153 protein-coding genes, 3 pseudogenes and 2 riboswitches are annotated in these 183,090 nt (G+C 72.8%); of the genes and pseudogenes, 92 read left to right on the top strand and 64 right to left on the bottom strand.

What is annotated here, in order from left to right; genetic code table 11:
- The 5 genes and pseudogenes from ACZ63F_RS04410 to ACZ63F_RS04390 form a co-directional block, all read right to left on the bottom strand.
- Positions 1–199, bottom strand: a pseudogene (locus ACZ63F_RS04410) (M1 family aminopeptidase); the annotation flags it as partial.
- Positions 200–356: 157 nt separating this feature from the next.
- Positions 357–962: a hypothetical protein gene (locus ACZ63F_RS04405; protein WP_469708552.1), complete on the bottom strand. Its 606-nt coding sequence runs from the start codon at positions 960–962 to the stop codon at positions 357–359.
- Positions 959–2,665: a PHP domain-containing protein gene (locus ACZ63F_RS04400; RefSeq protein WP_469708550.1), complete on the bottom strand. Its 1,707-nt coding sequence runs from the start codon at positions 2,663–2,665 to the stop codon at positions 959–961. The genes ACZ63F_RS04405 and ACZ63F_RS04400 overlap by 4 nt, the downstream gene beginning before the upstream one ends.
- Before the next feature lie 276 nt (positions 2,666–2,941).
- Positions 2,942–5,128 (bottom strand): catalase/peroxidase HPI, encoded by a 2,187-nt coding sequence (gene katG / locus ACZ63F_RS04395; protein WP_469708548.1) that lies wholly within the window; start codon positions 5,126–5,128, stop codon positions 2,942–2,944.
- Positions 5,129–5,203: 75 nt separating this feature from the next.
- A complete protein-coding gene (locus ACZ63F_RS04390; RefSeq protein ID WP_469708546.1) occupies positions 5,204–5,641 on the bottom strand; it encodes a Fur family transcriptional regulator in 438 nt (145 codons plus the stop codon).
- A 221-nt stretch (positions 5,642–5,862) separates the two neighbouring features.
- Between ACZ63F_RS04390 and ACZ63F_RS04385 the strand changes: the two genes are divergently transcribed.
- The 5 genes from ACZ63F_RS04385 to ACZ63F_RS04365 all read left to right on the top strand — a co-directional run bounded on the left by ACZ63F_RS04385 (position 5,863) and on the right by ACZ63F_RS04365 (position 9,497).
- Positions 5,863–6,237 carry a sortase-dependent protein gene (locus ACZ63F_RS04385; RefSeq protein ID WP_469708544.1) on the top strand — a complete coding sequence of 125 codons (375 nt, stop codon included), beginning with the start codon at positions 5,863–5,865 and terminating at the stop codon, positions 6,235–6,237.
- Positions 6,234–6,860 (top strand): class F sortase, encoded by a 627-nt coding sequence (locus ACZ63F_RS04380; RefSeq protein ID WP_469708542.1) that lies wholly within the window; start codon positions 6,234–6,236, stop codon positions 6,858–6,860. Before ACZ63F_RS04385 ends, ACZ63F_RS04380 begins: the two co-directional genes overlap by 4 nt.
- 94 nt (positions 6,861–6,954) lie before the next feature.
- Positions 6,955–7,446 (top strand): RNA polymerase sigma factor, encoded by a 492-nt coding sequence (locus ACZ63F_RS04375; protein WP_093506937.1) that lies wholly within the window; start codon positions 6,955–6,957, stop codon positions 7,444–7,446.
- On the top strand, positions 7,430–7,900 hold the full coding sequence (locus ACZ63F_RS04370; protein ID WP_469708540.1) for a hypothetical protein: 471 nt from the start codon (positions 7,430–7,432) through the stop codon (positions 7,898–7,900). Before ACZ63F_RS04375 ends, ACZ63F_RS04370 begins: the two co-directional genes overlap by 17 nt.
- Before the next feature lie 478 nt (positions 7,901–8,378).
- Complete coding sequence (locus ACZ63F_RS04365) at positions 8,379–9,497, top strand: acyltransferase family protein (protein WP_469708538.1); 1,119 nt, start codon at positions 8,379–8,381, stop codon at positions 9,495–9,497.
- Here the strand turns inward: ACZ63F_RS04365 and ACZ63F_RS04360 are convergent, their stop codons facing one another.
- Together ACZ63F_RS04360 and ACZ63F_RS04355 are read right to left on the bottom strand one after the other, a co-directional pair.
- On the bottom strand, positions 9,498–11,630 hold the full coding sequence (locus ACZ63F_RS04360; protein WP_469708536.1) for a discoidin domain-containing protein: 2,133 nt from the start codon (positions 11,628–11,630) through the stop codon (positions 9,498–9,500). It abuts the gene before it with no gap.
- A gap of 156 nt (positions 11,631–11,786) precedes the next feature.
- The gene (locus tag ACZ63F_RS04355) at positions 11,787–12,488 is read right to left on the bottom strand and encodes an SDR family oxidoreductase (RefSeq protein ID WP_469708534.1); all 702 of its coding nucleotides are present in this window, start codon (positions 12,486–12,488) and stop codon (positions 11,787–11,789) included.
- A gap of 284 nt (positions 12,489–12,772) precedes the next feature.
- On the opposite strand from ACZ63F_RS04355, the gene ACZ63F_RS04350 reads away from it, so the two are divergent.
- The gene (locus tag ACZ63F_RS04350; RefSeq protein WP_469708532.1) at positions 12,773–13,693 is read left to right on the top strand and encodes an SGNH/GDSL hydrolase family protein; all 921 of its coding nucleotides are present in this window, start codon (positions 12,773–12,775) and stop codon (positions 13,691–13,693) included.
- Between the two features lie 132 nt (positions 13,694–13,825).
- Here ACZ63F_RS04350 and ACZ63F_RS04345 read toward each other — a convergent pair whose 3' ends face one another.
- Positions 13,826–14,275: an Lrp/AsnC family transcriptional regulator gene (locus ACZ63F_RS04345; protein ID WP_469708529.1), complete on the bottom strand. Its 450-nt coding sequence runs from the start codon at positions 14,273–14,275 to the stop codon at positions 13,826–13,828.
- A 123-nt stretch (positions 14,276–14,398) separates the two neighbouring features.
- Here ACZ63F_RS04345 and ACZ63F_RS04340 point away from each other — a divergent pair, with 123 nt between their 5' ends.
- Both ACZ63F_RS04340 and ACZ63F_RS04335 read left to right on the top strand, forming a co-directional pair.
- Positions 14,399–14,944, top strand: coding sequence for an RBBP9/YdeN family alpha/beta hydrolase (locus tag ACZ63F_RS04340; RefSeq protein WP_469708527.1), 546 nt, complete (start codon positions 14,399–14,401; stop codon positions 14,942–14,944).
- Positions 14,945–15,023: 79 nt separating this feature from the next.
- Positions 15,024–15,515 carry a peptidylprolyl isomerase gene (locus ACZ63F_RS04335; protein ID WP_469708526.1) on the top strand — a complete coding sequence of 164 codons (492 nt, stop codon included), beginning with the start codon at positions 15,024–15,026 and terminating at the stop codon, positions 15,513–15,515.
- 61 nt (positions 15,516–15,576) lie between these two features.
- Here the strand turns inward: ACZ63F_RS04335 and ACZ63F_RS04330 are convergent, their stop codons facing one another.
- The 3 genes from ACZ63F_RS04330 to ACZ63F_RS04320 form a co-directional block, all read right to left on the bottom strand.
- On the bottom strand, positions 15,577–16,587 hold the full coding sequence (locus ACZ63F_RS04330) for an MASE1 domain-containing protein (protein WP_469708525.1): 1,011 nt from the start codon (positions 16,585–16,587) through the stop codon (positions 15,577–15,579).
- A gap of 78 nt (positions 16,588–16,665) precedes the next feature.
- A complete protein-coding gene (locus tag ACZ63F_RS04325; RefSeq protein WP_469708523.1) occupies positions 16,666–17,493 on the bottom strand; it encodes a PP2C family protein-serine/threonine phosphatase in 828 nt (275 codons plus the stop codon).
- Positions 17,494–17,640: 147 nt separating this feature from the next.
- Positions 17,641–18,744, bottom strand: a complete 1,104-nt coding sequence (locus tag ACZ63F_RS04320; protein ID WP_469708522.1) for a GNAT family N-acetyltransferase — start codon at positions 18,742–18,744, stop codon at positions 17,641–17,643.
- A 488-nt stretch (positions 18,745–19,232) separates the two neighbouring features.
- On the opposite strand from ACZ63F_RS04320, the gene ACZ63F_RS04315 reads away from it, so the two are divergent.
- The 6 genes from ACZ63F_RS04315 (at position 19,233) to ACZ63F_RS04290 (ending at position 25,419) form a co-directional block, all read left to right on the top strand.
- The gene (locus ACZ63F_RS04315) at positions 19,233–20,324 is read left to right on the top strand and encodes a sugar ABC transporter substrate-binding protein (RefSeq protein WP_469708520.1); all 1,092 of its coding nucleotides are present in this window, start codon (positions 19,233–19,235) and stop codon (positions 20,322–20,324) included.
- Positions 20,325–20,398: 74 nt separating this feature from the next.
- Positions 20,399–21,487 (top strand): mandelate racemase/muconate lactonizing enzyme family protein, encoded by a 1,089-nt coding sequence (locus tag ACZ63F_RS04310; protein WP_469708518.1) that lies wholly within the window; start codon positions 20,399–20,401, stop codon positions 21,485–21,487.
- Positions 21,484–22,548 (top strand): ABC transporter permease, encoded by a 1,065-nt coding sequence (locus tag ACZ63F_RS04305; protein WP_469708517.1) that lies wholly within the window; start codon positions 21,484–21,486, stop codon positions 22,546–22,548. The genes ACZ63F_RS04310 and ACZ63F_RS04305 overlap by 4 nt, the downstream gene beginning before the upstream one ends.
- 5 nt (positions 22,549–22,553) lie before the next feature.
- Positions 22,554–23,579, top strand: coding sequence for an ABC transporter permease (locus tag ACZ63F_RS04300; protein WP_469709325.1), 1,026 nt, complete (start codon positions 22,554–22,556; stop codon positions 23,577–23,579).
- Positions 23,576–25,099 (top strand): sugar ABC transporter ATP-binding protein, encoded by a 1,524-nt coding sequence (locus ACZ63F_RS04295; RefSeq protein ID WP_469708515.1) that lies wholly within the window; start codon positions 23,576–23,578, stop codon positions 25,097–25,099. Before ACZ63F_RS04300 ends, ACZ63F_RS04295 begins: the two co-directional genes overlap by 4 nt.
- Positions 25,096–25,419, top strand: a complete 324-nt coding sequence (locus tag ACZ63F_RS04290) for an L-rhamnose mutarotase (RefSeq protein ID WP_469708513.1) — start codon at positions 25,096–25,098, stop codon at positions 25,417–25,419. The genes ACZ63F_RS04295 and ACZ63F_RS04290 overlap by 4 nt, the downstream gene beginning before the upstream one ends.
- On the opposite strand, the gene ACZ63F_RS04285 is transcribed toward ACZ63F_RS04290, so the two are convergent.
- Positions 25,409–26,191, bottom strand: coding sequence for a GntR family transcriptional regulator (locus ACZ63F_RS04285; protein ID WP_469708511.1), 783 nt, complete (start codon positions 26,189–26,191; stop codon positions 25,409–25,411). The two genes, ACZ63F_RS04290 and ACZ63F_RS04285, sit on opposite strands and share 11 nt — an antisense overlap.
- A gap of 179 nt (positions 26,192–26,370) precedes the next feature.
- Here ACZ63F_RS04285 and ACZ63F_RS04280 point away from each other — a divergent pair, with 179 nt between their 5' ends.
- The 7 genes from ACZ63F_RS04280 (at position 26,371) to ACZ63F_RS04250 (ending at position 32,522) form a co-directional block, all read left to right on the top strand.
- On the top strand, positions 26,371–27,114 hold the full coding sequence (locus ACZ63F_RS04280; RefSeq protein WP_469708509.1) for a YqjF family protein: 744 nt from the start codon (positions 26,371–26,373) through the stop codon (positions 27,112–27,114).
- 118 nt (positions 27,115–27,232) lie between these two features.
- Complete coding sequence (locus tag ACZ63F_RS04275; protein ID WP_469708508.1) at positions 27,233–28,447, top strand: carbohydrate-binding protein; 1,215 nt, start codon at positions 27,233–27,235, stop codon at positions 28,445–28,447.
- Between the two features lie 127 nt (positions 28,448–28,574).
- Positions 28,575–29,351, top strand: coding sequence for a polysaccharide lyase family 7 protein (locus ACZ63F_RS04270; RefSeq protein ID WP_469708506.1), 777 nt, complete (start codon positions 28,575–28,577; stop codon positions 29,349–29,351).
- 102 nt (positions 29,352–29,453) lie between these two features.
- Positions 29,454–29,966, top strand: coding sequence for a winged helix-turn-helix transcriptional regulator (locus ACZ63F_RS04265; RefSeq protein ID WP_469708504.1), 513 nt, complete (start codon positions 29,454–29,456; stop codon positions 29,964–29,966).
- Positions 29,967–29,976: 10 nt separating this feature from the next.
- Positions 29,977–30,822: an MBL fold metallo-hydrolase gene (locus ACZ63F_RS04260; RefSeq protein WP_469708501.1), complete on the top strand. Its 846-nt coding sequence runs from the start codon at positions 29,977–29,979 to the stop codon at positions 30,820–30,822.
- 115 nt (positions 30,823–30,937) lie between these two features.
- Entirely contained in the window at positions 30,938–31,393 is a 456-nt protein-coding gene (locus ACZ63F_RS04255; protein WP_469708500.1) for a hypothetical protein, read from the top strand.
- Positions 31,394–31,547: 154 nt separating this feature from the next.
- Positions 31,548–32,522 carry an SMP-30/gluconolactonase/LRE family protein gene (locus ACZ63F_RS04250; protein WP_469708498.1) on the top strand — a complete coding sequence of 325 codons (975 nt, stop codon included), beginning with the start codon at positions 31,548–31,550 and terminating at the stop codon, positions 32,520–32,522.
- A 52-nt stretch (positions 32,523–32,574) separates the two neighbouring features.
- Here ACZ63F_RS04250 and ACZ63F_RS04245 read toward each other — a convergent pair whose 3' ends face one another.
- Together ACZ63F_RS04245 and ACZ63F_RS04240 are read right to left on the bottom strand one after the other, a co-directional pair.
- A complete protein-coding gene (locus tag ACZ63F_RS04245) occupies positions 32,575–35,949 on the bottom strand; it encodes a pyruvate carboxylase (protein ID WP_469708497.1) in 3,375 nt (1,124 codons plus the stop codon).
- Between the two features lie 140 nt (positions 35,950–36,089).
- Positions 36,090–36,950 (bottom strand): hypothetical protein, encoded by an 861-nt coding sequence (locus ACZ63F_RS04240; RefSeq protein ID WP_469708495.1) that lies wholly within the window; start codon positions 36,948–36,950, stop codon positions 36,090–36,092.
- Between the two features lie 221 nt (positions 36,951–37,171).
- On the opposite strand from ACZ63F_RS04240, the gene bla reads away from it, so the two are divergent.
- The 7 genes from bla (at position 37,172) to ACZ63F_RS04205 (ending at position 43,659) form a co-directional block, all read left to right on the top strand.
- On the top strand, positions 37,172–38,089 hold the full coding sequence (gene bla / locus ACZ63F_RS04235; RefSeq protein WP_469708493.1) for a class A beta-lactamase: 918 nt from the start codon (positions 37,172–37,174) through the stop codon (positions 38,087–38,089).
- Positions 38,090–38,227: 138 nt separating this feature from the next.
- Positions 38,228–39,802 (top strand): sensor histidine kinase, encoded by a 1,575-nt coding sequence (locus tag ACZ63F_RS04230; RefSeq protein ID WP_469708491.1) that lies wholly within the window; start codon positions 38,228–38,230, stop codon positions 39,800–39,802.
- Positions 39,799–40,206 (top strand): roadblock/LC7 domain-containing protein, encoded by a 408-nt coding sequence (locus ACZ63F_RS04225; RefSeq protein ID WP_352363207.1) that lies wholly within the window; start codon positions 39,799–39,801, stop codon positions 40,204–40,206. The genes ACZ63F_RS04230 and ACZ63F_RS04225 overlap by 4 nt, the downstream gene beginning before the upstream one ends.
- On the top strand, positions 40,203–40,550 hold the full coding sequence (locus ACZ63F_RS04220) for a DUF742 domain-containing protein (RefSeq protein WP_469708489.1): 348 nt from the start codon (positions 40,203–40,205) through the stop codon (positions 40,548–40,550). The genes ACZ63F_RS04225 and ACZ63F_RS04220 overlap by 4 nt, the downstream gene beginning before the upstream one ends.
- Positions 40,531–41,157 carry a GTP-binding protein gene (locus tag ACZ63F_RS04215; RefSeq protein WP_469708488.1) on the top strand — a complete coding sequence of 209 codons (627 nt, stop codon included), beginning with the start codon at positions 40,531–40,533 and terminating at the stop codon, positions 41,155–41,157. The genes ACZ63F_RS04220 and ACZ63F_RS04215 overlap by 20 nt, the downstream gene beginning before the upstream one ends.
- Complete coding sequence (locus tag ACZ63F_RS04210) at positions 41,154–42,362, top strand: cytochrome P450 (RefSeq protein ID WP_469708486.1); 1,209 nt, start codon at positions 41,154–41,156, stop codon at positions 42,360–42,362. The genes ACZ63F_RS04215 and ACZ63F_RS04210 overlap by 4 nt, the downstream gene beginning before the upstream one ends.
- A 70-nt stretch (positions 42,363–42,432) precedes the next feature.
- Positions 42,433–43,659, top strand: coding sequence for a cytochrome P450 family protein (locus ACZ63F_RS04205; RefSeq protein WP_469708484.1), 1,227 nt, complete (start codon positions 42,433–42,435; stop codon positions 43,657–43,659).
- Here the strand turns inward: ACZ63F_RS04205 and ACZ63F_RS04200 are convergent.
- On the bottom strand, positions 43,656–44,819 hold the full coding sequence (locus ACZ63F_RS04200) for an NAD-dependent formate dehydrogenase (protein WP_469708482.1): 1,164 nt from the start codon (positions 44,817–44,819) through the stop codon (positions 43,656–43,658). The genes ACZ63F_RS04205 and ACZ63F_RS04200 overlap by 4 nt on opposite strands.
- A 104-nt stretch (positions 44,820–44,923) precedes the next feature.
- A complete protein-coding gene (locus ACZ63F_RS04195) occupies positions 44,924–45,859 on the bottom strand; it encodes a LysR family transcriptional regulator (protein WP_469708480.1) in 936 nt (311 codons plus the stop codon).
- Positions 45,860–46,010: 151 nt separating this feature from the next.
- Between ACZ63F_RS04195 and ACZ63F_RS04190 the strand changes: the two genes are divergently transcribed.
- Both ACZ63F_RS04190 and ACZ63F_RS04185 read left to right on the top strand, forming a co-directional pair.
- Entirely contained in the window at positions 46,011–47,000 is a 990-nt protein-coding gene (locus ACZ63F_RS04190; protein WP_469708479.1) for an aldo/keto reductase, read from the top strand.
- Positions 47,001–47,197: 197 nt separating this feature from the next.
- Positions 47,198–48,358, top strand: coding sequence for a PP2C family protein-serine/threonine phosphatase (locus ACZ63F_RS04185; RefSeq protein WP_469708476.1), 1,161 nt, complete (start codon positions 47,198–47,200; stop codon positions 48,356–48,358).
- A gap of 6 nt (positions 48,359–48,364) precedes the next feature.
- Here ACZ63F_RS04185 and ACZ63F_RS04180 read toward each other — a convergent pair whose 3' ends face one another.
- A complete protein-coding gene (locus ACZ63F_RS04180; RefSeq protein WP_469708474.1) occupies positions 48,365–50,017 on the bottom strand; it encodes a carboxylesterase/lipase family protein in 1,653 nt (550 codons plus the stop codon).
- Positions 50,018–50,262: 245 nt separating this feature from the next.
- Here ACZ63F_RS04180 and ACZ63F_RS04175 point away from each other — a divergent pair, with 245 nt between their 5' ends.
- Positions 50,263–51,048: an NPP1 family protein gene (locus ACZ63F_RS04175; RefSeq protein ID WP_469708472.1), complete on the top strand. Its 786-nt coding sequence runs from the start codon at positions 50,263–50,265 to the stop codon at positions 51,046–51,048.
- A gap of 75 nt (positions 51,049–51,123) precedes the next feature.
- Here ACZ63F_RS04175 and ACZ63F_RS04170 read toward each other — a convergent pair whose 3' ends face one another.
- The 3 genes from ACZ63F_RS04170 to ACZ63F_RS04160 form a co-directional block, all read right to left on the bottom strand.
- Complete coding sequence (locus tag ACZ63F_RS04170; RefSeq protein WP_469708470.1) at positions 51,124–51,939, bottom strand: SAM-dependent methyltransferase; 816 nt, start codon at positions 51,937–51,939, stop codon at positions 51,124–51,126.
- A gap of 118 nt (positions 51,940–52,057) precedes the next feature.
- Positions 52,058–52,294 carry a DUF397 domain-containing protein gene (locus ACZ63F_RS04165; protein WP_469708468.1) on the bottom strand — a complete coding sequence of 79 codons (237 nt, stop codon included), beginning with the start codon at positions 52,292–52,294 and terminating at the stop codon, positions 52,058–52,060.
- 1 nt (position 52,295) lies between these two features.
- Complete coding sequence (locus ACZ63F_RS04160) at positions 52,296–53,171, bottom strand: helix-turn-helix domain-containing protein (protein WP_469708466.1); 876 nt, start codon at positions 53,169–53,171, stop codon at positions 52,296–52,298.
- 327 nt (positions 53,172–53,498) lie between these two features.
- Here ACZ63F_RS04160 and ACZ63F_RS04155 point away from each other — a divergent pair, with 327 nt between their 5' ends.
- Positions 53,499–54,176 carry an ATP-binding protein gene (locus ACZ63F_RS04155; RefSeq protein WP_469708464.1) on the top strand — a complete coding sequence of 226 codons (678 nt, stop codon included), beginning with the start codon at positions 53,499–53,501 and terminating at the stop codon, positions 54,174–54,176.
- Positions 54,177–54,326: 150 nt separating this feature from the next.
- On the opposite strand, the gene ACZ63F_RS04150 is transcribed toward ACZ63F_RS04155, so the two are convergent.
- The 4 genes from ACZ63F_RS04150 to ACZ63F_RS04135 all read right to left on the bottom strand — a co-directional run bounded on the left by ACZ63F_RS04150 (position 54,327) and on the right by ACZ63F_RS04135 (position 59,391).
- On the bottom strand, positions 54,327–54,578 hold the full coding sequence (locus tag ACZ63F_RS04150) for a hypothetical protein (RefSeq protein WP_469708463.1): 252 nt from the start codon (positions 54,576–54,578) through the stop codon (positions 54,327–54,329).
- A 27-nt stretch (positions 54,579–54,605) separates the two neighbouring features.
- Positions 54,606–56,741 carry a hypothetical protein gene (locus ACZ63F_RS04145; protein ID WP_469708462.1) on the bottom strand — a complete coding sequence of 712 codons (2,136 nt, stop codon included), beginning with the start codon at positions 56,739–56,741 and terminating at the stop codon, positions 54,606–54,608.
- Positions 56,742–56,843: 102 nt separating this feature from the next.
- Positions 56,844–57,302, bottom strand: coding sequence for a flavodoxin family protein (locus ACZ63F_RS04140; RefSeq protein WP_469708460.1), 459 nt, complete (start codon positions 57,300–57,302; stop codon positions 56,844–56,846).
- 103 nt (positions 57,303–57,405) lie between these two features.
- Positions 57,406–59,391 carry a DUF1996 domain-containing protein gene (locus ACZ63F_RS04135; protein ID WP_469709324.1) on the bottom strand — a complete coding sequence of 662 codons (1,986 nt, stop codon included), beginning with the start codon at positions 59,389–59,391 and terminating at the stop codon, positions 57,406–57,408.
- Positions 59,392–59,797: 406 nt separating this feature from the next.
- Positions 59,798–59,973, top strand: a riboswitch (cyclic di-AMP (ydaO/yuaA leader).
- A gap of 10 nt (positions 59,974–59,983) precedes the next feature.
- Between ACZ63F_RS04135 and ACZ63F_RS04130 the strand changes: the two genes are divergently transcribed.
- Entirely contained in the window at positions 59,984–62,431 is a 2,448-nt protein-coding gene (locus ACZ63F_RS04130; RefSeq protein WP_469708457.1) for a C40 family peptidase, read from the top strand.
- Between the two features lie 18 nt (positions 62,432–62,449).
- Here ACZ63F_RS04130 and ACZ63F_RS04125 read toward each other — a convergent pair whose 3' ends face one another.
- The gene (locus ACZ63F_RS04125; RefSeq protein ID WP_469708456.1) at positions 62,450–63,508 is read right to left on the bottom strand and encodes an NAD-dependent epimerase/dehydratase family protein; all 1,059 of its coding nucleotides are present in this window, start codon (positions 63,506–63,508) and stop codon (positions 62,450–62,452) included.
- Positions 63,509–63,755: 247 nt separating this feature from the next.
- Between ACZ63F_RS04125 and ACZ63F_RS04120 the strand changes: the two genes are divergently transcribed.
- From ACZ63F_RS04120 to ACZ63F_RS04095, 6 genes are all read left to right on the top strand, one after another.
- A complete protein-coding gene (locus ACZ63F_RS04120; protein ID WP_352363172.1) occupies positions 63,756–65,120 on the top strand; it encodes an FAD-dependent oxidoreductase in 1,365 nt (454 codons plus the stop codon).
- 366 nt (positions 65,121–65,486) lie between these two features.
- A complete protein-coding gene (locus ACZ63F_RS04115) occupies positions 65,487–66,638 on the top strand; it encodes a hypothetical protein (protein WP_469708454.1) in 1,152 nt (383 codons plus the stop codon).
- Positions 66,639–66,678: 40 nt separating this feature from the next.
- Positions 66,679–66,963: a YkvA family protein gene (locus ACZ63F_RS04110; RefSeq protein WP_469708452.1), complete on the top strand. Its 285-nt coding sequence runs from the start codon at positions 66,679–66,681 to the stop codon at positions 66,961–66,963.
- Positions 66,964–66,984: 21 nt separating this feature from the next.
- Positions 66,985–67,671, top strand: a complete 687-nt coding sequence (locus ACZ63F_RS04105; RefSeq protein ID WP_469708450.1) for a 2-phosphosulfolactate phosphatase — start codon at positions 66,985–66,987, stop codon at positions 67,669–67,671.
- Positions 67,672–67,779: 108 nt separating this feature from the next.
- Positions 67,780–70,275 carry a SpoIIE family protein phosphatase gene (locus ACZ63F_RS04100; protein WP_469708448.1) on the top strand — a complete coding sequence of 832 codons (2,496 nt, stop codon included), beginning with the start codon at positions 67,780–67,782 and terminating at the stop codon, positions 70,273–70,275.
- An 81-nt stretch (positions 70,276–70,356) separates the two neighbouring features.
- A complete protein-coding gene (locus ACZ63F_RS04095) occupies positions 70,357–73,098 on the top strand; it encodes a SpoIIE family protein phosphatase (RefSeq protein WP_469708446.1) in 2,742 nt (913 codons plus the stop codon).
- Positions 73,099–73,101: 3 nt separating this feature from the next.
- Here ACZ63F_RS04095 and ACZ63F_RS04090 read toward each other — a convergent pair whose 3' ends face one another.
- Positions 73,102–74,937: a glycoside hydrolase family 15 protein gene (locus ACZ63F_RS04090; protein WP_469708444.1), complete on the bottom strand. Its 1,836-nt coding sequence runs from the start codon at positions 74,935–74,937 to the stop codon at positions 73,102–73,104.
- A gap of 132 nt (positions 74,938–75,069) precedes the next feature.
- Between ACZ63F_RS04090 and ACZ63F_RS04085 the strand changes: the two genes are divergently transcribed.
- From ACZ63F_RS04085 to ACZ63F_RS04070, 4 genes are all read left to right on the top strand, one after another.
- Complete coding sequence (locus tag ACZ63F_RS04085) at positions 75,070–75,276, top strand: hypothetical protein (RefSeq protein ID WP_469708443.1); 207 nt, start codon at positions 75,070–75,072, stop codon at positions 75,274–75,276.
- A gap of 118 nt (positions 75,277–75,394) precedes the next feature.
- Positions 75,395–76,798, top strand: a complete 1,404-nt coding sequence (gene sthA, locus ACZ63F_RS04080; RefSeq protein WP_469708441.1) for a Si-specific NAD(P)(+) transhydrogenase — start codon at positions 75,395–75,397, stop codon at positions 76,796–76,798.
- A gap of 293 nt (positions 76,799–77,091) precedes the next feature.
- Positions 77,092–78,564 carry an APC family permease gene (locus ACZ63F_RS04075; RefSeq protein ID WP_469708439.1) on the top strand — a complete coding sequence of 491 codons (1,473 nt, stop codon included), beginning with the start codon at positions 77,092–77,094 and terminating at the stop codon, positions 78,562–78,564.
- Between the two features lie 12 nt (positions 78,565–78,576).
- Positions 78,577–79,536 (top strand): hypothetical protein, encoded by a 960-nt coding sequence (locus tag ACZ63F_RS04070; protein ID WP_469708437.1) that lies wholly within the window; start codon positions 78,577–78,579, stop codon positions 79,534–79,536.
- Positions 79,537–79,658: 122 nt separating this feature from the next.
- Here ACZ63F_RS04070 and nicT read toward each other — a convergent pair whose 3' ends face one another.
- The 3 genes from nicT to efeU form a co-directional block, all read right to left on the bottom strand.
- A complete protein-coding gene (gene nicT / locus ACZ63F_RS04065) occupies positions 79,659–80,822 on the bottom strand; it encodes a Nickel transporter NicT (RefSeq protein ID WP_469708435.1) in 1,164 nt (387 codons plus the stop codon).
- Positions 80,823–80,962: 140 nt separating this feature from the next.
- Positions 80,963–82,234 carry an iron uptake transporter deferrochelatase/peroxidase subunit gene (gene efeB / locus ACZ63F_RS04060; RefSeq protein WP_469708434.1) on the bottom strand — a complete coding sequence of 424 codons (1,272 nt, stop codon included), beginning with the start codon at positions 82,232–82,234 and terminating at the stop codon, positions 80,963–80,965.
- 47 nt (positions 82,235–82,281) lie between these two features.
- Positions 82,282–84,549 (bottom strand): iron uptake transporter permease EfeU, encoded by a 2,268-nt coding sequence (efeU, locus tag ACZ63F_RS04055; RefSeq protein ID WP_469708432.1) that lies wholly within the window; start codon positions 84,547–84,549, stop codon positions 82,282–82,284.
- A gap of 273 nt (positions 84,550–84,822) precedes the next feature.
- Here efeU and ACZ63F_RS04050 point away from each other — a divergent pair, with 273 nt between their 5' ends.
- Positions 84,823–85,506, top strand: coding sequence for a phosphatase PAP2 family protein (locus tag ACZ63F_RS04050; RefSeq protein ID WP_469708430.1), 684 nt, complete (start codon positions 84,823–84,825; stop codon positions 85,504–85,506).
- A 33-nt stretch (positions 85,507–85,539) separates the two neighbouring features.
- Here ACZ63F_RS04050 and ACZ63F_RS04045 read toward each other — a convergent pair whose 3' ends face one another.
- Entirely contained in the window at positions 85,540–86,457 is a 918-nt protein-coding gene (locus tag ACZ63F_RS04045; protein ID WP_469709321.1) for a lysylphosphatidylglycerol synthase domain-containing protein, read from the bottom strand.
- A gap of 176 nt (positions 86,458–86,633) precedes the next feature.
- On the opposite strand from ACZ63F_RS04045, the gene ACZ63F_RS04040 reads away from it, so the two are divergent.
- Complete coding sequence (locus tag ACZ63F_RS04040; RefSeq protein WP_294007099.1) at positions 86,634–87,017, top strand: BlaI/MecI/CopY family transcriptional regulator; 384 nt, start codon at positions 86,634–86,636, stop codon at positions 87,015–87,017.
- A complete protein-coding gene (locus ACZ63F_RS04035; RefSeq protein WP_469708428.1) occupies positions 87,014–87,910 on the top strand; it encodes a M56 family metallopeptidase in 897 nt (298 codons plus the stop codon). The genes ACZ63F_RS04040 and ACZ63F_RS04035 overlap by 4 nt, the downstream gene beginning before the upstream one ends.
- Before the next feature lie 182 nt (positions 87,911–88,092).
- Here the strand turns inward: ACZ63F_RS04035 and ACZ63F_RS04030 are convergent, their stop codons facing one another.
- Together ACZ63F_RS04030 and ACZ63F_RS04025 are read right to left on the bottom strand one after the other, a co-directional pair.
- On the bottom strand, positions 88,093–90,438 hold the full coding sequence (locus ACZ63F_RS04030; RefSeq protein WP_469708426.1) for a glycoside hydrolase family 65 protein: 2,346 nt from the start codon (positions 90,436–90,438) through the stop codon (positions 88,093–88,095).
- The gene (locus ACZ63F_RS04025; protein ID WP_469708424.1) at positions 90,435–91,169 is read right to left on the bottom strand and encodes a beta-phosphoglucomutase family hydrolase; all 735 of its coding nucleotides are present in this window, start codon (positions 91,167–91,169) and stop codon (positions 90,435–90,437) included. Before ACZ63F_RS04025 ends, ACZ63F_RS04030 begins: the two co-directional genes overlap by 4 nt.
- 77 nt (positions 91,170–91,246) lie before the next feature.
- Here ACZ63F_RS04025 and ACZ63F_RS04020 point away from each other — a divergent pair, with 77 nt between their 5' ends.
- The gene (locus ACZ63F_RS04020) at positions 91,247–91,915 is read left to right on the top strand and encodes a nucleoside/nucleotide kinase family protein (protein WP_469708422.1); all 669 of its coding nucleotides are present in this window, start codon (positions 91,247–91,249) and stop codon (positions 91,913–91,915) included.
- 97 nt (positions 91,916–92,012) lie between these two features.
- Here ACZ63F_RS04020 and ACZ63F_RS04015 read toward each other — a convergent pair whose 3' ends face one another.
- The 6 genes from ACZ63F_RS04015 to ACZ63F_RS03990 all read right to left on the bottom strand — a co-directional run bounded on the left by ACZ63F_RS04015 (position 92,013) and on the right by ACZ63F_RS03990 (position 100,243).
- A complete protein-coding gene (locus ACZ63F_RS04015) occupies positions 92,013–93,830 on the bottom strand; it encodes a hypothetical protein (RefSeq protein WP_469708420.1) in 1,818 nt (605 codons plus the stop codon).
- A gap of 5 nt (positions 93,831–93,835) precedes the next feature.
- Positions 93,836–95,551, bottom strand: a complete 1,716-nt coding sequence (locus tag ACZ63F_RS04010; RefSeq protein ID WP_469708418.1) for a hypothetical protein — start codon at positions 95,549–95,551, stop codon at positions 93,836–93,838.
- A gap of 2 nt (positions 95,552–95,553) precedes the next feature.
- The gene (locus ACZ63F_RS04005) at positions 95,554–96,456 is read right to left on the bottom strand and encodes a carbohydrate ABC transporter permease (protein ID WP_469708416.1); all 903 of its coding nucleotides are present in this window, start codon (positions 96,454–96,456) and stop codon (positions 95,554–95,556) included.
- Positions 96,453–97,364, bottom strand: a complete 912-nt coding sequence (locus tag ACZ63F_RS04000; protein ID WP_469708414.1) for a carbohydrate ABC transporter permease — start codon at positions 97,362–97,364, stop codon at positions 96,453–96,455. Before ACZ63F_RS04000 ends, ACZ63F_RS04005 begins: the two co-directional genes overlap by 4 nt.
- A gap of 146 nt (positions 97,365–97,510) precedes the next feature.
- On the bottom strand, positions 97,511–98,833 hold the full coding sequence (locus tag ACZ63F_RS03995; RefSeq protein ID WP_469708412.1) for an ABC transporter substrate-binding protein: 1,323 nt from the start codon (positions 98,831–98,833) through the stop codon (positions 97,511–97,513).
- A gap of 276 nt (positions 98,834–99,109) precedes the next feature.
- Positions 99,110–100,243, bottom strand: coding sequence for an ROK family transcriptional regulator (locus tag ACZ63F_RS03990; RefSeq protein ID WP_469708410.1), 1,134 nt, complete (start codon positions 100,241–100,243; stop codon positions 99,110–99,112).
- Positions 100,244–100,567: 324 nt separating this feature from the next.
- Between ACZ63F_RS03990 and ACZ63F_RS03985 the strand changes: the two genes are divergently transcribed.
- From ACZ63F_RS03985 to ACZ63F_RS03960, 6 genes are all read left to right on the top strand, one after another.
- Positions 100,568–101,473, top strand: coding sequence for a BadF/BadG/BcrA/BcrD ATPase family protein (locus ACZ63F_RS03985; RefSeq protein WP_469708408.1), 906 nt, complete (start codon positions 100,568–100,570; stop codon positions 101,471–101,473).
- Between the two features lie 278 nt (positions 101,474–101,751).
- A complete protein-coding gene (locus ACZ63F_RS03980) occupies positions 101,752–103,683 on the top strand; it encodes a phosphatase PAP2 family protein (protein ID WP_469708406.1) in 1,932 nt (643 codons plus the stop codon).
- A 37-nt stretch (positions 103,684–103,720) separates the two neighbouring features.
- Positions 103,721–105,472, top strand: coding sequence for an ArnT family glycosyltransferase (locus ACZ63F_RS03975; RefSeq protein ID WP_469708404.1), 1,752 nt, complete (start codon positions 103,721–103,723; stop codon positions 105,470–105,472).
- Positions 105,473–105,658: 186 nt separating this feature from the next.
- A complete protein-coding gene (locus ACZ63F_RS03970; RefSeq protein ID WP_352363123.1) occupies positions 105,659–106,582 on the top strand; it encodes a MurR/RpiR family transcriptional regulator in 924 nt (307 codons plus the stop codon).
- A gap of 409 nt (positions 106,583–106,991) precedes the next feature.
- The gene (locus ACZ63F_RS03965; RefSeq protein ID WP_093506788.1) at positions 106,992–107,375 is read left to right on the top strand and encodes a hypothetical protein; all 384 of its coding nucleotides are present in this window, start codon (positions 106,992–106,994) and stop codon (positions 107,373–107,375) included.
- Positions 107,376–107,459: 84 nt separating this feature from the next.
- Positions 107,460–109,856: a SpoIIE family protein phosphatase gene (locus tag ACZ63F_RS03960; protein ID WP_469708402.1), complete on the top strand. Its 2,397-nt coding sequence runs from the start codon at positions 107,460–107,462 to the stop codon at positions 109,854–109,856.
- Here ACZ63F_RS03960 and ACZ63F_RS03955 read toward each other — a convergent pair.
- A complete protein-coding gene (locus tag ACZ63F_RS03955; RefSeq protein WP_469708400.1) occupies positions 109,843–110,688 on the bottom strand; it encodes a peptidoglycan-binding protein in 846 nt (281 codons plus the stop codon). The two genes, ACZ63F_RS03960 and ACZ63F_RS03955, sit on opposite strands and share 14 nt — an antisense overlap.
- Before the next feature lie 185 nt (positions 110,689–110,873).
- Here ACZ63F_RS03955 and ACZ63F_RS03950 point away from each other — a divergent pair, with 185 nt between their 5' ends.
- The 4 genes from ACZ63F_RS03950 to ACZ63F_RS03935 all read left to right on the top strand — a co-directional run bounded on the left by ACZ63F_RS03950 (position 110,874) and on the right by ACZ63F_RS03935 (position 115,558).
- Positions 110,874–111,617, top strand: coding sequence for a TetR family transcriptional regulator (locus ACZ63F_RS03950; RefSeq protein WP_457695009.1), 744 nt, complete (start codon positions 110,874–110,876; stop codon positions 111,615–111,617).
- A 159-nt stretch (positions 111,618–111,776) separates the two neighbouring features.
- A complete protein-coding gene (locus tag ACZ63F_RS03945; protein WP_352363114.1) occupies positions 111,777–112,196 on the top strand; it encodes a Zn-ribbon domain-containing OB-fold protein in 420 nt (139 codons plus the stop codon).
- A gap of 52 nt (positions 112,197–112,248) precedes the next feature.
- Positions 112,249–112,653: a nuclear transport factor 2 family protein gene (locus ACZ63F_RS03940; protein WP_469708397.1), complete on the top strand. Its 405-nt coding sequence runs from the start codon at positions 112,249–112,251 to the stop codon at positions 112,651–112,653.
- Between the two features lie 136 nt (positions 112,654–112,789).
- A complete protein-coding gene (locus ACZ63F_RS03935) occupies positions 112,790–115,558 on the top strand; it encodes an alpha/beta hydrolase (protein ID WP_469708395.1) in 2,769 nt (922 codons plus the stop codon).
- Between the two features lie 33 nt (positions 115,559–115,591).
- Here ACZ63F_RS03935 and ACZ63F_RS03930 read toward each other — a convergent pair whose 3' ends face one another.
- The 3 genes from ACZ63F_RS03930 to ACZ63F_RS03920 all read right to left on the bottom strand — a co-directional run bounded on the left by ACZ63F_RS03930 (position 115,592) and on the right by ACZ63F_RS03920 (position 118,074).
- A complete protein-coding gene (locus ACZ63F_RS03930; protein WP_469708394.1) occupies positions 115,592–115,987 on the bottom strand; it encodes a PPOX class F420-dependent oxidoreductase in 396 nt (131 codons plus the stop codon).
- A 127-nt stretch (positions 115,988–116,114) separates the two neighbouring features.
- Complete coding sequence (locus tag ACZ63F_RS03925; RefSeq protein ID WP_469708392.1) at positions 116,115–116,870, bottom strand: type 1 glutamine amidotransferase domain-containing protein; 756 nt, start codon at positions 116,868–116,870, stop codon at positions 116,115–116,117.
- Positions 116,871–116,901: 31 nt separating this feature from the next.
- Positions 116,902–118,074, bottom strand: a complete 1,173-nt coding sequence (locus ACZ63F_RS03920; protein ID WP_469708391.1) for a MalY/PatB family protein — start codon at positions 118,072–118,074, stop codon at positions 116,902–116,904.
- A gap of 190 nt (positions 118,075–118,264) precedes the next feature.
- Between ACZ63F_RS03920 and ACZ63F_RS03915 the strand changes: the two genes are divergently transcribed.
- Positions 118,265–119,638 (top strand): S1 family peptidase, encoded by a 1,374-nt coding sequence (locus ACZ63F_RS03915; RefSeq protein ID WP_469708389.1) that lies wholly within the window; start codon positions 118,265–118,267, stop codon positions 119,636–119,638.
- Positions 119,639–119,738: 100 nt separating this feature from the next.
- Here the strand turns inward: ACZ63F_RS03915 and ACZ63F_RS03910 are convergent, their stop codons facing one another.
- Together ACZ63F_RS03910 and ACZ63F_RS03905 are read right to left on the bottom strand one after the other, a co-directional pair.
- Positions 119,739–119,894: a hypothetical protein gene (locus ACZ63F_RS03910; RefSeq protein ID WP_351500593.1), complete on the bottom strand. Its 156-nt coding sequence runs from the start codon at positions 119,892–119,894 to the stop codon at positions 119,739–119,741.
- A gap of 153 nt (positions 119,895–120,047) precedes the next feature.
- Positions 120,048–121,193 carry an ROK family protein gene (locus tag ACZ63F_RS03905; protein WP_469708387.1) on the bottom strand — a complete coding sequence of 382 codons (1,146 nt, stop codon included), beginning with the start codon at positions 121,191–121,193 and terminating at the stop codon, positions 120,048–120,050.
- 141 nt (positions 121,194–121,334) lie between these two features.
- On the opposite strand from ACZ63F_RS03905, the gene ACZ63F_RS03900 reads away from it, so the two are divergent.
- Positions 121,335–122,534, top strand: coding sequence for a Gfo/Idh/MocA family protein (locus ACZ63F_RS03900; RefSeq protein WP_469708385.1), 1,200 nt, complete (start codon positions 121,335–121,337; stop codon positions 122,532–122,534).
- 41 nt (positions 122,535–122,575) lie between these two features.
- Here the strand turns inward: ACZ63F_RS03900 and ACZ63F_RS03895 are convergent, their stop codons facing one another.
- Both ACZ63F_RS03895 and ACZ63F_RS03890 read right to left on the bottom strand, forming a co-directional pair.
- Entirely contained in the window at positions 122,576–123,271 is a 696-nt protein-coding gene (locus ACZ63F_RS03895) for a L,D-transpeptidase family protein (protein WP_469708383.1), read from the bottom strand.
- A gap of 246 nt (positions 123,272–123,517) precedes the next feature.
- The gene (locus ACZ63F_RS03890; RefSeq protein ID WP_469708382.1) at positions 123,518–124,336 is read right to left on the bottom strand and encodes an SDR family NAD(P)-dependent oxidoreductase; all 819 of its coding nucleotides are present in this window, start codon (positions 124,334–124,336) and stop codon (positions 123,518–123,520) included.
- A gap of 50 nt (positions 124,337–124,386) precedes the next feature.
- Between ACZ63F_RS03890 and ACZ63F_RS03885 the strand changes: the two genes are divergently transcribed.
- Positions 124,387–124,923, top strand: a complete 537-nt coding sequence (locus ACZ63F_RS03885; RefSeq protein ID WP_469708380.1) for a hypothetical protein — start codon at positions 124,387–124,389, stop codon at positions 124,921–124,923.
- 105 nt (positions 124,924–125,028) lie between these two features.
- Here the strand turns inward: ACZ63F_RS03885 and ACZ63F_RS03880 are convergent, their stop codons facing one another.
- Positions 125,029–125,658, bottom strand: coding sequence for an MBL fold metallo-hydrolase (locus ACZ63F_RS03880; protein WP_352366814.1), 630 nt, complete (start codon positions 125,656–125,658; stop codon positions 125,029–125,031).
- Positions 125,658–126,746: an S-(hydroxymethyl)mycothiol dehydrogenase gene (locus ACZ63F_RS03875; RefSeq protein ID WP_469708377.1), complete on the bottom strand. Its 1,089-nt coding sequence runs from the start codon at positions 126,744–126,746 to the stop codon at positions 125,658–125,660. Before ACZ63F_RS03875 ends, ACZ63F_RS03880 begins: the two co-directional genes overlap by 1 nt.
- Before the next feature lie 217 nt (positions 126,747–126,963).
- On the opposite strand from ACZ63F_RS03875, the pseudogene ACZ63F_RS03870 reads away from it, so the two are divergent.
- From ACZ63F_RS03870 to ACZ63F_RS03860, 3 genes and pseudogenes are all read left to right on the top strand, one after another.
- A pseudogene (locus ACZ63F_RS03870) lies at positions 126,964–128,310 on the top strand (MBL fold metallo-hydrolase); the annotation flags it as partial.
- Positions 128,308–128,631, top strand: coding sequence for a rhodanese-like domain-containing protein (locus ACZ63F_RS03865; protein ID WP_469709320.1), 324 nt, complete (start codon positions 128,308–128,310; stop codon positions 128,629–128,631). The pseudogene ACZ63F_RS03870 and the gene ACZ63F_RS03865, both read left to right, overlap by 3 nt.
- Entirely contained in the window at positions 128,628–129,389 is a 762-nt protein-coding gene (locus tag ACZ63F_RS03860) for a sulfite exporter TauE/SafE family protein (RefSeq protein WP_469708376.1), read from the top strand. Before ACZ63F_RS03865 ends, ACZ63F_RS03860 begins: the two co-directional genes overlap by 4 nt.
- 131 nt (positions 129,390–129,520) lie before the next feature.
- Here the strand turns inward: ACZ63F_RS03860 and ACZ63F_RS03855 are convergent, their stop codons facing one another.
- Positions 129,521–129,808 carry a metal-sensitive transcriptional regulator gene (locus tag ACZ63F_RS03855; protein ID WP_382721378.1) on the bottom strand — a complete coding sequence of 96 codons (288 nt, stop codon included), beginning with the start codon at positions 129,806–129,808 and terminating at the stop codon, positions 129,521–129,523.
- A 91-nt stretch (positions 129,809–129,899) separates the two neighbouring features.
- On the opposite strand from ACZ63F_RS03855, the gene ACZ63F_RS03850 reads away from it, so the two are divergent.
- Positions 129,900–130,481 carry a rhodanese-like domain-containing protein gene (locus tag ACZ63F_RS03850; RefSeq protein WP_469708373.1) on the top strand — a complete coding sequence of 194 codons (582 nt, stop codon included), beginning with the start codon at positions 129,900–129,902 and terminating at the stop codon, positions 130,479–130,481.
- 79 nt (positions 130,482–130,560) lie between these two features.
- The gene (locus ACZ63F_RS03845; protein ID WP_469708371.1) at positions 130,561–132,327 is read left to right on the top strand and encodes an ABC transporter ATP-binding protein; all 1,767 of its coding nucleotides are present in this window, start codon (positions 130,561–130,563) and stop codon (positions 132,325–132,327) included.
- A gap of 56 nt (positions 132,328–132,383) precedes the next feature.
- Here ACZ63F_RS03845 and ACZ63F_RS03840 read toward each other — a convergent pair whose 3' ends face one another.
- Positions 132,384–132,680: a hypothetical protein gene (locus tag ACZ63F_RS03840; RefSeq protein ID WP_388712885.1), complete on the bottom strand. Its 297-nt coding sequence runs from the start codon at positions 132,678–132,680 to the stop codon at positions 132,384–132,386.
- A 173-nt stretch (positions 132,681–132,853) separates the two neighbouring features.
- On the opposite strand from ACZ63F_RS03840, the gene ACZ63F_RS03835 reads away from it, so the two are divergent.
- On the top strand, positions 132,854–133,219 hold the full coding sequence (locus ACZ63F_RS03835) for a nuclear transport factor 2 family protein (RefSeq protein WP_469708369.1): 366 nt from the start codon (positions 132,854–132,856) through the stop codon (positions 133,217–133,219).
- A 179-nt stretch (positions 133,220–133,398) separates the two neighbouring features.
- A riboswitch (ZMP/ZTP riboswitch) is annotated at positions 133,399–133,481 on the top strand.
- A gap of 24 nt (positions 133,482–133,505) precedes the next feature.
- A complete protein-coding gene (locus tag ACZ63F_RS03830; protein WP_469708368.1) occupies positions 133,506–134,354 on the top strand; it encodes a bifunctional 5,10-methylenetetrahydrofolate dehydrogenase/5,10-methenyltetrahydrofolate cyclohydrolase in 849 nt (282 codons plus the stop codon).
- Between the two features lie 3 nt (positions 134,355–134,357).
- Here the strand turns inward: ACZ63F_RS03830 and ACZ63F_RS03825 are convergent, their stop codons facing one another.
- Both ACZ63F_RS03825 and ACZ63F_RS03820 read right to left on the bottom strand, forming a co-directional pair.
- Entirely contained in the window at positions 134,358–135,326 is a 969-nt protein-coding gene (locus ACZ63F_RS03825; RefSeq protein ID WP_469708366.1) for a CU044_5270 family protein, read from the bottom strand.
- Positions 135,319–135,861: an RNA polymerase sigma factor gene (locus tag ACZ63F_RS03820; protein ID WP_469708364.1), complete on the bottom strand. Its 543-nt coding sequence runs from the start codon at positions 135,859–135,861 to the stop codon at positions 135,319–135,321. Before ACZ63F_RS03820 ends, ACZ63F_RS03825 begins: the two co-directional genes overlap by 8 nt.
- A 105-nt stretch (positions 135,862–135,966) precedes the next feature.
- Between ACZ63F_RS03820 and ctaD the strand changes: the two genes are divergently transcribed.
- Together ctaD and ACZ63F_RS03810 are read left to right on the top strand one after the other, a co-directional pair.
- On the top strand, positions 135,967–137,565 hold the full coding sequence (gene ctaD / locus ACZ63F_RS03815; RefSeq protein WP_469708362.1) for an aa3-type cytochrome oxidase subunit I: 1,599 nt from the start codon (positions 135,967–135,969) through the stop codon (positions 137,563–137,565).
- Positions 137,562–137,897: a hypothetical protein gene (locus tag ACZ63F_RS03810; RefSeq protein WP_469708360.1), complete on the top strand. Its 336-nt coding sequence runs from the start codon at positions 137,562–137,564 to the stop codon at positions 137,895–137,897. Before ctaD ends, ACZ63F_RS03810 begins: the two co-directional genes overlap by 4 nt.
- A gap of 76 nt (positions 137,898–137,973) precedes the next feature.
- Here ACZ63F_RS03810 and ACZ63F_RS03805 read toward each other — a convergent pair whose 3' ends face one another.
- A complete protein-coding gene (locus ACZ63F_RS03805) occupies positions 137,974–139,953 on the bottom strand; it encodes a ricin-type beta-trefoil lectin domain protein (protein WP_469708358.1) in 1,980 nt (659 codons plus the stop codon).
- Positions 139,954–140,170: 217 nt separating this feature from the next.
- Here ACZ63F_RS03805 and ACZ63F_RS03800 point away from each other — a divergent pair, with 217 nt between their 5' ends.
- Positions 140,171–141,394: a glycosyltransferase gene (locus ACZ63F_RS03800; RefSeq protein ID WP_469709319.1), complete on the top strand. Its 1,224-nt coding sequence runs from the start codon at positions 140,171–140,173 to the stop codon at positions 141,392–141,394.
- Positions 141,395–141,471: 77 nt separating this feature from the next.
- On the opposite strand, the gene ACZ63F_RS03795 is transcribed toward ACZ63F_RS03800, so the two are convergent.
- A complete protein-coding gene (locus tag ACZ63F_RS03795) occupies positions 141,472–142,137 on the bottom strand; it encodes a TetR/AcrR family transcriptional regulator (protein WP_469708356.1) in 666 nt (221 codons plus the stop codon).
- A 175-nt stretch (positions 142,138–142,312) separates the two neighbouring features.
- On the opposite strand from ACZ63F_RS03795, the gene ACZ63F_RS03790 reads away from it, so the two are divergent.
- The gene (locus tag ACZ63F_RS03790) at positions 142,313–143,560 is read left to right on the top strand and encodes a YncE family protein (RefSeq protein WP_469708354.1); all 1,248 of its coding nucleotides are present in this window, start codon (positions 142,313–142,315) and stop codon (positions 143,558–143,560) included.
- A gap of 59 nt (positions 143,561–143,619) precedes the next feature.
- Here the strand turns inward: ACZ63F_RS03790 and ACZ63F_RS03785 are convergent, their stop codons facing one another.
- Together ACZ63F_RS03785 and ACZ63F_RS03780 are read right to left on the bottom strand one after the other, a co-directional pair.
- The gene (locus ACZ63F_RS03785) at positions 143,620–145,476 is read right to left on the bottom strand and encodes a cellulase family glycosylhydrolase (protein ID WP_469708352.1); all 1,857 of its coding nucleotides are present in this window, start codon (positions 145,474–145,476) and stop codon (positions 143,620–143,622) included.
- Between the two features lie 67 nt (positions 145,477–145,543).
- Positions 145,544–147,529 (bottom strand): GTP-binding protein, encoded by a 1,986-nt coding sequence (locus ACZ63F_RS03780; protein ID WP_469708350.1) that lies wholly within the window; start codon positions 147,527–147,529, stop codon positions 145,544–145,546.
- 253 nt (positions 147,530–147,782) lie between these two features.
- Between ACZ63F_RS03780 and ACZ63F_RS03775 the strand changes: the two genes are divergently transcribed.
- From ACZ63F_RS03775 to ACZ63F_RS03740, 8 genes are all read left to right on the top strand, one after another.
- Positions 147,783–148,265: a (2Fe-2S)-binding protein gene (locus tag ACZ63F_RS03775; protein WP_469708348.1), complete on the top strand. Its 483-nt coding sequence runs from the start codon at positions 147,783–147,785 to the stop codon at positions 148,263–148,265.
- A complete protein-coding gene (locus ACZ63F_RS03770; protein WP_469708346.1) occupies positions 148,262–150,748 on the top strand; it encodes a xanthine dehydrogenase family protein molybdopterin-binding subunit in 2,487 nt (828 codons plus the stop codon). The genes ACZ63F_RS03775 and ACZ63F_RS03770 overlap by 4 nt, the downstream gene beginning before the upstream one ends.
- Positions 150,745–151,599, top strand: coding sequence for an FAD binding domain-containing protein (locus tag ACZ63F_RS03765; protein ID WP_469708344.1), 855 nt, complete (start codon positions 150,745–150,747; stop codon positions 151,597–151,599). Before ACZ63F_RS03770 ends, ACZ63F_RS03765 begins: the two co-directional genes overlap by 4 nt.
- Positions 151,600–151,614: 15 nt before the next feature.
- Positions 151,615–152,490, top strand: coding sequence for an AAA family ATPase (locus ACZ63F_RS03760; protein ID WP_469708343.1), 876 nt, complete (start codon positions 151,615–151,617; stop codon positions 152,488–152,490).
- Positions 152,491–152,496: 6 nt separating this feature from the next.
- The gene (locus ACZ63F_RS03755; protein WP_469708341.1) at positions 152,497–153,729 is read left to right on the top strand and encodes a vWA domain-containing protein; all 1,233 of its coding nucleotides are present in this window, start codon (positions 152,497–152,499) and stop codon (positions 153,727–153,729) included.
- Entirely contained in the window at positions 153,722–154,828 is a 1,107-nt protein-coding gene (locus ACZ63F_RS03750; RefSeq protein WP_469708339.1) for an XdhC family protein, read from the top strand. The genes ACZ63F_RS03755 and ACZ63F_RS03750 overlap by 8 nt, the downstream gene beginning before the upstream one ends.
- A 53-nt stretch (positions 154,829–154,881) precedes the next feature.
- Positions 154,882–155,538 carry an SRPBCC family protein gene (locus ACZ63F_RS03745; RefSeq protein ID WP_469708337.1) on the top strand — a complete coding sequence of 219 codons (657 nt, stop codon included), beginning with the start codon at positions 154,882–154,884 and terminating at the stop codon, positions 155,536–155,538.
- A 122-nt stretch (positions 155,539–155,660) separates the two neighbouring features.
- The gene (locus ACZ63F_RS03740; protein ID WP_469708335.1) at positions 155,661–157,115 is read left to right on the top strand and encodes a hypothetical protein; all 1,455 of its coding nucleotides are present in this window, start codon (positions 155,661–155,663) and stop codon (positions 157,113–157,115) included.
- A 39-nt stretch (positions 157,116–157,154) separates the two neighbouring features.
- On the opposite strand, the gene ACZ63F_RS03735 is transcribed toward ACZ63F_RS03740, so the two are convergent.
- Positions 157,155–157,655: a metallophosphoesterase family protein gene (locus tag ACZ63F_RS03735; RefSeq protein WP_469708334.1), complete on the bottom strand. Its 501-nt coding sequence runs from the start codon at positions 157,653–157,655 to the stop codon at positions 157,155–157,157.
- Between the two features lie 151 nt (positions 157,656–157,806).
- Here ACZ63F_RS03735 and ACZ63F_RS03730 point away from each other — a divergent pair, with 151 nt between their 5' ends.
- From ACZ63F_RS03730 to ACZ63F_RS03720, 3 genes are read left to right on the top strand one after another with little or no spacing between them, the layout of a single operon-like run.
- Complete coding sequence (locus tag ACZ63F_RS03730; RefSeq protein ID WP_469708332.1) at positions 157,807–158,244, top strand: MarR family winged helix-turn-helix transcriptional regulator; 438 nt, start codon at positions 157,807–157,809, stop codon at positions 158,242–158,244.
- Positions 158,241–159,653: an MFS transporter gene (locus ACZ63F_RS03725; RefSeq protein ID WP_469708330.1), complete on the top strand. Its 1,413-nt coding sequence runs from the start codon at positions 158,241–158,243 to the stop codon at positions 159,651–159,653. The genes ACZ63F_RS03730 and ACZ63F_RS03725 overlap by 4 nt, the downstream gene beginning before the upstream one ends.
- 8 nt (positions 159,654–159,661) lie before the next feature.
- A complete protein-coding gene (locus ACZ63F_RS03720; RefSeq protein WP_352362839.1) occupies positions 159,662–160,246 on the top strand; it encodes a hydrolase in 585 nt (194 codons plus the stop codon).
- Positions 160,247–160,373: 127 nt separating this feature from the next.
- On the opposite strand, the gene rfbD is transcribed toward ACZ63F_RS03720, so the two are convergent.
- From rfbD to ACZ63F_RS03695, 5 genes are all read right to left on the bottom strand, one after another.
- Positions 160,374–161,255, bottom strand: a complete 882-nt coding sequence (gene rfbD / locus ACZ63F_RS03715; protein ID WP_469708329.1) for a dTDP-4-dehydrorhamnose reductase — start codon at positions 161,253–161,255, stop codon at positions 160,374–160,376.
- A complete protein-coding gene (rfbB, locus tag ACZ63F_RS03710) occupies positions 161,255–162,253 on the bottom strand; it encodes a dTDP-glucose 4,6-dehydratase (protein ID WP_352094015.1) in 999 nt (332 codons plus the stop codon). The genes rfbD and rfbB overlap by 1 nt, the downstream gene beginning before the upstream one ends.
- On the bottom strand, positions 162,250–163,317 hold the full coding sequence (locus ACZ63F_RS03705; RefSeq protein ID WP_469708327.1) for a glucose-1-phosphate thymidylyltransferase: 1,068 nt from the start codon (positions 163,315–163,317) through the stop codon (positions 162,250–162,252). Before ACZ63F_RS03705 ends, rfbB begins: the two co-directional genes overlap by 4 nt.
- A 138-nt stretch (positions 163,318–163,455) precedes the next feature.
- Complete coding sequence (locus ACZ63F_RS03700) at positions 163,456–163,731, bottom strand: hypothetical protein (protein ID WP_469708325.1); 276 nt, start codon at positions 163,729–163,731, stop codon at positions 163,456–163,458.
- Positions 163,732–163,783: 52 nt separating this feature from the next.
- A complete protein-coding gene (locus ACZ63F_RS03695; RefSeq protein WP_469708323.1) occupies positions 163,784–166,231 on the bottom strand; it encodes a SpoIIE family protein phosphatase in 2,448 nt (815 codons plus the stop codon).
- 196 nt (positions 166,232–166,427) lie between these two features.
- Here ACZ63F_RS03695 and lanKC point away from each other — a divergent pair, with 196 nt between their 5' ends.
- The 4 genes from lanKC (at position 166,428) to ACZ63F_RS03675 (ending at position 172,719) form a co-directional block, all read left to right on the top strand.
- Positions 166,428–169,019, top strand: a complete 2,592-nt coding sequence (lanKC, locus tag ACZ63F_RS03690; RefSeq protein WP_469708322.1) for a class III lanthionine synthetase LanKC — start codon at positions 166,428–166,430, stop codon at positions 169,017–169,019.
- A 58-nt stretch (positions 169,020–169,077) separates the two neighbouring features.
- Positions 169,078–169,194 (top strand): SapB/AmfS family lanthipeptide, encoded by a 117-nt coding sequence (locus tag ACZ63F_RS03685; RefSeq protein ID WP_093506696.1) that lies wholly within the window; start codon positions 169,078–169,080, stop codon positions 169,192–169,194.
- Positions 169,195–169,279: 85 nt separating this feature from the next.
- Positions 169,280–170,986, top strand: a complete 1,707-nt coding sequence (locus ACZ63F_RS03680) for an ABC transporter ATP-binding protein (protein ID WP_469708319.1) — start codon at positions 169,280–169,282, stop codon at positions 170,984–170,986.
- A complete protein-coding gene (locus ACZ63F_RS03675; protein WP_469708317.1) occupies positions 170,983–172,719 on the top strand; it encodes an ATP-binding cassette domain-containing protein in 1,737 nt (578 codons plus the stop codon). Before ACZ63F_RS03680 ends, ACZ63F_RS03675 begins: the two co-directional genes overlap by 4 nt.
- Here ACZ63F_RS03675 and ACZ63F_RS03670 read toward each other — a convergent pair.
- Entirely contained in the window at positions 172,696–173,304 is a 609-nt protein-coding gene (locus ACZ63F_RS03670; protein WP_469708315.1) for a response regulator transcription factor, read from the bottom strand. The two genes, ACZ63F_RS03675 and ACZ63F_RS03670, sit on opposite strands and share 24 nt — an antisense overlap.
- Before the next feature lie 318 nt (positions 173,305–173,622).
- On the opposite strand from ACZ63F_RS03670, the gene ACZ63F_RS03665 reads away from it, so the two are divergent.
- The gene (locus tag ACZ63F_RS03665; RefSeq protein ID WP_469709317.1) at positions 173,623–175,779 is read left to right on the top strand and encodes a SpoIIE family protein phosphatase; all 2,157 of its coding nucleotides are present in this window, start codon (positions 173,623–173,625) and stop codon (positions 175,777–175,779) included.
- A 96-nt stretch (positions 175,780–175,875) separates the two neighbouring features.
- On the opposite strand, the gene ACZ63F_RS03660 is transcribed toward ACZ63F_RS03665, so the two are convergent.
- Positions 175,876–177,294, bottom strand: a complete 1,419-nt coding sequence (locus ACZ63F_RS03660) for a S1 family peptidase (RefSeq protein ID WP_469708313.1) — start codon at positions 177,292–177,294, stop codon at positions 175,876–175,878.
- Between the two features lie 207 nt (positions 177,295–177,501).
- Here ACZ63F_RS03660 and ACZ63F_RS03655 point away from each other — a divergent pair, with 207 nt between their 5' ends.
- From ACZ63F_RS03655 to ACZ63F_RS03635, 5 genes and pseudogenes are all read left to right on the top strand, one after another.
- Positions 177,502–177,915, top strand: a complete 414-nt coding sequence (locus ACZ63F_RS03655; protein ID WP_469708312.1) for a PaaI family thioesterase — start codon at positions 177,502–177,504, stop codon at positions 177,913–177,915.
- Positions 177,916–178,424: 509 nt separating this feature from the next.
- On the top strand, positions 178,425–178,640 hold the full coding sequence (locus ACZ63F_RS03650; protein WP_093506685.1) for a type A2 lantipeptide: 216 nt from the start codon (positions 178,425–178,427) through the stop codon (positions 178,638–178,640).
- Between the two features lie 100 nt (positions 178,641–178,740).
- Positions 178,741–179,547, top strand: coding sequence for a hypothetical protein (locus ACZ63F_RS03645; RefSeq protein WP_469708310.1), 807 nt, complete (start codon positions 178,741–178,743; stop codon positions 179,545–179,547).
- Entirely contained in the window at positions 179,544–181,766 is a 2,223-nt protein-coding gene (locus ACZ63F_RS03640; protein ID WP_469708308.1) for an NHLP family bacteriocin export ABC transporter peptidase/permease/ATPase subunit, read from the top strand. The genes ACZ63F_RS03645 and ACZ63F_RS03640 overlap by 4 nt, the downstream gene beginning before the upstream one ends.
- A gap of 1 nt (position 181,767) precedes the next feature.
- Positions 181,768–183,090, top strand: a pseudogene (locus ACZ63F_RS03635) (NHLP bacteriocin export ABC transporter permease/ATPase subunit); the annotation flags it as partial.

Below are 183,090 nucleotides of genomic sequence, written 5' to 3'. Positions count from 1 at the left end.
TGGTGCCCACACTGGTCGAGGGCTGGGTCAGGGGGGACGTACCGCTCTCGAATCCTCCTTTGGTGACCAGTTGTTCCGGCGCACGGGCCGAGCCGGCCGTTTCGCCCCCCGACGCCGAGGTGCCGGGCAGCAGGGCGGCGGCGAGTGCCGCGACGGCCAGCGCGCTGGTGGCGAAGGCCTTGTGGGGGGTCGATCTCACACGAAACTCCTTTGCGGAGGCCGGGGTCCCGGCCTGTCGGTGGCCGCCGGTCCGGCTGGGGTGCGCCGGTGGCGGCCTCACGCATGACGAAGAAGTGGTGCGAGTCGGAAGCCTGGCAGATTTGACCAGGCCATGTCACTAGGGGGTTACCCTCGCGTCAGGAGTGGTCCGCACAGCAGGGGGTGGGGTTGGGGACCTCGAAGGGGGCCAGCAGGCCGCCCGCCGCCGGGACCAGGGCCAGGGTGAGGACGCCGTCGCGCCACTCCGGGCGCACGTGGTCCTGCGTCATGACCTCTGCGGTGGGCGGGAGTTCGGCACCCGGTGCGCCGAGCACGACCAGGCGCTCGACGGCGGTGCGGTCGAGCAGGTCCGCGACGGTGACGGTGCCGGTCAGGTGCGCCACGCCCGGGTAGGCCACGGCCCGGCCGGAGGCGGGGGGTGCGGCGGCGGCCCGCCGGGCGGCCTCCACCGCGCCGCCGGGGCCGTGGGTGCGGTCGGCCAGGGCGAGGCCGGTGCCCGCCGGGAGTGACGCGAGGAGTGCCCGCCACACGTCGTCCACGGCCGCGTGCGGGACGGTCAGCGAGACCGCCGTCCCCCGGCGTTCGTCGGTGCGGAACAGATGGGTGCAGGCGAACACCCCGTCCGTGAGCGCCAGTTGGTCCAGCAGCCGGTGGATCAGGTGGTCGGCCTCGCGCAGGGTCGCCGTGCCGGCGTCCACCCCGATGACGGAGCGAACGCCGGACGCGTGGTGCGGGGAGGTCATGCGGGCAGGACCCACATCGGGTTGGAGTAGAACCACAGGTCCTTCCACGGGTCGGCGTCGCCGAGGACGTCGATGGCCGGGCCGGCCGGGTCCACGGCGGCACCGTTGAAGCCGACCGCGGAGCGGTTGCCGTCGGTGCCGCGCAGCCGTACGTAGACCGGCTTGTCGAGGCGGCCGAGGGAGTACGTCAGCTTGACCGTGCCGGTCGCCTTGTTGACCTCGAAGGACTTCACGACCTTGGTGGACGGCGTGGCGAAGGTGTCCTTGTCGCTCACCTTGCCGGTGACATCGCCCTGGATGACGTCGACGCGGGCCAGCGACGGCACGAACTGCGCCCAGTTGGGGCCGTTCGCGAGGCTGATCTCGATGACCAGGTCGACCTTGCTGCCCCTGCGGACGTGCAGCACGCCGCCGAGGGTCACCGCCTGCGAGCCGGAGCGCAGCTGGGCGTCGAGGCCGCTGATCAGACCGCCGTGGTCCACCCAGACCCGGCCGGCGCGGATGCCGTCCATGACCGACTTGTAGGAGAAGGACGAGGCGCCGACGTGGGTGCGGGAGTACTGGCCGGGCCAGAAGTCGGTGTCGGTGAGGCTGATGCCGGTGCCGTAGACCGGGTCGTCGTACCGGCCGTTGGCGTTGAAGTCGCTGTTCGGGCCGCGCACCGCGGTGTCGGCGTAGACGTTGTGGGAGTCGGAGTTGGCGGTGATCCACCAGGGCTTGCCCTCGGCGAGCAGGCTGTCCCACAGACCTCCGACGGTGGCGGTCATCCAGTCGAAACCGCCCCAGGTGCGGTAGCTCTCCAGCGGGTAGCCGGCGAACGAGTCGGCGCTCGGGCTGTTGTCGTAGATGCCGCGGGCCGAGCCGGGACCGTTGGGCTTGGGCAGGCCGCCCGCCTGGTGACCGGGGGCGCCCTCGAAGCCGACCGCGATCGACGGCTGGGCGTCGCGCCAGGCGCGGATCTCGTGCGGGGAGTCGATGCCCTTGCGCGCCGGGTGGTTGGCGAGGAACAGCGCGTCCCTGACGGTGCGGCGCTGCACCTGTTCGGCGAGGAAGTTGAGCCCGGAGATGGCCAGCGCCTCGTTGGCGGGAGAGCTGCCCGAGGCACCCTTGACCGAGCCGTCGAAGGAGTTCTCGAACTCCTTGAGGACGGCGACCTCGTTCTTGCCGGGGTGGACGAAGACCGTGCCGTGCTCGGCGGCCGGGATGTTCCACTCCAGGCCCTGGAAGACCAGCGTGTCCTCGATCTGGTCGCGGGCGGCGACGATGTCCGGGTTGACCTTCTCGACACCGATCTTGGCGTGCGTCTCGCTGCCGTGGTCGGTGATGACCATCCAGTCCAGACCGTGCGCGTTGGCCTGGCGGACGTGGTCGATGACCCGGTACTTGGCGTCGGAGCTGTACTGGGTGTGGATGTGGTGGTCACCGGCCAGCCACAGGTAGCCGCCGGAGCGGCCGCTTGCGGAGTGGGCGGAGGAGACCGACGCGGCGGCCTGGCCCGCGCCGGCGAGGACGCTGCCCGCAGCGAGACCGGCGCCGAGCAGGCCGGTGCGGCGCAGCATCGAGCGGCGGGAGAGCTGGCCGGGCGTCAGCTCCGCGTCGGGGACCGACAGATCGAGGGCGGGCGGCAGCGACGAGGCGGCGTCGCCGTCGTGGTGGTGGTGAGGGTGGTGGTGACCGTGGTCGTGGCTGTGACCGTGGCTCATGTTCGGAACTCCCGCGGGCGACCGGTACGGGGGGATGGCTCAGGACGTGCAGAGTCTGCGAAGGTCGCGTGAACAACGAGAGTCGAGGTCATGGTGGGGTAAAGAACGACTCATGTGCAGCGCGCTACGCGCTTGTTCCGGCGCGCAGTTGACCAAGGAGCCGTAAAGACGGCGACGCCCGGGCCGGCTCACGGGGAGCCGGCCCGGGCGTCGGGCCCCGGCCGGGGTCAGAGCACGGTCGTGTTCAGACCACGGTCGGGGTCAGACCACGGTCGGTCAGACCAGGTCGAAGCGGTCGGCGTTCGCGACCTTCGTCCAGGCGGCGACGAAGTCCTTCACGAACTTCTCCTTGGCGTCGTCGCTCGCGTAGACCTCGGCGACGGCGCGCAGCTCGGAGTTGGAGCCGAAGACCAGGTCGGCACGGGTACCGGTCCACTTGACCGCGCCGCTCGCGTCGCGGCCCTCGAAGGTGGACTGGTCCTCGGAGGTGGACTTCCAGGTCGTGCCCATGTCGAGCAGGTTGACGAAGAAGTCGTTGGTCAGCACGCCCGGCGTCTCGGTGAGGACGCCGTGCTTCGAGCCGCCCTGGTTGGCGCCGAGGACGCGCAGGCCACCGACGAGGACGGTCAGCTCGGGGGCGCTGAGGCCGAGCAGGTTGGCACGGTCGAGGAGCAGGTACTCGGCGGGCAGGCGGTTGCCCTTGCCGAGGTAGTTGCGGAAGCCGTCCGAGGTCGGCTCCAGCGCCGCGAAGGACTCGGCGTCCGTGTGCTCGTCGGTCGCGTCGACCCGGCCCGGGGTGAAGGGCACCTCGATGTCGACGCCGCCGTCCTTGGCGGCCTTCTCCACCGCGGCGGCACCGCCGAGGACGATCAGGTCGGCCAGGGAGACCTTCTTGGCGCCGGTGTTGAAGTCCCGCTGGACGCCCTCCAGGACCCGCAGCACCTGGGCGAGCTCGTCCGGGTCGTTGACCTCCCAGCCGCGCTGCGGCTCCAGGCGGATGCGGGCGCCGTTGGCGCCGCCGCGCTTGTCGCTGCCCCGGAACGTCGAGGCCGACGCCCAGGCGGCCTTGACCAGCTGCGAGACCGTCAGGCCCGAGTCGAGGAGCTTGGCCTTCAGGGCCGTGACGTCGGCGGCGTCGATGGCCTCGCCCTCGGCCTCGGGCAGCGGGTCCTGCCAGATCAGCGTCTCCGCCGGGACCTCGGGGCCGAGGTACAGGGACTTCGGGCCCATGTCGCGGTGGGTCAGCTTGAACCAGGCGCGGGCGAAGGCGTCCGCGAACTGGTCGGGGTTCTCGTGGAAGCGGCGCGCGATCGGCTCGTAGATCGGGTCGAAGCGCAGCGACAGGTCGGTGGTGAGCATCGTGGGCAGACGCTTCTTCGACGGGTCGTGCGCGTCCGGGATGATCGCCTCGGCGTCCTTGGCCACCCACTGGTGGGCGCCGGCGGGGCTCTGGGTCAGCTCCCACTCGTAGCCGAAGAGGATGCCGAAGAAGTCGTTGCTCCACTGGGTCGGCTTGGTGGTCCAGGTGACCTCCAGACCGCTGGTGATGGCGTCGCCGCCCTTGCCGGTGCCGTAGGTGCTCTTCCAGCCGAGGCCCTGCTGCTCGATCGGCGCGCCCTCGGGCTCGGCGCCCACGTGCTCGGCGGGGCCCGCGCCGTGGGTCTTGCCGAAGGTGTGGCCGCCGGCGATGAGGGCGACGGTCTCCTCGTCGTTCATCGCCATCCGGCGGAAGGTCTCGCGGATGTCGCGGGCCGCGGCGATCGGGTCCGGGTTGCCGTTGGGGCCCTCCGGGTTGACGTAGATGAGGCCCATCTGGACGGCGCCGAGCGGGCTCTCCAGGTCGCGGTCACCGGTGTAGCGCTGGTCGTCGAGCCAGACCTTCTCGGGACCCCAGTAGACGTCGTCCTCCGGCTCCCAGACGTCCTCGCGGCCGCCGCCGAAGCCGAAGGTCTTGAAGCCCATCGACTCCAGGGCCACGTTGCCGGTGAGGATCATGAGGTCGGCCCAGGAGATGGCCTGGCCGTACTTCTTCTTGACGGGCCACAGCAGACGGCGCGCCTTGTCCAGGTTGCCGTTGTCCGGCCAGCTGTTGAGCGGGGCGAAGCGCTGCTGGCCGGCGCCGGCGCCGCCGCGGCCGTCGGAGATGCGGTAGGTGCCCGCGCTGTGCCAGGCCATGCGGATCATCAGCGGGCCGTAGTTGCCGAAGTCGGCCGGCCACCAGTCCTGGGATGTGGTGAGCACCTCCGCGATGTCACGTTTCACGGCCGCGAGGTCGAGGTTCTGGAACGCCTCGGCGTAGTCGAAACCCTCGTCGAGGGGGTTCGAGACGGTGGGGTTCTTGGCAAGGATCTTCAGGTTGAGCCCCTCGGGCCACCACTGGCGGTTGCCGCCGCCCTGGGTGGGGTGCGGCGCGCGGTCGTGCGCGACCGGGCACTTGCCCGCGTTCTCCTGGGCCTCAGACATGGGGGAAATCCTTCCGGAAGGGGCGGATCGACTTACTCAGGAACTACTGACTTACTCAGGAACTGCTGGACGTACTCAGGAACTGCTGGCGGTGGAACAGGCGGGGCACAGGCCCCAGTAGATGACCTCGGCCTCGTCGATCGCGAAGCCGTGGTCGTCCGAAGCGGTCAGGCACGGGGCGTCGCCGACCGCACAGTCGACGTCGGCGACGGCACCGCACGACCGGCACAGGACGTGGTGGTGGTTGTCGCCGACCCGCCCCTCGAAGCGGGCCGGGCTGCCGGCCGGTTCGATGCGGCGTATGAGTTTCGCCGTGGTGAGCGCGTGCAGCGCGTCGTACACGGCTTGAAGCGATATGTGACCCACCCGTGCGCGGACGCCCGAGGCGATCGCCTCGACGTCCAGGTGGTCGCCGTGGCGGACGGTCTCCAGCAGCGCGACGCGGGCGGCCGTCACCCGCAGGCCGGCACCGCGCAGCTCATCGGCGGTCGTCGGGGGCTGGGAGGCGGTCATGACGCCAACCTATCGCCATAAACACGAGTGATTCAAGAAAACAAACCACTCAAGTCTGGTGGCGAACCGGCCAACGCCCGTGCCACCCGTCATCCGCCGCGCCACCCGCCGTCCGACTTTGCCATTTCTTTACAACCCGCCCCGGCGCCGCTTCGTCTCTCCGCTCGATCCGTATCTCAGCCCGCCCCGACCACGGCGGGCCGACGAAAGAGAGCGTCCTCATGCGCCGAACTGTCCTGAGCGCCACGGCACTCGCCTGCACCGCCGTCCTGGCGGGCACGGTGCCCGCGTTCGCCGACGGCACCGCCCCGAGCCCGGTCGCCACCGTGGCGCCGTCCGCCGCGGCCTCCGCCGAGCCGTCCGCCGTTCCGTCCGAGGCACCGTCCGCCGTGCCGTCCCGGGCCTCGACCCCCGCGCCGACGCGGGACTCCCGTCAGGTCGCGGCGGTGCCGCAGGGCGCCCCCGACACCGGGGTGACGGAGCCGTCCTCGGGCTCCGGCTCCGAGAACGCGCTGATCGGCGGTGGCGCGGCGGCCGTGCTCGCCGCGGGCGCGACGGTCTTCGCCGTCCGTCGCCGCCGGGCGACCGGGGCATGACCCCGCTCTCCAGGCGCACCGTGGTCACCGCCGCGGCGGCCTCGCTGCTCGCGGGCTGCGCGGGCCGGGCACCGGACCGAACGGCCCCGGCCGCCCACCGGCGTCCGGCGTCCTCGCCGCCCCCGGCCACGACCACGGCCGCCTCCGGCACGCCCGCCGCATTGGGCCGGTCCACGCCCGTCCGGCTGCGCATCCCGGCGATCGGGGTCGACACCCCGCTGCTGCGGCTCGGCCTCGCCGCCGACGGCACGGTGCAGGTGCCGCCGGTCACCGCGCACGACCGGGCGGGCTGGTACCGCTACTCCCCCACCCCGGGGCAGACCGGCCCGTCCGTGATCCTCGGCCATGTCACGGTCGGCGCCTACGGGGACGGGGTGTTCCGCCGGCTCGCGGAGCTGCGCCGGGGCGAGCAGGCCGTGGCGCGCCTGGAGAACGGCAGGTCGGCGGTGTTCACCGTCGACAAGGTGCGTACGGTCGCCAAGGCCGCGTTCCCGACCGAGGACGTGTACGGCGACGTGGACCGTCCGGAGCTGCGGCTGATCACCTGCGGCGGTCCGCGCGGCGGCGACGGCTACCTCGACAACGTGATCGTCTTCGCCACCCTGACCGGCACCGCACGCTGACCCGCCGGAACGGATGCGGGACCGGTGGAACCCACGCCACCGGTCCCGCATCCTCCCGGACGAGCCGGACGACCCCCCACGACCCTGGAGAACGTTGAAACGGTCCCGTGACACGGCGGCCTCCGAGCTGTTCGCCGCCCTCTATCCGCGCCTGGCCGGCTGGTGCCGCCGTCTGGTCGACGACGACGAGACGGCGCACGAGATCGCGTCGGAGGCCTTCACCCGCCTGTGGGCCCGGTGGACGAAGGTGGAGGAGCCGCGCGGCTTCCTCTACGTCACCGCGGCCAACCTGGTCCGGGACCACTGGCGCAAGCTGGAACGCGAGCGCCGTGCGGTGCGCCGGGCCGGTACGGAGGCCGCGATCCGCCCGCACGCCGAACCGGCGGATCCCTCGGTACGCCTGCTGGTGCAGTCGCTGCCCGAGCGGCTGCGGGTGCCGATCCTGCTGCACTACTACGCTGACATGCCGATCCGGGAGGTGTCCGAGCTGACCGGGCGCAAGGAAGGAACCGTCAAGGCCGATCTGCACGCGGCCCGAGAACTGCTGCGCGGTCATCTGAGGAGAAGCCTTGACCACACGCTTTGACGACGAGCCCGAGTTCGACGGCCCCGACGACCCCTTGGCGGTCATCCTGCGGCCCCCGGCCGCCCACCTCGGTCCGCCGCCGGGCCGCTACGAGGAGATCCGACGCGCCGCGGGGCGCCGCCGCCTGGTGCGCGCGGCGGCCGGAGCCGGGGTGACCTGTGCCGTCGCCGTCTGCGTCGCCCTCTCGCTGCACCTGACGGCCCCCGCGGCGCCCGTCTCCCCGCAGGTGCCTCTGGCACCGCCGGCCGCCACCCCCACCGCACCGCACCGCTCGTCGGGATCACCGATGCCGGTCACACCCAGTCCGCGGCCCAGTGTCGCGCCGACACAACGGAACACCACACGGGCTCCCGGCCGGGGAGCGTCGGCCACTCCGTCCACCGCCCCGTCCGCGGTCCGGGACGTCCCGTCCGTGTACCGGCCGAGCGCCCTCGCCGCGACGGCGACTCGCTGAGCGCCGCGCGGGAAATGCCGCCTCACGTTGGCGGTCGGCTGCGGCACCGTCGTGGCCGGTCGCGCAGTTCCCCGCGCCCCCTACGGGGCACTGCCGAGCCACGCCGTGTACCGGCCGAGCGCCCTCGCCACGGCCGCCATGCGCTGAGCGCCACGCTGTCGGTCGACTGCGGCGCCGTCGTGGCCGGTCGCGCAGTTCCCCGCGCCCCTTGCGGGGCACTGCCGAGCCGCGGCGTCAATGCGGCGGCGGTCGGTGTCATCCGTCCGTGAGCGCGGCTTCCGGCGTGGCGTCGCTTCCCAAAGGCGCGGGTCAAGGCGCCACTCCGGCGGGTGCGGGGGTCGGTGGGAGCGACGGCCCGGATGGCCGAGGATGCGCCTCGGCGTTGGTGTGATGTTTCGTACGAGGCCGGAATGAATGGCGTGGAACGGGCAACGCTCCGTTTCATGCTCCACGCGCGAACCCTCCGGCAGGTGACTCGATGACGACGGCGACCCAGGCCCCTCCGACCGCTCCCGCCGCCGCGCCCTCCGCCCGCACCCTGCCGTCCGCTCCCGCCCCCTCGCTGCCCTCCCTGACCGGGCTGAGATGGGTGGCCGCGCTGCTGGTCTTCGGGCTGCACGTGCACAACTTCCGCTATTTCGGCGGCACGGGCGGTCGCCTCGTGTCCTGGGGGTTCGAGGCCGGGGCCTCGGGGGTGTCGTTCTTCTTCATCCTGTCCGGGTTCGTCCTGATGTGGTCCGCGCGGCCCGGTGACCGGGCGACGCGCTTCTGGTGGCGGCGGGTCGCCCGGATCTACCCGGTGCACCTGGTCACCGTCGCCCTCGCGCTGGTCATGGTGTGCACGCTGCCCCGCCAGCCGAGGCCGACCCTGCTGCAGGGCCTGGCGGACGTGTTCCTGGTGCACTCCTGGTGGCGGCCGTGGTGGCAGACGCTGGACCCGGTCAGCTGGTCGCTGGCCTGCGAGGCCTTCTTCTACGCCGCGTTCCCGCTGCTGGCAGTGCTGCTGCGCCGCCTGGGCGGGCGGGGCGCCACGGCGCTGGCCGCGCTGGCCGTGCTGAGCGTGCTGGCGCTCGCCTGGACGGAGGCGCACCACTGGTGGGCGCAGCCGATCAGTTCCTTCCCGGCCGCCCGGCTGCCCGAGTTCGTGCTGGGCGCGGCCACCGCGCGGCTCGTGCTGCTCGGCCGGTGGCGCGGCCCAGGCCTGGAGGCCTCGCTGGCGCTGGCGATCATCGGCTACTTTCTGGTCCCGCAGGTCACCGACGAGTACGCGGCCACCGCGTGCACCCTCACGGGCTTCGCGCTGCTCATCCCGGCCGCGGCCGTCGCGGACCTGCACGGGCTGCCCTCGCTGTGGCGGCGCCGGTGGCTGGTCCGCCTCGGCGAACTGTCGTTCGCGTTCTACATGGTCCATCTCCTCGTGCTGCGGGCGGGCACCCACCTGCTCGGTACCCGCCCGCGTTTCCACCTGTTCACCGGCAGCGCCGTCGCCGTCGCCGCGTTCACCGTCGCGCTGGGCCTGTCCTGGCTCCTCTACGAGGGCGTGGAGCGGCCCGCACGACGGCTGCTGCTGCGGACGGCGCGGCGGCGGACGGCCTAGCTAGGGGAACTGGACCACCTTGGACGGGGTCGTGCTGGTCCCCGAGGTCGGCGATCCGGTGGTGTTCACGACGTGGGCGTACTGCCCCATGCCGCCGAGGGAGATCACCAGCAGGTCGTGCATCTTGATCCCCGAACCGGTCGGCACCTGGAAGCCGTTGGACTGGACGATCGACGGATCGGCCGTGTAGTTGCAGTAGCTGCCCAGGCCCCACGCCTCGTGGGTGGTCACGGTGTCGGCGACCTTGTAGGCCGCGTAGCCGACGACACCGTCGTGGGTGATGGCGGCGGCGTTCGGGGCGTCGTACGCCTTCTCGTTCTGGAAGAAGATCGTGCGGCCGCGTTCGCCGTTCCAGTAGACGTCGTACTTGTTGAAGTGCTCGACGAACAGGCCGGTGGCCAGGACGTCGTTGCCGTTGACTCTGAGGCCGTAGTCGGCGCGGTTGGTGTCCCAGCCGACGCCGCTGCCGTGGTCGGCGCGCCAGAGCCAGGTGTGGTCGATGATCACGTTGTTGCTGTTGACGACCACGGAGTTGGTGGCGAGGCCGGGTCCGGCGCCGCCGATGCGGACGAACACGTCCTGCATGGAGGTGGGGTTGGCGGAGTGGTCGGCGGTGGAGCCGGGGTCGCCGATCCGCAGCAGGGTGTCGGAGTTGACGGTGCCCGCGTCGATGAGGAACCCGGCGAGCTTGACGCCGTCGACGTCGGCGACGTGCATGGCGTCGACGCCGTTGTCCGGGACGAGGGTGGCGAGGCCGAGGCCGAGGACCACCGTGTTGGCGCGGGTGACGTTGATGGTCTGGTTCAGGTGGTAGATGCCCGGGGTGAAGAGGAGGTTGAGGCCCTGGGCGAGGGCCTGGTTGATGGTGGCGGCGGTGGCGCCGGGCTTGACGACGTAGAACTGGTCCAGCGGGATGGAGGTGCCCGCGTCGGCCGGCCAGGAGACGCCCCGCGCGTTGGTGCGCTTGGCCGGGACGAAGACCTTGTAGGCGCTGCCGTCCAGGTACAGGAACGGCTTCTCGCGCGAGACGGGGGTGTTGTCCAGCGTGGTGTAGGAGCCGGTGGCGAAGTCGGTCGCGGGTGCGCCCTGGACGCCCGAGAAGGTCATGTTCCAGACGCCGTTGGTCCAGCCGCCGACCGAGCTGTCGCGGGTGTACCACTGCTGCTGGGAGTACGGGCCGACCGTCCCGTCGATCTTCGAGTCGGCGATGTAGCCGCCGGAGGCCCAGCCGTAGCCGTTCGGGGCGAGGTTGAGACCGCCCTTGACGTGGATGCGGCGGAAGGGGGCCGCCTGAGCCACGGCCCACCGGTCGGTGCCGTTCGACGGCGTGATGGCGAAGTTCTCCGCGGAACGCCAGAAGTTCTGGGTGGCGTTGCCGTTGAACCAGCCGGCGTCGACCGTGACGTCACCGTTGATCTGGGTGTCGTCGGGGTTGAGGCCCAGCCCGGAGATCCCTGTGTAGAAGCCGATCTGGGCGTTGATGCCGTTGTAGGTGCCCGGCTTGAGCAGGAACTGGTAACGGCCGGTGCCGAACTGGGCCGACTCCTGCTGGGCGAAGACGGAGTCGAACTTGGCCTGGAGGTTCGGCGTGGACGGGTCGACGACGATCACGTTGGGGCCGAGGTCGCCGCCGCCCTGGACCGGGGGCGTGCCGGTGGTGGTGCCGAAGACCTGGAACTCCCAGAGCGAGTAGCCCCACTGGGTGGCGCGGTGCACGCCCAGCATCCGGACGTAGCGGCCCTGCCCGGAGACGGTGAGGGTGTCGGCGCCGCCGTCGCTGCCGGTCACGGACTGCAGGTCGGTCCAGCTGCTGCCGTCCGCGGAGATCTGGACCTTGTAGTCCTTGCCATAGGCGGTCTCCCAGTTGAGGACCACCTGGTTCACCTGGGCGGTGGCACCGAGGTCGACCTGCAGCCACTGGTCGTCCGTGAAGCCGGACGACCAGCGGGTGCCGGTGTTGCCGTCCACCGCGTTCCCGGCGGCGGTCCCGGCGTTCTCCTCCGAGGAGGCGGTAGCCGCCTTGCCCTGCGACAACAGGGTGTCGGCGGCCTGGGCCGCCGGGGCATGAACGGCGGGAAGGGCGAGCAGTGCTGCCAGGGCGGCGAGCACTGCACCCAAGGATCTCAGTCTCATCAGCGGCTCCCTGAGGTGGGCACGGGGTGCACGCAACCGGCGCACCCCGCTGCTTAGTTCAGGATTTGATTTAAGTGGTGAGGCAACCGGCCGACAACCCTTGCGACGGCGGAATTTTCAACGACCGGTCCCCAACCCTCCACCGCTGGGCCCTCTTTACCGGCCGAGCTGCCGGTACAGGTCGGCAGGGTCGCCCGACAGGCCGGCCTTGACCGACCGGGTGAGTTCGTCGCCGAGTACCTCCCAGGCGTCCGACTCGATCCCGTCGAGGGCGGCCGCGGCGATGTCCTCGGGCCTCGCCTTGGCCCCCTCGACGTGGGCCGCCATGTCGGTGTCCACGTAGCCCATGTGCAGGCCGGTCACGCCGATGCCGCGCGGCTGGAGCGCCAGGCGCAGGCTGTTGGTCTGCGACCACAGGGCCGCCTTGGAGGCGCCGTAGGCGCCGCCCTCGGCGATCCACGACAGGACCGAGTGCACGTTCAGGATGTGGCCGCCGCCGTTGCGCTCGATGACCGGGACGAACGCGCGGGCGAGCAGCAGCGGGCCGTAGAAGTTGGTCTCGAACTCCCGGCGGATGTCGTCCAGCGGGGAGGTCAGGAACCGGGTCCCGGTGGCGACCCCGGCGTTGTTGATCAGAACGGTGACGTCCTGCGCCCGCTCGGCGGCCGCCGCCACGGAGGCGGGGTCGGTCACCTCCAGGGCCAGCGCCACGGCATCGGGGTGCGTGACGGTGCGCGGGTCGCGGGCGGTCGCGTAGACCTTGCCGGCCCCGCGCGCGTACAGCTCTTCCACCAGCGCCTTTCCGACGCCCCGGCTGCCGCCGGTGACGAGGACGACGGAGTCCTTGATAGCGGTCATGACACTCACGCTCCAGACTGTGCACAGATGGGAAACCGATCGGTTTCCCACGGTTCCCGGCCATCGTAAACCGATCGGTTTCCATCTTCAATCGCAGGAGGCGCCACCGGGCCGCCGCCTGGACCGGACGCCCTTACGGGCAGGGCGGGTTACTCGATCCAGTTCCTTGCGTCCGACCTCTGGCTCCGGACTCCTACCGGGCGGTATACAGACCCCCGACACACGCGTGCGGGCCGCCCGTCGGGACCGGTTCCGTGCGCGTCCTGGTTCCAGGGGGGATCTCCATGGCGTACGGCATCCCGTCCGACGGTCCGGCAAGACGGCACCGGCGGAGGGCCACCGTGGCGGCGGCGCTGGGCGGCTGCGCCCTGGTGGCCGCGTCCACGACTCCGGCCGCGGCGCACGGCGGCGACCACGGTCCCGGCCACGACCGCGGCACCGGCTACGTGGCGCTCGGCGACTCCTACACCTCGGGACCGGTCATCCCGACGCAGGTCGACGCGAACTGCGCCCGCTCCGACCACAACTACCCCTCGCTGGTGGCGGCGGCCCGGCACGTGAGCGCCTTCAAGGACGTGAGCTGTGCCGGCGCGACCACCGCCGAGATGTGGAAGGCGCAGGGCACCAACGGCCCCCAGCTCGACGCCGTACAGCGCAGCACCGACCTGGTGACCGTCCAGATCGGCGGCAACGACATCGGGTTCAGCTCGATCATCGGCACCTGCGCGGCCCTCAGCTCCAAGGACCTGACGGGCAACCCCTGCCAGCAGTACTACAACTCCTCCGGATACGACCAGCTGGTGCTCGCCATCGCGCAGACCGCGCCCAAGGTCGACAAGGTGCTGCGGGCGATCCGCGCACGGGCCCCGCACGCCCGCATCCTGGTCGTCGGCTACCCCGACCTGCTGCCCGACGACGGCAGCGGCTGCTACCCGACGGTGCCCTTCGCGGCCGGGGACTTCCCCTACCTCCGCGACACCGGCAAGCGGCTGAACCTCATGCTCCGGATGGTGGCCGCCTGGAACGGTGCCCGGTACGCGGACACGTACGGCCCCACCGTCGGCCACGACATGTGCAAGGCGCCCGCCGACCGCTGGATCGAGCCCCTCCAGCCGGCCTCGCCGGCGGCCCCGGCCCACCCCAATGCGAAGGGGGAGGCGGCGATGGCCCAGGCGGTGCTCAACCGGCTGGAGCGGCGTTACTGAGCGCTTCGGCGGGAGTGCCGGTGTGCGCCTTCGGCGGGAGTGCCGGTGTGCGCCGTCCGGCGACTGCGGCGCTGTCGTGGCTGGTCGCGCAGTTCCTCCCCCGGCCTTCGGCCGGGGGTATCCCCAGCGCCCCTACGGGGCGCTGTTCGTCGGCAGTGGCTTGGGCGGGTAGGTGCGCAGGACCAGGGACGTGGTGACGGGGCCGTGGCGGGCCAGGGAGTCCACGACCTCCTCCAGGCGTTCGGCGTGGGTGCAGTGCACGTCGAAGAGCAGGCAGTCCTCGCCGGTCACCCGGAGCGTCGAGACGACCTCCGGGATCCGGGCGGCGAGGGCGAGCGCCTGCGGCAACCGTGCGTGCGTGGTGCGCAGCCGGACCACGGCGTGGATGTTGAGCCCGAGCGCGGCGGGGGCGACGACGGCCAGGTAGCCCGTGATGACACCGCTCTTCTCCAGCCGCTGGATCCGGGCTCCCGCCGCCGGCTGGGAGAGCCCGACCCGCCGGCCGACCTCGGCTCCGGTGAGCCGGCCCTCGGTCTGGAGCAGCTCCAGGATGGCCCGGTCGATGTCGTCGAGTGATTCCATCGTCGTCGTCCCCGCTTTCCTCTGGATCACTTGGAGGGCCGCCCCGTTGCCGTTGGTCCGTCCAGAATCTCCCCTGGAACGGACCCGGGAAGCACCGGGTCACGACGGAAAGGACGGTCGGCCGTGGTCGCGTACGTCATCATCCCCGGGATCGACGGGTCGGACGACGGACACTGGCAGAGCCGGTGGGAGCGGGCGTGGGGCGACGCCGCGGTGCGGACGGCCCCGCGCTCGTGGACGCGGCCCGAGCTGCGGGACTGGGTCGGCGCCGTGCAGGCCGCCTACGACGCCGCCGCGGCACGGGGCGGCCGCGTGGTGCTGGTGGCGCACAGCCTCGGCTGCTGGGCGGCCGCCGAGTGGCTGGTGCGGGCGCGGCCCGGGCGGGTCCCGGCGTTCCTGGCCGCGCCGCCCGATCCCCGGGGACCGGCGTTCCCGGCCGCGGCCGCGCCGACCTTCCTGGGACTGACCGCCCGTCCGCTGAGCGGCCCGGCCCTGGTGGTGGCGAGCGACGACGACCCGTACGGCGATGCCACGGCCTCCGCCGCGCTGGCCGCGGGCTGGGGTGCGCGCAGGCACTCCGCGGGGGCGCACGGGCACCTCAACTCCGCGAGCGGGCTCGGTGACTGGCCGGCCGGCCGGGAGCTCCTGGATTCTCTGGTGGGCCCCTGAGCGGCCCGGCACCTCGACACCCCGGGCCGTACGGCCCCACAGGAGGGACCGGGGAGCGGTTCGCGATAGGTTGACCTGCATGAGCGACAACGTTTATTTCGACATCTCGATCAACAACGAGCCGGCCGGCCGGATCGTGTTCAGCCTGTTCGACAAGGTGGTGCCCGAGACGGCCCGCAACTTCCGCGAGCTCGCCACCGGGCAGCACGGCTTCGGGTACGCCGGTTCCGGCTTCCACCGGATCATCCCCCAGTTCATGCTCCAGGGCGGTGACTTCACCCGCGGTGACGGCACCGGCGGCAAGAGCATCTTCGGCGAGAAGTTCAAGGACGAGAACTTCGAGCTCAAGCACGACCGTCCGTACCTGCTGAGCATGGCCAACGCGGGCCCGAACACCAACGGCTCCCAGTTCTTCGTCACCACCGTCGTGACGTCCTGGCTGGACGGCAAGCACGTGGTCTTCGGCGAGGTCGTCGAGGGCCAGGACATCGTCGACAAGATCGAGAGCTACGGCTCCCAGAGCGGCACCCCCAAGGCCAAGGTCGAGATCACGGCGAGCGGCACCGTCTGATCCCGGACCGGCGTCCTTCCACGGGGGACCGGGCGACCCGCCCGGTCCCCCGTGCCGTCGGTCACCGCGCGCCGCGCTCGCGCCGCGGTTCCGCCTGCGCCGGGGCCCGCCCCGCCGGGGAGCCGTGCGCGGTGAGGTGTTCCAGAACCTCGGCCAACTCCTTGCAGGCCTCCTCGACGGAGCGCCGGGTGTGGTGCTGCTCGGTGATGACGGCCGACAGCAGCAGTGCGGTCAGGGCCAGCGAGCCGTTGAACAGCTGCAGCTTCAGCATCACCTGCACCGGGGAGAGCCGGGCGAAAGCGCCGACGCCGTCCTTCGCGGCGATCGCCGCCATGACCGACGCGAACAGCGCGCCCAGCATGGCCCCCGCCAGCCGGAACCGCAGCGCGGCCCAGATCACCACGGGGTAGACGAGGAACAGCGCGCCCATGGTGCTGTGCGTGGCCACCGTGACCAGCACGACCGTGACGACCGCGAGGGCCAGTGCCTCCTTCCAGCGGGCCGCGGACGGTGGCCGTCGGGCTTCCCACAGCACCAGCAGGACCGGGGTGACGAGCAGTACGCCCATCGCGTCGCCCACCCACCACGCCAGCCAGGTCGACCAGAAGTGGGTCGCGGCGAGCTTGCCGGCCAGGAGCAGCGAGACCACGCCGACGGTCGAGCTGATCAGCATGGCGGCGAGTGCCCCGAGGAACACCAGGGCGACGCCGTCCCGCAGCCGGCCCAGGTCGGTACGGAATCCGACCCGGCGCAGCATCACGCAGGCGCAGACCGGCCCCGCCGTGTTGCCGGCCATGATGCCCATGACGTCGGGCCCGGGCGGGCCGAGCGACAGCACGAGGAAGAAGGCGCCGAGCGAGATGCCCGGCCAGCAGCCCAGGCCGAGGACCAGCAGACAGGCCAGGGCCACGCCGGTCGCCGGATAGACGGGGGTGAGAACGGCACCCTGGACGGTGAGCCGGCACAGCAGGCCGAGCCGTCCCGCCGCGACGTAGCAGGCGGCGACGGCCAGCGTCCGGAGGGCGAAGGCGGCCGGCCGGCGCAGCTCCTGGTAACCCACCACACCAGCCATCACACACCGAGGCGGCCGTCTCGGCGAGGCGGGAGCCGTCCGCGGCCGGCCCGGCGCGGGCGCGCCGGTGGCCAAAGGCTACGGCGTGCCGTCGTCCGGGTCGTCGTGGCCCATGACCAGCACGGCCGCGTCGTCCTCGTGGCCCACCCGCTCCGCGCCCTTGATCACGGCGGCGGCCAGGGACTGCGCCTGGAGGCCGGCGACGGCGGCGATGCCCGCGAGCCGCACCACCTGGTCGAGCCCCTCCTCGACGGGCATCGAAGGCCCCTCCACCACCCCGTCCGTGAGCAGCACGACCATGCCTCCGGTGGTGAGCCGGTGGCGGGACACGGGGTACTCGGTGCCCGGTTCGATGCCGAGCGGCGGGCCGCCCTCGTCCTCCCCGAGGCCGGACTTTCCGTCGGCGGTCGCCCACACGAACGGGACGTGGCCGGCCCGGGCGCTCTCCAGCACCCCGGTCTCCGGGTCGAGCCGCATGAAGGTGCAGGTCGCGAAGAGGTCGCTGCCCAGGGACACCAGGAGGTCGTTGGTGCGGGCGAGCAGCTCGCCGGGCCCGCCGGTCACCGTGGCGAGCGCCCGCAGGGCCGCCCGGACCTGGCCCATGAACGCGGCCGCCTCGATGTTGTGCCCCTGGACGTCGCCGATGGACAGGCCGATGTGGCCGTCGGGCAGGGTGAAGGCGTCGTACCAGTCGCCGCCCACGTTGAGCCCGAAGCAGGCGGGCGCGTACCGGACGGCCAGGTGGAAGCGGGGGGTGTCGGGCAGGTCCCGGGGCAGCATGCCGCGCTGGAGGGCGACGGCCAGCTCGACCTGAGAGCGCTGGTACTCGGCCCGCTCGCGTGTCTGGGCGGTGAGCGACCTCAGTCTGGCCAGCAGCTCGTCGTCCGTTGCGCGCTTGCGGGGCATGGATCTCTCCGGCCGGGGATTCATCCCTACCAGGGCAAACCCGGAGGTTTTTGCCTTTACAGGATCATAGTGCGAACGGCGGGCGAGCGGACGCCGCCGGCGGCGACGGCCTGGCACGGCCGCCTCGCCGCCGCCGGACGGATCGGTTCACCCCTCGCGCATGCCGTCCGGGCGGCGGGACGCGCGCAGCGTGCCGACCCTCTTGAGCAGCCGGTCCGCCGGGTCGCGCAGCCGGGGGTGGGCGAGGACGGTGTTGCGGAGCCCGCGGACCGGCCGGCGCCACAGGCGGTGCGCAGCGGCCACCGGATGGGCGCGGGTGGCGAAGCCCTCGCCCACCCGCAGTTCGCGGGTCTTGAGCCAGTCCTTGTACTCCTTGTCGCCGCGCCCGAGGTCGACGAGGGTGACACCGCCACGGGCCGCCGCCTCGGCGGTGCGCAGATGCATCATCAGCCCCGGTGAGTAGTAGTGCAGTTCGGGGTCGTAGGCGGTGAACCAGGCGGCGAGTACGGTGGCCGAGCGCGGGCCGAAGTGCGCGGCCACCGGGCGGTCGCCGGCGTAGAGCACGGAGAGCACTCCGGTGAAGTGTTCCTCGCGGACGTGGAAGAGGTGGTCCACCAGGTCGACGATCCAGGGGCGGGCGAAGCGGTCCATGCGGCCGGTCCGCCGGTACTGGGCGGACTTCCAGCGCATCAGGGTGCGCAGCGCCGCGGGGTCGCGTTCGTCGGGCTCGAAGCGCAGGTCGCCGATGTCGCGGCCGAGGCGCCGCTCCTTCTTCAGCGTGGTCTTCGCCAGGCCCGGGTAGGTGGCGCGCAGCCACTCGGGGTAGCCGCCGTCGCCGGGCTTCACGTCGATCACCGGCGAGGCGAAGGTGCCGGTCACGTGAGGGGCGAAAGGTCCCTGCTCGGCGACCAGGTGGTCGAACTCGAAGATGGACATCCCGCAGGCGCTCAGCAGTTCCTGGGTGTCCCAGCCGATGCCGGGCCGGTGCACCAGCGCCTGGCAGTCGGAGAGGCCGAGGCCGACGGCCCGGCCGACGCCGAGGGCGTTGCGCTCGTACGGGAGGAAGCCGACGGGTTCGCCGCCCTCGCGCAGGACCGCCACCCGTACACCGGCCCGGTGTCTGCCGACGCCGATCGTGAACTCCGGGGCCAGAAAGGGGTTGGCGTACTCCGGCGACTCGTCCATCGCGTGGTGCCAGGCCCGGCGGAGCGGCTCGGTCAGCTCGCCGGGTCTGTGGATCGTGATGTCCACCTCAGATCAACCGCCCCTCGGCCGACGAGGTGTGTGAAGCATGACTGCACTGGCCTGTGGATCGCATGGGCGACCGCTCCCCCCATAACGCGTATTCCGCGTTCCGCCGCTTCTACGAACAGCTCCTGTTCCCCGCTGTACACCTTCGGTCCGGGACCGGCGACGGGATCGCCGGTCCGGAGGTGTCGCTCAAACGTCGCGAAACAGTACGCACGCTGTCAAGAGTGCCACTGCCGGGGCGGGTTGGGGGTGGGTGACTCGGACTTTCCCGGCCCTTTCCCTCAGGTCGCGGCCGGATCGCCGGCGTCTACGGCCGAGCCGTGCGGCGAGTCTTTCCTATAGGATTTATAACCCCTTCATCGCGCGAGGTCCATCACCAATCCCATCACCCCAGATGGAAACGGTTCTTGTCGAAGACCTTGACGCACGCACCGCCCTGCCTCACGATCACCGCATCGATTTCCTATCTGATTCTGCGGGGGTGGGCGATGCAGTTCCCGACCAGATCCGTGCTGTCCGGGGCTCTCGCGGCGACACTGCTCGCTGCCGGGACCGCGGCCTGCACCTACCGCAACGCACCCGCCCCGGCCGCCGGGCAGGCCTCGGCGGCCGGACGCACCGGCGGCGGCGCCGACCTGGCCGACGGGTCGGGGACCAGGGTGGCCCTCGTGCCCGGCGGCGCGCACCCGTACTTCCAGCCGTGGAAGACGGCGGGGGCCGCCGCGAAGAAGACCTACGGACTCGGCGACGTCACCTTCGACGAGACGGCGGAGTGGGACCAGCAGAAGCAGAACAACCTGCTGTCCACGCTGGCGGCCCGCGGCTACAACGCCTTCGGGGTGTTCGGGGTCTCCCCCACCGACATCAACACGACCTTCGCCGACCTCAGGTCGCAGGGCTTCCCGGTGGCGTCCCTCGGCTCCTGTCCGGCCGGCGACAGGGACGAGGCCGACTTCTGCCTCTCCACGGATGTCGGACTCGCCGCCTACAAGGCCGCGAAGGCCGCCATCACGGCCATGGGCGGGAAGGGCACGCTGGTCCATCTGACCGGCAACAACGTCGACGCCAACACCCAGTTGCGGATCAAGGGCGTGGCCCGTGCCGTCAAGGAGTCCGGCGGCAGGGTGAAGCTCCTGCAGACCGTCACCGACATCGACACGGACCTGCAGACCGCGCAGAAGGCGGTGTCCGACCTCATGGCGGCCAAGGGCGGCCAGATCACGGGCATCGTCGCCACCGCCTACAACCCGGCCGTCGCCGCCGCCGACGCCGTGAAGTCGTCCGGCTCGAAGGCGAAGGTCATCGCCATCGACGACGACGCCAAGATCCTCAGCGGCATCCGGCAGGGCACGGTCACGGCGACCGTCGTGCAGAACCCCACCGGCCAGGCCGAGATCGGCACCTGGGCGCTTGCGCTGCTCCAGACCAAACAGTGCACCATGCGCGACCCCGGCGTGGAGGTCGACTCGGGATCGTTCGTCGTCACCAGGGCGAACGTCGCCGACTACGACGAGGCACGGCAGGAGAAGACCCGGCAGCTGAAGACGGCGTTCGCCGACACCTACCTCTCGTGCGGCTGACCGCCTCGAAGGACCCCGAAGAGTCCTGCGTACCCGAAGAAGAGCCCTGAGAGCCCGACAGAGAACGGACATCGATGAGCATCATCACGACCGCGACCGCCCGGCTGGTCGACATCGCCGTCGAGACCGACCGCACCGACGCGGTGCAGTCCTTCGTCAAACAGGAGACGGTCCTGGTCGATCTGACGACGGCGGACGGTCTCGCGGGCACCGGCTACGCGTACACGATCGGCACCGGCGGCACCTCCGTCCTGGCCCTGCTGCGGGACCACCTGCTGCCCGCCCTCGTCGGGCAGGACGCCCGCAACGTCGAGGCGCTGTGGCAACGGCTGTTCGCCCTGACCCGGGCCACCACCACCGGCGCCATCACCTCACTCGCCCTCGCCGCCGTCGACACCGCCCTGTGGGACACGCGCTGCAAGCGGGCCGGGGAACCGCTGTGGCGGCTGGCCGGCGGACACCGCCGGGAGGTGCCGGTCTACGACACCGAGGGCGGCTGGCTCCACCTGAGCACCGAGGACCTGGTCAAGGGCGCCCTGCGGGCCCAGGAGGCGGGCTGGGCCGGCGTCAAGATCAAGGTGGGCAGGCCGCATCCCGCCGAGGACGCCGAACGGCTGCGCGCCGTACGCGAGGCGGTCGGTCCCACGCTGCACGTCATGACCGACGCCAACCAGTCCCAGACGGCCTCCTCGGTGCTCCGGCTCGCGGCCGCGCTGGAGCCGTACGACCCGTACTGGCTGGAGGAGCCGCTGCCCGCGGACGACATCAGCGGCCACGCCCGGCTCGCGCGGGCGACCCGGATCCCGGTGGCGGTCGGCGAGTCGATGTACTCGCTCATGCAGTTCCGCGGCTACCTGGAGACGGGTGCCGCGTCCGTCGTCCAGGTCGACGCGGCCCGGATCGGCGGTATCACCCCGTGGCTGAAGGTCGCGCACCTCGCCGAGAGCCACAACGTGGCGGTGTGCCCGCACTTCCTGATGGAGCTGCACGTCAGCCTCGCCGCCGCGGTGCCCAACGGCAGCTTCGTCGAGTACATCCCGCAACTGCGTGCCGTCACCCGGACCGAACTGGCCATCCGCGACGGCCTGGCCGTGGCCCCGGACGAGCCGGGCATCGGCATCGACTGGGACCCGGACGCGCTCGACGACCGGAGGGTGGCATGACGACCTCCGTCAGTCCCCCGGACACCGTCCCCGAGGAGAGGACCGCCGGTCACCGGATGCCGTTCTGGGTCAACCAGCGGCTCGGTCTGCTGGTCCTGGTGATCGCGCTGAGCGTCCTGTTCGGCGCGCTGCGGCCCGCCTTCCTCGACCAGCGTCTGGTGCTCTTCCCGCTGCTGCGGGACGTGGCCACGCTGACCGTGGTGGCGCTGGCCCAGCTGGTCGCCCTCTCCGTGGGCCACATGAACCTCGCGGTCGGCCGGATGGCGGCCTTCGGCGCCATGTTCGCGGGCCTCGGCTACGACAAGCTCCATCTGCCCATGCAGCTCGGCCTGTTGCTGTGCCTGGCCGCGGGCGCGGCGGTCGGCGCGGCCACCGGCTGGCTGATCGCCCGCACCGGGGTGAGCTCCTTCGTCGTCACACTGGCGATGGACTTCGCCCTGCTGGGCCTGGTCTCCCTCATGTACTCGGGCCTCACCGAGGACGCCGCCTTCACCAGCCGCCCGGACGGCATCGACGCCCTGCGGTCCTTTTCGCTGGCCGACATCTGCGTGGGCCCGGTCTGCGGCTCGCCGGCCGTCCCGCAGCTGGCCCAGTTCACCGTGCTCGCCATGCTCGGCCTCGGCTTCCTGTACGGCTGCACCCGGATCGGCAGGGAGCTGCTCCTGACGGGGGCGAACCCGGCCGCCGCCGAGTTGTCCGGCGTCCCCACCGGACGCCGTGTCGTGCTCGCGCACACCCTGTCCGGGCTGCTCGCGGCGCTCGCCGGGTTCATGGCCGCGGCCGGCACGGGCACGTTCCGCGCCTCCATCGGCGACGACTTCATGCTGCCGTCCTTCCTCGGCGCGGTGCTCGGCGGCACCCTGCTCACCGGCGGGGTGGTGTCCGTGCTCGGCACGCTCCTCGGCACCGCCCTGGTGAGCGTGATCCGCAAGGGGCTCGACCTGCTCGGCGTCGGCCTGGAAAGCCTGAACATCTACCTCGGCTGCATCCTGCTGCTGGCCCTGTCCGCCGACCGGATCCGCACCGTGGTGTCCTATCGCAAGGTGGTGCGCTCCACATGAGCCACATGAACACGGTCCGCGACCGGCAGAGCCGGACCGCCGCGGCGCTGCACCGGTTCTCGCGTACGACGACGGCCATGCTGCTGCTGGTCGTCGTGGCGGGGGCGGTGGCGCTGGAGGTGGCGTCGTCGGGCTCCTTCTTCGAGGGGCCCTCGGTGCGGGTCTTCCTCCAGTACCTGGCCACGCCCGTCCTCATCGGCCTCGCCCAGATGGTGGCGCTCTGCGTGGGCCAGCTCAATCTCGCGGTCGGCGCCCTGGGCGGTTTCACCGCCTGCCTGACGGGCGTCCTGATGGCCGACCACGGGGTGCCCGCCCCGGTGGCCGTGCTCGTGGGGCTGCTGACGGCGACCGCAGCCGGCCTGGTGACCGGTGTCGTCATCGTGGCCACGCAGATCAACGGCTTCATCGTCACCCTCGCCACGATGACGATCCTCCTGGGCGCGCAGTACCGGCTCGTCGGCACCCGGACCGTCGACGGCTACTCGTCCACGCTGCGTGACCTGGGCACGGCGGCACCGCTGGACGTCCCGCTCGTCTTCGTCACGGCGATCGCGGCGGCGGTCCTGCTGGGCGCGTTCATGTACCGCACGGTCGCGGGCAGGCGGCTGCTCGCCGCGGGCGGCAACCCGCTGGCCGCACGGTTGTCTGGCATCTCCACCGACCGGCAGGTCGTGGCCGCGCACACCCTGTCCGGGCTGCTGGTCGGGGTGGCCGCGGTGACGGCTGCCGCCTCGCTGCCCGGCGTGAACCGCAGCGTCGGCGGCGACTGGCTGCTGCCGAGCTTCGCGGCGCCGATCATCGGCGGGGTCGCGCTCACCGGCGGTTCCATCGCGGTGTTCGGAACCGTACTCGCGGCCTTCGTGACCCGGCTCATCGACGCGGCCCGCGCCCAGTTCTCGCTCGACCCGAGCTGGGTGAACCTGCTGATCGGCCTGGTCGTCCTCGGCACGGTCGCCGGCGGGCACCTGCACCAGACGCGGCTGGCGAAGGCCGCCACGACGCCGTCACCCCAGCCGGGAGGCGTCCGATGAGCACGGTCCTCCTCGAATGCCGCGACCTGGTGAAGGTCTTCCCCGGGGTCCGCGCCCTGGACGGCGTGGGGCTGCGGCTGACCGCCGGCAGTGTGCACGCGCTCCTCGGCGAGAACGGCGCCGGCAAGTCCACCCTGATCAAGGTCCTCACCGGGGTGCACTCCCCCGACGGCGGCACCCTCACCTGGTGCGGTGAACCGGTCCGGCTGCGCTCGCCCCTCGAGGCGGCCCGGACCGGCATCGGCGTCGTCCACCAGGAACGCAACCTCGTCCCGGGCTTCTCGGTGGCCGAGAACATCACCCTGCAGAAGCCGCCCGCGCGCCGGGGACTGGTCGACTACGCGGCCATGACCGAACCTGCCGTCGCCTGCCTCAAGGAGCTGGGCGTCGACCTCGACCCGGCCCGTCCGGTGCGCGAACTGTCCGTCGCACAGCAGCAGTTGGTGGAGATCGCCAAGGCCCTGTACACCGAGAGCCGGGTGCTGCTCCTGGACGAGCCCACCGCGTCGCTCTCCCCCGAGGAGACGGACCGGCTGTTCGAGGCGGTCCGGCGGCTCGCCGGACGCGGCGCCTGTGTCGTCTTCGTCAGCCACAAGCTGGAGGAGGTCTTCGCCCTCTGCGACACCGTCACCGTGTTGCGGGACGGACAGTCGGTGCTGGAGTCCGCGCCGCTGGCCGACCACTCGCACGACGACGTCGTGAGCCTGATGGTGGGCCGTGCCCACACGGCCGCCGAGCCGCGGCCGCGCACGGTCGACCGGTCCGCGGCGCCGGTCCTGGAGCTGGACGGGGTCGCCACGGCCTGCGGGCACCGGGACATCAGTCTGGCGGTGCGCCCCGGGGAGATCGTCGGCCTGTACGGGCTGGTCGGCGCCGGGCGCAGCGAACTGGTCAAGGCGGTGCTCGGCCTGGACCGCATCACCGCGGGCGAGGTCCGGGTGCACGGCAGGCCGGCCAGGATCGGCTCGCCCCGCCAGGCCCTGCACGAGTTCGGCATCGGGTACGTGACCGAGAACCGCAAGGAGGAGGGCGTCTTCCTGGACCAGCCGATCGTCCGCAACATCACGGTGACGGTGTGGAAGCGGCTGGCCGGGGCGCTCGGGTTCGTCCCGGCGGGCGAGGAGCGCGCCGTCGCCCAGGACCTCGTCGACCGGCTCGGCATCCGGATCACCGGGCTCGCGCAGAACGCCGGTGAACTCTCCGGCGGCAACCAGCAGAAGGTCAGCCTCGCCAAGTGGCTGGCCGCCGACACCCGGTTGCTGGTCGTGGACGAGCCGACGGTCGGTGTCGACGTCCGTACCAAGCGCGCCTTCCACGAACTCATCCGGGACCTGGCCGACGGCGGGCTGCCCCTCCTGCTGATCAGCAGCGACCTCGCGGAGATGGTCACCCTCGCCGACCGGGTCGTCGTCATGACCGACCACCGCGTCCGCGGCGAGGTCGACAACGACCGGGACTACGACCGGATGAGCGGCCGGATCATCCGCCTGATCCACGACCGCGACGCGGTGCGCTCATGAGGCGGGTCGCGCAGGTCATCGCCGTACGCCCGGAAAGGCTCGACGAGTACCGGGAGTTGCACCGTGCGGTGCCGGAGCCGGTCCTGGAGCGGCTCCGGCGCTGCCACATCGCCAACTACTCGATCCATCTGCTCGGCGACCGGCTGTTCGCCTACTTCGAGTACCACGGCGACGACCTGACGGCCGATCTCGCGCTGATGGCCGCGGACGAGGCGACCCAGGAGTGGTGGCGGCGCACCGCGCCCTTCCAGGAGCCGGTTCCGCAGGCGGCCCCGGGCGAGTGGTGGGCCACCGCTGAACAGGTGTTCCTCATGGAGTAGCCGGCCCCGCGACGCCGCCGCGGCCGTCGTCCCCGCCGCGGTCCTCGCCGCCGCCGTCCCCGCCGTCGTCCTGGAGCTGGCGTGCCATGCTGCGGGTGAGGTGGTCGGTCATCGCCTCGGCCGCCCGCTCGGGGTTGCGGCGGAGCACGGCCCGGACGATCCGCTCGTGCTCGGCGACGGTCGGGCCGCCGGCGCCGGCGACGTCGCCGAGACGGAAGATGTGCAGGTGCGCGTGGAGGCGTCGCACGGCATCCGCGAGGAGCGGCCGGTGCGCGGCCTGTCCGATCGCCTCGTGGAAGCGCTGGTCGAGGGCGGCGAAGTCGCGGTAGGACGCGTACCGTCCGTTGGGGCTGGGCTGCTCCTGCATCTCCTCCACGATCCTTTCCAGACCGTCGAGTTGGTCCTCGGTGGCGTTGGCCGCGGCCAGGGCGGCGGCCCGCGGTTCCAGAAGCAGCCGCATCTCGAAGAGTTCCGCGAGGCCCTGACGGGTCAGCAGCTCCGTGGCCCGGTACCCGGACAGGGCGCGCTTGACCACGAGGCCGTCGGACTCCAGCCGGGCCAGTGCCTCCCGGACCGGGGTGGGCGAGACGCCGAGGGTGCGGGAGAGGGCGTCGATGCCGACGCGGGCGCCGGGGGCGATCTCGTGGTCCATGACCATCGCCTTGATGCTCTCGTACACGCTGTCCGACAGCGCCTGCCGGACGGGGGGCGGCTCGCCGGGTCCGTCGCCGTCGCCCGGGACCCCGGCCGCGGAAGAGCTGTGCGGCGGCATCCCGGCTCCTCCTTCTCAAGGCCTGCGTGTCGCCCACAGTTTACCGGTGCTACCGGGCCGGGCGGCGCGGAAGTCCTGATCAGCGGGCCGTCGCCGCGAAAGCGCGCCGGCGGGAGCGTTCCGCGCCGCTCTCGCGGAACGCTCCCGTCGGATCGCACTGGCGTGCTATGACCGGTGTCATGGAGACCGTGGCGGCCGAGCCCGTAACCCCGTCCACCCCGCGCCCCGTCCGGGTGCCGACGATGGTGCAGGGGTGGCACCGGCTGACCTTCCTGCACTGGCCGGTCGCGCCGGAGAAGGTGGCGGGGCTGCTGCCCGCCGGCACCCGGCCGGACACCCTGGACGGGGTCACCTACGTCGGGCTCGTCCCGTTCCTGATGCGGGGCACGGGCTTCGGGCCGGGGCCGGGACTGCCGTACCTGGGCACCTTCTGCGAGACGAACGTACGGCTGTACTCGGTGGACGGGCAGGGCCGGCGCGCGGTGGTGTTCAGGTCGCTGGACGCGACCCGGCTGCTCCCGGTGCTGGTGGGCCGGCTGGGGTTCCGGCTGCCGTACGTCTGGTCCGCGATGCGGCTCCGCCGCGAGGGCGATGTGATCACCTACACCTGCCGACGGCGGCGCCCTGCGGCCGCGAGCCGGGCGGTCGTGCGGATCGGGGCGCCGGTCGGCGAGCCGTCGCCGCTGGAGCACTTCCTGACCGCGCGCTGGGGGCTGCACGTGACCTGGCACGGCCGCACCGCGCACCTGCCGAACGAGCACGCGCCCTGGCCGCTGCACCGGGCGGAACTCCTGGATCTGGACGACGAGTTGGTGGAGGCCGCGGGCCTGCCCGCGATGGCCGGGCCGCCGGTCAGCGTGCTCTGGTCGCCCGGCGTGAGGGTGCGGTTCGGGACGCTGGAACTACTCCGTCCTGCCGGGTAAAGAAATCGTATGGTCTAGTCCAAAGTGAGCTTTGGTCCAGTCCAATTCATTGACGTGACCGCGACACCTCCGGAAGCTGGGACCCACCCCACCTCCCCCCGGCCCCCTGGAGGCACCAGTGAGACCCCTTCGCGCATGCCTGGGCGCGGCGGCCGCCGTGACCCTCGCCGCCGCCGGCACCACCGCACTCGTCGCGAGCAACGCCTCGGGCGCGACCAGTGCGCTGAGCAACCGGTGGTACGCGGCCGCCCCCTACCTGATGCCGCTGGACAACAACCCGCCGGACGCGGCCGCCATCATGGACGCCACCGGCCTCAAGGCCTTCCAGCTGGCGTTCGTCCTCGCCCCCAACGGCGGCGGCTGCTCGCCCACCTGGGGTGGCACCGCGGCGGTCTCCTCGGACACCGCCGTTCAGTCGGTGATCAACACGATCCGCGCCAAGGGCGGCGACGTCTCCGTCTCCATCGGCGGCTACGGCGGCACCAAGCTGGGGCAGGCCTGCGCGGACGCGGCCTCCACCGCGGCGGCCTACCAGCAGGTCGTCACCAAGTACGGGCTGCACGCGATCGACTTCGACCTTGAGGAGCCGGAGTACGAGAACACCGCGGCGATCAGGAACGAGATCGGCGCCGCGAAGATCCTCCAGCAGAACAACCCGGGCCTGTACGTGTCGGTGACGACGCCCGGCACGGCGGACGGCACCGGCTGGTTCGGCAAGCAGATGCTGCTGGAGGCGAAGTCCCAGGGGTTCACGCCGAACAACTTCTCCATCATGCCGTTCGACGGCGGGTTCAGCGGGGCGGCCTCACAGACCAGCGCGCTCACCAACTTCAACTCGATCCTGCAGTCCACCTTCGGCTGGGACCAGGCGACCGCCTACGCCCACGAGGGCTTCTCCGGAATGAACGGCCGCAGCGACACCGGCGAGTACTTCACCCAGGCCGACTTCCAGACCGTGCTCGACTACGCGACGAGCCACAACATGGACCGGTTCACGTTCTGGTCCCTGAACCGCGACCGCCAGTGCAGTCCGGTCGACAACAACGGCACCACCTCAGGTACCTGCTCCAGCGTGGCGCAGGCCGACTGGGACTTCGCCAAGTACTCGGTGAAGTTCGCCGGGGTCACCCCGCCGACCACCACGCCCACGCCGACCCCGACCCCGACACCCACGCCCACCTCGTGCAAGACCGCCTGGAGTGCGACGGCGGTGTACACGGTCGGGAACGAGGTCTCGTACAACAGCCACAACTGGAAGGCCAAGTGGTGGACCCAGAACGAGGTGCCCGGCGCCTCGGAGTGGGGCCCCTGGCAGGACGAGGGCGCCTGCTGAACCTCTTGACGGGACTGGTCCGGACCTTTAGCTTCACGGGTCATCGGCGGTTATGGATGCGTCCGGAGTTCACGAATATGAACCCCTGTGATCTCCGGACCCACCACCTGACGAAAGGACCCCCCACATGAACCGTTCCCGGCTGCTCGCGGCACCCACCGCCGCGGGCCTCGCCCTCGCCCTCACCGTCCTGTTCGGCGGCAGCGCGGACGCGGCCGACCCGAGCAAGGCGCCCGGCGGCAACTTCGACCTGTCCATATGGCAGCTCCAGGAGCCGGTGGGCTCCCCCGGCTCGCCGGCCACCATCCCCTCGTCCCGGCTGCAGGGCGCCAACGGCTACCAGGACGCGTACTTCTACACCGACACCCGCGACGGGGCGATGACCTTCTGGGCGCCCGAGAAGGGCGTCACCACCCCGAACTCCAACTACGCCCGCTCAGAACTGCGCGAGATGAACCGGGACGGCAGCGCCGCCAACTGGTCACTGAGCGGCAGCCACAAGATGAGCGCGACGCTGCGGGTGGTCTCGGTGACCAAGAACGTCTGCGTGGGCCAGATCCACCTCGGCACCGGCGGCCCCTCCACCAAGCCGCTGCTCGAGCTGTACTACCACTCCAACGGCGACATCGTCCTCGGCACCGAGAACTCCCCGGACGGCGGCCAGACCACGCACAGCGTGGGCCACGTGTCGATCGGCAAGACCTGGACGTACGCCATCGCGGTCTCCGGCGGGAACACCATCGACCTGACGGTCAACGGCACCACGACCCACTACGCCATCCCGTCCTCCTTCAACCAGTACAAGCAGTACTTCAAGGCGGGCTCGTACAACCAGTCGTCCTCCGACAGCACGACCAACGGCGCCCGGGTCGCGTTCTACGGCCTGACCGTCAAACACGGCTGAGTCCGCCCGGCACACACAGCCGTCAGAACCTCCACCCTGGATTCAAAATTTGATGCCGGCATCTGTGTTCATTTTTCAGAGCCAGCGTGTAGGGTTTCGGTCATGGACGCCATGTCACTGCCGGCGAATCAGAACTGCTCGATCGCACGCACGCTGACCGTACTGGGGCAGAAGTGGAACCTTCTGCTGCTTCGCGAGGCCTTCCTGGGGCGCACCCGCTTCGCGGAGTTCCAGCGGATCGGCATCCCGAACGCGACCCTCGGCCAGCGCCTGAACGACCTCACGTGCGCGGGGCTCATGGAGCGTGTGACGTACCAGGAGGAAGGCGAACGCAGCCGTGAGGAGTACCTCCTCACGGAGGCCGGCCGCGACGTGCTGCCGGTTCTGGCGGCCCTCAGCGCGTGGGGGGACCGACACCGCCCGCAGGAGACAGGACAGGGCGTCCTCTACGCGACCGACGGGGAGCGGCCGGTTCACCTCGAGTTCCGCGACGATCACGGTGAGCCGGTCGACCAGGACACCGTCTCGATCATCCGGGGGCCGGCCTACTACGCCGCCCTCGCCGCCGCCGGCCGGTCGTCCGAACGTGCCCGCGCCGACGACCATGCCCGTTAGGAAACGCACCATGCCTGCCCACAGTCCGCTCGCCTACGACGTCTTCGTCGCCGACCCGATCGCGCAGAACGTCTCCGATCTGGTCCCCAACGGGGATCGGCGGATGTTCTCGCCCCTGTCGGTCACGCTCCTCCATGGAGAACAGGACGCCGTCCTGGTCGACCCGCCACTGACCTCCGCCCAGGCCGAGGCGGTGGGGGACTGGGTCGAAGCCACCGGCAAGAACCTGACCCACATTTTCGCCACCCACGGTCACGGTGACCACTGGTTCACCGCGGGCGTCCTGGCGGAGCGTTTCGGCGCACAGGTCGTCGCCTCCGCGGGCACGATCGCGGAGATGCGCCGCAACGTCTCCCTCCGCCCGCACTTCTGGGACAAGCTCTTCCCCGGACAGATTCCGGACGCCCACGTCACCGCCGTCGCCGTGCCCGGCAACCGGCTGACCCTCGAAGGGCACGACCTGATCATCGTGGAGGTGGGCCACAGCGACACCGACGAAACGAGCGTGCTGCACGTCCCCGACCTCGAACTCGTCGTGGCCGGAGACGTCATCTACAACGGTGTGCATCAGTACCTCGCCGAATCCCGGGACGGCGGCCGCGACGCCTGGCGCGAGGCCATCTCCCTCGTCGAAGGCCTGCGGCCGCGCCGGATCGTGACCGGTCACAAGAACAAGGAACTCGACGACGACGCCGCCCGCGCGATCGCCGAGACGCGGCTCTACCTCGACACCACCGACGAACTCCTCGGCAAGCACGAAGACGCGCTCGGCTTCTTCCACGCCATGCTGGAACGCTTCCCCGAACGCCTGAACCCGGGCGCCCTCTGGGGCGGAGCCGTCGCGCTGTACGCGTGACACACCGGCCGGGAAATTCACCCTTCCGGGGGGTGATTACGACGCAAGTGGTACATCTCGCGGGACGGTCGTAGCGTCGAAGGGAAGACGTACGGCGGAACGGGCGGGAGCGACCATGCGCAGACCAGTGGTGGGAACGGCGATGGGACTCGGAGCGGCCCTGCTGCTCACGGCGGGCATGACGACGGCCTCCGCCACGCCGCCGACAGCGCCCGCGGGGCGGGCCTCGGTCCAGCACCCGGTGCTCGTCGACTGCCTCTGGCACCAGCGGTACCGGCCGGCCGACTTCATCCTGGCCTGCGGGGACGGCAACAGCGTCCTCACCGGCATGCGCTGGACCCAGTGGAACGACACGACGGCGGTCGCCCAGGGCGTGAACCTGGTGAACGACTGCAAGCCGTACTGCGCGGCCGGGAAGTTCCACAAGTACCCGGTGACCGTACGGCTCGACCGCCCGACGGCCTGGACGAAGCACCCGAACGTACAGCACTTCACACGGCTGAACCTGACCTACTCCGGTGCGAAGCCGGAAGGATACGCGCAGGTCATGAAGTACGCCATGTGGAACTGAGCGAGGCCGTCACCCGGCTGCGCGGCATGCGGGGCCACGCCGTGCGCCGGGCGGGCGACGTAGCGGCCACGGCTGCCGCGGCCCGGGGACGGGGAGGCGTCATGTTGGTGTGACCGGTACGCCGGAGCCTTGCGCTCCCGTCGAAAGAGGTCACATGCCCCGATTCCCTCGCCGGGCCGTCGTCGCCCCGGCCGTGGTCGCGATCGGCCTGCTCGCGGCGGTTCCGGCCGCGAGCGACGAGCCGGTCCTCTCCCGCCCGCACACCGTCGCCCATTTCGATCTGGCCCAGGGGCAGACGCCCGAGAGCGTCGTCGCCGAGCAGGGCGGCTCGGTCGACATGTCCTTCGCGTTCGCCCGGCAGGTCGTCAAGGTCACCCGGGAGCGCCGGGTCCGGGTCCTGGCCACCCTGCCCGACGAGAGCCATCCCCGCACGCCCCTGGTGAGCAGCCCGGTCACGCACGGCCTGGCCCGCGCCCACGACGGCACGCTGTACGTCAACTACGCCACCGGCACGAGCAGGACCGGCGTCTGGCGGATCCCGGCGGGCGGCGGCTCGCCCGAGCAGATCGCCCAGCTGCCCGCGGACGGCCTGCCCAACGGTCTGGCGCTCGACGAGCGGCACGGCGTGCTCTACGCCGCCGACTCGGTGCTGGGCACGGTGTGGCGCATCCCGCAGTCGGGGGGCACGCCCACCGCCTGGGCCACCGGTGCCGAACTCTCCGGACTCCCGTCGGCCACCGGCTTCGGCGCCAACGGGGTCAAGGTGCACAAGGACGCGGTGTGGGTCACCAACACCGACCGGGGCACGCTGCTGCGCATCCCGGTCGGCGTGGACGGCTCGGCCGGCCCCACCGAGACGAGGGCGACCGGCCTCACCGGAGTCGACGACTTCGTCTTCCCCGGGCACTCGGACCTCGTGCTCGTCGCCCTGAGTCCGTCCAACGAGGTCGCGCTGGTCGCCCCGGACGGCAGCCACACCGGCGTCCTGACGGTGCAGGAGGGGCTCTCCAACCCGACCTCGCTGGCGGTCCGCGGCCGGGACGTGTTCGTGGCGAGCGCCGCCTACTTCACCCAGCGCGACCCCAACCTGCTCAAGGCCCTGCTGGGCGCGCACTTCTCCCGCTCGTAGCCGTGGAGGGCCGGGCGGACCCGGCCCTCCCCCTCCCCTCGCAGGTCCGGCCTCAGGCGATCTCGACCAGCAGGTCGCCGCCCTCCACCTGCTGGATGCGGTTGATGGCGAGCCGCGAGACCCGGCCGGCCTTCGGGGCGGTGATGGTGGCCTCCATCTTCATCGCCTCGATGGTGGCCACGGTCGCGCCGGCCTCGACCTCCGCGCCCTCCTCCACCGCGAGGGTGACGACACCGGCGAACGGGGCCGCGACATGGCCGGGGTTGGAGCGGTCGGCCTTCTCGGTGACCGGGACGTCGGAGGCCGCCGCCCGGTCGCGGATCTGGATCGGCCGCAGCTGCCCGTTGAGGCTCGACATCACCGTGCGCATGCCGCGCTCGTCGGCCTCGCCGACCGCCTGCAGCTCGATGAGCAGCCGGACGCCGGGCTCCAGGTCGACCGCGTACTCCTTGCCCGGGCGCAGGCCGTAGAAGAAGTCCTTGCTGTCGAGGACGCTGGTGTCGCCGTAGGTCTGGCGGTGGGTCTCGAACTCGCGGGTGGGGGCCGGGAACAGCAGCCGGTTGAGGGTGGTGCGGGGTTCCTTGGCCAGGCCCTCGCGGTCCTCGGCGGTCAGCTCGGGCGCCGGCTTCGCGGCGGCGCGGCCCTGGAGGGCCTTGGTGCGGAACGGCTCGGGCCAGCCACCGGGCGGGGTGCCCAGCTCGCCGCGGAGGAAGCCGATGACCGAGTCGGGGATGTCGAACTTGTCGGGGGTGGCCTCGAAGTCCTCGGGCCGTACCCCGGCGCCGACCAGGTGCAGGGCGAGGTCGCCGACCACCTTGGAGGACGGGGTGACCTTGACCAGCCGGCCGAGGATGCGGTCGGCCGCCTCGTACATGGCCTCGATGTCCTCGAAGCGGTCGCCGAGGCCGAGCGCGACGGCCTGGGTGCGCAGGTTGGAGAGCTGGCCGCCGGGGATCTCGTGGTGGTAGACGCGGCCGGTCGGCGAGGCGAGGCCGGCCTCGAAGGGGGCGTAGACCTTGCGGACGCTCTCCCAGTACGGCTCCAGGTCCTCGATCGCCCGCAGGTCGAGCCCAGTGGGACGCTCCGAGTAGTCGGTCGCGGCCACGATCGCCGAGAGGGACGGCTGCGAGGTCGTACCGGCCATGGAGGCCACCGCGCCGTCCACCGCGTCCGCGCCCGCCTGGATCGCGGCCAGGTAGGTGGCCAGCTGGCCGCCCGCGGTGTCGTGGGTGTGCAGGTGGACCGGGAGGTCGAACTCGCTGCGCAGCGCCGAGACCAGCTTGGCCGCGGCCGGGGCACGCAGCAGGCCGGCCATGTCCTTGACGGCGAGGACGTGCGCGCCCGCCTCGACGATCTGCTCGGCGAGGCGCAGGTAGTAGTCGAGGGTGTAGAGGCGCTCGTCGGGGTTGGAGAGGTCGGCGGTGTAGCAGAGGGCGACCTCGGCGACCGCGGTGCCCGTCTCGCGTACGGCCTGGATGGCGGGGCGCATCTGGTTGACGTCGTTGAGGGCGTCGAAGATGCGGAAGATGTCGATGCCGGTGGCGGCGGCCTCCTGCACGAAGGCGTCGGTCACCTCGGTCGGGTACGGGGTGTAGCCCACGGTGTTGCGGCCGCGCAGCAGCATCTGCAGGCAGATGTTGGGGACGGCCTCGCGCAGGGCGGCCAGCCGCTCCCAGGGGTCCTCGGCGAGGAAGCGGAGCGCGACGTCGTAGGTGGCGCCGCCCCAGCACTCCAGGGAGAGCAGTTCGGGCAGGGTGCGGGCGACTACCGGGGCGACGGCGAGGAGGTCCTTGGTGCGCACGCGGGTGGCGAGCAGCGACTGGTGGGCGTCGCGGAAGGTGGTGTCGGTGATGCCGATGGTGGGCGACTCGCGCAGCCAGCGGGCGAAGCCCTCCGGGCCGGCCTCGACCAGGCGCTGCCGCGAACCGGCCGGCGGCTCGCCGGCGGGCAGCGGGGGCAGTTTGGTGGTCGACTCGATCAGGTGGGGGCGCTCGCCGTGCGGCTTGTTGACGGTGACGTCGGCCAGGTAGGTGAGCAGCTTGGTGCCGCGGTCGGCGGAGGAGCGGGCGGTGAGCAGGTGCGGGCGCTGCTCGATGAACGAGGTGGTGATCCGGCCCGCCTGGAAGTCCGGGTCGTCCAGGACGGCCTGGAGGAACGGGATGTTGGTGGCGACACCACGGATGCGGAACTCGGCGACGGCACGCCGGGCGCGGCCGATGGCGGCCTTGAAGTCCCGGCCCCGGCAGGTGAGCTTGACCAGCATGGAGTCGAAGTGGGCGCTGATCTCCGTACCGGCGTGGGTGGTGCCACCGTCGAGCCGGATGCCGGAGCCGCCCGGGGAGCGGTAGGCGCTGATGCGGCCGGTGTCGGGGCGGAAGCCGTTGGCGGGGTCCTCGGTGGTGATGCGGCACTGGAGGGCGGCGCCGTGCAGCTTCACCGTCTCCTGGGAGAGGCCGAGGTCGGCCAGGGTCTCGCCGGAGGCGATGCGCATCTGGGCCTGGACCAGGTCGACGTCGGTGACCTCCTCGGTGACCGTGTGCTCGACCTGGATGCGGGGGTTCATCTCGATGAAGACGTGGTTGCCGTCGCGGTCGAGGAGGAACTCGACGGTGCCGGCGTTGCGGTAACCGATCTCGCGGGCGAAGCGGACGGCGTCGGCGCAGATGCGGTCGCGCAGCTCGGGGTCGAGGTTGGGCGCGGGAGCCAGCTCGATGACCTTCTGGTGGCGGCGCTGGAGCGAGCAGTCGCGCTCGAAGAGGTGGATGACGTTGCCCTCGCCGTCGGCGAGGATCTGCACCTCGATGTGGCGGGGGTCGACGACGGCCTTCTCCAGGAAGACGGTCGGGTCGCCGAAGGCGGAGGCCGCCTCCCGGGAGGCCTGTTCGATGGACTCGCGCAGCGCGGCCGGGTCCTCGACCCGGCGCATACCACGGCCACCGCCGCCGGCGACGGCCTTGACGAAGACCGGGAAGCCGATCTCGTCGGCCGCGCGGACCAGTTCGTCGATGTCGTTGGAGGGCTGGGAGGAGCCGAGCACCGGTACGCCGGCCGCGCGGGCGGCGGCGACCGCGCGGGCCTTGTTGCCCGTCAGTTCCAGCGTCTGGGCGCTGGGCCCGACGAAGGTGATGCCCGCCTCCTCGCAGGCGCGGGCGAGTTCGGGGTTCTCGGAGAGGAAGCCGTAGCCGGGGTAGACGGCGTCGGCCCCGGCCCGCCGGGCGGCGGCCACGATCTCCTCGACGGAGAGGTAGGCCCGTACCGGATGTCCGGGTTCCCCGATCTCGTAGGCCTCGTCGGCCTTCATCCGGTGCAGCGAGTTGCGGTCCTCGTAGGGGAAGACGGCGACCGTGCGCGCACCCAGCTCGTAGCCCGCGCGGAACGCGCGGATGGCGATCTCTCCACGGTTGGCGACCAGCACCTTGCGGAACATCCCTGGATCCCTTCAGCCTGCCGGCGACGAACACCATGGTGTCAGCCGCGCCCTGCCGTAGCCCGCGCAACATTAGGGGTTGGCCGGACCGGCTGAAGTGCGAAAACCATCACATTGACGTCGGTGAGCAGTTCGGCGGGTCAGCCGCGTGACATATGGGGTTTCGGGGAAGTCGGCAGGGTTGGGGAGTTCGCGGGGCGGCGCGGGAACGGTACGGAGGGGTGAGGTGGGCCCGGGCGGGGTACCGGCGGGTCGGACCGGGGCGGCCGGGGTGCGGCGTCGAGGCGGCCGGCGAGGCGGGCGAGGAGCGGCAGCCTGCGGCCGTGCAGCAGGCCGAGGACGATCGCGGCGGCCACGGCGATCAGGTGCTCGCGGCCGGCGAGGTTCGGTACGGCGACGGACTCCCACACCATCGAGCCGCCGGTGAGGGCGAAGACGACGGGGGCGCGCCGCACCACCGCCAGGTAGGTGAAGAGGCCCACCACGGCGGCGGACGGGCCCGTGTCGAGGATCCGGCCGGCCTGAGGGGGCAGGCCGAAACCCCACCAGCCGGGGCCGAGCGCGACCATCACCCGGGCGGTCATCGTGCCGGCCAGGGTGGTGACGTAGGCGACGGCGAGGGTGCGGCCGCGGCCGAGGGTGAGTTCGGCGAGCGCGAAGGCGAGGAAGAGCTGGGTGATGCCCGCCCAGACCGGCAGGTCGAGCGCCGGGACGTAGAGCGACACCGGGGTGCGCAGCAGGGAGAGCCACAGGGGCAGGTCGGCGGTGACGCCGCCGAGGTGCCACACCAGCCGCCGGCCGAAGGGGTGCTGGGCGATGCCGTGGAAGAAGATGACGCCGAACCCGGCCACGAACGCCAGCACGAGCCCGGACAGCCCGCGCCGCACCAGCTGCCGTACCGGGTCCACCACGATGGCGTGCCATTCGCCGCGCAGCGTGTGCCGCACGAACCGGACCGCCCACGCGGCCACCCGGCCCCAGTCGCCTGCCATGAAAGGCATCGCCCCCTCGACACCGTCCCCGTCGTCGGCCTGCGCACTCCAGTTAGGTTCTCCGCGCCCGGGCCGTTCCACGCGTCATCGTATAGACGTTTGGATCATTTGCGACGATGCGGGAGCTACGGCCGGTCGGATACCGGCGTCGCATTTATCACCCGTCAACGGCTGAACCCGCAGGGCCGCGATCGCGTCCCCCCGAGTGTCGTCCCGGTAAAGGAGCAGTAATGCGCACCCTGTCGCGTCGCACGGTGCTGGCCTCGGCCCTCGGGGCGGCGGTGACCCTGCCGACCGCACCGGGGGCGGCCGCGAGACTGCGCGCCCTGGAGCGCGAACACGGGGCCCGGCTGGGGGTGTTCGCGCGGGACACCGGTTCGGGGGCCCGGCTCGGGTACCGCTCCGGCGAGCTCTTCCCGATGTGCTCGGCGTTCAAGACCCTCGCGGTCGCCGCCGTCCTGCGCGACCTCGGCGAGGACGTGCTCGGTGAGGTCGTGCACTACGACGAGAGCGATGTCGAGCGGGCGGGCGGCGCCCCCATCACCGGAAAACCGGAGAACCTGGCCGCGGGAATGACGGTCGCGGAGTTGTGCGGAGCCGCGATCGAGTACAGCGACAACACCGCCGCCAACCTGTTGCTGGAGCAACTGGGCGGGCCGGTGGCGGTGACGAGGCTGTGCCGTTCGCTCGGGGACGGTGTGACGCGTCTGGACCGGTGGGAGCCGGAGCTGAACTCGGCGGAGCCCGGGCGGGTCACCGACACCACCACTCCCCTGGCCATCGCGACGACCTACGCGGAACTGACGGTCGGTCACGCCCTGGCCGGCGCCGGCCGGCGGCGGCTGACCGGCTGGCTGCTCGCCAACACCACCGGCGGTGAGCGGATCCGCGCCGGGCTGCCGGGCGACTGGACGGTCGGCGACAAGACCGGAACGGGCGAGTACGGCACCGCCAACGATGTCGCGATCGCCTGGCCGCCGGGCCGCGCGCCGCTCGTCGTCGCCGTGCTCTCCACCCATTCCGACGCCGCCGCCAAGGCCGACTCTCCGCTGGTCAGGGAGGCCGCCGCGATCGTGGCGGACGTGTTCGAGCACAGTGGCGCACAAGTTCGTTCACAGCCGGAGCACAGCAAGTCGCCTTGCCGGTAGCGGGATTTCCGCGATGAGACCGGAACCGTTCTGTTTCGATCACGAACTCTCGTATAGTGACGCGGAGTTCAGCACCGAGCGTCACAACTCCTTCACCGGACACACGTCCCTACCCGCTCCGAGGACCAGACCGGACCGATGACCGCGCCCACGCATCCCGGCGAACGACCTGCCCTCCGTACGCTCGTTCCGACCTTCGCGCTGACCGCGGCGGTGTCGGCCCTCGCGGTCGTCGCAGCGGCGGCCGCCGCGCCGGCCTCGGTACGCACGCCCCTCGCCCTCGGTGCGAGCGCGGCCGCACTGCTGCTGTGCGCGGCGGTGACCTGGGCCGTGCACGCGGCGCGGGCCGCCCGCGCCGCCCGGCGTCGGCTGGAGGCGGTGAGCCAGGACATCGGGCGGCTGCTCCAGCAGCAGGCCCGGGCCACCGAGGATGCGCGCCAGGAGCAGCAGCGGCTCATCGACGAACTGGCCCAGCAGCGCAGCGAGTTCGCCGACTCCCTCGAGCAGGAGCGGGCCCGGATCCAGCAGGACTGCGGCCAGGAACTCGACTGGTACCAGCAGGAGAACGCCCGGCTCACCGCCGCACTGGAGCGCGCCTCGCGGGAACGGGCCGCCGCGATCGCCGCCGCCGGCAACGCGGCCGGGCGCATGCAGGCCCTGGCCACCGCCACCCTCGCCGACCTGCGGGCCATGGAGGACCGGCACTCCGACGAGGAGGTCCTCGCCGACCTGCTGCACCTCGACCACCGCACGGCCCAGGCGGGCCGGCTCGCCGACTCCATCGCGGTGCTCACCGGGGCGCGTTCCGGCCGCCGCTGGGCGCGTCCGATCAGCATGGAGTCGATCCTGCGGGGCGCGATGGGCCGCATCAGCGGCTACCGGCGGGTGCGGGTGCACTCGGTGAGCGAGACGGCCGTCGCCGGACACGCCGCCGAGGGTGTCATGCACGCGCTGGCCGAACTCCTCGACAACGCGGCCAACTTCTCGCCTCCCACGGCCGAGGTCCACGTGTACGTGGAGGAGGTGCCGGCGGGGGTCATCGTGTCCGTGGAGGACAGCGGACTGGTGATGGGCGAGGTGCAGCTGCGCCGCGCCGAGCGCGCGGTCGCCGGTGACAGCACCGAGCTGGGCGGCCTGACCGGCACCCGGCTGGGGCTCGCGGTGGTGGGCCGGCTGACCCGCAAGCACGGCCTGAAGGTGTCGTTCCGGCCGTCGGCACGCGGCGGCACCGGAGTGCTGATGCTGGTCCCGCAGGACCTGCTGACCCGCCCGGTCGCCGACGAACCCGCCTCGGCACAGGAGACGGAGCCCGCCGCACCGGTACCGCTCGACCCCGCTCCCGTGCACGAGTCCGCCGCCGAGCCGGACGAGGACGGGGACGAGGGTGAGGAAGGGCCCACCGGGCTGCCCAGGCGGCGCCGCGGCCGGACCCTCGCCGAGGCCGAGCGCCGGGCGGCGCCCCAGCCGGCGGAGCCGCGCCCCGCAGCCGCGGACGCCGAGGTCCGCGCCGCCCGCTTCAACAGCTTCCGGCAGGCGGTCCGCCCGGCCCCGCACGACTCCCACTCCGCCGGGGCCCCCGGCGCGGCCGGCGAACCGGCGCCCCCGTACGCCCCCACCCCCGCGCACGACCCGGTACCCGCGCCCCACCCGGAGTCCGGCCCAGAGCTCACGTCCCACCCACATGCGTACCCGGAAGGCGACCCCACTCCATGACCGGCAGGACCACCGCCGACTCCAAGCTCACCTGGCTCATCGAGGGCCTCCTGGAGCGCACGCCCGGCGCGCGGCACGCCCTGGTGCTGTCCCGCGACGGGCTGAAGCTCTGCCGTACCCCGGAGCTCTCCGTCGACCAGGCCGACCAGCTCGCGGCCATCGCCGCCGGCATCCAGTCGCTGTCGCACGGGGCGTCCGTCGAGTTCGGCGACGGCAGCGGCGGCGTGCGGTCGGCGATGACCGAGTTCTACGGGGGCGTGCTGTTCATCGTCGAAGCCGGCCAGGGCGCCCATCTGGCCGTGGTGACCAGCGAGGACGCCGACCCCGGCCTCGTCGGGCACAACATGAGCGAACTGGTCGAGCAGCTCGGCGAGCACCTGACCGCGCAGCCCCGCACGTCATGAGCCGCCCGGGCAGGGACGACGCGCCCGACCGCCTGTACACCATCACCGGCGGCCGCAGCGGCACCGGCCCCGACAGCCCCTTCGACCTGGTCACCCTGGTCGTCGCCGAGTCCGAGCCGACGCCCGGCATGCAGTCGGAGCACGCGGCGATCCTGCGCCTGGCCGAGTTCCCGACCTCGGTGGTGGAGATCGCCGCGGAGCTGAGGCTGCCGGTGAGCATCACCAAGATCCTGCTGGGCGACCTGCTGGCGGCCGGCCGGGTCAGCGCCCGCCATCCGCACCGGCCGGCCATCACCGACCCCGACATCCTGGAGCAGGTGCTCGTTGGACTCCGCAACCTCTGACGCGCGCACCCCGTTGGGTGCCTCCGCCGACCACGGTTTCAAGATCGTGGTCGTGGGCGGTTTCGGCGTCGGCAAGACCACCCTGGTCCGCTCGGTCAGCGAGATACGTCCGCTCAGCACCGAGGAGACGATGACCCAGGCCGGCGAGGCGGTCGACGACATCCGCGAGGTGCGCGGCAAGTCCGCGACCACCGTGGCCTTCGACTTCGGCCGGATCACGCTGGACGCGCGCAACGTGCTGTACCTGTTCGGGGCGCCGGGCCAGGAGCGGTTCTGGTTCCTGTGGGACCGGCTGTTCTCCGGAACCCTCGGCGCGGTCGTGCTCGTCGACACCCGGCGGATCGGCGACTCCTGGTACGCCATCGACCGGCTGGAGAAGCACGGCACCCCGTTCATCGTGGCCTGCAACGACTTCGGCGGCCCCGTGCACACGTCCCGGGACGTCCGGCACGCCCTCGACCTGGACCCGCACGTCCCGCTGGTCGACTGCGACGCCCGGTCCCGGGAGTCCGGCAAGCAGGTGCTGATCACGCTCGTCCAGCACGTCAGGAACCGGTACGCCGGCCCGTCCGCACCGGCGGACCTGCCACGACAGGAGTTCGTGTGACCCCCGAAGCCGTGCCGCTCGGCGGCCCCCGGTTCCAGACCGAACCAGCGCGTCTGTACCGCGAGATCCGGCGCGACCACGGTCCCGTCACCCCGGTCGTGCTGGACGGGGACGTGCCGGCCTGGCTGGTGGTCGGCTACCGCGAGCTGCACCAGGTGACCGGGGACCCGGTGCTGTTCAGCCGGGACTCGGACCTGTGGAACCAGTGGGACATGATCCCCGACGACTGGCCGCTGCTGCCGATGATCGGCCGCAGGCAGCCGTCGATCCTCTACACGGTCGGCGAACGGCACCGCGAGCGGGCCGGGATGATCAGCGACGCGCTGGAGGCCGTCGACCCGTTCGAACTGCGCGCTCACGCCGAGCGGTTCGCGGACGAGCTGATCGACGGGCTGTGCACGAGCGGCGAGGCGGACCTGATCGCCCAGTACGCGATGCTGCTGCCGGTGCGGGTGCTCGCGCGGCTGTACGGCTTCCCCGACGAGGACGGGCCCGGCCTGGTCACCGCGCTCAACGACATGATCGACGGGCGGGAGCGCGCGATCGCCGGGCAGCAGCATCTGGGCTCGTCCATGGCGCAGTTGCTGGCCGACCGGAAGGCGGCCCCCGCCGACGACGTGGTCTCGCGGATGCTCCAGGACGAGAGCGGCTTCACCGACGAAGAGATCATGCAGGACCTGATGGTCATGATGGCGGCCGGGCACCAGCCGACCGCCGACTGGATCGGCAACTCGCTGCGGCTGATGCTCACCGACGACCGGTTCGCCGCCTCCCTGTTCGGCGGCCGCAACAGTGTCGCCGAGGCGATGAACGAGGTGCTGTGGGAGGACACCCCCAGCCAGAACATCGCGGGCCGCTGGGCCTCCCGCGACACGCAGCTGGGCGGCCGCCGGATCCGCGCCGGCGACCTGCTGATCCTCAGCTTCCAGGGCGCCAACTCCGATCCGCAGGTGCGCACCGACGCCTCCGCGCTGACCGGCGGCAACTACGCGCACTTCTCCTTCGGGCACGGCGAGCACCGCTGCCCGTTCCCCGCCCAGGAGGTCGCCGAAGTGGTCGCGCGGACCGGCATCGAGGTCGTCCTCGACCGGCTCCCGGACATCGACCTGGCGGTGCCCGCCGACACGCTCACCCGCCGGCCCTCACCCTGGCTGCGGGGGCTGACCGAGCTGCCCGTCAGGTTCACGCCCGTACCCGCCCTGTAGTCACCACCGACAGTTCGGCGCAGCACCGATCGGCGCAGTACTCCGACCCTGCCCTGGGAGGCACGTCACGATGACGACCGGTACCGAACCAGCCCGGATCGCCCTCGACCCCTTCGTCACCGACCTCGACGGCGAGAGCGCGCGGCTGCGCGCCGCCGGTCCCCTCGCCGCCGTGGAACTGCCCGGTGGGGTTCCCGTGTGGGCCGTCACGCACCACGCCGAGGCCAAGGCGCTGCTCACCGACCCCCGCCTGGTCAAGGACATCAACGTGTGGGGTGCCTGGCAGCGCGGGGAGATCGCGCCGGACTGGCCGCTGATCGGGCTCGCCAACCCCGGCCGTTCGATGCTCACCGTGGACGGCGCCGACCACCGCAGGATGCGCACGCTGGTCGCGCAGGCGCTCACCCCGCGCCGGGTGGAGCAGATGCGGGAGCGGATCCGGAAGCTCACCCGGGACCTCCTCGACGGCCTCCCTGCGGACCAGGAGACGGTCGACCTCAAGGCGGCCTTCGCCTACCCGCTGCCGATGTTCGTGGTCGCCGACCTGATGGGCATCGACGAGGCCGAACTGCCGCGCCTGAAGGTGCTGTTCGAGAAGTTCTTCTCCACCCAGACCCCGCCCGCGGAGGTCATCGCGACCCTCACCGAGCTGGCGGGGATCATGGCGGCGACGGTCGCCGCCAAGCGGGCCGAGCCCGGCGACGACCTCACCAGCGCGCTGATCCAGGCCTCCGAGGACGGCGACCGTCTCACCGACGAGGAGATCGTCTCCACCCTCCAGCTGATGGTGGCCGCCGGGCACGAGACGACGATCTCCCTGATCGTCAACGCGGTGGTCAACCTCTCCACCCACCCCGAGCAGCGCGCCAGGGTGCTGTCCGGCGAGGTGGACTGGGCCGCGGTGGTCGAGGAGACCCTGCGCTGGTCCACCCCGACCTCGCACGTGCTGATCCGGTTCGCCACCGAGGACGTGCCGGTCGGCGACAAGGTGCTCCCGGCGGGCGACGCGCTGATCGTGTCGTACGCCGCGATCGGCCGCGACGAGAACGCGCACGGGCCGAGCGCCGGGGAGTTCGACGTCACCCGGGAGTCGCCGAACCGGCACATCTCCTTCGGGCACGGGCCGCACGTCTGCCCGGGTGCCGCGCTCTCCCGGCTGGAAGCGGGCGTGGCACTGCCCGCGCTGTACGACCGCTTCCCCGGCCTGGACCTCGCGGTACCGGCGTCCGAGCTGCGCAACAAGCCGGTGGTCACCCAGAACGACCTCTTCGAGCTGCCGGTCCGCCTGAACCCCTAACGGGTGTGCACGGAGTACGACTTGGCTCCGGTGCCGGCCAGCCTGCCGCCGTCGACGATCAGGTACTCGTCGCGGATGGGCCGGCCGGCCAGCCAGGACTCCAGGATCTCCCGGGTGCCGGCGGCGTAGCGGGCCTGGGCGGAGAGGCTGGATCCTGAGATGTGCGGGGTCATCCCCTGGTGCGGCATGGTGCGCCAGGGGTGGTCGGCGGGCGCGGGCTGCGGGTACCAGACGTCGCCCGCGTACCCGGCCAGCTGCCCGCTGCGCAACGCCCGGTCGACGGCGTCCCGGTCGACGATCAGGGCCCGGGCGGTGTTGACGAGGTAGGCGCCGCGCTTCATCGTGCCGAGCAGCTCGTCGCCGAACAGGCCCTCGGTCTCCGGGTGCAGGGGCGCGTTGATCGTGACCACGTCGCAGTGCGGGGCCATGGCGGCCGCGCTCTCGTGGAAGGTCAGGTTCAGCTCGCGCTCGACGGCTTCGGGCAGCCGGGTGCGGTCGGTGTAGTGGAGTTTCACGTCGAAGGGCGCCAGGCGGCGCAGCACCGCGGTGCCGATCCGGCCCGCCGCGACGGTCCCGACGTGCATGCCCTCCAGGTCGTAGGACCGGCTCACGCAGTCGGCGATGTTCCAGCCGCCGTCGAGCACCACCTGGTGCGAGGGCAGGTAGTTGCGGACCAGGCCGAGGATCATCATCACCACGTGCTCGGCGACGCTGATGCTGTTGCAGTACGTCACCTCGGCGACCGTCACCCCGTGCGCGATCGCGGCGTCCAGGTCGACGTGGTCGGAGCCGATGCCGGCGGTGACCGCCAGCTTGAGGTGGGGCGCGGCGGCGATCCGCTCGGCGGTCAGGTACGCCGGCCAGAACGGCTGCGAGATCACCACGTCCGCGCCGGCCAGCTCACGGTCGAAGACCGAGCCCGCGCCGTCCTTGTCGGAGGTGACGACGAGGGTGTGACCGGCCTTCTCCAGGAAGGAACGCAGGCCGAGTGCGCCGGAGACGCTGCCGAGGAGGTGGCCGGGGGTGAAGTCGATCGCCTCGGGAGTGGGGGTGGTCTGGCCGCCGGGGTAGTGGTCGATGACCGGGATGTCGTCGCGGGCGTAGCCGGTGGGGTATCCGTCGGTCGGGTCGTCGTACAGGACGCAGAGCACCTTGGCCATGATGGCGGCTCCTCAGCTCCGTTGCGGATGGTGCATTCCACGATCCTCGGGGGTAACTGCGCAGGTCAAAGCGAACGTCGCTATCCCCTGATAGGCGGTGTCTATCATCGGTCGCGGCCGTCCAGGACGGCGTGCAGGCGGCTGTCGAGGGCGTCCCTGAGGCCTGCCTCCCGGGCGACCTTGACCAGGGCCTGGGCGAGCACGGACTGGGGTTCGCTGCGGGCGACGACGAGTCCGACCCGGGGGCCGTGGGCCGGGCCCTCCAGCGGGACCACGCGCATGCCCTCCGGGACGCCGAACATGTGCAGCCAGGCGTGCGAGATCACGCTCGACCAGCGGCCGCCGGGGAGGTGGGCGTAGAGGCCGGCCACGCTGTCGGACTCGACGGCCGGGACGGGGGCGGCGCCGTCGGCGGCGAAGCAGTCGTCGATGATCCGCCGGTTGCGCATGCGCCGCCCGAGCAGGCACAGCGGGAGGGCGGCGGCCTGCGACCAGGTGGCCGTGGCCGCGTTGGCGAGGAGGCCCCCGACCGGGGTGAGCAGGACGTACCGCTCCTCGTAGAGCGGGAAGCGGCGGACCTGGCGCAGTTCGTCGTCGTCCAGGTAGGTCATGGCCGCGTCCAGCTCGAACTCGGCGAGGCCGCGCCGTATGTCGGCGGAGGACAGGGACTCCATGGCCACCCGGGCGTGCGGATGCCGGTCGCAGAAGGGGCCGGTGAGGAGGGAGGCGACGGGGACGGCGGTGGGGACGACGCCGAGGCGCAGGGTGCCGGTGAGGCCGTCCCGCAGCGCCGACAGTTCCTGGCGGAGCGCGTCCCCCTCGGCGAGGATGCGGTGCGCCCACGCCAGCACGACCTCGCCCTCGGGCGTGAGGCCCTCGTAGCGGCGGCCCCGGCGCACGATCGGGACCGCCAGCTCGTGTTCGAGGCGTCGTATCGCGGCGGACAGCGAGGGCTGCGAGACATGACAGGCGGCGGCCGCCCGGCCGAAGTGCCGCTCCCGGGCGAGCGCGACGAGGTATTCGAGCTGGCGCAGCAGCATGCGGCCTCCGCGGGCGGTCCCGGTGACGGGTACGGGGTACGGGCTCCGGGTCCAGGTGTACCGGATCGGCGGTCGCCCGTTTGACTTCGAGTGCTCTTGAAGTCGTAGCGTCCGGAAGGACGGAACGTCAGCGGGAAAGGCTGGGAGTCACATGCGACAGCGCAATCTGCGGGATCTTCAGGTGAGCAGCATCGGCCTCGGGTGCATGGGGATGTCCGCCTTCTACGGCACCGCCGACGAGGACGAGGGTGTGCGGACCATCCACCGCGCGCGGGACCTCGGGGTCACCTTCCTCGACACCGCGCAGCTCTACGGACCGCTCACCAACGAGTCGCTGGTCGGCGAGGCGGTCCGGGGGCACCGGGACGAGTACGTGATCGCCACGAAGTTCAACTACCGGATGGACCACGCCGTCCCCGGTGACATGAGCAGCATCGGCCCGCAGGACGGCTCGGCCGAGCACGTCCGCAGCTCGGTCCACGGCTCGCTGGAGCGGCTGGGCACCGACTACATCGACCTGTACTACCAGCACCGTGTCGACCCGAACGTGCCCATCGAGGAGACCGTGGGCGCGCTGGCCGAGCTGGTCGCCGAGGGCAAGGTGCGGCACATCGGGCTGAGCGAGGCGAGCGCCGAGACGATCCGGCGGGCCGACGCCGTGCACCCGATCGCGGCGGTGCAGACCGAGTACTCGCTGTGGACCCGGGACCCGGAGGACGAGGTGCTGCCCGCCTGCCGGGAGCTGGGCATCGGGTTCGTCCCGTACTCGCCGCTGGGCCGCGGCTTCCTCGCCGGCCGGTTCTCCTCCCCCGAGGACCTCGACGCGAACGACTGGCGCCGCACCGGCCCCCGCTTCACCGGCGACAACCTGGAGGCGAACCTGCGGCTGGCCGCCAAGGTGAAGGAGATCGCCGCCGAGAAGGACGTGACCCCGGCCCAGCTGGCCCTCGCCTGGGTGCTGGCCCAGGGCGACGACATCGTGCCGATCCCGGGCACCAAGCGCGTCGCCTACCTGGAGCAGAACGCGGGCGCGGTCGACGTCGAGCTGACCAAGGATGACCTGGCCCGGATCGAGGCCGAGGTGCCGCGGGCGGCGGGAGAGCGCTACGACGAGGCCGGGATGCGGTCCGTGAACCTCTGAGCAGCCCCCCGGAGGGTCGCTGGGGGTACCCCCGGCCGAAGGCTGGGGGAGGAACTGCGCGACCAGCCACGACTGCGGCGCCAGCCGGCAGACAGCGTGTCGCGGCACTTTTGGAGGCGCGCCCGGAAGCCGGAAGACTCCGGGGCGCCGTCCGGCTCTCGGTGGCCGGTCCCCCGGCGGTGGCGCACGCTGGTCCCATGGGCAAGCTGCAGGGTTGTGTGGCGGGGCTGCGGCGGTCGTGGCAGTCGTCGCACGCGCTGCTGCTGCTCCCGGTGCTGCTCATCGTGGTGATCACGGTGGCGGACCTGCGGACACCGGAGGACATCCACCTGGGCCCCGCCCTGGTCATCGCCCCGGCGCTCACCCCGTCCTTCGCGGGCCCCCGGTCCACCGCGCTGGTCGGGGCCCTCGCGGTGGCCGCCCAGGTGGTGATCGCCGTGTTCCACGGCGGGCTGACCACCGCGAACCACATCGTGCAGATCGTCACCCTGACGGTGCTCTCGGTGATGCTGGTGGTCTACAGCGTGGTCCGCGAGCGGCGCCGTGCCCAGCTGGCCCAGGTGCGCACGGTCGCCGAGGCCGCGCAGCACGTCCTGATGTGGCCGCTGCCCGAGCACATCGGCCCGCTGCGGATCGCCTCGCTGTACCTGGCCGCCGAGGACGAGGCGCAGATCGGCGGCGACCTGTACGCGGCCACCCGCTGCGACGACGAGGTGCGGGTTCTCATCGGCGACGTCCGGGGCAAGGGCCTGTCCGCGATCGGCGAGGCGGCACTGCTGCTCGGCGCCTTCCGGGAGTCCGCCCACCGGCATGTCACCCTGCAGGACCTCGCCGCCGCCCTGGATCAGAGCGTGCAACGGTACACGGCCGACCTGGAGCCGCCGGAGGAGGCGGGCGAGCGGTTCGCCACCGCGCTGCTGGTCGAGATCCCCGACGAGGACCCGGTCACCCGGATGACCAGCTCCGGCCATCCGCCGCCGCTGCTGCTGAGCCCGGGGAACGCGGTCACCGTGCCCAGCCTGCACCCGTCGCCGCCGCTGGGCGTGCCCGCGACGGGCGGCACCGAGCACACGCTGGACGTGTTCTCGTTCGAGCCCGGTGACACCCTGCTGCTCTACACCGACGGTGTCGCCGAGGCCCGGGACGCGCAGGGCCGCTTCTACCCGCTCGCCGAGCGGGTCGCGCAGTGGACCGACGCCGCGCCGGAGGCACTGCTGCACCGCATCCGGCGTGACCTGCTGGCGCATGCGGGCGGCCACCTCGGCGACGACGCGGCGCTGATCGCCCTGCACCGCACCCGGACCGTGCACCACCGTCACCACCACGGCGTCCTCGGCCACGGCTCCGCGCGGGCCTGACCGGTCTCAGAACTCCGCGGTCTGCGACTCCAGGTACGTCTTCAGGAAGGCGAGCTTGGCGTCGCTGTCGGCCACCGCGATCGTGCCGGAGTTCGCGCCGAGTTCCATGGTCTGCGGGGTGTCGGTGGCGAGGGCGGGCCAGTCGGCCAGGGAGCCGCCGTTCGGGTCGCCGGTGGCGGCGAAGCGGGCGACGTAGGAGGCGGTGGTGTCGGCGGTGTCGTAGTCCTTGGAGGTCCAGGGGCGGTCGGTGTTGTAGAGGTAGCCGAGCAGGTAGTAGACGTCGGAGCCCTCGAAGGCGCCGGTCGCGTCGGTGCCGATGACCGGGTTGGTGTCGTCGTACCCGGGCGGGACGCGGGTCCAGAAGTAGGTGTGGACGGCGCTGGAGTCGGCGGCCGTGTCCTTGAACTGGGTCGCCCACAGGAAGGCGGAGACGCGTTCCTCGTCGCGGGCGTAGGCGCTGAACTGCTGGGCGGCCGTCGCGTCGCTGTCCGCCGGATACAGGTCCAGGAAGGTGTCCGCGAGCCCCAGGGGGCCGAACTCGGAGCGGGCGTAGGCCCGGAACGCGTCCAGGGTCGGCTTCAGGTCGGGCGAGGCGCCGTTCGCGTCCTTGCACACGCCGGTCAGCACGGGTACGCCGGTCTCGGCACGGGCCTTCAGGACGGCGGTGTAGGTGTCGGGCAGCACGTGTCCGTCGAGGACGTGGCCGAAGTCGGCGGCGGCGTCGGCCTCGGCGCCGCTGACGATGTCGTCGGCGTCCAGCGCGCGCAGGGCGGCGAGGTCGGCGACGCCCAGCCGGGCGGCGAAGCCGGTGCCGTCGGTCTCGGCGGCGGCGAGGGTCCGGTAGCGGCCGGGCCCGGTGGCGAGCGCCGGGTCCTTCGTGTACCGGACGCCGGAGGACAGCAGCGCGCGGTGGTAGAGGCCCCGGGCCTGCCGGGACGCGAGCAGGATGTGCACGACGGACGCGCCCTCGGCCCAGCCCGCCAGGGTGACCCGGTCCGGGTCGCCGCCGAACGCGGCGATGTTCCGCTGGACCCACTCCAGCGCGGCGACGACGTCCAGGATCCCCCAGTTGCCCGAACCGCCGTACGCGGACTCCGCGGTCAGCTCGGGGTGGGCCAGACCGCCGAGCGGGCCGACGCGGTGGTCGAGGGTGACGACGACCACGCCCTTGGAGGCGAGCAGCGAGCCGTTGTAGATCTCCTGGCCCGACCACAGGGCCCGCCCACCGCCGTACAGCCAGACCAGGACGGGGCTGACGTTCCCCGAACCGGTCGCCGCCGTCCAGATGTTGAGGTTCAGGCAGTCCTCGCCGAACGCGGGCACCTGGTCGCCGGGGATGCCCGTGACCGGCTGTGGGCAGGCGGGGCCCCAGGAGTCGGCGGCGCGGACCCCGTCCCAGGTGGGGGCCGGCCGCGGCGGGCGCCAGCGGTTGGCGCCGGCGGTGGTGTCGGCGTACGGGATGCCCTTGTAGACGGTGACGCCGCGCAGGCCGCCCTGGACTCCGGTGACCTGTCCGGACTCCGTGGGCACCGCGGTGGCGGCCGCGGTCCTGGCCTCGGCCGGGGTGGGCAGCGTGCCCAGCAGCCCGGCCACGGCGGCGGCGCCGAGGAAGCCGCGCCGGTTCAGCGGGTTCGGCCGGTTCGAACGGGCGGATGGCATGTCTGTGTCGCTCACGGGGGTTGCCTCTCGGGGCGGTGGGGGGACGAACCGACGAGCAGCCTGGCCTCGGGCAGGCCCTGCGGCAACCGCATCCGGCGGACTCACAGCAGGTCAACAGCCTCTGACAGCAACCGAGTTGGGTGAGCTGTTCAATTGTCTTTGGGTCAAAGTTAAGTCGTAAGGGTGGTCGTCGGCGGGAGCTGACTGCGAGACTCCGCTTCGCCTTTCACCGACAGGGAGTCCCCATGACCGAACTGCACACCCCCACCCGCAGACGGCCGCTCCGCAAGGCCCTCGCCGCTGCCCTCGGCGCGCTCGCGCTGGTCGTCGCCGTGCCGGCCACCGCGCACGCCGACGTCCTGACGCTGCTGCCGCAGAACGCCGACGGTTTGGAGCAGACGTTCTCCCCGGCCTACGACTACGACGGCGACGGCTGCTACGCCACCGCGGCCATCGGCGCCGACGGCACCATCAACCCGGGTCTCTCGCTCGGTGGCGACGTCAACGGCCACTGCCACGACTACGCGCAGCTCGCCAACGCCAACACGTACTCGCGCGAGAAGTGCAACAACGGCTGGTGCGCGGTGATGTACGCCAGCTACTTCGAGAAGGACCAGGCGACGTACGGGCCGCTGGCCATCGGGCACCGGCACGACTGGGAACACGTCATCGTGTGGATCCAGAACAACCAGGTGCAGTACGTCTCGGTGTCCCAGCACAGCAGCTACCTGGTGCAGCCGGCCTCGGCGATCCGGTTCGACGGCACGCACCCGAAGATCGTGTACCACAAGGACGGCCTGTCCACCCACGACTTCCGGTTCGCCAACTCCAACGACGACCCGCCGGAGAACGTGACCGGCGGCTGGTTCTACCCGCGTCTGGTGGGCTGGGACGGCTACCCGGCGGGCTACCGCGACAAGCTGATGAACGCGGACTTCGGCGAGGCCACCATCAAGATCAAGGACGGCTCGTTCAACGCCAACCTGGGGTACTCCATGCCGTCCGGGATCTCGTTCGACCCGAACGCCTGAGCCGGGCGCCGCCCCGGGGCGAGACGACCGTGCCGGGGCCGGGAAGGTGAGCCGGGCCCCGGCACGGAACCCGTGCTACGGCTTGCGGGCGACCGCTCCGTACATCGCGATGTCCTCGTCGCGGATGCCCTGCTCGCCGGTGCCGTCCGGGTGCCACTTGTGCACCTGGACGATGCCCGGCTCCACCAGTTCCAGGCCCTCGAAGAACGCGTGGGCCTCGTCGATGGTGCGCAGCCGCATCGGCATGTTGCGGGCCGCGTACTCGCGGGCGACCCGGCCCACCTCGTCGGGGGCGAACTCGGCGGTGCCGATGGACATCGCCAGGTAGCTGCCCGACGGCAGCGGTTCGAGGAGGCGGCGGACGACGCCCACCGCGTCGTCCGCGTCGAGCATGAAGTGGACGATGGCGATCACCGTGAGCGCGACCGGCTTGTCCAGGTCGAGGGTCTCGCGCAGCTCGGGGGCCTCGTAGAGGTTCGTCAGGTCACGGAAGTCGGCCTCGATGTACGCCGTCCGGCCCTCGGGCGTGCTGGAGAGCAGACCCTGGGACAGGGTGAGGACGATGGGGTCGTTGTCCACGTAGACGACCCGGGAGTCCGGGGAGACCGCCTGGGCTATCTCGTGCAGGTTCGGGGAGGTGGGGATGCCGGTCCCGACGTCCAGGAACTGACGCATCCCCGCCTCCTCGGCGAGCCAGCGCACGGCGCGGTTCATCCAGTCGCGGTTGGCTCGCATGTGGATCGGGAGCGCGGGCCACTCCCTTGACATCGCGTCGCCCGCCTCCTGGTCGGCGGGGTAGTAGTCCTTGCCGCCCAGGATGTAGTCGTAGATCCGCGCGGAGTGCGCGTTCTCGGTGTCGATGCGGTCGGCCGGCCATCCGTTGTCGGGCAACGCCTTGTCTCCCATTCAGGTGAGGGATGCGGGGGTGTTCGGGGGCTGCGCTGTGCTGCGGGGGATGCGGGAGTTGGTTGAACGATCAGCTATAGCAAGGAAGTTCCGGGAAATCCGATCACATCAGGAAGTCGGCGTCACCCGCCTTGACTCCGGCCAGGAAACTCGTCATCTCACGCGGCGTGAAGACCAGCGCCGGTCCGTCGGGGTCGGTCGACTGGCGGACCGCGACCCGGCCGTCGGCCAGCTTCTTCACTTCGACGCAGGCGCCGCCGGCGTCGTCGCTCCACGGCTTGGACCAGCCGCGCGCGCCGAGTTGCCGGGACGGGATGCCGTTGTGTATGGGGTGGTGCACGTCAGAGCTCCTTGCGAATCGCACCGAGGACGGCCTCGGTCTTTCTGGCGGGCGTCGCCTGCGCGCCCAGCCGGTCCAGGGCCTCGCGATAGACCACGACGTCGGCGCTCTTGTCCAGGTAGACAGCGCCCACCAGGCCGTTGAGATAGACGATGTCGGGCAGCTCGGGGGCCTTGAACCGGAAGAGGTGGTACGCGCCCGCGCGCATGGCGGGGTGCGGGCCGTTGGCGAACGGCATGATCTGCAAGGTGACGTGCGGGAGCCGGTTGATCTCGACGAGATGGTCGATCTGGGCGCGCATCACCCCGGGGCCGCCGACCGGCCAGCGCAGCACGGTCTCGTCCATCACGACCCACAGCCGGGGCGGCGCGGTCCGGGTGATCAGCTCCTGCCGGCGCATGCGCAGCGCCACCATGCGCTCGGTCGCCTCGCTCGGCGCGTGCGGGTTGCCGGCGCCGAGCAGGGCGGCGGCGTACGCGCGGGTCTGCAACAGGCCGTGCACGAACTGGTTCTCGTAGGCGCGGATCTGCAACGCCGCCTGTTCCAGGCTCAGGTAGGCGGCGAACCAGTCCGGCATCACGTCGCGGTAGGTGTGCCACCAGCCGCGCTTGTTCGCCTCGCGCACCGACTGCAGGAAGGTGTCGACCTCCTGACGGTCCGTCACGCCGTAGACCTGCAGGAGTTTCTCGGCGTCTGCCAGCCGGAGCCGGGCCACCTTGGCGGCCTCCATGCGGCGGATCGTGGAGTGGCTGACCCCGATCGCGGCAGCCGCCTGCTCGTAGGTCAGGCCGGCCCGGGTCCGCATCTCCTCCAGCTGCCGGCCGAGGATCATGCGCAGGACGGAAGGGGCACCGCCCCAGTCGGTCTCCGAGGTCACGCCCTACCCCCTCACACCAGGTTCCAGGGTCACCGTCTCACGTACCTGTGATCGTTCACGTACGCGTTCGATCACTTCGTGCCGGGAGCAGCATGCACTTCGCTTCTTGCAATTTTCAACTTGCCGGTTGCGAGGCGATGTTGGCAGATGCCAAAGTGGAGTCACTGCTCCGGCCGACCAAGGAGCAGGCGAAGCAGTCCAGTTGGGGGAGACTGAGCTGCGGTCCGGCGCCGCCCAGGCACGGGTCGTCGTCTGCCCTGGAGCGGCCCGGGACGGACGCGACCGATCAGCCCCCACGCTGCGAAGCCGGACGAAAGGCGCACGGCGATGGCCCCGCCCTCTCTCCCCCAGCCGCTCGACCGACTGCCCGAGGACCACATACCCGGCCTGCCCCGGCCGGCCCTGGCGGCCGCCGGCGAGGGCCCGTACCGCCCGTCGGACGCGACGGGCGTCCCCGGACCACCCGGAGGCGAACGCCTCGGTCGACTCCCTGGGCCGCAAGGCCTCGACCGGTTCGCCTCCGGGGACCGCCTCGCCCCGCGCAGCCGGGTCCTCGACCTGGCGCCGACCCCGCGTGCCGTGGGCAACGCCCGCCGCAGCGTGGGCGAGCTGCTCGGCTCGTGGGGCGTGTGCGAGGAGGCCCTCGACAACGCGGTCCTGGTGACCTCGGAACTGGTCACCAACGCGATCGTGCACTCGGCCGGCCGGCGCATCGTCTGCCGGGTGCACGCCGGCGCCGACCGGATCCGCATCGAGGTCGAGGACCAGAACAGCGGGAGCATCGCGCTCCCGGCGCCCCGGCGGGCCAAGCCCGACGAGCAGAACGGGCGCGGCCTGTTCCTCGTCGACGCGCTCAGTCTCGACTGGGGCGTCACGACCGCGCCGGAGGGGCGGCCCGCCGCCCGCGTCGTCTGGGCCGAGCTGTCGACGGCACCGGACGCACCGCTCACCACCCCCCACGCCTCAGGAGGCCCCCCGACCCATGGACCGTCCCCCCACTCCTGACCCCGCCGCCGACCCGTCCTGGACCCGCACCCGCCCCAAGCCCGGCCCGGAACAACCCCACACCGCTCCGGCCGGCTGAGCCGTCGGCACCACACCACGGCCGGGACGCGTCCGTCCCGGCCCTTCCGCCCGGCCGGCCCCGACCGCCGTTCACTCCGCCGCGTGGGCCAGCAACGCGGCGGCGGCCGCCCGCAGTTGTACCGCGGCGGTCACACAGGCCGTCGCCTGCCGGTCCAGGGCGGCGCAGCTCCACTCCGGGGCCCCGGCACAGTCGCGCAGCCGCTCCGCGGCGCCGCGCAGCCGCTCCGCGTAGCCGTCCATCCGGTCCGCGTCGACTCGCAGGCCGTCCACGTACGCGAGGAGTTCCGGGGCGGCGGTGGCGGGACGGGATTCGGTCGCCATGAGGTTCACCTGTACTCGGAGGGATGCCTAGCGCGGCAGCACCGCGCCGGCACTTCTGTGGGCCACGAACCGGGGGCTGGTCAGGACGAACCCGGGCCGTACGGCGTCGAGTTCGAGGACCTGCAGGTGTCGGGCGAGCGGCCCGTGGGCACCGTCCAGCCGCAACCGCAGCCGGGGGCGGGCATGGACGCGCGGCCTGCCGTGAGCGCGGACCAGGGTACGTACGGTGCTCTCGCCCCGGCGCCCGTACAGCACCCAGTCCGCCTCGGGACAGCGGGCTCCGGGGCCCGGGCGGCCCTCCACCGAGACTCCCAGCTCGGGCGCGTGGACGCGCAGTTCCCGGCCCTGCAGCTCGACGTCGGCGGCGCCGTGCACGGCCGGCTGGGCCCAGAGTTCCTCGGCCACCGCCCGCGCCTCCTCCGTGCCGACGGCGAGCGCGACCACGTACCGTCCGGTGCGCCGCAGGTCGGCACGGCGCAGCAGGTCCGCGGCGAGGTCGTACGCGTGCGGCCGCCACAGGTCGTCGACCAGCACCGACAGGCCGAGTTCCGTGTAGGGGCCGATCGTGGTGCAGCGGTGCTCGTAGAGGGAGAGCACGGCGAGGGCGCGGCGGCCGAGTCGGGTGGGGATCATCCAGGCGACGTCGGGCAGCAGGCTGCGGGCCACGTCGGTGTCGACCGGGAAGCACAGGTGCGCGGCGGAGGAGTCGTAGTAGCGCACCGGCACGTCGACGGGGCCCGCCGAGGTGGCGAGGCCGGCGGTCGGGACGGCCAGGAACGGGTAGCCCTCGGGCGGGCGGCCGCGGTCCCTGAGCCGGTAGAGGCGGGTGCGTTCGACCGGGCCCCGGTAGCGGGCGAGGGCCCGGTCGACGTCGGCCCGGGCCTGCGGGATCACCGTCTCCAGGTCGTCGATGTACACGCGCAGCAGGTGGCAGCGCGGGAACTCGCGGGTGGGGCCGGGGTAGTCGACCCGGTAGCGGTTGGGGTGCGGGGCGCCGGGGCCGTCCAGGACCGGGACGATGTCGTGCCGGTTGGTGATGCCGGCCACCCAGGTGCGCGGGTCGGCCGGACTGCGGTCGTCGGTCTGCGCGCCGACGACGGCCACGTGGGTGACCCGGTAGGCGCGGCAGAACTCGTCGTCCTGCGCGAGGCTGAGCAGCGCGATCCCGCCCTCGCCGTGCCCGACGAGCGCGAGGTCGGCGCCGCGCGGGATGCCGTGGTCCCGGATCGCCAGCAGGATCGAGCGGGCGTACGGCGAGTCGGTCAGGAACAGGTTGCGCCAGGCGCCGGCGAAGTCCTGAGGGGAGTCGTCGCGGGGGCGGCCGGGGGCCGTGCCGGGCGCCTGCACGACGTACCGGAGCACGCCGTCGGGGCCGCGCACCTCCTGGACGAGGACGCGGGCGTCCCCGGCGAGCACGTCGATGTTGCGCAGGAAGCCGAGGAAGGAGCCCTCGGTGGCGAGGGACGTGGCCTCCTGGGCCGACGGTTCGACGACCTGGGCGGCGCCCACGCCCCGGTCCGTACCGGCGAGGTGGGAGGTGCTGGTGCCCCGGCCCGGGGCGGCGGTCAGCTGCCGTCCCGCGGCCAGCGCCCAGGCCGTCTCGTCGCTCAGCGGGTCCTCGTCCAGCAGGCCCCGGACGGCGAGGAGGTCCGCCAGGATCGGGGCGAGCGCGGACAGCGGGCGCTGGGCGTCCCGGTCCTTGAAGAGGGCCCGCAGCGCGCGGACGGCCGCCTCCGGGTCGCGGTGGGGGCCGACCGCGTCCGCCAGCCGGCGCATGCCCGGGTCGCGCCGGAACTCGGGGTGGTCGAGGAGTACGGCGGCGATCCGCAGGCGCAGCGAGGTGACCGCCACCAGCTGGGCCAGGCTCGCCCGGCCCAGCGCCTCCCCCGCCGCACCGAGCAGATGACCCACGCCGTCCGGTGCGACGATTGCCGAGCCGCCGAGGCCCTGCCTGTTGGTGAGCGTCCGCAGCAGCGCCCAGCGGGCGGCCACGCCGGTGCGCGGGCGGCGGCGCGCGGAACCCGTCAGCGCCGGGGCGAACAGGGCGGAGCTGGTCCGTGCGGAGACCTCGCGGATGCCCTCGGCGACGGCCACCACGTCACGGGCGCACTCCCGCAGCATCTCCGCCGCGGGCGGCCCGCAGGCACGGCGCTCCGCTGCCATCCGGCGCTCCCTGGGATCGACGACATGGCCTGCTCCCATCGTGTGCCCTGGCTCCGGCGCCCGCACCTTCGTCCGTCCGGGTGCCCTGCGACCGGGTCGGGGTCAGGCGTCACCGGCGAGGCCGGCGGCGACCGTGGCGCCCAGTTCCCAGCATGCCTCGAGGTCGGCCTTGCGGGGCTCGCCGGTCACCGTGACCGGCTCGGCCGCCCGGCGCCAGCCGAGGCCGGTGGTGATCGAGTCGAGGGCGCGCAGGGCGCCGGTGACGTCGTTGCCGCCGTGCACGTAGGCCCCGAAGGGGCGGCCGCGCGTCTCGTCCAGGCACGGGTAGTAGATCTGGTCGAAGAAATGCTTGAGGGCGCCGGAGACGTAGCCGAGGTTGGCCGGGGTGCCGAGGAGGTATCCGTCGGCCGCGAGCACGTCGGCGGCGGTGGCGGACAGCGCGGCCCGCCGTACGACCCGCACGCCCTCGATCTCCGGGGTCGTCGCCCCGGAGACCACGGCCTCGAACATGGCCTGGCAGTGCGGTGAGGGGGTGTGGTGGACGATCAGCAAGGTGGGCACACCCGCACCCTGCCGTGTGCCGCCCGCCGGCGGCAAATGCCGGCGGGCCGGCGCTCAGGGCCGGGCATGCCCGCCCGCGACACGCCGCGCAGCGGGTGACAGGTCAGAACGAGGTCCGCTTGGTGCGCCACAGCAACGCGGCCCCGGAGACCAGCAGCAGGCCGCCGAAGACCGCGGGCCACAGGTGGGCGCCGGTCTCGGCGAGACCGCCCTGGACGGCCTGGGGCTCGGTCTGGGGCTCGGTCTGTGAACCGGTGGCCGGGGTCTCCTGGCCGGCCGGGGCGGCGACCGCGGTGCCGGTCGGCGAGGCGGTGGCGTTGCCGGTGGGTGCCTCGGTGTCGGGCCGTTGCGTCGGTTCGCTGATGACGCCGCCGCCCGACGACTTGGTGGTCGACGTCTTCTTCGGCGACGGAGTCGCGTAGACCCTCGGCAGCCCGGTGGAGCCGGAGCCAGGGGCGGTGGCGGTGGCGGTCTCCGTGGCCGGGGTGCCGGCCGGGGGCTCGGACGAGGGCTGGTCCGACGACGGCTGCTGGGTCGCCGGCTCGGACGGCTCGGCGCTCTGCGTCTCGGCCGGCGGCTCGGACGGGCTCGCGGTCTCGCTCGGCCGGGACGGCTCCGCGCTCTGGGACGGCGGCTGCTCGTCGGCGCCCGCGCCGCACGTACGGCCGGAGTTGATGCAGTCGACCATCTTCCGCATCAGGCTCTCGTCGAAGACGTTGATGAAGTCGCCGTGGTCGGTGACCGGCTTGTGCAGCTGCTCGGGGAACGAGTCCACCGCGAACAGCGGGACCGTGCGGCCGCCGTCCTGGAGGCTCGGCGCGGCCACGGCGTAGACGATGCGCTGCACCAGCTGCGGGATGGCCTGGAAACCGGCCGGGCAGCTGCCGTCGGGGCCTTCGAACGCCACGTGGGTGCGGTGGTTGGCGCTGTCGATGTTCCGGCCGTCCCAGCAGCTCTGGAACCGGAAGGTGCGCACGACGTCACTGCCGGAGGGGCAGAGCGGGTACTTGTCCTTGAGCTGCCGGTCCTCGTAACCGGTGCAGCTCCAGGAGGCGTTGGCGTTGGCCGGGCCGTTGACGAACGCCTTGGCGTCGCCGGTGATGATGCGCAGCAGCCGCGGCATCTCGGTGACCTTGGACGTGGGGTTGCCCTCGAAGGTCAGCGTGACCTGCTTCGCCGTGAGGATCTGCCCGGCGTTGCCCTCGGTGCCGCCGCCCGGCTTGTCGGCGTCCCGCTCCTGCTTGCCGTTCTGCAGCCGCAGCACGGGCCAGTAGTACGTGGACTTGTCGCCCTGGTCCGCACAGCTGGTCTGCGCGTTCGCCAGGTCCTGGTCGCTGGCGAAGGCGTTGTTGGACTGGTTGCCGATGTAGTCGTGGAAGTGGTGGGCGCCGTTGGAGACGCCGGGCGCGACGATGACGTTGTCCGAGTTGAACAGGCCGTTCGCGTTGACGCCGCAGCTGGAGGAGAAGGTGCCGGTGGAGCCGCCGGGCTGTTCGGCCGGGGTCGAGACGTCGGGCTGGACCGAGGTGATGTCCGCGTAGTCGGCGGCGACCGGCCCGTTGCCGCCCTGGCCGCCGCCTGTGCCCTGGCCGCCGGCGCCGGTGCCCTGGCTCGGCGCGGCGCTGCCCTGGCCGCTCTGGCTCGGCGTGGCACTGCCCTGGGGAGCCGCCGACTGCCCGGCGCCCTGGTCCGACGAGCGCAGGGTGCAGGCGGCGAGGTCGTCGAGGCCCTGCGGGCGGTCGCCCACACGGCCGATGGCGTCGGCGATGCGCTGGAGCGACTCGGACCGCTCCGCCTTCAGCGGGTCGATGATCGCCTGACCGGCGAAGCCGGGGTTCTGCTCGATCTCGGCCGCGGACCGGGTGAGTTGCTGGTAAGCGGCGGCGATCTGCTGGTCCAGCTGGGCGAGTTCACGGTCGACGTCCGCCCGGGCGCCGTCGGGAACCGCGGTCAGCCGGCTGCCGACGTCGGGGCAGTAGATCGTGGGCGCGGACAGCACCTGGCCCGTGGCGACCTGTCCCTGGTCTCCGCCGTTCTCGGTGGCCGAGGCATAGACGTTCACCGCGACCAGTCCTCCGCCGCCGAGCATCAGGGCGACCGCTGCGAAGGTCGCGCGCTGTGCGCCGGTCGGGCGTCTGCGCCTGTTGCGTCTCAAGGTCGTTCCCCTGCGTGTCGTGGGCGGCCGGGCATGGAATTCCCCCGCCCTATACGGCCCACGGCCCCACCGTGTTCAACAGACCCACGAATTCACGGCGACCTCACAGAAAGCGCGTGCACCGGAGCAGACGAACGCGACCGACGGCAACGCCCCGGTGACCCTGCGAATGCAATGGATGCGCGCGAAATGCCGTTCCGTACGGTCGAGTTCCGAACGCTACGACGAACATCACAAATACGTATCGGACATTAGCCACTTCAACCTTCACACGAGTGACACAAGTTGGCTAAGTTGACGGGCAAGCCGCTCGGCTCCCCCCGGCGAATCCCGTCGGGCCGCGCGGCCTCCGCCGAGTCCGGTGCCCCCTCAGGGGCTGATCCGGAGCCGGGGACCCAACCGACCACTGGGGTGAATCGGCCACCGTCCGCAAGGACAAAGGCCGTAGGGCATGCCTTCCGGATTCGACCGCCCGAACCCGACAGCTAACCCGGTAGGCGGAGTACGGAAGGAGCACGACCCCTCAATGGCGCCCGAGAGCCGTGACGAGGTTCGACAGCGGATCGACAGCCTCTACGACCAGGCCGAGAACGCCACCGGGAACTACAACGCCACCCGCGCGATGAGCGGGGGCTCGCGCTCACGCGGCGTCCCGCTGTTCAAACGGCCCCGTCGTGACGACCCGGGCCTCGACAACATCGCCCGGGAATGGTTCGAAGGGGCGCGCTCGAAGCTCGGGCCGAGCGTTCCGGCCGCGCTGCCCTCCGACCGGCAGCCCGCCCGGCCCGGCCCGCGGCGGCCCGTCAGCGCCATGGCCGCCGACCTCCTCGGCCAGCTGGAGGACTCCGGCCCGGCCCGGCTGGAGCTGACCGCGGGACCGTCCGCGCAGAGCGAGATCGAGGTCGTCCGCGAGCTGCCGGCGCGCCCGAAGCTGGAGTTGACGGCAGGGTCCGCCGCGGCGCTGCCCGCGGGGACCCCGGGTGCGCCCAGGGCGCTGCCCGCCGCCGGGCCGCAGCGGCCCACCCCGGGTGCCTCGAAGACCAGGAACCAGCTCAAGCTCGCCAAGGCGCGCGAGGTGCTGTCCCAGCGCACCGGGCAGCGCGCGATCGCCGCCCTCGACGCGACCCCGGCCCCTGTCGCCCAGGGTGTTCCGCAGTCGCCCAGCCCCTGGCCGACGCCCGAGGCCCAGGCACCGGCGCAGCAGTGGCAGGCTCCCGGCGTCGGCATACCGAACCAGCGCACCGGCAGCGGCTCCGCCCGGTCCGGCTCCCCCGCCGCCACCCGCGCGCTCCCGGCGGTGACCGAGACGGGCGGCATCCCGATCGTGTCCCCTTCGGACACCGGTACCTTCCGCATCATGACCCCGGGGGGTGCCGACCGTGCCCCGACCCGGGCCGCGGCCGACACGGGCGGTTTCCGCGTCATGACCCCGGGCGGCTCGGGCGGCGGGACCTACCAGAGCGCGCCCGCCATGGACACGGGCGCCGCCCAGGCTCCGGCGCCGGGGGACAGCGGCTCCTTCCGCATCATGACGCCGGGTGCCACGGGCTCGTTCCCGATGCCGACGCCGGCCGACGCGGGCGGCTTCCCGACGGCTGATCCCATGGCGAGCACCAGCGTCTTCCCGACCGCGGACCCCATGACGGGCACCAGCGTCTTCCCGACCGCGGACCCCATGACGGGCACCAGCGTCTTCCCGACCGCGGACCCCATGACGGGCACCAGCCTCTTCCCGACCGCGGACCCCATGACGGGCACCAGCCTCTTCCCGACCGCGGACCCCATGACGGGCACCAGCCTCTTCCCGACCGCGGACCCGATGACAGGCGCCGGGGCCTACCCGACCGCAGCTCCCACGAACAGCGGCGCCTACCCGACCGCGGCGCCAGCCGCTCCCGCCCCGGCCCCCAGCCCGATGGACGCCGGCGGTTTCCGGATCATGTCGCCGAACGCGGCCGCCTCCTACACCGACGTTCCGCCGGTCGCCGCCGACACGGCCTACGGCACCGGCGGGTACCCCATGACAGCCCCCGCCGTCCCTGCCCCGCCCACGGCCGCCGTGCCGATGGCCGCCCCCTTCGCCGCCGCACCCGCCGCCGACCTGGCCGGCGCCTACCCGGCGGGCACGCAGGCCGGTGCCTATCCGGAGGGCATGCAGGCCGGAGCCTATCCGGAGAGCATGCAGGCCGGCGCATATCCGCAGGGCATCCAGTCCGCCGACGGCGCGTACGCCTACGCCGCCACCATGGCCGTGCCCACCGCGATGGCCGCGCCCGCCGCGGCGATGCCCGCGCCCACGCCCATGCCGATGGCGGCATCTGTGGCAGCCCCCATGACGGCGCCGATGGCAGCCCCCATGGCGGCACCCCCCGCACCGCCGACCGCCGCGATGCCGACGGTCATGACCGCGTCGCCCGAGGCGATGACGGCTGCCGCGCCCGCGATGGCGATGCCCGTGGCCGCCCCCGCCCCGGTCGTCACCGCCCCGCTCCCCACCACGCCCCTGCCGACCGCGCCCGGGCAGGTCCCGGCCCCGGTGCCCACCGCAGCGGCGCCGGCGCCCGGCGGATACGCCGACGCCGGTGCCTTCGTCCAGCCGGGCGTCGCGGCCGAGCCGGGCAAGGCGATGAAGGCGCTCGCGTTCGCGCGGGAGCAGATCGGCCGGCCGTGTGTCTGGGGCGCGACCGGGCCGGGGGCGTACGACGCCGCCGGCCTGACCCAGGCCGCCTGGCGCGCCGCCGGCGTCACGCTGCCGCGTACCGCGGCGGAGCAGACGCTGGCCGGCACCCCGATCGCGCTGGCCGCCGTCGAGCCGGGTGACCTGGTCTTCTTCTTCGACGACGACAGCCACGTGGGGATCTACGCGGGCGGGGGCACGATGGTGCACGCGCCGAGCCCGGGGGCGCTCATCCGCGAGGAGTCGATCTACAACGCCGGGGAGTCGGCGATCCACCGGGTGATCCGCCCGGCCTGACCTCCGTGGCCGTCGGGCTCAGGCCCTCCGCCGCCGGGTGCGCCAGCTCTCGTGGTGGTCCAGGAGGGTCTCCTCGACGGGCCGGTAGGCGAGGCCGAGTTCGCGGACGCTGCGGCCGTTGTCGACGCGGAAGCGGATGCCGAGGTGCTTGCGTATGTAGTCCTGGGTGAGGCCGAAGAGCGGCCCCAGGACGCGTACCGGGCCGTGCGGGAGCGCGGTGCGCGGCAGGCGGGGGTCCCAGGGGTGGCGGGTGCGGATGATCCGGGACATCTCGTGGAAGGACGTCATCGTCTCGTTGGCCACGATGTAACGGCCCCTGGCCGCCGGGTTCTCCGCGGCCGCGATGTGCGCGTCGGCCACGTCGCGGACGTCCGCGGTGGTGAAGCTGAAGTCCGGGGCGCCGTAGCAGAAGCAGCCCTTGAACAGTTCGTCGAGCAGGAAGAGGCTGCCGGACTCGGAGGCGGGCGTGAGGGAGGGGCCGAGGACCAGGCCGGGGTTGATGGAGACCAGGCGCCAGCGGTCCTGGGCGGCCTCGGCGTTGCGGGCGGCGCGCTCGGCGACGGTCTTGGCGTAGTGGTAGGGGTTGTTCGCCACGGTGCTGGTGGTGTTGACGTATTCCTCGGTCAGCACCCCGTCGGCCATCTCGCGGACGTCGGCGTAGTCGCCGAAGATCGTGCCCACGGTGGAGGTGAGGACCAGGGTCTCCACCTCCGGCGTGCGCTCGACGCCGCCGAGGACGTTGCGGGTGCCGAGCAGCGCCGGATCCACCACGTCCCGCTGCCCGTTCTTGATCCGTTCCGGCATCAGGAACGGCGAGGCCACGTGGAAGACGGTCGCGCAGCCGCGGAACGCCTCGTCGAAGGAGCCGTCCTTCAGAAGGTCCGCCTCGAACAGGGTGAGCCGGCCGGGGAACGCCTCCTGGAGCTCCCACAGGGGCCGTACCTTCGCCGTGTCGGAGGCGCGGCGGACGGTCGCCCGGACCCGGTACCCGCGCTCCAGCAGCCGCCGTACCAGGTGGCTCCCGACGAATCCGCTGCCGCCGGTCACCGCGACGGCCGTCTCCCCGCATACTGCCACGCCCTCACCCCTCGCCCTCCGGCCACCGCGCCTCGGTGCGCCGCAGAGGACAGGGTGGTGCATGTGACGTGTGCCCGCCAAGCACCCGGAGGGCCTCCGGGCCACCCCGAGGCCATAAGCCGGACCCGATACACGTCATAAGATCGGCTTATGAGGTCATAGGGCGGACCCGCGTACTAACTTAGGACTGCCTTAGCTTAGGCTTCCCGTTCGAGATCGATTGTCCTCACTCGAAGGGAACCTGATCATGCCGCGCCCCCTGCGGGTAGCCATCGTCGGAGCCGGCCCCGCCGGGATCTACGCCGCCGACGCCCTGCTCAAGTCCGCGGTGGCCGCCGAGCCCGGCGTGTCCATCGACCTCTTCGAGCGGATGCCCGCCCCGTTCGGCCTGATCCGCTACGGCGTCGCCCCCGACCACCCGCGCATCAAGGGCATCATCACGGCCCTGCACCAGGTGCTCGACAAGCCGCAGATCCGGCTCTTCGGCAACGTGGACTACCCGGCCGACATCAGCCTCGACGACCTGCGCACGTTCTACGACGCCGTGGTGTTCTCGACCGGCGCCACCGCCGACCGCGAGCTGCGGATACCCGGCATCGAGCTGGACGGCTCCTACGGCGCCGCCGACTTCGTCTCCTGGTACGACGGCCACCCGGACGTGCCGCGCACCTGGCCGCTGGAGGCCGAGAAGGTCGCGGTCCTCGGCGTCGGCAACGTGGCCCTGGACGTGGCCCGCATCCTCGCCAAGACCGCCGACGAGCTGCTGCCGACGGAGATCCCGCCGAACGTCTACGACGGCCTGAAGGCCAACAAGGCCCTCGAGGTCCACGTCTTCGGCCGCCGCGGCCCGGCGCAGGCGAAGTTCTCCCCGATGGAGCTGCGGGAACTGGACCACTCCCCCACCATCGAGGTCATCGTCGACCCCGAGGACATCGACTACGACGAGGGCTCGATCGAGACCCGGCGCGGCAACAAGCAGGCCGACATGGTCGCCAAGACCCTGGAGAACTGGGCGATCCGCGACGTCGGCGACCGCCCGCACAAGCTCTTCCTGCACTTCTTCGAGTCGCCGGCCGAGATCCTCGGCGAGGACGGCAAGGTCGTCGGCCTGCGCACCGAGCGCACCGCCCTCGACGGCACCGGCAACGTCAAGGGCACCGGCGAGTTCAAGGACTGGGACCTCGGCGCCGTCTACCGCGCCGTCGGCTACCTCTCCGACCGGCTGCCCAAGCTGCCCTGGGACATCGAGTCGGGCACCGTCCCGGACGAGGGCGGCCGGGTCATCGAGGAGAGCGGCGGCCACCTCCAGTCGACGTACGTCACCGGCTGGATCCGGCGCGGCCCGGTCGGCCTCATCGGCCACACCAAGGGCGACGCCAACGAGACGGTGTCCAACCTGCTGGACGACTACGCGAACGGCCGCCTGCACACCCCCGAGGCGCCCGCGCCGGAGGCCGTGGACGCCTTCCTCGCCGAGCGCGGCGTCCGCTTCACCACCTGGGAGGGCTGGTACCGGCTGGACGCCGCCGAGAAGGCGCTGGGCGAGCCGCAGGGCCGCGAGCGCGTCAAGCTGGTCGAGCGCGAGGACATGCTCCGCGAGAGTGGCGCCTGAGGCGCTCGGACGTGACCTGTGACAGGGGGCCGGCGCACTGCCGTCGGCCCCCTTCTCGTGCTTCCTTCGCGTGCGTCCTTGTCGTGCGTCCTTGTCGTGCGTCCTTGTCGTGCTTCTTGCTCATGCCTCCCGGCGGCGGGAACGGGGCCCGCCCCTAGCGGATGGTCGGGCGGTCCCCGTTCCCGCCACCATTCTCCGAGGCCGGCCGGATCAGGGGCACGGGTGAACCGGCGTCGTACGACGCACTCGGTTCGCACCCCGGGTGCGGGGCGCACTCGCCGCGCGCGGGCGGCCCCCGCCCTATGAGACGCGCTCCCGGGCGGCGATACTGGAGGACGCACTCCCCTCCCACCAGCAGATTGGCCCATGTCGAACTCCGCCGCCGACCGTGCCGTCCTTCCGCCGACCGTCTGGGCCGCCCGCGGCCGTCACACGGGTCCGGACTCCGAGGAGGTGATCCGCAGGATCCTGCGCAGCCGCAAGGAGACCGGCGTCCTCGACGACTTCGCGGAACCCCCCGTGCCCGAGGACTCCGCCCGGCGCGTCTTCGAGGCCCGCTGGCGCGTCGGCGACGGCACCGTGACGGTGCGCGCCCGGCTGGTCCTGGCCGTCGACCTGCAGGGCCGGCAGGCGGGGCGGGAGTGGCAGCTCGTCGCCGAGGCCGACCGGCCTTGCGACGAGGCCTGGCCCTCCCCCGCGGTGATGTTCTGGCCCGACGGCGAGGAGGCCGGTGACGGCGGCGAGGCCGCCTGGGACTACCACCCGGCGGTGGCGGGCGTCAGGCTCCGCACGGTCAACCCGCTGCCCGCCGACGACAAGGACATGCGGCGCGTGCTGCGGGACGCGGCGAAGGACGCCTGGTGCGTCAACCTCGTCGTGCACGAGGCGATGACCCCCGACGCGCTCGGCCGGCTGCCGCTGGTCCGGCAGCTGCCGCCCGGTCTGGCGCACCGCGTCGTGGAACACCGGGCCGCGCCCCACCAGTTCCGTGCCGTCAACTGGGCGCTGCGCGACCTCGGGGTCGAGGTCCCGCGCGGCGGCGCGGTACTGCTGCCCCCGGACCCGGCGCCGTCGGACTACGACGCGCAGGACTACGCGGTGCGCAGCGTCTTCCTCGACGGCTCGGAGCCCACCGAACTGTTCGCCGCCGTGCGCCGGTTCGCCGCGCTCCCGAAGCCCGCGCCGCTGGGCGCCGAGGAGGCGCTGGCCGATCTGCGGGACAACTGGACCCTGATGACGCTGGAGGAGGAACTGGCGCGCGAGCGCAAGCGCGTCGCGCAGTACGCCGAGGCGCTGGAGGCCATGACCAGGTCGCGGGACCTGTACCGGGAGGCCGCCGAGCGGGCCGGCGAGGCGCTCGCCGCCCTCCGCGACGCGCCCGCCCCGGCCGCACCGGCACCCCGGACCGCCTCGCCCTTCCAGCAGTTGACCCGCGCGGTCAAGGGACTGCGGGCCCCGAAGGACGGTGCCGGGCCGGCGGCCATGCCCGAGGACGAAACCGGGAAGACGGACCAGTGAGAGACCCCGGGCCGGATCGGGGCCGGACGACAGGACAGTCATGGACACCACCACGACCGTGCTCGTGATCTGCGCGATCGTCGCCGCGGCCCTGCTGGCCGGCGCCGTCGCCGTACTCGTGCGGCTGGTCCGCACCCGGCGCACCCTGCGCCGGGCCGGGCTGCCGACCGGCTCGCGCTGGGTGTTCTGGGGCGCCGTCCTGTATCTGGTGCTCCCCACCGACCTGCTGCCCGACCCGATCTACCTCGACGACATCGGCGTCCTGCTGCTGGCCCTGCGCTCGATGCGCGCGGCCCTGCCGGCCACGGAGGAGCCGGAGCTCTGACCAGCCGGGCATGATGGGGTGATGCGAGCCACCTTCACCGGTGTCCCCGGTCTGTCCTCGACGCCCGAAGTCGCCGTGGTCGTCGACGTGATGCGCGCGTTCACCGTGGCGGCCTGGGCGTTCCACCGGGGCGCCGAGCGGATCGTGTTCGCCGAAACCCTCGACGAGGCGCTGGAGCTGAAGGCCCGTCACCCCGGCTGGCTGGCCTTCCAGGACGGCCCGGTGGTGCCGGGCTTCGACCTGGCCAACTCTCCGGCCCAGCTGCGCTCGCTGGACGTCGCGGGCCGTACGGTCGTCCAGAAGACCACCGCCGGGACGACCGGGGCGCTCGCCGTCACCGGCGCCCGGCTGCTGCTGTGCGCGAGTTTCGTGGTCGCCGGGGCCACCGCGGCCGTGCTGCGGCGCGAGCGGCCCGCGGCGGTCACCTTCGTGGTCACCGGGGACGGCGGGCGGGCCGAGGAGGACCTGGCCTGCGCCGAGTACGTCGCCGGGCTGGTGAGCGACGGTTCCGTAGCCCCGGGCCCGTTCGTGGAGCGGGCCCGGAACTCCGGCGGGGCGGCGCGGCTCGCCGAGGGCCTGCGGCTCGGCTGGGAGGGCGTGCACCCCGAGGACGTACCGATGTGCCTGGAGGCGGACGTCTTCCCGTTCGCCATGGCGGCCGCGCGGGAGGACGGTCACCTGGTGCTGCGGCCGGTGGGCGGCGGCTGAGCCGGCCGGGTCCGCACCGGCCCGTGTCCCGGGGGTGCGTGTTCGGGCCGTCGTGACGCATTCTTGCTGTGTCACCCACCCGGCGGTGCGCGGACGAGGTAGGACCCGATGACTGGGAGCGACGAGCACGTGGGCCGGGCGCGTGAGCGGCTGACCGCGCTGCTGGTCGAGGCCTCGACCGGCGCCCTCGGCGCGGCCGGTGCCCACGTCGCCGGGGTGTACCTGCGCTCCGGCACCCCCGGGCTGCTCCGGCTGGCCACGCTGGTGGGGCTGCCGGGCCCGCTGTTCAGACCCTGGTGGCGGCTGCACATGGACCGGCCGTTCCCGGTCGCGGACGCCTACCGGCTCGGCACGCGGGTGGTGCTGCCCAACGCGGCCGAGACGGTGCGCCGCTACCCGCAGTTCGCGGCGGGCCTGCCGTTCCAGTTCGGTTCGGTGTACACGCCCGTGCCCGGGGCGGAGCCGTCCTTCGGGGTGCTCACCGTGCTTCTCTCCGGTACCGCGGACACCGTGGACGAGCTGCCGGACCTGGACAGGCTGGGCCGGCTGGCCGAGCGGCTGGGTGCCGGGCTGTGCGAGCTGGTGGCCGAGGAGGGGGACGCGGCGGTCGCCTGGGAGGGCGAGCCGGTGTGCGTCCGGCCGCCCGCCACCCGGCCGGGACCGGCCCGGGTGGGCCGTTTCACCTGGGACCCGGTCACCTCCGCGGTGCACGCCGACGACCGGCTGCACGCCCTGCTCGGCCGGGCGCCGGCGGAGTTCCCCGGTACCGGGGCCGAGCTGGCGGTGGCCGTGACGCCCGCCGACGCGGACGACGTGCTGACCGCACTGCACGAGACCGCGGCCGGCAAGCCGCCGCCCGCCCCGCTGCGGGTGCGGTCCGCGGACGGCGCCCCGCTCCTGCTGGAGCTGTGGCCGCCGCCCGGCACCGAAAACCCCTCACTGGTCTCCGGGATCGTCATCGACCCGGGCCCGTCCGCCCCCGCCGACGGAGCGGCCGACCTGCTCCCCGAGGGCGTCTTCTGCCTGGACCGCTCCGGCGTCGTCCGCTACGCCAACCCGGCGGCCGTCCGGCTGGCCGGCCGGCCCCGCGCCGAGCTGCTCGGCCGGCCCCTGTCGGAGGCGATGCCGTGGCTGAGCGGGCCGCCGTACGACGACCACTGGCGCGGGGCGCTGCTCGCCCGCGGCCCGGTGCACTTCCAGGTCCGGCGCGGCGGCGCCGCGGAGGGTGACTTCCTCGCCCTGTCGGTGCATCCGGGCTCCGACCTGGTCACCTGCACGGTCGTCCCGGCCAGCCGGATCGACCCGCCCGTGCACCTGTCCCCCGCGGCCGGGCCTGGCACGCTCGGGCGGTCCGGCGGCTCCTCGATGACCCCGCTGTACCGGCCGATCGCCCTGGCGATCGCGCTGACCGACGCGGTGACCGCCCGGCAGGTGTCCGCGGTGGTGATGCAGGAGCTGCTTCCCGCGTTCGGCGGCCGCCGGCTGGCCATCTACCTGCTCCAGGACCGGCATTTCTACCTGGCCTGGGAGTCGGGCTTCCCGCCGGGCTTCCTCGCCCCGTTCGACGGTGTGGGTCTGGACGCCCACATCCCCGGCGTGGAGACCCTCACCACCGGCCGGCCGCTGTTCTTCGAGTCGATGCGGCGGCTGGCGGACACCTACCCGGGTCTCGCCCTGGACGCCGAGGTCGGCTCCCGCGCCTTCCTGCCGCTGATCGCCTCGGGGCGCCCGGTCGGCACCTGCATCCTCGGTTTCGAGTCCGAGCGGACCTTCAGCACCGAGGAGCGGACCGTCCTCATGGCGCTCGCGGGCCTGATCGCGCACGCGATGGAGAAGGCCCGCCGCTACGACAGCGAGGCCGCCCTGGCCCGCGGTCTCCAGCAGGCACTGCTGCCCCGCCGCCTGTCGGCGCACCCTCAGGTGGAGACCGCCGGCCGGTACCTGCCGGGCACCCAGGGCATGGACGTGGGCGGCGACTGGTACGACGTGGTCGGGGCGGGCGACGGCCTCGCGCTGGTCATCGGCGACGTCCAGGGGCACGGCGTGCAGGCGGCCGCCACCATGGGACAACTGCGCAGCGCGGTCCGGGCGTTCGCGCTCAGCGACCGGCCGCCCGACGAGGTGCTGAGCGGCACCAACCGGCTGCTCATCGACCTCGACCCGGGCCAGTTCGCGAGCTGCTGCTACCTGCGTCTCGATCCCGCCACCGGGCGCGCCCGGATCGCCCGGGCCGGTCATCCGCCGCCCCTGCTGCGGGCCCCGGACGGCCGTACCCGGGTCCTGGAGATCCCCGGCGGTGTCGTGCTGGGCGTCGACCCGCGGGCCCGGTATCCGGTGACCGGTCTCGAGCTGGCGCCGGACGCGATTCTCGCCCTGTACACGGACGGTCTCGTGGAACGGCCGGGCGCCGACATCGACGACGGCATCGCGGCGCTGGGGGCGGCCCTGACGGAGGCCGGGGCGGCGCCGGGGCGGCGCGGCGCCCGTACCCTCACCGGGGTGGCCGACCGGCTCACCGCCATGGCCCGGCACGCCACCGACCGCCCCGACGACGTGGCGCTGCTGCTCGCCACCCGGCGGCCGGGCGCCGCGGACCGGGCGTGACCGGGACACGGCGGGGTATCGTCCTGGTTACCTCTGGGGACGCTCTCGCCTCGGGCGGCGCGGCAGTGTAGACATGGGCTCATGGTCCGTCAGCCCGGCCGGTCCGACACTCGGCCGTCCCGATCCGGGACTCCGCGCGCGCCGCTCGCCCAGCGGAAGCCGAACGGGCCGGGGCGCAACCGGTCCGGACGGCTGTGGTCGACGCTGAGCGGCCGTAGCGTGGCCGGGCAGGTGTTCGTGCTACAGGTCGCGATCGTGCTGCTGCTGATCGTGTCGGCGGTGCTGGCGCTGGTGCTCCAGGTGCGGCGCGACAGCAGCATGGAGGCCCGCAACCGGTCCCTTGCCGTCGCCCAGACCTTCGCCGACGCCCCCGGCACGGCGGCGGCGCTGCGGCTGCCCGACCCGACGACGGTGCTCCAGCCGCGGGCGGAGGCGGCCCGCAGGTCGACGGGCGTGGACTTCATCGTCGTCATGAACACCGACGGAATCCGGTACACGCACCCCAAGCCGGACCGCATCGGCAAGAAGTTCGTCGGGACCATCGGGCCCGCGCTGGCCGGCGGAACCGTCACCGAGGAGGTGCACGGCACCATCGGGGAGCTGGTGCAGGCCGTGGTCCCGGTCCGGGACGCGAACGGCAAGGTGGTGGGTCTGGTGTCGGCCGGTATCACCACCGCGCACGTGGGCGGCACCGCCGACCAGCAGCTGCCGCTGCTGCTGACCGCGGCCGCCGCGGCGCTGGCCCTGGCGACGGCGGGCACCGCGCTGGTCAGCCGGCGGCTGCTGCGCCAGACGCACGGTCTCGGCCCGGACGAGATGACCCGGATGTACGAGCACCACGACGCGGTGCTGCACTCCGTGCGCGAGGGTGTGCTGATCGTCGGGGGCGACGGCCGGCTGATGCTCGCCAACGACGAGGCGCAGCGCCTGCTGGACCTGCCGGCGGAGGCCGAGCGCCGCCGGGTCCAGGACCTCGGCCTGGACCCGGAGACGGCGACGCTGATCGCCTCCGGGCGGGTCGCCACCGACGAGGTGCATCTGGTCAAGGACCGGCTGCTGGCCGTCAACCAGCGCCCCATCGAGGTGCGCGGCGGACCGCCCGGCAGTGTCATCACGCTGCGCGACTCCACCGAGCTGCGGGCCCTCTCCGGCCGCGCCGAGGTGGCCCGCGAACGCCTGAACATGCTGTACGACGCCGGGGTGGGCATCGGCACCAGCCTGGACGTCACCCGTACCGCCGAGGAGCTCGCGGAGCTGGCCGTGCCGCGGTTCGCGGACTACGCCGCCGTGGACCTGTACGAGGCCGTCCTCAAGGGCGAGGAACCCAAGCCCGGGGACGCACTGCGCCGGGTGGCGTGCACCGGCATCCGCAAGGACGCCCCGTTGTACCCGGTCGGCGAGAGGTTCCAGTTCGTGCCGTCCTCGCCGCAGGGCCGGAGCCTGCTGAGCGGCGAGTCGGTCGTCGAGCCGCGGCTGCGGGAGGCGCCCGGCTGGCGGGCCCAGGACGTGGAGCTGACCGGCCAGATCCTGGCGTTCGGCATCCACTCGCTGATCACGGTTCCGCTGCGGGCCGGGAACATGGTGCTGGGCGTGGCCAACTTCTGCCGCTCGGAGAAGCCCGCCCCGTTCGACACCGAGGAGCTGGCCCTCGCGGAGGAACTGGTGGCCCGCGCCGCGGTCTCCATCGACAACGCCCGCCGCTACACGCGCGAGCACAGCATGGCGGTCACCCTGCAGCGCAGTCTGCTGCCGCGCAGCCTGCCCGCGCAGAGCGCCCTGGACATCGCCTACCGGTACCTGCCGGCCCAGTCGGGCGTGGGCGGCGACTGGTTCGACGTGCTCCCGCTGTCCGGGGCCCGGGTGGCGCTGGTGGTCGGCGACGTGGTGGGGCACGGGCTGCACGCGGCGGCGACCATGGGGCGGCTGCGCACCGCCGTGCACAACTTCACGGCGCTGGACCTGCAGCCGGACGAGCTGCTGGGCCTGCTGGACGAGTTGGTGGGCCGCATCGACCAGGACGAGACCCCCGAGGACGGCGCGGACACCGCGGCCACGATCACCGGCGCGACCTGCCTGTACGCGATCTACGACCCGGTGTCACGGCGCTGCACGGTGGCCCGTGCCGGTCATCCGCCGCCGGCGCTGGTCAGGCCGGACGGCAGTGTGGAGTTCGCGGACGTGCCTGTCGGCCCGCCGCTGGGCCTGGGCGGGCTGCCCTTCGAGACGGCCGAGCTGGAACTGGCGCCGGGCAGCAGCCTGGTCCTGTACACCGACGGGCTGGTGGAGGACCGGAAGCGGGACATCGACGAGGGGCTCGAACTGCTGGCCGGCGCCCTGGAGTCGGCGGCCGGCGAAACCCCGGAGCAGACCTGTGCGGCCGTCCTGGAACGGCTCCCGGCCCGCCCCAGCGACGACGTCGCGCTGATCGTCGCCAGGACCAGGGCGCTCGGCGCGGACCGGATCGCCGAATGGCAGGTGCCGGCGGATCCCGCGGCCGTCTCGGACGTGCGGTCCAGGGTGACCCGCCAGCTGGCGGAGTGGGACCTGGACGAGCTGTCGTTCACGACCGAGCTGCTCCTCAGCGAGCTGGTCACCAACGCCATCCGGCACGGCCGGGCGCCCATCGGGGTACGGCTGCTGCGCGACCGGACGCTGATCTGCGAGGTCTCCGACGGCAGCACCACCTCCCCGCACCTGCGGTACGCGGCGAGCACCGACGAGGGCGGCCGGGGTCTGTTCCTGGTCGCGCAGATGGCCGAGCGGTGGGGCACCCGCTACACGCCCGCCGGGAAGGTCATCTGGGCGGAGCAGCCGCTGCCGTGATCCTCAGCCCAGGGCGCGGTCCAGGTTGAAGGCGGCGCTGATGAGCGCGAGGTGCGTGAACGCCTGCGGGAAGTTGCCCTGCTGCTCACCGGTGCGGCCGATCTCCTCGGCGTACAGGCCGAGATGGTTGGCGTAGGTGAGCATCTTCTCGAAGGCGAGCCGGGCCTCGTCGACGCGTCCGGCGCGCACCAGGGCCTCCACGTACCAGAAGGAGCAGATCGAGAAGGTGCCCTCGTCGCCGCGGAGGCCGTCGGGGCTGGCCTGCGGGTCGTAGCGGTAGACGAGGGAGTCGGAGACCAGGTCCTCGGTGAGGGCGTCCAGGGTGGACAGCCACTTGGGGTCGGTCGGGGCGATGAACTTGGCCAGGGGCATCATCAGGAGCGAGGCGTCGAGGACGTCGTCGCCCTCGTGCTGGACGAAGGCGCCGCGCCGCTCGGACCAGCCGCGGTCCATGATCCGCCGGTAGATGGTGTCGCGGCACTGGCGCCAGCGGGGCAGCTCGGCGGGAAGGCCGCGCCGGTTGGCGAGGCGGATCGCGCGTTCGATGGCGACCCAGCACATCAGGCGCGAGTACAGGAAGTTCTTGCGGCCGCCACGGGTCTCCCAGATGCCCTCGTCGGGCTGGTCCCAGTGGTCGCAGACCCAGCCCACGAGGCGGGTGACGTCGTCCCACTGGTCGCTGGAGATGGGCTCGGCCCATTTGTCGTAGAGGTAGATCGAGTCGATGAGGGCGCCGTAGATGTCCAGCTGGAGCTGGCCGGCCGCGTCGTTGCCGACCCGTACCGGGGCCGAGCCGCAGTGGCCCTCCAGGTGGGTCAGCTCGCGTTCGGGCAGGTCGGAGCGGCCGTCGATGCCGTACATGATCTGCAGCGGGCCGGAGGCGAAGCCGTCGCCCGGGCTGATGTAGGTGGTCACGAACTTCATGAAGGCGGCGGCCTCGCTGCTGAAGCCGAGCCGCAGCAGGGCGTAGACGGCGAAGGCGGCGTCGCGGATCCAGACGTAGCGGTAGTCCCAGTTGCGTTCGCCGCCGAACTGCTCGGGGAGGCTGGTGGTGGGCGCGGCGACGATGGCGCCGGTGGGGGCGTAGGTGAGCAGTTTCAGGGTGAGCGCCGAGCGGTGCACCATCTCGCGCCAGCGGCCGCGGTACCGGGACTGGTGGAGCCAGCGCCGCCAGTAGCAGACCGTGGTCTCGAACTGCTGCTCGGCCTCGGCGCGGGCGCAACCGCGGGGGGCGATGTCCTCGCCGGCCTGGTCGAGGGCGAAGACGGCCGACTCCCCCTCGGTGAGCTTGAAGTCGGCGCAGGCGTCCGGCCCGTCGCTCTCCAGGGCCACCGTCGAGGTGAGCAGCAGGGACTTGGCCGCGGACTCGAACAACGCGGTGTCACCGATCATGCGCAGGGTGTGCGGGTCGGCGCCGTAGTTGAAGCGGGGGGCCACCCGGACCCGGAAGGGCACGGTGCCGCGCACGCACAGCACCCGGCGGATCAGCCGGTGCCGCGCGCACTCCTGCGACTCCCCCGTCACCGGCATGAAGTCCTGGACCTCGCCGACCCCCTCGTCGGTGAAGAACCGGGTGATCAGCACGTTCGTGTCGGGGAAGTAGAACTGCTTGGTCCGGGCCGGGACGGCGGCGGCCAGCGCGAAGAAACCGCCACGCTCGGCGTCCAGGACGGCGGCGAAGACGCTGGGGGCGTCGAAGGACGGGCTGCAGTACCAGTCGATCGTGCCGTTGCTGCCGACCAGGGCCACGCTGCGCAGATCGCCGATCAGCCCGTGCTCGGCGATCGGCAGATAGCGGGGGCTCCCGGGCGCATTCTGGTAAAACGCCTGCTCGGCCATCGTGACGGCCTCCCCGGAACGGATGTACGGTCACCTTACAACCTAAAAGGGGCGAATTCCTTCCCGGGATGCGGGGTGCGGCCGGGCGGGCAATCGTGAAGGTGTGCACCCCTGCTCCGCGAAGGAGGGACCATGTCGACCTCAGAATCCGAAGCGTCCCGGTCGTCCGACGACCGCGCCACCCCGGACTCCCTGCTGCACAGCGCCCCCGGCACCGGGGTGGCGCCCGAGGACCTGGTGATGGCGTCGGGCCGGGACGTCACCCCGGAAACCCTGGAATGGGCCAGGAAGAAGATGGAGCGCGAAGGGCCGAACTGCGTCGAGCGGCTCCTGCCCTGACACCGGTGGCCCGCGGGGCCGGTGAGACGCGCAACGGGCCCGGCCCCTACCGGATTTCACGGGACGGTTGCCCGTTCACCCTTTCGAAGCGGGGGCGGCTGCTGACAGACTTCGCAGGGTGCCCGACTTCGACATGCTCGTCATCGGTTCCGGTCCCGGCGGCCAGAAGGCCGCCATCGCGGCGGCCAAACTCGGCCGCCGGGTCGCCGTCGTGGACAGCCCCGACATGGTCGGCGGCGTGTCCATCCACACCGGGACCATCCCGTCCAAGACCCTGCGCGAGGCGGTCCTCTACCTGACCGGCCTGACCCAGCGCGACCTGTACGGCCAGAGCTACCGGCTGAAGGAGGACATCACCGTCGCCGACCTGACCGCGCGCACCCAGCACGTGGTCAGCCGCGAGGTGGACGTCATCCGCAACCAGCTCTCCCGCAACCACGTCACCCTCTGCTCCGGCACCGGCCGGTTCGTCGACCCGCACACCGTCGCCCTGCGCGAACCCAACGGCCATGAACGGCTGTTGACCGCCGAGCACATCATCATCGCGACCGGCACCCGGCCGGCCCGGCCGGACAGCGTCGAGTTCGACGGCCGCACCATCATGGACTCGGACAACGTGCTGTCGCTGGAGCGGGTCCCGCGCTCCATGGTCATCGTCGGGGCCGGCGTCATCGGCATGGAGTACGCCAGCATGTTCGCCGCGCTCGGCAGCAAGGTCACCGTTGTCGAGAAGCGCGCGGCCATGCTCGACATGTGCGACGTCGAGGTCGTCGAGTCGCTCAAGTACCACCTGCGGGACCTGGCCGTCACCTTCCGGTTCGGGGAGACGGTGGCCGCCGTCGAGCGGCATGCGCGGGGCACGCTGACCGTGCTGGAGAGCGGCAAGAAGATACCGGCGGACACGGTGATGTACTCGGCGGGCCGGCAGGGCCTGACCGACGGACTCGACCTGGACAGGGCGGGGCTGTCCGCGGACCGGCGCGGCCGGATCACGGTGGACGAGCACTTCCGCACCGAGGTGCCGCACATCTACGCCGTGGGCGACGTCATCGGCTTCCCGGCGCTCGCGGCGACCTCGATGGAGCAGGGCCGGGTCGCCGCGTACCACGCGTACGGGGAACCGGTCGGGCAGATGGACAACCTCCAGCCCATCGGCATCTACACGATTCCCGAGATCAGCTTCGTCGGCCGGACCGAGGACCAACTCACCGCGGACAGCGTGCCGTTCGAGGTCGGCGTGGCCCGCTACCGGGAGCTGGCCCGGGGCCAGATCATCGGCGACTCGCACGGCATGCTCAAGCTCCTGGTCTCGCCCGAGGACCGGCGGCTGCTCGGTGTGCACTGCTTCGGTACCGGAGCGACAGAACTGATCCATATCGGACAGTCGGTCATGGGGTGCGGTGGCACGGTCGACTACCTGGTGGACGCGGTGTTCAACTACCCGACGCTCGCGGAGTCGTACAAGGTTGCGGCCCTCGACGCCACCAACAAGCTGCGGCAGCTCGACCGGCTGGAGGACTGAGGGGCCGGCGGAACCGCTGCTTCCGGTGTGAGAGTTGTCGGCACCAAGTGGCATATGAGATTACCGGTCGGTCAGCTTGAAAGGTCAAAGCGTGCCGCTATAGTCACACCCACACACGCGGTGTGACCGTTCGCCGACTCTGGGCATGCGGCCCTCACCCACCCTTTCTCTTCCGACCGGTCCTTGCCCGAGGCCATCCCTCTCCGGGTGCGGGGCAGGTCGTGCACCCCCCACCCGTACCGCCGCGGGTCTGCACTCCCGTGCGCCCTGCACGACCGGAAAGCAGCACAACCATGAGCAACAACAGGGGCAGAGGGCTCCAGGCCAACGCCCTCGGCACAATGGACACCGTGGTCATGGCCGTCGCGGGCAGCGCACCGGCGTACTCGCTGGCCGCGACCACCGCGGTGCTGGTCGGGGCGGTGGGGCCGGCCAGTCCGGCCGCCCTGCTGTGGTGTGCGATACCGATGCTGGGCATCGCGCTCGCCTTCAGCTACCTGGGCCGGATCGACGTGAACGCGGGCGCGAGCTACTCCTGGGTGGGGCGCACCCTGCACCCGTTCCTCGGCTTCGTCAGCGGCTGGGCGCTCGTGGTGTCCGCGACCATCTTCATGGTGGCCGGCTCCCTGCCGGCCGGGTCGATGACCCTGTCCCTGTTCGACGCGGACCTCGCCGGCAACGTGGCCCTGTCCACGGTGGTCGGCGCCGCCTGGTTCCTGGTCATGCTGGCGGTGGTGCTCGGCGGCGCCCGCCTCACCGTCCGCGCCCAGCTGCTGATGTCCGGCATCGAGCTGGCCATCCTGCTGCTCTTCGCGGTGCTGGCCCTCTTCCACACCGGCAACGCCCGCAGCTTCGACTGGTCCTGGCTCGGCTTCTCCCACTTCGACGGCGTCTCCGGCTTCGCCTCGGGCGCGCTCGTCGCCGCGTTCTACTACTGGGGCTGGGACGTCACCAGCAACCTCAGCGAGGAGACCCGCAACTCCCGCCGCACCACCGGCCTCGCGGGCCTGATCGGCGTCGGCGTCGTCTTCGTCCTCTTCGAGGTGTTCACCGTCGCCGTGAACGTGATCCTCTCCTCGGGCCAGATCGCGGCGAACAAGGCCAACGTGCTGGGCGTGCTGGGCGAGGAGATCTGGCCGGGCTGGGGCGGCAAGCTGCTCGTCGCCGCCGTGATGCTGTCCACCATCGCGACCCTGGAGACGACGCTCATCCAGGTCACCCGCTCACTGTTCGCGATGGGCCGCGACCGGACGATGCCGACCGCGCTGGGCCGGGTGCACCGCACCTGGAACACCCCGCACGTGGCGATCGGCGTGGTCGGCGCGGTGGCGCTGACCCTGTTCATCGCCTCCAACGCGCTGGGCTCGGTGGGCGAGATCCTCTACGACGCCATCTCGGCGATCGGCCTGCAGATCGCCGTCTACTACGGCCTCGCGGGCCTCGCGGTGGTCGTGGCCTACCGCAAGATGCTGTTCAGGTCGGCGGGCAACTTCCTGCTCGGCGGACTGTGGCCGCTGCTCGGCGCGGTGTTCATGTTCTGGATCTTCGTCGAGTCACTGGGCGAGCTGAGCACCGCGGCCATCGCGATCGGCGTCGGCGGCCTGGCCGTCGGCCTGGTCCCGATGCTCTGGTACTGGAAGCAGGGCAGCGACTACTACCGGCCGGCCAAGCTGGACGCCACCCGCACGGTCGAGGCCGACTACGTCCCCGACGAACCCGCCACCGTGCACGCCCGGGCTTACGAAGGCCTCCCCACCGACTTCTGAGGTACGAGTCAGATGGCGCGCGACCGTTTCGCCCCCGACTTCGACCCGGACTGCGGGGACGCATCCCTCACCTCGGCCCGGCAGGACATCGTCATCGGCCGCTGGCAGGGCCTCAGGGATCTGCTCCGGACCACCGGCCCGGACTGGCTGGCCCGGGGACACCGGGTCCGGCTGCTGGCGCAGGCCTGCGCGGGCAACTCGACGGCGGAGTCCTGGCTGGCCGCCGAGCCGCACGGCGCCGACGCGCTGACGCTGCGGGCGGCGACCGAGACGGCCCGGGCGTTCACCCTGGCCATCTCGGCGGGCCGGGGCGTCCCCATCGACCGGGCCAGGATCGACACCGCCGTGCTGGCCTGCCTGGCCGCCTCCGACGCGTACCCCCAGGACCCGACCCCCTGGGTCTCGCTGATCTCGGTGGCCCGGCTGTACCCGACCGGGGTGCGCCGGCAGGAACTCGCCCGCTGGTGGGACGAACTGCACCGGCGCGACCCCTACAACGTGGAGGGCCACCTCCAGGTGCTCCACTACTACTCCGCGCGCTGGCACGGCACGCACGGCCTGATGTACGACTTCGCCCGGGACGCGGCCGGGGTCGCGCCGCCCGGCTGCGCGCTGCCCGTCCTGGTGCAGTACGCCCGCGTCGAGGAGTTCCGGTACGCCCTGGACGCGGCACAGGGACAGCAGAACGCGGTCGCGCTCAGCCAGCACTGGAAGCACGACGGCGCGGTCAGCGACGTACGGCGCACCTGGGAGCGCTGGATCGCCCAGCGCCCCGAGGGCCCGGTCGCCCCGGGCGAGCTGCGCGACCTCAACCACCTGACGCACGCGGCCTGCCAGGCGGGCGTCATGGACCTCGCCGTGGAACTCCTACGGCTCCAGGGGCGGCGCGCGACCCGCACACCGTGGTCGTACACGGGCGACGCCGAGAAGCAGATCATCAAGTGGCGGGCGGATCTGAAGATGCGTGGTTGACATGACGACGGTGGGGTGAGCGCTGTGCCGTCGAACGTCTGCGCCGCCGTCGTGGCTGGTCGCGCAGTTCCTCCCCCAGCCTTCGGCCGGGGGTACCCCCAGCGCCCCTTGCGGGGCGCCGCTCAGCCCTCGGTCTGCTCGGCGGGCCGGGGGCTCAGGCCCGCCGTCCACTTCTCCTCGATGCGGCCCATCTTCCAGACCGCCAGGGCGAGCGCCCAGGTGACGAAGAAGAGGCCGACGATGACGAAGCCGACGGTGTTGAGGTCGAGCCCTGCGACCCAGTCCCAGAAGAAACCGTGCAGGTCCAGCTTGTCGGCGAGCAGGCCGAGGAGTTCGACGGTGCCGATGATCAGGGCGACGGCCACGGACAGGCCCGTGATGGTGAGGTTGTAGTAGACCTTGCGGACCGGCTTGGAGAACGCCCACTCGTAGGCGAAGTTCATGAACGAGCCGTCGATGGTGTCCAGGAGGGACATGCCGGCCGCGAAGAGCACCGGCAGGGTCAGGATGGCGTACCAGGGCAGGCCGGAGGCGGCGCCGGAGCCGGCGAGGACGAGGAGCGCGATCTCGGTGGCGGTGTCGAAGCCGAGGCCGAAGAGGAGCCCGAGCGGGTACATCTGCCAGGGCTTGCTGATCGAGCCGGTGACCCGGCCGAGGAGCCGGTTCATGAAACCGCGGTTGTTGAGCTGGGTCTCCAGGGCGGCCTCGTCGTAGGCGCCGGAGCGCATCTGCCGGAAGACCTTCCAGATGCCGGCCAGGATGACGAGGTTGATGCCGGCGATGAGGTAGAGGAAGGTGCCCGAGACCGTCGTACCGATCAGGCTGGTGACGTCGTGCAGGTCCGACTTGTCGTTCTGGACGGGCCCGGCCACGGCCTTCATGCCGAACGAGAGCAGCAGGGAGAGGCCGAAGACGATGCTGGAGTGACCGAGGGAGAACCAGAAGCCGACCGACAGCGGCCGCTGCCCCTCCCCCATCAGCTTGCGGGTGGTGTTGTCGATGGCCGCGATGTGGTCGGCGTCGAAGGCGTGCCGCATGCCCAGCGTGTACGCGGTCACGCCGATGCCTATGCCGAAGGACTCGGTGCCCACGCTGAAGTGCTGCGGCGCGATGATCCCGACCAGGGTGCCCCAGCCGATGACGTGCAGGGCGAGCACGAAGCCTGCCATCCCGCCGACCCTGATCCACTCCTGCCGTGTCATGGAGCCGCGGACACGGCGCCAGGCCGAGCGCTTGGTCTCGGCCTGGGCGGGGAGGGACGGGGCGGAACCAGGGGCGGCCGTCATCGGGAGGTGACATCCTTCGGTCGAGCGATGGGCAGCTGCCATCGGCAGCCTTGTGCCATCCTCCCGTACTTGCACATCGTTCGCAGCAAGGCCCACGACAGGCCTTCACCAAGAGAACGCCATGAGAAGGTAAAGTCCGGTCAGGCCGCCAGCAGACCGCTGCCCAGCCAGTCCTTGGCGTCCTTCACGCCCGGCAGGGCGAAGAAGTAGCCGCCCCCGGTCGGGGAGATGTAGTCGACGAGCGGCTCGTCGATGAGCCGGGTCTGGGTGGCCTCGAACTGGCGCTGGACGTCCTGCTGGTAGCAGCAGAAGACCAGGCCCATGTCGAGGTTGCCGACGCCGTCCACGCCCCGGTCGTAGTTGTAGCCGCGGCGCAGGATGCGGGAGCTGTCCGTCTTCGCGGTGCGCGGGTTGGCGAGCCGGATGTGGGCGTCCAGCGGGATGGCGTTGCCCTTCGGGTCCCTCGCGTAGTTCGGGATGTCGGTCTCCTTGGCGCCGTCCAGCGGGGCGCCGGTGTCCTTGCGGCGGCCGAACATCAGCTCCTGCTCGCTCAGCGAGACCCGGTCCCAGAACTCGACGAGCATCCGGATGATCCGGACCACCTGGTAGCTGCCGCCCGCAGTCCAGGCCGGCTCGCCCTGCCCGGCGCCGACCCAGATGAGCCGGCCGGTCTCCCGGGCCGAGGTGACGTCCGGGTTGGCGATGCCGTCCTTGAAGCCGAGCAGGTTGCGCTGGGCGCCGGTCGGCCGCGGGGCGTTCTGGAACCCGTCGATCCGCCACTTGATCTGCATGCCGCCACGGGTGTGCCTGGTGATGTCCCGCAGGGCGTGCAGGACGGTGTCGGTGCTGTTGGCGCAGATCTGGAGGGAGAGGTCGCCGTGGCACTCGGCGGGCTTCAGGTTGTCGTTGGGGAAGGTCCGCATCGGGGTCAGCCGGGCCGGCTTCGCCTTCGCCAGGCCGTAGCGGTCGTCGAACAGGGAGGCGCCGACGCCGACGGTGACGGTGAGCGCGTCGGAGGGGACCTCGGGGCCGAGGATGCCGTTGTCGGCGGGCGGTGCGCCGACGCCGAGGTCCTCGGGGGTGCCGCCGGAGGTGAGGAAGCGGGCCCGCTCGGTGATCGTCTTCAGCAGGTCGGAGAGCTCCTGCCGGCTGTCGGCGATGACGTCGAGGGAGACGAAGGTGGCGGCCGCCGGGGCGGGGGTGAGGATGCCGGCCTGATGGGTGCCGTGGAAGGGGACCTTCGCGGTGCCGGTCGCGTCCGCGGCCCGGGCCTCGGCGGTGCCCCCGGCCTGGCTCAGCGCGAAGCCGCCGCCGGCCAGGACCGCGCCCGCGGCGCCGGCGCCCAGCGCCGTCCGCACGAAGGAGCGGCGGCCCGTGCCCATCGGGCAGGACGGGGTGTCGGCAGCGGACATCGGAGGGTTCCCTTCGTCGTACGGGTGCGGGTGCTGTGCGGGGTCCATCAGGCGGACTTCCTGATCTCCAGGAGGTCCGGCACCGGGGCGAGGTCTTCCAGGAGCTGTCCGGTGGCGCCGGTGATCCGCTGCCGGGTGACGGTGTCGAGCTGCTCGACCGGGGTCCAGCTCGCGCCCCGGTGCTCGGCGTCCAGGAGCCGCTGGAGACGGGCGATGTCCGCGTCGACGGCCGGGAGAAGCTTCGGCGCCCGGGTGGTCAGCAGCGGCCGCAGCACGGTGAGCAGCTCGCGGGTACCGGCGAGGTTGGCGTTCGCGGTGGCGAGGTTGGTGCCGCTGCCCTCGTCGGTGTCGGCGGTCAGCTCGAACTGGAGGGTGTTCTCCAGGATCTCGTGGGCGCGCAGCGGCAGGTCGCCCGGGTCGAAGTCCTGGGTGGGGAAGGCCTTCTGCAGCCCGGCCGCCGCGTCGGCGAGCGCCTGGACCGGAGCCTTCAGCTGTCCGGCGGTCCGCGCGTGCCACAGTCCGTACTCGACCCGGTGGAACCCGGCGAAGTCCTTGTCGGCCACCCCGCCCGGCAGGCCGTCGGCACGGCCGTCGATCTTCTGGTCGTAGTCCTCGAAGGTGCCGTAGGCGGCGCCGAGGGAGGAGTAGGTGAGGTGGGCGGCCAGCCAGTCGGTGCGCGCCTGGGCGAGGTGGTTGCCCGCGATGTCGGCCTCGAGCGTGCGGGTCTGGGCGACGAGGGTGGCGAGGCCCTGTTCGACGTACGCCTTGTACGCCTTCAGGGGCCCCGCGAGGTCGTTCTCGGAGACGGGTACGACCGCCCTGGTGCTGCCCGTGCCGCCGCTGACGGTGACCGACCTGGAGGTGACGGCCTTGCCGGTGGAGGGGACACAGCGCCAGGCGTAGGTGCCGCCGGCGACCGTGGCGACCAGGTCGCGGGTGGTGCCGGGGGCGAGGCCCTCGACCTCGCCGTAGACCGCGTTGCTGCCCGGGTCGATCAGGTACACCTCGGAGGTCTTGTCGCCGGTGTTCTGCATCTGGAAGGTCTGGCGGCCCGGCTTGGGCGCGGTGAAGCCCTTGCCGCACTCGGTCTCGGAGACGGCGACGGTCTGCCCGCCGCTCGGTTTGGGCCGGGCCAGGGCGACGACGAGCCCGGCGACCACGGCGGGGACGGCGACCACGGCGACGGGCACCACCCAGGCGGGCCTGCGCCACGGCCGCCCGGCGGCCTTCGGGCCCGGCGCCGGCCGGCCGGCGGCGAGGTCCGGCCGCGCCTGCGGTCCGGGCTCCCCTGCGGCGGGCCGCGACGCCGAACCGACGGCGGCGGGCTCGGGCCGCGGCTCGACGAGCCCCTCCGCACCGGGATCCGGCACGGATCCGCCGGCAGCGGACTCCCCCTCGGCCGCACCCGCGACCGGCTGCGGCTCCGGCTTCGACTCCGGCTGCGGCCCCGGCCGGTCCGCGGCAGCGGTCGGCTCGTTCCGCTGGGCGGCCGGCTTCGGTACGGACGTCCGCACTCCGCGCACGAACAGCGTCATGACGACGGCCAGATAGCCGACGTACCCGGCCACCTGCAGCCAGGTCATCGTCGGCGTGATGTTGAGGACGCCCTGGAGGAGGGTGCTGTACCAGGAGCCCGCGTCGATGTGGGCGCTGAGGTCGACGGCGTAGGCCGTGTTGCCCGGGAGGACGCCGCCCTCCTGGAGGTCGCGGAGCCCGTAGCCGAGGACGCCTGCCGCGATCACGATCAGGACGGCGCCGGTGCAGGTGAAGAACTTCGTGAGGTTGATCTTCAGTACCCGGCGGTACAGGCCCCAGCAGAGGCCGGCCGCCAGGACCAGGCCGATCCCGGCACCGGTCAGGGGACCCGCGGACTCGCCGGCCGCCCGGGCGGTGGTCCACAGGAACAGCGCGGTCTCCAGGCCCTCGCGGCCGACCGCGAGGAACGAGGTCAGGATCAGCACGCCCGAGCCCATGGCCAGGGCGCCGGTGACCTTCTCCTTGATCTCCCCGGAGAGGCTGCGGGCCGAGCGGCGCATCCAGAAGACCATCGCGGTGACGAAGGCGACCGCGATCACGCTGAGGGTGCCGCCAAAGGCCTCCTGGGCGGTCGCGGGGAGGGAGGCGGCGGTGAAGGTGAGGACCGCGCCGAAGCTCATCGCCAGGGCGATCGCGGCCAGGACACCCGTCCACACCTGCGGCAGCCGCTTCCTGGCCCCGGCCCGCACCAGCGTGGCGACGAGGATCGAGACGATCAGCCCGGCCTCAAGACCTTCCCTCAGTCCGATCAGGAAACTCGGAAACGCGTCGTCCCACATCGACCGCAGCCCTCCCCGGCAGGCCCGTCCCCGCCCCTTGGCTTCGAACTTAGTGAAGGCATGCCTTACTCCGCCGACCATGATGACTACGCCCGTGTAGTCAGCCGGTCATGAAGTGGCAATGGTGCGGTAAAAGCCACGGTCGGCCGCCGACGCGCGCACCCGGGAACATCGGCAGGAGGGCAATCGTCTACATTCGGGTAGACCGTCTACAGGTACGTAGTCATCCATCGCGTTGCAGCTCGTCACACCGAGGGGGCCGTCGTCGGCGTCATGGACCGCAAAAGGACCGCGGAGTTCGCGGGAAGTGTCGCGCTCGGGGCCTGGGCGGCGTTCGCCGTGCTCGCGCTGGTGGTGGCGGGCCGGCACGGCACCCCGCTCGCGCCGGATCGCACCCTGCTGGCCTGGTCCCTCCGGCACCGGACCGACGTGGCGGTGGCCGCGGCCCGGGGAATCACCGTGACCGGCACCGGGGTCGTGCCGTACGCCCTGGTCGTGGTGGTGGGGCTGGTCCTGGGCCGCACCCGGCGGCAGCGGCTGGTCGCCGCGCTGCTCGGCGCGGGCTGCCTCGCCCTGGGCCAGACGGTCCGGTGGGGCGTGATGGAGCTGGTCGCGCGGCCCCGGCCGCCGCAGGCCGACTGGCAGACGTCGGCCTCCGGCTATTCCTTCCCGTCCGGCCACACCACCACCGCCGCGCTCGCCGCCGGCCTGGTCGTCCTCGCGATCTGGACGCGGGCCCCGCACGGCCGAGGCCCGTGGTGCGCGGCCGTCGCCTGCTGGGGGCTCGCCGTGGGGGCCACCCGGGTGTTCCTCGGTGTGCACTGGTGCACCGACGTGCTCGGCGGCTGGCTGTTCGCGGCCGGGTGGCTCGGGTTCTGCGCATGCCTGGCGGCCCGGTGGGCTCCGGACGCGTGGGCGCGAAACGACGTTCCGGAGAGACCGGTGGCCGCGCCCTGAGTCAGGCCGGGGCGGCCGGCCGCCGAGTCGTCGTCACAGCGCCCGGCGCCGGACCAGCAGGCCGAGCACCAGCAGGCCCGGCAGCAGCGGCAGCCACATGGTGAGCAGCCGGTAGCCGAGTACGGCGGAGGCGGCCGCGGCGGCCGGGGTCCCGGAGGCGGTCAGGGCGAACGCGAGGGCCGCGTCGAGGGAGCCGAGGCCGCCCGGGGTGGGCAGCAGCGCGGCGGCGCCGCTGGCGGCGAGGTAGAGCAGCGCCACCCGGGCCGGGGGCAGCGGCAGTCCGACCGCCCGGGTGACGGCGAAGAGCACCAGCGCGTGCAGTCCGGCGAAGGCCAGCGAACCGCCCCACAGCGCGGCCGCGCGGACCGGACGGGCGTGCAGGGCCCGGATGTCGGCGGCCACCACGGCCACCGCTCCCCGGCAGCGGCGCCACACCCACGCCCGCAGCAGCACCACGCCCAGGGCGGCCACGGCGGCCACGGCGAGGAGCGCGGCTGCGGACACGTGCGGGATCTGCAGCAACCCCGGGCATGCGGGGGCGAGCACGGCGATCAACGCCAACCGGACCACGGCCCCGGAGGCGGCCTTGACCGCGAGGGCCGACGCGCCGCGGCCCGCCGTGATTCCGCAGCGCATCAGGAACCGCAGGTTCACCGCGCCCGCACCGAGCCCGGCGGGCAGCACGTGATTGGCGGCCGACGCGGCGAACTGGGCGGCGACCAGCCGTCCGCCGGGCAGCCGGCGGGTGACCGCGCCCTGCTGGGCGAGCGCGGAGGACACCCAGGTCCCGGCCGCCGCCACGGCCGCCACCAGCAGCCACCTCTGGTCGGCGCCGGCGAGCCGCGCCGCCCCGTGCGCCACGACCGGCCAGTGCCGCCGGACCAGCCAGCCCGCGCCGAGCAGCAGCACCAGGCAGGCACCGCTCCGCCAGTAGAGTCCCCGGCGGCCCATGACGGGCGTGGCGTTCACGTTCGAGACCATCGAGGCACCCACCCCTGTTCCCCTGCGGCGCGCAGGACCCTCCACGGCTTCAGGGACAAACACTGACAAATTAACCGGACTTACCGGCGGAGGCAGCGCGGGTACATCCATACGAACGGCGGCACTACGCGCTGTAAGGTTGTGCCATGGCTGGCACAGGGTCCCGCGGCAGGACGGAGCGGCGCAGCGCCGGAGAGCTGGAGAGCGAGGTCCTGGCGGCCCTGTGGGCGACCGAACGCCCGTTGACCCCGGCCGAGATCCAGACCGAGATCGGTGGCGGACTCGCGTACAACACGGTCCACACCATCCTGAAGCGGCTGTACGACAAGGGGCTCGTCCTGCGCGACGCGGACGGGCGGCGCGGTGCGTACCGGCCGGCGAAGAACGCGGCCGAGCTGACCGCCGAGGCCATGCACGAGGCCCTGGACCGGGGACCGGACCCGATCGCGGCGCTCCAGCAGTTCGTGTCCGGGCTGAGCCCGGAGGAGGAGCGGGCGCTGCGGAACCTGTTCGCCGGAGGCGGCGCATGAGGTTCGACGTCTACACCCCGCTGCTGGTCTCCCTGCTTCTGCCCCTGGTCAGCCCGGTGACAGCGCGTCGGGTCGCGCCGGCGCTCGCGGCGCGCGTCCTCGCGTCCGCCGCGCTGCTGACCGCGGCTGCGGCCACCTGGTCGCTGATCCTCCTGGCGACAGCCTTGCTGGGCGACGCCCCGCCGGTGGTCCGGGAGGCCCACGAGGACGGGCGTCCGCTGGCCGACCCGGTGCCCGAGGTGATCGGCGTCGCCGCCTGTCTGGCGCTGGTCGTGGTGGTGTGGCGGGTACTGCGGGCGGTGCGGGCCGAGCGGCGCACCCGGCGGGCGCTGCGGCGGCTGTGCGAGGGGCATCCGCGGGACACCGAACTGGTGGTGGCGGCCTGCGAGGTGCCGCAGGCGTTCGCGATCCCGGGCCGGCCGGGCCGCATCCTGGTCACCTCGGCGATGCTGGGCGCGCTGACACCGGCGGAGCGGCGGGTGCTGCTCGCGCACGAGCGCGCCCACCTGCGCCACCGGCACGGCCGCCTGGTGACGGCGGTGACGCTCGCGGCCGCCGCCAATCCGCTGCTCGGACCGGTCCGTTCCGCGGTGACCTTCCTCGCGGAGCGGTGGGCGGACGAGCAGGCAGCGGCCGAGGTCGGCGACCGCGGCACCACCGCCCGGGCGCTGGCCCGGGCGGCCCTCAGCGCGGGCCGCGCCGCCCGGCCGGCCTGCGGCCTGAACTTCACCGACCGCGCGGTGACGCGCCGCATCGCGGCCCTGCAGACGACCCCGCCGCCGTATCTCTGGCCGGCCGCGGCGGCCGTCCTCGCCCTGGGCGCACTGGCGGCCCTGTTCGCGGCGGACGCAACGGGCGATCTGGTACGGCTCCTGTACAACGCCCTCACGTAAGCACCCCTTTTTCGGGCTCGGGGAACCGCGCGACCGGCCACGGCGGCGGCGACGACGACCGATCACGCCGTAGGGGTACCGGCGTCGTCGCGTGCCGGTCGTGTGTGGCGGGTCGCGCAGTTCCTCCCCCAGCCTTCGGCCGGGGGTACCCTCAGCGCCCCTGAAGGACGGGGCGCCGTTGCTCACGCCGGTCGAGTCGGTGCCCTGTGCAGCGGCTGGGTCGGTGCCGGCCCCGGCCTGGTGGGCGGCACCGCCCGTACCGCCGGGCCGTCCGTGCCGACCGTCACCGGCTCGCCGTGGTGGTGGACCGTCAGCGGCGGACCGTCCAGCAGGGTGTACGTCGCCTTGTCGGCGCCGATTTCCACGCGCAGCCTGCTGTCGCGCAGCTGCAGGCTGAAGGCGAGGCGGCGCAGCCGTTCGGGCAGTCGGGGGGCGAAGCGGGCACCGTCGTCGTAGTGGCGCAGCCCGCCGAACCCGGCGACCAGGGCCATCCAGGTGCCGGCGAGGGAGGCGATGTGCAGTCCGTCGCGGGTGTTGTGCTCCAGGTCGTCGAGGTCCATCAGCGCGGCCTCGGCGGTGTAGGCGTGGGCGAGCGTGAGGTGCCCGGCCTGGGCGGCGACGACGGCCTGGCAGCAGGCGGACAGCGAGGAGTCACGTACGGTCAGGGGCTCGTAGTAGGCGAAGTTGCGGGCGATGTGCTCCTCGTCGAAGTACGACTCGCAGGTGTACATCGCGAGGACCAGGTCGGCCTGTTTGACGACCTGTTTGCGGTAGAGGTCGAAGTACGGGAAGTTCAGCAGCAGCGGGTACTGCTCGGGGCGGGTGTTCTCGAAGTCCCAGCGCTGGTAGCGGGTGAATCCGGCACTCTGTTCGTGGACGCCGAGCTCGTGGTTGTAGGCGATGTGCATGGCCTCGGCCGCGTCCCGCCAGGCGGCGCTCTCCTCCGCGTCGACGCCGAGCTCCGCCGCCTGCCGCGGGTGGCGTTCGACGGCGTCGGCGGCGGCCAGCAGGTTCGCGCGGGCCATCAGGTTGGTGTACGTGTTGTCGTCGGCGACCGCGCTGTACTCGTCGGGTCCGGTGACGCCGTCGATGTGGAAGGCGCCGCGGCTGTCGTGGTGGCCGAGCGAGCGCCACAGGCGGGCGGTCTCGACGAGCAGTTCGACGCCGGTGTCCCGTTCGAAGTCGGTGTCGCCGGTGGCGGCGACATAGCGGACCACGGCGTCGGCGACGTCGGCGTTGACGTGGAAGGCGGCGGTGCCGGCCGGCCAGTAGGCCGAGCCCTCCGGTCCCGCAATGGTCCGCCACGGGAACGCGGCCCCCTCCAGACCGAGCTGGGCGGCGCGTTCGCGGGCGGCGGGCAGGGTGTTGTGCCGCCAGCGCAGCGCCTCGGCGACGGCGCCGGGGGCGGTGTGGGTGAGGACGGGCAGCACGAACATCTCGGTGTCCCAGAAGGCGTGCCCGTCGTACCCGGAGCCGGTGAGGCCCTTGGCCGGTATCGCCCGCTGTTCGGCGCGGGCCCCCGCCTGCAGGACGTGGAAGAGGGCGAAGCGGACGGCCTGCTGGATCTCCTCGTCGCCGTCCACCTCCACGTCGGCGCGGGACCAGAAGTCGTCGAGGTAGTCGCGCTGCTCGTCGGCGAGGCCCTGCCAGCCCTCGTGGGCGGCGGCCGCGAGCGCCGCGTCCACCTGGTCGGCCATGGCGGGCAGCGAGCGCACCCCGGACCAGCCGTGGGCGACGAACTTCTCCACCCGCAGCCGCTGCCCGGGCTCCAGGACGGAGGTGACGGTCATCCGGGCCACGTCCACGCCGCTCTCGGCGCGCACCGAGGTCCGCTCGGGGCCGGAGACGGTGTGGTCGGCGGCGACCGCGACCCGCAGGCCGCTGCGCCGGGTGCGGTGCACGAGACGCAGCCGCTGCCCGGAGGCGAAGTCGTCCTCCTGCTCCAGCGGCGACTGCAGAGCGAGCGCGGCACGGGGATCGCCGTTCGCCTCGGGCAGTTGCTCGTTGGCGACCAGCTCCGACTGGACCACGATCCGGCAGCGGCGGTCGACGGCCTCCACCTCGTAGGAGATGGCGGCGATCGCCCGCTGGGTCAGCGACACCAGCCGGGTCGAGCGCACCCGCACGGTGGAGCCGGCCGGCGAGGTCCACTCGCAGGTCCGCTCCAGGACGCCGCGGCGCAGGTCGAGAACCCGCTCGTGGGCGACGAGCCGCCCGTAGCGCAGGTCGAAGGGCTCGTCGTCGACCAGCAGCCGCAGGATCTTGCCGTTGGTGACGTTGATGACGGTCTGCCCGGACTCCGGGTAGCCGTAGCCGGCCTCCGCGTACGGCAGCGGGTGCACCTCGTGCACGCCGTTGAGGTAGCTGCCCGGCAGGCCGTGCGGTTCGCCCTCGTCGAGGTTGCCGCGCCAGCCGACGTGCCCGTTGGACAGTGCGAACACCGACTCGCTCTGGGCGAGCACGTCCAGGTTGAGCGCTGTCTCGCGGACCGTCCAGGGTTCCACGGCGTACGCCCGTTGGATGATCACTCCTTGCCTCCCAGCTCGGCGAGGTCCTTCACGACGGTGTCCGCGCCGTGTGCGTACAGGGCGTCCGTCTGCCCGACGCGGTCCACGCCGACGACGTACCCGAAACGGCCCGCACGACCCGCGTCCATCCCGGCAAGGGCGTCCTCGAAGACCGCGGCGGCGGCCGGACCGACCCCCAGGTCGTGGGCGGCGGCGAGGAAGGTGTCGGGGTGCGGCTTGCCGGGGAGGTGCCGCTCGGAGGCCACGACGCCGTCGATCCGGACGTCGAAGAAGTGCTCGGCGCCGATGGAACGCAGTACGTCGCGGCAGTTGGCGCTGGAGGAGACGATCGCGGTGCGCAGCCCGTGCGCGCGGACCGCCTCCAGGTAGCGCAGGGTGCCGTCGTAGGCCTCGACGCCCTGGGTGCGGATCTTCTCCAGCAGCAGTTCGTTCTTGCGGTTGCCGAGGCCGTGCACGGTCGGGGCGTCCGGCGGGTCGTCCGCGGTGCCCTCGGGCAGGTGGATGCCGCGGGAGTCGAGGAAGGCGCGGACCCCGTCGGCGCGCGGGCGTCCGTCGACGTACTCGTCGTAGTCGGCGACCGCGTCGAAGGGCCGTTGTCCGTCGTGGCCGCGCAGGAAGGCGTCGAAGGTCTCCTTCCAGGCAGCAGCGTGCACGACGGCCGTCTTGGTGACGACCCCGTCGAGATCGAAGAGACAGGCCTGGATGGTGTCGGGCAGACCGAGTGCAGTCATGACCCGCATCTTCCCCACCGGACGGCTTCAAGGGGGTGGCGCCCGCCACATTCCGGGCCCGGTGTCACACTTTTTGCGTGCCGCTGACTTTCGACGACCTTCTCGACCGTGCCCGTTCACTCGCCGGACGGGCCCCGCGCGCGATCCTCGGCATCGCGGGCAGCCCCGGTGCCGGCAAGACGACTCTGGCCGAGCACCTGGTGCGGGAGCTGAACGGCGCCGGTGAGCCGTGGGCCGCGCACGTGCCGATGGACGGATTCCACCTGGCGGATGTCGAGTTGGACCGCCTCGGCCTGCGGGACCGCAAGGGGGCGCCCGCGACCTTCGACGCGGCCGGGTACGCGGCGCTGCTGCGGCGGCTGCGCGCGGAGCCGGACGTCGTGGTGTACGCGCCGGGCTTCGAGCGGGTCCTGGAGCAGCCGATCGCGGGCGCGATCCCGGTCCTGCCGACGGCCCGGCTCGTGGTGACGGAGGGCAACTACCTGCTGCTGGCGGACGGTCTGTGGGCGCGGGTGCGGCCGGCCCTGGACGAGGTGTGGTTCTGCGAGATCGACGAGGCGGAACGGGTACGGCGACTCGTCGCCCGGCACGAGGAGTTCGGCAAGGAACACGAGCAGGCGGTGGCCTGGGTCACGGGCACCGACCAGCTCAACGCCGACCTGGTCGCCGCCACCCGGGACCGCGCCGACCTGGTGATTACGGAGACGACACTGGGCAGCGCCCCCCGCAAGGGCAGCGCCCCGTAAGGGCAGCGCCCCGTAAGGGGCGCGGGGAACTGCGCGACCAGCCACGACGGCGCTGCTAGCCGACAGACGGCGTATCGCGGCACTTCCAGCGAAGCGTTCAGCAGCCGGCGAGAGCCAGCCCGGGATCCCCGTGCGCGTCCTCGGCCCCGAAGACGGCCGTGAACGCCTCGGTGTGCACGGTGAGGTCGCCCTCGAACGTCGGCGCGAAGTCGCCACCGGCCCCGTACCGCACGGCGAACACGTGCAGCTTCTCCGGCGCGCCCGGCGCCGGTTCGGCCTCGTACGCCGTGGAGGCGACCAGGTGGCGCCAGCCCTCGTCCGGGTTGCCGTACCCGCGCGGGTCGGCGGCGAGGGCGAACGCGGCCTGTTCCTGGGTGAGTTCGGCGCGCGCGTCGAAGTGGTCCGCGCTCTGCCCCGCGGGGTGCGTGAGGCGCAGGGCGCCCGCCGCGGCGACCTCGCCCTCGGCGACCCGCCGCACCCGGTCGCCGTCGTCGGCCGCGTAGGGCAGCCCGGCCAGCAGGTACGGCGACCCGTCCAGGCGTTCCACGGCCACCGTCACCCAGAGCCGGGTGCCGTCCGTGACGTACAGGGAGCGCACGTGACGCAGGACATGGTCGCGGCCCACGACCGGCTTGCTGACCAGCTTGGCGGTCAGGCCGTCGGCATGGGCGTCCCGGACCCGGACCTCGCCCATCGGCCGGCAGTACAGGAAGCCGTCCAGGACCGGGCCGAAGCCGTGCTGCCGGTTCACCGCCGCCGGCAGGTAGTAGGTGCCGCCCGCCTCGATCAGCGACGGGGTCATGCGGTGGTCGAAGGCCACCGAGACCGATCCGGCGCGGAGTTGGTGGCGGGCGGGAGCTGTCGACGGTTCGCGGTGCCAGGGGGTGGGGTCCTGGATCTGCCAGACCAGCATCCAGGCGAAGTGCCCGTCGACACCGCCGTCCGGCTTGACCGCGTGCCAGCCCCAGTTGGTGTCGCCCCGGTAGCGGCCCAGGTCCGAGCCGATCCGGGCGCCGAAGTAGCGCAGCCCGAGCACGGATTCGAAGCCGGAGTGCTGTTCGCTGTAGCGGGGGCCGCCGTTGTCGAAGCCGCCGTTCGGCAGGCGGGCGTCGAGGTAGCGGGCGAGCGCGTCGCCGTCCTCGGCGAACACCTCGGCGCCGCTGATCCGGTGGGCCTGGGCGAGGAAGGACAGCGAGATCGGGCCGTAGTTGTTGTCGTAGGCGCCGCCGTGCTCGGGCGGCAGCAGCGCGCCCCGGTCGAGGACGCGGTGGGCGCGGATCTCGTCGAGGTACAGCCGCAGGGCGCGCTCGCGCATCGCGTCCGCCGGGGCGTCCGGGAGATGGCGGGCGAGCATCAGTCCGCCGACCACGCACCCGATGGCCTGGTTGCCGGCCTCCTGCGGGTTGAAGAAGGTCGCCTCGGTGAGCCAGCGCCAGTAGCCCCGTGCCACCTCCAGCAGCTCGGTCCGCTGCTCCTCGTCGACGAGTCCCTCGGCCAGGTCGAGCAGGTTGACCGCCTGGAGCAGCGCCCACACGGTGCTCGGCCAGTCGCCGATGGGGTGCGCGCCGGCCTCCAGGACGTAACGGGCGTACGGCAGACCCGAGTTGCGGACCCTGAGGTTCGGGTAGCCGGGGTTGTCCTCGCGGTAGACCCGCTCCCGCAGATGGAAGGCGAGGCTGCGGTGCACCGCCTCGGGCAGGCGCGGATCCCTGGAGCGGTGCCAGGCGAGGGCCAGCAGGGAGGTGACGCCGAGCGAGGTGTCGCCGATGTCGTCGTCGGCGTCCGGGTGCTCGAGGTTGCCCTCCGGGGTGAGGCGCGCGAGGGCCTGCTCGGTGACGTCGGCGAGGACGGCGTCGTATGCCTCGGGGGTGTCCGGCAGGCCGTGCAGCGGTCCGAGCTGGCGTGGGAGGTGCAAGGAGATCAGCCCTTCATGCCGTGAGATGTGGCGCGCAGTGCGAGGGTCAGTGTCTGCGGTCCGTGTCCGCCGAGGTAGACACGGTTCCCGGTCGTCGCGTCCGTGCCGCCGACCACGGTGTGGTCCTGCCCCGGGTCGTAGCGCAGTACGTCGCCCCGGTCCGGTCCGGCGAGCGGTGCGCCCGTCTCGACGGCGGCCTCGACCCGGATCTCGTCGCCGCCGACACGGTAGGTCAACGGCCCGGTCGTCAGGCACCAGCGTCCGTCGCCGAGCGGTACGGCGCCCTGCGGCTCGCCGCCCGGCCGGAAGGTCAGTTCGAGGGCCCAGGGCACCGACGGGCCGCTGATGTCGATCCGCAGGTCGGCCCCGTCCTCCCGCAGGCCGACCTCGACCCGGGTCGTGTGGGAGACCTCGTCCTGAGGGCGGTCGGGGAAGGCCATCGCCGCGGAGAAGCGGCCCTCGTCCACCAGACGGTAGGCGCCGTCGTCGTGCCTGCGGTCCTTCGGGAGCGGCTGGTAGTAGGCGGTGGTGAGGGTCTGGGTGAGCCGGTACCGGTTGTCGGCGAGCTGTTCCATGTCGGCGGCGCGGAACGGGCCCAGGTCGAAGAACACCCGCGAGAGGCGGACCGCGTCGAGGACGGCGGCACCGGCGAACAGGCGCAGGAAGGTGGGGTTGCAGGCGAGGCCCGAGCGGATGCGCCGGTGCTCGGGCACGTCGGAGCCGCCGTACACCACGGTGTGCGCGGTGGCCGAGACGTGTGCGGCGAGGCGTGCGGTGGGGAGGTACCGGTCGCGGGGGAGCTGCTCCGCGTCCGGGGCCGGCAGGGCGCGGCACAGATCCGGGGTGAGGAGGGTCTGGGCAAGCAGGTCGGGGTCGTCGATGCCGTCGGCGGCCGCCAGGCGGGCCGCGCGGGCGAAGTCGCCCCGGCCGGTGCGGATCGCGAGCAGCCGGTAGTGCGGCAGGTAGGGCGCCAGCGGGAACGGGTGTTTCTGGTCCTGCCGTCGCGAGTGGACGGTCTCCACCGTGCCGTCCGGCCTGATGAGGTCCAGGGTCGCGGTGAGGTTGCGTTCGACGGCGTCCAGCAGGTCGGTACGCCCGAGCACCTCGGCCAGCAGCAGCAGCGACGGGTTCGTCACGATGGACGCGTAGACGGCACTGCGTTCCGAGTACAGGCCGTCCGCGTCGATGTCGACGCCCTCGGCGAGCCACTCCTCGGCGCGGGCGAGCAGCCGGGCGTCCGGGAACGAGCGGTGCAGCCGGGCCAGCGCGGCGGACAGCTCCCAGCGGTGGTTCGGGGTGTGCACCCCACCGGTCAGGAGAGGGCCGGTGGCGGCGCCCGCGATCTCGGCGAGCGCCGCTGTGACGTCAGCGAGTTCCGGCCCCGCGTCCGCGGCGAGGACGTGCGCGTCGCACACGTCGTTGACGGTGAACGCGGAGTCCGGCGGCGACTGCACGTTGTCGCCGCCCGCGAAGAGGCCGGAGGCCGTCTGCAGGGACCGCAGGGCACGGAGGTGGGTCAGCGCGGCGGCGACGGCCCGCTCGCTGCCGTGCAGGGCCGAATCCGGCGAGCGGTACGCCGCGACCAGGGTCTTCACCCGCCGGGCCAGGGCGCGGTGCGGCCCGATGAACTCCGCCGACGGGTCGGCCTCGAGCAGGGCGGCCGACCTGTCGGCGGCGAGCGCCGCTGCGCGGACGAACTCGTGGTCGAGCAGGGCGGTCAAGGTCAGTCCTTCAGTCCGGCGTTGATGTCGGCGCTCATGACGTACCGCTGGAACACCAGGAAGACGAGGATCAGCGGAATCATGGAGATGACCGATCCGCCGAGCAGCACCGACCAGTTGATGTTCTGTGCGCCCACGAGACTCTGGATGCCGATCTGCACGGTGAACTTGTTGGGGTCGTTGAGCATCAGCAGCGGCCAGATGTAGTCGTTCCACCGCCACTGGAAGGACAGGATGGCGAGGGTCAGCATGATGGGCCGGGAGATCGGCATCATGATCCTCAGGAAGATCGACAGTTCGCGCGCGCCGTCGATGCGGGCGGCCTCGACGAGTTCGTCGGGGACCGTCAGGAAGAACTGGCGGAACATGAAGCACCCGGTGGCGGTGAGCACGGCCGGGAGGATGATGCCGCCGAAGGAGTTGTAGAGGCCGAGGTCGCGGACGACCAGGAACTCCGGGGCGAGCATGACCTCGGACGGCAGCATCGTGGTGGCCAGGATGCAGATGAAGAAGGCCTTGAGCCATTTGTTGTCGTACTTGGCCAGTGCGTACCCGGTGCAGCAGCTGACGCCCACCGTGAGGATCGTCGTGATCACGCACACGAGGGCCGTGTTGATGAAGTACTGGGAGAAGTTGGCGCTGTCCCACGCGGCCTTGTAGCCCGACAGGGTGGGGTGGTGCGGGACCACCGTCAGCGGAAGGGAGAAGAGGTCTCCCGACGGCTTGAAGGAGCTGAGGACGAACCACAGCACCGGCAGCCCGTAGAGGGCGGCCAGGATCCACAGCAGGGTCGTCGCGGGAACCGCGCGCCGGAGCCCGCCGTCGCGCCCGCCGCGGGACCGCCTCCTGGAGAGGGCCTTCACGGAACCGGCGTCGACCGGACGCGGCGTGTCTGTGGTGGTCATCGGTTCTCCATCCGCCGGTTGGCGATCAGCTGGATGATCGCGACGGCCATCAGGATGAGCATGAGCACGAACGACGCGGCGCTCGCGTAGCCGATCTGGCCCCGGTTGAATCCGGTCTGGTAGATGTACTGGACAAGCAGGTTGTTCGAGGTGCCGGGTCCGCCGTTGTTGAGGGAGACGAACAGCGGGTACTCCTTCATCGCGTTGATCGTGTTGAGGAGGATGACGATGAAGGACGTCGGCGCGATGCTCGGCAGTGTGATGCTGATGAACTGGCGCCAGGGGCCCGCGCCGTCCAGCGACGCCGCCTCGTAGTACGAGGTGGGCACGTTCTTGATCGCCGCGATGAAGAGCAGCATCGAGAAGGCCGTTCCCCACCAGGCGCCGGCCATCACGACCACGCCCAGTGACAGGTCGGCGTTGGACTGCCAGGCGATCGCGTGCCCGCCGAGCTTCTCGATGACGTAGTTGATCAGTCCGAAGTTCTCACCGAACAGCCACCGCCACAGGACACCGACGACGATGGGCGAGATGAGCCACGGGATGAAGAAGATGACCCGGGCGATCGACGCGCCCTTGGCCTGCCTGCTCACCACCAGGTTGGCGATGAGGAGCGAGAGCACGAAGTTCAGCGGCACGACCAGCACGGCGTACAGCAGCGTCCGCGTCAGCGCGTCGTAGAAGGTGGAGTCGCCGAACAGGGTGCTGTAGTTGTCCAGTCCGATGAACTGGAACGCTCCCACGCCCGTGTAGTTCGTGAAGGAGTAGACGAGCCCGATCACCGCCGGCCACACGAAGAACAGTGCGAAGAGCACGACGTTGGCCGCGATGAGGACGAGCGGCGCGAAGGTGTAGGTGCTGCGTCGCCTGGGCGGGCTCCCGGACACGTCCGAGGCGCGTTTTGTCATCTTCCTGACTCCGTGCTGTGGGGATGGATTGCCGTGGGCCCAGGCCCTGAGCCCGTGCTCGTGGGGGGCGCCCGGGGGGGGGGGGGGGGGGGGGGGGGGTGGACCCTGTCCCCCCCCCCCCCCCCCCCCCCCCCGCCGGCCCGTGATCAGCCGCCGACCTGCTGGTTGTAGCCGTCCACGATGTTCTGGAGGGCCTTGTCGGCCGACTGCTGGCCGTTGATCGCCTTGCCGAGCTCCGTCTTGGTCGGGTCGGTGGTGAGGCTCTTGCCCTTCAGCACCCACGTGGTCTGCGCGTTGTTGAAGTAGCCCGAGATCGGGTCGTAGAGCGGGATCTCCTGGTTGTACAGCTTGAACGCCGCCTGCGCCGCGTCGGAGGTGAAGGGGTACTTCGGGCTCAGGCCGCTCTCGACCGGGAGGAACCCGGAGGTCTCGACCAGCTCGGTGTACTGCTTCGGGTCGTAGACCCAGGACATGAACTTCTTCGCGGCGGTGGCCGCGGCGCCGTTGTTGTTGAAGCCGACCATCATGCCGCCGCTGTTCACGTCACTGGCCTGCACCGGCTGGGCGGGGGTCGGGACGCTCGCCCACGCGAACTTCTTGATGCTGTCCGCGAAGGAGGCGACCTGCCACACGCCGGACCAGTAGGCGACCACGTCACCGCTCTGGAACATGGCGGACGGGTCGGCGCCGCTGGTCCACACCGACTTCGGCATGGTCTTGTCGTCGTTGAGTCCGACGAAGTACTTCACGGCCTTCTTGGTCGCGTCGTCCACCGAGAACTTGCCGGAGGAGTCGGCGTGGACGTACTTGCCGCCCATCTCGTACACCATGGCGCGCAGCCGGGACGGCGACTGGTCGAAGGTCAGCGAGTACTTGGCGCCGGTCTTCTCCCGGACCTTGTTCGCCGCCGCGATGAACTCGGTCCAGGTCCAGGTGTCCGAGGGCGAGGTCGGGACGGAGACGCCGGCCTTCTCGAACAGCGACTTGTTGATGAACAGGCCGGAGGCGGTGACGTCCGAGGGGATGGACAGCACCTTCCCGGACGAGTCCTTGGCGAGGAAGTTGGCGTTGATGTTGTAGCTCTTGTTGCCGGCGATGGAGCTGAGGTCGATCAGCTTGTTCGACCAGATCGGGTCAAGGGCCGGCACGTCGGCGACATCCGGCAGCGAGTTCGCCTGGGCGGCGTTGTGCAGCTTCGTCGGGTAGCCGTCGTAGGGGATGTTGACGAGCTTGACGTTGACGCCGGTTTCCTTCTTGTACTGCGCCACCAGCTTCTTCCAGCCCGCGTCCTGTCCCGGAACCGTGGAGATCCAGAACGTCAGGGACTTGGAGGTACCGCCCGAGCCGGAACCCGACCCGCAGGCGGACAGGAGCAGGGCTCCTGCCGAGGCCACGGCAGCGAGGGGAATCAGGCGGCGCATACCGCCGCGGCCGAGTCGGCTGGTGCGCCGCACACCCACAGTGGTCATCTTCGATCCCATTTCGTCGAACGGACGGAGCACGGCGCCGGCTGAGGCGGCACGGGTGCATTTTGAAGGAAAAGTCGCTTTCCGGGGGGCGCGGCCTCGCCCGGCCGCATCGTCCACGCGGAGTGAGGTCCCCGGCCGTCCTGGCCGTCACCGCACGGGCACGCCCTCGTGCGGTTGCCGTACGTCGTGTACGGGCTGGGAGGCTCGCCCCAAGCCGGCGTCCCGGCCGACTTAGAAAGCGCTTGTCCGGACATTGGCAGACCGATATGGAAGCCGTCAATCCTTCGCCTGCGCGCCTTCGGTCACGGTTTGGACTCCCTTGGCCACGGCGAGCCGGGCGGCACCCACCACGGTACCGAGATCGCCGATCTGGCTGCTGACCACCTCGGTGGGCCAGCTCAGCCGCCCCAGCTCGGCCCGCACCCCGGGCAGGACCTGCGGGTCCGCGCCCGTGCTGCCGCCCAGCACGATCAGCCCCGGGTCCAGTACGGCGGCCACCGCGGCGGCCAGCCGGCCCACGTCGGCGGCGTGCCGGGCGACCAGGGCACGTGCGGGCTCCCGGCCCTGGGCCGCCAGCGCGAAGAGCCGTTCGGCGGTGCGCGGGCACGGGCCGTCGGTCTCCGGCCAGGCCTCGGCGGCCCGGCGCAGCAGTGCCTGCGAGCCGACGTAGGCCTCCAGGGCCTCCTGGCGGGGCTCCCGGTCGTCGTCCCAGGGGTAGGGCAGCCGGGCGAGCTCACCGGCCGCGCCGTTGGCGCCGCGCAGCACGTGGCCGCCGATGACGATGCCCAGACCGATACCGACGCCGATCCGCAGATAGCCGAAGGTGTGGCGGCCCCGGGCGGCGCCCTCGTGGAGTTCGGCGAGGGCCGCGCAGTTGACGTTGTTCTCCAGGTGGACGGGGACCCCCGGCGGCAGGGCGACGGAGACCGCGTCGAAGACGGGGCCGGCCTTGGCGGTCGCCGGGCGCATGCCGGTGCCCGCCCGGCCGGGGGCGGTGACGTCACCGATGGCGACGACGATGGCCCGCGGCGGGGCCCCGGCGGGCAGCGCGGCCAGGGCCTCGCGGACGGCGTCGGCCGCCCTGGTGCGGGGTGTGTCCGCCTCGGCGAGCAGGGTGCCGTCCAGGGCGCAGGCCCGCACCCGGGTGCGGGCCGGGCCGAGGTCGACGGCGAGGACCGAGCCGGCGGCGGGCCCGAGGCCGTAGACGGCGGCGGAGCGGCCGGTGCCGCTGGACGCGGTGCCGGAGTGGGTGGCGAGACCGGCCCCCTCCAGCTCCGCGACGGCGGCGGAGACCGTCGGTTTGGACAGCCCGGCGAGGCTCGCGAGCTGCGGCCGGGTGGCGCTGCCCGCCTGGGCCAGCACGGCGAAGACCGCGCCGGCGCTCTCGGTGAGCCGGGGGGCCTCAGCCACGACGTGTTCCACAGTTCCCCCATGGGTCAGGGGCCGCGCTCCCCCGGGTGCCGGGGGATGCGGCGATGCGGTGCCGTTGTGCCGCGCGGTTCTGGCCTCGACAGCGTCCCGTTGATCGAGTCCGCGGCAACTCTTGACGCACTGTACTTCGTTAGTTAACTTCCTAACGAAGTACACGGTACTCGCCTGCCGTGCTCCGCAAGAAGCCCGTCCCGGGGCTTCCCTACTTGCCCAACTCCTGTTCGGCCACGCACGGTTCGCCCGCCGTCGCAGCACAGTGCCAGGCTCGTCGGCGCTGTTCGCCCCGTCGACGAAAGAGGATCCGTGCAGGACACACCTTCTCCCCCGCTCGTGGTCGGCGTCGACGTGGGCGGCACCAAGACCCAGCTCCGCGCCCTCGCCGGGCCGGACCGGGTCGCCGACCACGTCCGGCCGAGCAACGGCTGGCGGCCGCACGACGCGGCCGCCGCGGCCCGCTGGCTGGCCGCGCTGGTCCACGAGGCCCTCCCCACCGGCACCCGCCCGGCCGCCCTGGCCGTCGGCGGGCACGCCTGTGAGACCCCCCGCCAGTGCGCCGGCATCGCCGCCGCGCTGCGGGACCTCGTCGGCGTGCCCGTCCGGGTGGTGGGCGACGCGGAACTGCTCGTCCCCGCCGCCGGCCTGGACAAGGGCGTCGGCCTGGTGGCCGGCACCGGCTCGGTGGCCGTCGGCCGGCAGGCCGACGGCAGCCCCGTGCAGGTGGGCGGCTGGGGCGCGGTCCTCGGCGACGAGGGCGGCGCCGCCGGACTCGTCCGGGAGGCCGCCCGCACCGTCTGGGCCGCGCACGACCGCGGCGAGGACCCCGACGCGCTCGCGACCGGGCTCGTCGCCGCCTTCGGGGTGGCCGAGGTGCCCGCGCTCGGCGCCGCCCTGGAGGGCGCCTCCGACGTCTCCGCCGAGTGGGGCCGGCACGCCCCGGTGCTCTTCGCCGCGGCGGACGCGGGCTCCCGGCTCGCCGCCGACGTGATAGCCGACGGCGGCCGCGCCCTCGCCGCGCTCGTGGCCCGGCTCGCCGCCCGCGGTCTCGTCGTGGACGACGTGGTGGTCGCGGGCGGCACGATCCTCTCCCAGCCGCGGCTGTACGACGCCTTCGCCGCCGCGCTCGCCGAGGCCGTACCCGGCGCCCGGCCGCAGCCCCTGCGGCTCCCCCCGGTCGAGGGAGCGGTGGCGCTGGCGCGTTCGATCCTGTGAGAAACCTGTCCGCAGCCCGCCCGGTTCCGCGCCACTGGACCACGGGCCGTTCGAGGCTGCGAACACGCAGGTCCGGGGCGGTTCTTCCGGTGGACCACAGAGCCGCCGTTCAACTCCAGGTCACGCGGTGGTCGTCGGGCGATGACCGCCGGGACACGAACTCGCCCTAGAACTGCGCTCGTTCAACACTTTTTCCCACGCGAACCCACACGCTCACGCGCATCTGGAGCACCGGCCGTCCGCGTGAACTCCTCGAAGAACTCAAGAGAGGCACACCCATGCCGTCACCTGCCGGGCACCACTCCGCTTCTCCGACCCGTGGACCCGCCGTCGGCCGACGGGGATTCCTGAAGACCTCGCTCGGCGCGTCGGCGGGTGTGCTGGCCGCCCCGACCTTCGTCGGCTGGCTCGCGGCCGCCGACGCCAAGGCCGCCACCGCCCTGGCGTTCGTCGACGACTACAAGACGAACGTCAGCACCAACCTCACCGCCGACACCAACGCGGTGGTCCGCATCCTCGGCGGCTTCGCGCGGGTCTGGAAGACCGGTTCCGCCTGGAACACCGGCAGCGTGCTGCGCGCCGACGTCCTGCGCGCCAACATGCGCTACTGCGCGAAGATCACCCGGAAGCGCAGCGCCGCCGACGCGAAGAAGGCGTTCCTCTACGACCGCCAGCACCAGAGTTACGCGATGATCGCCGGACTCGGCCCGCTCGCCGACCTCTACCGGGCCGGTGCTCTCGCCGTCACCTCGATCACCAGCGCCCCCGACGGCACCCCGGCCACCACGGTCAACGACGCCGTCCCGGCCGACGCCCCGGCGGGCGCCGCACTCGGCGCGGGCTCGCACGACTCCGCGCTGGGCAAGGTGGCCACCCTGGTCGACACCCTGCGCGGCACCTACGCGTCCGGCAACCCGTCCAAGTACGCCTACCAGTACCCGCGTCCGTGGCGCATGAACGAGGACAGCGAGGTCGTCGACACCGGCACGACCGACGCCTACGGCTACCCGGTCTACGAGTCCGACGTGGTCGTCGCCCCGCAGCTGCTGCGCCAGCGCAGCACCTCCCCCACCGACGACGGCGGCTTCCCCTCCGGCCACACCAACGCCTTCCATCTGGCGGGCCTCGCCTACGCGTACGCGGTGCCGGAGCGCTTCCAGGAGCTGGTCACCCGGGCCCTGGAGCTGAGCGACACCCGGATCGTCGCCGGCATGCACAACACGGTCGACGTGATCGGCGGCCGGATCATGGCCACCGCGCTCGCCGCCGCCACCCTCGCCGACCCGGCCAACGCCGACCTCAAGGCGGCCGCCCGCGCCCAGGCACTCGCCTACTTCGCGGCGCGGACCGGCTCCACCGCCGACACCCTGTACGCCTACGCCCACTCGGCCGGCACCGCGACCGACCCGTACGCCGACCGCGAGGCCAACGAGCGCGCGGCCACGCCCCGGCTGACGTACATCCTGGACCGGGAGGGCCGCGAGCTGCCGTTCGACGTGCCCAAGGGCGCGGAGGTGCTGCTGGAGACCCGGCAGCCGTACCTCACCGCCGACCAGCGCCGCGAGGTGCTGCGCACGACCGGCCTGCCGTCCGGGTACGTGCTGCTGGACGGCCCGGAGCAGTGGGGCCGCCTCAACCTGTTCGCCGCGGCGGACGGTTACGGCGCCTTCGACGCGGACGTCACGGTCACCCTGGACGCGGCGGCCGGCGGCTTCGCGGCGGCGGACACCTGGCGCAACGACATCGACGGCCACGGCGGTCTGACCAAGAAGGGCACCGGCACGCTGACCCTGACCGGCGACAACGACTACCGGGGCGGCACCGTGCTGGCCGCCGGCACCCTGGTCGCCGCGTCCCGGGACGCGCTGGGCCGCGGTGACGTCCGGGTCTCGGCGGGCACCCTGCGGGTCGCCGGGGAGTTGTTCGTGCGCGGCACGTACACGCAGGACGCGGGCACCCTCGCCATCACCCTGGCCAAGGGGTGCAAGGCGCCGCTGGCGGTGAAGCACCTGGCCGTCCTCGGCACGGGCGCCACCCTGTCCCTGACCCTCGACACCGAACACCCCCCGGCGGCGGGCAGCACCCTGCCGGTCGTCGACGCGCCGCGGCTGCGCGGCCAGTTCGACACGGTGGAGCTGAACTCCGCCACGCTGCGGGCCGTACCCGTGTACACGGCAGACGGTCTGTCGGTACGACTCGTGAAGCGGTGACGCGCCCGGTGGCGGGAGCGATGCGACAGTAGGGCCCATGACTGCTCGTGATCGCTCCCGTCACCGCGGGCCAGGCGTCCCCGCGGGGCGGATGATGGCAAGCGAACAGCAGTCGGTCCTCGAACCCGTCGTTCCCGGCCACCCCGACGGCCCCGGTCCCCTCCCCCGGCCCGCCGCCGCGGCCCGGCTGACCGCCGCCCTGCGCGCCCGCCGCCGGTGGCTGGTGCCGGTCCTCGCGGTGCTGCTGCTCGCCCAGATGGCGGCGGCCATGGTGACGACCGCGGTCCAGCAGACACCCACCATCGACGAGCCCGTCTACGTGGCCACGGCCACCGACTACCTCCACGAGCACCGGTTGCGCTACAACATCGAGCACCCGCCGCTCGGCAAGCTCGTGGTCATGGCCGGGATCGCGGTCGCCGACCCGCACTACGACCCGTCGTACCACGGCGACCAGGGGCAGGTGGGACGGCATCTGCTGTATGCGTCCGGCAACGATCCCTGGCGGGTGATGCTGTGGGCGCGGCTGCCGGTGATCGTGCTGACGCTGCTGTTCGGCCTGGTGGCGTTCGCCTTCGCCCGCGAGGTCCTCGGTACGGCCGCCGGGCTGCTGGCGCTCGCCCTGTACTGCTTCTCGCCCGACGTCATCGCGCACGGCTCGCTGGCCACCCTGGACGTGCCGTCGGCCGGGTTCGTGCTGACGTCGGCGTGGCTGGTGTGGCGGGCCCGGCGCCGGCCCCGGCTGTATCTGCCGCCTGCGGGGGCCGCGCTGGGGGCCTCGGTGGCGACGAAGATGAGCGCGCTGCCCGCGATCCCGGTGCTCGTGGCGCTGGCCGTGGTGTCGGTGTGGGGGGCGCGCCCGGGACGTGCGCTGCGCGCCCTCGGGGCCGCGGTCGTGGTCACGGTGACGGCGGTCGCCGTCGTCTGGCTCTCCTACCTTGCGGTCGATCCCCGGCTGCGTGCGCTGTCCGCCGAGCCGGTGCCCGCGGTGCACGGCCTGCGGGGCCTGCTGACCGGCCTGCTGCCCTTCCCGGAGTCCTACCGGGACGGCATGCGGATGCAGTTCGCGCTGGAGGACTACCCCTGGCAGGGCTATCTGTTCGGGCACCTCTACACCGGCTCCCGCTGGTACTACCTGCCGGCCGCCCTGCTGGTGAAGACCCCGCTCGGCATGCTGGCGCTGTGGGCGGCGGGTGCCGTCGCGCTGGTGGCGGTACGGCGGCTGCGGCGGGCCGCGCCCTACCTGCTGCTGCCGCCGGCCGTGCTGCTGGCCTCGGCGATGACAGGGTCGCGGGACTTCGGGACGCGGTACGCGGTCTTCATGCCGATGTTCCTCGCGGTGGCCGGGGCCGCGGCTGTGACGGTGCGCCGGCGCTGGGCACGGCCGGTGGGCGGGGCGCTGGTGCTGTTCGTCGCGGTGAGCTCGCTGCGCACGTTCCCGTTCTATCTGCCGTACGCCAACGAGGCGTTCGGGGGGCCGGCGCAGACGCATCTGTGGCTGCACGACTCCAACGTGGACTGGGGGCAGGACCTGGGCAGGCTCGCCGACCGGCTCGAGGAGCGCTACCCGGGCGAGCGGATCTGGCTGGTCTACAAGGGCAGTGGCGTCCCGGCGTACTACGGGATCCACGCCGCCGACCCCCGCAAGGTGCCGCCCGGGCAGGTGCACGGGCTGCTGGTCGTCTCGGACTCGTCGGCCGCCAAGGCGCGGGGCAGGCTGGCCGAATTGATCGACACCAGCCGTCCGGTCGATGATGTCGGTCATTCGATCACCATCTATCGACGGTGACCGTACGATCCATCCGATCCGCCGGCGAGGGCCACCGCATCCGCCGCCGGTGAGCACCGGAATCCCGGTGCTGTTTCCGCATCCTGTGCGTTCGGCGCCGGGACGGTCCGGCGTACCGCACACCCCCTGGTCACCACGGTCCGTGAGCTATGTTGAGTCCTCGTGGGAGACAAAGGAGGCGCTTCGGTGCCATCGCCGCAGCAGGCACGTGCCCAGGCATCCGCGATCACCTCGGGCAAAACCGTGCCGGAGGCGGAGGCCGCGCCCACCTCCCAGCTCCGCGAGCTCTTCGACGGTCCCCGGCTCTCCCCCGGCCAGCGCCGCATCGCCCAGTACCTGATCGACCACATCACCGAGGCGGCCTTCCTGTCGATCACCGACCTGGCCGAGCGGGTCGGGGTCAGCCAGCCGTCGGTGACCCGGTTCGCGGGCGCGGTCGGCTTCAGCGGGTACCCCGCGCTGCGCGAGCGGCTCCAGTCGATCGCGCTGCGCACCCTGGCGGGCGGCACCGGGCCCGCCACCGAGCAGCGCAGCAACGAACTGCAGGCCGCCGTGGACGCCGAGATCGAGAACCTGGAGAACCTGCGCCGGGACTTCGCCGACCCGGACCGGGTGATCTGGATCGGCCGCGAGCTGTCCCAGTCGTCCCCGCTGACCGTGCTGGGCCTGCGCATCTCCGTCTCGCTGGCGGAGTACTTCGCCTACGCCGCCCGGCGTATCCACCCCGACGTACGGCTGGTGACCAGGGGCGGCAGCGTGGCCTACGACGCGCTGCTGCAGTCGCGCGAGGCGGGCGGCACCTGGGTGCTGGCGTTCGGCATGCCGCGGCACGCGCAGGAGACGCTGACCGCGATCCGGGTGGCGCGCACGGCGGGGCTGCGGGTCGCGCTGGTGACCGACCTGGCGCTCGGTGCGCTCGCCGACGAGGCCGACGTCACCTTCAGCACCGGCATCGGGTCCCGCCTGGTCTTCGACACCTACGCGGCGCCCGGTCTGATGGCTGCCGCCCTGCTCCAGGCCATGACCGACGCCGACCCCGAGCGCACCCAGGCGCGGCTGGAGGAGTACGAGCAGGTCGCCGAGGAACATCAGTTCTTCCTCAAGGACTGACCGGATCCGGTGCCCCCGCGGGACCTCGTAAGGGGAGTATTCACCTCATTTCACGCATGAATGTTTTCATGCGTCTTGCAAACAGGACGGCATATATAAATACTGCTCACGGATCACCCACCCGGCCCACTCCGGGCATGTTCCGCACCCGAGGACGCACCGCTCGCACCCGCCCCGAGAAAGCCGACGGACCGCCCATGCGCACGCAGCACCACCCGCAGTGCCGGCGGCCGGCGTCCGGGGCCTCGCACGGACACCCCCAGCCGCCGTCTCCTACCCGCGTCGGCGCCGGGGATGTTCGAACGGGCATCGCCTGCGCGATCCGCCCGTGGCGGCTCCGGCCATCCCCTAGGCCGGAGCCGCCAAGACCTCCGTCGAGCACCCTCACGACGCCGCACACCCGGAAGCGATGATCATGACTCTGACGACGACCGCGCGCATCAGCCCCGACTGGCCCTGCCAGGTGAAGGCACCGGGCAGTTACGACTGGGAGCGCTCCGCCGCCAAGTGGCTGCGCGAGCTGGTCCCGGCCCGCTATGCCAGCTATCCGGCACTGATCCGGCACCCCGTGCTGCTCGCCCGGCACGCGCAGATCCAGGTCCAGCAGGAGGTCCGGGTGGCGCGCACGGCGCTGCAGACCGCGCGGGCCGAGCTGCCCCTGCTGGGTCTGCCGGAGTCGGTCATCGAGCACACCATCAAGCTGTACGCGGCGGAGGTCATGCAGCTGCAGCACATCGCCCGCAGCGTCCGCGTGGTCACCGAGGCGCTCGTCGGGCACAGCACCGGACGCTGAGCACATCCGTCCACGGATGCCCATATCCTTCACAGATCAGGTACGGGTGTGATCGAGGGCACCGTACTGTGCCATGCTCGACCCGTGACGAGCGAGTACGTGCCTGCCGCGGACACCGGTGCCGTCGCCGAGTCGGCAGCCCTGGCCCGGGTCGTGTCCAGGCAGCGCGCCGAGCTGGACCGGCTGCGGGAGTCGGCGGCCACCTCCGCGGTGGTGGAGCGTGCCAAGGGCGCGCTGATGGCCACCACGGGCTGCTCCCCCGACGCCGCGCACGAGGCGCTGGCACAGCGGGCCGAGGCCGGGAACCGCACCCTGCTGGAGGAGTGCTGGCTCACCCTCGGCGCCCTGACGCCCACCCCGCCCGCCGCCCCGGTCCCCGCCGCCGAACCGCCCGCCTCGCAGGCGCCCTCCGGATCGGCCGCCCCGCCCGGCACCGCCGAGGTCCTCAGCCGCCTCGGCAAGGCCCTGCTGCACGTCGGCTCCCCGCAGGAGCTGGCCGAGGCGCTCCACGAGCACCTGGCACCCCGGATCGACGCCGACGCGGTGCTGCTGTACCGGCGGCCGCCCGGCGGCGGGCTCGAACTCGTCGGGCACGCGGGACTCGACGCGACGCTCGCCGCCCGGTGGCACCAGGTGCCGCCGCTGAAGGGGCTCGCCCCCCTGGAGACACTGCAGGCGGGCGAGCCGCTCTGGCTCGAGCACTTCGCCGAGGACCGGCAGGCGTACCAGCTCATCGACGAGCCGCCCGGCCACTGGCTGTCCCGGGCCTGGGTGCCGGTCACGGCGGACACGGTCCTCGGGGTGCTGCGCCGCCCCGCGGCCGCCTTCGGACCGGCGGACCGTGAGCTGCTGCAGGCGGTCGCCCGGCTCGGCGCCGGCCGCCTCGGCGCCCTCGGCTCCCCGGGTGCCCCCGCGGCGCCGGTGACCTCGGGCCTCGCCACGGCGGTGCAGCCGGTCCTCGACGCCCTGCCGGGGGCCACGGTTCTGCTGGTCCCGCTGCGCACCGCCGCCGGGGAGGTGGAGGACTACCGCATCGAGGCGGCCACTCCGGGTGCCGTCGACATCCTGGGCCGCTCCGGCCGGGAGCTGATCGGCTCGCACATCCTGGAGAGCTACCCCTCGGTCGCCGGCGAATCGCTGTGGCAGGGGTACCTGAAGGCGCTCACCGGAGGCGAGCCGTACGAGGGCGAGCCGTTCGTCTACGAGGAGATCGTCGCGGGGGTCACCGTGACCGGCACCTACTCGGTGCGGGCGGCGCGGCTCGGCGACGGGCTGCTGGTGACCTGGCTGCGGCACGACACCGAGGAGCGCCAGGAGCAGCGGCTGGCGGAGCTGCAGCGGCTGGGCAACCTCGGCTGGGCGAACTGGAACCTGGTCACGCGCCAGGTCAACTGGTCGTCCCAGGTGTACACCATCCTGGGCCGCGACCCGGGACGCGGCGCGGTGCCGCTGGACCTGCTGCCGGACCTGGTACTGCCCGAGGACGCCCACACGCTGGCCCGAGCCGTCGCCGAACTCGCCCGTGACGGCCGGTCGTTCGACGTGCCGTTCCGGATCAGGGCCGGGAACGCGGTGCGGCATCTGCGGGCCGTCGCCGAGGCGGTGAGCGCCGCCGACGGCACGGTCGTCGAGGTGCACGGGTTCGTGCAGGACCTCACCGCGCAGCGCAGCGCCGAACTCGCCCTGGTGGACAGCGAGCGGGCGATCCTCGTGCAGCGCGGCGTCCTGGACGCCGAGCGCGCGCTCGCCGCCCGGCTCCAGCACGCGCTGCTGCCGCTGCCCAACAACCCGGTGCAGCTGCACGGGCTGCGCGTCGAGGTCGCCTACCTGCCCGCACAGGCGGGGGTGCACGTCGGCGGTGACTGGTTCAGCGCCATCGAACTGCCCGACGAGGCCGCGCTGTTCGTGGTCGGTGACGTCGCGGGTCACGGTGTCGACGCCATCGCCACGATGGCCCAGCTGCGGTTCACCGCCAAGGGCATGGTGAGCACCGGCTCCTCCCTGACCGGTGCGCTGGCCCGGCTCAACTTCCTGCTCCTGCACTCGCGCGACGCCCAGTCCACCGCCACGCTCGTCCTGGCCCGCTACGACCCTGCCGAGCGGCGTCTGGCCTGGGCCCAGGCGGGGCACCCGCCGCCCCTCCTGGTGCGCGGGGGCAGGGCCTACCGGCTCGACCGTCCGGCCGGCATGCTGCTCGGCGCGTCGGCGGATCCGGTCTACGAGTCCGCCGAGTTCCAGCTGGAGCCCGGCGACCGGCTGCTGCTGTACACCGACGGGCTGGTCGAGCGGCCGGGCGAGGACATCGACGCGGGCCTGGAACGCCTGGCCGCGGCCGCGCTCGCCGCCGGACCCGCCTCCCTGGACGACCTCCTCGCCGCGATGCTGACGGGCGAACGGCGCGACGACGTGTGCGTGCTGGACATCCGGGTGCCGGTGGAGGGCGCGGAGCAGTCGCCGCTCCGGCCGGTCAGCCACCGCTGAGGCCGGTGCGGGACTCCAGCGCGCGGCGGGTGTCGTCGCCGTAGACCCCGCGTTCGTCGCCGCTGATGCCGTACCAGACCTGGAAGCGTTCCACGGCGGCGGTCAGGGCGGCGTCGTAGGTGCCGCCGGTGGAGCCGTCGCGGTAGACGTCCGGGATGCGCAGCAGGCGTTGCTCCAGCTCGACCACCTCGGGGCCGGTGTCGCCCTGGCGGAGGGTGCCGGCGCCGTCGGGGTCGGTGGAGGTGTCCGAGGCCGGTGGGGTGGAGGGGGTGGAGGCCGGTGCGGTGGCCGACCCGGACGGCTGGGCGGCCTCGGCGGTGCCCTCCCGGCCGGGCAGCAGGAGAGCGCAGCCGAAGCCGACCAGGGCGGCCGCGCCGACGGCCACCGCGACGGCGGCCCGGCGCAGTCCCGGCCCGAAGCCGAAGGAACGCAACGGGTCGGCGCCGTGTCCGCGGCCGCCGGGCGCGGTGCGCGGGCCGTCGGTGACGGGCGGCAGTTCCTGGGTCTCGTCCTCCGTGCCGGAGCCGAAGGAACCGACGCCGGAGCCGAAAGAGCCGACGCCGGAGCCGAAGGAGCCGACGCCGGCTCCGGTGCCGGAACCGGCGGCCGGCTCGAAGGCCTCGAACTCCGCGGGGCCCCCGTCCCTCGACGCCTTTCCTTCCTTCGCGTCTCTCGCGCCTCTCGTCTCCCGCGTCCGCTCGGCGGCCTCCGCCTCCGCGTGGAACTCGCGCATCAGTTCCGCGAGGGTGTCGAGCCGGCGGGGGCGCAGGACCCGGACCGGTTCCAGGACCGGTCCGCGATGCGGCTGTTCAGGGTCGGGCGGTGTCGACACACTGCTCTCCTTCCACTCCCCGTGCGCGCGGGGAGTCCGCGATCCCCGAGCACACATACGTCAGGACCGCCCCACCGGTTCAGCCCGGGCGCGGCAGCGGGCCCGGGACGGCCGGCGGAGCACTCAGTCCCCCGACCTGGTGCACTGAGTGCCATGAGGGTCGGCGGAATGCTACGTTCGCGTCCATGAGCTCCAGCAGCGTGGCACCGCCCGCCAAGCCGCCCATGCGGGACGCCCTGGTCGCGGCGGCCTTCCGGCTCTTCCTGGAGCGCGGGTACGAGCAGACGACCGTCGACGACATCGTCGCCCTCGCCGGGGTCGGGCGCCGGTCGTTCTTCCGCTACTTCCCGTCCAAGGAGGACGTGGTCTTCCCCGACCACGAGGGGTGCCTGGCCGACATGACCGCCTTCCTCGCGGCCGGCGACCCGGAGTGCGAGCCGGTGCGGCGGGTGTGCGACGCGGCGCGTCTGGTGCTGCGGATGTACGCGGAGAACCCGACCTTCTCGGTGCAGCGCTACCGGCTCACCAAACAGGTGCCGGGGCTGCGCGCGTACGAGCTGTCGGTGGTGTGGCGCTACGAGCGCGCGCTCGCCGAGTACCTGCGCGGCCGGTACGCCGGCCGCCCCGACGGGACGCTGCGGGCGGACGTCGTGGCGGCGGCCGTGGTCGCGGCGCACAACAACGCGCTGCGCTCCTGGCTGCGTTCGGACGGCCGGATCGACGCGGACGAGACGGTCGGCCACGCCCTCGGGTACGTGCAGGCCGCGTTCGGCACCACGGTCGCCGGTCCCGCCGCGGGCCGGGCGTCGGCCGCGCTGTTCGGCGGCCCTGCGGAACACCCGGACGACGTGGTCGTCCTCGTCTCCCGGCGGGACGCCCCGCTGTGGCGGGTGGTCCAGGAGATCGAAACCGCGTTCGGCCGCGCCTGAGATCCGGAAGAACTCTTTTTGGGGGTACGCAGTGCCTTTACGGCTGGCACTGAGTGCCATACTCTGTCGGCGTGCACGGTGGCACCGCCAACCGGGCACAGGCGTGCCCGGCGGGTCCGGACACGTGGGATTCCGGGCGAGCGCAGGGAGTTGACCAGCGTGTACCACCACTCGACGAGCGCCGCGCAGTCGGCGGTCGGATTCGCTACGGGCGTTCTCGACCCCGCGCCCGCGGACCGTGCCAAGGACGCCATCGTCTACCAGCGCTGCACCTGGTGCGGCACCGCGATGTACCACCGGCTGCTGTGTCCGGTGTGCCAGGGGAGCGAACTGCGGACGGAGCGCAGCGAGGGCACGGGGACGGTCCGCCACTCGACGGTGGTGCACCGCAACACGCCCGCCGCGCGCAACGTGTCCCTGATCGAGATGGCCGAGGGGTTCGTGGTCCGGGGCCGCGTCATGGGCCCGCCGATCGGCATCCACAGCGGTGACCGCGTCAAGCTCTCCACGGCCAAGGACCCGGTGCGGGGCGAGCCGGTCTTCCAGTTGCTGGACGAGCCGTACCGGGCGTGGAGCTGACGGTCCGAAACCCGGTTGCCCGGCGGCCGGGGCGCTGGGCCAGGATGTGTCCATGAACGACGCATCGACCCAGAACGACGCATCGGCCCAGGTCGCGGCCGCGATCGCAGGCGAGCTGCGGCTCATGGATCCCGGGGTGCGCGCCTCCAGGGCGCTGGCGGCGGAGCTGCTGGACCCGGAGTTCGTGGAGGTGGGCGCGTCCGGCCGCAGGTACGGGTACGAGCAGCTGATCGCCGAACTGCCGGACAAGGCGGGCGCGTCGGCGGACGGCCCCCGCTACGAGCCGTCCGGCATGACCGGCGTCGTCCTCGCTCCCGGGCTGGTCCTTGTGACCTTCGAGGCCCGCCTCGGCGACCGCCGCTCCCGGCACAGCTCACTGTGGCGCCGACGCGACGAGCAGAGCGGCTGGCGGATGTACTACCACCACGCCACGGTCGTACCGCCCGGCGTCGAATAGTCGGCTCCCGCCCGCCCGGCCCGTTCACTCCAGCCTCACAGGCAACCCACAGACTCTGCTCCCCGTCCTCCGGAACGCGAGGGGCTCCCCGGGACGTCCGGGGCGGTCCGTGCTCGCGTTGCGAGGAGGAGGAACATTGGTCCGTACCCGGCGCATATGGGTCACCGCGGCGGCGGTGCTCGCGCTCGCGGGAGGAGTGTCCGGTACCACGGCGCACGCTCAAAAGGCCCCGGCCGCGGCCGTGTCCGACGGAAAGCTGCCGCCGGGCTGGCACATCGACCGGGGACGGCCGGCGCCCCAGTTGGTGTGGCGGTCCGGCAGACGGGTGCCGATGGGGGACGCGCGGGTCGAATTCCGTGCGGACGGGCGTCTGCTGGGGGTGCCGAAACCGGAACGGGACGGGCACAGCTTCCGGCTCGGCCTGGACCGGGCGCGGGCGGGAGCGCTGAAGGGTCTTCAGGTCTGGTCCGGCGGACGCCGGTTGGACACCCGGCCGGGCACTGCCGAGTCCGGGCCCGCGGCGGCGGTCCGGCCCCCGGCGCCGCTGCCCGCGAATCCGGTGGACCCGGGCAGGCCCGGCCCGTACCGCACGCGGACGGGCTCGTACCGGCTCGCGTCGGTGCGGCTGCCCGGGTTCTCCGTCCCCGTCGAGATGCAGGGCGTGGTGGTCGCGCCCACCGGGATCTCCGGGCCCCGCCCGCTCGCTCTGTTCCTGCACGGCCGCCACGCCACCTGCTACGCCCCGCACGGCGGCTCCGACGACGCCTCCGGCGCCTGGCCCTGCCCGGCCGGGACGCTCCCCGTACCGAGCCACCGGGGCTATCTGCGTGACCAGCGTCTGCTGGCCTCCCAGGGTTATGTGACGGTGTCGATCTCGGCCAACGGGATCAACGGCCAGGACTGGCAGGCCGAGGACGGCGGCGCGCAGGCCCGTTCGTCCCTGATCCGGCTGCACCTCGCGCACTGGGCCGACTGGGCACGCGACCCGCGCCACGCACCCCCGATCGTGCGCGAGGCACCCCGCGCCGACCTCTCCCGAGTGCTGCTGATCGGCCACTCGCGGGGCGGCGAGGGCGTGAACCGGGCGGCGCTGGACAGCCTCTACCCACCGCCGGCCGGCCAGGACGGCTACCGCGGCAGGGTGCGCTGGCACATCAGCGGGACCGTGCTGATCGGCCCGACCGTCTTCGGCCAGAACCCGGTGCCGGACGTGCCGTCGCTCACGGTCCTGCCGGGCTGCGACGGGGACGTCTCCGACCTCCAGGGCGAGGTGTACGTCGACGGCACCCGCGCGGTCAGCACGGGCCGGGCCCTGCACAGCGCGGTGTACGTGACCGGCGCCGACCACAACTTCTTCAACACCGAGTGGACGCCCGGGCAGGCGCAGGCCCCCGCGGAGGACGACTTCTCCGACGACCCGGACCACCCGGACCCGGTCTGCTCCCCGCGGGCCGCGACCCGGCTGACCGCGGACCAGCAGCACCGGGCGGGCTCGACGTACATCGCGGCGGCGGCCCGGCTGTTCGTCGCGGGCGACGACAAGGTCCGTCCGCTGCTGGACGGTTCGGGGCGGCGGGCGCCGTCGGCGGACCCGGCGCGGGTGCTCGCGCACGCGGTCGGCGCCAACCGCGGTGCCGGGTTCCTGCCGGACGGCAGGGTGACGGTGACCGGTGGCCGGCTGTGCTCGGCGGTCGATCCCGATCCGGCGGTGGCCTGCCTCGGCGAGGGCACCACGGGTGTCTCGCCGCACTTCGCGCAGTGGGAGACGGGACGGGAGGCCGGCCGGCACGCGATCGCGCTGCACTGGACGTCCGCCGGGTCCCCGGCCCGGATCCGGACGGCGGGTCCGGTCTCGCTCTTTGGTGCCGACGCACTCGCGCTGCGGGTCTTCGTGCCGCCGAACTCCCAGGGCACCGCCCTCGACGTGTCCGTCACCGACAGCCACGGCCGCCGGGCCACGCTGGGCCGGGTCCGCGTCGACGGCCTGCCGGGCAGCGACCGCACCGCCTCCTACTGGGCGCGCGAACTGCGTGTACCGCTCACCGCCGCCCGCCGGGCCGGGCTCGACCTGCGGTCCGTCACGTCCCTCGGCCTGACGCCGCGTTCGGGGTCGGGACGGGCCTGGCTGATGGATGCCTGGGCCTGGCGGCCGGGCACCCCTGCGGTCCGCGCGGCCGGGCTGCCGCGCGTCGACGTCGGCCGGCTCACCGTCGACGAGGGCGACTCGGGCGTGCGCACCTACCACGTGCCGGTGCGGGTGTCCGGGCGGGGCAGCGGCCGGGTCCGGGTGTACGTCGTCGACCCGGCGACCGGTACCGCGAAGGACCGCCTGGTCACCGTGGCCCCCGGCGGCCACGGCATCGACGTGCCGGTCGAGGTGCGGGGCAACACCCGCTACGGCGCCGACGTACCGTACGACGTGCTGGTCAAGGCCGTCCACGGGGCGGTCGTCGGCTCCTACCGGGGCGGGGTGACCGTACGCAACGACGACCCGGCACCCACCGTCACCGTGACTCCGCTCGCGGACGAGGTGACCGAGGGCTCGGCCCTGAAGTGGCGGATCTCGCTTTCGGAGGCCGCGGACACGGACATCGGCGCGCTGTTCGTGCCGGTGCCGGTCGGCAGCGGCGGCACGGAGCTGTCCACCAAGGACGTCGACCCGGGCTGGCTGGCCGAGGTCTCCGGCGCGGATCCGGACCCACAGCGGCCGCTGTCCCAGGTGGACGGCCTGTATCTGTGGCTGGACATGCCCGCGGGGCGGACGAGCCTCGACGTGACCGTGCCGACCGTGCGGGACCAGGTCACGGAACCGGCCGAGTCGGTGACCTTCCGGCAGACCGACGACAGCGGCCACCCGCTGCCCGGCGGGGCGGCGCTCACCGGCACGGTGCTGGACGCCTCGTAGGGCTCCGCGCGCCCTGAGAAGGTCCCGGCCTCCTCAGGGCGCCAGGGTCACCCGGATGCCGACCGTACCGTCGACGCCCCGGCGCAGCCTGCTGCCGAGGAGGGTGAGGCGGCCGGTGATGCCGTACTTGCGGGCGATGAGGTCGCGGTAGTGGGCCGTGGTGGCCGCGTCGGCGATCTCCGCGGTGGCCGGGACCGGGTCGCCGGTCGGACGCCCCCGCAGGTCGCAGGGGCCGACCTGGACGTCGGCACGGCGACGGATGCGCTTGACCTTGAAGGAGTCGGCGGTCGTCCACACGCCGAGCGTGTCGCCGTCCCGCACCACCCACACCGGGGTGGGCACGGGGGTGCCGTCCTTGCGGTAACTGGTGACCAGCAGGTACTTACCGGCGCCGAGCCGGTCGAGGGCCGTCCCGGAGGTGTCGTCCATGCCCGGAGTCTAGGCGAGTCCGCGCCCCCGAAGGGGCGCTGGGGGTGCCCCGGCCGAAGGCCGGAGGAGGAACTGCGCGACCGGCGACGACGGCACCGCGGACGCAGGACGGCATCACGCGGGGCCTTCAGCGGTGGGCTCGGTCGAGCAGATCCAGGTACCTCCGCGCGAACAGATACGCGTCACCGGGCCACCGAGCCGACAGATACATACCGTCCGCGACGACGAACGCGTGCGTGTCGTCGGTCGCCGTGCCGCGCCGCGTGACCTCGCGGGGGCCGCGCTCGAACTGGGCCGCCGGGTCGGCGAGGGCGGCACGCACCTCGTCCTCGACGTAGGCGGGGTAGGTCCGGTAGTAGCGGCCCAGGCGCCACGCGGTGGTCAGGTACGCGGTGCGTTCCATGTACTTGGGCAGGCAGGTGGTACGGCGGCCGGACAGGACGCTGCGCCCGGTGACCGGGTCGCCGGTGCGGGCGAGGACGAGGACGCCGTGGCAGATCGCGCCGACCGGCCGACCGAGCGCCCAGAACTTCCCCACCTGGTCGCGCAGTTCGGGCGAGCCGAGGTACTGGCGCATGCCGGGCGCGTGGCCGCCGGGCAGCAGCAGCCCGTCGAACCCGGTGACGTCGAGGCCGGACCAGCCGACCGTGTCCATGAACTCCGGTGCGGCGGTGAGCTGTTCGTAGAACCGCTTGGGTTCGTCCTCGGCACCGAGCTGCCCGAACAGGACACCGGTGAGCAGCCGGGGGTCGGCCGCGGGCCGGGTGCCGGCGCGTTCGGTGGCGAAGACGACCTGGTGGCCGGCCCGGGTCAGCTCCCGCCAGGGCACGGCCACCTCGGTCACGTCGAAGTCCCGGTCGGGAAGCGGTATCAGCACACGCATGCGGCCATGATGTCAGCCGCGCGGTCGCGCCTCACGCGAGCGCCGCCGCCATCCGCCGTACCGCCTCCGCGATCACCTCGGGCGAGGTGGCCAGGTTGAACCGCACGTGCCCGGCGCCGCCGGTCCCGAAGGGGAGGCCGGAGTTGACGGCGACCCGGCCCCGCTCCAGGAAGACCTCGGCCGGATCGTCGCCGAGTCCGAGGTCGCGGCAGTCGAGCCAGGCGAGGTAGGTGGCCTCGGCGGGCCGGTACCGGATGCCGGGCAGGTGGCGGTCGAGCAGGCCGGCCAGCAGGCGCCGGTTCTCGTCGAGGCCCGTGAGCAGGGCGTCCAGCCAGGCGGTGCCGTCGGTCAGCGCCGCCGTGTGGGCGATGACGCCGACGTGGCTCGGGCCGTGGCTGACCTCCTCGGGCAGCCGGGCGAGGTCGGCGGCGGCCCCGGGCCCGGCCAGGGCGACCGCGGCCTTGAGGCCGGCGAGGTTCCAGGCCTTGGACGCCGACATCAGGGACAGCCCGCGTTCGGCCCCCGGCACGCTCAGGTACGGCACGAAGCCGACGCCCTGGGCGGTGAGCGGGGCGTGGATCTCGTCGGCGACGACCCGGACGCCGTACCGCTCGGCGAGGGCGGTGACGGCGGTGAGCTCGGCGGCGGTGTGGACGGTGCCGGTCGGGTTGTGGGGGCTGCACAGCAGATAGCCGGCCCGGCCGCCACCGAACCCACGGAAGGCGCCCTCGAGCACGTCGAGGTCGATCCGCCCGTCGGCGCCGAGCGGGGCCTCCACCACCCGCCGGCCCATGTTCCCGACGAACTGGTAGAACGGCGGGTACACCGGGGAGTTGACGACCACCGGGTCGCCGGGTCCGGTGACGAGTCTCAGCATCTCGACCACGCCGAGCATCACGTCGGGGACGATCGCGGTGCGGGCCGTGTCGAGCCCGTCCCAGCCCCAGCGTTTCGCGGCGAACGCGGCGAACGCCTCGGCGTAGCCGGTGCCCGCCGGGTAGCCGGTGTCGCCGAGTTCCATGGCGGCCGTGACCGCGCGGACGACGGCCGGGGCGAGCGGCACGTCCATCTCGGCCACCCACACCGGGAGGACGTCCTCGGGATAGGTGCGCCATTTCATGCTGGTACGACGTCGCAGCCGGTCGAGGGTGAGGGCGCGCAGCGGGTTCGGCTCCCCCGGATTCTCCTGCGGGATGCTGGTCATGGGCTCACGATAGGCGGCCGGGGCAGGGCCGGGAACGAGGCGTACGGCCGCGCCGCACTGCCACGGGATCGTAAAGATCACTGCCGCCGTGAACACCCCCGGGGCCGCCCGCGTATGGAGAGCAGGGCGCTCGACGACCGGAGGGCCCCGCGGTGCAGGCACCGCGCGTTCGGGGTTTCGGGAGCCATGGATGAGGCACGCACGACGACGGGTCGTCCGGCGGGGGACACAGCTGGCGGCGGTCGGCGGACTCCTTCTGGGGGGCGCGATGGTCACCACGGCCATGGCGAGCGAGACTCCCGGCACGTCCGCCGTCCCGTTCCGTGCGGGCTCCGCGACCGAGGCCGGCAACACCGGTGCCGCGCTGGTGGCGAAGCTCGGCACCGCCCGTACGGCGGGCAGCTGGATCGGCGCCGACGGCAGGCCGGTGGTCGCGGTCACCGACGCCGAGGCCGCGGCGGCGGTGAAGCGGGCGGGCGCCGAGCCCAAGATGGTGTCGCACAGCATGAACGAGCTGAAGGCGGCCACCGCCACGCTGAAGGCGGCGCCCCGGGTGGCCGGCACCGCGTGGGCGGTGGACTACAAGACCAACCGGGTGATGGTGGAGGCCGACAGCACGGTCTCCGCCTCCGACTGGTCGGACCTGAGCCGGGTCGCTGCGGGCATCGGGAGCTTCGTGCAGATGCAGCGCTCCGAGGGGAAGTTCACCACCCGGCTGAACGGGGCGCAGCCCATCCTGTCGACGGGCGGCCGCTGTTCGGCCGGCTTCAACGTCACCAACGGGACGACCGACTTCATCCTCACCGCCGGTCACTGCGGTCCCGCCAACACCATCTGGTTCGACGAGGGCCAGGGCAACAACCAGCAGGTGGGCACCACGATCGACACGCAGTTCCCGGGCAACGACTTCTCGCTGATCCAGTACGCGAACGGGAAGGCCGGTGACAACGCGGACGTCGTCGCCATCGGCAACGGCCAGGGCGTGCGGATCACGGGGGCGGCCGATCCGACGGTCGGCGAGAAGGTGTTCCGCAGCGGCTCCACCAGCGGGCTGCACGACGGCACGGTGACCGCGCTCAACGCGACCGTCAACTACCCGGAGGGCACGGTCACCGGGCTCATCCAGACCAACGTGTGCGCCGAACCGGGCGACAGCGGGGGCCCGTTGTTCTCCAACGGCATCGCGCTGGGGATGACCTCGGGCGGCAGCGGTGACTGCACCACGGGCGGGGTGACGTTCTTCCAGCCGGTGACGCGGGCGATGGCGGCGCTGAACGTGCAGCTGATCGTGACGAAGCAGGCCGCCGGTCAGGGTGCCACGCCCGCGCCGTCCGCGTCGGCCAACCACAGCGCCATCGCGCCGAGCACGGCCTCGCCGGGTTCGGCGGCGCCGGTCACCGGGGACGACACCAGCCTGATCGCCCGGCTCACCGACACCCGTAACGTCGGTCCTGGCCTGCTGGTGATCGGGGGCAGTCTGATCGCGCTGGTGGGTACGCGCTACATCCGTGCGGAACAGGACCGCAAGGCGTACCAGCGCTACTACTCGGCCACGTGGGGCTGACGGGGGCGGCGCGGGGTCTGCCGCGCGAGGTCTCGCGAGAAGGGGCACCCGGCCGCTGCGGGTGCCCGGGACGGGCCGGTCAGGCCGTCTGGCCCGGCAGCTACGGGGTCGCCGCCGCCCATTCGAGGACGAGCCGCTGGTACTCCTCGCGCTGCTCGGTGCTCAGTGTCCCGCCCGACCGGAGCCACAGGGCCCGGATCTCCTCGTTGACCTCGTCGGCCGATCGCTCGGTGACGGTTTCAACAGTGGTGGACATGGTGTGAAGCATATGCCGCTCGACGTGAAGGCGCCGTGAGTAAGTACGACCGATACGGACATATCGGACCGTGTTGCTCATCACGTCAACGAGTCCGGCCCAGGCGGGAGTTCGACGCGGTCCGGCACCGCCCGCACCTGCGGAAACGGCGGTTCAGCCGCCGGCCCGGCCGAGCACCAGGACCTGGATCGCCAGGACGGCCGCGCCCCGCGCCCAGTCGTGGAAGTCGGAGACCTTGGTCTCCAGGCCGATCGGGGCGGCGAGCGGATGCCGGTGGGCGCGGACCGTCTCCCGTACCGTGTCGCCGGCCACCTCCATCAGGCCGACCCCCTCCCCGGCCAGCAGGATCTTCTGCGGCATGACGAAGTTGGCGATCTGCGCGAGCAGCGTGCCCAGCGCCCGGCCGGCCTCGCCGACCACCCGCGCGGCCATCGGCTCGCCCGCGGCGGCACCCGCGAGGATCTCCTCGTACGACGCGTCGCGGCCGGTGGCGGCCCGGACCTGGTAGCGGATGCTGGGGATGGTGAGCAGCGACGCGGCGCTGCCGCGCTCGCCCTGCGGGGTGAGCGGGCCCAGCGGGTCGATGATCCAGTGCCGTCCGAAGCCGCGGTCCTCCTCGGCACAGGGGACCCGCCTGCCGCCGAGCACCAGGCCGTAGCCGATGCCGGCGCCGATGGTCAGGACGACGAAGCGGTCGAGTCCGCGGCCGGCGCCGAACCAGGTCTCGGCCTCGACCAGGGCGGCCACGTCGTTCTCCACCACGACCGGCAGCCCGGTGCGCTCCCGGACCAGCCCGGCCAGCGGGACGTCGCGCCAGGACAGGTAGGGCGACTCGCCGACCACCGCGTTCTCGCGCACGAACCCGCCGACACCGATGCCGATGCCCGCGATCGCGGGGTGGCGGCCGGCGAGCTCGGCGGTCATGTCGGCCAGCAGGTCGGCGACGTACTTCGGGTCGTGGCCGGTGAGCGGCCGGTCGAGACGGGCGACGATGTCGCTCCTGAGGCTGGTGACGACGGCGTAGACCATCTCGTCCGTGATCTTGAAGCCCAGGAAGGACCGGGACTCGGCGACCACGGCGAGCGGCTGCGAGGGCCGGCCCTGGCGCGCCTCCGGAGCACCCGTCCAGGGGGCCTCGACGAGCAGGCCGGACTCGATGAGCGGCTTGGTGAGGCGGGTGAGGCTGCCCTGGGAGAGGTTCAGCCGACGGGCCAGCTCGGTGCGCGACAGCGGGCCGTTGACGAGCACCTCGATCGCCACGGAGCGCTCCGCGGAGCTCAGCGGCAGCCAGTCGGTCACGGCATTCCTTTTCTTCCGGAGCTGAAGCAACCTAGACACCCTACTGTGCGCCGCGTGCGCCGCATAAGCGCCCTGCCCGCACCTTCCTGACTTCCTTCCGCCCCTTGACGCCAAGATTCTTCCGCGACGAAAGTAACCTCCATGACTTTCTCACTCGGCATCGTCGGCGCCGGACAGTTCTCCGGCCAGTTCGCCACGCTGTTCCAGGCCCATCCCGGCGTCGGCGACGTGTACGTCACCGACCTGCTGCCCGAGCGGGCGGAGAAGCTCGCCGCCGCCCAGGGTCTGGCGGGCACCTTCCCGTCGTACGAGGCGATGCTGGAGTCCGGCGTCGACGCGATCGCGATCTTCACCCAGCGCTGGACGCACGGCCCGCTGGCCCTCCAGGGCCTGAACGCCGGCAAGCACGTGTACTCCGCGGTCCCCATGGCGATCACGACCGAGGAGATCGCCGCGATCATCGACACGGTCAAGGCGACCGGGCTGACGTACATGATGGGCGAGACCAGCCAGTACAACCCGGCCACCGTGCACGCCCGCAACCAGATCGCCGAGGGCGCCTTCGGCCGGCTCTTCTACGCCGAGGGCGACTACGTCCACGACATGGACCTCGGCTTCTACGACGCCTACCGCTACAGCGGCGGCGAGAACTGGAAGGCGACCGCCAGCTACCCCCCGCTGCTCTACCCGACGCACGCGGTGGGCGGGGTGCTCGGCGCCTGGCAGACGCACGCGGTGAGTGTGTCGGCGATCGGGGTCGTGGACGACCGCGGGGACGGCGTCTTCGACAAGGAGGTCAGCCAGTTCGGCAACGACGTGTCCAACGCGACCGCGCTGTTCGAGGTGGCGGGCGGCGGTTCGTTCCGCACCAACGAGTTCCGGCGGGTGGGCTACCCGTCCCACATCCGTGAGTCCCGCTTCCGGTTCTTCGGCACGGAGGCGAGCATGGAGCAGCTGGCGACGGTCGCACTGTGGCAGGACAAGAAGGGCGTGCAGGACATCAGCGAACTGCTGGAGCCCAAGCCGACCATGTCCCCCGACGACCCGTCCCTGCAGCACATCGCGCCGGAGCTGCGGGCCGCCTTCACCTCGGGGTCGGCGCCGGTGCACGACCGGGCGCGGCTGCCGCGGGAGTTCGACACGCTGCACAACGGGCACGAGGGCAGCCATCACTTCCTGGTGGACGACTTCGTGACCGCCGTCAACACGCGCTCGGTCCCGACGGTCAACGCGTGGGTCGCGGCCCGCTACACCCTGCCGGGCATCATCGCGCACGAGTCCGCGCGGCAGGGCGGGGCCAGGCTGGAGATCCCGGACTTCGGGGACGCCCCGGAGAGCTGAGCCGCGGCCGCCGGCCGGAGCCGGCGGCGGGCCGGGTGCCGTCAGGTGCCCGGCTTGCGGCCGTAGACGTAGACGTCGTCGCCGGTCTTCAGCAGCGACCAGTACTTCTTGGCGGTGGTGGGGGTCATGTTCACGCAGCCGTGCGAGCCCGGCGGGTTCCACATGCTGAGATTCACCGAGTGGAAGGCCTGGCCGCCGTCGAAGAACTGGCTGTAGGGCATCGGCACGTTGTAGACCGAGGAGACGTGGTCGATGTCACGCCAGTAGATCTTCTTCAGGCCGGTGCGCGTCTCGAACCCGTTCCGGCCGGTGCGGACCGGGACCGGGCCGTAGACCAGCTTGTTGCCGTCCTGGATCCAGCTCAGCTGGAGCGTGAGGTTGACGCAGGCGATGCGCCCCTTGTTGGTCGGGCACTTGCCGTCCTTGTTGGGCTTGTTCCCGACGGCCTTCTGCTTGTTCATCAGGTCCATCACGCCCCAGGTGACGGGACCCGCGTACCCGACGGCGGGCGTGATGCCGTGCTTGTTCTGGAAGGCCTGGATCGCCTTGCAGTCGGCGGTGGACTGCTTGCCGTCGACCGGCCGACCGAGGAACTTCTCCACCTGCTTCTGGTACGGCCCGGCCTGCGTGGTGCAGCTCGCCGCCTGCGCCGGAGCGGAGGTGAGGGCGAGTGTGAGCGGCGCCACAAGTCCCGTGACACCGAGCACGACGGCACTTCGTCTGCGTATGTCCCCCATATGAAGCCTGTCTCCTTTTCGGGTTTTTCCTGCGCTGTGGTCTCGTCAGTACTGGACCGCCCGATGCACGGCATTGGTTGTAGGCCGGGTCGGGCTGTGACGAAACGGTTAACTTAGCCGCCGCGGCCGCCCGGGTGGACACCGGTCCCCTTACCCGGAAGTGGACCGCGCCACAGCAACGTGTTCAGCACCGGGCGGACCGCCGAGGACGCCACCCGGCGGGTGCCGGCCGCCGTCGCGACCGCCTCAGCCGCGCTCCGAGCCGAGCCGGGCCTCCCGGTGCGGTCGCAGGGCCGCGTGGAAGCCGCCGTGCACGGCGGTGAGTCCGCCGTCGACGCTCAGGGTGGTGCCGGTGATCCAGGCGGCGTCGCGGGAGGCGAGGAAGGCGACAGCCGCGGCGACGTCCTCGGGCTCGCCCACCCGGCCGAGCGGGTACAGCGAGCGGACGGCGTCGAGTTCGTCGTCCCGGCCCGCCCAGGCCGAGGTGCGGACCGTGCCCGGCTCCACCAGGTTGACCCGGACCCCGCGCGCGGCCGCGTGCCCGGCGAGGGTACGGGTCAGCGAGCCGAGGCCGGCCTTGGCGGCGCTGTAGGCGTGGTTGCCGAAGTCGGCGCGGGCGTTCACCGAGCCGATGCTGACGATCGCGCCCCGGCCGGAGGCGGCGAGATGCGGGAGGGCGGCGCGACAGCAGCGGTGGACGCCGGTGAGCGTGATGTCGAGGTCGAGGGCCCACGCGTCGTCCGGCTGGTCCTCGAAGAGGGGCAGGTCCGGGGTGCAGTGCGCGGCGCAGTTCACCAGGACGTCGAGCGATCCGAGGACGCCGACGGCGCGCTCGACCGCCGCCTCCACCGAGTCCCGGTCGGCGACGTCACAGGCGAACGCCTCGACCGCAAGGCCCTGTTCGCGCAGCGCGGCCGCCGTCCGCTCCGCCTCGGGCAGGTCCCGGTCGGTCGCCAGCACCCGCGCGCCCTCCTCGGCCAGCCGGCGGGCGACGGCCGCGCCGATGCCGCGGGCGGCGCCCGTGACGAGAACTCCGTGTCCGGCAAAGCGAGTCGGTCCGGTCATGACGACGACCGTACGGGGCGCGCGATCAACAGGACAGATACCGTGCGCACATGACCGCGTTCCTGCAGCAACTCCCGGCTCTGATAGGCGTCGTGATCGGCGCGCTCGGTTCGTATCTCGCGGTGGTGCGGGGCGACCGGGCACGGTTCCGGCGGGAGCAGGAGGCGCGCTGGGAGGAGCGGCGGCTTGCGGTGTACAGCGAGTACGCGCGGGCCCTGAAGAAAACGGTGAACCTCACCTACCGCGTAGCCGCCCACCTCGGCAACGACCCGCATCCGCACCCGATCTCCCCGGCCGAGGCCGAGCCGCAGCTTGCGGCGGCCACCGACGGCCGTGATCCGGCCGGGGAGGCGCTGATCATGCTGGGCAGCCGGGAGGTGGTGGAGCAGGCACGGGAGTGGGTGACCGCGGTGATGGCGATGGAACGGTTCATGCGCTCCGGCACGGTCGACCCGGACGCCTGGCAGGACCTGCTGGCGCGGCAGCGGGCCTGCCGGGAGCGCTACTACACCGCCGTACGCAAGGACCTCGCGCTGCCTCCGGGGCACCCGGCGCTCTGGCCCACCCGGCCGGCGTCCGGCGGCTGAGGGGCGTGCCGGTTCGGCGGTGGGGTTCGACAGTAGCGGTTCCGCGATGGCGGTTCCGCGGTGGCCGGCGGCGGGCCTTCCGCGGAAGCCGACGTCACGTACGGGTCAGTGCCCCCGGGCGATCCACTCCGCCAGGTGCGGCGCCTCGGCGCCGATGGTGGTCGGGTCGCCGTGTCCGGTCAGGACCTTCGTCTCCGGCGGGAGGGTGAGGAGCTTGTCCCGGATGGAGTCGATGATCGTCGGGAAGTGGGAGTAGGACCGCCCGGTCGCGCCGGGGCCGCCCTGGAAGAGGGTGTCGCCGGTGAAGACGACGCCCAGGCCGGGGTCGTGGAGGCAGACCGCGCCGGGCGCGTGGCCCGGTGTGTGCAGGACGGTCAGGTCGGCGCCCGCGGCCTCGATGACCAGCCCGTCGGACAGGTGGTTGTCGGGGTCGCGGTCGGGGTGGGTGAGCTTCCACAGCGGCAGGTCGTCGGGGTGCAGCCAGATCTTCGCGCCGGTGAGGTCCGCGAGGGCGGGGGCCGCGTCGATGTGGTCGTTGTGGGCGTGGGTGCAGACGATCGCCTTCAGGACGCGGTCGTCGACGGCCTCGGCGATGGCCCGGGCGTCGTGGGCGGCGTCGATGACGATCACCTCGCGTTCGTCGCCGACGATCCAGACGTTGTTGTCGACGTCCCAGGTGCCGCCGTCGAGGGTGAACTGCCCGGAGGTGACGAGGCGTTCGATGCGGGTGGTCATCACAGCACCACCACCGAACGCAGCACGTCGCCGCCGTGCATCCGCTCGAACGCCTTCTCCACCTCGTCGAGCTGGATGGTCTCGGTGACGAAGGCGTCCAGCGGCAGCCGCCCCTGCAGGTGCAGGTCGATGAGCATGGGGAAGTCCCGGGAGGGCAGGCAGTCGCCGTACCAGCTGGACTTCAGGGCGCCACCGCGGCCGAAGACGTCCAGGAGCGGCAGCTCCAGCTTCATCTCGGGGGTGGGCACGCCGACCAGGACGACGGTGCCGGCGAGGTCGCGGGCGTAGAAGGCCTGCTGGTACGTCTCCGGGCGGCCGACCGCCTCGATGACGACGTCGGCGCCGAAGCCGCCGGTCAGGCCGCGGATGGCCTCGACGGGGTCGGTCTCGCGCGAGTTGACGGTGTGGGTGGCGCCCAGGGAGCGGGCCTTGTCCAGCTTCCGGTCGTCGATGTCGACGGCGATGATCTTCGCGGCGCCCGCCAGGTTCGACCCGGCGATCGCCGCGTCGCCGACCCCGCCGCAGCCGATCACGGCGACCGAGTCGCCCCGGCCGACATTGCCGGTGTTGATCGCGGCGCCGATGCCCGCCATCACCCCGCAGCCGAGCAGACCGGCGACCGCCGGGGAGACGGCCGGGTCGACCTTGGTGCACTGCCCGGCGGCGACCAGCGTCTTCTCGGCGAAGGCGCCGATACCGAGGGCCGGGGAGAGCTCCTGGCCGGTCGCGGCGAGGGTCATCTTCTGCTTGGCGTTGTGGGTGTTGAAGCAGTACCAGGGCCGCCCGCGCAGACAGGCCCGGCACTGGCCGCACACGGCACGCCAGTTGAGGATCACGAAGTCACCGGGCGCGACGTCCGTGACGCCCGCGCCGACCGACTCCACCACCCCGGCGGCCTCGTGGCCGAGCAGGAAGGGGAACTCGTCGGTGATGCCGCCCTGTTTGTAGTGCAGGTCGGTGTGACAGACCCCGCAGGCCTGCACCTGTACGACGGCCTCGCCCGGCCCAGGGTCGGGCACCACGATCGTCTCGACCCGCACGGGCTCGTCCTTGCCCGGTGCGATCACGCCGCGTACTTCCTGCGCCATGGACCTGCCCTTTCGTCGCTCTGCTGACGTGCTGTCCTCCGACCCTACGCGGGAACGATCAGCGACGGCACGCATCGATCGACGCGGATCGTCCCGCACCGCCGCCGTTCGTGTGGCCACCCTCTCCGCCACATACCCCCGGGGGTACCTCTGCTACGGTGGCCTGCATACCCCCGGGGGTAATTCGCCCGGGGATCGAGGAGAGGAGTGTGCTGCCGTGTCCTTCGTCGACACCATCGAGGTGCCCGGGCTGGGCAACCGCAGTTATCTGGCGGGCGGGGCGCACGGCGCCGTCGCGGTCGATCCGCCCCGTGACGTCGACCGGGTGCTGTCGGCCGTCGCCCTGCGCGGGGTGCGGCTCACCCAGGTCGTGGAGACGCACGTGCACAACGACTACGTCTCCGGCGGCCTGGAGCTGGCCCGGCTGACCGGGGCCGCGTACGTGGTGCCGACCGGGGCGCGGGTGGCGTACGAGCGGGTGCCGGTGGCCGACGGAGACGTGCTGGAGATCGAGGCGGGCCTTGCGCTGCGCGCGCTGGCCACCCCGGGGCACACCCCGCACCACACGTCGTACGTGCTGGAGGAGGGCGGCCGCGCGGTGGCCGTCTTCACCGGCGGTTCGCTGCTGATCGGCACGGTCGGCAGGCCCGACCTGGTGGAGCCCCGGCTCACCGGCGAGCTGGCGCGGGCCCAGCACGCCTCGGCGCACCGGCTGGCCGCCGAGCTGCCGGACGAGACGGCCGTGCTGCCGACGCACGGCTTCGGCAGCTTCTGCTCGGCCGGGGACGCGTCCGGCTCGGCCACCACCGTCGGGCGGGAACGGGCGGTGAACGAGGCGCTGGTCAAGGACGTCGACACGTTCGTCGCCGAGCTGCTGGCCGGGCTCGACGACGTCCCCGCGTACTACGTCCACATGGGCCCGCTGAACTCCGGTGGCCCGGCCCCCGTCGACCTGACGCCGCCGGGCCGGGCGGACGCTGCGGAGATCGCGGCGCGGCTGGCCGCCGGGGAGTGGGTGGTGGACCTGCGCACCCGGGTGGCGTTCGCGGCGGGACATGTCCCGGGCACCCTGAACTTCGAGGCCGACGGCCGGCTCGCCACCTATCTGGCCTGGCTGCTGCCCTGGGGCCGGCCGGTCACGCTGCTCGCCGAGTCGGCAGCCCAGCTCGCCGCCGCCCAGCGCGAGCTGACCCGCGTCGGAATCGACCGCCCGGCCGCGGCGGCCACCGGCGCACCGGAGGCCTGGCTGCGCGCGGGCGAGCGGCCCCGCTCCTTCCCCCGGGCCACCTTCGCGGAGCTGGCCGCGCGCGGCCCGGAGGACGTCGTCGTCCTGGACGTGCGCCGGGACACGGAGCGGGCCGACGGCCACATACGGGGTTCGTTCCACATCCCCCTGCACCAGGTGCGGGAGCGGCTGGGCGAGATACCGGGCGGCACGGTGTGGGTGCACTGCGCGGGCGGGATGCGGGCCGCCGTCGCCGCCTCCCTCCTCGACGCGGCCGGGCGCGACGTGGTGGCCGTGGACGACGGGTTCGCGGCGGCGCGGGCGGCCGGGCTGCCGATGGCCCGGCTCACCCCGGCCGAGGCACGGGAGCGCACGGACGCGGACGCCGTTCTGCTGGACGTCCGCGAGGCCGACGCGTGGGCGGCCGGACACGCGCCGGGGGCCGTGCACGCCCCGCTGTCCGGGCTGGCGGCCGGGGCTCCGCTGCCGCCGGCCGTGGCGGACCGCCCGCTCGTCGTGATCTGCCGCTCGGGACGGCGCTCGCGGGAGGCGGCGGCGCTGCTGACCGCCCGTGGGCTGGACGCGGTGGACGTCGTGGGCGGGATGACCGCCTGGCGGGCGGCGGGGCTCGCGGTGACCGCCGAGGGCAGCGCCGGATGAGCGCGCTCCTGCTCGCCCTCGGCGCCGGGGCCGTCACCGGGCTGGCACTCGGGGCCCTGGGCGGTGGCGGCAGCGTGCTGGCCGTACCGGCGTTGATCTATCTGCTCGGCTTCCCCCCGGCCGCGGCCACCACCGCGAGCCTGGTCGTCGTCACCGTCACCTCGGCCACCGCACTCGGCGCGCACGCCCGGCAGGGCGCGGTGCGCTGGCGGGCCGGTGCGGTGTTCGCGGCGGCCGGGATCGTGCCCGCGGCGGTCGGCGGGGCGGTCTCCCGGCAGCTTCCGGCGCCGCTGCTGACCGGGGCGTTCGCGGTGCTCGCCGCCGTGGCGGCGGTGCGCATGCTCCGGCCGGCGCCCGCCCCGCCCGCCCCGGCCGCGGCACCGCCGGTACCGGCTCGGGCGTCCCGGGTGGCCGGGGCGGGCGCCGGGCTCGGCGCGGTGACCGGGGTGCTCGGGGTGGGCGGCGGCTTCCTCGCCGTGCCGTCCCTGGTGAACGTCGTGGGGCTGCGGATGCGCGCAGCGGTCGGCACGAGCCTGCTGGTCATCACGATCAACTCGCTCACCGCGCTGGCGGCGCGTGCCGGTTCGGCGGCGGACGTCGACTGGCCGGCCGTGGGCCCCTTCGCCGGGGCCGCGATCCTCGGCGCCTGGGACGGCAGGCGGCTCGCGGCCCGGCTCTCCGCGGGCACCCTCCAGCGGCTCTTCGCCTGCGCGCTGCTCGCGGTGGCCGCCTTCATGCTGGCCGACGCCGTCCGTTGACGCGCCCAGCGACAGCGCCCTGAAGGGGCGCTGGGGGTACCCCCGGCCGAAGGCTGGGGGAGGAACTGCGCGACCAGCCACGACGGCGCCGCAGCCGGCAGACGGAACAGCGCGGCACTTCCCCGAACGGCTCAAGCCAGCGACAGGAACAGCTTCTCCAGCCGCGCCTTCATCTGCGCGGTCGTCTCACCGTCCGCCCCGCTCCGGGCGGGGTCGACGATGCACTGCTGCAGCCCGGTCGCGATGATCGCGAAGCCCGCCCGGTCCAGGGCTCGCGAGGCGGCGGCGAGCTGAGTGACCACGTCCTCGCAGTCGCGGCCCTCCTCGATCATCTTGATCACGCCGGAGATCTGCCCCTGCGCCCGGCGCAGCCGGTTCAGCACCGACTTGAGCTCGTCGCCCTCGAACTGAAGCTCCACGACCACCACTCCTCACATACCCGTAGGGGTATGTTACCCGCCCCTCGGGCGACCCCGTCGCTCATCACTGCAAGGAAGGATCGCACCCGCCATGACCTCTGCTCCCCCGGACCCGGATCTCACGCCCGCCCAGGCCCTCGCCCGCCTGCCGGAGCTGACCGTCGTCGACGTCCGCACACCCGGCGAGTACGCCACCGGCCATGTGCCCGGCGCCCACAACATCCCCCTGGACACCCTGCACCGGGCCCTGCCCGCGCTCCGCACGGCGGACGGCGGGCTCCTCCTGGTCTGTGCCTCGGGCGCGCGGGCCGAGCGTGCCCGGGCGGTCCTCGCCGAGCACGGCATCCCGGCCGCCACCCTCACCGGCGGCACCCGCGGCTGGGCCGAGCGCGGTCACGAACTGCACCGGCCACAGGGCGGTTCCCCTGCGACCTGGGCCATGGAGCGCCAAGTGCGGTTCACCGCCGGATCCGCCGTCCTCGCGGGCCTGGGCCTCGGGCTCCTGCATCCGGCCGGGCTGCTGCTGTCGGCGGGGGTCGCGGGCGGCCTGGTGTTCTCGGCGCTCACCGACACCTGCGGGATGGCCGCGGTCCTGTCGAAGCTGCCTCACAACAGGCCGCGTCCGGCCGACCTCGACGCGACCCTGGCGAGGCTCGGTTCCGCCCGTGGCTGACCGGGCCCCGGTACCGGGAGCGGCCGTCGTAGCCTGGGGGCGTCGGAGGGCGCCGCCCGCCGCCGGGACGAGGAGCACCGTGACCGCCGCTGACGCACTTCCGACGGGACAGCCCGGTGAGCCCGTGTTCCGGCTGCTGCTCTCCTACGTCCGGCCGCACCGCCGGGCCCTGCTGGCCGGTGCGCTGCTCTCCCTGGTGACGGGTGCGACCGGGCTGCTGCTGCCGCTGGTGGCCCGGGGGTTGATCGACGACCTGTCCCACGACCGTTCCATCACGGGCGAGTTGCTCGCGATGGCGGGTCTCGTGGTCGCCAACGCCGGGGTGGGCGCACTGGGTTCGTACGTCCTGCGGCGCACCGCGGAGTCGGTGGTGCTCGGGGCGCGGCGCACCCTGTCGTCGTATCTGCTCAGGCTCCGGATCACCGCCGTGGACCGGACCGAGCCCGGCGACCTGATGGCGCGGATCACCTCGGACACCACCCTGCTGCGCGAGGTCACCACGGACTCGCTGGTCGCGCTGGGCACCGGCGGTCTCACCCTGGTCGCCACCGTGGTGATGATGGGGGTGGTCGATCCCGTGCTGCTTGCCGTCACCCTCGTCGTGATCGCCCTGGCGGGCACCGTGCTGGGCACGATCGTGCCGCGCATCAACCGGGCGAGCCGCCGGGCACAGGACGCGGTCGGAGTGATGGGGGCCTCGCTGGAGCGGGTCCTGGGCGCGCTGCGCACGGTGAAGGCGTCCGGCGCCGAACACCGGGAGGAACGCGCCCTGCACGAGGCCGCCGAGGAGTCCTGGCGGCAGAGCGTGCGGGCCGCCAAGTGGTCGGCCGCCGCGGGGAACACGGCGGGGCTCGCGATGCAACTGGCGTTCATCACCGTGCTCGCGGTGGGCGGGGCGCGGGTGGCGACCGGTGCGATCGGGGTGGGCACGCTGGTGGCGTTCCTGCTCTACGTCTTCTATCTGATGCAGCCGATCCAGCAGGTCGTCGGGGCGATCACCCAGTACCAGACCGGCGCCGGCGCGCTCGCCCGGATCCAGGAGGCGCTGCGGCTGCCCGCCGAACCCGTGTCCCGGCCCGCCGAGTTGCCGGCCACCGGCACCGAACCGGCCACGGTCGCCTTCACCGACGTACGCTTCCGCTACGCGGACGACCTGCCGTACGTCCACCACGGTGTCAGCTTCGACGTCCCCGCGCGGGGCATGACGGCGTTCGTCGGACCGTCCGGGGCGGGCAAGACCACCGTCTTCTCACTGATCGAGCGGTTCTACGACCCCGAGTCCGGCACGATCGCCGTGGACGGCCGTCCGGTCGCCGACTGGGAACTGCCGCTGCTGCGTTCGGCCATCGGGTACGTCGAGCAGGACGCCCCGGTGCTGTCGGGCTCGCTGAAGGACAACCTGCTCCTCGGCAACCCGGAGGCGGACGAGGACGCGGTCGCGCGGGTGCTGAAGACGACCCGGCTCGACGGCCTGGTGGCCCGGCTGCCGCAGGGGCTGCAGACCCTGGTCGGCCATCGCGGCACCAAGCTGTCCGGCGGGGAGCGCCAACGGGTCGCGATCGCCAGGGCGTTGCTGCGCAGGCCCCGGCTGCTGCTGCTGGACGAGGCCACCTCGCAGCTGGACGCGGTGAACGAGGCGGCGCTCCGGGACACCGTCGCCGACGTGGCACGGTCGACCACGGTGCTGGTGGTCGCGCACCGGCTGTCGACGGTGACCATGGCGGACCGGATCGTCGTCATGGACGCGGGCCGGGTCCGTGCGGTGGGCACGCACCGGGAGCTGGTGGCGGCGGACCCGCTGTACGCGGAGCTGGCGGCGACGCAGTTCCTGGCCTCGGAGCACTGAGGACGAGGAACCGGAAGGGCCGCCCCTGCCGGGACGGCCCTCGGTGTGCGGCGCGGTCAGGCCTCGATGCCCGGCAGCAGCCCCGTGGCGGGCGCGGCCAGGTCGGTGACCTGGTGCAGTTCGCCGAGCTTGTGGAGTCCGTTCAGCCCCTGGACCTGCTCCGAGACCTTCGGCATCTTGCCCCGGTACTCGGCCGGGATGTCGCTGCGGGAGACCGAGTCCAGCACACCGAGCGCGGTGAGCTTGCCGGGGTGCTGCGCGCCCGCGTCGGCCGCGTTCGCCAGCGGCGCGGCGAGGCCGGTGACCCCGACGGCAAGGCCGACGGCGGCGACGATACGTCGTGTTGAGATCATGTCCTCAGCAACGGCCCCGGCACCGGGCCGGACACGGGCAGCCGGTTGGCCTCACCCGCAAGGCGGAGCGCGCGGCCTGCGCTTGCCGAGCCGGGCGGCGCGCGGGACGCTCGATGTGAGGGGCTCGCGCGGCCCGCTCCGCATCGGGTCGCGGGCTCCCGCAGGAGGTCACCATGGGCACCGCGACCGGTTCCACGTTCGACACTGCCACGCTGCGCCGGGCGATAGAGGGGAACACCGGGAACAGTCTTCTGGCGCTCTACGCGGACGACGCGGAGATCCGCATCATCGACCGCAACACCCAGCCCAGCCACCCCAAGGTCCTGCACGGCCGCCAGGACATCGCCGCGATGCTGGACGACGTCTACAGCCGCGACATGACGCACACCCTGGACCAGTGCATCGTCCAGGGCGACAAGGCCGCCTACAGCGAGTCCTGCGAGTACGCGGACGGGGTCCGGGTGCTCGCCGAGTCGATGATCACGCTGCGCGACGGCAAGATCGCCGAACAGATCATGATCCAGGCATGGGACGAGTAGTCGCCAGGACTGGGAGGGTCCAGGTCAGCCCGTGGCCGACCTGGACCTTTTCGGCGCGGGCGACGCTGGGGCACGCCCGCCGCCCGCCGCCCGCGGCCTCGCGCGTGCACGGCGCTGCTGCGGGCGCTCCTGCGGACGACGCACTGCCGCCGGAAACGCCGAACGTCTCGGCTACCCTGAAGGCGGGCCGTGACTGGCGCTGAGGTGGAGCACCACCGGGGAGCGGCCCGCACTGTCGTTGCCGTGCGCCTGGGCGATCAAGGTCGAACCAGCTCAGGAGTGCCGCATGACCCAGGCCCGTCTCATGGACGGAACCGCCGTCGCCCGCCGGATCGTCGAGAAGGCCGCGCAGCAGGCCGCCGATCTCACCGCACGAACCGGTGTCACGCCGTGTCTGGCGACCGTGCTGGTCGGCGAGGACCCCGCCTCCGTCACCTACGTCCGGATGAAGCAGAACCGCAGTCGCAAGGCGGGCATCGCCTCCCGCCACGTGGCCCTGCCCGCCACCACGACCACCGCCGAACTCGTCGGCAGGCTCCGGGAGTTGTCGGCCGACCCGGCGGTACACGGCATCCTGCTCCAGCACCCGGTCGGCGAACACGTCGACGAGCGGGCCGCGTTCGAGGCGATCGCGCCGGAGAAGGACGTGGACGGCGTGACCTTCGCGTCGTTCGCGACGATGAGCTTCGGCCTGCCGGGCTTCGTCTCCTGCACCCCCGGCGGCATGCTGCGCCTGCTCGACGCGTACGACGTCGACCCGGCCGGGAAGCGGGCGGTGGTCGTGGGCCGCAGCGCGATCCTGGGCAAGCCGGCCGGCATGCTGCTGCTCGCGCGAGACGCCACCGTCACCTACTGCCACTCCCGCACCCGGGACCTGTCGGCGGTCGTCCGTGAGGCGGACATCGTGGTCGCGGCCGTCGGCCGGCCCCGGCTGATCGGGGGCCGGGACCTCAAGCCGGGCGCGGTCGTGCTCGACGCCGGCTACAACGAGGGCAACGTCGGCGACGTCGACTTCGACACCGCCGTCGAGCGGGCCTCGCTGATCACGCCGGTGCCGGGCGGGGTCGGCCCGATGACGATCGCCGTGCTGCTGGAGCAGACGGTGGCGGCGGCCGCCCGGCAGCTCGGGGCGTGAGGGTCAGCGCAGCCAGGCGCGGTACTCCATGACGTCCCCGGCCCGCACGCCGTACTCGGGGTCGTCCCGGGTGAAGGTGGTCTCCAGGCCGAGTACGGCGCCGGTGGCCGGGTCCAGGATCAGCATCCGCCGTCCGCCGTTGCCCTCGTCGAAGACGTAGGCCTGCCCGGTGCGGCCCAGCCGGTCGGTGACCTGGCCGGCGGGCCGCAGCCCCTTCGCGTGGGCGAGCAGATCGGCCAGGGCCGCCGACTCGCGCGCCCCGAGCGTCCAGTTGTCCAGCAACTCCGCTGTGGCGTCGAGGAGTCCGGGCGTGGCAAGGGTGTCGCCGTGGATCAGGTCGGTGAGGTACGCGCGGAGCTTCGCGGGGTCGTGCGGGGGTGTGGACAGGGGCGGGGCGTCGCCCCACATCGGCGGGAACGTCCGCCGGCTGAGCACATGGCCGTCCTCGACCCGGCCCGCGTCGGTCAGGACGGGCCGGCCCGCGTGGTCCGGGTCCGTCGCCACGACCACCTCGGTGTGCGTGCCGTCCGCCCGCCACCGCACCACACGCTCCTCGGGCAGGGTGACGGGCGGGCCGTCGTCACTCATGGCCAGGCTCCAGGACTGCACATGGGTGCCCCGGAGCAGCGCCGGGGAGCCGTCCGTGGCGGCCACGGCGGCGAGTCGCGCGACCTGGGCGAGCGGTACGGCGGTGGAGTGGGCGTGGACGGTCAGCGGCCGGGGTGCGGCGACGGCCGGGGCGCCCGAGGGTCCGCCGAGCAGCAAGGTCAGCGTGGTGGCCGTCACGACGGCGGCCGCGGTCAGCCCCCACAGCAGGCGGGGCCGGGCCCAGGTCCGGCGGCCGGGGCGGGTGTCGGACAGGAGCCGGCCGAGGTGCCGTTCGGCGGTGTGGTCCAGGGGGCCGTCGCCGAAGTGGGGGCCGTCGGCGGGCACCGGGTCGGCGGCGCGCAGCAGGTCGAGTTCGTCAGCCATGGCGGTGTTCCTCGGAAAGGGCCTCGGCGGCGGGTGGGCGCATTCGGTCGATCTCGGCTCTGAGCCGGTGGCGGGCGCGGTGCAGCCGCATGGCCGCCGCCCGGCCGCCGCAGCCCAGGACGACCGCGATCTCGTCGGCCGCGAGCTCCTCCCAGGCGGCCAGCCGCAGCACCTCCTGGTCGGCCGGCGACAGCCTGGCCAGCGCGTCGTGCACCCAGGCGCCGGGGTGCTCGCTGTCCGGGGCGGCCACGATGTGCCGTGCGTGGGCGGTCTGGTCGTTGCCCAGCCGGTCCAGCAGCCGGCGCCGGCGCCCGTATCCGCGTACCGCGTTGGCGAGGCAGTTGCGTGCCACGCCGTACAGCCAGGGCAGCGGGACCGCCGGCAGGTCGGCGCGCCGGCGCCAGGCCACCGTGAACACCTCCGCCACCACTTCCTCCACCTCGCCGGCCCGCCCGTCCAGTCGCCGCGCGACATAGCGGCTGACCGCCCAGTAGTGCTCGCGATAGGCAGCGGCGAAGATCTCGTCGTTGCTCATGTCCCGTTCTTGTCCGGCACCTCCCCGAGCGTCACACCCCGCTCCGTGACGCTCGTCGCATCCGTCAAGTGTGACCGGTGGGCACAGGCCGGACACAGGCGGGGCATGAGGAACCTCAAGTGGCTGACGACCACGGATCACAAGACGATCGGGACGCTGTACCTGGTCACGGCGTTCTCGTTCTTCCTGATCGGCGGTGTGATGGCGCTGCTGATGCGTGCCGAGCTCGCTCGCCCCGGTCTGCAGATCATGTCGAACGAGCAGTTCAACCAGGCGTTCACGATGCACGGCACGATCATGCTGCTGATGTTCGCGACCCCGCTGTTCGCCGGATTCGCGAACTGGATCATGCCGCTCCAGATCGGCGCCCCGGACGTGGCCTTCCCCCGCCTGAACATGCTGGCCTACTGGCTGTACCTGCTCGGCTCCACCATCGCGGTGGGCGGCTTCCTCACCCCGCAGGGCGCGGCGGACTTCGGCTGGTTCGCCTACGCCCCGCTCTCGGACTCGGTCCGCACCCCGGGGATCGGCGCCGACATGTGGATCATGGGTCTGGCCTTCTCCGGCTTCGGCACCATCCTCGGCGCGGTCAACTTCATCACCACGATCATCTGCATGCGCGCCCCCGGCATGACCATGTTCCGGATGCCGATCTTCGTCTGGAACGTTCTCCTCACCGCCGTCCTGGTCCTGCTCGCCTTCCCCGTCCTGGCCGCGGCCCTGTTCGCCCTGGAGGCGGACCGCAAGTTCGGCGCCCACGTCTTCGACGCGGCCAACGGCGGGGCACTGCTCTGGCAGCACCTGTTCTGGTTCTTCGGCCACCCGGAGGTCTACATCATCGCGCTGCCGTTCTTCGGCATCATCAGCGAGGTCATCCCGGTCTTCTCCCGCAAGCCGATGTTCGGCTACATGGGTCTGGTGGCCGCGACCATCTCGATCGCCGGTCTGTCCGTGACCGTGTGGGCCCACCACATGTACGTCACCGGTGGTGTCCTCCTCCCCTTCTTCTCCTTCATGACCTTCCTGATCGCCGTCCCGACGGGAGTGAAGTTCTTCAACTGGATCGGCACGATGTGGCAGGGCTCGCTGTCCTTCGAGACGCCCATGCTGTGGACCATGGGCTTCCTGGTGACGTTCGTCTTCGGCGGCCTGACCGGCGTGATGCTCGCGTCCCCGCCGATCGACTTCCACGTCTCCGACTCGTACTTCGTCGTCGCCCACTTCCACTACGTGGTCTTCGGTACGGTCGTCTTCGCGATGTTCGCCGGATTCCACTTCTGGTGGCCCAAGTTCACCGGAAAGATGCTCGACGAGCGCCTCGGCAGGATCACCTTCTGGACCCTGTTCATCGGCTTCCACGGCACGTTCCTGGTCCAGCACTGGCTGGGCGCCGAGGGAATGCAGCGCCGGATCCCCGACTACCTCGCGGCCGAGGGGTTCGCCACCCTCAACACGGTCTCGACCATCTTCTCGTTCCTGCTGGGCTCGTCGCTGCTGCCGTTCTTCTACAACGTCTGGAAGACCGCCAAGTACGGGGAGAAGGTGGAGTCGGACGACCCGTGGGGCTACGGACGCTCCCTGGAGTGGGCGACGTCGTGCCCACCCCCGCGCCACAACTTCGTCTCCCTCCCCCGGATCTGCAGCGAGTCCCCGGCGTTCGACCTGCATCACGCCCCCGTGGAGCGGGAGTTGAGCACGCGATGACGGCACGGGAGGAGGAACGGGCGCTGGTGGCCCAGGTGGAGGGGCATCTGCTGCTGGCGGCGACGAGGGAGGAGGGCCGGAGGGCCGCGGCACGGCTCGCGGACCACTTCGAATGGCTCACGGACAGCCAACGGGCGGATCTTGAGCGGCATTTCGAGACCGAGTACGTGGCATTGGCTCACATGACCTGGCAGCGTGCGGCGCTGCGCGCACAGACGCTGAGGCAGGAGTACGAGCACAGATACCGGGCTCTACGACTGCGACTCGTCGCCGGCTTCGTCCTCGCCTGTGCCCTGTTGGCGTCAACTGCCCTGATCTCACTGTCGGCCTGAACACTGACGCGCCCCCAAGGGGCGCGGCGAACTGCGCGACCAGTCACAGTCCACCCGCGCCCGAGGAACTACCGCATCAACTCCGGCTCCACTGCTGATTGCTCCCGCCATTGCAGGTCCACAGCACCAGCGACGACCCGTTGCCGGTGGCCGCGCCATACACGTCCAGGCACAACCCGGCGTTCACGTTCGTGATCGTCCCGTCCGAGTTCACGTTCCACTTCTGGTTGTTCTGCCCGTTGCAGTCCCAGATGACGACCTTGGTGCCGTTGACCGTGCCCTGGTTGTAGGCGTCCAGGCACTTGTTGCCGTACACCACGAACTCCTTGCGGGAGGTGTACGTCCAGGCCTGGTTCTGGCCGCCGTTGCAGTCCCAGATCTCGGCCTGCGTGCCGTTGGTGATGGTGTTGTCGTAGACGTCGGCACAGCGGCCGGACTGCTTGCCGACGAGCAGGCTGCCGTTGGTGCCGGGGATCGGGCTTACCGTGATCGCGCCGAGCGCGGGCAGCGAACTCCCGCTGAAAGTCAGCGCGTTGGTCGATCCCTGGCTCAGGTCGACCTGCACGGACACGGTGCCCTGCGAGGACCCGGTCGGCGGGAAGGACACCGTCGTGGCGGTCTGGCCGTTGACCTGGAGGGTGCCGGTGACGGCGGTGGAGCCGGTGTTGGTGTAGGCGACGTCGACGACGTCCAGCCCGGTGCTCGCGGCGCCGACGCCGGTGTACTTGCCGGTGGAGGACGCGCTGTAACTCGTACCCGACGCCTCCGTGCCGCCGCTGACCTTCAGCATCACCGAGCCGCCGGCCGGGACGCTCGTGGTGTAACTCGTCGCGTACGAGCCGAGGTCCGTCTGCGCCCACAGGTCGCGCACGGTCGCCGAGGCGCCGGTCAGGCCGAGGTCCGACCAGCGGACGGTGATGTTCTGGGCGGCGGAGGTGCGGTTGAGGAGGACGACCGCGCGGTTGCCGGTGCCGGAGAGGACTTTGCCGTAGACCTGCAGGCCGGTGGTGTCCTCGGCGACCTTGAGGCCCTGGAGGCCGCGCGGGTCCTGGTCGACGGCGACGACGTCGGAGTTCTTGAGGATGGCCGCCGTCTCGCTGGTCATGGTGGTGAGGTCGTTGCCGGCGAGCAGCGGGGCGCCGGAGATCGCCCACAGGGCCATGTGGGTGCGGTTCTGGGCCGCCGTGAGGCCGGACATGCCGACGGTGAGCATGTCGGGGTCGTTGTAGTAGCCGGTGTGCTGGGCGGCCGGGTGCAGGGTCTGGTCGAAGTTGGACAGCACCGCCGACTGCGACGCCGTGCCGCCGTAGTAGTAGATGTCCGTGCTGGTCCGCCACATGGGGGCGAGGCCCGGCGCCCAGTTCCAGGTGTTCTGGTAGCCCCAGTTGCAGACGGAGAGGGTCAGCGGGCGGCCGGTGGTGGCCGCGGCCGTGGCGACGGCCGAGCTGATCGACTTGTACGTGGTGGCCGCGTCCAGGCCTTCGGCGTCGCCGCCGCACCAGTCGACCTTCACGAAGTCGAAGCCCCACTCCGAGAACTGGAGCATGTCCTGGGCGTAGTGCCCCTCGCTGCCGGTGTCGGCGGCGGCGGGGCGGCCGGTCGGGTAGTAGTAGCCGCAGCCGTTGGCGCCCGCGTCGGTGTAGATGCCGGCCTTCAGGCCCTTGCTGTGGATGTAGTCGGCGATGGCGCTCATGCCGCCGGGCCACTCACTCGTGTCGACGGTGATGTTGCCGGCGCTGTCCCGGGTGCCCTGCCACCAGCCCTCGTCGATGTTGATGTACTTGTAGCCGGCGGCCGGGAGCCCGGCCGCGACGAACGCGTCGACCTGCGCCTTGATGACGTCGTAGTCGATCTTCGCCGCGAAGCTGTTCCAGGAGGCCCAGCCCATCGGGGCGGCGGGCACCGCGATCTGCCGGGCCGTCGCCGCCTGCGCCGGTCCCGGCACGGCGAAGAGCAGGGCGGCGGCGGCCGTGAGGGCCAGGGCGAGGGTGCGTACGGCGGCGGCCCACAAGTGTCGTACGAGACCGCTGCCGGTCGGTCTGGGCGGGGGGTACATGCGGCTCCTCCATGGGGGTGCACGAGGGGGTACGACTCATGCGTGTTCGACATATCGAACTCAGATCGGTGACCCGAACACGTCAGCGCGCCGACCGTAGGGCCCCCGGAGGGTGAAGTCAACGGCTGTGACAGGCGTGAAGTCGCCCTTCCCTGCGGGTCGTTCACGCCACGGGGGCCTGCGCGCCGCCATACTGCTGGTCGTGCGCGTAGCGATCATGACGGCGGGCTCGCGGGGCGACGTGGCCCCCTACACCGGACTCGGGTACGGGCTGAGCCGCGCCGGACACGAGGTCACCCTGGTCACCCACGGACGATTCGCGGGGCTGGTCGAGGGTTCCGGAGTCGGCTTCCACCCCCTGCCGGTCGATCCCCGGACCGAGCTGGAGTCCACGCGGGGCCGCGGGCTGCACCGCAGCGCCAGCGGGGTCGGGAAACTGCTGCGGGTGGTGGAGCTGGCCCGGCGGCTGGTCGGCAGGATGACCGACGACCTGCTCGCGGCCGCACAGACCAGCGATGTACTCCTGCTGTCCGGCTCCCTGGCCCCGATCGGCCACACGATCGCGGAGGGCCTACGGCTGCCGAGCATGGGCGTCTACCTCCAGCCACTCGCCACCACCCGGGAGTTCGCACCTCCCGTACTCGGCGGCGGCACCTGGGGGGCCACCGGGAACCGGATCGCAGGGCACGGGGTGAACCTGGCGGTGGAGCAGGTCTTCGCGTCCACCGTCCCCGCCCTGCGCACCCGCCTGACCCTGCCCCCGCAGCGCTCGGGCGCCGCCCGCCGGGCCAGGGAGCGCCGGCTGTGGCCCGTCCAGCACGGCTTCAGCCCCCTGGTGGTTCCCCGCCCGCGCGACTGGCGCCAGGGCCTCGGGGTGTGCGGTTACTGGTGGCCGTACGACGGTGATCCTCAGCTCCCCGACGATGTGCGGGCGTTCCTGGAGGCAGGGCCGCCACCCGTGTTCGTCGGCCTCGGCAGCGCAACGGTGCCCGACGCCGAGCACCTGAGCGGGCAGGTCGTGGCAGCGCTGCGGAGGGCCGGGCTGCGCGGAGTGATCCAGCGCGGCTGGGGCGGTCTGGCGGCCGACGGCGACGACATGCTGACCATCGGCGAGATGCCGCACTCGGTCCTGTTCCCCCGGATGGCAGCGGTGGTCCACCACGCGGGCGCGGGCACGACGGCGGCGGGGCTGCGAGCCGGGGTGCCGTCGGTACCGGTACCGATCCAGTTCGACGAGGGGTTCTGGGCGGCACGACTGGTGGGCCTCGGGGTGGCCCCGACGGCAGTTCCGCTGCGGGGGCTGAGCGTGGACGCGCTCGCGGAAGCTGTGCGCCGAGCGACGCGGGATCCTGGATTCTCCCAGCGGGCAACGGAGTTGGGTGAGCGGATCCGGGCGGAGGACGGCGTGGCTCCCGTGGCGGCAGCACTGGCGATGCTTTAGGCACGCTGGGGGTACCCCCGGCCGAAGGCTGGGGGAGGAACCGCGCGACCGGCCCCAATACATCCGCAGGCACACAACTACCGCGAGACCGCCGGCGTCCACCCCTCCGGCCGCAGGATCCCCACCAGCAACCGCACCAGCTCCTCCACGACGTCGTCCAGCGTCGCCTCCACCCTCCCCGCACTCCAGTCGTGCAGCAGCCCGTTCACGCTGCCGATGAACGCCGTCGCGGCCAGCCGGTAGTCCCGCGGCGCCGCGTCCCCGCGGGCGACCGCCGCGTTCGCCTCGGTGCATATCAGCTCCACCCACCGTGCCCGCCGCGCCAGCCGCTGCTCCTCCAGTCGCGGACTGACGCCAATGATCTCCACGAAGGCGATGCGGATCCGCCGCGGATCCGACGTGACGTCCCGCGCGTAAGCCCGGAACAGCACCGTCACCCGTTCGGCCAGCGGCAGCGGTTCCGCCTCGGCGAACGCGTCGGCCACCGCCTGCTCCGCCCAGCCGTTGACCTCCAGGTGCAATGCGGCGAGCACGTCCTCCAGCGTGTGGAACTCCTCGTAGAACTGACGGGTCGACAGGCCGGCCGCCTGGCTCAGCGCGGCGACCGTCGTGGCGCGGAACCCCGGTGCGTCGCCGAAGAGTTGGAGCGCCGCGTCCAGGAAGCGCCGGCGCCGGTCGGCTTTTCGTTCCGCGGCGGACCGGCCGCCGTAGCGACCCGTCGGCGCCTTGAGCCTGCCCGCCAAGATTGCCCCCTCCGTCGACCGCCCGATGACCGATTTTCTCGCGTACGCCTCTTGTGGAGACACCGACCCCTTCCTTACTTTTCAGTAAGTTCCTTTTGAACGCGCCCGTGTTCAGATTCCGGGACCCTTCGACGGCACGCGCGCGTCCCCACCCCCCTCAGAGGAGAGAGCAGTCATGCCTGCTTTCAGACCCAGGCACCTTTGCTCCGTGGCCGCCGCCCTCGTCCTGACCGTCGCCGCGCCCGCGACCGCCGCGACCGCCACGGCCGACGCGTCGCTGCGTGAGGTGCTGTTCGTCGGCAACAACTGGGACGGCACCGCGACCGTCCTGAACTCGACCGGCGACTTCGCCAAGGTCGGCCAGATCAACGTCGTCCCCGACAAGGACGCGCGGATCGCCGAGATCAACGCCGACCCCATCAAGTGGATCTACTACACGTCGATCCGCAACGAGGTCGGCCAGGGCCACGACCAGTACGTGGACGACATGTACTCCACGCCGGACGGCAGGTCCGTGGTCGTCTCCCGCCCGAGCTTCGCCGACGTCGTCTCCATCGACCTCGCCACCGACACGATCAACTGGCGGTTCCCGGTTGCCGGTTACCGCGCCGACCACATGGCCGTCTCGCCCGACGGCACGAAGGTCGCGGTGTCGGCGTCCACCGCGAACAAGGTGCAGGTGCTGGACATCAACACCGGTAAGGAGCTGGGCGAGTTCGCCACCGGCGACAAACCGCACGAGAACGTCTTCAGTCCGGACGGCAAGTACATCTGGAACATGTCCATCGGCGAGGTCACCACCTCGCTGGACGACCCGATCTGGGACTGGACGAAGGGCGACCGGCACATCACCGTCGCCGACGCCACGACCTACAAGCAGGTCAAGACCATCGACATGCGGGCCCGGCTGGACGCGATCGGCCTGACGGACTTCTCGGACGCGGTCCGGCCCGCGGCCTTCACGCCCGACTGGTCGAAGATGTACTTCCAGGTGTCGTTCTTCAACGGCTTCCTGGAGTACGACATCGCCACTGACAAGATCACCCGGGTGAAGACCCTGCCGGCGAACCCGGCGACCAGCACCGACCGCACCACCTGGCTGCTGGACTCGCGTCACCACGGCATCTCGATGAAGCCTGACGGCACCAAGCTGTGCGTCGCCGGGACGATGGACAACTACGCCACGATCGTCGACCGCGCCACACTCCAGGAAGGGCCGCTCGTCACGGCGTCCACCCCGTACTGGGCCACGGTCAGCGGGGACGGCAAGGACTGCATCATCTCGGAGAGCGGCGCCGACCAGGTGACGGCCATCGACTTCGGCACCGGCCAGAAGGTGGTCTCGGTCCCGGTCGGCGACCACCCGCAGCGCGTCCGGCTCGGCCATGTACAGGCCGACTGGGCCGGTGCGGCGACTGGTTGACGGCCCACCAGGACCTTCGGTCTCCGGGATGCGCGGCACCCCGGAGGCCGAAGCCCTGCTCAGAACTTCGCCGCCACCCAGGCGGCCAGCTCCGCCCTGGCCGCGTCGAGCACGGTGGAGCTGGGCGAGGTGGCCCCGTTGGTCACCAGCGCGAAGTGCAGGACGCCGGAGTCCGAGTCGGTGAGCAGCAGTCGGCGGCTGCCCGTCCCGCCCGGTTCCGCCGCCACGCCGACGGGGGTCGAGGACGTGTACGACGGGGGCGCGTAGGCCGTGCCCAGGTCCGAGACGACGGTGGTGGACGCGGTCGTGAAGGAGGCCGGGAGGTGCAGTTCGGTCGGTGCGGTGGTGCTGCCGGAGCGCCAGACCTGGACGGCGTACTGGCCGGAGCCGACCAGCGCGGCCACGTTCGGCAGCGAGCTGGGCACCGGGTTCCAGGTCAGGGTCGTGGAGCCGTCCCGGGAGCGGTCCTCGTAGGTGAAGGCGAGGGTGGCGCCCGAGGTGGCGGACGGGTAGATCCGGTCGAGCAGCCGGGCGTCCTGGCGGAGCGTCACGGTGCCCGAGTCGGTTGTGTTCACGACCGACATGTCCTCGTCGTTCCAGGCGTCGCCCGAGGTGAGGACCTTGTCCGGGTTGTCGTTCATCAGCTCGTGGTGGCGGCCGCTGTAGATGTCCCACTGCCACTGGGTGCCGGAGAGGACCGGTCCGGAGGAGGCCGGGGTGGACCACCAGTTCGCCCCGGAGAGGCGGGAGTCGAGGGCCTGGTACATCGCCTTGTCGACGGTCGGCGCCTTGCCGGAGGTGGTGCCGGACAGCGGATGCCCGAACTCGCTGACGATCGCCGCCGTTCCGGCCGCCGAGGCGCGGTCGCGGACAGTGCCGAAGTCGGTGGAGTACTGGCCGTCGGAGGCGTTGCCCCACATCAGGATGCCGGAGATGGCCTTCTGGTCGTAGAAGTGGGTGTTGAAGACGTACCGCGAGCCGAGCGTGCCCGCGTCCAGCAGGCCGCCCTCCTCCTTGCTGACGTTGCCGTTCCAGAACAGGTTCGGTTCGACGAGGGCGGGCTTGCCGCTCCAGCCGGCGGCGTCCATCCGGGCGCGGAACTTCTGGTAGAAGGGCCACAGCCGGTTCTGCTCCCAGGTGCGGGAGGTCTCGCCGGAGTCGTAGGTGCCGGCGTACGGCTCGTTGTACGGGTCGAAGCCGACCACGCCCGCGAACTCGTCGGACGTGAGGTGCTGGGCCAGGTAGGTCATGGTGGTCTGGGCGGTTGCCAGGAAGGCGTCCTGGAGGCCGTGGTTGTTGTGCCAGAAGTCGTACTGGCCGTCCTGGACGGCGGCGTTCTGGGTGATGTTCTGTCCCCAGACGAAGCAGATGCCGCAGTACTCGGTCGGGTAGTCCCCCAGCTCCACCGCCCACTTCGGGGCACCGTCGCCGGTGTACCAGCTGCCCGAGTTGAACAGGTAGCGGGAGTACAGGTCCTGGTGGAAGTCGGGGAAGACGCGGATGCCGGCGTCGAGGAACGCCTGCATCTGCGCGGTCGCGGCGGCCAGGTAGGCGGTGTCGACCTGCCCCTGGACGGGTTCGGCGTGCGCCCAGGAGAGCAGGAGGCGCACGGCGTTGCCGCCGCCGAGGGCGCGCAGCGCGGTGGCGGACTTCTTCGCGTCGGCCACCGAGGCGAAGGGCAGGCCGCTGTTCTCCTCCAGCTTGGTCTCGCCGGAGACGTTGTAGCCGCGCAGCACGACCTCGCGGCCCTGGCCGTCGACGAAACGGCCGTTCTGCACGGTGAGCGCGGTGCCGTCGAACCAGAGCGAGCCGGACGGGGTGGCCGCGGTGGCGGACGGGGCGCCCGCCACCGCGAGGAATCCGCAGAGGACAACCAGGACAACGATCAGTCGTGCCCGGATATTCGTCATGTCCATTACAGTCGGGTGATTTCCGGACACAGTCAATACTTCTGACTCACGAGTAAGTTGAGTGCCGGTTCGCTCACCCGGCCACTCGACCGGTCACGTTCAACAGGTACTCCTTGCGGCTCAGCGGGTTGTGGTCGGTCCGCGGCCGCTCCGGGACCGGCCCCCGCACCACCGGCGCGTAGTGGTCGAAGGCGGTCTCCAGCTCGCCCTCGCCGCGGGTCAGCCCCGGGAGCCGCTGCTCGAGAGCGTGCACCCGGGCCGCGGGCACCGAGCCCTCCAGGACCGCGAGCGTCCCCTCGGTCGCGGTCCGCTGCGGCACCGCGCCGAGCCCGGCGAGCACCGGCAGCAGCGCGCCCAGCGTGTCCACCGGGGCCTCCAGGCGGAAGCGGTGCATCGGCTCGTGCACCAGGGTGCCGGCCCGCCGCAGCGCCTCGGCGAGTACCAGCGGGGCAAGACCGCGGAAGTCGTAGCCGGTGCTGGACATGCTCTTGTCGAAGCCCTGGTGGGCGTGGCTCTGCCGGGGCGAGTAGCCGCAGTGGGTCATGGTCACCGTGCAGTCCGGGATCCGCCAGCCGTGCAGCCCCTGGCCGAGGGACTCGCGCACGGTGTCCTCGACGGCCTTGAAGAAGGCGTACGGCATCGAGCCCAGCTCCACCTCCAGGCGGAAGCAGACGCCCGCGCCCGGCGGGGCCGGCTCCACCCGCAGGCCGACCGTGGCCAGGAAGGGGTTGCCGTCCTTCTTGTTGAACTCGACGGCGGCCGCGGTGCCGGTGAGCCGTTCCACGCAGATGGTGGTGGTCTCGCGGAACGTGACGTCGAGGCCGTACTCGTCGGCGAGGGTCGCCTGGATCACCTCCTTCTGCACCTCGCCGTAGAGGGAGACGGAGGTCTCCTGCCGTACCTCGTCGTGCCGGACGTCGATCAGCGGGTCCTGCTCGCCGAGCTGGGTGAGGGCGACGTGCAGCAAGCGGCGGTCGGTGCCGGGGCCGGGGACCACGACGGTCTCCAGCGTCGGGGGCGCGAAGTGGTGCTCGTACTCCCGCCCCGGCAGCCCGAGCGTGTCGCCGATGCGGATGCCGGCGATCCCCCACACCTTGACGATCCGCCCGGCACCGGCGCTGTCCCGCCGCAGGTCGGTGCCGTCCTCGAAGACGCTGAGCCCGGTGACCAGGCCCTCCGGCCGGCCGCCGGTCGCGGCGCGGTTGCCGAACGGGACCCGGTCGCGGACCCCGAGGGTTCCGGAGAAGAGGCGCGCGTAGGCGACCTTCTCCCCCGCCGGGCCCCGCTCCACCTTGAAGACGGTGCCGGAGAACGGGCCTGCCGGGTCGCCGTCGGCGGCCGGGAGCAGCCGCTCGATGCCGGCGATCAGCTCGGGCACCCCGGCGCCGGTGGCGGCGGAGCCGAAGTACACCGGATGGACCACGGCCCGCCGGGTCTGCTCGGCGAGGGCCGCGCGCAGCCGCGGCTCGGCGACCCCGCCGTCGAGGTAGGCGGCGAGCAGCGCGTCGTCGTGGTCGGCGAGCGTGTCCAGCACGGCCGGGCCGAGGCCGGGCAGGAAGCGGGCGGCGCGGGTGCCGAGCGCGGTGGCCCGGCCCATCGGGACGACCGGGACGGCGAGCCTGCGGGCCAGCTGGGCGAGCACGGCGTCGTCACGGGCACCCCGCCGGTCGATCTTGTTGACGAAGACCAGTGTGGGGATGCGCAGCCGCCGCAGGGTCCGCATCAGGACGCGGGTCTGCGCCTGCACGCCCTCCACGGCCGAGACGACCAGGACCGCGCCGTCCAGGACACCGAGGACCCGCTCCACCTCGGCGATGAAGTCCGGGTGGCCCGGGGTGTCGATGAGGTTGACGGTGACACCGTCGAGCGGGAACGACACGACCGCCGACTTGATGGTGATCCCGCGCCGGCGCTCCAGGGCGAGGGTGTCGGTACGGGTGCTGCCGTCGTCGACGCTGCCGAGCTCGTCGGTGACGCCGGCCGTGTGCAGCAGCCGTTCGGTCAGACTGGTCTTACCTGCGTCGACGTGGGCGAGAATGCCGAGATTGAGCAGATGCACTGAGCGTGATGTCCTTCGCCATGGGTGGGATTCCTTCCTCGGTGGACATGCACGCAGCTCGCATCGCCGGCCCTCTCTCTGTGACGTCGGGTGAGGAGCAGTGCAGCAGGACGGGCCCGGTGGCGGCAATGGATTAACGCTCAACAAAAGCCCCGCCGCAGCACTCGCCGCCCTCTTGACACGGTTCTAGAGTGACCTACATCACGCCGCCCTGGCTGACATCCTCGGTCCCGCCGCACGGTCTGGAGGCCACATGACCCACATCAAGGTGACGGTGGACGGCACGCGCTACGAGGACGAGGTGGAACCCCGTCTGCTGCTGGTCCACTACCTGCGCGACCGCCTCGGCCTGACCGGCACCCCGATCGGCTGCGACACCTCGAACTGCGGCGCGTGCACGGTCGACCTGGACGGGACGACCGTCAAGAGCTGCTCGGTACTGGCCGTCCAGGCGGACGGCTGCACGGTGACCACCGTCCAGGGGCTGGCCCCCGACGGCGAGTGGACGCCGCTGCAGCGCGCCTTCCACGAGCGGCACGGCCTCCAGTGCGGCTACTGCACACCCGGAATGATCATGGCGGCCCGCGATCTGCTGAACGAGAACCCGCATCCCAGCCCCGACGAGGTCAGGCAGGCCCTGGAGGGCAACCTGTGCCGGTGCACCGGCTACCAGAACATCGTCCGCGCGGTGCTCGCCGCCTCCGGGCAACAGGTACCCGAGGAGGCCACGGCATGACCGACCAGGCCGTGAAAGCCGCAGCACACGAGATCGGCCGCGCCCGGCTGCGCAAGGAGGACGCCCGGCTGATCACCGGCCAGACCAACTGGACCGACAACATCCAGGTCGCCGGACTGCTCCACCTGGCCGTCCTGCGCAGCCCGATGGCGCACGCCCGCATCACCCGCGTGGACGTCTCCCCCGCCCTCGAACGCCCCGGTGTCGTCGCCGCGTTCACCGGCGCCGACCTCGCCGAGGGCCTGGGTTCGCTGCCCTGCGCCTGGCCGGTGACCGAGGACATCGTGCTGCCCGACCACCCGCCGATCGCCGTCGACGAGGTCCGGCACGCCGGCGACCCGGTGGCCGTCGTGGTGGCCCGCGACCGGTACGCCGCCGCCGACGCGCTGGAGGCGATCGAGGTCGACTACGACCCGCTGCCCCCGGTGCTCGACCTGGAGGCCGCCCTCGCCGACGACGCCCCGCTGGTCCACGCCGACAAGGGCACCAACCGCTGCTACACCTGGCCCCTCGCCACCGGCGAGAGCTTCGACTCCGTACGGCAGCGCGCCGAGGTCACCGTCAAGCGCCGGTACCACCAGCAGCGGCTGATCCCGAACGCCATGGAGCCGCGCGCGGTCGTGGTCACCCCGATCGCCGCCTCGGGCGAGTACACGGTCTACTCGGCGACCCAGATCCCGCACATCCTGCGGATCATGCTGGCCACCGTCACCGGCATCCCCGAGCACAAGCTCCGGGTGATCGCCCCGGACGTCGGCGGCGGCTTCGGCTCCAAGCTCCAGGTGTACGGCGAGGAGGCCGTCGCGCTGGCCGTCGCCCGCAGGCTGGGCCGGCCCGTGAAGTGGACGGAGTCCCGCTCCGAGGGCTACCTCGCCACCCACCACGGCCGCGGCATGATCCAGGACATCGAGGTCGCCGCCACCCGCGAGGGCAGGCTGCTCGGCCTGAAGGTCGACCTGATCGCCGACATGGGCGCCTACCTGATGCTGGTCACCCCGGGCATCCCGATCCTCGGCGCCTTCATGTACCCGGCGATCTACAAGATGGACGCCTACGACTTCACCTGCACCGGCGTCTTCACGACCCGCACCCCCACCGACGCCTACCGCGGCGCCGGACGCCCCGAGGCGACCTTCGCCATCGAGCGGATCATGGACGAGCTGGCCGCCGAACTCGGCCTGGATCCGGTGGAGTTGCGGCGCCGGAACTGGATCCGGCACGAGGAGTTCCCGTACACCACCATCGCCGGGCTGACCTACGACAGCGGCGACTACGAGGCGGCCACCGACAAGGCTCTCGCCCTGTTCGGGTACGACGACCTGCGCGCCGAGCAGCAGAAGCGCAACGAACGCGGCGACACCGTACGCCTCGGCATCGGCGTGTCCACGTTCACGGAGATGTGCGGGCTCGCCCCGAGCCGGGTCCTGCGCGACCTGCGCTACGCGGCCGGCGGCTGGGAGGCGGCGAGCATCCGCATGCTGCCCACCGGCAAGGTCGAGGTCGTCACCGGGACCAGTCCGCACGGGCAGGGGCACGAGACCTGCTGGAGCCAGATCGCGGCCGACGTGCTGGGCGTGCCGTTCGAGGACGTCGAGGTGGTGCACGGTGACACCCGGTCCTCCCCGCAGGGCATGGACACCTACGGCTCGCGGTCGCTGGCCGTCGGCGGCGAGGCCGTGCACCGGGCGGCCACGCAGGTGGTCGAGAAGGCGCGCAAGGTGGCCGCGCACCTGCTGGAGGCCAGCGAGCAGGACCTGGAGTTCACGGACGGCGTGTTCGCCGTGAAGGGCTCGCCGGAGGCGCGGAAGACCATCCAGGAGATCGCCTTCGAGACGTTCACCGGCCACGACCTGCCCGACGGCGTCGAAGCGTCCATCAACGCCGAGACGGTGGTCGACCCGGAGAACTTCTCCTACCCGCACGGCACCCACCTGTGCGCGGTCGAGGTCGACACCGAGACCGGGAAGACGAAGATCAGGTCGTACGTCTGCGTGGACGACGTCGGCCATGTCGTCAACCCGATGATCGTCGAGGGCCAGGTGCACGGCGGCCTCGCGCAGGGCATCGCGCAGGCGCTGTACGAGGAGGCCGTCTACGACGACGAGGGCAACCTCGTCTCCGGGACCATGGCCGACTATCTGGTGCCGTCGGCGGCGGACCTGCCGGACTTCGTCACCGACCGGACGGAGACCCCGGCGGCCTCGAACGCCATGGGGGTCAAGGGAGTCGGCGAGGCCGGGACGATCGCGTCGACGCCCGCGGTGGTCAACGCCGTGGTGGACGCGCTGCGTCCGCTGGGCGTCACCGACGTGCGGATGCCGTGTTCCCCGCACCGGGTGTGGCAGGCCGTGCGGGCCGCCCGCGCCGGCCGTGCCGGTGCGGGCGAGGAGGCCGGCGGCACCGGCCCCGCGCAGTCGGGCCAGTCCGGGCAGGCCGCCCGCTCGGGCGACCTGGGCCAGTACGGTGAGGAGGGTTCCGCATGATTCCCCCCGCTTTCGAGTACACCCGTCCGGCCACCGTCGACGAGGCGGTGAGCGCCCTCGCCGACGCGGGCGAGGAGGCGAAGGTGCTGGCCGGCGGGCAGAGCCTGCTCCCGCTGCTGCGCCTGCGGCTCGCCTTCCCGGAGCTGGTGGTGGACGTCGGCCGGATCCCGGAGCTGCGCGGGGTCCGCGAGGACGGCGGCACGCTCGCCATCGGCGCGCTCACCACCCACCACGACGTCGTCCACGACCCGCTGGTGCGGCGGCACGCCGGGCTGCTGGCGGCGGCCACGGCCACCGTCGCCGACCCCGCCGTACGGCACCGCGGCACCCTCGGCGGGTCCCTCGCGCACGCCGACCCGGCCGGGGACCTGCCCGCCGTCGCGCTCGCCCTCGACGCCGAGCTGGTGGTCGCGGGGCCGGGCGGGCGGCGCACGATCCCGGCCCGGGAGTTCTTCGTGGACTACCTCCAGTCGGCGCTCGCGCCCGACGAACTCCTGGTGGAGGTGCGGATCCCGAAGACGGACGGCTGGGGCTTCCACTACGAGAAGTTCCACGCGGTCGCCCAGTCCTGGGCCATCGTCGCGGTGGCCGCGCTGGTGCGGCGCGACGACGGGCACATCGCCGAGGCGCGCATCGGGCTCACCAACATGGGCTCCACCCCGCTGCGGGCCGGCGCGGCCGAGCGGGCGCTGGCCGGAGCCGACGGCCCGCAGGCCGTGGCCCGGGCCGCCGAGGCCGCCGCCGAGGGCACCCGGCCCTCCCAGGACCTGTCGGCATCGCCCGAGTACCGGCAGCACCTCGCACGGGTGCTGACCAGGCGGGCCGTGCTGACCGCCGCCGGAATGGGGTGAGCGCCGATTCCCCCGATGGACGACCCGGAGCAGGTGGGGGCCCGCCTGGCGGAGACGGGGTACCTCGCCGACGAGGGGCTGGCCGTCACCTGCTTCCTGGCTCTCAGACTGCACCGGCCGCTGTTCTGCGAGGGCGACGCCGGCGTGGGCAAGACCGCGCTCGCCGCCGCGCTCGCGGAGGCGCTGGGCGCACCGCTGATCCGGCTGCAGTGCCACGAGGGCATCGACGCCTCCCAGGCTTTGTACGACTGGGACTTCCCGCGCCAGCTGCTGCACCTGCGGGCCGCCGAGGCGGCGGGCGTCCAGGACGCGGACCGGCTGGAGAGCGAGCTGTACGACCGGCGCTTCCTGATCGCCCGGCCGCTGCTGCTGGCGCTCCAGCAGCATCCGTCGGTGCTGCTGGTCGACGAGATCGACCGGGCCGACGACGAGTTCGAGGCGTTCCTGCTCGAGCTGCTGTCCGAGTACGCGGTGACGATCCCGGAGCTGGGCACGCTGCGCGCCGAGGTGCCGCCGGTGGTGGTCCTGACCTCGAACCGGACCCGCGAGGTGCACGACGCGCTGAAGCGGCGGTGCCTCTACCACTGGTTCGACCACCCCTCGTTCGCCCGCGAACTGGCCATCGTGCGCGGCCGGTTGCCCCAGGTGTCGGCCCGGCTTGCGGAGCAGGTCACGGCCCTGGTGCAGGCGCTGCGGAGCGCTGACCTGGTCAAACCGCCGGGGGTGGCGGAGACGCTGGACTGGGCGGAGGCGCTGGACGCGCTGGGGGCGAGCGAGGTGGACGCCGAACTGGCCGTGGCGACGCTGGGTTCGGTGCTGAAGTACCGGGAGGACACGGAGCGGGCCCGCGGGCTCGATCTCTCGGCGGTCCTCGCGGCCCGGGGCGGGTGAGCGGGCATGGGCGCGGCGCTGTCGAGGGCGGCCGGGGTGCCGGCGGACGCCGTACTGCTGGGCTTCGTAAGGGCGTTGCGGGCGGCGGGGGTGGACGCGAGCGCGGAGCGCGGGTACGCGTTCCTGCGGGCCGTGGCCGCCCTGCGGCCCGGGATGCGCTTGGACGTGTACTGGGCGGGACGGGCGACGCTGTGCGGCGGGCATGACGACCTGGAGCGGTACGACAGGGTGTTCGCCGCGTTCTTCGGGCCGTCCCCCGCGCCCGCCCCGCAGCCGCTGCGCACCGCTCCGGCGCCCCGGCTGCGGCTCGTCGCCCAGGAGACGGCCACGGCACCCCGTACCGGGGGCGAGAGCGAGCCGCCCGGGCCGCCCACCGCCGTCCTCGCCAGTTCCGCCGAGGTCCTTCGGCACCGTGACGTCACCGACCTGGACCCCGCCGAGCGGGCCCAACTGCGCCGCCTGCTCGCCGCGTTCACCCTGGAAGGGCAGACCCGCCGCTCGGCGCGGCGCCGGCCGGCCAGGCGCGGGGAGGTCGATCCGCGGCGCACGGTACGGGAGTTGCTGCGGCGCGGCGGGGAACCGGCGCTGCTGCGGCGGCACGCGCGGGTGGCGCGACCGCGCCGGGTGGTGCTGCTCGTCGACGTGAGCGGTTCGATGGGCCCGTACGCCGACGCGCTGCTGCGGTTCGCGCACGCGGCGGTGCGCGCGGGCCGCACGGAGGTGTTCACGGTCGGCACCCGGCTGACCCGGGTGACCCGTGAACTGTCGCACCGGGACCCGGACCTGGCGATGGCGGAGGTCGCGGCCGCGGTCCCCGACTGGCGTGGCGGCACCCGGCTCGGCGAGCTGCTGCGCGAGTTCCTCAACCGGTGGGGGCAGCGCGGCATGGCGCGCGGGGCGATCGTCGTCCTGCTCTCGGACGGCTGGGAGCGCGGCGATCCGCGGCTGCTCCGGGAGCAGATGCGCCGGCTGCACGCCCTGGCCCACCAGGTGGTCTGGGCGAACCCCCGCAAGGCACGGCCCGGTTACGCGCCGCTGGCGGCGGGGATGGCGGCGGCGCTGCCCAGCGTGGACGCCTTCGTGGCGGGGCACAGCCTGGCGGCGCTGGAGCGGCTCGCCGCGGTGGTGCGCGGGGCGCGGACCGGTGCCGCGCCGGACCAGGCACCCGGGAAGGGGCCTGGGAAAGGACCCGGGAAGGGATCCGGGACAGGACCGGGGAAGGGAGCGGACGGTGCGTGAGATTCTGCCGACGCTGGCCGGCTGGCACGCGGCCGGGATCCCGTTCGGCCTCGCCACGGTGGTCGCGGTCAGCCGCAGCGCGCCGCGCGGACCCGGCGCGGCCATGGCCGTGGGTCCTGACGACGAGGTCGTGGGCAGCGTGTCCGGCGGCTGTGTCGAGGGCGCCGTCTTCGAGCTGGCCCAGGAGGTCGTCGCGACCGGCGAGCCGTCGCTGCAGACCTTCGGCTACAGCGACGCGGACGCGTTCGCGGTCGGGCTGACCTGCGGCGGCGAGATCACCCTGCTGGTCCGGCCGGTGACCGCGGACTCCGACCCGGCGTTCGGCGAGGTGGCCGGGTCGGTGGCAGCGGGCGAGCCGGTGACCGTGGCGACGGTGGTGGACGGGCCCGCACGGCAGGGCGCCGTGCGGGCCGTCTGGCCGGACCGGACGGCGGGCTCGCTCGGCGCGGCCGGCCTCGACGTCGCCGTCACCGCCGACGCGCGCGGCGAACTCGCCCTCGGCGCCTCCGTCCTGCGGCACTACGGGCCGCACGGAGAACGCCGTGAGGACGCGGTCACCGTGTTCCTCCAGTCGTTCGCGCCGCCGCCCCGGATGCTGGTCTTCGGCGCGATCGACTACGCGGCCGCGGTGGCCCGCATCGGCGACTTCCTCGGCTACCGGGTCACCGTCTGCGACGCCCGCCCGGTCTTCGCCACCCCGAAGCGTTTCCCGGCCGCCGTCGAGGTCGTCGTCGACTGGCCGCACCGCTACCTGAGCGGCACCGCAACCGACGACCGCACGGTGATCTGCGTCCTCACCCACGACCCGAAGTTCGACGTGCCCCTCCTCGAGGAGGCGCTGCGCCGGCCCGCCGCCTACATCGGGGCGATGGGCAGCCGCCGGACCCACGACGAACGGCGCGCCCGGCTGGCCGAGTCCGGTCTCACCGAGGCCGAACTGTCCCGGCTGCGCTCACCGCTCGGCCTCGACCTCGGCGCCCGTACCCCGGAGGAGGTCGCGGTGTCCGTCGCCGCCGAGATCGTGGCCCTGCGCTGGGGCGGCAGCGGCGCGCCGCTGGCCACGACCAGCGGCGCCATCCACGCGTCCGCCGTCCACTGAGCGGCGGCCGCCAGGCGGAGCACAAGGAGCAGAAGGAGCAGAAGGAGCGAGTCATGGAACTGCACCACGAGTTCAGCGTCCCCGTCCCGGTCGACGACGCCTGGCGCGCGCTCCTGGACATCGAACGGGTCGCGCCCTGCCTGCCGGGCGCGGTCGTGGAGGACTACGACGGCCGGACGGTGACCGGCTCGGTGAAGGTCAGGGTCGGCCCGGTCACGGTGACCTACCGGGGCACCGCGGTCTTCGAGGAGCAGGACGGGACGGCACACCGGATGGTGCTGGCGGCGAGCGGCCGGGAGACCCGCGGGCAGGGCACGGCCAGGGCCACGGTCACCGGCACGCTCACCGAACGCGACGGCGGGACCGCGGTGTCGGTGCGCACGGACCTCACGGTGACCGGCCGCCCCGCGCAGTTCGGCCGCGGGGTGCTGTCGGAGGTCGGCGACCGGCTGGTGGGACAGTTCGCGGACTGCCTCGCGACCCGGCTGGCCGAACGGCCGCCCGGACCCGGCGGCGAACGGGAGCCGCTGGGCGCGGACGTCGGGGAGGCCGAACCGGCGGAGCCGCTCGACCTGCTGCGTACCGCCGGGGTACCGGTGGCCAAGCGGGCCGCCGCGGCGGCCGCCGTGCTCGCCGTGCTCGCGGTGGCGGCGGCCCGCCTGTGCCGGCGCCGGCGGCGGCCCGCCGGGCACCGCGCCCGGCACCGGTGACGTGTTCCGTCCGCCGAACACTATGAACACAACGCCCGAGCCCATGGTTCCGGTCCCGGCCCGCTCCCTAGCATCGCCGCGGACGGCGCGAGGGAGCGCCGACGACGACAGGGAGCCGCGCCTTGGACAGGTCGAGAACGCCCGTACGGGTCCGCCGGACGAGCCGCAGCCGACGTACCGGACTGCTCGCCTCGCTCGCGGCGGCCCTCACCGCCGCCTTCGCCGGGGCCCCTCCCGCACAGGCCGCGGCACCGCCGCCGGCCGCCGTCTCCTGCCCGGCGGAACTCGACGGCAGGGCCACCTGCTACACCGGCCAGGACGCCGACGGCGCCTACTACGCCATCGCCGTCCCCGAGCACTGGAACGGCTCCCTGGTCGTGCACGCCCACGGCGGCCCCGACCTCGGCGCCGGTTCGGACCCGGCGCGCAGCGTCGACGACCTGGCCCGCTGGTCGGTCATGGTCAAGGAGGGCTTCGCCTGGGCGGGTTCGTCGTACCGCCGGGGCGGCTACGGCACCCGGATGGCCGCCGCGGACACCGAGAGCGTGCGCCGGCTCTTCGTCGCGCACTTCGGCAAGCCGCGGCGGACGTATGTGCACGGCCAGTCCTGGGGCGGGGACGTCGCCGCCAAGGTCGTCGAGGTGTACGGCAGGCGGGGCGGCCCCTACGACGGGGCACTGCTCACCAGCGGCGTCCTCGGCGGCGGGTCCCGGGGGTACGACTACCGCGTCGACCTCCGCGTCGTCTACCAGTACTACTGCCACAACATGCCCCGGCCCAGCGAACCCCAGTACCCGCTCTGGCAGGGGCTGCGCGCGGACTCGACGCTGACGACGGCCGGGCTGCGCGCCCGGCTCCAGGAGTGCACGGGCTACGCCTTGGCCCCGCAGGAGCGCACCGCCCTCCAGCAGCGCAACCTCGACGACATCCTCGCGGTCACCGGCGTCCCCGAGCGCACCCTTGAGTCGCATCTGCGGTTCGCGGTCTTCACGTTCCGGGACATCGTGCACGACCGGCTCGGCGACCGTGACCCGTTCTCGAACGAGGGCGTGTGGTACTCGGGTTCGCACGACGACGAGGCGCTCAACGCCGGGGTCGAGCGGTTCGCCGCCGATCCGACGGCGGTACGCGACCTGTCGTACGACAGCGACCTCACCGGCAAGGTGGCGATCCCGGTGCTCACGATGCACGCGATCGACGACCCGACGGCGTTCGTGGAGCACGAGGCGGCCTACCGGGCCACCCTGCGCGGCGCGGGCCGGGACCGGTACCTCGTGCAGACGTTCACCCACGAGTCCGAGCACAGTTCGCTGAGCGACGCGGAGTACGCCAACTCGATCGCCGCGCTGGACCGCTGGGTGCGCACGGGCCGCAAGCCGACGCCGGGGACGATCGCGGGCTCGTGCGCCGCGTTCGACCGGATCTACGCCACGGGCTGTTTCTACGACCCGGATTTCCGTCCCGCCTCCTACGCCTCCCGTGTCCGGCCGCGGCCGGGCGGGCTGAGCTGGCCCGCGATGACGTCCGCGCAGGAGAAGCGGTGGAGCAGGGTCGCCGGGGTCGGGATCGCCCCCTGACGGACCGTGCCCTGACAGACCGTGCCCTGTCTGCCCCGCTCAGCGCGGCGGCAGCCGGTGCAGGGTCACCTCGCTGAGGGCGCCGTCGCCGACGGTCGCGGTGAGATAGGTGCAGTGCGGCTGGCGGCGGCGGTCGGTCGGGGAGCCGGGGTTGAGCAGGCGCAGGCCGCCGGGGGCCGTGGTGTCCCAGGGGATGTGGCTGTGCCCGAAGACCAGGACGTCCAGGTCCGGGAACCGGGCGGCGCAGCGGGCCTCGCGGCCCTGGGCGGGGCCGGTCTCGTGGACCACCCCGAAGCGCAGGCCGCCCAGGTCGGCGCGGGCCACCTCGGGGAGCCGGGCGCGCAGGCCCGGGCCGTCGTTGTTGCCGTACACCCCGATGAGCCGGCGGCTGCGGCTCTCCAGCAGGTCGAGGGTGGCCTCGTCGACCCAGTCGCCGGCGTGCAGGACGACGTCGGCGCGCGGGAGTTCGGCGAGGAGCCGGTCCGGGAGCCGCTTGGCGCGCAGCGGGAGGTGGGTGTCGGAGGTGATGAGCAGGCGCACCCGGCCAGGGTAGGCCACGGGACGCCTCTGAGATCTTCAGCCAGGCTTAACAGTTCCGGCTGGACAACTCGAGCTGAACAGTTCCGACTGGACAGTTCCGACTGGACAGTTCCGACTGGACAGTTCCGGCTGACGGTTCTACGGTGGGCCCATGGCAGAGATCTCCGACTCCGCGACCCGCGCGGCACGCGACCTGCGCGTGATGTTCAGCAGGATGCGCCGCCGTATCCGCGAGGTCGCCCAGGACGCCGACCTCACCCCTTCGCAGGAATCGGCCCTCACCCTGGTGTCGAAGCACGGCGCGGCCACGGCCAGTGCGCTGGCCTCCGCCGAAGGAGTGCGGCCGCAGTCGATGGCGGCCACCCTGGCCGCGCTCGACCAGCACGGCCTGATCCGCCGCAGCCCCGACCCGACCGACGGCCGCCGCCAGCTGGTGACCCTGACCGAGGCCGGCCAGGCCCGTGTCGAGGGCAACCGGCAGGCGCGTGACGAATGGCTGGCCCGCGCCTTCCAGGACCGGTACACCGAGGACGAGCGCCGGACCCTGCTCACCGCGATCGAGCTGCTCGAACGGCTGTCCCGCCCGTGATACCGAGGCTCACCGCAGCAACCCGCAAGGGCACCCGCCCGGCCCCCGAAGGATTCGACCGGCGGCTGATCGCGCCGATGGTCCTCGGGTCGGTCCTGAACCCGATCAACTCCTCGATGATCGCGGTGGCCCTGGTGCCGATCGGCATCGCCTTCGGGGCCCCGCCCGCCGAGACGGTGTGGCTGGTCACCGCGCTGTACCTGGCGACCGCCGTGGGCCAGCCGGTGATCGGCCGGCTCGTGGACATGTACGGGCCGCGCCGGCTCTACCTCGTCGGCACCGGCCTGGTGGGCGTCGCCGGGCTGATGGGCGCCCTCGCGCCCACGCTGGGCGTGCTGATCGCGGCGCGGGTGCTGCTCGGCTTCGGTACCTCGGCGGCGTACCCGGCGGCCATGCGGCTGACCCGGAGCGAGGCCGAGCGCACCGGGCAGGACAGCCCTGCCGGGGTGCTGACCGCGCTCGCCGTGTCCGCCCAGACCGTGGCCGTGATCGGTCCGACGCTGGGCGGGATCCTGATCGGCGCCGGCGGCTGGCACCTGGTGTTCACCGTCAACGTGCCGCTGTCCGCGGCCTGCCTGGTGCTCGGCGTGAAGTGGCTGCCGAGGACCCCGGCGGCCGGGCAGCGGCAGCGCATGGACCTGCCCGGCATGGCCCTGTTCGCCGTCCTGCTGGTCTCGCTGATGCTGTTCCTGATGAGCCCCGGCCCCGGCCGCTGGTACCTGCCGGTGCTGACCGTGGCCGCGGCCGCCGTCTTCGCGGCAAGGGAGCTGCGGGTGCCCGACCCGTTCGTCGACCTGCGGGTCCTCGGCGGCAACGTCCCGCTCATCGTCACCTACGTGCGCCAGCTGCTCGCGTACACCACCTCGTACGCCTTCCTGTACGGCTACACGCAGTGGCTGGAGCAGGGCCGCGGGCTCAGCGCCTCCACGGCCGGGCTCGCGCTGCTCCCGCTCTCGGCCGCCGCACTCGTCACCGCCACGGTCACCGGCCGCCGGGAGGCCGTCCGCGCCAAGCTGGTGCTCGGCTCCGTGCTGCAGATCGCGGGCTGCGCGGCCCTGCTGCTGGTCGGCGCCGGCAGCCCGGTCTGGCTGCTGCTCGCGGTCGGCGCGCTGCTCGGCGTCCCGCAGGGCCTGCTCGGACTCGCCGCGCAGACCGCCCTGTACCGGCAGGCCGACCCGGAGCGGATCGGTTCGGCGGCCGGACTGCTGCGCACCTTCATGTACCTCGGCGCGCTGGGTGCCTCCGCCGCCACCGCGGCGTTCTACCCGCACCGCGCCGACACGGGCGGCCTGCACGGCCTGGCCCTGTTCATGCTCGCCGGCTCGGCACTGCTGCTGGCGATCACCCTGCCGGACCGCTCCCTGGCCCGGCTCACTCCCGAACCCCGTCAAGCCCCCCGAAAGGCCTGATCCACCCCATGTCTCTGAGCACGCTCGACCCGCGCACCGCCCTCGTCGTGATCGACCTCCAGCAGGGCATCGTGGGCATGCCCACCCAGCCGCACACCGGCGCCGAGGTGGTCGCCCGCACGGCGGAGCTCGCCGACGCCTTCCGCGCCCAGGGCCTGCCCGTCGTCCTGGTCCGGGTCTCCTTCGCCGCCGACTTCGCCGACGCCGTCCCGGGCCGCACCGAGCGCCAGGCCCGCGGCCTCGCCTTCCCGGAGGGCTGGGACGTCGTCGTCGACGAACTGTCCGGCCACGACGGCGACATCCTTGTCACCAAGCACAACTGGAGCGCCTTCCACGGCACCGACCTCGACGTCCAGCTGCGCCGCCGGGGCGTCACCCAGATTGTGCTGACCGGCATCGCCACCAGCATCGGCGTGGAGTCCACCGCCCGGGACGCCTACGCGCACGGCTACCACGTGACGCTCGCCACGGACGCCATGGCCGACGCCGACGGCGAGGCGCACGCGGGCAGCGTCGAGCGGATCTTCCCCCGGCTCGGCGAGTCCGGCAGCACGGCCGAGGTCCTGGAACTGCTCGCCAAGACCCACGGCTGAACCCGGCCGGCCGCCGGGGCGGGTTCCCACGGCCCCGGCGACGCCGCCCGATACGCCGCAGGGCGGCCGACGCGCTCGATGAGCCGTCGGCCGCCCTGCGGCGCGTTGCCGGGGTGTCCGGGGTGTCCTACGCGGACATCTCCTTGCGGATGAGCGGCAGCCCCTCCGCCAGGGCCTGCCGCCAGTCCCGCAGCGGTTCCAGGCCGGCCTCGGCCCACCGGTCGTGCCCGAGGGCGCTGTAGGCGGGGCGGGGTGCCGGGCGGACGAACGCCTCGCTGGTGGTGGGGCGGACCCGCTCGGGGTCGGCGCCGAGCAGGCGGAACACCTCACGGGCCAGCTCGCACCAGGTGGCCGCGCCGGAGTTGGTGCCGTGGAAGACACCGTGCGCGCCCTCGTCCCTGCCGAGGCGGGGGCCGAGGTCGGCGATCCGGGCGGCCAGGTCGGCGCTCCAGGTCGGCTGGCCGCGCTGGTCGTCGACGACGTCGAGGGTGTCCCGGCGGGACTCCAGTTCGATCATCGTGCGCACGAAATTCTTCCCGTGCGTGCCGTACAGCCAGGCGGTGCGGACGACCGCGCTCGCGCCCGGGAGCTCAGCCAGGACGGCCCGCTCGCCCGCGAGCTTGGTACGCCCGTAGGCGGTGCGCGGGGCGGTCGGGTGGTCCTCGGGGTACGGGCTGGTGCGCGCCGCGCCGTCGAAGACGTAGTCCGTCGAGACGTGGACGAGGCGGGCGCCGTGCCGGGCGGCGGCGCGGGCCAGCAGGCGCGGGCCCTCGCCGTTGATCAGCAGGGCCCGCTCCTCGTCGGTCTCGGCGTCGTCGACGGCGGTGTACGCGGCGCAGTTGACCACCAGGTCGGGCGTGTGCGCGGCGAGCGCCGAGTCCACCGAGTCGGCGCTGGTGATGTCGAGGCCGGCGCGGCCGAGGGCCACGACCTCCTCACCCCGGCGGGCGAGCTCCTCGGTCACGTCGTGGCCGAGCATGCCGCCCGCTCCGGCGACGAGCCACTTCATCAGTGCTTCCCCTGCTCCTTGCGGGACTCCAGGGCGGCGCGCTCCTTGAGCGGCTCCCACCAGTCCCGGTTGTCGCGGTACCAGGCAACGGTGTCGGCGAGGCCGGAGGTGAAGTCGTGCTTGGGGGTGTAGCCCAGCTCGTCGTGGATCTTGCTCCAGTCGACGGAGTAACGCTGGTCGTGGCCCTTGCGGTCGGCGACGCGGTCCACGCGCTCCCAGTCGGCGCCGCAGGCCTCGAGCAGCAGGCCGGTGAGCTCCTTGTTGCTGAGCTCGGTGCCGCCGCCGATGTTGTAGACCTCACCGGGCCGGCCGCCGGTGCGGACCAGGTCGATGCCCTGGCAGTGGTCCTCGACGTGCAGCCAGTCGCGGACGTTGCTGCCGTCGCCGTACAGGGGCACGTTCTTGCCGTCGAGGAGGTTGCTCACGAAGAGCGGGATGACCTTCTCGGGGAACTGGTGCGGCCCGTAGTTGTTGGAGCAGCGGGTGACGCGGACGTCCAGGCCGTGGGTGCGGTGGAAGGCCAGCGCGAGCAGGTCGGAGGAGGCCTTGGAGGCGGAGTACGGCGAGTTCGGCTGGAGCGGGTGGCTCTCGGGCCAGGAGCCGGTCTCGATGGAGCCGTAGACCTCGTCGGTGGACACGTGCACGAACGGGCCGACGTTGTGCCGCAGGGCCGCGTCGAGCAGCGTCTGGGTGCCGACCACGTTGGTGCGGACGAACGCGCCGGCCCCGTCGATCGAGCGGTCGACGTGCGACTCGGCGGCGAAGTGCACCACCTGGTCGGCGTCGGCCATGAGCCGGTCGACCAGCTCGGCGTCGCAGATGTCGCCCTGGACGAAGGTCAGCCGGGGGTGCGACTCGGGCAGGTTCGTCAGGGTGCCCGCGTAGGTGAGCTTGTCCAGCACGGTGATGTGCGGCGCGTCAGGGGCGGTGTCGGCGAGCAGGCCGCGGACGTACGTGGAGCCGATGAAGCCGGCGGCGCCGGTGACGAGGAGATTCATGAACGGATCTGCACCTTGCTGTGGTCTCCGAGAACGAGGCGGTGGGCGCTGGGGGTGCCGGGTGCCGGGGTGACCTCGACGTGCCGGCCGATCAGCGAGGACTCGATCCTGCCCACCCCGTCGATGGACGAGTCCCGCAGCACTATGGAGAACTCCAGCTCACTCGCGGTGATCCGGCAGTTCTCGGCGACCGACGTGAAGGGGCCCACGTACGAGTCGCTGACGACGGTCCCGGCGCCGATCACGACGGGGCCGACGATCCGGGAGCCGGTGACGCGCGCGCCCGCCTCGACGACCACGCGGCCGACGATCTGGCTGGCCTCGTCGACCTCACCGTCGATGCGCGGCTCCTGCGACTCCAGGACGGTCCGGTTGACCTCCAGCATGTCGACGACGTTGCCGGTGTCCTTCCAGTAGCCCTTGATCACCGTGGAGCGCACGTCGGCGCGCTGGTCGATGAGGTGCTGGATGGCGTGGGTGATCTCCAGCTCACCGCGCCAGGACGGCTTGATGGCGCGCACGGCGTCGTGGATGGCGGGCGTGAAGAGATAGACGCCGACCAGGGCGAGGTCGCTCTTGGGCTCCTGCGGCTTCTCCTCCAGGCCGATCACCTGGCCGTCGGCGTCCAGCTCGGCGACGCCGAAGGCGCGCGGGTTGGGCACGTGGGTGAGGAGGATCTGGGCGTCGGGGCGGGTCTCGCGGAACTCGTCGACCAGTCCGCTGATGCCGCCGACGATGAAGTTGTCGCCGAGGTACATGACGAAGTCGTCGTCACCCAGGAAGTCACGGGCGATCAGGACCGCGTGGGCCAGGCCCAGCGGCTGGTCCTGGGGGATGTAGGTGACGTCCAGGCCGAACTTCGACCCGTCGCCGACCGCCTCCTCGATCTCGGCGGCGGTGTCGCCGACGATCATCCCGACCTCGGTGACGCCCGCGGCGGCCAGGGATTCGAGCCCGTAGAAGAGCACGGGTTTGTTCGCCACCGGTACGAGCTGTTTCGCCGATGTGTGGGTGATCGGCCGCAGCCGTGTGCCGGCACCGCCGGAGAGCACCAAAGCCTTCATTCGCTACACCTTATAGGTGAACATCTGGTTGAGACGTTCTTCTGTTTTCCTGACTGGTTACGACAGTATGGCCTCGGTGCGGACGTCATGTGACCACGAGATGCCCCGGAACCGCATCTCGTCGGTTTTTTCTGCTGGTCAGGAGCCTTCCGGCCGGGCCGCCGCGCGTTCCACCTCGGCCTCGATCTCGGCCCGGGACATGCCCTCGTCCCGGGCGTACTCGTTCACCGCGGTCAGCTCGTCCCGGGCCAGGTCGCGCCAGGCGCGCAGGGCCGTCTCGTAGGTGGCCGACTGGGCGCCGCCCGGCTGCTGCCGGGCCGGTGGCCCGTAGGTGTCCCGCAGTTCCAGGACCTTCTCGTGGGCCGCGTCGGCCGCGCGGTGCTTCGCCACGAGTTCTTCGAAGGTGTGTGCCACGTCATGGACACTAAGGAGAGTCGGGCCGCGCCGCCTGTCGAGAGCGCGGGGGTCAGTCCGCCAGTATGAGATCCGCCCACACCTGCTTGCCGCCGCTGGCCGGTACGGTCCCCCAGGCGGTGGACACCGCCTCCACCAGGAGGATGCCACGCCCGCCGGTGGCCTCCCAGCCGATGTTGGTGGGTTTCACCGGGCTGCGCGGCGAGGCGTCGGCGACGGCGATCCGCAGCCGGTGGTCGACGAGGGTCAGGTCGAGCCGGACGGGTCCGTCGGTGTGGATCAGGGCGTTGGTGACCAGTTCGGAGACGACCAGCAGGGCCACGTCCATGGCCTCGTCGGTCACACCCCACGAGCGCAGGGTGCGCCTGCTGAAGCGGCGGGCGTGCCGGGCCGCCTCGGGGACCCGCCACACCGTCCAGCTCTCCCGCAGCGGGCGCACGGCCATGCCGTCGTAGCGCATCAGCAGCAGGGCGACGTCGTCGGCGCGGTGGGCGCTGCCGAGCAGCACGTCGGCGACCAGACCGAGGTGGGCCGGGTCGGCGCCGGCGAGGTCGCGGGCGAAGCGCTCCATGCCCTCGTCGATGTCGGCGTCGGGGGACTCGACCAGGCCGTCGGTGGTGAGCGCGAGCACGGTGCCGGGGCGCAGGCTGAGCTGGGTCATCGGGAACTCGGCCCGGCCGAGCACGCCGAGCGGCGGGCCGCCCTCGGTCTCCGCGATCCGCGTGGTGCCGTCCGGCTGGCGCAGCACGGGCGGCAGGTGTCCGGCGCGCACGCACCAGGCGGTGCCGTCCTCCATGTCGACGTCGACGTAGCAGCAGGTGGCGAAGAGGTCGCTCTCCATGTCGAGGAGCAGCCGGTTGGCGTGCGAGACGACCACGTCGGGGGTGTGTCCCTCGGCGGCGTAGGCACGCAGCGCGGTGCGCATCTGGCCCATGAGGGCGGCGGCGCTCGCGTTGTGGCCCTGGACGTCGCCGATGACGAGGGCGACGTGGTTGTCGGTCAGCGGGATCACGTCGTACCAGTCGCCGCCGACCTCCAGGCCGCCCTCGGTGGTGGGCAGGTAGCGGGCGACGGCCTCGGCGCCTGGCAGCCGGGGCAGCCGGCGCGGCAGCAGGGCGCGCTGGAGCATCCCGACGAGTTCGTGCTCGGCGTCGAAGGCGTGGGCGCGCATCAGAGCCTCGCCCGCGAGGCCGGCGGAGGCGGTGAGCAGGGCGCGTTCGTCGGGGCCGAAGTCGTGCGGGGCGTCCCAGCCGATCAGGCAGGCCCCGGCCATCCGGCCGCCGGCGGGCAGCGGGAGGACGGCGAGGCCGCCGGGACCGACCTCCGCGAGCGCGGGCTCCAGGGCGGCCCGGGCGGGCCAGATCTGCGCGCGGCCCTCGCGCAGGGCGGTGGCGAGGGTGGGCATGGACCGCACCGGGGCGTCGGGCCACTCGCTGCGCCACTCGCTGCGCCACAGCTCGGGCCAGGACTCGGCCTCGGGCGGGTCGAGGACGGTGACGACCAGGCGGTCGTTCTCCAGTTCGGCCAGGGCGATCCGGTCGGCCTTGAGCGGCCCGCGCAGCGCGTGGACGACGGCCTGGCCGACGTCCTTGACCGTGCGGGCGGTGGCCAGGGCGGCGGCGAGCTGCTGCACGCGGGTCACGTCGGTGACGTCCGAGCGGAGCGTGGAGGCGTCGGCGACGGTGCCGGCCAGCCGGGCCGGGTGCCCTTCCCCGCCGGGCACCAGCCGCCCGCGCAGCCGCAGCCACTTGGGCGGCCCCGAGGGCTGCAGGATACGGAACTCCAGCTCGCGGTCGCCGATGGACATGTGGTCGGCCTCGACGACGGACATCAGGGCGGGCAGGTCCTCGGGCAGGGTGCGGCCCAGCAGCGTCTCGACCTTGCCGTCGAACTCGTCGCGGCCCATCCGGAAGAGGTCGAGGATGCCGTCGCCGACCGCGATCCGGCCGGTGTCCATGGCGAGGCTGAAGGCGCCGGCGGCCAGTTCGCCGGTGTCGGTGGCCGTGGGGAGCGGGGCGGGCAGCGCGACCGTCCGGGCCACCAGGCCCAGGCAGGCCCGGTCCTCGGGGCCGAACCCGTCCTCGCGCTCGCTGACGGCGACGAGGAGCCCGGCGCCTCCGGGCAGCGGCAGGGCGCCCAGCCAGAACTCCGGTGACGGGGTCCGCCGCGCCTCGGGGCAGTCGGCCAGCTCGTCGGGGCCGAGCCAGACGGGCCGCCCGGTGCCGTACGCCTCGGCCACCGGGGACCGCCCGATCGCCGGGTAGGCGTCGCGCAGCCCGTACAGGGTGCGGGGCAGGCCCGCCGACTCGGCGAGGCGCAGCACGGACCCGGCGTCGCCGGGTGTGTACACCCCGGCGAAGGCCGCGCCCGCGAACACCAGCGCCTGTTCGAGCACGCGCCGGAGCCGATCGGGTGCGCCGGGATCGCCAGTGAGCGTTTCGAGGGCGATTTCGGCGCGATCCGTTCTCGTTCCGCGTATCGCAGCACCCTCACTGACCACGCCGCCATTACAGCGCTTATGAGGCGTCTGCGCAGCCCCTGTGACCGTTCCGTGGACGACGGCGGCCCCCGTGCTCGAAACCCACCGAACATGTCTTGACCCGTGCGTTCCGCACGGTGTTCTCGTGACAGACGTGACTGTCCGCGACCGTGCGACGCCTGGAAGTGTCGGGACCGGCCCACGGAGGGGGACACGGATGGACGGACGGTACGAGGTGTACGCGCTGGCCGACCGGCACTTCTACGACACGCCGGACCGGCTCGGGAGCACCGGACCGCGGACGGAACGACTGTTCGACACGGCGCGTCGCCCGGTGCCCGAGGGCTGGCGCGCGGCGCGCTCCGGGGACTGGCTGACCATGACACCGCTCGGCGCGGACGGCGCGCCGCAGCCCTCGCCGGCCCAGGGCTGGAAGATCCACTCCTCGGCCACCCGGGCGAACGCGGAGCGGATCGCGGCGATCGTGTGGGACTACTGCGTAACGCGCCGCATCCCGTTCAAGTTCGTCCCGGGACCGCATCTGCTGCACCTGCGCAACGCCAAGTACGCGGCCCGCGACACCAGCGGGAAGTTCGTCACGGTGTACCCGCCCGACGAGGACCGGCTCCGGGAGGTGCTGAGTGAACTGGGCGCGCTCCTGGAGGGCTTCGAGGGGCCGTACATCCTGACCGACCTGCGCTGGAACGACGGGCCGCTGTACGTCCGCTACGGCGCGTTCGCGCGCACGTACGTCGTCGACGAGCGCGGTGCGCTGGTGACGGCGGTGCGGGACGGGGCCGGCAGGCCGGTGCCGGACCGGCGGACGCCGGCCTTCCAGGTGCCGGAGTGGGTGACGCTGCCCGACTTCCTGCGGCCGCAGCTGGCGGCGCGGGAGGCCACCACGGTGGGCGAGCTGCCGTACCGGATCGAGAAGGCGCTGCACTTCTCCAACGGCGGCGGGGTGTACGCGGGGACCGACACCCGGGACGGGCGGCGGGTGGTGCTGAAGGAGGGGCGGCCGCACGCGGGTCTCGCGGCCGACGGCGCCGACGCCGTCGCCCGGCTGGGCCGGGAGAAGGCGGCCCTGGAGGCGGTGGCCGGCACCGGGGTGGTGCCCGAGGTCCGGGACTGGTTCACACTGGGCGAGCACCGGTTCCTGGTGATGGACCTCCTGGCGGGCCGACCGCTCAACTCCTTCTTCGCCGAACGGCATCCGCTGCTCACCGCGGACCCGGATCCCGGGGCGGTGCGTGACTACACGGCCTGGGCGCTGCGCATCCACCGGAAGGTGACGGAGGCCGTGGCGGCGGTGCACGCGCGCGGGATCGTCTTCAACGACCTGCACGTCTTCAACATCATGGTCGGGCCCGACGAGGAGTCGGTGTTCCTCATCGACTTCGAGGCGGCCGCCCCCGTCGGGGAGAACGGCCGTCAGGTGGTCGCCCATCCCGGCTTCTTCGCCCCGCCGGACCGCAGGGGCGCCGAGGTGGACCGGTATGCCCTGGCCTGTCTGCGGCTCGCCCTGTTCCTGCCCGTGACCTCGCTGTTCGTCGTGGACCGCGGCAAGGCGGCCCATCTCGCGGACGTGATCGCCGGTCAGTTCCCGGACGTGCCGCGGGAGTTCCTGGACGAGGCGGTCGCGGAGATCACCCGGGGCGCCCCGGCGGCGCGTCCGGTCGTACCGGCGGAGTGGCCGTACAGCCGGGACTCGATGGCCAAGGCGATCCTCGCCTCCGCGACGCCGGGGCGCGACGACCGGCTCTTCCCCGGAGACATCGCCCAGTTCGGGGACGGCGGCGGCCTCGGCCTCGCACACGGCGCGGCCGGGGTGCTGTACGCCCTGGACCGGGCGGGCGCCGGCCGGTACGAGGAGGGCGAGCGCTGGCTGCTCGACCGCACCGCGCCCCCGCCGCCCGGCACCCCGCTCGGGCTGTACGACGGTCTCGCGGGCGTCGCCCACGTCCTTGACCTGCTCGGCCACCGGCAACGCGCCCTGGACCTCGTGGACGGCGTCCTGAGGGAGAACTGGCGCAGTCTCTCCTCCGACCTGCACGGCGGGCTGGCCGGTCTGGGACTGGTCCTGGACTCCCTCGCCGACGCGACCGGCGAGACCGAGCTGCGCGAGCGGGCCGCCGAGGCTGCGGAGATCCTCCTGGGACGGCTCGCCGAACCGCTCCCGGACACGCCCCGGCGGCGGGCCGGGCTGCTGCGGGGTGCGACCGGGCCCGCGCTGTTCCTGCTGCGCCGCCACGAACGGACCGGCGACGCCGGCCTGCTGGCGGCGGCCGGGCGGGCGCTGCGCCGGGACCTGGACCGCTGTGCGGTGCAGCGGGGCGGCGGCCTGGAGGTCGACGAGGGCTGGCGCACGCTGCCCTACCTCGGCGACGGCAGCGCGGGGATCGGCATGGTGCTCGACGACTGGCTCGCCCACGGGACGGACGGCACCGGCGACTTCGAGCGCGCCCGGGCCGCGATCCGCACCGCCGCCACCTCGCGCTTCTACGCCCAGCCCGGCCTCTTCCAGGGCCGCGCGGGCATGATCCTGCACCTCGCCCGCACCGGCGCCGACCCGGACCGGCTCGCCGCGCAGATCGACGGGCTCGGCTGGCTCGCGATGGCCTACCAGGGCCAACTGGCCTTCCCCGGCCACCAGATGATGCGGCTCTCCATGGACCTCGCCACCGGAACCGCCGGGTGCCTGCTGGCGCTCACGGCCGCCCTCGACGGCGACCGCGCCGCCCACCTGCCGTTCCTCCCGCCGCCACCGGCGGCCCCCAGAACACGGCCGCGCGCTTCGGCGCGGTCGTGACACAACCCCGTCCCCGACAACACCCGGGGGGCCGCTCGGTCCCCGGAAAGGACACGCTATGGCACTGCTCGACCTGCAGACGATGGAGTCCGAGGAAGGTCACGACGGCGGCGGCGCCAGCACGGTGAGCCTGCTGTCGTGCGTCTCGGCGGCGAGCGTCCTGCTCTGTCTCTGACCGGCACCACGACACCGGCTCCGGGCGGCCCCCTCCTTCGGGACGGGGTCCGTCCGGGGCCTTCGCCGATACGAGGGCTGCCGCGATGACCCGACCCCCGCACCGCGACCCGATGCGCACCGCCCTGCGCCACGCCGGGGCGCGCTGCGCCGCCCTGTGCCTGGCGAGTACGGCGGCCACGATGGCGGGGCTCCTGCTGCCCGCGGTGCTGGGCCACGCTCTGGACCTGTTGCTGGCGGGCGCCCCGGCGGCCGCGTGGGTGGTGCGGGCCGCCGGCCTGGTGCTGCTGCTCGCCCTGCTGGACGGCTGCGCGAGCGTGCTCGCCGGGACCGTCGACGCGCGCGCCACGGCCGGGCTGCGCAAGCGGGTCACCGGGCACGTGCTGGCGCTGGGCCCGCGCGCGGCGGCCCGGTTCGGCGCCGGGGACCTGGCCGCCCGGCTGGTCGGGAACGCCGCGCAGGCCGGGACCGGGCCCGCCGCCCTCGCCGCGCTCCTCGCGGCCCTCGCCGGTCCGGTCGGCGGGGTGGTCGCGCTCGGTCTCGTCGACCCGTGGCTCGCGGCCGTGTTCCTGGCCGGGGCCCCCGTACTCGCCCTGCTGCTGCGGGCGTTCACCCGGGACACCTCGGCGTGCGTGGCGGAGTACCAGCGCGCGCAGGGAAGGATCGCGACGGCGCTGGCGGAGGCGGTCGACGGCCACCGGACGATCGTGGCCGCCGGTCTCCAGGCCCGGGAGGCGGAGCGCGTGCTGCGCCCGCTGCCCGGTCTCGCCCGCGCCGGGCACCGCATGTGGCGGGTGCAGGGCCGGGCCGCCGCCCAGGCGGTCACCGTGGGCCCGCTGCTCCAGCTCGCGGTCGTGGCGGTGGCCGGCCTGCTGCTCGCCCGGAACCGGATCTCGGTCGGCGAGGTTCTCGCCGCCTCCCGCTACGCCGTCCTCGCGACGGGCGTCGGCGTGCTGGTCGGACAGCTCGCCGCCACCGCCCGGGCGCGCTCCTCCGCGACCCGCCTCGCCGAGGTGCTGGCCCTTCCCGCGCCGGCCCACGGCACCCACCCGCTCCCGCCGGGCCCCGGCCGCCTGGAACTGCGCGAGGTCACCGCCCGCCGGGGCGGCCGCACGGTCCTGGACGGCGTCGACCTGGACGTCCCCGGCGGCACCGCCCTCGCCGTCGTCGGCCGTTCGGGCACCGGCAAGTCCCTGCTGGCCGAACTCGCCGGCCGGCTGGCCGATCCGGACGCCGGGGAGGTCCTGCTGGACGGCGTCCCGCTGCCCGCGCTCCGCCACGACGCGCTGCGCCGGGCCGTCACCTGCGCCTTCGCCCGCCCGGCCCTCCTCGGCCGGACCGTCGCGGACACCATCGCCCTCGGCCTCACCACCCCCTCCCCCGCCGAGATCCGCGCCGCCGCCGCCAAGGCCCAGGCGGACACGTACATCCGCCGCCTCCCCGACGGCTTCGCGACCCGGCTCACCGACGCCCCCCGCTCCGGCGGCGAGTCCCAGCGCCTCGGTCTGGCCCGCGCGTTCGCACACCCCGGCCGGCTGCTGATACTCGACGACGCCCTCTCCAGCCTGGACACCGTCACCGAACACCGCGTCACCGCGGCCCTGCTGGCGCCCGGTCCGGGACCGACCCGGCTGATCGTCGCGCACCGCCCGTCGACCGCGGCCCGGGCCGACGCGGTGGCCTGGCTGGACGGCGGCCGGGTGCGGGCGGTGGGGACCCACGCGGAGCTGTGGCGGGACCCGGAGTACCGGGCGGTGTTCGGGGCGCGCGCGGCCGAGGGCGCGGCCCGGTGACCGCCCCGCTGCTCCGGGTGGGCCGGGCCGCCCCGCTGCTCCGGGTGGACCGGGCCGTGCCGGTGCTCCGGGTGGACCGGGCCGTGCCGGTGCGCCTGGTGTGCTGGTCGCTGCTGGAGGCCGGGCAGACCTTTCTGCTCGGCTACGCCCTGGCCCGCGCGCTCGACGCCGGGTTCCTGGCCGGGGACGCGCGGACCGGGCTGTGGTGGCTGGCCGCGGCCGCGGGCGCGGTGGTGGCGGGGGCGTACGGGACCCGGCGGGTGTACGCGGTGGTGGCCGACCTCGTGGAGCCGGTGCGGGACCGGCTGGTGGCGGGGGTGGTCGCGCGCGGGGTGCGGGAGGCCGACCCCGGGGCGCTGTCCGGGCTGACCCAGCAGGCGGAGATCGCCCGGGACACCCTCGCCGGGCTGGTTCTGGTGTCCCGGTCGTTCGTGTTCACGGCCGCCGGCGCGCTCACCGGGCTGTGCGCCCTGGCACCGCCGCTGCTGCTCGTGGTGCTGCCCCCGCTGCTCGCCGGCCTGGCCCTGTTCGCGGCGACGCTGCGCCCGCTGGCCCGCCGTCAGGAGGCCTTCCTGGCCGCCGACGAGGCGCTGGCGGCGGAACTGGGCGAAATGGGCCCGGGGTTGCGGGACGTCACCGCGGCGGGAGCCGAGGAACAGGTCGCCGCGCGGACCGGGCAGCGGGTGGACGCCGAGTTCCGGGCCGCCCGGGCGCTGGCCCGCTGGAGCGTCGTGCGGGTGGCGGCGCTCGCGGTCGGCGGCCAGCTGCCCCCGGTGCTGCTGCTCGCCGCCGCGCCCTGGCTGCTCGCCCACGGCGTGACCGCGGGCGCCCTGGTCGGCGCGCTCGCCTACGTCACGCAGTCCCTTGTGCCCGCCCTGCAGAACCTGGTGCACGGCCTGGGCACCGGCGGGGCCCGTCTCACGGTCGTCCTGCGCCGGCTCCGCCCGCCCCCGGATCCCGGGCCGTCCCCGACGCCGGCCGCGGAGGTGACCCCCGGCACCCCGGCTCTCTCGTTCTCCGCCGTCACCTTCTCCTACGGCCCGGCGAGCACCCCAGTCCTCGACGGACTCGACCTCGTCGTCCCGTGCGGCGGTCACCTCGCCGTCGTGGGCCCGAGCGGGATCGGCAAGTCGACGCTGACCGCGGTGGCCGCCGGGCTGCTGCACCCGGCGCACGGCGCGGTCCGGGTGTGCGGCCATCCCGTGCCGGGGGCGCGGGCGGCCGCCCTGCGGGTGCTGATCCCGCAGGAGGCGTACGTCTGCACGGGCACCCTCGCCGAGAACCTGGGGCTGCTGCGCCCGGACCCCGTCCCGGGTCCTGAACTGCTGGCCGCGGCCGAGAAGGTCGGGCTCACGCCGCTCCTGGACCGGCTGGGCGGTCCGGACGCCCCGGTGCGGCCGGCGGCACTGTCCGCGGGTGAGCGGCAGCTGATCGCGCTCACCCGTGCCTACCTCTCCCCCGCCCCGCTCGCCCTTCTCGACGAGGCGACCTGCCACCTCGACGCGGAGGCCGAGGCCCGCGCCGAGACGGCGCTCGCCACCCGGCCCGGCGGCACGCTGGTGGTCGTCGCGCACCGAATCGACTCGGCCCGCCGTGCCCGGCGGATCCTGGTGATGGACGGCCCCCGCACGGCCTACGGCACCCACGAGGACCTGCTGCGGACCTGCGCCCTCTACCGGGAGCTGGTGGCGCCGGGCGAGGCCGCCGGGTCACAGCCACCCCTCGCCCTGTGAGATCCGGATCGCGTCGACGCGGTTGCGGGCCCCGGTCTTGCGGGTGATCGCCGCCATGTAGTTGCGTACGGTCCCGTGCGACAGGTGCAGGCTGCCGGCGATCTCCGCGATGGACGCCCCGCCGGCCGCCAGTTCCAGCACGCTCAGCTCCCGTCTGGTGAGCGGGATCTCGGCCGCCCGCAGGAAGCCGAAGCCCAGCGAGTCGTCGACGAAACGTTCCCCCTCGGCGGCCCGCCGGATCGCCTGCACCAGCCGTTCCGGCGCGCCCGCCTTGTCGACGTAGCCGAGCGCTCCCGCCTCGGCCGCCCGCTTCAGCAGCCCCGGCCTGTTCGCACCGGCAAGCACCACGAGCCGCGGCGCGGACGGACCGGGCTCGGCCGGCCGCAGGTCCGCCAGCGGCGGCACGCCGTGGGTGCCGGAGCTGTCGAGGTCCGCCGCGCACACGTCGGGCCGCACCGCCCGGACCCGCCCCCATGCGCCGTGCCACGGCGTGTCGTCCACGCTCAGCCCCGGTTCCCGGCGTAACCACTCCGCCAGGACCGATCTCACCAGACACACGTCGTGCACCAGGAGTACCCGGATCACCGCCGCCCCCCTCAACCAGACCTACGTCGGTTCTTCCGTTCAAGGTGTGGAACGCGTGCCCCATTGTTGGCGCCGTCCACCGTGCATGGGCGCGAAGATCCGGCCATCAGGGTGCGCGGGGGCGCACGCCCGGCGCTCGTACCCCGCCCCGCGCTTCGGCTGCGGGGGAATGTGCCGAGGCGAACGGGGTACACCGGGCCGGCCCGGTGCGGGGGCCCGCGCGGCTCTCGCCGTGCGCCGGTCGCCGCCACGAGGGAGCCTTGATCCCAGGACGCGACGCGCGGCCGGACGAGGAGGTGGTCGGGCGTGTCCGACGGGATGGGGGCGCCTCCGGCCGGGACGGAGCCCGACGCCGGGGTGCCGGCGGCCGCCGGCAGCCGCTCCGGCAAGCCGCTGCTGTCGCTGGCGCTGGCCGCCATGATGGAGGAGGTCCAGGCGCACTCCGGCGCGGTCTACCTGCTCGCGGCCGACGAGCCGGTCCTGGAGATGTCGGTGACGGCGGGACTGCCCCGGGCCTTCGCCGCGCCGTGGGAGCGGGTCGGGCTGAGCGCGCCGATCCCGGTCGCGGACGCGGCGCGCGAACGGCGGCTGGTGTGGGTGGGCGGCGAGGAGGACATGGCCCGCCGGTACCCGCGCATCGCGGTGGTGCTGCCGTACGCGTTCGCGCTTGCCGCGCTCCCCGTGGCGACGGCGGACACCCTGTACGGCGCGGTGTACGTGACCTGGCCCGGCGCCCATCCGACGGTGCTGTCCGACCGGGAGCGGGAGTCGCTGACCTCGGCGTGCGACCGGCTGGCGGTGCGGCTGGACCGGGTCGCCCGGCAGAACCGTCCGCTGCGCACCGAACCGGATCTGCTGGCGGCACCCCCCTCGGGGGTGGCGGGCACGTTCGGCACGGTGGAGGCGGCGCGGATGGTGGGGCGGCTGCCGTACGGGCTCGCCTCGCTCGATCTGCACGGCCGGGTCGCCTTCGCCAACGGGGCGGCGGCCGAACTGCTCGGTGTGCACGTCGACGATCTGCTGGGCACCCAGCCGTGGGTGTCGGTGCCGTGGCTGAACGACCCGATGTACGAGGACCGCTACCGGGCGGCGCTGCTGAGCCAGCACGTGACGTCGTTCGTGGCGCTTCGGCCGCCGGGCGACTGGCTGTCGTTCCGGATGTATCCGAGCACGACCGGGCTGACCACCCGGATCAGCCGGGCGCGGGCGGTCGCCGAGATGGTGGGGGCGACACCGCGCGCGGACTCCGCGCCGGCGCACCGGCTGGTCACCATCTCACAGGTGCTGAGCCTGGCCGGGGCGCTGACCGAGGCCGTCGGGGTGCAGGACGTCGTGCAGCTGGTGGCGGACGAGGTCGCCCCGTCCGTCGGCAGTCAGGCCGTGGTGGTGCTCGGCTCGCGGGGCGGGCGGCTGCACGTGCTGGGGCACCGCGGGTACGAGGAGCCGCGGACCGTGGAGCGCTTCGACGGCCTCCCGCTGGCCGAACGCACGCCCGGTACCCATGTCCTGAACACCGGCGTGCCGGGGTTCTTCGAGTCGAGGGAGCAGCTGGAGCGGCTGTATCCGGACCGGCACGCCACCCCGGACGGGTTCGCCGCCTGGGCGTACCTGCCGCTGATCGCGTCGGGCCGCCCGGTGGGCACCTGTGTCCTCGCCTACGCCGAGCCGCACGCCTTCCCGGCCGACGAGCGTGCCGTGCTCACCAGCCTCGGCGGGCTGATCGCGCAGGCGCTGGAACGGGCCGTGCTCTACGACGCGAAGAACCAGCTTGCGCACGGTCTGCAGGCGGCCCTGCTGCCGCGCTCGCTGGCCCCGCCGGCCGGCATCGAGGCGGCCGCCCGCTATCTGCCCGCCATGCACGGCATGGAGATCGGCGGCGACTTCTACGACCTGGTGCCCACCCGGCCGCTGGCCGCGGCGGTGATCGGGGACGTACAGGGGCACAACGTGACGGCGGCCGGGCTGATGGGCCAGATCCGCACCGGCGTACGGGCGTTCACGAGCGTCGGGCAGGCGCCGGAGGAGGTGATGTGCAGCACCAACCGGCTGCTGATCGACTCCGGCGCCGAGCTGTTCGCGAGCTGTCTGTACCTGCGGCTGGACCCGGAGCGCGGACGCGCGGTGATGGCGCGGGCGGGGCATCCGCCGCCGCTGCTGAGACGTCCGGACGGGCGGGTGCGGGTCCTCGACCTGGCCGGGGGCCCGTTGCTGGGCATCGACTCGGAGGCGACGTACCCGACGACCGAGGTGTCGCTCGCACCGGGCTCGGTGCTCGCCCTGTACACCGACGGGCTGGTCGAATCCCCCGGCGTGGACATCGAGGACGCCCTGGTCGGACTCGGGGAACTGCTCTCGGAGAACGGCGACCAGCCCCTGGACCGGCTCGCCGACACGCTCGTGCGGCACAGTGCGGCGGCGCAGGAGCGTGTCGACGACGTCGCGGTGCTGTTGCTGCGGGCCGAGGCCGACGGCTGACCTGCCGCCGGCGGCGATCCGGTCCGGCCCTCCCGCCGGAGGGCCGGACCGGGCACCGTCGGCGGGCAACCGCCGGCAGGCCGTGCGCGGGGTGGGTCAGTGGGACGACGAGGTGGTGTCGGCGCCGGTCCCGGACTGGTCGCCGGTGCCCGTCCCGTCACCCGTGCCGGACTGGTCGCCGGTTCCGGTGCCGGTGCCGGTTCCGTCCCCGGTGCCGCTCTGGTCGCCCGCGGTGGCGGACGGGTCGGCGGTGCCGCCGATCTGGTCGCCGCCGGCCTGGTCGCCGGCGCCGTTCTGGTCACCGGCGGTGGCGGACGGGTCGGCCGTGGCGCTGCCGTCACCGGCACCCGCACCCGCACCCGCACCCGCGTCACCGAGGGTCGCGCCGGTCGCCTGCAGGGCGGCGGTCACCGGCTGGAAGAAGGTCTCACCGCCGGAGGTGCAGTCGCCGCTGCCGCCGGAGGTCATGCCGACCGCGCCGCCGTCCTGCGTGAACAGCGAGCCGCCGCTGTCGCCGGCCTCGGCGCAGACGTTGGTCTGGATGAGGCCGGTGACGGTGTCGACGCCGTTGGGGTCGGTCTCGCTCTGGAAGTTGACGGTGGCGTCGAGGCCGGTGACCTGGCCGTCGTGCAGCCCGGTGGTGGAGCCCATCCGGAACACGGTCTCGCCGACGGTGGCGTCGACGGCCTGGTTGATGGCGACGGTCTGGCCGTTGCCTATGTTGACGTCACTGGTCGTCTGGGTGGTGGGGTCGTTGTACTTGACGAGCGAGAAGTCGCCGTTGCCGGGGAACTGGGCCTGGTCCACGGTGGCGATGGGCTGGCCGGTCTCGGAGTCGGACCAGTCCTTGGCCGCGACACCGCAGTGACCGGCCGTCAGGAAGGCGGGGCTGCCGTCCGAGGCGGTCACGTTGAAGCCGAGGGAGCAGCGGACGGTGCCGTTCTGCACCTGGGAGAAGATCGCGTCGCCGCCGGAGACGAGGGTCTTGAAGGTGCCCGACGACTTCTTGAGGGTCGCCATGTTCGAGCCGAGACCCTGGACCGTCGACTGCAGGGTGTCCCACTTGGCGCCGGTGACGGTGCTGTCGGCGCTGACCACGACCTTGTTGGTCTTCGGGTCGACGGCCCAGGCCGTGCCCGGGATGGTCGCCTTGGTCTTCAGGGTCTTGGCGACGGCCTCGAGTGCCGAGGTGCTGTTCTGCACCTGCCGCACGACCGCGCCGGCCTGTTCCGCCTGGGCGATCACGTTGTTGTCGCCGTTGACGACGTTGACGACGAGCTGCTGCTTGGCGCTGTCGTAGTACGACCCGGCGAAGGCCTGGCCGAGGAGCTGCTGGAGCTGCGCGGCGAGGTTCGAGGCGCCCGTGGCCTTCAGAGTCTTGGGGGCAGCGGTGGCGCCGGAGGCGTTGTCCTGGGACGCGTTGGCCATCGGCAGCAGGAACGCCGCAGCTCCGAGCGCGGCGACACCGCCCACCGCGATCGCGGCCTTGCGCTTCGGAATTCGCTTGTGACTCAAACTTCTCGACCTCCAAGGGACGGAGTGTCTGCCGTTGCGGGGCAGTCGTTCGTGAGCGGCGCCTGGGTGGCCATAGGTACGGGCGGGTCACGTGGTGCGTTCAATTCCGTTTGCCAACTTCCTTGACCCGGTGATGAATCGGCCATGGCGCGCCCGTGGAAGTGACGGTGCGCGTGCCGGGCGGCCGGCCCGGGAACAATCCCCCATATGACGATGACCACCGCCGAAGCCGACAAGATCCTCTCCGCCAACTTCGCGCCCTGGGTGCTTGATCTCGGGCTGGCCGTCGAGGCGCTGGGCGAGGACCGGGCCGTGCTGCGTCTGCCCTGGTCGGAGCGGCTGTCCCGGGAGGGCGGCGGACTGTCGGGGCAGGCGCTGTTGGCGGCGGCCGACACGGCGACGGTGATCGCGGTCTCGGCGGCCCGGGGCGGCTTCGTGCCGATGACGACGGTGCAGCAGTCGACCTCGTTCCAGCGTGCGGTGACCGGTTCGGATGTCCTGATCGAAGCGGTGCTGACCAAGCTGGGCCGCCGGATGGCGTTCGCCGACATCACGATGAGCGATCAGCGGTCGGGGGCGGTCGCGGCTCGGGCGAGCACGGTGTACGCACTCCTGGGCTGACCGCGCGCACCGTCCGCCGCACAGAAGAACACGGTCAGCAACCGATCATTCACGGTCCGTCGCGATCACGGACTGGAACCATTGCTTCAGGGAATCTGCACATCCAATACCCAAGCGGGTCACGGGAAGCGGCGGATCTGCACAATCGCGCGCCCCGCGTCGTGCCCTTGGCCCGGAGTGCCGGATTCGCCGCCGGGTGGGCAAGCGGTGCGGCGGGGGCGAAGTCGTGCGCCTTGTGAAGGAGTCGCCGACAAGCGGTGCGCGCGCCTGCACGGTTGCGCCCTTGTGGGACTCAAGTTCCCAGGTGAGACGCATGGTTGATTGGAAGCGCGACCCGTGGGCGTGCTTTGATCCATCGCACCGCGGGCCGCGAAGGGCTACCGGAAACGGGCGCCCGGCGCTCGCGGTCGCGGCCGTCCGCTCGTCCCCCCAAGGGCCGTGTTCGTCCTGAAGGGCGTCGGGGGGCCGCTCTCCCCCTTGTGAATATCCATATGAAGGGAAGTTCCATCATGAACTCCACCCCCCAGGTTGAGACCGTCGAGATCTCCGACGCCGAGCTCGACAACGTCTCCGGCGGTCTGTCCCTGAACGCCGTCGGCACCGTCACCGGCCTGGTGGACGGCGTTGCCCCGGTTTCCGGCCTGGTCAACACGGTCGTCGGCACCGTCGAGGGTGTCACCGGCCTGAACACCCAGCCGGTCACCAACCTGGTCGCCGGTCTCTGATCGCACCTCGTTGCCGCTGAGTCCCGGAGCCGGATCCCGGCCCCGGGGCTCTCGGGCGTTCTGAAACACCCGTGTCTCTCCCCTAGGTGAGGGAAGTTCCGTGCAGTTCCGCCAACAGGCCCTCGCCAAGCTCCAGTCACCGGAGGAGCTCGACCTCCCGGTGCGGTTCGCCCGTCCGCAGGGCTGGCTCGCGCTGTCCGTCTCCGTCGTCGTGATGGCGGCGGCCTCGGTGTGGGCGGTGACCGGTTCGGTCGCCTCCACGGTGAGCGCACAGGCCATCCTCACCCACGGGCAGGGCAGCTACATCCTGCAGAGCCCGGTCGCCGGGCAGGTCACGGCGGTCCTCGCCGAGCAGGGCGAGCGGCTGCCCGCGAACTCCCCCGTCCTGAAGGTGCACACGAGCCAGGGCGACTCCGTCGTGCGCACGGTCGCCGCGGGCCGGATCAGCGCGCTCGCCGCGACCATCGGGCAGATCATCCAGACCGGTACGAACGTCGCCGCCGTGGAGAAGGTCGCCCACGCCTCGGACCCGCTGTACGCGACGGTCTACGTCCCCGCCGAGAACGCCTCGTCCATCCCCGCGAACGCCCCGGTCGACCTGACCGTGTCGTCGGTGTCGACGCAGGAGTACGGCGTGCTCCGCGGCCATGTGAAGTCCGTGGACCGCGCCGCCCAGTCGGCCCAGTCGATCTCGGCGTTCCTCGGCGACAGCCAGCTCGGCGACCAGTTCACCAAGAAGGGCCGCCCGGTGGCCGTACTGGTCCGGCTGGACCCGTCGAAGAAGACGAAGAGCGGCTACCGGTGGTCCTCGGCGGACGGGCCGCCGTTCAAGCTCGACTCCATGACCCTGGCCTCGGGTTCGATCCGGCTGGCCGACCAGCGTCCCGTCGATTGGCTGCTCCCGTGACCACCGCCCAGGAGACCCGCGGCCGCCGGCGCGCCGCGCCGCCCAAGCGTCCGGTTCCCAAGGGCCGTGGCCGGACGGTCCGTACGCCCACCGTGCTCCAGATGGAAGCCGTCGAGTGCGGCGCCGCCTCCCTCTCCATGGTCCTCGGCCACTACGGCCGCCATGTCCCGCTGGAGGAGCTGCGCATCGCGTGCGGTGTCTCCCGCGACGGCTCACGCGCCAGCAACCTGCTGAAGGCGGCCCGCAGTTACGGCCTCACCGCCAAGGGCATGCAGATGGACCTGGCCGCCCTCGCCGACGTGCAGGGTCCGGCGATCCTGTTCTGGGAGTTCAACCACTACGTCGTCTACGACGGCATGGGCCGCCGCTTCGGCCGCCGGGGCGTCTACATCAACGACCCCGCCAAGGGCCGCCGGTTCGTGCCGATGGAGGAGTTCGACGGCAGCTTCACCGGCGTCGTCCTGGTCCTGGAACCGGGCGACGGCTTCGAGCGGGGCGGCCGGCGCCCCGGCGTCCTCGGCGCCATGCCCGCCCGGCTGCGCGGCACCGCAGGCACCATGCCGGCCGCCGTCCTGGCCAGCCTCCTCCTCGTGGTCGTCGGCGCGGCGCTGCCCGCGCTCAGCCGCCAGTACATCGACCTGTTCCTCATCGGCGGCCAGACCTCGCTGCTCACCGTGCTGTTCGCCGCGATGGGCACCTGCGTCCTGCTCACCCTGGTGCTGACCTGGCTGCAGCAGGCGAACCTGCTGCACGGCCGCATCGTCTCCTCCACTCTCTCCAGCGCCCGCTTCCTGCGCCACCTGCTGCGCCTGCCGGTGACCTTCTTCGCCCAGCGCAGCCCGGCCGACCTGGTGCAGCGCCTCCAGTCCAACGACCAGGTCGCCGAGACCCTGGCCCGCGACCTCGCGGCGGCCGGCGTGGACGCCGTGGTCGTCGTCCTCTACGCCGTGCTCCTCTACACCTACGACGTCCAGCTCACCTTCCTGGGCATCGGCGTGGCCCTGCTGAACATCGTGGCCATGCGGCTCGTCGTACGGCTGCGCGCGACCCGGACGGCGAAGCTGCGCGCGGACACCGCCCGGCTCACCAACACCTCCTACACCGGCCTCCAGCTGATCGAGACGATGAAGGCGACCGGCGGCGAGGACGGCTACTTCCGCAGGTGGGCCGGGCAGCACGCGGCCACCCTGGAGGAGCAGCAGCGGCTCGGCGTGCCGAGCGCCTGGCTCGGCGTGGTGGCCCCGACACTCGCCACCGTCAACAGCGCCCTGATCCTGTGGATCGGCGGCATGCGGGCGGTCGAAGGGGGTATCTCGGTCGGCCTCCTTGTCGCCTTCCAGTCCCTGGTCACCCGCTTCACCGCCCCGCTGACCCGGCTCAACGGCGTCGCGGGCCGCATCCAGGACTTCGCCGCCGACGTGGCCCGCCTCAAGGACGTGGAGAACTTCCAGGCGGACCCGGTCTACGCGCGGCCCGGCGCGGGCGACTCCACCCGGCGGCTGCAGGGCCATGTGGAGCTGGAGAACATCAGCTTCGGCTACAGCCCGCTGGACAAGCCCCTGCTCACCGGCTTCGACCTCACCGTCGGCCCCGGCCGCCAGGTCGCCCTGGTCGGCGGCTCGGGCAGCGGCAAGTCCACCGTCTCCCGGCTGATCTCGGGCCTGTACGCCCCCTGGGAGGGCGTGATCCGCATCGACGGCCGGCGTCTGGAGGACATCCCGCGCGGCGCGCTGGCCGCCTCCGTCTCCTTCGTCGACCAGGACGTCTTCCTCTTCGAGGGGTCGGTCCGCGACAACGTGGCGCTGTGGGACCCGTCGATCCCGGACGAGGCCGTGGTGGAGGCGCTGCGCGACGCGGCCCTGTACGACGTGGTGGCGCGCCGGCCCGGCGGGATCCACAGCAGGGTCGAGCAGGACGGCCGCAACTTCTCCGGCGGCCAGCGCCAGCGCCTCGAGATCGCGCGGGCGCTGGTGCGCCGGCCGAGCATCCTCGTCCTCGACGAGGTGACCAGCGCGCTGGACGCCGAGACCGAGCTGACCGTCATGGACAACCTGCGGCGCCGCGGCTGCGCCTGTGTCGTCATCGCGCACCGGCTGAGCACGGTCCGCGACAGCGACGAGATCGTCGTGCTCCAGCACGGCACGGTCGTGGAGCGCGGGCGGCACGACGAGCTGGTGGCACACGGCGGGGCGTACGCCGCGCTGGTCAGGGAGCGATGAGATGACGACCGTGGACCAAGGCGACCTCGTACTCGGCGCGTTCGGGGCACTGGGCAACCGGATCGACTGCACCGGCTTCACCCGCCTGGACCTCGAAGGCCCGCAGGTGCTGTGGCTGGTGGCGTCCGGCGCCCTCGACCTGTTCGCGGTGGACGCCGAACAGCAGGGCCACTGGCACCACCTGGGCCGCCTGGAGGCCGGCGCGCTGCTGCTCGGCCCGGTCGCGGGACCGCAGCACACCCTGGTGGCACGCCCGTTGCGGGACTGCGTCGTGCACCGCATCGGTCTGCGCGAGCTGTACCAGCCGTCCCACACCCAGACCTGGTCCTACGACGAGTACGGCACCCCCCAGTACGTACCGCCGACCACGAGCCCCCTGGAGTACGCGCTCGCGCTCGGCGTCGGCCGCGGCCTGTCCGTTCTCTTCCAGGCCCCGATGACCGACGGCGAGCGGGCCGCGGCCCCCACCGACGACGACGTCTTCTGGATGCAGGTGCCCCCGGGCAGCGTGCAGTACGGCTCGCTGTACGGCGCGGAGGCGGCCGCCGACCTGCTGATGGACCCGGCGCTGTGGCAGAGCATGGTCGATCAGCAGTACCGGCTGCTCACCACCCTCGACCGGTGGATCGAGCAGCTGGAGCGCACCCACGAGACGCGTACGGCGGCCGGCATCAGGGCCGGCGAGGCGGTCCGGGCCCAGGCCGACCGCACGCTGCTCGCCTCCATCGGCAAGGCGGCCAAGCGCACCACGGCCGCGGACGCCGACGCCTCCTACGCGGCCTGCAGGCTGGTCGCCGAGGCCGCGGGCATCACCCTCGCCGAACCCGCGCAGAGCGGCACCGAGAGCGACCGCATCGACCCGGTCGAACGGGTGGCCCTCGCCTCCCGGGTCCGCACCCGGGCGGTACGGCTCGACGGCCGCTGGTGGCACGACAACGTCGGCCCGCTGGTCGGACACCGCGCCCTGTCCGGCGCTCCCGTGGCGCTGCTGTGGCGGCGCGGCGGCTATGTGGCCGTCCATCCGTCGACCGGCCGTGAGACCCCGATCGAGAAGGCGAACGCGGCGGAGTTCGAGCCGCGCGCGGTGATGTTCTACCGGCCGTTGCCCGACGAGGCGCTCAGCCCGCTCGGCCTGCTCCGGTTCAGCCTGCGCGGTACGCGCGGCGACCTGGGCAACCTGCTGCTGGCCGGGCTGGTGACCGTGGGGGGCGGCGGCCTGGTGGCGACCGCCACCGGAAGGGTGCTGGGCGACCACGTGCCAAAGGCCCAAACGGAACCTACTGTGCAGGTGTGTCTTGCGGTGATTATCAGCACGGTGGTGTTT

Source organism: Streptomyces sp. NPDC104761 (assembly GCF_055583445.1).
Note: the sequence above shows the minus strand (reverse complement) of the source record. Positions and strands in the feature narration are given on the sequence as shown.

Excerpts from the sequence above, each read along its gene's own strand:
- ACZ63F_RS04105 (WP_469708450.1), top strand. The coding sequence starts at position 66,985 with ATGCGAGCCACCTTCACCGGTGTCCCCGGTCTGTCCTCGACGCCCGAA.
- ACZ63F_RS04325 (WP_469708523.1), bottom strand. The coding sequence starts at position 17,493 with ATGCCCCGCAAGCGCGCAACGGACGACGAGCTGCTGGCCAGACTGAGG.
- ACZ63F_RS04175 (WP_469708472.1), top strand. The coding sequence starts at position 50,263 with ATGACCGAACTGCACACCCCCACCCGCAGACGGCCGCTCCGCAAGGCC.
- ctaD (WP_469708362.1), top strand. The coding sequence starts at position 135,967 with ATGAGGAACCTCAAGTGGCTGACGACCACGGATCACAAGACGATCGGG.
- ACZ63F_RS04315 (WP_469708520.1), top strand. The coding sequence starts at position 19,233 with ATGCAGTTCCCGACCAGATCCGTGCTGTCCGGGGCTCTCGCGGCGACA.
- ACZ63F_RS04405 (WP_469708552.1), bottom strand. The coding sequence starts at position 962 with ATGACCTCCCCGCACCACGCGTCCGGCGTTCGCTCCGTCATCGGGGTG.
- ACZ63F_RS04280 (WP_469708509.1), top strand. The coding sequence starts at position 26,371 with ATGGAGACCGTGGCGGCCGAGCCCGTAACCCCGTCCACCCCGCGCCCC.
- rfbD (WP_469708329.1), bottom strand. The coding sequence starts at position 161,255 with ATGAAGTGGCTCGTCGCCGGAGCGGGCGGCATGCTCGGCCACGACGTG.
- ACZ63F_RS04295 (WP_469708515.1), top strand. The coding sequence starts at position 23,576 with ATGAGCACGGTCCTCCTCGAATGCCGCGACCTGGTGAAGGTCTTCCCC.
- ACZ63F_RS03810 (WP_469708360.1), top strand. The coding sequence starts at position 137,562 with ATGACGGCACGGGAGGAGGAACGGGCGCTGGTGGCCCAGGTGGAGGGG.
- ACZ63F_RS04040 (WP_294007099.1), top strand. The coding sequence starts at position 86,634 with ATGGCTGGCACAGGGTCCCGCGGCAGGACGGAGCGGCGCAGCGCCGGA.
- ACZ63F_RS03915 (WP_469708389.1), top strand. The coding sequence starts at position 118,265 with ATGAGGCACGCACGACGACGGGTCGTCCGGCGGGGGACACAGCTGGCG.
- ACZ63F_RS04035 (WP_469708428.1), top strand. The coding sequence starts at position 87,014 with ATGAGGTTCGACGTCTACACCCCGCTGCTGGTCTCCCTGCTTCTGCCC.
- ACZ63F_RS03835 (WP_469708369.1), top strand. The coding sequence starts at position 132,854 with ATGGGCACCGCGACCGGTTCCACGTTCGACACTGCCACGCTGCGCCGG.
- ACZ63F_RS04225 (WP_352363207.1), top strand. The coding sequence starts at position 39,799 with ATGACCGGCAGGACCACCGCCGACTCCAAGCTCACCTGGCTCATCGAG.
- ACZ63F_RS04285 (WP_469708511.1), bottom strand. The coding sequence starts at position 26,191 with ATGCCGCCGCACAGCTCTTCCGCGGCCGGGGTCCCGGGCGACGGCGAC.
- ACZ63F_RS03840 (WP_388712885.1), bottom strand. The coding sequence starts at position 132,680 with ATGATCTCAACACGACGTATCGTCGCCGCCGTCGGCCTTGCCGTCGGG.
- ACZ63F_RS03770 (WP_469708346.1), top strand. The coding sequence starts at position 148,262 with ATGACCGACCAGGCCGTGAAAGCCGCAGCACACGAGATCGGCCGCGCC.
- ACZ63F_RS04265 (WP_469708504.1), top strand. The coding sequence starts at position 29,454 with ATGGACGCCATGTCACTGCCGGCGAATCAGAACTGCTCGATCGCACGC.
- ACZ63F_RS03940 (WP_469708397.1), top strand. The coding sequence starts at position 112,249 with ATGAACGACGCATCGACCCAGAACGACGCATCGGCCCAGGTCGCGGCC.
- ACZ63F_RS04330 (WP_469708525.1), bottom strand. The coding sequence starts at position 16,587 with ATGGCTGGTGTGGTGGGTTACCAGGAGCTGCGCCGGCCGGCCGCCTTC.
- ACZ63F_RS03785 (WP_469708352.1), bottom strand. The coding sequence starts at position 145,476 with ATGGACATGACGAATATCCGGGCACGACTGATCGTTGTCCTGGTTGTC.
- ACZ63F_RS03730 (WP_469708332.1), top strand. The coding sequence starts at position 157,807 with ATGGCAGAGATCTCCGACTCCGCGACCCGCGCGGCACGCGACCTGCGC.
- ACZ63F_RS03720 (WP_352362839.1), top strand. The coding sequence starts at position 159,662 with ATGTCTCTGAGCACGCTCGACCCGCGCACCGCCCTCGTCGTGATCGAC.
- efeB (WP_469708434.1), bottom strand. The coding sequence starts at position 82,234 with ATGTCCGCTGCCGACACCCCGTCCTGCCCGATGGGCACGGGCCGCCGC.
- ACZ63F_RS03650 (WP_093506685.1), top strand. The coding sequence starts at position 178,425 with ATGAACTCCACCCCCCAGGTTGAGACCGTCGAGATCTCCGACGCCGAG.
- ACZ63F_RS04120 (WP_352363172.1), top strand. The coding sequence starts at position 63,756 with ATGCCGCGCCCCCTGCGGGTAGCCATCGTCGGAGCCGGCCCCGCCGGG.
- ACZ63F_RS04260 (WP_469708501.1), top strand. The coding sequence starts at position 29,977 with ATGCCTGCCCACAGTCCGCTCGCCTACGACGTCTTCGTCGCCGACCCG.
- ACZ63F_RS04245 (WP_469708497.1), bottom strand. The coding sequence starts at position 35,949 with ATGTTCCGCAAGGTGCTGGTCGCCAACCGTGGAGAGATCGCCATCCGC.
- ACZ63F_RS04130 (WP_469708457.1), top strand. The coding sequence starts at position 59,984 with ATGGCGCCCGAGAGCCGTGACGAGGTTCGACAGCGGATCGACAGCCTC.
- ACZ63F_RS03665 (WP_469709317.1), top strand. The coding sequence starts at position 173,623 with ATGGGGGCGCCTCCGGCCGGGACGGAGCCCGACGCCGGGGTGCCGGCG.
- ACZ63F_RS04400 (WP_469708550.1), bottom strand. The coding sequence starts at position 2,665 with ATGAGCCACGGTCACAGCCACGACCACGGTCACCACCACCCTCACCAC.
- ACZ63F_RS04380 (WP_469708542.1), top strand. The coding sequence starts at position 6,234 with ATGACCCCGCTCTCCAGGCGCACCGTGGTCACCGCCGCGGCGGCCTCG.
- ACZ63F_RS04045 (WP_469709321.1), bottom strand. The coding sequence starts at position 86,457 with ATGGGCCGCCGGGGACTCTACTGGCGGAGCGGTGCCTGCCTGGTGCTG.
- ACZ63F_RS04335 (WP_469708526.1), top strand. The coding sequence starts at position 15,024 with ATGAGCGACAACGTTTATTTCGACATCTCGATCAACAACGAGCCGGCC.
- ACZ63F_RS03680 (WP_469708319.1), top strand. The coding sequence starts at position 169,280 with ATGACCCGACCCCCGCACCGCGACCCGATGCGCACCGCCCTGCGCCAC.
- ACZ63F_RS03800 (WP_469709319.1), top strand. The coding sequence starts at position 140,171 with ATGACGGCGGGCTCGCGGGGCGACGTGGCCCCCTACACCGGACTCGGG.
- ACZ63F_RS03895 (WP_469708383.1), bottom strand. The coding sequence starts at position 123,271 with ATGGGGGACATACGCAGACGAAGTGCCGTCGTGCTCGGTGTCACGGGA.
- ACZ63F_RS04145 (WP_469708462.1), bottom strand. The coding sequence starts at position 56,741 with ATGGCAGCGGAGCGCCGTGCCTGCGGGCCGCCCGCGGCGGAGATGCTG.
- ACZ63F_RS04150 (WP_469708463.1), bottom strand. The coding sequence starts at position 54,578 with ATGGCGACCGAATCCCGTCCCGCCACCGCCGCCCCGGAACTCCTCGCG.
- ACZ63F_RS04355 (WP_469708534.1), bottom strand. The coding sequence starts at position 12,488 with ATGACCGCTATCAAGGACTCCGTCGTCCTCGTCACCGGCGGCAGCCGG.
- efeU (WP_469708432.1), bottom strand. The coding sequence starts at position 84,549 with ATGTGGGACGACGCGTTTCCGAGTTTCCTGATCGGACTGAGGGAAGGT.
- ACZ63F_RS03820 (WP_469708364.1), bottom strand. The coding sequence starts at position 135,861 with ATGAGCAACGACGAGATCTTCGCCGCTGCCTATCGCGAGCACTACTGG.
- ACZ63F_RS04070 (WP_469708437.1), top strand. The coding sequence starts at position 78,577 with ATGGCGCGCGACCGTTTCGCCCCCGACTTCGACCCGGACTGCGGGGAC.
- ACZ63F_RS04205 (WP_469708484.1), top strand. The coding sequence starts at position 42,433 with ATGACGACCGGTACCGAACCAGCCCGGATCGCCCTCGACCCCTTCGTC.
- ACZ63F_RS04350 (WP_469708532.1), top strand. The coding sequence starts at position 12,773 with ATGGCGTACGGCATCCCGTCCGACGGTCCGGCAAGACGGCACCGGCGG.
- ACZ63F_RS04135 (WP_469709324.1), bottom strand. The coding sequence starts at position 59,391 with ATGCTCGGCGGCGGAGGACTGGTCGCGGTGAACGTCTATGCCTCGGCC.
- ACZ63F_RS03890 (WP_469708382.1), bottom strand. The coding sequence starts at position 124,336 with ATGACCGGACCGACTCGCTTTGCCGGACACGGAGTTCTCGTCACGGGC.
- ACZ63F_RS04100 (WP_469708448.1), top strand. The coding sequence starts at position 67,780 with ATGACTGGGAGCGACGAGCACGTGGGCCGGGCGCGTGAGCGGCTGACC.
- ACZ63F_RS03910 (WP_351500593.1), bottom strand. The coding sequence starts at position 119,894 with ATGTCCACCACTGTTGAAACCGTCACCGAGCGATCGGCCGACGAGGTC.
- ACZ63F_RS04185 (WP_469708476.1), top strand. The coding sequence starts at position 47,198 with ATGGGCAAGCTGCAGGGTTGTGTGGCGGGGCTGCGGCGGTCGTGGCAG.
- ACZ63F_RS04310 (WP_469708518.1), top strand. The coding sequence starts at position 20,399 with ATGAGCATCATCACGACCGCGACCGCCCGGCTGGTCGACATCGCCGTC.
- ACZ63F_RS04005 (WP_469708416.1), bottom strand. The coding sequence starts at position 96,456 with ATGACCACCACAGACACGCCGCGTCCGGTCGACGCCGGTTCCGTGAAG.
- ACZ63F_RS03930 (WP_469708394.1), bottom strand. The coding sequence starts at position 115,987 with ATGGACGACACCTCCGGGACGGCCCTCGACCGGCTCGGCGCCGGTAAG.
- rfbB (WP_352094015.1), bottom strand. The coding sequence starts at position 162,253 with ATGAATCTCCTCGTCACCGGCGCCGCCGGCTTCATCGGCTCCACGTAC.
- ACZ63F_RS03805 (WP_469708358.1), bottom strand. The coding sequence starts at position 139,953 with ATGTACCCCCCGCCCAGACCGACCGGCAGCGGTCTCGTACGACACTTG.
- ACZ63F_RS04270 (WP_469708506.1), top strand. The coding sequence starts at position 28,575 with ATGAACCGTTCCCGGCTGCTCGCGGCACCCACCGCCGCGGGCCTCGCC.
- ACZ63F_RS03860 (WP_469708376.1), top strand. The coding sequence starts at position 128,628 with ATGAGCGCGCTCCTGCTCGCCCTCGGCGCCGGGGCCGTCACCGGGCTG.
- ACZ63F_RS04095 (WP_469708446.1), top strand. The coding sequence starts at position 70,357 with ATGGTCCGTCAGCCCGGCCGGTCCGACACTCGGCCGTCCCGATCCGGG.
- ACZ63F_RS04300 (WP_469709325.1), top strand. The coding sequence starts at position 22,554 with ATGAACACGGTCCGCGACCGGCAGAGCCGGACCGCCGCGGCGCTGCAC.
- nicT (WP_469708435.1), bottom strand. The coding sequence starts at position 80,822 with ATGACGGCCGCCCCTGGTTCCGCCCCGTCCCTCCCCGCCCAGGCCGAG.
- ACZ63F_RS04155 (WP_469708464.1), top strand. The coding sequence starts at position 53,499 with ATGGCCCCGCCCTCTCTCCCCCAGCCGCTCGACCGACTGCCCGAGGAC.
- ACZ63F_RS04360 (WP_469708536.1), bottom strand. The coding sequence starts at position 11,630 with ATGAGACTGAGATCCTTGGGTGCAGTGCTCGCCGCCCTGGCAGCACTG.
- ACZ63F_RS04180 (WP_469708474.1), bottom strand. The coding sequence starts at position 50,017 with ATGCCATCCGCCCGTTCGAACCGGCCGAACCCGCTGAACCGGCGCGGC.
- ACZ63F_RS03980 (WP_469708406.1), top strand. The coding sequence starts at position 101,752 with ATGCCGTCACCTGCCGGGCACCACTCCGCTTCTCCGACCCGTGGACCC.
- ACZ63F_RS04050 (WP_469708430.1), top strand. The coding sequence starts at position 84,823 with ATGGACCGCAAAAGGACCGCGGAGTTCGCGGGAAGTGTCGCGCTCGGG.
- ACZ63F_RS03825 (WP_469708366.1), bottom strand. The coding sequence starts at position 135,326 with ATGGCTGACGAACTCGACCTGCTGCGCGCCGCCGACCCGGTGCCCGCC.
- ACZ63F_RS03755 (WP_469708341.1), top strand. The coding sequence starts at position 152,497 with ATGGGCGCGGCGCTGTCGAGGGCGGCCGGGGTGCCGGCGGACGCCGTA.
- ACZ63F_RS04000 (WP_469708414.1), bottom strand. The coding sequence starts at position 97,364 with ATGACAAAACGCGCCTCGGACGTGTCCGGGAGCCCGCCCAGGCGACGC.
- ACZ63F_RS04200 (WP_469708482.1), bottom strand. The coding sequence starts at position 44,819 with ATGGCCAAGGTGCTCTGCGTCCTGTACGACGACCCGACCGACGGATAC.
- ACZ63F_RS04305 (WP_469708517.1), top strand. The coding sequence starts at position 21,484 with ATGACGACCTCCGTCAGTCCCCCGGACACCGTCCCCGAGGAGAGGACC.
- ACZ63F_RS04255 (WP_469708500.1), top strand. The coding sequence starts at position 30,938 with ATGCGCAGACCAGTGGTGGGAACGGCGATGGGACTCGGAGCGGCCCTG.
- ACZ63F_RS03900 (WP_469708385.1), top strand. The coding sequence starts at position 121,335 with ATGACTTTCTCACTCGGCATCGTCGGCGCCGGACAGTTCTCCGGCCAG.
- ACZ63F_RS04250 (WP_469708498.1), top strand. The coding sequence starts at position 31,548 with ATGCCCCGATTCCCTCGCCGGGCCGTCGTCGCCCCGGCCGTGGTCGCG.
- ACZ63F_RS03850 (WP_469708373.1), top strand. The coding sequence starts at position 129,900 with ATGACCTCTGCTCCCCCGGACCCGGATCTCACGCCCGCCCAGGCCCTC.
- ACZ63F_RS04290 (WP_469708513.1), top strand. The coding sequence starts at position 25,096 with ATGAGGCGGGTCGCGCAGGTCATCGCCGTACGCCCGGAAAGGCTCGAC.
- ACZ63F_RS04385 (WP_469708544.1), top strand. The coding sequence starts at position 5,863 with ATGCGCCGAACTGTCCTGAGCGCCACGGCACTCGCCTGCACCGCCGTC.
- ACZ63F_RS03830 (WP_469708368.1), top strand. The coding sequence starts at position 133,506 with ATGACCCAGGCCCGTCTCATGGACGGAACCGCCGTCGCCCGCCGGATC.
- ACZ63F_RS03745 (WP_469708337.1), top strand. The coding sequence starts at position 154,882 with ATGGAACTGCACCACGAGTTCAGCGTCCCCGTCCCGGTCGACGACGCC.
- ACZ63F_RS04345 (WP_469708529.1), bottom strand. The coding sequence starts at position 14,275 with ATGGAATCACTCGACGACATCGACCGGGCCATCCTGGAGCTGCTCCAG.
- ACZ63F_RS04115 (WP_469708454.1), top strand. The coding sequence starts at position 65,487 with ATGTCGAACTCCGCCGCCGACCGTGCCGTCCTTCCGCCGACCGTCTGG.
- ACZ63F_RS03920 (WP_469708391.1), bottom strand. The coding sequence starts at position 118,074 with ATGACCAGCATCCCGCAGGAGAATCCGGGGGAGCCGAACCCGCTGCGC.
- ACZ63F_RS04025 (WP_469708424.1), bottom strand. The coding sequence starts at position 91,169 with ATGACTGCACTCGGTCTGCCCGACACCATCCAGGCCTGTCTCTTCGAT.
- ACZ63F_RS04240 (WP_469708495.1), bottom strand. The coding sequence starts at position 36,950 with ATGCCTTTCATGGCAGGCGACTGGGGCCGGGTGGCCGCGTGGGCGGTC.
- ACZ63F_RS04230 (WP_469708491.1), top strand. The coding sequence starts at position 38,228 with ATGACCGCGCCCACGCATCCCGGCGAACGACCTGCCCTCCGTACGCTC.
- ACZ63F_RS04190 (WP_469708479.1), top strand. The coding sequence starts at position 46,011 with ATGCGACAGCGCAATCTGCGGGATCTTCAGGTGAGCAGCATCGGCCTC.
- ACZ63F_RS03765 (WP_469708344.1), top strand. The coding sequence starts at position 150,745 with ATGATTCCCCCCGCTTTCGAGTACACCCGTCCGGCCACCGTCGACGAG.
- ACZ63F_RS03790 (WP_469708354.1), top strand. The coding sequence starts at position 142,313 with ATGCCTGCTTTCAGACCCAGGCACCTTTGCTCCGTGGCCGCCGCCCTC.
- lanKC (WP_469708322.1), top strand. The coding sequence starts at position 166,428 with ATGGACGGACGGTACGAGGTGTACGCGCTGGCCGACCGGCACTTCTAC.
- ACZ63F_RS04195 (WP_469708480.1), bottom strand. The coding sequence starts at position 45,859 with ATGCTGCTGCGCCAGCTCGAATACCTCGTCGCGCTCGCCCGGGAGCGG.
- ACZ63F_RS03925 (WP_469708392.1), bottom strand. The coding sequence starts at position 116,870 with ATGCGTGTGCTGATACCGCTTCCCGACCGGGACTTCGACGTGACCGAG.
- ACZ63F_RS04110 (WP_469708452.1), top strand. The coding sequence starts at position 66,679 with ATGGACACCACCACGACCGTGCTCGTGATCTGCGCGATCGTCGCCGCG.
- ACZ63F_RS03760 (WP_469708343.1), top strand. The coding sequence starts at position 151,615 with ATGGACGACCCGGAGCAGGTGGGGGCCCGCCTGGCGGAGACGGGGTAC.
- ACZ63F_RS03875 (WP_469708377.1), bottom strand. The coding sequence starts at position 126,746 with ATGGCGCAGGAAGTACGCGGCGTGATCGCACCGGGCAAGGACGAGCCC.
- ACZ63F_RS03995 (WP_469708412.1), bottom strand. The coding sequence starts at position 98,833 with ATGACCACTGTGGGTGTGCGGCGCACCAGCCGACTCGGCCGCGGCGGT.
- katG (WP_469708548.1), bottom strand. The coding sequence starts at position 5,128 with ATGTCTGAGGCCCAGGAGAACGCGGGCAAGTGCCCGGTCGCGCACGAC.
- ACZ63F_RS04075 (WP_469708439.1), top strand. The coding sequence starts at position 77,092 with ATGAGCAACAACAGGGGCAGAGGGCTCCAGGCCAACGCCCTCGGCACA.
- ACZ63F_RS04390 (WP_469708546.1), bottom strand. The coding sequence starts at position 5,641 with ATGACCGCCTCCCAGCCCCCGACGACCGCCGATGAGCTGCGCGGTGCC.
- ACZ63F_RS04365 (WP_469708538.1), top strand. The coding sequence starts at position 8,379 with ATGACGACGGCGACCCAGGCCCCTCCGACCGCTCCCGCCGCCGCGCCC.
- ACZ63F_RS04090 (WP_469708444.1), bottom strand. The coding sequence starts at position 74,937 with ATGGCCGAGCAGGCGTTTTACCAGAATGCGCCCGGGAGCCCCCGCTAT.
- ACZ63F_RS04085 (WP_469708443.1), top strand. The coding sequence starts at position 75,070 with ATGTCGACCTCAGAATCCGAAGCGTCCCGGTCGTCCGACGACCGCGCC.
- ACZ63F_RS03865 (WP_469709320.1), top strand. The coding sequence starts at position 128,308 with ATGGCCCGGCTCACCCCGGCCGAGGCACGGGAGCGCACGGACGCGGAC.
- ACZ63F_RS03950 (WP_457695009.1), top strand. The coding sequence starts at position 110,874 with ATGAGCTCCAGCAGCGTGGCACCGCCCGCCAAGCCGCCCATGCGGGAC.
- ACZ63F_RS03965 (WP_093506788.1), top strand. The coding sequence starts at position 106,992 with ATGATCATGACTCTGACGACGACCGCGCGCATCAGCCCCGACTGGCCC.
- bla (WP_469708493.1), top strand. The coding sequence starts at position 37,172 with ATGCGCACCCTGTCGCGTCGCACGGTGCTGGCCTCGGCCCTCGGGGCG.
- ACZ63F_RS03685 (WP_093506696.1), top strand. The coding sequence starts at position 169,078 with ATGGCACTGCTCGACCTGCAGACGATGGAGTCCGAGGAAGGTCACGAC.
- ACZ63F_RS03705 (WP_469708327.1), bottom strand. The coding sequence starts at position 163,317 with ATGAAGGCTTTGGTGCTCTCCGGCGGTGCCGGCACACGGCTGCGGCCG.
- ACZ63F_RS03975 (WP_469708404.1), top strand. The coding sequence starts at position 103,721 with ATGACTGCTCGTGATCGCTCCCGTCACCGCGGGCCAGGCGTCCCCGCG.
- ACZ63F_RS04220 (WP_469708489.1), top strand. The coding sequence starts at position 40,203 with ATGAGCCGCCCGGGCAGGGACGACGCGCCCGACCGCCTGTACACCATC.
- ACZ63F_RS03880 (WP_352366814.1), bottom strand. The coding sequence starts at position 125,658 with ATGACCACCCGCATCGAACGCCTCGTCACCTCCGGGCAGTTCACCCTC.
- ACZ63F_RS03775 (WP_469708348.1), top strand. The coding sequence starts at position 147,783 with ATGACCCACATCAAGGTGACGGTGGACGGCACGCGCTACGAGGACGAG.
- ACZ63F_RS03655 (WP_469708312.1), top strand. The coding sequence starts at position 177,502 with ATGACGATGACCACCGCCGAAGCCGACAAGATCCTCTCCGCCAACTTC.
- ACZ63F_RS03885 (WP_469708380.1), top strand. The coding sequence starts at position 124,387 with ATGACCGCGTTCCTGCAGCAACTCCCGGCTCTGATAGGCGTCGTGATC.